The sequence below is a fragment of the Micromonospora sp. SD19 genome, from assembly GCF_054462275.1.
Genome location: NZ_JBTLMN010000004.1, coordinates 56,917 through 284,805 on the forward strand (window position 1 = coordinate 56,917; position 227,889 = coordinate 284,805).

218 protein-coding genes, 4 tRNA genes, 1 pseudogene and 1 riboswitch (2 of these 224 cut by a window edge) are annotated in these 227,889 nt (G+C 70.5%); of the genes and pseudogenes, 163 read left to right on the forward strand and 60 right to left on the reverse strand.

Annotated elements, in window-relative coordinates; translation table 11 throughout:
• A protein-coding gene (locus ACX27O_RS15820; RefSeq protein ID WP_210864795.1) for an amino acid permease crosses the window boundary here: on the forward strand, positions 1-7 show its end. 1,496 nt of this gene lie to the left of the window's left edge; 7 of the gene's 1,503 nt are visible here — the last part of the coding sequence; the start codon falls outside the window, past its left edge; it ends in the stop codon at positions 5-7.
• A 119-nt stretch (positions 8-126) separates the two neighbouring features.
• Positions 127-1,161: a LacI family DNA-binding transcriptional regulator gene (locus ACX27O_RS15825; RefSeq protein WP_458939674.1), complete on the forward strand. Its 1,035-nt coding sequence runs from the start codon at positions 127-129 to the stop codon at positions 1,159-1,161.
• On the opposite strand, the gene ACX27O_RS15830 is transcribed toward ACX27O_RS15825, so the two are convergent.
• From ACX27O_RS15830 to ACX27O_RS15840, 3 genes are all read right to left on the reverse strand, one after another.
• Entirely contained in the window at positions 1,141-1,866 is a 726-nt protein-coding gene (locus ACX27O_RS15830) for a methyltransferase domain-containing protein (protein ID WP_458939675.1), read from the reverse strand. The genes ACX27O_RS15825 and ACX27O_RS15830 overlap by 21 nt on opposite strands.
• A gap of 282 nt (positions 1,867-2,148) precedes the next feature.
• The gene (locus ACX27O_RS15835; protein ID WP_030329764.1) at positions 2,149-2,457 is read right to left on the reverse strand and encodes a hypothetical protein; all 309 of its coding nucleotides are present in this window, start codon (positions 2,455-2,457) and stop codon (positions 2,149-2,151) included.
• Positions 2,458-2,495: 38 nt separating this feature from the next.
• On the reverse strand, positions 2,496-4,133 hold the full coding sequence (locus tag ACX27O_RS15840) for an ABC-F family ATP-binding cassette domain-containing protein (RefSeq protein WP_210860450.1): 1,638 nt from the start codon (positions 4,131-4,133) through the stop codon (positions 2,496-2,498).
• A gap of 62 nt (positions 4,134-4,195) precedes the next feature.
• Between ACX27O_RS15840 and ACX27O_RS15845 the strand changes: the two genes are divergently transcribed.
• From ACX27O_RS15845 to ACX27O_RS15855, 3 genes are all read left to right on the forward strand, one after another.
• A complete protein-coding gene (locus ACX27O_RS15845; RefSeq protein ID WP_030329766.1) occupies positions 4,196-4,966 on the forward strand; it encodes an ROK family protein in 771 nt (256 codons plus the stop codon).
• Between the two features lie 119 nt (positions 4,967-5,085).
• Positions 5,086-5,454, forward strand: a complete 369-nt coding sequence (locus ACX27O_RS15850; RefSeq protein ID WP_030329767.1) for a tetratricopeptide repeat protein — start codon at positions 5,086-5,088, stop codon at positions 5,452-5,454.
• Positions 5,455-5,572: 118 nt separating this feature from the next.
• A complete protein-coding gene (locus ACX27O_RS15855) occupies positions 5,573-5,827 on the forward strand; it encodes a Smr/MutS family protein (protein ID WP_030329768.1) in 255 nt (84 codons plus the stop codon).
• Between the two features lie 67 nt (positions 5,828-5,894).
• On the opposite strand, the gene ACX27O_RS15860 is transcribed toward ACX27O_RS15855, so the two are convergent.
• The 3 genes and pseudogenes from ACX27O_RS15860 to ACX27O_RS15870 all read right to left on the reverse strand — a co-directional run.
• Positions 5,895-6,389, reverse strand: coding sequence for a GNAT family N-acetyltransferase (locus ACX27O_RS15860; RefSeq protein ID WP_210860394.1), 495 nt, complete (start codon positions 6,387-6,389; stop codon positions 5,895-5,897).
• A gap of 31 nt (positions 6,390-6,420) precedes the next feature.
• On the reverse strand, positions 6,421-7,047 hold the full coding sequence (locus ACX27O_RS15865) for a class I SAM-dependent methyltransferase (RefSeq protein WP_210860396.1): 627 nt from the start codon (positions 7,045-7,047) through the stop codon (positions 6,421-6,423).
• Between the two features lie 10 nt (positions 7,048-7,057).
• Positions 7,058-7,138 (reverse strand): annotated as a pseudogene (locus ACX27O_RS15870) (DinB family protein); the annotation flags it as partial.
• Positions 7,139-7,190: 52 nt separating this feature from the next.
• On the opposite strand from ACX27O_RS15870, the gene ACX27O_RS15875 reads away from it, so the two are divergent.
• Positions 7,191-8,639, forward strand: coding sequence for an ATP-binding protein (locus ACX27O_RS15875; protein ID WP_210860397.1), 1,449 nt, complete (start codon positions 7,191-7,193; stop codon positions 8,637-8,639).
• An 85-nt stretch (positions 8,640-8,724) separates the two neighbouring features.
• On the opposite strand, the gene ACX27O_RS15880 is transcribed toward ACX27O_RS15875, so the two are convergent.
• Positions 8,725-9,066 carry a hypothetical protein gene (locus tag ACX27O_RS15880; protein ID WP_030329771.1) on the reverse strand — a complete coding sequence of 114 codons (342 nt, stop codon included), beginning with the start codon at positions 9,064-9,066 and terminating at the stop codon, positions 8,725-8,727.
• 289 nt (positions 9,067-9,355) lie between these two features.
• Between ACX27O_RS15880 and ACX27O_RS15885 the strand changes: the two genes are divergently transcribed.
• Positions 9,356-10,963: a hypothetical protein gene (locus tag ACX27O_RS15885; RefSeq protein ID WP_458939676.1), complete on the forward strand. Its 1,608-nt coding sequence runs from the start codon at positions 9,356-9,358 to the stop codon at positions 10,961-10,963.
• Between the two features lie 85 nt (positions 10,964-11,048).
• Here the strand turns inward: ACX27O_RS15885 and ACX27O_RS15890 are convergent, their stop codons facing one another.
• Complete coding sequence (locus tag ACX27O_RS15890; RefSeq protein WP_458939677.1) at positions 11,049-13,472, reverse strand: M28 family peptidase; 2,424 nt, start codon at positions 13,470-13,472, stop codon at positions 11,049-11,051.
• Between the two features lie 288 nt (positions 13,473-13,760).
• Between ACX27O_RS15890 and ACX27O_RS15895 the strand changes: the two genes are divergently transcribed.
• The 7 genes from ACX27O_RS15895 to ACX27O_RS15925 all read left to right on the forward strand — a co-directional run bounded on the left by ACX27O_RS15895 (position 13,761) and on the right by ACX27O_RS15925 (position 22,445).
• Positions 13,761-14,960 carry a PP2C family protein-serine/threonine phosphatase gene (locus ACX27O_RS15895; protein ID WP_210861350.1) on the forward strand — a complete coding sequence of 400 codons (1,200 nt, stop codon included), beginning with the start codon at positions 13,761-13,763 and terminating at the stop codon, positions 14,958-14,960.
• A complete protein-coding gene (locus ACX27O_RS15900) occupies positions 14,957-16,690 on the forward strand; it encodes a sensor histidine kinase (protein ID WP_309140829.1) in 1,734 nt (577 codons plus the stop codon). The genes ACX27O_RS15895 and ACX27O_RS15900 overlap by 4 nt, the downstream gene beginning before the upstream one ends.
• Positions 16,687-17,139 carry a response regulator gene (locus tag ACX27O_RS15905; protein ID WP_030329776.1) on the forward strand — a complete coding sequence of 151 codons (453 nt, stop codon included), beginning with the start codon at positions 16,687-16,689 and terminating at the stop codon, positions 17,137-17,139. Before ACX27O_RS15900 ends, ACX27O_RS15905 begins: the two co-directional genes overlap by 4 nt.
• A complete protein-coding gene (locus ACX27O_RS15910) occupies positions 17,132-17,941 on the forward strand; it encodes an inositol monophosphatase family protein (RefSeq protein ID WP_400447962.1) in 810 nt (269 codons plus the stop codon). Before ACX27O_RS15905 ends, ACX27O_RS15910 begins: the two co-directional genes overlap by 8 nt.
• Before the next feature lie 180 nt (positions 17,942-18,121).
• Positions 18,122-19,138, forward strand: a complete 1,017-nt coding sequence (locus tag ACX27O_RS15915) for a coiled-coil domain-containing protein (RefSeq protein ID WP_458939678.1) — start codon at positions 18,122-18,124, stop codon at positions 19,136-19,138.
• A 36-nt stretch (positions 19,139-19,174) separates the two neighbouring features.
• Entirely contained in the window at positions 19,175-20,737 is a 1,563-nt protein-coding gene (locus ACX27O_RS15920) for a fused MFS/spermidine synthase (RefSeq protein ID WP_247680190.1), read from the forward strand.
• Positions 20,738-20,807: 70 nt separating this feature from the next.
• On the forward strand, positions 20,808-22,445 hold the full coding sequence (locus ACX27O_RS15925) for a serine/threonine-protein kinase (RefSeq protein ID WP_210864790.1): 1,638 nt from the start codon (positions 20,808-20,810) through the stop codon (positions 22,443-22,445).
• Positions 22,446-22,505: 60 nt separating this feature from the next.
• Here the strand turns inward: ACX27O_RS15925 and ACX27O_RS15930 are convergent, their stop codons facing one another.
• Together ACX27O_RS15930 and ACX27O_RS15935 are read right to left on the reverse strand one after the other, a co-directional pair.
• Positions 22,506-23,174, reverse strand: coding sequence for a potassium channel family protein (locus ACX27O_RS15930; protein ID WP_030329781.1), 669 nt, complete (start codon positions 23,172-23,174; stop codon positions 22,506-22,508).
• Between the two features lie 17 nt (positions 23,175-23,191).
• The gene (locus ACX27O_RS15935) at positions 23,192-24,526 is read right to left on the reverse strand and encodes a TrkH family potassium uptake protein (protein ID WP_458939679.1); all 1,335 of its coding nucleotides are present in this window, start codon (positions 24,524-24,526) and stop codon (positions 23,192-23,194) included.
• A gap of 340 nt (positions 24,527-24,866) precedes the next feature.
• Here ACX27O_RS15935 and ACX27O_RS15940 point away from each other — a divergent pair, with 340 nt between their 5' ends.
• The 8 genes from ACX27O_RS15940 (at position 24,867) to ACX27O_RS15975 (ending at position 34,002) form a co-directional block, all read left to right on the forward strand.
• On the forward strand, positions 24,867-26,066 hold the full coding sequence (locus ACX27O_RS15940) for a substrate-binding domain-containing protein (protein ID WP_030329783.1): 1,200 nt from the start codon (positions 24,867-24,869) through the stop codon (positions 26,064-26,066).
• Positions 26,067-26,069: 3 nt separating this feature from the next.
• Positions 26,070-26,813 (forward strand): ABC transporter ATP-binding protein, encoded by a 744-nt coding sequence (locus ACX27O_RS15945; protein ID WP_030329784.1) that lies wholly within the window; start codon positions 26,070-26,072, stop codon positions 26,811-26,813.
• Positions 26,813-27,592: an ABC transporter ATP-binding protein gene (locus tag ACX27O_RS15950; protein WP_036411002.1), complete on the forward strand. Its 780-nt coding sequence runs from the start codon at positions 26,813-26,815 to the stop codon at positions 27,590-27,592. The genes ACX27O_RS15945 and ACX27O_RS15950 overlap by 1 nt, the downstream gene beginning before the upstream one ends.
• Positions 27,592-28,482 (forward strand): branched-chain amino acid ABC transporter permease, encoded by an 891-nt coding sequence (locus ACX27O_RS15955; protein ID WP_210859659.1) that lies wholly within the window; start codon positions 27,592-27,594, stop codon positions 28,480-28,482. Before ACX27O_RS15950 ends, ACX27O_RS15955 begins: the two co-directional genes overlap by 1 nt.
• The gene (locus ACX27O_RS15960) at positions 28,479-29,588 is read left to right on the forward strand and encodes a branched-chain amino acid ABC transporter permease (protein ID WP_030329787.1); all 1,110 of its coding nucleotides are present in this window, start codon (positions 28,479-28,481) and stop codon (positions 29,586-29,588) included. Before ACX27O_RS15955 ends, ACX27O_RS15960 begins: the two co-directional genes overlap by 4 nt.
• A 105-nt stretch (positions 29,589-29,693) precedes the next feature.
• Complete coding sequence (locus ACX27O_RS15965) at positions 29,694-30,440, forward strand: SDR family NAD(P)-dependent oxidoreductase (protein ID WP_210864783.1); 747 nt, start codon at positions 29,694-29,696, stop codon at positions 30,438-30,440.
• A gap of 110 nt (positions 30,441-30,550) precedes the next feature.
• Positions 30,551-32,683 (forward strand): RecQ family ATP-dependent DNA helicase, encoded by a 2,133-nt coding sequence (locus ACX27O_RS15970; protein WP_358124866.1) that lies wholly within the window; start codon positions 30,551-30,553, stop codon positions 32,681-32,683.
• A gap of 338 nt (positions 32,684-33,021) precedes the next feature.
• A complete protein-coding gene (locus ACX27O_RS15975; protein ID WP_458939680.1) occupies positions 33,022-34,002 on the forward strand; it encodes a hypothetical protein in 981 nt (326 codons plus the stop codon).
• A gap of 51 nt (positions 34,003-34,053) precedes the next feature.
• On the opposite strand, the gene ACX27O_RS15980 is transcribed toward ACX27O_RS15975, so the two are convergent.
• A complete protein-coding gene (locus ACX27O_RS15980) occupies positions 34,054-34,470 on the reverse strand; it encodes a helix-turn-helix domain-containing protein (RefSeq protein WP_030329791.1) in 417 nt (138 codons plus the stop codon).
• Between the two features lie 245 nt (positions 34,471-34,715).
• Between ACX27O_RS15980 and ACX27O_RS15985 the strand changes: the two genes are divergently transcribed.
• A complete protein-coding gene (locus tag ACX27O_RS15985) occupies positions 34,716-35,159 on the forward strand; it encodes a hypothetical protein (protein WP_210864781.1) in 444 nt (147 codons plus the stop codon).
• Positions 35,160-35,174: 15 nt separating this feature from the next.
• Here the strand turns inward: ACX27O_RS15985 and ACX27O_RS15990 are convergent, their stop codons facing one another.
• On the reverse strand, positions 35,175-36,335 hold the full coding sequence (locus ACX27O_RS15990) for a class I SAM-dependent methyltransferase (RefSeq protein ID WP_210864780.1): 1,161 nt from the start codon (positions 36,333-36,335) through the stop codon (positions 35,175-35,177).
• An 88-nt stretch (positions 36,336-36,423) separates the two neighbouring features.
• Entirely contained in the window at positions 36,424-38,112 is a 1,689-nt protein-coding gene (locus ACX27O_RS15995) for a DEAD/DEAH box helicase (protein WP_357635728.1), read from the reverse strand.
• 391 nt (positions 38,113-38,503) lie between these two features.
• On the opposite strand from ACX27O_RS15995, the gene ACX27O_RS16000 reads away from it, so the two are divergent.
• The gene (locus ACX27O_RS16000; RefSeq protein WP_307857744.1) at positions 38,504-39,139 is read left to right on the forward strand and encodes a ferritin-like fold-containing protein; all 636 of its coding nucleotides are present in this window, start codon (positions 38,504-38,506) and stop codon (positions 39,137-39,139) included.
• 101 nt (positions 39,140-39,240) lie between these two features.
• On the opposite strand, the gene ACX27O_RS16005 is transcribed toward ACX27O_RS16000, so the two are convergent.
• Together ACX27O_RS16005 and ACX27O_RS16010 are read right to left on the reverse strand one after the other, a co-directional pair.
• Positions 39,241-39,468 (reverse strand): DUF3107 domain-containing protein, encoded by a 228-nt coding sequence (locus ACX27O_RS16005; RefSeq protein WP_030329796.1) that lies wholly within the window; start codon positions 39,466-39,468, stop codon positions 39,241-39,243.
• 64 nt (positions 39,469-39,532) lie between these two features.
• Positions 39,533-40,171 carry a TetR/AcrR family transcriptional regulator gene (locus ACX27O_RS16010; RefSeq protein WP_030329797.1) on the reverse strand — a complete coding sequence of 213 codons (639 nt, stop codon included), beginning with the start codon at positions 40,169-40,171 and terminating at the stop codon, positions 39,533-39,535.
• A 1,496-nt stretch (positions 40,172-41,667) separates the two neighbouring features.
• On the opposite strand from ACX27O_RS16010, the gene ACX27O_RS16015 reads away from it, so the two are divergent.
• The 6 genes from ACX27O_RS16015 to ACX27O_RS16040 all read left to right on the forward strand — a co-directional run bounded on the left by ACX27O_RS16015 (position 41,668) and on the right by ACX27O_RS16040 (position 48,634).
• Positions 41,668-43,566: a hypothetical protein gene (locus ACX27O_RS16015; protein ID WP_425339842.1), complete on the forward strand. Its 1,899-nt coding sequence runs from the start codon at positions 41,668-41,670 to the stop codon at positions 43,564-43,566.
• Positions 43,567-43,589: 23 nt separating this feature from the next.
• Positions 43,590-44,564 (forward strand): alpha/beta fold hydrolase, encoded by a 975-nt coding sequence (locus ACX27O_RS16020; protein ID WP_030329799.1) that lies wholly within the window; start codon positions 43,590-43,592, stop codon positions 44,562-44,564.
• A 5-nt stretch (positions 44,565-44,569) separates the two neighbouring features.
• Positions 44,570-45,424, forward strand: coding sequence for a DUF3152 domain-containing protein (locus tag ACX27O_RS16025; RefSeq protein ID WP_458939681.1), 855 nt, complete (start codon positions 44,570-44,572; stop codon positions 45,422-45,424).
• Between the two features lie 101 nt (positions 45,425-45,525).
• Positions 45,526-46,347 (forward strand): DUF3152 domain-containing protein, encoded by an 822-nt coding sequence (locus ACX27O_RS16030; protein WP_210864776.1) that lies wholly within the window; start codon positions 45,526-45,528, stop codon positions 46,345-46,347.
• Between the two features lie 123 nt (positions 46,348-46,470).
• Positions 46,471-47,652 carry an adenylyltransferase/sulfurtransferase MoeZ gene (gene moeZ, locus ACX27O_RS16035; protein WP_030329802.1) on the forward strand — a complete coding sequence of 394 codons (1,182 nt, stop codon included), beginning with the start codon at positions 46,471-46,473 and terminating at the stop codon, positions 47,650-47,652.
• Between the two features lie 94 nt (positions 47,653-47,746).
• A complete protein-coding gene (locus ACX27O_RS16040; RefSeq protein WP_358124994.1) occupies positions 47,747-48,634 on the forward strand; it encodes a prenyltransferase/squalene oxidase repeat-containing protein in 888 nt (295 codons plus the stop codon).
• 12 nt (positions 48,635-48,646) lie between these two features.
• Here ACX27O_RS16040 and ACX27O_RS16045 read toward each other — a convergent pair whose 3' ends face one another.
• Both ACX27O_RS16045 and proB read right to left on the reverse strand, forming a co-directional pair.
• Entirely contained in the window at positions 48,647-49,888 is a 1,242-nt protein-coding gene (locus tag ACX27O_RS16045; RefSeq protein WP_458939682.1) for a glutamate-5-semialdehyde dehydrogenase, read from the reverse strand.
• A gap of 33 nt (positions 49,889-49,921) precedes the next feature.
• A complete protein-coding gene (gene proB, locus ACX27O_RS16050; protein ID WP_051708244.1) occupies positions 49,922-51,079 on the reverse strand; it encodes a glutamate 5-kinase in 1,158 nt (385 codons plus the stop codon).
• Between the two features lie 13 nt (positions 51,080-51,092).
• On the opposite strand from proB, the gene ACX27O_RS16055 reads away from it, so the two are divergent.
• A complete protein-coding gene (locus ACX27O_RS16055) occupies positions 51,093-51,407 on the forward strand; it encodes an MGMT family protein (RefSeq protein ID WP_030329806.1) in 315 nt (104 codons plus the stop codon).
• An 87-nt stretch (positions 51,408-51,494) separates the two neighbouring features.
• Here ACX27O_RS16055 and ACX27O_RS16060 read toward each other — a convergent pair whose 3' ends face one another.
• Entirely contained in the window at positions 51,495-52,709 is a 1,215-nt protein-coding gene (locus tag ACX27O_RS16060; RefSeq protein WP_458939683.1) for an EF-hand domain-containing protein, read from the reverse strand.
• Positions 52,702-53,265 carry a SigE family RNA polymerase sigma factor gene (locus ACX27O_RS16065; protein ID WP_400447954.1) on the reverse strand — a complete coding sequence of 188 codons (564 nt, stop codon included), beginning with the start codon at positions 53,263-53,265 and terminating at the stop codon, positions 52,702-52,704. The genes ACX27O_RS16060 and ACX27O_RS16065 overlap by 8 nt, the downstream gene beginning before the upstream one ends.
• Positions 53,266-53,433: 168 nt before the next feature.
• Here ACX27O_RS16065 and ACX27O_RS16070 point away from each other — a divergent pair, with 168 nt between their 5' ends.
• Both ACX27O_RS16070 and ACX27O_RS16075 read left to right on the forward strand, forming a co-directional pair.
• Positions 53,434-54,849: an MFS transporter gene (locus ACX27O_RS16070; RefSeq protein ID WP_458939684.1), complete on the forward strand. Its 1,416-nt coding sequence runs from the start codon at positions 53,434-53,436 to the stop codon at positions 54,847-54,849.
• The gene (locus ACX27O_RS16075) at positions 54,846-56,339 is read left to right on the forward strand and encodes a pyridoxal phosphate-dependent decarboxylase family protein (protein WP_458939685.1); all 1,494 of its coding nucleotides are present in this window, start codon (positions 54,846-54,848) and stop codon (positions 56,337-56,339) included. Before ACX27O_RS16070 ends, ACX27O_RS16075 begins: the two co-directional genes overlap by 4 nt.
• Before the next feature lie 97 nt (positions 56,340-56,436).
• Here ACX27O_RS16075 and ACX27O_RS16080 read toward each other — a convergent pair whose 3' ends face one another.
• From ACX27O_RS16080 to ACX27O_RS16090, 3 genes are read right to left on the reverse strand one after another with little or no spacing between them, the layout of a single operon-like run.
• The gene (locus ACX27O_RS16080; protein WP_458939686.1) at positions 56,437-57,291 is read right to left on the reverse strand and encodes a hypothetical protein; all 855 of its coding nucleotides are present in this window, start codon (positions 57,289-57,291) and stop codon (positions 56,437-56,439) included.
• Positions 57,292-57,945 carry a SigE family RNA polymerase sigma factor gene (locus ACX27O_RS16085; protein ID WP_210864770.1) on the reverse strand — a complete coding sequence of 218 codons (654 nt, stop codon included), beginning with the start codon at positions 57,943-57,945 and terminating at the stop codon, positions 57,292-57,294.
• 4 nt (positions 57,946-57,949) lie between these two features.
• Entirely contained in the window at positions 57,950-58,867 is a 918-nt protein-coding gene (locus ACX27O_RS16090) for a hypothetical protein (protein ID WP_458939687.1), read from the reverse strand.
• 223 nt (positions 58,868-59,090) lie between these two features.
• On the opposite strand from ACX27O_RS16090, the gene ACX27O_RS16095 reads away from it, so the two are divergent.
• Positions 59,091-59,672, forward strand: coding sequence for an NADH-quinone oxidoreductase subunit B (locus tag ACX27O_RS16095; protein ID WP_030329811.1), 582 nt, complete (start codon positions 59,091-59,093; stop codon positions 59,670-59,672).
• Positions 59,673-59,731: 59 nt separating this feature from the next.
• On the opposite strand, the gene ACX27O_RS16100 is transcribed toward ACX27O_RS16095, so the two are convergent.
• Entirely contained in the window at positions 59,732-60,655 is a 924-nt protein-coding gene (locus ACX27O_RS16100) for a hypothetical protein (RefSeq protein ID WP_030329812.1), read from the reverse strand.
• 177 nt (positions 60,656-60,832) lie between these two features.
• Between ACX27O_RS16100 and ACX27O_RS16105 the strand changes: the two genes are divergently transcribed.
• Positions 60,833-62,149 carry a DUF2252 domain-containing protein gene (locus tag ACX27O_RS16105; RefSeq protein ID WP_030329813.1) on the forward strand — a complete coding sequence of 439 codons (1,317 nt, stop codon included), beginning with the start codon at positions 60,833-60,835 and terminating at the stop codon, positions 62,147-62,149.
• A gap of 16 nt (positions 62,150-62,165) precedes the next feature.
• Here ACX27O_RS16105 and ACX27O_RS16110 read toward each other — a convergent pair whose 3' ends face one another.
• Positions 62,166-63,212: a glucose 1-dehydrogenase gene (locus ACX27O_RS16110; RefSeq protein WP_030329814.1), complete on the reverse strand. Its 1,047-nt coding sequence runs from the start codon at positions 63,210-63,212 to the stop codon at positions 62,166-62,168.
• Positions 63,213-63,317: 105 nt separating this feature from the next.
• Here ACX27O_RS16110 and ACX27O_RS16115 point away from each other — a divergent pair, with 105 nt between their 5' ends.
• On the forward strand, positions 63,318-64,076 hold the full coding sequence (locus tag ACX27O_RS16115; protein ID WP_210861408.1) for an NADH-quinone oxidoreductase subunit C: 759 nt from the start codon (positions 63,318-63,320) through the stop codon (positions 64,074-64,076).
• Complete coding sequence (locus ACX27O_RS16120; RefSeq protein WP_210861411.1) at positions 64,076-65,038, forward strand: complex I subunit 1/NuoH family protein; 963 nt, start codon at positions 64,076-64,078, stop codon at positions 65,036-65,038. Before ACX27O_RS16115 ends, ACX27O_RS16120 begins: the two co-directional genes overlap by 1 nt.
• A 521-nt stretch (positions 65,039-65,559) precedes the next feature.
• Here ACX27O_RS16120 and ACX27O_RS16125 read toward each other — a convergent pair.
• Positions 65,560-66,579, reverse strand: coding sequence for a glutathione S-transferase family protein (locus tag ACX27O_RS16125; protein ID WP_458939688.1), 1,020 nt, complete (start codon positions 66,577-66,579; stop codon positions 65,560-65,562).
• Positions 66,580-66,668: 89 nt separating this feature from the next.
• Here ACX27O_RS16125 and ACX27O_RS16130 point away from each other — a divergent pair, with 89 nt between their 5' ends.
• The 9 genes from ACX27O_RS16130 to ACX27O_RS16170 all read left to right on the forward strand — a co-directional run bounded on the left by ACX27O_RS16130 (position 66,669) and on the right by ACX27O_RS16170 (position 76,048).
• A complete protein-coding gene (locus tag ACX27O_RS16130) occupies positions 66,669-67,097 on the forward strand; it encodes an ester cyclase (RefSeq protein WP_030329818.1) in 429 nt (142 codons plus the stop codon).
• Between the two features lie 103 nt (positions 67,098-67,200).
• The gene (locus ACX27O_RS16135; RefSeq protein WP_030329819.1) at positions 67,201-67,797 is read left to right on the forward strand and encodes a NuoI/complex I 23 kDa subunit family protein; all 597 of its coding nucleotides are present in this window, start codon (positions 67,201-67,203) and stop codon (positions 67,795-67,797) included.
• Between the two features lie 25 nt (positions 67,798-67,822).
• Positions 67,823-68,383, forward strand: a complete 561-nt coding sequence (locus ACX27O_RS16140) for an NADH-quinone oxidoreductase subunit J family protein (protein ID WP_458939689.1) — start codon at positions 67,823-67,825, stop codon at positions 68,381-68,383.
• Positions 68,380-68,742 carry an NADH-quinone oxidoreductase subunit NuoK gene (gene nuoK / locus ACX27O_RS16145; protein ID WP_030329821.1) on the forward strand — a complete coding sequence of 121 codons (363 nt, stop codon included), beginning with the start codon at positions 68,380-68,382 and terminating at the stop codon, positions 68,740-68,742. The genes ACX27O_RS16140 and nuoK overlap by 4 nt, the downstream gene beginning before the upstream one ends.
• On the forward strand, positions 68,739-70,670 hold the full coding sequence (locus ACX27O_RS16150) for an NADH-quinone oxidoreductase subunit 5 family protein (RefSeq protein ID WP_458939690.1): 1,932 nt from the start codon (positions 68,739-68,741) through the stop codon (positions 70,668-70,670). Before nuoK ends, ACX27O_RS16150 begins: the two co-directional genes overlap by 4 nt.
• Positions 70,667-72,175, forward strand: a complete 1,509-nt coding sequence (locus tag ACX27O_RS16155) for a complex I subunit 4 family protein (RefSeq protein ID WP_458939691.1) — start codon at positions 70,667-70,669, stop codon at positions 72,173-72,175. Before ACX27O_RS16150 ends, ACX27O_RS16155 begins: the two co-directional genes overlap by 4 nt.
• Positions 72,172-73,659, forward strand: coding sequence for an NADH-quinone oxidoreductase subunit N (locus ACX27O_RS16160; RefSeq protein WP_458939692.1), 1,488 nt, complete (start codon positions 72,172-72,174; stop codon positions 73,657-73,659). The genes ACX27O_RS16155 and ACX27O_RS16160 overlap by 4 nt, the downstream gene beginning before the upstream one ends.
• Before the next feature lie 116 nt (positions 73,660-73,775).
• The gene (htpX, locus tag ACX27O_RS16165) at positions 73,776-74,651 is read left to right on the forward strand and encodes a zinc metalloprotease HtpX (protein WP_030329825.1); all 876 of its coding nucleotides are present in this window, start codon (positions 73,776-73,778) and stop codon (positions 74,649-74,651) included.
• A 137-nt stretch (positions 74,652-74,788) separates the two neighbouring features.
• Complete coding sequence (locus ACX27O_RS16170) at positions 74,789-76,048, forward strand: MFS transporter (RefSeq protein WP_030329826.1); 1,260 nt, start codon at positions 74,789-74,791, stop codon at positions 76,046-76,048.
• Positions 76,049-76,227: 179 nt separating this feature from the next.
• Here the strand turns inward: ACX27O_RS16170 and ACX27O_RS16175 are convergent, their stop codons facing one another.
• Positions 76,228-76,722: a YajQ family cyclic di-GMP-binding protein gene (locus ACX27O_RS16175; RefSeq protein ID WP_030329827.1), complete on the reverse strand. Its 495-nt coding sequence runs from the start codon at positions 76,720-76,722 to the stop codon at positions 76,228-76,230.
• 147 nt (positions 76,723-76,869) lie between these two features.
• On the opposite strand from ACX27O_RS16175, the gene ACX27O_RS16180 reads away from it, so the two are divergent.
• From ACX27O_RS16180 to ACX27O_RS16190, 3 genes are all read left to right on the forward strand, one after another.
• Positions 76,870-76,953: transfer RNA gene (locus ACX27O_RS16180), tRNA-Tyr, on the forward strand.
• A gap of 642 nt (positions 76,954-77,595) precedes the next feature.
• Positions 77,596-78,180, forward strand: coding sequence for a GrpB family protein (locus ACX27O_RS16185; RefSeq protein WP_458939693.1), 585 nt, complete (start codon positions 77,596-77,598; stop codon positions 78,178-78,180).
• A gap of 652 nt (positions 78,181-78,832) precedes the next feature.
• The gene (locus ACX27O_RS16190; RefSeq protein WP_458939694.1) at positions 78,833-79,456 is read left to right on the forward strand and encodes a hypothetical protein; all 624 of its coding nucleotides are present in this window, start codon (positions 78,833-78,835) and stop codon (positions 79,454-79,456) included.
• Positions 79,457-79,983: 527 nt separating this feature from the next.
• On the opposite strand, the gene ACX27O_RS16195 is transcribed toward ACX27O_RS16190, so the two are convergent.
• Positions 79,984-80,205 (reverse strand): hypothetical protein, encoded by a 222-nt coding sequence (locus ACX27O_RS16195; protein ID WP_458939695.1) that lies wholly within the window; start codon positions 80,203-80,205, stop codon positions 79,984-79,986.
• Between the two features lie 324 nt (positions 80,206-80,529).
• Between ACX27O_RS16195 and ACX27O_RS16200 the strand changes: the two genes are divergently transcribed.
• A complete protein-coding gene (locus ACX27O_RS16200; RefSeq protein WP_458939696.1) occupies positions 80,530-82,077 on the forward strand; it encodes an RNA-directed DNA polymerase in 1,548 nt (515 codons plus the stop codon).
• A 235-nt stretch (positions 82,078-82,312) separates the two neighbouring features.
• Here the strand turns inward: ACX27O_RS16200 and ACX27O_RS16205 are convergent, their stop codons facing one another.
• Entirely contained in the window at positions 82,313-84,604 is a 2,292-nt protein-coding gene (locus ACX27O_RS16205; RefSeq protein WP_458939697.1) for an nSTAND3 domain-containing NTPase, read from the reverse strand.
• 620 nt (positions 84,605-85,224) lie between these two features.
• Complete coding sequence (locus tag ACX27O_RS16210) at positions 85,225-85,647, reverse strand: GntR family transcriptional regulator (RefSeq protein WP_458939698.1); 423 nt, start codon at positions 85,645-85,647, stop codon at positions 85,225-85,227.
• A 552-nt stretch (positions 85,648-86,199) separates the two neighbouring features.
• Here ACX27O_RS16210 and ACX27O_RS16215 point away from each other — a divergent pair.
• The 4 genes from ACX27O_RS16215 to ACX27O_RS16230 all read left to right on the forward strand — a co-directional run bounded on the left by ACX27O_RS16215 (position 86,200) and on the right by ACX27O_RS16230 (position 88,607).
• A complete protein-coding gene (locus tag ACX27O_RS16215) occupies positions 86,200-86,535 on the forward strand; it encodes a hypothetical protein (RefSeq protein ID WP_458939699.1) in 336 nt (111 codons plus the stop codon).
• Positions 86,536-86,626: 91 nt separating this feature from the next.
• Positions 86,627-86,872: a precorrin-4 C11-methyltransferase gene (locus ACX27O_RS16220; protein ID WP_458939700.1), complete on the forward strand. Its 246-nt coding sequence runs from the start codon at positions 86,627-86,629 to the stop codon at positions 86,870-86,872.
• Between the two features lie 149 nt (positions 86,873-87,021).
• Positions 87,022-87,843: a GntR family transcriptional regulator gene (locus ACX27O_RS16225; protein ID WP_458939701.1), complete on the forward strand. Its 822-nt coding sequence runs from the start codon at positions 87,022-87,024 to the stop codon at positions 87,841-87,843.
• Positions 87,831-88,607 (forward strand): glycosyltransferase family 2 protein, encoded by a 777-nt coding sequence (locus ACX27O_RS16230; protein ID WP_458939702.1) that lies wholly within the window; start codon positions 87,831-87,833, stop codon positions 88,605-88,607. Before ACX27O_RS16225 ends, ACX27O_RS16230 begins: the two co-directional genes overlap by 13 nt.
• On the opposite strand, the gene ACX27O_RS16235 is transcribed toward ACX27O_RS16230, so the two are convergent.
• Positions 88,597-89,040 carry a hypothetical protein gene (locus ACX27O_RS16235; protein ID WP_458939703.1) on the reverse strand — a complete coding sequence of 148 codons (444 nt, stop codon included), beginning with the start codon at positions 89,038-89,040 and terminating at the stop codon, positions 88,597-88,599. The genes ACX27O_RS16230 and ACX27O_RS16235 overlap by 11 nt on opposite strands.
• Positions 89,041-89,780: 740 nt before the next feature.
• Between ACX27O_RS16235 and ACX27O_RS16240 the strand changes: the two genes are divergently transcribed.
• The 67 genes from ACX27O_RS16240 to truA all read left to right on the forward strand — a co-directional run bounded on the left by ACX27O_RS16240 (position 89,781) and on the right by truA (position 144,555).
• Complete coding sequence (locus ACX27O_RS16240) at positions 89,781-90,176, forward strand: transcriptional regulator (protein WP_091402451.1); 396 nt, start codon at positions 89,781-89,783, stop codon at positions 90,174-90,176.
• A gap of 175 nt (positions 90,177-90,351) precedes the next feature.
• Positions 90,352-91,947 (forward strand): FtsK/SpoIIIE domain-containing protein, encoded by a 1,596-nt coding sequence (locus ACX27O_RS16245; RefSeq protein WP_458939704.1) that lies wholly within the window; start codon positions 90,352-90,354, stop codon positions 91,945-91,947.
• Positions 91,944-92,210, forward strand: coding sequence for a hypothetical protein (locus tag ACX27O_RS16250; protein WP_121676974.1), 267 nt, complete (start codon positions 91,944-91,946; stop codon positions 92,208-92,210). Before ACX27O_RS16245 ends, ACX27O_RS16250 begins: the two co-directional genes overlap by 4 nt.
• 3 nt (positions 92,211-92,213) lie before the next feature.
• Positions 92,214-92,402, forward strand: coding sequence for a hypothetical protein (locus ACX27O_RS16255; RefSeq protein ID WP_210923555.1), 189 nt, complete (start codon positions 92,214-92,216; stop codon positions 92,400-92,402).
• On the forward strand, positions 92,399-92,941 hold the full coding sequence (locus tag ACX27O_RS16260; RefSeq protein ID WP_458939705.1) for a DUF2637 domain-containing protein: 543 nt from the start codon (positions 92,399-92,401) through the stop codon (positions 92,939-92,941). Before ACX27O_RS16255 ends, ACX27O_RS16260 begins: the two co-directional genes overlap by 4 nt.
• A complete protein-coding gene (locus ACX27O_RS16265) occupies positions 92,938-94,692 on the forward strand; it encodes a replication initiator (protein WP_458939706.1) in 1,755 nt (584 codons plus the stop codon). Before ACX27O_RS16260 ends, ACX27O_RS16265 begins: the two co-directional genes overlap by 4 nt.
• Positions 94,689-94,874 (forward strand): helix-turn-helix transcriptional regulator, encoded by a 186-nt coding sequence (locus tag ACX27O_RS16270; RefSeq protein ID WP_030329852.1) that lies wholly within the window; start codon positions 94,689-94,691, stop codon positions 94,872-94,874. Before ACX27O_RS16265 ends, ACX27O_RS16270 begins: the two co-directional genes overlap by 4 nt.
• Complete coding sequence (locus ACX27O_RS16275) at positions 94,871-96,307, forward strand: tyrosine-type recombinase/integrase (protein ID WP_458939707.1); 1,437 nt, start codon at positions 94,871-94,873, stop codon at positions 96,305-96,307. The genes ACX27O_RS16270 and ACX27O_RS16275 overlap by 4 nt, the downstream gene beginning before the upstream one ends.
• A 387-nt stretch (positions 96,308-96,694) precedes the next feature.
• Positions 96,695-97,840, forward strand: a complete 1,146-nt coding sequence (locus tag ACX27O_RS16280; protein WP_458939708.1) for a hypothetical protein — start codon at positions 96,695-96,697, stop codon at positions 97,838-97,840.
• A gap of 445 nt (positions 97,841-98,285) precedes the next feature.
• Positions 98,286-99,017 carry a hypothetical protein gene (locus tag ACX27O_RS16285; RefSeq protein ID WP_458939709.1) on the forward strand — a complete coding sequence of 244 codons (732 nt, stop codon included), beginning with the start codon at positions 98,286-98,288 and terminating at the stop codon, positions 99,015-99,017.
• A gap of 576 nt (positions 99,018-99,593) precedes the next feature.
• Positions 99,594-100,097 carry a hypothetical protein gene (locus ACX27O_RS16290; RefSeq protein ID WP_210857644.1) on the forward strand — a complete coding sequence of 168 codons (504 nt, stop codon included), beginning with the start codon at positions 99,594-99,596 and terminating at the stop codon, positions 100,095-100,097.
• 1,042 nt (positions 100,098-101,139) lie between these two features.
• Positions 101,140-103,671 (forward strand): putative bifunctional diguanylate cyclase/phosphodiesterase, encoded by a 2,532-nt coding sequence (locus ACX27O_RS16295; protein WP_030329854.1) that lies wholly within the window; start codon positions 101,140-101,142, stop codon positions 103,669-103,671.
• 93 nt (positions 103,672-103,764) lie between these two features.
• Positions 103,765-103,837: transfer RNA gene (locus tag ACX27O_RS16300), tRNA-Thr, on the forward strand.
• Positions 103,838-103,861: 24 nt separating this feature from the next.
• A tRNA-Met gene (locus ACX27O_RS16305) sits at positions 103,862-103,934 on the forward strand.
• A 132-nt stretch (positions 103,935-104,066) separates the two neighbouring features.
• Complete coding sequence (gene rpmG / locus ACX27O_RS16310; protein WP_007073056.1) at positions 104,067-104,234, forward strand: 50S ribosomal protein L33; 168 nt, start codon at positions 104,067-104,069, stop codon at positions 104,232-104,234.
• A 125-nt stretch (positions 104,235-104,359) separates the two neighbouring features.
• The gene (locus tag ACX27O_RS16315; RefSeq protein WP_030329856.1) at positions 104,360-104,806 is read left to right on the forward strand and encodes a MaoC family dehydratase N-terminal domain-containing protein; all 447 of its coding nucleotides are present in this window, start codon (positions 104,360-104,362) and stop codon (positions 104,804-104,806) included.
• A gap of 1 nt (position 104,807) precedes the next feature.
• The gene (locus ACX27O_RS16320) at positions 104,808-105,200 is read left to right on the forward strand and encodes a MaoC family dehydratase (RefSeq protein ID WP_030329858.1); all 393 of its coding nucleotides are present in this window, start codon (positions 104,808-104,810) and stop codon (positions 105,198-105,200) included.
• A 129-nt stretch (positions 105,201-105,329) separates the two neighbouring features.
• Positions 105,330-105,402: transfer RNA gene (locus ACX27O_RS16325), tRNA-Trp, on the forward strand.
• Between the two features lie 213 nt (positions 105,403-105,615).
• Positions 105,616-106,005, forward strand: coding sequence for a preprotein translocase subunit SecE (gene secE / locus ACX27O_RS16330; RefSeq protein ID WP_030329860.1), 390 nt, complete (start codon positions 105,616-105,618; stop codon positions 106,003-106,005).
• Between the two features lie 38 nt (positions 106,006-106,043).
• Positions 106,044-106,766, forward strand: a complete 723-nt coding sequence (gene nusG, locus ACX27O_RS16335; RefSeq protein WP_030329862.1) for a transcription termination/antitermination protein NusG — start codon at positions 106,044-106,046, stop codon at positions 106,764-106,766.
• Positions 106,767-106,952: 186 nt separating this feature from the next.
• On the forward strand, positions 106,953-107,384 hold the full coding sequence (rplK, locus tag ACX27O_RS16340; RefSeq protein WP_030329864.1) for a 50S ribosomal protein L11: 432 nt from the start codon (positions 106,953-106,955) through the stop codon (positions 107,382-107,384).
• Between the two features lie 78 nt (positions 107,385-107,462).
• Positions 107,463-108,179, forward strand: coding sequence for a 50S ribosomal protein L1 (gene rplA / locus ACX27O_RS16345; protein ID WP_030329866.1), 717 nt, complete (start codon positions 107,463-107,465; stop codon positions 108,177-108,179).
• 80 nt (positions 108,180-108,259) lie between these two features.
• Positions 108,260-109,135 carry an ABC transporter ATP-binding protein gene (locus ACX27O_RS16350; RefSeq protein ID WP_036411012.1) on the forward strand — a complete coding sequence of 292 codons (876 nt, stop codon included), beginning with the start codon at positions 108,260-108,262 and terminating at the stop codon, positions 109,133-109,135.
• The gene (locus ACX27O_RS16355; protein WP_210864749.1) at positions 109,132-109,821 is read left to right on the forward strand and encodes a hypothetical protein; all 690 of its coding nucleotides are present in this window, start codon (positions 109,132-109,134) and stop codon (positions 109,819-109,821) included. The genes ACX27O_RS16350 and ACX27O_RS16355 overlap by 4 nt, the downstream gene beginning before the upstream one ends.
• Positions 109,822-110,161: 340 nt before the next feature.
• A complete protein-coding gene (rplJ, locus tag ACX27O_RS16360; RefSeq protein WP_030329872.1) occupies positions 110,162-110,707 on the forward strand; it encodes a 50S ribosomal protein L10 in 546 nt (181 codons plus the stop codon).
• Positions 110,708-110,761: 54 nt separating this feature from the next.
• Complete coding sequence (gene rplL, locus ACX27O_RS16365; RefSeq protein ID WP_030329874.1) at positions 110,762-111,151, forward strand: 50S ribosomal protein L7/L12; 390 nt, start codon at positions 110,762-110,764, stop codon at positions 111,149-111,151.
• A 569-nt stretch (positions 111,152-111,720) separates the two neighbouring features.
• Entirely contained in the window at positions 111,721-115,152 is a 3,432-nt protein-coding gene (rpoB, locus tag ACX27O_RS16370) for a DNA-directed RNA polymerase subunit beta (protein WP_030329876.1), read from the forward strand.
• An 80-nt stretch (positions 115,153-115,232) separates the two neighbouring features.
• Complete coding sequence (locus ACX27O_RS16375; RefSeq protein WP_030329878.1) at positions 115,233-119,120, forward strand: DNA-directed RNA polymerase subunit beta'; 3,888 nt, start codon at positions 115,233-115,235, stop codon at positions 119,118-119,120.
• Between the two features lie 94 nt (positions 119,121-119,214).
• Positions 119,215-119,583, forward strand: a complete 369-nt coding sequence (locus ACX27O_RS16380; RefSeq protein WP_210859764.1) for a hypothetical protein — start codon at positions 119,215-119,217, stop codon at positions 119,581-119,583.
• Between the two features lie 713 nt (positions 119,584-120,296).
• Positions 120,297-120,677, forward strand: coding sequence for a hypothetical protein (locus ACX27O_RS16385; RefSeq protein WP_030329882.1), 381 nt, complete (start codon positions 120,297-120,299; stop codon positions 120,675-120,677).
• Positions 120,678-121,185: 508 nt separating this feature from the next.
• Entirely contained in the window at positions 121,186-121,506 is a 321-nt protein-coding gene (rpsL, locus tag ACX27O_RS16390; protein WP_458939710.1) for a 30S ribosomal protein S12, read from the forward strand.
• Position 121,507: 1 nt separating this feature from the next.
• Positions 121,508-121,978, forward strand: coding sequence for a 30S ribosomal protein S7 (rpsG, locus tag ACX27O_RS16395; RefSeq protein WP_007465317.1), 471 nt, complete (start codon positions 121,508-121,510; stop codon positions 121,976-121,978).
• 74 nt (positions 121,979-122,052) lie between these two features.
• Entirely contained in the window at positions 122,053-124,149 is a 2,097-nt protein-coding gene (gene fusA / locus ACX27O_RS16400) for an elongation factor G (protein ID WP_030329884.1), read from the forward strand.
• Between the two features lie 212 nt (positions 124,150-124,361).
• Entirely contained in the window at positions 124,362-125,555 is a 1,194-nt protein-coding gene (tuf, locus tag ACX27O_RS16405; protein WP_030329885.1) for an elongation factor Tu, read from the forward strand.
• 350 nt (positions 125,556-125,905) lie between these two features.
• Positions 125,906-126,214, forward strand: a complete 309-nt coding sequence (rpsJ, locus tag ACX27O_RS16410) for a 30S ribosomal protein S10 (protein ID WP_007073037.1) — start codon at positions 125,906-125,908, stop codon at positions 126,212-126,214.
• Between the two features lie 11 nt (positions 126,215-126,225).
• Positions 126,226-126,891 (forward strand): 50S ribosomal protein L3, encoded by a 666-nt coding sequence (rplC, locus tag ACX27O_RS16415; RefSeq protein WP_030329888.1) that lies wholly within the window; start codon positions 126,226-126,228, stop codon positions 126,889-126,891.
• The gene (rplD, locus tag ACX27O_RS16420) at positions 126,888-127,538 is read left to right on the forward strand and encodes a 50S ribosomal protein L4 (protein ID WP_030329890.1); all 651 of its coding nucleotides are present in this window, start codon (positions 126,888-126,890) and stop codon (positions 127,536-127,538) included. Before rplC ends, rplD begins: the two co-directional genes overlap by 4 nt.
• Entirely contained in the window at positions 127,535-127,837 is a 303-nt protein-coding gene (gene rplW / locus ACX27O_RS16425; RefSeq protein WP_007465304.1) for a 50S ribosomal protein L23, read from the forward strand. The genes rplD and rplW overlap by 4 nt, the downstream gene beginning before the upstream one ends.
• Before the next feature lie 12 nt (positions 127,838-127,849).
• Entirely contained in the window at positions 127,850-128,689 is an 840-nt protein-coding gene (gene rplB, locus ACX27O_RS16430) for a 50S ribosomal protein L2 (protein WP_030329891.1), read from the forward strand.
• Between the two features lie 12 nt (positions 128,690-128,701).
• The gene (rpsS, locus tag ACX27O_RS16435; RefSeq protein WP_007465299.1) at positions 128,702-128,983 is read left to right on the forward strand and encodes a 30S ribosomal protein S19; all 282 of its coding nucleotides are present in this window, start codon (positions 128,702-128,704) and stop codon (positions 128,981-128,983) included.
• A 41-nt stretch (positions 128,984-129,024) separates the two neighbouring features.
• Positions 129,025-129,483, forward strand: coding sequence for a 50S ribosomal protein L22 (gene rplV / locus ACX27O_RS16440; RefSeq protein ID WP_007465297.1), 459 nt, complete (start codon positions 129,025-129,027; stop codon positions 129,481-129,483).
• Positions 129,483-130,352, forward strand: a complete 870-nt coding sequence (gene rpsC, locus ACX27O_RS16445) for a 30S ribosomal protein S3 (RefSeq protein WP_007465294.1) — start codon at positions 129,483-129,485, stop codon at positions 130,350-130,352. Before rplV ends, rpsC begins: the two co-directional genes overlap by 1 nt.
• 3 nt (positions 130,353-130,355) lie before the next feature.
• Positions 130,356-130,781, forward strand: a complete 426-nt coding sequence (rplP, locus tag ACX27O_RS16450; RefSeq protein ID WP_007465292.1) for a 50S ribosomal protein L16 — start codon at positions 130,356-130,358, stop codon at positions 130,779-130,781.
• Entirely contained in the window at positions 130,781-131,017 is a 237-nt protein-coding gene (rpmC, locus tag ACX27O_RS16455; protein ID WP_007465283.1) for a 50S ribosomal protein L29, read from the forward strand. The genes rplP and rpmC overlap by 1 nt, the downstream gene beginning before the upstream one ends.
• The gene (rpsQ, locus tag ACX27O_RS16460; protein WP_030329894.1) at positions 131,014-131,292 is read left to right on the forward strand and encodes a 30S ribosomal protein S17; all 279 of its coding nucleotides are present in this window, start codon (positions 131,014-131,016) and stop codon (positions 131,290-131,292) included. The genes rpmC and rpsQ overlap by 4 nt, the downstream gene beginning before the upstream one ends.
• 97 nt (positions 131,293-131,389) lie before the next feature.
• On the forward strand, positions 131,390-131,758 hold the full coding sequence (gene rplN / locus ACX27O_RS16465) for a 50S ribosomal protein L14 (RefSeq protein WP_007073026.1): 369 nt from the start codon (positions 131,390-131,392) through the stop codon (positions 131,756-131,758).
• Positions 131,755-132,075, forward strand: coding sequence for a 50S ribosomal protein L24 (gene rplX / locus ACX27O_RS16470; protein ID WP_007465276.1), 321 nt, complete (start codon positions 131,755-131,757; stop codon positions 132,073-132,075). Before rplN ends, rplX begins: the two co-directional genes overlap by 4 nt.
• Positions 132,075-132,641 (forward strand): 50S ribosomal protein L5, encoded by a 567-nt coding sequence (gene rplE / locus ACX27O_RS16475; RefSeq protein ID WP_030329896.1) that lies wholly within the window; start codon positions 132,075-132,077, stop codon positions 132,639-132,641. The genes rplX and rplE overlap by 1 nt, the downstream gene beginning before the upstream one ends.
• A gap of 1 nt (position 132,642) precedes the next feature.
• Entirely contained in the window at positions 132,643-132,828 is a 186-nt protein-coding gene (locus ACX27O_RS16480; RefSeq protein WP_007465272.1) for a type Z 30S ribosomal protein S14, read from the forward strand.
• A gap of 116 nt (positions 132,829-132,944) precedes the next feature.
• A complete protein-coding gene (gene rpsH / locus ACX27O_RS16485; RefSeq protein WP_007465270.1) occupies positions 132,945-133,352 on the forward strand; it encodes a 30S ribosomal protein S8 in 408 nt (135 codons plus the stop codon).
• Positions 133,353-133,368: 16 nt separating this feature from the next.
• The gene (gene rplF / locus ACX27O_RS16490; RefSeq protein WP_030329899.1) at positions 133,369-133,911 is read left to right on the forward strand and encodes a 50S ribosomal protein L6; all 543 of its coding nucleotides are present in this window, start codon (positions 133,369-133,371) and stop codon (positions 133,909-133,911) included.
• Positions 133,908-134,297, forward strand: coding sequence for a 50S ribosomal protein L18 (gene rplR / locus ACX27O_RS16495; protein ID WP_030329901.1), 390 nt, complete (start codon positions 133,908-133,910; stop codon positions 134,295-134,297). The genes rplF and rplR overlap by 4 nt, the downstream gene beginning before the upstream one ends.
• Before the next feature lie 33 nt (positions 134,298-134,330).
• Positions 134,331-134,945: a 30S ribosomal protein S5 gene (gene rpsE / locus ACX27O_RS16500; RefSeq protein WP_458939711.1), complete on the forward strand. Its 615-nt coding sequence runs from the start codon at positions 134,331-134,333 to the stop codon at positions 134,943-134,945.
• Complete coding sequence (gene rpmD, locus ACX27O_RS16505; RefSeq protein WP_030329904.1) at positions 134,945-135,127, forward strand: 50S ribosomal protein L30; 183 nt, start codon at positions 134,945-134,947, stop codon at positions 135,125-135,127. The genes rpsE and rpmD overlap by 1 nt, the downstream gene beginning before the upstream one ends.
• Positions 135,127-135,570, forward strand: coding sequence for a 50S ribosomal protein L15 (gene rplO / locus ACX27O_RS16510; protein ID WP_030329906.1), 444 nt, complete (start codon positions 135,127-135,129; stop codon positions 135,568-135,570). Before rpmD ends, rplO begins: the two co-directional genes overlap by 1 nt.
• 232 nt (positions 135,571-135,802) lie before the next feature.
• A complete protein-coding gene (gene secY / locus ACX27O_RS16515; protein ID WP_030329909.1) occupies positions 135,803-137,131 on the forward strand; it encodes a preprotein translocase subunit SecY in 1,329 nt (442 codons plus the stop codon).
• Positions 137,132-137,785: an adenylate kinase gene (locus tag ACX27O_RS16520; protein WP_030329911.1), complete on the forward strand. Its 654-nt coding sequence runs from the start codon at positions 137,132-137,134 to the stop codon at positions 137,783-137,785.
• An 87-nt stretch (positions 137,786-137,872) separates the two neighbouring features.
• Positions 137,873-138,724, forward strand: coding sequence for a type I methionyl aminopeptidase (gene map, locus ACX27O_RS16525; RefSeq protein WP_458939712.1), 852 nt, complete (start codon positions 137,873-137,875; stop codon positions 138,722-138,724).
• Positions 138,725-138,859: 135 nt separating this feature from the next.
• A complete protein-coding gene (locus ACX27O_RS16530) occupies positions 138,860-139,402 on the forward strand; it encodes a DUF1707 SHOCT-like domain-containing protein (RefSeq protein WP_209444510.1) in 543 nt (180 codons plus the stop codon).
• 333 nt (positions 139,403-139,735) lie between these two features.
• The gene (gene infA / locus ACX27O_RS16535) at positions 139,736-139,957 is read left to right on the forward strand and encodes a translation initiation factor IF-1 (protein ID WP_007073013.1); all 222 of its coding nucleotides are present in this window, start codon (positions 139,736-139,738) and stop codon (positions 139,955-139,957) included.
• Positions 139,958-140,048: 91 nt separating this feature from the next.
• Positions 140,049-140,162 carry a 50S ribosomal protein L36 gene (rpmJ, locus tag ACX27O_RS16540; RefSeq protein ID WP_043965539.1) on the forward strand — a complete coding sequence of 38 codons (114 nt, stop codon included), beginning with the start codon at positions 140,049-140,051 and terminating at the stop codon, positions 140,160-140,162.
• 266 nt (positions 140,163-140,428) lie between these two features.
• Positions 140,429-140,809, forward strand: a complete 381-nt coding sequence (gene rpsM / locus ACX27O_RS16545; RefSeq protein WP_030329917.1) for a 30S ribosomal protein S13 — start codon at positions 140,429-140,431, stop codon at positions 140,807-140,809.
• An 87-nt stretch (positions 140,810-140,896) separates the two neighbouring features.
• A complete protein-coding gene (gene rpsK, locus ACX27O_RS16550; RefSeq protein ID WP_030329919.1) occupies positions 140,897-141,304 on the forward strand; it encodes a 30S ribosomal protein S11 in 408 nt (135 codons plus the stop codon).
• Positions 141,305-141,317: 13 nt separating this feature from the next.
• A complete protein-coding gene (gene rpsD / locus ACX27O_RS16555; protein ID WP_030329921.1) occupies positions 141,318-141,944 on the forward strand; it encodes a 30S ribosomal protein S4 in 627 nt (208 codons plus the stop codon).
• Positions 141,945-142,042: 98 nt separating this feature from the next.
• Positions 142,043-143,065 carry a DNA-directed RNA polymerase subunit alpha gene (locus ACX27O_RS16560; protein WP_007465227.1) on the forward strand — a complete coding sequence of 341 codons (1,023 nt, stop codon included), beginning with the start codon at positions 142,043-142,045 and terminating at the stop codon, positions 143,063-143,065.
• Between the two features lie 34 nt (positions 143,066-143,099).
• Positions 143,100-143,657 carry a 50S ribosomal protein L17 gene (gene rplQ / locus ACX27O_RS16565; protein WP_030329923.1) on the forward strand — a complete coding sequence of 186 codons (558 nt, stop codon included), beginning with the start codon at positions 143,100-143,102 and terminating at the stop codon, positions 143,655-143,657.
• Positions 143,658-143,724: 67 nt separating this feature from the next.
• Positions 143,725-144,555, forward strand: coding sequence for a tRNA pseudouridine(38-40) synthase TruA (truA, locus tag ACX27O_RS16570; RefSeq protein ID WP_358124927.1), 831 nt, complete (start codon positions 143,725-143,727; stop codon positions 144,553-144,555).
• Between the two features lie 67 nt (positions 144,556-144,622).
• On the opposite strand, the gene ACX27O_RS16575 is transcribed toward truA, so the two are convergent.
• Positions 144,623-145,741 (reverse strand): hypothetical protein, encoded by a 1,119-nt coding sequence (locus ACX27O_RS16575; RefSeq protein WP_458939713.1) that lies wholly within the window; start codon positions 145,739-145,741, stop codon positions 144,623-144,625.
• A 131-nt stretch (positions 145,742-145,872) separates the two neighbouring features.
• On the opposite strand from ACX27O_RS16575, the gene ACX27O_RS16580 reads away from it, so the two are divergent.
• Genes ACX27O_RS16580 through ACX27O_RS16595 form a run of 4 tightly spaced genes read left to right on the forward strand, consistent with a single transcriptional unit; the run spans position 145,873 to position 149,996 of the window.
• A complete protein-coding gene (locus ACX27O_RS16580) occupies positions 145,873-146,478 on the forward strand; it encodes a class I SAM-dependent methyltransferase (RefSeq protein ID WP_210861579.1) in 606 nt (201 codons plus the stop codon).
• 41 nt (positions 146,479-146,519) lie between these two features.
• A complete protein-coding gene (locus tag ACX27O_RS16585; protein ID WP_210861578.1) occupies positions 146,520-148,199 on the forward strand; it encodes an ABC-F family ATP-binding cassette domain-containing protein in 1,680 nt (559 codons plus the stop codon).
• Entirely contained in the window at positions 148,196-148,996 is an 801-nt protein-coding gene (locus tag ACX27O_RS16590) for a nucleotidyltransferase domain-containing protein (RefSeq protein WP_358133216.1), read from the forward strand. The genes ACX27O_RS16585 and ACX27O_RS16590 overlap by 4 nt, the downstream gene beginning before the upstream one ends.
• Positions 148,997-149,033: 37 nt before the next feature.
• Positions 149,034-149,996, forward strand: a complete 963-nt coding sequence (locus tag ACX27O_RS16595) for an aldo/keto reductase (RefSeq protein ID WP_357635646.1) — start codon at positions 149,034-149,036, stop codon at positions 149,994-149,996.
• Between the two features lie 539 nt (positions 149,997-150,535).
• Here the strand turns inward: ACX27O_RS16595 and ACX27O_RS16600 are convergent.
• Positions 150,536-151,195: a hypothetical protein gene (locus ACX27O_RS16600; RefSeq protein WP_358124933.1), complete on the reverse strand. Its 660-nt coding sequence runs from the start codon at positions 151,193-151,195 to the stop codon at positions 150,536-150,538.
• 71 nt (positions 151,196-151,266) lie between these two features.
• Positions 151,267-157,098, reverse strand: coding sequence for a ThuA domain-containing protein (locus ACX27O_RS16605; protein ID WP_458939714.1), 5,832 nt, complete (start codon positions 157,096-157,098; stop codon positions 151,267-151,269).
• Positions 157,099-157,410: 312 nt separating this feature from the next.
• Positions 157,411-157,520: riboswitch (TPP riboswitch) on the forward strand.
• Here ACX27O_RS16605 and thiE point away from each other — a divergent pair.
• The 7 genes from thiE to thiC all read left to right on the forward strand — a co-directional run bounded on the left by thiE (position 157,515) and on the right by thiC (position 163,429).
• Positions 157,515-158,141: a thiamine phosphate synthase gene (gene thiE / locus ACX27O_RS16610; protein WP_030329941.1), complete on the forward strand. Its 627-nt coding sequence runs from the start codon at positions 157,515-157,517 to the stop codon at positions 158,139-158,141. Its footprint overlaps the riboswitch before it by 6 nt.
• A complete protein-coding gene (thiO, locus tag ACX27O_RS16615; protein ID WP_374224201.1) occupies positions 158,135-159,298 on the forward strand; it encodes a glycine oxidase ThiO in 1,164 nt (387 codons plus the stop codon). Before thiE ends, thiO begins: the two co-directional genes overlap by 7 nt.
• Positions 159,289-159,489 (forward strand): sulfur carrier protein ThiS, encoded by a 201-nt coding sequence (thiS, locus tag ACX27O_RS16620; RefSeq protein ID WP_030329946.1) that lies wholly within the window; start codon positions 159,289-159,291, stop codon positions 159,487-159,489. The genes thiO and thiS overlap by 10 nt, the downstream gene beginning before the upstream one ends.
• Positions 159,486-160,265, forward strand: coding sequence for a thiazole synthase (locus tag ACX27O_RS16625; RefSeq protein ID WP_458939715.1), 780 nt, complete (start codon positions 159,486-159,488; stop codon positions 160,263-160,265). Before thiS ends, ACX27O_RS16625 begins: the two co-directional genes overlap by 4 nt.
• Positions 160,262-161,038, forward strand: a complete 777-nt coding sequence (locus ACX27O_RS16630) for a thiamine phosphate synthase (RefSeq protein ID WP_358133204.1) — start codon at positions 160,262-160,264, stop codon at positions 161,036-161,038. Before ACX27O_RS16625 ends, ACX27O_RS16630 begins: the two co-directional genes overlap by 4 nt.
• On the forward strand, positions 161,035-161,820 hold the full coding sequence (thiD, locus tag ACX27O_RS16635) for a bifunctional hydroxymethylpyrimidine kinase/phosphomethylpyrimidine kinase (RefSeq protein ID WP_030329952.1): 786 nt from the start codon (positions 161,035-161,037) through the stop codon (positions 161,818-161,820). The genes ACX27O_RS16630 and thiD overlap by 4 nt, the downstream gene beginning before the upstream one ends.
• A 16-nt stretch (positions 161,821-161,836) precedes the next feature.
• Complete coding sequence (thiC, locus tag ACX27O_RS16640; RefSeq protein ID WP_030329954.1) at positions 161,837-163,429, forward strand: phosphomethylpyrimidine synthase ThiC; 1,593 nt, start codon at positions 161,837-161,839, stop codon at positions 163,427-163,429.
• Positions 163,430-163,553: 124 nt separating this feature from the next.
• Here the strand turns inward: thiC and ACX27O_RS16645 are convergent, their stop codons facing one another.
• The 4 genes from ACX27O_RS16645 to ACX27O_RS16660 all read right to left on the reverse strand — a co-directional run bounded on the left by ACX27O_RS16645 (position 163,554) and on the right by ACX27O_RS16660 (position 168,691).
• Complete coding sequence (locus tag ACX27O_RS16645) at positions 163,554-166,571, reverse strand: hypothetical protein (protein WP_458939716.1); 3,018 nt, start codon at positions 166,569-166,571, stop codon at positions 163,554-163,556.
• 76 nt (positions 166,572-166,647) lie between these two features.
• Positions 166,648-166,956, reverse strand: a complete 309-nt coding sequence (locus ACX27O_RS16650) for a cupin domain-containing protein (protein WP_030329959.1) — start codon at positions 166,954-166,956, stop codon at positions 166,648-166,650.
• The gene (locus ACX27O_RS16655; protein ID WP_030329961.1) at positions 166,953-167,903 is read right to left on the reverse strand and encodes an LLM class F420-dependent oxidoreductase; all 951 of its coding nucleotides are present in this window, start codon (positions 167,901-167,903) and stop codon (positions 166,953-166,955) included. The genes ACX27O_RS16650 and ACX27O_RS16655 overlap by 4 nt, the downstream gene beginning before the upstream one ends.
• 2 nt (positions 167,904-167,905) lie before the next feature.
• The gene (locus ACX27O_RS16660; RefSeq protein ID WP_030329963.1) at positions 167,906-168,691 is read right to left on the reverse strand and encodes an ABC transporter ATP-binding protein; all 786 of its coding nucleotides are present in this window, start codon (positions 168,689-168,691) and stop codon (positions 167,906-167,908) included.
• A gap of 270 nt (positions 168,692-168,961) precedes the next feature.
• On the opposite strand from ACX27O_RS16660, the gene ACX27O_RS16665 reads away from it, so the two are divergent.
• Both ACX27O_RS16665 and ACX27O_RS16670 read left to right on the forward strand, forming a co-directional pair.
• Positions 168,962-169,993: an ABC transporter substrate-binding protein gene (locus ACX27O_RS16665; protein WP_210863765.1), complete on the forward strand. Its 1,032-nt coding sequence runs from the start codon at positions 168,962-168,964 to the stop codon at positions 169,991-169,993.
• A 103-nt stretch (positions 169,994-170,096) separates the two neighbouring features.
• Positions 170,097-170,954 (forward strand): ABC transporter permease, encoded by an 858-nt coding sequence (locus ACX27O_RS16670; protein ID WP_030329969.1) that lies wholly within the window; start codon positions 170,097-170,099, stop codon positions 170,952-170,954.
• 217 nt (positions 170,955-171,171) lie between these two features.
• On the opposite strand, the gene ACX27O_RS16675 is transcribed toward ACX27O_RS16670, so the two are convergent.
• A complete protein-coding gene (locus ACX27O_RS16675) occupies positions 171,172-172,350 on the reverse strand; it encodes an ABC transporter substrate-binding protein (RefSeq protein ID WP_030329971.1) in 1,179 nt (392 codons plus the stop codon).
• A gap of 444 nt (positions 172,351-172,794) precedes the next feature.
• Here ACX27O_RS16675 and ACX27O_RS16680 point away from each other — a divergent pair, with 444 nt between their 5' ends.
• From ACX27O_RS16680 to ACX27O_RS16695, 4 genes are all read left to right on the forward strand, one after another.
• Positions 172,795-175,956: a sensor histidine kinase gene (locus ACX27O_RS16680; RefSeq protein WP_387222630.1), complete on the forward strand. Its 3,162-nt coding sequence runs from the start codon at positions 172,795-172,797 to the stop codon at positions 175,954-175,956.
• On the forward strand, positions 175,953-176,360 hold the full coding sequence (locus ACX27O_RS16685) for a roadblock/LC7 domain-containing protein (protein WP_030329975.1): 408 nt from the start codon (positions 175,953-175,955) through the stop codon (positions 176,358-176,360). Before ACX27O_RS16680 ends, ACX27O_RS16685 begins: the two co-directional genes overlap by 4 nt.
• Before the next feature lie 89 nt (positions 176,361-176,449).
• Complete coding sequence (locus ACX27O_RS16690) at positions 176,450-176,815, forward strand: DUF742 domain-containing protein (protein ID WP_007465174.1); 366 nt, start codon at positions 176,450-176,452, stop codon at positions 176,813-176,815.
• The gene (locus ACX27O_RS16695; RefSeq protein ID WP_030329978.1) at positions 176,796-177,419 is read left to right on the forward strand and encodes a GTP-binding protein; all 624 of its coding nucleotides are present in this window, start codon (positions 176,796-176,798) and stop codon (positions 177,417-177,419) included. The genes ACX27O_RS16690 and ACX27O_RS16695 overlap by 20 nt, the downstream gene beginning before the upstream one ends.
• A gap of 44 nt (positions 177,420-177,463) precedes the next feature.
• Here ACX27O_RS16695 and ACX27O_RS16700 read toward each other — a convergent pair whose 3' ends face one another.
• Genes ACX27O_RS16700 through ACX27O_RS16720 form a run of 5 tightly spaced genes read right to left on the reverse strand, consistent with a single transcriptional unit; the run spans position 177,464 to position 185,085 of the window.
• The gene (locus tag ACX27O_RS16700) at positions 177,464-178,552 is read right to left on the reverse strand and encodes a uroporphyrinogen-III synthase (protein WP_030329980.1); all 1,089 of its coding nucleotides are present in this window, start codon (positions 178,550-178,552) and stop codon (positions 177,464-177,466) included.
• On the reverse strand, positions 178,552-178,899 hold the full coding sequence (nirD, locus tag ACX27O_RS16705; RefSeq protein ID WP_210857753.1) for a nitrite reductase small subunit NirD: 348 nt from the start codon (positions 178,897-178,899) through the stop codon (positions 178,552-178,554). Before nirD ends, ACX27O_RS16700 begins: the two co-directional genes overlap by 1 nt.
• Positions 178,896-181,418: a nitrite reductase large subunit NirB gene (nirB, locus tag ACX27O_RS16710; protein ID WP_458939717.1), complete on the reverse strand. Its 2,523-nt coding sequence runs from the start codon at positions 181,416-181,418 to the stop codon at positions 178,896-178,898. Before nirB ends, nirD begins: the two co-directional genes overlap by 4 nt.
• Complete coding sequence (locus ACX27O_RS16715) at positions 181,415-182,854, reverse strand: FAD-dependent oxidoreductase (RefSeq protein ID WP_030329986.1); 1,440 nt, start codon at positions 182,852-182,854, stop codon at positions 181,415-181,417. Before ACX27O_RS16715 ends, nirB begins: the two co-directional genes overlap by 4 nt.
• Positions 182,851-185,085 carry a molybdopterin oxidoreductase family protein gene (locus tag ACX27O_RS16720; RefSeq protein WP_387222634.1) on the reverse strand — a complete coding sequence of 745 codons (2,235 nt, stop codon included), beginning with the start codon at positions 185,083-185,085 and terminating at the stop codon, positions 182,851-182,853. The genes ACX27O_RS16715 and ACX27O_RS16720 overlap by 4 nt, the downstream gene beginning before the upstream one ends.
• A 416-nt stretch (positions 185,086-185,501) precedes the next feature.
• Here ACX27O_RS16720 and ACX27O_RS16725 point away from each other — a divergent pair, with 416 nt between their 5' ends.
• The 7 genes from ACX27O_RS16725 to glmM all read left to right on the forward strand — a co-directional run bounded on the left by ACX27O_RS16725 (position 185,502) and on the right by glmM (position 190,988).
• A complete protein-coding gene (locus ACX27O_RS16725; RefSeq protein ID WP_458939718.1) occupies positions 185,502-186,197 on the forward strand; it encodes a class I SAM-dependent methyltransferase in 696 nt (231 codons plus the stop codon).
• Between the two features lie 90 nt (positions 186,198-186,287).
• On the forward strand, positions 186,288-186,545 hold the full coding sequence (locus ACX27O_RS16730; RefSeq protein WP_030329990.1) for a DUF6364 family protein: 258 nt from the start codon (positions 186,288-186,290) through the stop codon (positions 186,543-186,545).
• Complete coding sequence (locus ACX27O_RS16735; protein ID WP_030329992.1) at positions 186,535-186,828, forward strand: hypothetical protein; 294 nt, start codon at positions 186,535-186,537, stop codon at positions 186,826-186,828. Before ACX27O_RS16730 ends, ACX27O_RS16735 begins: the two co-directional genes overlap by 11 nt.
• Before the next feature lie 155 nt (positions 186,829-186,983).
• Complete coding sequence (locus tag ACX27O_RS16740) at positions 186,984-188,366, forward strand: nitrate/nitrite transporter (protein ID WP_357635608.1); 1,383 nt, start codon at positions 186,984-186,986, stop codon at positions 188,364-188,366.
• A 209-nt stretch (positions 188,367-188,575) separates the two neighbouring features.
• Positions 188,576-189,019: a 50S ribosomal protein L13 gene (gene rplM, locus ACX27O_RS16745; protein ID WP_007465158.1), complete on the forward strand. Its 444-nt coding sequence runs from the start codon at positions 188,576-188,578 to the stop codon at positions 189,017-189,019.
• A gap of 20 nt (positions 189,020-189,039) precedes the next feature.
• Complete coding sequence (gene rpsI, locus ACX27O_RS16750; protein ID WP_030329997.1) at positions 189,040-189,513, forward strand: 30S ribosomal protein S9; 474 nt, start codon at positions 189,040-189,042, stop codon at positions 189,511-189,513.
• A 119-nt stretch (positions 189,514-189,632) separates the two neighbouring features.
• A complete protein-coding gene (glmM, locus tag ACX27O_RS16755) occupies positions 189,633-190,988 on the forward strand; it encodes a phosphoglucosamine mutase (RefSeq protein WP_030329999.1) in 1,356 nt (451 codons plus the stop codon).
• An 18-nt stretch (positions 190,989-191,006) separates the two neighbouring features.
• Here glmM and ACX27O_RS16760 read toward each other — a convergent pair whose 3' ends face one another.
• Together ACX27O_RS16760 and ACX27O_RS16765 are read right to left on the reverse strand one after the other, a co-directional pair.
• Complete coding sequence (locus ACX27O_RS16760) at positions 191,007-191,753, reverse strand: ABC transporter ATP-binding protein (RefSeq protein ID WP_458939719.1); 747 nt, start codon at positions 191,751-191,753, stop codon at positions 191,007-191,009.
• A gap of 2 nt (positions 191,754-191,755) precedes the next feature.
• A complete protein-coding gene (locus ACX27O_RS16765; protein ID WP_358124964.1) occupies positions 191,756-194,581 on the reverse strand; it encodes an FtsX-like permease family protein in 2,826 nt (941 codons plus the stop codon).
• A gap of 92 nt (positions 194,582-194,673) precedes the next feature.
• Between ACX27O_RS16765 and ACX27O_RS16770 the strand changes: the two genes are divergently transcribed.
• Positions 194,674-195,306 (forward strand): PadR family transcriptional regulator, encoded by a 633-nt coding sequence (locus tag ACX27O_RS16770; RefSeq protein WP_210859010.1) that lies wholly within the window; start codon positions 194,674-194,676, stop codon positions 195,304-195,306.
• Positions 195,307-195,313: 7 nt separating this feature from the next.
• Here the strand turns inward: ACX27O_RS16770 and ACX27O_RS16775 are convergent, their stop codons facing one another.
• Positions 195,314-196,510 (reverse strand): pyridoxal phosphate-dependent aminotransferase, encoded by a 1,197-nt coding sequence (locus ACX27O_RS16775; protein WP_458939720.1) that lies wholly within the window; start codon positions 196,508-196,510, stop codon positions 195,314-195,316.
• A gap of 242 nt (positions 196,511-196,752) precedes the next feature.
• Between ACX27O_RS16775 and glmS the strand changes: the two genes are divergently transcribed.
• Complete coding sequence (gene glmS / locus ACX27O_RS16780; RefSeq protein ID WP_030330009.1) at positions 196,753-198,666, forward strand: glutamine--fructose-6-phosphate transaminase (isomerizing); 1,914 nt, start codon at positions 196,753-196,755, stop codon at positions 198,664-198,666.
• Positions 198,667-198,669: 3 nt separating this feature from the next.
• Here the strand turns inward: glmS and ACX27O_RS16785 are convergent, their stop codons facing one another.
• Both ACX27O_RS16785 and ACX27O_RS16790 read right to left on the reverse strand, forming a co-directional pair.
• The gene (locus tag ACX27O_RS16785) at positions 198,670-200,262 is read right to left on the reverse strand and encodes an alpha/beta hydrolase (protein ID WP_358124969.1); all 1,593 of its coding nucleotides are present in this window, start codon (positions 200,260-200,262) and stop codon (positions 198,670-198,672) included.
• A complete protein-coding gene (locus ACX27O_RS16790; protein WP_030330013.1) occupies positions 200,259-200,555 on the reverse strand; it encodes a hypothetical protein in 297 nt (98 codons plus the stop codon). Before ACX27O_RS16790 ends, ACX27O_RS16785 begins: the two co-directional genes overlap by 4 nt.
• A gap of 174 nt (positions 200,556-200,729) precedes the next feature.
• Between ACX27O_RS16790 and ACX27O_RS16795 the strand changes: the two genes are divergently transcribed.
• From ACX27O_RS16795 to ung, 6 genes are all read left to right on the forward strand, one after another.
• A complete protein-coding gene (locus tag ACX27O_RS16795; protein WP_030330015.1) occupies positions 200,730-201,098 on the forward strand; it encodes a holo-ACP synthase in 369 nt (122 codons plus the stop codon).
• Between the two features lie 55 nt (positions 201,099-201,153).
• The gene (locus ACX27O_RS16800; RefSeq protein ID WP_030330017.1) at positions 201,154-202,623 is read left to right on the forward strand and encodes an NAD(P)H-hydrate dehydratase; all 1,470 of its coding nucleotides are present in this window, start codon (positions 201,154-201,156) and stop codon (positions 202,621-202,623) included.
• Between the two features lie 89 nt (positions 202,624-202,712).
• Positions 202,713-203,831 (forward strand): alanine racemase, encoded by a 1,119-nt coding sequence (gene alr / locus ACX27O_RS16805; RefSeq protein WP_210863256.1) that lies wholly within the window; start codon positions 202,713-202,715, stop codon positions 203,829-203,831.
• Positions 203,828-204,931 (forward strand): alpha/beta fold hydrolase, encoded by a 1,104-nt coding sequence (locus ACX27O_RS16810; protein WP_030330019.1) that lies wholly within the window; start codon positions 203,828-203,830, stop codon positions 204,929-204,931. The genes alr and ACX27O_RS16810 overlap by 4 nt, the downstream gene beginning before the upstream one ends.
• Positions 204,928-205,410, forward strand: a complete 483-nt coding sequence (gene tsaE / locus ACX27O_RS16815; RefSeq protein WP_030330020.1) for a tRNA (adenosine(37)-N6)-threonylcarbamoyltransferase complex ATPase subunit type 1 TsaE — start codon at positions 204,928-204,930, stop codon at positions 205,408-205,410. Before ACX27O_RS16810 ends, tsaE begins: the two co-directional genes overlap by 4 nt.
• A 65-nt stretch (positions 205,411-205,475) precedes the next feature.
• Positions 205,476-206,177, forward strand: coding sequence for a uracil-DNA glycosylase (gene ung, locus ACX27O_RS16820; RefSeq protein WP_030330021.1), 702 nt, complete (start codon positions 205,476-205,478; stop codon positions 206,175-206,177).
• Between the two features lie 40 nt (positions 206,178-206,217).
• Here ung and ACX27O_RS16825 read toward each other — a convergent pair whose 3' ends face one another.
• Positions 206,218-206,922, reverse strand: a complete 705-nt coding sequence (locus tag ACX27O_RS16825; protein WP_358124975.1) for a helix-turn-helix domain-containing protein — start codon at positions 206,920-206,922, stop codon at positions 206,218-206,220.
• A 391-nt stretch (positions 206,923-207,313) separates the two neighbouring features.
• On the opposite strand from ACX27O_RS16825, the gene tsaB reads away from it, so the two are divergent.
• The 4 genes from tsaB to ACX27O_RS16845 are packed head-to-tail and all read left to right on the forward strand — an operon-like array spanning position 207,314 to position 209,778.
• Complete coding sequence (tsaB, locus tag ACX27O_RS16830; protein ID WP_458939721.1) at positions 207,314-207,991, forward strand: tRNA (adenosine(37)-N6)-threonylcarbamoyltransferase complex dimerization subunit type 1 TsaB; 678 nt, start codon at positions 207,314-207,316, stop codon at positions 207,989-207,991.
• Positions 207,988-208,470, forward strand: a complete 483-nt coding sequence (rimI, locus tag ACX27O_RS16835; protein WP_030330024.1) for a ribosomal protein S18-alanine N-acetyltransferase — start codon at positions 207,988-207,990, stop codon at positions 208,468-208,470. The genes tsaB and rimI overlap by 4 nt, the downstream gene beginning before the upstream one ends.
• A complete protein-coding gene (gene tsaD / locus ACX27O_RS16840) occupies positions 208,463-209,509 on the forward strand; it encodes a tRNA (adenosine(37)-N6)-threonylcarbamoyltransferase complex transferase subunit TsaD (RefSeq protein WP_210858112.1) in 1,047 nt (348 codons plus the stop codon). The genes rimI and tsaD overlap by 8 nt, the downstream gene beginning before the upstream one ends.
• A 14-nt stretch (positions 209,510-209,523) precedes the next feature.
• On the forward strand, positions 209,524-209,778 hold the full coding sequence (locus ACX27O_RS16845; protein WP_030330028.1) for a hypothetical protein: 255 nt from the start codon (positions 209,524-209,526) through the stop codon (positions 209,776-209,778).
• A gap of 32 nt (positions 209,779-209,810) precedes the next feature.
• On the opposite strand, the gene ACX27O_RS16850 is transcribed toward ACX27O_RS16845, so the two are convergent.
• The 8 genes from ACX27O_RS16850 to ACX27O_RS16885 form a co-directional block, all read right to left on the reverse strand.
• Positions 209,811-210,551 carry a DUF4142 domain-containing protein gene (locus ACX27O_RS16850; RefSeq protein ID WP_030330030.1) on the reverse strand — a complete coding sequence of 247 codons (741 nt, stop codon included), beginning with the start codon at positions 210,549-210,551 and terminating at the stop codon, positions 209,811-209,813.
• A gap of 124 nt (positions 210,552-210,675) precedes the next feature.
• Complete coding sequence (locus ACX27O_RS16855; RefSeq protein WP_030330032.1) at positions 210,676-210,972, reverse strand: DUF1707 SHOCT-like domain-containing protein; 297 nt, start codon at positions 210,970-210,972, stop codon at positions 210,676-210,678.
• 19 nt (positions 210,973-210,991) lie between these two features.
• Entirely contained in the window at positions 210,992-212,173 is a 1,182-nt protein-coding gene (locus tag ACX27O_RS16860) for an ROK family protein (protein ID WP_210864726.1), read from the reverse strand.
• Between the two features lie 22 nt (positions 212,174-212,195).
• Positions 212,196-213,458, reverse strand: coding sequence for a sugar ABC transporter permease (locus ACX27O_RS16865; protein WP_030330036.1), 1,263 nt, complete (start codon positions 213,456-213,458; stop codon positions 212,196-212,198).
• On the reverse strand, positions 213,455-214,273 hold the full coding sequence (locus tag ACX27O_RS16870; RefSeq protein WP_030330038.1) for an ATP-binding cassette domain-containing protein: 819 nt from the start codon (positions 214,271-214,273) through the stop codon (positions 213,455-213,457). Before ACX27O_RS16870 ends, ACX27O_RS16865 begins: the two co-directional genes overlap by 4 nt.
• A 114-nt stretch (positions 214,274-214,387) precedes the next feature.
• A complete protein-coding gene (locus ACX27O_RS16875; RefSeq protein ID WP_030330040.1) occupies positions 214,388-215,479 on the reverse strand; it encodes a sugar ABC transporter substrate-binding protein in 1,092 nt (363 codons plus the stop codon).
• Positions 215,480-215,658: 179 nt separating this feature from the next.
• Complete coding sequence (ybaK, locus tag ACX27O_RS16880; RefSeq protein ID WP_210858110.1) at positions 215,659-216,138, reverse strand: Cys-tRNA(Pro) deacylase; 480 nt, start codon at positions 216,136-216,138, stop codon at positions 215,659-215,661.
• Positions 216,139-216,148: 10 nt separating this feature from the next.
• Positions 216,149-217,345, reverse strand: coding sequence for a THUMP-like domain-containing protein (locus ACX27O_RS16885; protein ID WP_210858109.1), 1,197 nt, complete (start codon positions 217,343-217,345; stop codon positions 216,149-216,151).
• Positions 217,346-217,604: 259 nt separating this feature from the next.
• Here ACX27O_RS16885 and groES point away from each other — a divergent pair, with 259 nt between their 5' ends.
• The 3 genes from groES to ACX27O_RS16900 all read left to right on the forward strand — a co-directional run bounded on the left by groES (position 217,605) and on the right by ACX27O_RS16900 (position 221,549).
• On the forward strand, positions 217,605-217,919 hold the full coding sequence (gene groES, locus ACX27O_RS16890; RefSeq protein ID WP_030330046.1) for a co-chaperone GroES: 315 nt from the start codon (positions 217,605-217,607) through the stop codon (positions 217,917-217,919).
• A 70-nt stretch (positions 217,920-217,989) separates the two neighbouring features.
• Positions 217,990-219,630: a chaperonin GroEL gene (gene groL / locus ACX27O_RS16895; protein WP_030330049.1), complete on the forward strand. Its 1,641-nt coding sequence runs from the start codon at positions 217,990-217,992 to the stop codon at positions 219,628-219,630.
• A 134-nt stretch (positions 219,631-219,764) separates the two neighbouring features.
• Positions 219,765-221,549, forward strand: coding sequence for a molybdopterin-dependent oxidoreductase (locus tag ACX27O_RS16900; RefSeq protein ID WP_458939722.1), 1,785 nt, complete (start codon positions 219,765-219,767; stop codon positions 221,547-221,549).
• Between the two features lie 447 nt (positions 221,550-221,996).
• Here ACX27O_RS16900 and ACX27O_RS16905 read toward each other — a convergent pair whose 3' ends face one another.
• Positions 221,997-222,560: a hypothetical protein gene (locus tag ACX27O_RS16905; RefSeq protein ID WP_458939723.1), complete on the reverse strand. Its 564-nt coding sequence runs from the start codon at positions 222,558-222,560 to the stop codon at positions 221,997-221,999.
• A 1,236-nt stretch (positions 222,561-223,796) separates the two neighbouring features.
• Positions 223,797-224,180 (reverse strand): WhiB family transcriptional regulator, encoded by a 384-nt coding sequence (locus ACX27O_RS16910; RefSeq protein ID WP_030337862.1) that lies wholly within the window; start codon positions 224,178-224,180, stop codon positions 223,797-223,799.
• 253 nt (positions 224,181-224,433) lie between these two features.
• On the opposite strand from ACX27O_RS16910, the gene ACX27O_RS16915 reads away from it, so the two are divergent.
• The gene (locus ACX27O_RS16915) at positions 224,434-225,249 is read left to right on the forward strand and encodes a helix-turn-helix transcriptional regulator (RefSeq protein WP_030337861.1); all 816 of its coding nucleotides are present in this window, start codon (positions 224,434-224,436) and stop codon (positions 225,247-225,249) included.
• Positions 225,250-225,342: 93 nt separating this feature from the next.
• Here the strand turns inward: ACX27O_RS16915 and ACX27O_RS16920 are convergent, their stop codons facing one another.
• Positions 225,343-225,762, reverse strand: a complete 420-nt coding sequence (locus ACX27O_RS16920; RefSeq protein WP_030337860.1) for a DUF5319 domain-containing protein — start codon at positions 225,760-225,762, stop codon at positions 225,343-225,345.
• 186 nt (positions 225,763-225,948) lie between these two features.
• Between ACX27O_RS16920 and guaB the strand changes: the two genes are divergently transcribed.
• Positions 225,949-227,511 (forward strand): IMP dehydrogenase, encoded by a 1,563-nt coding sequence (guaB, locus tag ACX27O_RS16925; RefSeq protein ID WP_030337859.1) that lies wholly within the window; start codon positions 225,949-225,951, stop codon positions 227,509-227,511.
• Between the two features lie 30 nt (positions 227,512-227,541).
• A protein-coding gene (locus ACX27O_RS16930) for a GuaB3 family IMP dehydrogenase-related protein (RefSeq protein ID WP_030337858.1) crosses the window boundary here: on the forward strand, positions 227,542-227,889 show its 5' portion. It continues 771 nt past the right edge of the window; only the first 348 of its 1,119 coding nucleotides appear in the window; the start codon lies at positions 227,542-227,544; its stop codon lies beyond the right edge, outside the window.

Genomic DNA, 227,889 nt, shown 5'->3' on the forward strand with positions numbered 1-227,889 from the left:
CAGCTGATCCGACGGAACGAGGAAGGGCCCCTTGCCGCTGCGAGGGGCCCTTTCCCTGTCGCTGGTACCCCTGGCGGCGGTGGCGCTGACGGTATGGTGCGCCCGTCACCTCGGGGAGGTTGCGGCGTGCGACACAGACTCAAGGACGTGGCCGAGCGAGCCGGCGTCTCCGTGAAGACCGTCTCCAACGTGGTGAACGGCCACGTCCATGTCCGACCGGACACCCGGGCACGGGTCGAGGAGGCGATCAGCGAACTCAACTACCGGCCCAACCTCTCCGCCCGGCACCTCCGCAAGGGGCGTACCGGCGTGATCGCGCTGGCTGTTCCGGAACTGGACATCCCGTACTTCGCCGAGCTGGCCCGCTACGTGGTCAGCGCCGCCGCCGGGCACGGCTGGACGGTGCTGATCGACCAGACCGGCGGTCGGCGGGAGCAGGAAAGGGTGCTCGCCTCAGGCATCACCGGCCACCTGATCGACGGGCTCATCATCAGCCCGCTGGGGCTCACCGCGGCGGACCTGGCCGGCCTGGACGGCACCCCGATGGTGCTGCTCGGCGAGCGGATCGCAGACGGCCCGGCGGATCGTGTGGTGATCGACAACGTGGCGGCAGCCCGGGAGGTCACCGACCACCTGATCCGGTTGGGGCGTCGCCGGATCGCCGCCGTCGGCGCGCAGCGCACCGACGAGGGCGCCAGCGCCCGGCTGCGCCTGGCCGGTTACCGGGACGCGCTGCGCGCCGCCGGGCTCGACGACGACCAGGCCCTGGTGGCGTCCGCGCCGGCCTGGCACCGCGCGGACGGCGCGGCCGCGATGCGCGGCCTGCTCACCTCCGGAGTACGCCCCGACGCCGTCTTCTGTTTCAACGACACGCTGGCCCTCGGTGTCCTGCGCGCGCTGCACGAGGCCGGCCTGCGGGTGCCCGAGGACGTGGCGGTGGCCGGCTTCGACGACATCGAGGACGGCAGGTTCGCCATCCCGGCCCTGAGCACCGTCGCCCCGGACAAGGAGCAGATCGCCCGGCTGGCCGTCCAACTCCTCGCCGACCGCCTGACCGGCAACCCCACCCTCCCCACCCGCCACCTGAAGGCCCCGTACCGCCTCCACCTCCGCGAATCCACCAGGGTGAGGCGGCGTGGGTCAGTCGAAGAAGCGCGCTAGGTGGGATTGGGGCGCCGGGTCGGCGTCCGGGGGGAGGGGGGTCAGGTCGGCGAAGATCGAGGCACCGTCGCAGCCGGCGTGCAGTGGGTACCAGCGCGGGGTGCCCGGGGGTCGGAGCTGACAGATCCCCTTGAACGTCTGCACGTCCATCAGCCGCACGTGGGTCGGGTCGGCCACCGCGTTCACATGCCCCCACCAGGGGCTCATCACGTGCAGCACACCACCGGGGCGGAGCACCCGATGACACTCGTCGACCAGCGGCAGGAAGTCGATCAGGTGCTCCAGGATGTGCACAGCGAAGAGGACGTCCACCGAGTTGTCGGCGAGCGGTAGTGAGCCGGACAGGTCCGCGACGGCGTCCACGCCGGGCGCCGGGTAGATGTCCAGCCCCAGGTTGCTCGACCACTGCTTGGTCGGCCCGCAACCGAGGTCGACGACCACCGGCACCCGCCCGCCGATGCCGACCCGGCACCAGACGCCGTAGACCCCGGCGAGCCGCCCCACCAGGTCCCGCACCAGCCGCAGTTGGGCGGGCTCGGCCACCTCGCCGCTCAGATGGGCCACCCCCCGGTCGAAGCGCACCTCGACCGTCAGGTCCCGCAACCGCTCATCGTGGCGGACCTGGTCCGCCCATGCCTGGGCGAGGAATTCGTCGATCGCCCGCAGCCGGTCGGCCGAGGGTGGAGTCTGCGCCAAAGCGACCATTCGGGTCACCTCCCGCCGCGCGATACCCGCAATCGCGCCCGTTATGCCCCGCTCGTCCACATCGCTGCTCGCTCGGGCGAGGCCACTCACGCGCGTGTCGCGGGATGCGGGCCGGGGCCGCATCACCTCGCCGCTCACTGGGCGAGGCTGCCCACACGCGTGTCGCGAGATGCGAGCCGGGGCCGCAATCATCGTGATGCCACACCGGCATCACGATGTCTCCTTGGCATCATGCTCAACGCAGACATCGGCTTCGCGCCGGCATCGGCTTCGCGCCGCGAGTCAGCCGGAGATGGTGCGGCGTCCGCCGCGCATCCGCTGGCGGGGCGGCGGATCGGCGGGCTTCGGCCGCTTGAGGTGATAGCGGTGCAGTTCGTGGTTGCCGGGCAGGGACGGGTCCTCGCTCATCGCGACCAACTCCCAGCCCTGGTCGCCGGCCCGGTTCAGGTGGGCCAGCGAGGTGTCGCCGTAGGGCGTCACGTCGACCATCGAGCCGTCCGGGCCGTACCAGACGAAGACGACCTCCCAGCCGAGGTCGTTGGTCGCGGCCTGGCGGCGGCGGACCAGCAGGGCGTACTCCCACTTGAGCATGGCGTCATTCTCACCCCGCGCCGGCCCGCCGGCACGGATCAATCCTCGGCGATCCGCCCGCCGTCGACCCGCAGTCGCCGGTTGGTCTCGATGGCGGCCAGCATCCGCCGGTCGTGGGTGACCAGCAGCAGCGTTCCGGGATAGCTGGCCAGCGCCGATTCGAGCTGCTCGATGGCGGGCAGGTCCAGGTGGTTGGTGGGCTCGTCCAGCACCAGCAGGTTGACCCCACGGCCCTGCAGCAGGGCCAGCGCCGCCCGGGTCCGCTCACCGGGCGAGAGGGTGGCCGCAGGTCGGGGCACGTGCGCCGCGCGCAGCCCGAACTTCGCCAGCAAGGTCCGCGCGTCGGCCGGCGACAGATGGGGTACGGCCGCGTGGAACGCGTCGATCAGTGGCGCGTCGCCGAGGAACAACCCACGGGCCTGGTCCACCTCGCCCACCACCACACCGGGCCCGAGCGAGGCGGTGCCCTCGTCCAGCGGCAGCCGTCCGAGCAGCGCGGCCAGCAGGGTGGACTTGCCCGAGCCGTTGGCCCCGGTCACCGCGACCCGGTCCGCCCAGTCGATCTGGAGGTCCACCGGGCCGAGGGTGAAGCCACCCCGACGTACCACCGCCCCGCGCAGCGTGGCCACGACGGCGCCGGCGCGGGGCGCGGCGGCGATCTCCATCCGCAGCTCCCACTCCTTGCGGGGCTCCTCGACCACGTCGAGCCGTTCGATCAGCCGTTCGGTCTGCTTGGCCTTGGCGGCCTGCTTCTCGCTCGACTCGCTGCGGAACTTACGGCCGATCTTGTCGTTGTCGGTGGCCTTGCGGCGGGCGTTCTTCACGCCCTTCTCCATCCAGCCACGCTGGGTGCGGGCCCGAGCCTCCAGTCCGGCCTTCGTGTCGGCGTACTCCTCGAAGTCCGCGCGGGCGTGCCGACGGGCCACCTCGCGCTCCTCCAGGTAGGCCGCGTAACCACCGCCGTAGTGATTGACCTGCTGCTGCGGCAGGTCCAGCTCCAGCACCCGGGTCACCGTGCGGGTGAGGAACTCCCGGTCGTGGCTGACCAGCACCGTGCCGGCCCGCAGCCCGGTGACGAACTCCTCCAGCCGTTCCAACCCGGCCAGGTCCAGGTCGTTCGTCGGCTCGTCGAGCAGGAACACGTCGTACCGGCTGAGCAGCAGCGACGCCAGCCCGGCGCGAGCCGCCTGGCCGCCGGAGAGCCCGGTCATCGGATGGTCCAGGTCGACGGCGAGCCCCAGGTCGGCGCTCACCTGCTCGGCGCGTTCGTCCAGGTCCGCGCCGCCCAGGGCGAGCCAGCGCTCCAACGCGTCGCCGTACGCGTCGTCCGCGCCCGCCGCCCCGGCGGTCAGCGCCTCGGTCGCCGCGTCCAGTGCCGCCTGCGCGCCGGTCACCCCGGTCCGGCGGGCCAGGAAGTCGCGGACCGTCTCGCCCGGCCGCCGCTCCGGCTCCTGTGGCAGGTGTCCGACGCTCGCGGTGGGTGGGCTGAGCCGCACGCTGCCGGCCTCGACCGGCAACAACCCGGCGAGGGTACGCAGCAGCGTCGACTTGCCGGCCCCGTTCGGCCCGACCAGCCCCACCACGTCGCCGGGGGCGACCACCAGGTCCAATCCGGCGAAGAGTTGGCGGTCGCCGTGCCCGGCGGCCAGGTCCTTGACGATCATCGTGGCGCTCATCAGGACGGCAGCCTATCCGGCCGCCCGCATGCCAACCGCCGGCAGCGGGCAGACTCAACGACGTGGTGACCACACTGGCGATCGACTGCGGCGGCGGGGGCATCAAGGCGTCCGTGCTCGACGAGGCGGGAACGATGCGGGCCCGGCCGTTGCGGGTGCCCACTCCGTACCCTCTGCCGCCCGCGTTGTTTGTCCGGACCCTGCTGGATCTGGGCGGGCGCCTGCCGACGGCGGACCGGCTCACGGTCGGCGTACCCGGGATGATCCGGCACGGGGTGGTGGTGAGCACCCCGCACTACGTCACCCGCAACGGCCCCCGCACCCGGATCGACCCGGACCTGCTCGCCGAGTGGTCCGGCTGGGACGCGCGGGGGGCGCTGGCCGACGCGTTCGGGGTGCCGGCGCTGGTGCTCAACGACGCCGAGGTGCACGGCGCCGGGGTGGTCGCCGGCACCGGTTGCGAGCTGGTGCTGACCCTGGGAACGGGGCTGGGCAGCGCGCTCTTCGACGGTGGGGTGCTCGCACCGCACCTGGAGCTGTCGCACGCGCCGGTGCGCTGGGGCACCACCTACGACACGTACGTCGGCGAGCCGGAACGTCGACGGCTCGGCGACGCCTTCTGGTCCCGGCGGATCCGGCAGGTGGTGGACGGGCTCCGCCCGGTGTTCCGCTGGGACCGGCTCTACCTGGGCGGGGGCAACTCCCGACTGATCCGGCCCGAGCAGCTGGCCCGGATGGGCGACGACGTGGTGGTGGTGCCGAACACCGCCGGGATCGTCGGCGGCGTCCGCGCCTGGGAGCTCTCCGCCGGACGCCGGGACGCCCGCACCTGACCCTTCGGCGGCACTGGGCGGCCGTAACTGGCCCGATCTCGACCCCGGGAACAGTCGCCAAACTTCCAGTGTTGTGCCAGCGTCGGAACAGGTGACGGCGCGACCCGAGGAGGTGGCAGATGGATCTTCTGGCGGACTACCGGCGGGCGACCATGTTCTTCGAAACCGGTGACCCCAGCGGGGCAGCCCGACTGCTGGAGCCGATCATCGACGCCGAACCCGGCAACGCGGCGGTTCGGCAGTTGCTGGCCCGGGCGTACTTCCAGTCGGCCCAGCTCACCCGGGCCGAGGAGCACCTGCGCGAGCTGATCGAGCGGGATCCCAGCGACCACTACGCACACCACGTGCTCGGTCGGACGCTGGAACGGCTCAACCGGCACAACGACGCGCTGCGGCACCTGCGCATCGCCGCCGCGATGTACGCGGCCAACGACGACTACCGGACCGCGCTGGAGCGGGTGGAGACCCGCCTGGGCGGCAGGCGCTGAGCCTGACCCGGTGACGAGTGCGGGGGCGGTCCCACGGGGCCGCCCCTTCGTCGTCGGACGACCCGGCGGACGTGCCTAGGATGGCGGACATGGGACCTGACCGGCCGGGGGCTGCGGCATGAAGCTCAAGCTGGACCTGCACGAGATCTTCAACAAGGGCCACGACATCGACCGCGCCCTGCGCGGGATCATGGACGAGGCGGTGGCGAAGAAGGCCACCCTCGTCGAGATCATCCCGGGTAAGGGGTCCGGCCAGCTCAAGAAGCGGGTGCTGCGGTTCCTCGACCAGAAGGACGTCAAGCAGCTCTACCACCGGGTGGAGAAGGACTCGAAGAACTTCGGCCGCCTCTTCGTCCACTTCCGCTGGAAGTAAGACCACGGCCAACGGAAGCACTGCGGACAGGCTGCCCAGCCCGGCCGACGAGCTGGCACTACACACGTCAGGCCCCGACCTCAGCGACCATCGTGTCCGCGTCCTCGAACGACTCGACCGTGCGGAATCCTTCAGCGGCGTACAGCCTCGCAGCGAAGTTCGCCCGCTCCACGCTCAGTGACACTGTGCGGATGCCACGTTCTCGGGCGACGTCCAGAACGGCGCGCAAGAGCATCCGGCCCACACCCCGGCCCCTCCAGGTTTCCACCACGCCGATAGTCAGCTCTGGCACGTCGTCACTCACGTACCCATAGCCGGGATCAGCGGCGGTCAGGTATCGGAACCAGGCCGCGCCGACTGACCGCTCAGCTTGGCCGACCGCAACCAGGCCAAAGTCGGTTGGCCGCATCCACCCGCTGACGTAGTGGGCCAGCGCGGGATTCGCCAGGATCTGCTCGCGAGACCAGTTGCGCTCAGGCAGCCAGTTCACGGCCTCCACGAGCATGTCAACCAAGAATTCCCGATCAGCCGAGGTTGCTGCGCGGACGCCGAGGTCAGTCACCGCCGAAGCCTCGCACACGACTCGGACCAGGTCAGCCCTGTGGGCGCTGCGCCCAGAAGAGGGTGTGCCCGCTGCTGCCCTCCGGGACGAAATCCTCGGCGCTGATCGTCAGCCCCGCCTGCTGCAGCCAGGCGCGGTAACTGGAGGCGTCGGCGTGGCTCCACCACATGGTGGCGGGGCCATCGAGCCAGTTGTCCTCGGTGCCTGTCCAGGCGGTGTTGCCGACGGTGGTGAGCAGCCAGCCGCCGGGGCGTAACCAGGTGGCGATGCTCTTGATGAGCTGCGGCTGGTCGGCCAGGGGCATGTGGATGAGGGCGTAGAGGCAAACCACGGCATCGAAGGAGGCCGGCGGCAGGTCGAGCCGGGTGGCGTCCGAGTGGAGAAAGGTGCCGTTTGGCACCAGGCGGCGTGCCCGCTCGATCTGCACGTCGCTGATGTCAACGCCGGTCACGCGGTGTCCCGCGTTGGCGAGGAAGCGGGCGACCGGCACCCCGCAGCCGCACCCGAGGTCGAGGACCCCTGCTGAGGCAGGTAGGCGCTGGTGTAAGTCGGCCAGCCAGGGACCGTACTGGCCGTCGTCGGCGTCGTCCGATCGATAGTGGTAGGAGAGCGCGTCGTACCCCCGTCGTACCAATTCACGCTCGTCGTTCCTGCTCATTCCGGGAACCCTAGAGGCTCGGTGTCGCCTGCCAGCGGTAGAGGTCGCACAGCAGGCAAATCTCGGCGCCGTGGTGGATCAGTTCCCTGCTGAGGTAGGTAGACTGTCTCGAAGTAAGATTGAATCTAGCTTCGGGAGGGTCGATGTTCATCGGCCGCCGGACGGAACTCGACCTGCTCGGCAAGCAGCTTGATCATGTGAAGCGCACCGGTCAGGGCCGTTCCGTCGCCATCCGTGGTCGCCGCCAGGTGGGCAAGTCGCGGCTGGTGCAGGAGTTGTGCGACAGGGTCGACCTGCCGTACTGCTTCTACACTGCGGTCAAGGGCGCATCGAGCATCGAAGCGGTCGGCTACTTTCTCGGTGCCCTGCGCGACTCGTCGCTGCTCACGTCCAGCGGTCGTGACCTGCTGCCGTCCCAGCCACCGGCCGGTGGCTGGGGAGACATGCTGCGGGTCCTGGCGGGCGTCCTGCCCGATACGCCGAGTGTGGTCGTCCTGGACGAACTGCCCTGGATCTCCGAGCAGGACACGACGTTCGACGGGCACCTTCAGGTCGCCTGGGACCGGCTCATCTCCGGCAAGCCGGTGCTCCTGCTGCTGCTCGGCAGTGATCTGCACATGATGCAGCGGTTCACCGAGTACGACCGCCCGTTCTACGGCAGGGCCACGAACATGGTCCTCGGCCCGTTCAATCCCGCCGAAACCGCCGCGGTGACCGGGTTGAGTGGCGCGGACGCGATCGATGCGCACCTGATCACCGGCGGGTTGCCCGGTGTGGCTCTGGAGTGGTCCCCGGGTACGCCCCCCGCCGATTTCCTGGGTCAGGAGATCTCCAACAAGACGTCGGCGTTGTTCACCGTCCCCGAGCAGTCTCTGGCGTCGGAGTTTCCCGCCCCGGACACTGCCCGACGCATCCTGGAAGCGGTCGGTGGGGCAGGTAGCCGTACGTTCAGCAACATCGCCGCTGCCGCCGGGGACCGCGGCGGCCCGGTCAGCTCCGGCACCCTGTCCCCGCTGCTGCACCGGCTCGTCGAGGAAAAACAGGTCCTCGCCGTCGACAAGCCGCTGTCCACCAAGCCCAGCAAGCTGGCCCAGTACCGGATCGCCGACAGCAATCTGCGCCTGTATCTCGCCATTCTTCGGGATGTGCACCAACTGGTGCTGCGCGACCGGTCAGCGGCCGCCCGCGCCATCCTCGACAGTCGGTGGTCCTCCTGGCGGGGCAACGCCGTCGAGCCGATCATCCGCGATGCGCTCGCCATCAGCGCCGGGGCCGGCGGTTTGCCCTGGACCGACACCTGGGAAGTCGGCGGCTGGTGGAATCGGCAGTCCAACCCGGAAATCGATCTTGTCGGCGCGGACCGCGCCCCGATCGCCTCCCGCATCGCGTTCGCCGGCTCGATCAAGTGGCAGGACGGCCCCTTCGGCCGACGTCATCTCGACGAACTGCGCCGCCATGCCCCGTTGATCCCGGGTTTTCAGCCCGGGGTCAGCGGCCTGGTCGTCGTCAGCCGCTCCGGAGTCGACCTCCCGGCCGAGGCCGTGCACCTGGTGTGGGGGCCGAACGACGTCCTCCAGGCGTGGTCGGCCTGACGCTGTCCAACGGTGGATCGGCACAGGCGGCCGGGGAACGGGCAGGCTGCACCTCGTCTGACCCCGGCACTACAGCAACGGGGGGTCAGAGGCTGGCGGTGAGGAGTGCGCAGGCGAGCAGCGGCAGCGCGGAGAGGGTGCCCACCAGGGCTGACGAGCGGATCCGGGCACGGGAGAGGAGCACCGCGAGCGTCGCCAGGCTGACCAACAGCGCGAGGAACGCCGCCGGCAGGGCCACGTAGAGCCCGAAGAGCAGCGCCCTCGACCGTTCGGAGTCGCACGCCTCGCCGCAGTTCGCCGGAACCGAACCGGAGAGCGTGCTGAGGAACAGACCGAACGACACGACGGCGGCCACGTACCAGCCGGCCAGCACCAGGAACGAGGAGCGCGCGTCGGCGAGGTCGGTGCGGGGCGGAGCCAGCGTCATGGGCGAAGTATCCGCTGTTGTGTGAGCGGGCGAGCGACCTGGGCCAGGCGCGTCGCACCGTCCAGCCGCGCCGTCCAGCCGCACTGCCTCGTTGCTGCGGCCGCTATTCCCTTTTGCCCGATGGGCCCTTCGTCGCGGGACGGCCATTCAATTCAGGCTGCGTTATGCTCCGGCGGTCCAAAACGAGGATCCACGGGGGTCTGGTTTGTTCAGGTGGAATACGGTTGCCTGGCGAATAGCTGCGGCCACTTTTGTCTGTTTTGTTGGTTCTATCGTTCCTGTCGCGACGGTGCCCGCCCAGGCGTCAGCCGCAGCGCTGCCGCAGTTGAAGGCGGCGATCCCGGCCCAAAGTCTCATCCGGGCAGGCCTGTCATCCACGCTGTACCACCTCGACATTCAGCTCGGGCTGGACAAGCGCCAGGCTACGGAGGTGACGACCAGGTCGGACATCAGCGAAATCAAAGACAAGATGACGTTTTCGTTCGACGACGAGGGTTGCGAACGCGCCGGCGATGTCGTTACGTGCCGGGAGTACGCACGGTTCGGGCTGGGTGCCAGCCAGACGGCGAGCGCATTCGGGTACGCCCCACCGCACGGCTCGACTCTGCCCAGCGGCGTTGTCGGCACCGTCCGGACGACCGTCGAGGTCAAGGGTTACGCGCCGGCGAATGTGCAGACCGAGATCATCGCCGTTGACCAGTTGACGGTAGAGCGCGTTGGCATGCCGACCCTGAGCGCTGCGCCGGGTGACACGGTCACCGCCCGCTTCGGGTTCAAAGTTTCCGGCACTGTGCCGGCGCGCGGCGTGGTCCTCGACTTCAGGAACGGCGGTCCGCAACCTGGTGTGCAGGACCTGAGCTCAGGCCTGTGGCCGGCTGAGGCGGTGGACCGCTTCTCCAACTGCTCCTACAACGGCGTCGAGTTGCTCTGGTGCCGTTTCGACCAGGAATTTGCGCCGGGTCGGACCTATGTGGTCCCGGTTCGGGTGAAGGTCAGGGCGGATTCCGGTAAGAAGGTGAGCCTGCTCGCGGGCATCCAGCCGTCGTCGGTCCGCCTGCCGAAGATCGAGGCGGTTCGTGCCGTGGCGCCAACGGAGCTGGGCGTGCCGGGCGGTGGCCCCAAGCTCGTTGTTGATAACGCGCCCGCTGTCACCGAGGCCGCTCCCCAGTTGTTCGAGGCATCGGCTGAGCAGACCATCCAGACCGACAGCAAGCTCGCCTCCGACTACGAGAAGGTGAAGCTGTTCGCCAGTACGGTCTACTACCAGAAGACGGGCGACGTGGCGCCGCTGGAAGTGGGATTCGACAACGGTGGCGAAGCGCTCAGCCGTGACCCGTTGCTGCTTGTCCAAATCCCCTTCCGCACCAAGGCGGTAGCGGTTCCGGACTCGTGCTTTGACATAATTCCGCATATGGACTATGTCGAGCCCGCGCTGACAAATCCGGCACCGCTGGGCCGCGAACAGTATCTGTGCGGCTGGCGTGGGGTCGTCGGCAATGGTCAGCGGCTGAGCCTGAAGTTCTCCCTGCGCGTGGAGTACGACAATGCGTACGGGGGCGAAGTGCGGCGCTATCCGTTCGACTTTTCGGAAAAGTCGAACGTGACGATCAACGTTGTCAAGGGGACGCCGCCCACCCCGTCGCCCTCGGCCTCTGCCACGCCCAGCCCAGGGCCGAGCGGATCGCCACCGGCCACCGCCACTCCGACCCCGAGCGGGTCGGCCTCGGTCCCGGGGGCGGCATTGCCGTCATCGCCCGCGTCGGGTGCCGGTGGCGGCCTGCCCCTGACCGGTCTGCCCCTGGTCACGTTCGGTGCCGTCGGCGTGGGGATGCTGCTGGTCGGGTTCCTCCTGCTGCACTACGGCCGGCGTAAGCGGCTGACCATCCGCAGCGAGTAGCGGCGGACGCGCCGGGAGTCAGGTTCGACCAGCTCTGCTGAGTGACACGGCGGGGGACCGGAGACGGTCCCCCGCCGTCGTCGTTCTAGAACTGGTAGGTGCGGGCGACCGCCAGCATTTCCGAGCTGTGCGACCCGACGACGCCGACGGCCGGCGGCCGGGGCCGGAAGCCGGGCAGCGCGTCCAAGCCGTCGCTGGCGTCCATCGCCCGCAGCGCCACCTGCCCGGCGATCGGCCGCACCGCCAACGTGACCTCGATGCCCTCGGCCGGCGGGGCGTGGAACACCAGCCCGAAGCCCCACTTGCCGTCCCGAGGCTCCACCGGCACCGACCGCCCCGCCACCTCGGCGCGCAGCACCGTGGCGGTCGACGTGTCGACGTGCAGTGTGGCGATCCGGGCGACCCGCTGCGGGGTGAGCCGCAGCCGCAGGGTGCGTACGTTACCGGCGGCGGCGTCGGTCAGCACCAACTCCAGCTTCGGGGCCGGCAGGTTCGCCGCCTGCGCCGGGCCGGCCCGCAGCTCAGCGTCGCCGAGCCCGGGGAAGTCGTCGCCGATGTCGGTCACCCCGTCCACGTAACCGTCGGTCCACGGCTGCGGGTCGCTCTCGTGGCTGAGCCAACGGGCCTGGCCGGTGCCGGCGTCCATGGCGTACATCAGGTGGGTGGGCACCGGGTGGGCGGCGTCGAAGCGGTCCACGGCCAGGCCGACCCCGGCGAGCACCACCGCCGCGACGGCGGCCGCGCCGGCCGGCAGCACCGCGAGCCGCCGGGCCCGCAGCGCGAGCATCCCGCGCTGGCCGCCGGCCTGCGGGTGCAGCAGGTCGACCACCGGCAGGGCGACCAGGCCGAGCAGCACCGCCACCAGCGCGGCCACCCCGCCCATCGCCATTCCCAGCGCGGGGAAGAGCAGCACCACGGTGGGCAGCAGGATGACCACGCCGACGGCCGCGGCGGCCGTCACCGCCACCACCGGCCACGGCCCGGTCTGCCGGGTACGCAGCGCGACCAGCCCGCCGACGGCGCCGGCCAGCGCCGGCAGTGTGGTGAGGTACGCCCCACCCGGCACCGCCACGGCGAGCAGCACCCCGAGCACTGCCAGCCAGGCCAGCCCGCCGACGGCGAGCGCGGCCGGGCCGATCCGGCGGCGGGTCAGCGCGTACCAGGCGAACAGGATGGCGGCGGCGAGCGCCACAACGGCCAGCCGGTACCAGATCGGCCGGTACGGGTCGAGCAGCTCCGCGTACCCCGGTCGGATCGTGGTGATCGCCAGCCAGAGCAGTTGGGCGGCGACCGGCGCGGCGATGATCGGCACCAGGGCCAGCGCGAAGCCGGCGGCCAGCCGGCCGGTGCTGGCCCGGCCGCTGCGGCGGGTCAGCCAGGCCAGGGCGGCCACCGCGACCAGCGCGAGCACTGCCAACGGCAGGGTGAGCGTGCCCGGGTAGCGGACCAGCCCACCGGGGACGGGGAAGTAGGTGGCGTCGTGCCCGGAGCGCAGGTCGGTCAGGTCGACGCCGCCGAACTCCCGGGCCAGGCCCAACGCGTTGTCCCCGTGCTGCTGGAGGCTGCCCCGGTCCAGGGCGGCCGGAGTGTCCAACGGCGTGTGGTAGATCGCCCCGCCGTCGATGTACGCCGAGTTCAGCCCGACGAACTTCTGATCGAGGAAGGCGGTGAAGTCGGTGTCGTTGGGCAGCGCGCGGTAGATCTCCACAGCGAACGAGGTGCCGACCGGGTGGGGTGCGGCCCGGCCGAAGATGTCCACCAGCTTCGCGTTGTTCCGGGACGTCTCGAACATGATCACCGGCCCGGTGGAGCCCCGCGCCTCCAGGTTGAGCACCACCCCACCGTCGGCGGCGAGCGGATGACTGGCGGCGAACGCGGCGGCCCCGCAGAGGCACGCCTCCTCGGCGTCGGTCAGCACGAAGACGATGTCGTTGCGGGGCCGGGGGCCGGTGGTCAGCGCGCGGGCCACCTCCAGGATGGCCGACGTGCCGGCCGCGTCGTCGTTGCCACCCGGCCCGGTCTGCACCGAGTCGTAGTGGGCGACCAGGAAGACCCGACCGGTCGAGTCGGTGCCGGGCAGCCGGGCCACCACGTTGCGGACCCGGGCGACCGTCGCGCCGCCCGCCGCGCCGCTGAGCTGACCGGCCTCCGGCGCCACCGTGTCCTGTACCTCGGTCTCCAGGCCCAGCCCGCGCAGCTGCTGCTCAAGGTGCGCCCGGACCTGCTCGTTGGCGGAGCTGCCGGCGACGTGGGACCGGGCGGCGATCACCTGGACGTCCTCGTACGCCCGGTCGGCGCTGAACGCGTCGGCCGGTGCGTCGGTCGGCCGGGGGGTCGGGGTGCGCAGGTCGAGCAGACTGCCGGCACCGAGCGCGGTCAGCGCGACGAGCGCCGCCGCGGCGGCCACGAGCCGCCGGCGTGGCCGGGTCAGCGCGCGGTCGGCAGGGGGTACGCCCGGAATGGGACGGGGCCGCGTGCCCGTCTCGGCCGGGGTGGTGGATGCGCCCACGGGGACTCCTCGGGGATGGTGGGGCCTGGGGTGGGATCATCCTGCCCGTCGACGGCCGCGGATGGGACGGCCGGTCGCCCGACGTCCACCAACCGCCCGGTTTGTCACGGGGCGGGCAGTGATGCGGCCCATCCCCGCCCGCGCCGCAGGCGTCGTGTTGTGTGCGACCGTTGTCTAATACAGGATCAGCAGGGCACTCGGAAGGAGCCCGACATCACCAGCGAACTCCCGCGTCTCGCGGCGGTGACCCGGCCGCACCGGGGGGCCGGCTTGGCCGGTTCCCCAGTTGTGCCGTACCCGCACGGTGGCCTGGCGCGGCACGCCAACCTGCCGCCGGGTGAGCGGTTGCGGGTGCTGCTGGTGGAGGACGACGAAGGCGACGCCTTCCTGGTCGGTGAGCTGCTTGCCGAGACGAACTCGATGATCGACCTGCTGGTCGCCACCAGCCTCCGGGAGGCCCGGCAGCGGATCGGCGACGTCGACTGCGTCCTGCTCGACCTGGGCCTGCCGGACGCACAGGGCCTGGACGGGTTGCGCCAGCTGCTGGAGATGTCCAGTGGCGCCGCTGTCTGCGTGCTGACCGGCCGCACCGACGAGCACCTGGGCGTGGTGGCGGTCGCCGAGGGCGCACAGGACTACCTGGTCAAGGGCCAGGTCGACGGGGTGCTGCTGACCCGGGCGCTGCGCTACGCCGTGGAGCGTAAGCGCGCCGACGAGAACGCCCGCCGCCTGCGCGAGGTCGAGCTGCGCCAGGCCGAGTCGGCCCGCCTCGAACGTGGCCTGCTGCCCCAGCCGCTGATGACCACCGACCAGGTGGCGGTGCACACCTTCTACCGGCCCGGCCGGCACGCCGCGTTGATCGGCGGGGACTTCTTCGACGTGGTGCAGACGCACCCGGACCGCCTCGACCTGATCGTCGGCGACGTCTGCGGGCACGGGGTGGACGAGGCCGCGCTCGGGGTCGAGCTGCGGGTGGCCTGGCGGGCCCTGGTGCTCGCCCGGGTGCCGGACGACGAGGTGCTGCCCGCCCTGGAGCAGGTGCTGATGAGTGAGCGCCGCCTCCAGGAGATCTTCGCGACGGTGGCCACCGTCAGACTGGATCTGGACGCCAACCGGGCTACCGTCCGACTGGCCGGGCACCCGCCACCGCTGCTGCTCTCCGGCGGTCGGGTCGCCCCGGTGCCCGCCCCCGGCGGCCGGCTGCTGGGCGTACGACCCCGCCGGCCGACCGCCTACGACCTGGAGTTCGACACCGATGACTGGTCTCTGCTGATGTACACCGACGGCCTGATCGAGGGGCGGGTGGATGCCGGCGACGAACGGCTCGACGTGCCCGGCCTCAGCGGGTTGCTGGGCGAGCCGGCGAACCGTTCGGTGTCGCTGCCCGAGTTGCCGGCCTGGCTGGTCGGTCGGGCCGAGCAGCTCAACGGTGGCCCGCTCGCCGACGACGTGGCCATGCTGCTGGTCAGCCGGGGTGGTGGCCGGTGAAGCCGGTTATCGGCGGCTGGAGTCTGCGCCGCCGGGTGATCACCCTGCTCACCGTGGTGGGCCTGCTGCTGATCGGCCTGGCCAGCGCGGAGGCGGCGGTGGCCGCCCGCAACCGCACCCAGATCGACGCCGTGCTGAACCAGACCGGCCCGTTGCGGGTGCAGTCGCAGGAGTTGCTCAACGCGCTGCTCGACCAGGAGACGGCGATCCGGGGGTACGCGGTCAGCGGCGACCCGGCCGACCTGACCCCCTACGAGGAAGGGCTGGATCAGGAGAAGAGTGTGGTCGCCTCGATGCGGACGCTGCTCGACGACTATCCACAGATCGGCCACGAGCTGCGGATGGTCGAGGAGCAGACGGCGCAGTGGCGGCAGTCGGTGGCGGAGCCGGTGATCACCACCACCGAGCAGAGCGGCACCCGCGCCGGCCAGGCGTTGGTCACCGAACAGGCCCGGCAGCAGTTCGACCAGGTGCGGTCGGCGGTGAACGACCTCCAGGAGGAGATCCTGACCGCCCGGGAGCAGGCCGCCGCCAACGTGCGCACCAGCAGCAACGTGCTGGTCGTCCTCCTGATCGTGGCCGCGCTGGTGGTGGTCGTGGCCGGTGCGCTGCTGGTGCTCTCCCTGGACCGCATGGTCATCCGGCCCCTGATCGGGCTGGCCGACCAGGTCCGCGAGGTCGCCGAGGGTGACTACCAGCACGGCATCGCCACCACCGGCCCGCCGGAGTTCGTCCGGCTCGGCGAGGACGTCGACGCGATGCGGCAGAAGATCGCCGCCGACCTGGCCGAGGTCCGGGCCGCCCGCGAGCGCATCGAGTGGGTCAACAGCCAGCTCCAGAAGCAGGCCGAGGAGCTGACCCGGTCCAACCGTGACCTGGAGCAGTTCGCGTACGTGGCGTCCCATGATCTGCAGGAGCCGTTGCGCAAGGTCGCCAGCTTCTGCCAGCTGCTCCAGCGCCGGTACGCCGGGCAGCTCGACGAGCGGGCCGACCAGTACATCGCCTTCGCGGTGGACGGCGCGCAGCGGATGCAGCGCCTGATCAACGACCTGCTCGCGTTCTCCCGGATCGGGCGACTCACCACCGGCTTCGTCGAGGTCGACCTCAACAAGGTGATGGGCGACGTGGCCGGCCAGACCGAGGCCGCCCGGCAGTACGCCGACGCCGAGCTGACCTGGTCCGAGCTGCCGGTGATCTCGGGTGAGGAACCGCTGCTCACCAACCTGCTGGCCAACCTGGTCAGCAACTCGATCAAGTTCCGCCGTCCGGACGTGCCGTCGAAGGTGCACATCTCGGCCCGGTTGGTGGGAGCCGAGTGGGAGATCACCTGTCAGGACAACGGCATCGGGATCGAGCCGGAGTTCGCCGACAAGATCTTCGTGATCTTCCAGCGGCTGCACTCGAAGGACGCGTATCCGGGCACCGGCATCGGGTTGGCGATCGTCAAGAAGATCGTCGAGTACCACGGCGGTCGGGTCTGGGTGGACACCGACGTGCCGGAGGGCACCGCGATCCGGTTCACCCTGCCGGCACTCCCCGAGGACGTCGAGGCGGCCGCCGCAGCCGATGCCGCGGCGCAGCCGAACGCCCTGACCGTGGGCGACTCGACGGCCTCGACCGAGGCTCCGGCAGCGCCGACGGAGCAGGCGGGCGAGGCGGACCAGCCGGACCGGGCCGACGAGGCGACGGAAAGCGGTAGAACGGGTGACATGAGGGAGACGGTGGGATGACCGCGCCGGCGGATGGCAAGAGCCCGATCGAGGTCCTGCTCGTGGAGGACGACCCGGGTGACGTGCTGATGACCCAGGAGGCGTTCGAGGAACACAAGCTGCGCAACCGGCTGACCGTCGTCTCCGACGGGGCCGAGGCGCTCGCCTACCTGCGGCAGGAAGGCCAGTACGCCGACGCGGTGGCGCCCGACCTGATCCTGCTCGACCTCAACCTGCCCCGGCGCGACGGCCGGGAGGTGCTGGAGGAGATCAAGAAGGACGAGACCCTGCGGCGGATCCCGGTGGTGGTGCTCACCACCTCACAGGCCGACGAGGACATCCTGCGCAGCTACCAGCTGCACGCCAACGCCTACGTGACCAAGCCGGTGGACTTCGAGCGCTTCATCTCGGTGGTCCGTCAGATCGACGAGTTCTTCGTCAGCGTGGTCAAGCTGCCGCCGCGTGGCTGACACCCTGCTGGACGACGTCGGCGACCTGCTCTGGGAGGCCGCCGACCAGGTCGTGCTGCCCCTGTTCCGCAAGCTCGACGACGACGACGTGTCGGAGAAGGCGCCCGGCGAGGTGGTCACCGTCGCCGACCGCCGGGCCGAGGAGCTGCTCTCGGCGGGGTTGCGGCGACTGCGGCCGGGCTCGATGGTGGTCGGAGAGGAGGGCGTCGCCGACGACCCGGGGCTGCTGCGGCACCTGCGCGACGGCGGGGACGTCTGGCTGGTCGACCCGGTCGACGGTACTGCCAACTTCGCCGCCGGTCGCCGCCCGTTCGCCCTGATGGTGTCGTTGCTGAGCGACGGTCGGCCGACCGCCGGTTGGATCCTCGACCCGCTCGCCGACACGCTCGCCGCAGGGTGGGCGGACGAGGGCACCCTGCTCAACGGTCGGCCCGTCGACAGCGCTGGCGCGGTGCCGCAGCTCGGCGAGCTGCGCGGGGCGGCGATGACCAAATTCCTGCCGCCGGAGACCCGCGACCGGGTCCGCGCGGGCGGTCAGCGGCTCGGTGAGCTGCTGCCCGGCCTGCACTGCGCCGGTCGGGAGTACCTGGACATCCTCACCGGCGAGCAGCAGTTCGTCCTCTTCTGGCGCACCCTGCCCTGGGATCACGCCCCGGGCACCCTGCTGGTCCGGGCCGCCGGGGGTGTCGCCCGCCGGTTCGACGGCGTCGACTACCACCCCGCCGACGACGGCCGCGGTCTGCTGGTGGCGGCCAACGAGCAGGTCTGGGCCGAGGTGCACGACGCGCTGCTCACCACCTGATCGGCGCGCTGCGCGACCGCCTTGGGACGCTGCGTCGACATCGGGACAGCCCGAGGGTCAGGGGGCTGGTCACCGGCCCGCAGTCCGGTATCGTGACCGGCGGTCTCCGCCAGCAGGCCGCCGACCGGCGTCGCCGTGCAGTGTCAATCGGGGGCCGGCGGTCTACGGAAGGACGCTTTCGTGCCCAGGACCAGGCTCAGCCCGCGGCTCGGTCGCCGCGCTCTGTTCGCCCTGCTCGCCGCCGTCGCGCTGGTGCTCGGCGGTGCCGTTGCGCCCGCGTACGCGGAGCCGGGTGAGGGTGGCAGCAAGAAGCTGCAGGACGCGCTGGAGCTGACCGCCCGGGGGCACATCGAGGCGAAGGCCAAACTGGACAATTCCAAGCGTCGCCAGACGGCGCTGAACGGCGAGCTGACGACGCTGGAGGGTCGGCTGGTCGGGCTCAGCGCGCAGGTGGGTGAGGTGGCCGCCCAGTCGTACCGGGTGGGTCGGCTGAGCGCGGTCTCGATGCTGCTCAACACCGCCACGCCGGAGGCGTTCCTGCAACGCGCCGGTGACCTCGACCTGATGGCCCAGCGGGACAGCAAGCGGCTGCGTGACCTCACCGAGGCTCGGCAGCAGGCGCAGCAGGCCAAGGTCGCCATCGACGCCGAGGTCCGCGAGCAGCAGAAGCAGCTCGCAGTGATGGCGAAGAAGAAGAAGGAAGCCGAGGATGCGCTGGCCGAGGTCAGCTCCGGCGGCAGCAACGGTTTCAGCGGTGGCAGCTCCGCCTCGGCGAAGCCCGCGCCGCGCAACTCCGACGGGTCCTGGCCGTCGGAGTCCTGCTCGGTGAAGGACCCGACCACCTCCGGGTGCATCACTCCGCGCACCCTCAACGCGCTCAAGCAGACCCAGGCGGCCGGCTACAAGCGGCACGTCTCCTGCAAGCGCAGCGGCGGCAGCGGCGAGCACCCGAAGGGCAGGGCCTGCGACTTCTCGGCCGCCACGAACGGCTTCGAGGACAAGAACGCGACCGGCGGCGACAAGGCGTACGGGGACAGCCTGGCCGCCTGGCATGTGCGCAACGCCGACCGGCTGGGCGTGCTCTACGTGATCTGGTATCGGCAGATCTGGCATCCCGGCACCGGGTGGCGCTCGTACAGTGGTAGCGGCTCACCGGCGGCGTCCCACACGAACCATGTTCATCTCTCGATGTACTGACCCGAAGCACCAGCTTCGCTGCGTACCATCGCGACGATGAGCTCCCCACCGTCCGACGTAGCGGCCCTGCCAGCGCACCCGGCCCCGCCCGTGCCGACAACCGGCCGGGCGCTGCCCAACGGCCTGGCCGCCTTCCTGGTGTTCTTCTCCAGCGGTGCCGTGCTGGTGCTGGAGACCGTCGCGCTGCGCCTGGTCGGCCCGTACGTCGGGGTGACCCTTCAGGTGACCAGCTCGGTGATCGGCATCGCGTTGGCAGCGATCGCGTACGGGGCGTGGTCCGGCGGTTGGCTCGCCGACCGGCGCAACCCACGAGGTCTGCTGGCGCCGGCGTTGGTGCTGGCCGGCATCGCCACAGCTGTCACCCTGCCCGTCGTCCGGTACGCGGGTGAGGTGCTGCGCGGTGGTGCGGCCAGCGGCATCCTGCTGCTCGTCGCGCTGGCGGTGTTCGTGCCAGCCGCGTTGCTGGCCGCGGTCACCCCGTTGGTGGTGAAACTCCAGCTCGCCGACCTGCGTCGCACCGGCCAGGTGGTCGGTCGGCTCTCCGGGATCGGCACCCTGGGCGGCATCACCGCAACCCTGCTCACCGGGTTCGTGCTGGTCGCCGCCCTGCCCAGCACCGTCATCCTGCTGGCCCTGGCGCTCGCGCTCGGGCTGGTCGGCATCGGCCTCGGCTGGTACCTGCGGCGGCAGGAGCCCACCGAGCTGCCCGGTCCGGCCCGGGCCCGGGCCGCGCTGGCCGTGCTCGGCCTGGTCGGGGCGGGTCTGAGCACCGTGGCACCCAACCCGTGCGACATCGAGACGGCGTACCACTGCGCCCGGGTCACAGCGGACCCGGCCCGGCCCAGCGGGCGGACGTTGCTGCTCAACTCCGCCCAGCACTCGTACGTGGACCTCGCCGACCCGAAGCACCTGGAGTACGCGTACACGAAGTGGATCGGCGCGGTCGCCGACGTCGCCACGCCGGCCGGTCAGCGCCTGGACGCGCTGCACCTGGGCGGCGGTGGCTTCACGGTGCCGCGCTACCTGACCGCCACCCGACCGGGCACCGACAACCTGGTGTTCGAGATCGACGGTGGGCTGGTCGAGCTGGGTGAGCAGGAGCTTGGCGTACGGCCGGGGCCGCAGCTGCGGGCGGTGGTGGGCGACGCCCGGATGCTGGTCGCCGGCGAGCCGACCGACAGTCGTGACCTGGTGGTCGGTGACGCCTTCGGGCACCTGGTGGTGCCCTGGCACCTGGCCACCCGGGAAATGGCCGCCGACGTCCGCCGAGTGACCCGCCCCGGCGGCGTGTACGTGCAGAACGTCATCGACTACCCGCCGCTGCGGTTCATCCGCGCCGAGCTGGCCACGGTGGCCGCCGAGTTCAGGCACGTCGCGTTGATCGCGCCGCCGGAGGCGCTCGCCGAGGAGCAGGGCGCGAACTTCCTCATCGTCGGCTCCGACGCGCCGCTGCCGCTGGAGGCCGTCCGGGCCCGGTTGGACGAGGTGGACCCGAAGGTCAGCCTTCTCAGCGGCGCGGCGTTGACGGACTTCGTCGGTACGGCGATGGTGTTGACCGACGACTACGCCCCGGTGGACCAACTGCTGGCCACCGCCTGAACGGGTGACATCCTGACCGATTCCGATCGTCCAGGTGTAGGTGGGGCGTTCCTGGGCAACAACGCTCACCATGGGTGGTGGGGACCGGAACGGCGCGCAGCTGCTCGATGAGCGGTACCGGCTGATCGAGCAGCTCGGCGCGGGCGGGATGTCGGTGGTCTGGCGTGGCTACGACGAGGTGCTCGGCCGCCAGGTCGCGGTGAAGGTGCTGGCCTCCCGGCTGGCCAGCGACCGGGCGTTCCGCCACCGCATCCGGATCGAGGCGCAGGCCGCCGCGCGGCTCTGTCACCCCAACATCACGAACGTGTACGACTACGGCGAGTCCCAGCAGGTCGGGCTGACCGTGCCTTACGTCGTGATGGAGCTGGTCGACGGCGGTTCGCTGGCCACCCGGTTGGGCCGGGAGAGCCGGCTGCCGTGGCGGGAGGCGGTGACCATCGGCGCCGAGGTCAGCTCGGCGCTGGCCACCGCGCACGCCCGCGGTGTGGTGCACCGCGACGTGACCCCGGGCAACGTCATGCTCACCTCGACCGGGGTGAAGGTGGTCGACTTCGGCATCTCCGCGCTCGTCGGGGAGAGCGAGAAGGGCCCGGACGGCGCGCTGTTGGGCACTCCCGCGTACCTCGCCCCGGAACGGCTGGACAACGGCCAGGTCTCCCCGGCCACCGACGTGTACGCCGTGGGGCTGCTGCTCTACCGGATGCTCACCGGCCGGCTGCCGTGGCAGGCCAGCACCACCACCCAGATGCTGCGCGCCCACATGTACAACGACCCGGACCCGATGCCCCCGGTGCCGGGCCTGCCGGACGAGGTGACCGACCTGGTCCGGCGGTGCCTGGCCAAGCAGCCCGGTGACCGCCCGCCGACCGCCGAGCTGGCCCGGACCCTCGCCGAGTCGGCCGGGATGCTCGCGGCGGTGCCGGTCTCGCCGGCCGCCGGAACGGTGGACCCGGAGACGCTGGCCAGCGCGGGCACCACGATCCTGCCCTGGTCCGCGGCGACCGACGCGTTGCCGTTGTCGCGGACCCGCAACCGGGCCCGGCGGGGGCACCGGCGTCGTCGGCGGGTGGAGGCCGGGGTGGCCGCCGTCGGGCTGATCGCGGTCACCGGGGCGATGTGGGGGTTCACCTCGCGCAGCCCGGCCAGTGGTGGGGACCGGCCGACCACCGAGGCGCGGATGGGTCTGCCGACGACGGTGCCCTGCGAGGTGGCGTACGCGCTGCGCAGCGACTCCGGCAAGGACTTCGCCGCCGAGCTGACCCTGACCAACAGTGGCAAGCAGGAGCTGCGGGACTGGACGATGAGCTTCACGTTCCCCGGCCAGCAGACGGTGACGAAGGCGGATCCGACGCCGGTGCAGCAGCAGGGGAGGACCGTGCTGATCCGACCGGCGGCGCAGCGCACCACGCTGGCGCCCGGCGCCGCCGAGAAGCTCACCCTCACCGGGAAGTACAGCGGCGCGAATCCGCTGCCTGTCGAGTTCCGGCTCGGTGACACGACCTGTGGGGTGCGTGTCTCCGGGGTGGCCGGCAGCATGCCCGTCACCGTCGCGCCGACCAAGGCGGCCACCACGGCGAAGGCTCCGCCGAAGAAGACGACGGTACGCAGCGGTGGCGGTTCGGGCGGCGGCGCGACGAAGGCGAAGCCGCCGAAGGCTCCCGCGAAGCCGGGCAAGGGGAAGGGCGGGGGTGGTCCGGGAAAAGGCTGAAGGACCCCGGTGGCCACCCGGTGAAGGTCACCAAGGGCCACGGCCGCGACACCTGACCGGTCAGCGCAGCCCCGCGAACCGCTGCACCTGGTCGATTCCGCCCTCGACGATGAGCACCCCGCCCTGCGGAAGCGTGGTGTCGTCGGAGGTGTACCGGAAGCGTTCGCCCGGCAGCTTGGCGCCGACCACGCGTATCCCGTAGCGCTCCTCCGGTCTCAGGTCGATCAGGGTGCGCCCGACCAGGGATTCGGGCACCCGGACGGTGGCGATCGCGAAGTCGTCGTCGAACTCGATGAAGTCGAGCAACCGGCTCACGATCAGGTGGGCGACCCGGTCCCCGGTCTCGGCCTCCGGGAAGATCACGTGGTGCGCGCCCACCGACGCCAGGATCTTGGCGTGCTTCTGCGAGGTGGCTCGGGCCCAGATCTGCGGCACACCCAGCTCGACCAGCGCCAACACGGTGAGCACGCTCGCCTCCACCGAGGCCCCGATGGCCACCACGGCCCGTCCGAAACCGGTGATGCCCAGCTGCCGCAGCGCACCGTCCTCGGTCGAGTCTGCCTGAACCACCCGGTCGAGCTGCGCCGACCAGCGCTGCACCTTCTCCGGGCTGCGGTCGATGGCCAACACCTCACGGTTCATCCGGCTCAGCGACCCGGCCAGGTGGCAACCGAACCGACCCAGCCCGATCACCACGATGCCGCCGTTGTCCGCCTGTCTAGCCGACACCTCGGACCTCCCGCCTGCTAGCCGACAATTGGTTGCTCCTGTGGATAGCGGTAGAGCCGGCGTCGGGTGTTCAGGGCGATCGCCGACCCCAGGGTGAGCGTCCCGACCCGGCCGATGAACATCAGCACTGTCAGCACCAGTTGGCCACCGGCCGGCAGGTCGGCCGCCAGGCCGGTGGTCAGGCCGGTGGTGCTGAACGCGCTGGTGACCTCGAACAGGGCCGAGACGAAGCGGACGCCCTCGGTGAGCAGCAGCAACAGCATGGTTCCGGCCGTCACCAACGCGACACTGAGCAGCGCCACCGTGACCGCCTGCCGTTGGCTCGCGGTGGCCACCCGCCGGTGCCCGATCGTCACGTCGGGCTCCCCCCGCAGTTCCGCCCAGATGGTGAACGCCAGCAGGAAGAACGTGGAGACCTTGATGCCTCCGGCCGTGCTGGCGCTGCCGCCGCCGATGAACATCAACACGATCAGTAGCGGATAGCTCTCCTCCTGGAGGGCGGCGATGTCCAGGACGCTGAAGCCGCCGGTGCGGCTCAGCGCGATCTGGGTGAACGACGCCAGGACCTTGCCGGCCGCGTCGTACTGGCCGATCGTGTCCGTGTTGGTCCACTCGGCGGCGAGCAGGCCCGCGAAGCCGACCAGCAGCAGCACCACGCTGCCCCAGATGGTCAACTTCGTCGCCACCGCCCAGCGCGCCGGCTGCCGCCACTCGCGGACCGCCTCGAACAGCGCGGGAAACCCGAGACCGCCGATGATCGCGCCGAGCGCCAGGGGTAGCGACACCCACGGGTCACGGCTGAAGGCCAGCAGGCCGTCGGTGTAGAGCGCGAAGCCACCATTGTTGAACGCCTGCACGGAGTGGAAGACACCCGACCAGAGGGCCTGCCCGAACGAGTAGTCGTAGGCCAGCCAGAGCCGACCGGTGACCAGCACGGTCATCACCGCCTCGCAGGCGAAGACGGTCAGCGCGATCCGGCGGAGCAACCGGCCCACCTCGGCGATGCCGAACTCCGCCGTCTCGGCCTGCACCAGCAACCGGTTGCGCAGCCCGAGTTGACGGGAGACCACCAGGATGACCAGCGCCGCGACGGTGAGGATGCCGAGGCCGCCGAGCTGGGTGAGCAGGGTGATCACCACCAGGCCCCAGCCGGACCAGTAGTTCGGCGTGTCGGTGATCGCCATGCCGGTGACCGACACGGCCGAGGTGGCGGTGAAGAGCGCCGTGACCACTGGCGCGTGCTGGTGCTCGACTGTTGCCCAGCGGGCCATGAGCAACCCGGTCCCGAACAGGATCGGCACCAGGAACGCGAACGGCACCAGCCGCACGGGATTGCGGAGAAACCGGCGCACCAGACAATCTTCCTGTCCGCCCACGTCTCTGGAGCGGGAACGGGCATTCCGGAGATTCACCTGCCCCCGCCGACGCCGCCCGCCCGGCACGAACCACGACGGGCCCGGCGGCGGCCGAATGGGGCGAATGGCGCGGGGCGACACACGGTTCGGGTGGTCCGTGGAGGTTCGGGCCATCGAGGACGTGGGCTCCCGGCTGGTAGTGCGGGCCGTTGTAACCCTTGGCCACCTCATTCCTGTTACTTGTGTGTTTCCGCCACATAGCTCGTGGGTGACGTCACTTCTAGCGTGGGCCGTCACAAAGAAGTTCTCTCCCTCCGAGTCCTCATGTGGAGTCGCAATGACGGTCCGGACGACGCGGCGGGTGTTCCTCTCCGCCGCCACGATGATGGCCGCGGCGTTGGCCGCCACGGCCTGTGGCAGCCCGCAGGACACCGCCACCGGCGGCGGCGACAGTGCCGCGCCGGTCAAGGTCGGCCTGGTGTACTCCCAGTCGGGAGCCCTGGCCAGCTACGGAAAGCAGTACATCGAGGGGTTCAAGGCGGGGCTGGACTTCGCCACCGAGGGCACCGGCAAGGTCGGTGACCGGAAGATCGAGGTGACCGAGGTCGACGACGCGGGAGACCCCGCCAAGGCGGTCTCCGCGGCAAAGGACCTGATCGGCAAGGGCACGAAGATCATCGCCGGTTCCACCGCCTCCGGCGTGGCGCTCCAGGTCGCGCCGATCGCGGCGCAGAACAAGGTTCTGTTCATCTCCGGCCCGGCCGCCACCGACGCGGTGACCGGTGCGAACAAGTACACGTTCCGCTCCGGCCGGCAGTCCTACCAGGACGTGGTGACCGCCAAGTCGTTCATCGGCGACCCGACCGGCAAGAAGGTGGTGGTCTTCGCCCAGGACGGCGCGTTCGGCGACGCCAACGAGGCGGCCGTCAAGGCCGTCATCGGTAGCGCCGGTGCCACAGTGAGCAGCGTCCGGGCCCCGGCCAGCGCCACCGAGTTCACCCCGTTCGCCAGCCAGATCAAGGCGGCCAAGCCCGACCTGCTCTTCGTCGCCTGGGCCGGCACCACCGCCCCGGCCATGTGGCAGACCCTCGACCAGCAGGGCGTGCTCTCGTCCACCACTGTCGTCACCGGCCTGGACATCCGCGCCTCGTGGCCGACCTTCGGCGCCGCCGGCGCGAAGATCTCCTTCCTGTCGCACTACTTCGACGGCGCCAGCGACACCGAGGCCAGCAAGGCGCTCAAGGCCAAGGTGAACACCATCGACCTGTTCCACCCGGACGGTTTCGCCGCCGCCCAGATGGTGGTCCGCGCGGCGCAGGAGGGCGGGGACGACGTCGACAAGATGGTCACCGCGCTGGAGGGCTGGAGCTTCGACGGGGTCAAGGGCAAGATGACCATCCGCGCCGCCGACCACGCTCTGCTCCAGCCGATGTTCCAGGCCAAGCTCACCGGCAGCGGCACCGACTTCACGGCGACCGCGCAGAAGAGCCTCACCGGTGACGAGTCGGCGCCGCCGGCCGTGGCGATGAAGGGCTGACCCATGCTCGCCACCCGTGGTCTGACCTGGCGGATCGGTGAGGTCGCCATCGTCGACAGCGTCTACCTCGACCTCGCGCCCGGGGAGTTCCTGGGCGTGATCGGGCCGAACGGCGCCGGCAAAACCTCACTGTTCAACCTGATCACCGGCCTGCGTCGGGCCACGGAGGGCCGGGTCACCCTGGACGGGCAGGACATCGGCGCGCTCGCGCCGCACCGGCGGGCCCGCCTCGGCCTGGGTCGTACCTTCCAGGCGTCCTCGGTCTTCGGCTCGCTGAGCGTGCGGGAGAACGTCAGGCTCGCCGTGCAGGCGCACCGCGGGGGTTCGATGGCACTGTGGCGGCGGGCGGCGGCCGACCGGGAGGTTGCCGCCGCCGCCGACGCGGCGCTCGACCGGGTCGGCCTCGCCCACCGGGGTACGGCCCTCGCCGGCACCCTGGCCCATGGTGAGAAGCGCAAGTTGGAGATCGCCCTGCTGCTCGCCGGTGAACCCCGGGTGATGCTGCTGGACGAGCCGATGGCCGGGGTCAGCGCCGAGGACGTGCCCGAACTGGTCGCCGTCATCAAGTCGTTGACCGGCGACGGCGGCCGGGCGGTGCTGATGGTCGAGCACCACATGGACGTCATCCTGGAGTTGGCCGACCGCATCGCCGTCATGCACCACGGCGCGCTGCTTGCCTGCGACACCCCGGAGACGGTGATGGCCAACCCCACTGTGCAAGAGGCCTACCTGGGGGAGTCGCTCTAATGGAACCCGTTCTCAGTGTGGAGGACCTGTCGGTCCGAATCTCCGGGCTGCACATCCTCCAGGGGGTGTCCTTCACTGTCGCCCCGACCGGCGTGACCGTCCTGCTCGGCCGCAACGGCGTCGGCAAGACCACCACGCTGCGCGCGATCGTCGGCCTCACCCCACCCACCGGGGAGGTGCGCGGCACCATCCGGATGGGTGCGCAGAGCCTGCTGGCCCGGCCCACGCACCGGCTGGTCCGCGGTGGGCTCGGCTACGTGCCCGAGGACCGCTGCGTGTTCGCCGGCCTCACCGTCGCCGAGAACCTGCGGCTCGCTGAGCGGCGCGGCACCACCCCGGCGTACGACAAGGTTTTCGCGCTCTTCCCGGAGCTGGACCGGCGCGGACGGCAACGGGCCGGTTCGCTCTCCGGAGGGCAGCAGCAGATGCTCGCCATCGGCCGGGTGCTGCTCAACGACAACCGGCTGCTGCTCGTCGACGAGCCGACCAAGGGGTTGGCCCCGAAGGTGGTGACCGAGGTGGCCGAGGTGTTGGAACGGGTCGCTGAGTCGGTGCCGGTGCTGCTCGTCGAGCAGAACCTGGCAGTGGTCCGTCGACTGGCCCGCGACGCGGTGGTGTTGGCCGCCGGAAAGGTCGCCTGGACCGGCGACGCCCACGAGCTGCTGTTGGAGACCGCGTTGACGAAGTCGTTGCTCGGTGTCGGCTCGGCGGAGGTGTCCACGCCGAGCGCGAGGAGTGAGCTTGCGAGCCCCGCAGTCGCGAGGAAGGACCAGCTCTGATGGGGACCGTGATCCTGTTGACGTTGACCGGGCTGGGCCTGGCGGCGCTGTACTTCCTGGTCGCCTCCGGTCTGTCCCTGGTCTTCGGCCTGGCCGACGTGTTGAACTTCGCGCACGGGCTGTTCCTCGGTGTGGGCGCGTACGGCACCTGGTGGGCGGCGGGCAACCTGCCGGGCGCCGGCCCGGACGGGTTCGGCTTCGTGTTCGCTGTCGCCTTCGGGGTGGCCGCCGGCACGCTGGTGGCGATCCTGGTCGAGCTGGTGCTGATCCGCCCGTTGTACTCCCGCACCATCGAGCAGGTGCTGGTCACCGTCGGCCTGTCCCTGGCCGGGGTGGCGTTGTTGCAGGCCACCTGGGGTGCCGACGCCCGGCCGTTCCCACGTCCGGACTGGACCCGGCAGGTGACCGGGATCCTCGGCGCGCAGGTGCCCAACGGTGGCCTGCTGCTGATCATCGCGGCGGTGCTGGTGCTCGGTGCGATCCTGGCGTTCCTGCGCTGGACCCGGTACGGCCTGGTGATCAGGGCCGGGGTGGAGAACCGGGAGATGGTCACCGCGCTGGGCATCGACGTCCGCAAGGCGTTCACGCTGGTCTTCGCGATCGGTGGGGCGGCGGCGGCGCTCGCCGGCGCGCTCGGCGGGGTCTACTTCGGCACCGTGTCGCCCGGGCAGGGCGGCTCACTGCTGATCTTCGCGTTCATCGTGGTGGTGATCGGCGGGATGGGCTCGGTGGTCGGCTCCGCGTACGCGGCGGTCGTGGTCGGGCTGGTGCAGCAGTTCGTCAACTACTACGGCACGTCCGGGCTGGGCGACATCTGCGTGGTCGGGCTGCTGGCCGTCGTGCTGCTGCTCCGCCCACAGGGCATCGCCGGAAAGGTGGCAACGGCATGACGGTGATCGACGCGCCTCGGGCGCAGGTGCCCGACGAACTGAGTCCGCAGCGGGGGCGGTGGCACCGGGTCCGGCCGTTCCTGCCGCTGGTAGCGCTGGTGGTGCTGGCCATCCTGCCGTACTCGACGATCTCCCTGCCCGGCATCTTCGAGGGGCCGGTCAACTCGCCGGGCACCCTGCAACTGCTCGCCATCTGCCTGATCTTCGGCGGGTTGGCGGCCGGGTACGACCTGCTCTTCGGCCGCACCGGGATGCTCTCCTTCGGGCACGCGCTCTACTTCGCGGCCGGCGTCTACGGCACCGACATTCTCGTCACCCGGGCCGGTCTGCCGCTGTGGCAGGCGGCGTTGCTGACGATCACCGGCGGCACCATCCTCGCCGCGCTGCTCGGCGCGGTGGCGCTGCGGACCGTGGGCATCGCGTTCGCCATGGTCACCCTCGCGTTCGCCCAGGTCGGGGCCATCCTGGTGGCCCGCGACTTCGGTGGGCTGACCGGCGGCGAGGAGGGCCTGCCGCTGGACGTGTCCGGGTTGCCCGCCGGGCTGGTGGGGGTGACCAACACGGTCAATCTGTACTGGCTGGCACTGGCGTACCTGACGCTTGTGGTCTTCGTGGTGCACCGGGTGAGCGGGTCGCCGACCGGGCGGGTGCTCGCCGGGCTGCGCGACGACGAGCGGCGGATCGGTGTGCTCGGGCTGGACCCGTACCGCTACAAGCTGGTGGCGTTCACCCTGGCCGGCGGCTTGGCGTCGGCGGGCGGGGTGGTCTACGTCCTGATCGTCGGCGGCGCGTCGCCGCACATCACGTCGTCCGAGCTGACCCTGTCGCTGCTGGTGATGGTGGTGCTCGGCGGGCCGGGCACCCGGTGGGGGCCGGTGCTCGGCGGTGTCCTCTACATGTACCTGGACCACCGTCTCACCGCCTTCGGCACCAGCGACGCGGTGGACAACCTGCCGGCCGTTCTCAGCCGTCCGTTGAGTCAGCCGCTCTTCGTCCTGGGCACGGTCTTCATCCTGGCCGTCTACTTCTTCCCCGGCGGCATAACCAGCCTGGCCCCCCGCCTGTCCCACCTCACCCGCTCCCTCCGCCCCCGCTCCCCCCGCTAACCCCACCCCCTGCTCGTCGATCATGAAGTTGTGGCCATGACACGCCGTGGCGGATGGCGATAACTTCATGATCGACGAGGTGCTGCGGATGGGGAGGTAGGGGAGATGGACTCGCGGGTTGCGGTTGTCAGCGGGGGCGGGACCGGGATCGGGGCGGCGGTGGCGGGGGCACTCGCCCGGGATGGGTACGACGTGCTGATCGTCGGGCGGCGGGCCGACGTGTTGGCGGATGCCGCTGCGCGGATCGCCGCCGAATGCGGTCGGCCGGACGCCGTCACCACCGTGACCGCGGACCTGACCGACCCGGAGCAGCTGGACCGGGTCCTGGCGGCGGTCGACGGTCGGCCGGTCGACGTGGTGGTCAACAACGCTGGCGGCTACCTGAGCGGGGACACCGACACGCTGGCCGGGACGGCCGCGTACTGGCGGGCCAACCTGGACGCCAACGTGCTCACCGCGGTGCTGCTGACCGAGGCGCTGCGCCCGGCTCTGCGTCGACCCGGCGGGCGGGTGATCCTCGTCAGCTCGATCTCCGCGCAGCGGGGCGGCGGTGGGCCGTACTCGGCGGCGAAGGCGGCCCTGCACGGCTGGGCGTACGACCTGGCGGCGCAGCTCGGTCCGGAGCAGATCACCGTCAACGTGGTCAGCCCCGGCTACGTCGCCGAGACCGAGTTCTTCGGTGACCGGATGACCGCCGAGGGGCACGCGAAGCGGGTGGCGGCGACCCTGGTCGGGCGGGCCGGGCTGCCGGACGACATCGCCGAAGCGGTCCGCTATCTCGCCAGCCCGGCGGCCGGTTTCGTCACGGGTCAGGTCCTGGGCGTGAACGGCGGCTCGGTCCTCGGCCGCTGACCGGGCCCATCCCCTGTTGATCAAGAGAAATGCGTCAGGATCCAGCCCGGGAATGACGCAAACCTCTTGATCAACAGGGTGATGACGGACGGCGCTGGTAGAAATGCCGGGTGGAGACAGCAGAGCGGGCAGGCGTACGGGAGCGGGCCGAGGCGGTGCTGCGCCGGCTGGCCGGTGACCACGCCCGGCTGCGCGAGGATCAGTGGCGCGCCATCGAGGCACTGGTCGTCGACCGGCGACGGGTGCTGTGCGTCCAGCGGACCGGCTGGGGCAAGTCCGCTGTCTACTTCGTGGCCACCGCCCTGCTCCGGGACCACGAGCACGGCGACCAGGCCGGGCCGACAGTCATCGTCTCGCCGCTGCTGGCCCTGATGCGCAACCAGGTCGAGGCGGCCGCCCGGGCCGGCATCCGGGCCCGCACGATCAACTCGGCCAACCTCGACGAGTGGGACGAGATCACCGCCGAGATCCAGACCGGCGCGGTGGACGTGCTGCTGATCAGCCCGGAACGGCTCAACAACCCGGACTTCCGCGACGGCGTCCTGCCGAAGTTGGCCGCCACCACCGGCCTGCTGGTGGTCGACGAGGCACACTGCGTCTCCGACTGGGGGCACGACTTCCGGCCCGACTACCGGCGGCTGCGGACGTTCCTCGCCGAGCTGCCCGACCGCACCCCCGTGCTGGCGACCACCGCCACCGCCAACGCCCGGGTCACCCAGGACGTGGCCGAGCAGTTGGGTGACGCCCTCATCCTGCGCGGCACGCTCGACCGCGAGTCGCTGCGCCTCGGGGTGCTCGACCTGCCCAGCCCCGCACACCGGCTGGCCTGGCTCGCCGACCACCTGGACCAGCTCCCCGGCTCGGGCATCATCTACACGCTGACAGTGGCGGCAGCGGGGGAGACCGCCGAGTTCCTGCGCTCCCGGGGCTACCCGGTCGCCTCCTACAGCGGGCAGTCCGACGACGCCGACCGGCGTGCCGCCGAACAGGACCTGCTCGACAACAAGATCAAGGCGTTGGTGGCGACCAGCGCCCTCGGCATGGGCTTCGACAAGCCCGACCTGGGCTTCGTCGTCCACCTCGGCGCACCACCCTCGCCCATCGCGTACTACCAGCAGGTCGGCCGCGCCGGCCGCGCCGTCGAGCACGCCGAGGTGCTGCTGCTGCCCGGCGTCGAGGACGCCGCCATCTGGCGCTACTTCGCCTCGCTGGCGTTCCCACCGGAGCAGCAGGTCCGCGCCGTGCTGGCCGCCCTGCACACCGACCGTCCGCTCTCCACCCAGGCCCTCGAACCCCTCGTCGACCTGCGCCGGGCCCGGCTGGAGCTGATGCTCAAGGTGCTCGACGTGGACGGCGCGGTCCGCCGGGTGCGCGGTGGGTGGCTCGCCACCGGCGAGCCGTGGGTCTACGACGAGGCCCGGTTGCGCCGTGTCGCCGAGGCGCGCACCGTCGAGCAACAGGCCATGCGGGAGTACGCGACCACGTCCGACTGCCGGATGCGGTATCTACGGGAACGCCTGGACGACACCGGGGCGGCCGACTGCGGCCGGTGCGACAGGTGCGCCGACCCCCTCTTCACCGCCGACGTGTCGACGGCCGCGCTCGCCGCCGCGCAGACCTTCCTGGGCCGCCCCGGTGTGGAGATCGCCCCGAAGAAGCTCTGGCCGACCGGGCTCGACGCGGTCGGCGTACCCCTCAAGGGCCGGATCGCCCCGGCCGAGCAGGCGCTGCCAGGCCGGGCCGTCGGGCGCCTCTCCGACCTGGGCTGGGGTGGTCGGCTGCGTGACCTCGTCGGCCCGGACGCACCTGACACACCGGTGCCCGACGACGTCGCCGGTGCGGTGGTGGAGGTGCTGAAGGCGTGGGCGCACGGCGACGACCCGTGGCCCCGCCGGCCGGTGGCGGTGGTAGCCGTCGGCTCCCGACGGCGGCCCCGGCTGCTCGGCTCGCTCGCCGACCGGATCGCCACCGTGGGCCGGCTGCCGCTGCTCGGCGAGGTCACCACGGCCGGCCCCGGCGGCCCGGCCGGGCCGCGCGGCAACAGCGCCCAACGGGTACGCGCGCTGCACGACACCTTCACCGTGCCGACCGACCTGGCCGACGCGCTGGCCGGGCTGGACGGCCCGGTGCTGCTCGTCGACGACCTGATCGACTCGGGCTGGACGATGACGCTGGTGGCCCGTGCGCTGCGCCGGGCCGGCGCGACCGACGTGCTCCCGCTCGCCCTCGCCGTGGCCGGCTGACCCCGCTGCCGCTGCCGCTGCCGCTGCCGCTGCCGCTGTTGCCGGCGCCGGCGCCGTCGCTGTCGCTGTCGTCGTCGTTGCTGTCGTCGTCGTCGTCGCCGGTGACGGTGACGATGACGGCAGGCGGTGCCGTGGCGTTGATGGCGCAGCTTCGCTCGGTCGGGCGGCGGAAAGTTCCCGGGCACCGGTGAATGCGACAGTCGCCACGCCGTCCGGGCGTCGGCCTGGCCCTGCCGCCGGCGGCGGTAACGTGGGCAGCATGACCGACCAGCAGCCCGTCACCTGCGGCGTCGACGCCGTCATTGACGTGACCGCCGGCCACCCGCTGGGCGCTGGCGGTGCCTGAGCAGCTCTCCGCGGTGCCGGTCCCGGACCCGGTGTCTGCGGCTCCGGTCATCGACGAGGTTCCCGCCGGGCCGGACCGGAGCACTCTCCGGCTGGCGCTGGTGGTTGGCGGGCTGGTGCTCGCGGTGCTGCTCGGCTTCGGCCTCGGCCGGCTCAACGCCACCGGCACCACCACCGGCAGCCCGTCGCTGGCGGCCGAGCACACCGATCCGCCGGGTGTCGCGCCGCACAACCACGGCTCCGCCACGGGCGCCGATCAGGGCGCGCCCACCGAGGCGGGCGGTCTGGCGGTCAGCTCGGCCGGGCTCACCCTGGCCCCCCTGGGCACCGAGTTCGCGGCGGGCCGCGCCGGTCAGCTGCGCTTCCAGGTGCGCGACGCGCAACGCCGGCCGGTCACCCGGTTCGCCATCGTGCACGACAAGCCGATGCACCTCATCGTCGTCCGGCGGGACCTGACCGGTTACCAGCACCTGCACCCGACAATGGCGGCGGACGGCACCTGGTTGGTGCCGTTGACCCTCCCCCAGCCCGGGGTCTGGCGGGCGTACGCCGACTTCACGGTGGTTGCCGACGACGGCGCGCAGACCGCTGTGACCCTCGGCACGGACCTGGTCGCGCCCGGCGACTACCGACCCCGTCCACTGCCGGGGCCGGCCACCTCGACGACGGTGGACGGCTTCACAGTGGGCTTCCAGGGCACCCCGCAGCCCGGGACGACAGTGCCGCTGACCTTCCGGGTCGACGGTGCCGGTGGTGCCGCCGAGCTGCAGCGGTACCTCGGGGCGTACGGGCACCTGGTGGCGTTGCGCGAGGGCGATCTCGGCTACCTGCACGTGCACCCGGAGACCGAACTGGTGGACGGTCAGATCAAGTTCTGGCTGACCATTCCCGGCCCGGGCCGCTACCGCCTCTACCTCGACTTCCAGGTGAACGCCAAAGTTCAAACCGCCGAATTCACCCTCACCACCCCCTAATCCCACCCATCCCCGCCCCACCGCCCTCCGAAGGGGGAGGGGAGGGTGGGGTTAGCCGGCTCGGCGGATGGGGCGGCGGGCCAGGTAGCGGAGCAGGTCGCGGATGTGGTGCTTCTCCTCGGCGGGGACCGTGGGGTCGGCCAGCCGGTCGAGGATGGCCCGGACGTCGGCCTCGACCGGGCCGTCGTCGTGGCGTCGGCGGGGTGCGGGGCCGGCGTCGGGCAGCCCGAGCGCGCGGAACGCGGCGGCGACCGGCAGATCCAGGGCGGCGCAGAAACCGCGCACCTTGGCCAACTCGGGATAGTCCTGCCAGTCACCGGCCAGCCAGCGGAACACTGTGGAGCGTCCCACGCCCGTGTGCGAGGCAAGATCAGTCACGGTCCAGCCACGTTCGTCACGAGCGTCATCGATGGCGCGCCGGACGAAGCGGGCGAAGGCCATCTGCGGTGATACCTCGGCTGATCCCATCCCTGTGTGTCTTCCCCTCCCGCCGGAGCACCGGGACGATGCGCCTTTCGAGGGTAGTACGCCCACAGCCGGAAACAATTGACTGACCGCACAAACTGTCCCGTGGATGAGACTTTTCTCTGCATGCGTGTGTGCAGAACGAAAATTGCATCCAGCGATCATCATCGTTCTCGTTTAGGCTCGGTCCCCGTCCCGACATGGGTCTTTGCCTGCCGCGTCCGACCGGACCACCGCCGAGGAGCACCATGGCCGAACCGAGTCGCCCCCAGCCGTACCAGCCTGGTGCGGTGAGCCTCTTCTTCGTCGCCAAGGCCGGCGTCTTCGCGGCCGCGTTCTGGATCTGGTTGCTGGTCCTGGTGCTCCGCACCGACTCCGCTACCGGACTGCAGGTGCTGGCCGCCACCGGCACCATCACCACCACGCTGGTCGCGGTAGTGCTCGGTGCCCGGATGGCGTTGCAACACAACGCCGCCGTCCGGCACGCCGAGGTGAAGAAGCTGCTGGTGGACATCTCCTGGAACGCCTTCGCGGCAGCCGGCAACGCCGAGGCCGGCGGGGGCAGGGTCGTACCATTCCCGATCGCGCCGGGCGACGGGGAGCGGAGCGCCCGTCGGCCCGGCGCCGACCGGGTGTCGGTCCACGACCGTGGTGCCGGCGAGCGTGACGGTGGCCGGGACCGTCGGCGTTAGCGAGCCGGGCCGGCGTTAGGAGCCGGACGCCTCGTCGGCGGCCAGCAGGGTCTCCAGTCGGGGGACGACCTGCCACTGGTCCACCAGCTCGCGGTACTCCGCGCGCTGCGCCCCGGTCGCCCCGGCACCGGTACGGCGCGCGCGGATCAGCAGGTTGCGGGGCGTGTGCTGCGAGTCCACGAACTCCACCACCTCGGTCCGGTATCCGTGCAGCCGCAGCAGCCCGGCGCGCAGGGCGTCGGTGAGCACGTCGGCGAACCGCTCGCGCAGGATGCCCTGCCGGGTCAGCAGCTCGTACGGGGCCGGGGCGGGGTGGGCGCGCAGCTGCTTCGCCAGATCGTGGTGGCAGCACGGCGCGGCCAGCACCCAACGGGCCTCCCAGCGCACCGCGCGGGCCAACGCCTCGTCGGTGGCGGTGTCACAGGCGTGCAGTGCCAGCACCAGGTCGGGGGCGGGGTCGACGACGGCGTCGGCGATCGTCCCGGCCACGAAGCTGACCTGGTCGGCCCAGCCGAGCCGCTGCGCCAACTCGGTGTTGCGCCGCCGCTGGTCCTCGCGGACGTCCACGCCGACCAGTTGGACGCCGAGCCCTCGACTCGTCAGGTAGCGGTACGCGGCGAACGTCAGGTAGGCGTTGCCGCAGCCCAGATCGACCACCCGTAGCGGACCGGTCAGGTCGTCGGGCAGGGTCGCGGCCAGGGCCCGCAGGAACGCGTCCACCTGACGGCGCTTGGCCGCCGAGCCGCCGATCTCGGCGAAGATGGGATCACCGGGGTCGAGCAGGTACTCCTTCGTCCGGTCGTTTCCGGTCGGCGTCGCCGCCGGGCGGGACGTCGCGGCCCGGTGCACCTGCGCCTCGCCGGACTTGGTCACCCGCAGCTGGAGCGTCGCGTCGGCCGTCTCGACGTGCCAGTTGCCGAACGGCTCGGCCAGCAGTTCGTCGACCGCCGCGGCGGCCTCCGGACCGGAGGCGATGTTGCGGGTGTACGGGCGAGCGCCGTCGGACGTGGTGATCTGGATCCGGGGCCCGGCCTTCAGCGTCACCGGCCGCAGTTCGGCCCGCTCGACGGTGGGGCGACGTCCGCGGCGGCGACCGGCGGCGACCGCCCGGGTCAGCGCGGGGTCGAGCAGCAGCGCCCGAACCTCGGTCAGGGCGGCGTCCAGTGGTTGCGGCATCGTTCCATCTTCAGCAGGCGGGGTGGGAGACGGGAACATCCCCCACGCCGCGCGAGGCGGTGCGGGGGATGTCAGGTGTGGCTGGTGGTCAGTCGGCGGTCGCCTCGGCCGGCGTACCCGCACCGGAACCGCCACCACGGCGGCGTCGGCGGCGGCGCGGCTTCGACGGTTCACCGTCGGACGCGGTGGTCGGCTCGGCGGGGCCGGAGTCGGCGGAGATCACCGCGGTGGTCTCGCCCGCGACCACCTCGCCGGCGCGGCGGCGACGCCGGCGGCGGGGGGTACGGGTGCCTTCCTCGGCGGCGTCGACAGCGGGTGCGTCGGCGGCGGCCGGCGTGCCGGCGTCGGGGCGGTCGCGGCGACCATCGCCCCGACCACGACGTTCGCCGCGACCCTCGCCACGGCTCTCACCGCGTCGGGAGCCTCGGCCGCCGCTGTCGCCCCGGCGGGAGCGGGTCGTCCCACCCAGGTCCTCTTCGATCTCGGCGGACAGCCCGGCCCGGGTGCGCTCGGCCGTGGGCAGCGTGCCGCTGACCTCGGTGGAGATGTGCAGGTCGGTGTAGAGGTGCGGCGACGTGTGGTACGTCTCCGGCGGCTCGGGCATCTCCAGACCGAGGGTCTTGTCGATGATCCGCCAGCGCGGCATGTCGTCCCAGTCGACGAAGGTCACCGCGACACCCGTCGCGCCGGCCCGGCCGGTACGACCGATCCGGTGGGTGTAGGTGTCCTGGTCTTCCGGGCAGTCGTAGTTGATGACGTGGGTGACGCCGGTGACGTCCAACCCGCGGGCCGCCACGTCGGTGGCGACCAGGATGTCGATCTTGCCGGCCCGGAAGGCCCGCAGGGCCCGCTCGCGGGCACCCTGGCCGAGATCACCGTGGACCGCGGCGACCGCGAACCCACGGAAGTCGAGGTCCTCGGCGACCCGGTCGGCGGCCCGCTTGGTACGGGTGAAGATCATGGTCAACCCACGCCCCTCCGCCTGGAGGATGCGCGCCACCACCTCGACCTTGTTCATCGAGTGGGTGCGGTAGACCAGCTGCTGGGTCTGCGGCGACGGGCCGGTCTCGGCGGTGTGCCCGGCGTGGATCGTCATCGGCTGGCGCAGGAAACGCCGCGACAGGGTGACGATCGGGTCCGGCATGGTGGCCGAGAAGAGCATCGTCTGCCGGTCTTCCGGAAGCATCGCCAGGATCTTCTCGACGTCGTCGAGGAAGCCCAGGTCGAGCATCCGGTCGGCCTCGTCGAGGACGAGCGCGCGCACCCGGTCGAGCCGCAGGTGCTTCTGCTTCTGCAGGTCCATCAGTCGCCCGGGGGTGCCGACCAGGATCTCGACACCCTTGCGCAGCGCGTCGATCTGCGGCTCGTACGCCACGCCGCCGTAGATCGGCAGCACCCGGACGCCGCGCGTCCGGCCAGCGGCGGCCAGGTCCTTGGCAACCTGGATGCCCAGCTCACGGGTGGGGACGACGACCAGCGCCTGCGGGACGCCGTCGCTGCCCTCGCTCGGGGCGAAGACCCGGTCGAGCAGCGGAACGCCGAAGCCGAGGGTCTTGCCGGTGCCGGTGGGTGCCTGCCCGATCAGGTCGACGCCGCGCAGCGCGATCGGGATCGCGTACTCCTGGATGGCGAAGGCGCGGGTGATGCCGGCCGAGGCCAGCGCCTCGACGGTCTCGGCGCGGGCGCCGAGTGCGGCGAATGTGGGGGCCTCCGGTCGGACCGGGGCGGTGGGGGCCAGTTCCTGGCCGTCCAGCAAATCTTGAGTCAGGTCGCTCATGTGGATGTGGGGGTGCCCTCTCGTGGGTGCGCCCGTCCTGTCCTCAGGGCGCGTTCGGTATGACGCGGGCCACACGGTCGGCGGCAGATTGCCGAGCTGGACCGGGCCGCACGCGCGCCGCAGGCTGAGCTTCGATCAGATCGGCGCCCACGGCAACTGCTCCATGTTACCTGAACAGGCATGCCTGCGTCCCGATTCCCGGGCGGCCATCCGCCACGCGGGGCAAGTAAATGTGACCTGCATCACGGCTTGCCTGACCTGGTTCGCCCCGCCCCGCAGAGTCGGGTGGGAGTCGTATCAGGTGCGAAGTTGGCGAAAACGGTTACGACGCGCACCGCGGCTTCATGATCGATCGGGCCGGCGCGGGCGCGCGCCCGGTAGCCTGCCGCTCGTGTCCGCCTTTGCCGTCGTCGATCTTCTGGGTCTCGTCGCCTTCGGCGAGCTGCTGGCCTTCGAGCGGATGGCCGGCGACGCCCGCCTCGCTCCCGACCTGCGCCGCCGGGCCGCGCTGAACGAGATGGCCGCGGCCGAGATCGCCAACTACCGACGCCTCGCCGACCGGCTCACCGAACTGGGCGTACCGCCGGAGGACGCGATGGCACCCTATGTCGAGCCGGTGCAGGCGTACCACGACTCGACCGAGCCGCGGGACTGGGCGGAAGTGGTCACCAAGGCGTACGTCGGTGACGCGATCACCGACGACTTCGTCCGCGAGATCGCCGACGCGCTGGCGGAACCGGACCGGGCGTTGGTGCTGGACGTCCTGCACGACTTGCGGTACGCGGACTTTGCCGCGGCGGAGATCAGGTTGGCCGTCGCCGACGACCCCCGGGTGGCCGGTCGGCTCTCGATGTGGGCCCGACGGCTGGTCGGAGAGGCGTTGTCCCAGGCCGGCCGGGTCGCCGCCGAGCGGGCCACGCTCACCGCGCTGATCGCACGGGACGGCCGGGTCGACGTGCCGGGGCTGTTCGGCAGGCTCACCGCCGCGCACACCGCACGGATGACCGCCGCCGGGTTGAACAACTGACCGGTCGACCGCTCGGCGCACGCCTGAGCGTCGGCTGGTCGGGTCGGTGCCGGCCTGCGGCAGGTGGGCCGGACGCCGACCTGCCGCGATGGCCGGACCGGTCAGCGGACGGTGAACCCGACCGCCCGGGGCGACGCCTCGGCGATCTCGACGTAGGCGACCTTCTCGACGGGAACGATGACCCGCCGGCCCTTCTCGTCGGTCAGGGAGAGCGTGCCGCCGTTGCCGGCGAAGGCGTCGGTCACGATCTGCTCGATCTCGGCCGGCGACTGCGCGCTGTCCAGAACCAGCTCGCGCGGCGCGTACTGCACGCCGATCTTGACCTCCACTGTGCCTCCTCAACTGGGGCGAAAGAACCGCCCTGCGAAGGCTATCCGATCACGGGGTCGACGGTCAGGCTGACTCACCTTGCAGCGGGAAGCTCGCGATGCCCCGCCACGACAGCGCGGCCACCAACGCCTCGGCCTCGGCCTTCGGCACCTGCCGCCCGCCGGCCAGCCAGAACTGCGCGGCCGTCTCCGCGGCCCCGACCAGCCCGGAGGCGAGCAACTCGGCGTGTGCCCGGCTCACCCCGGTGTCGGAGATGATCGTGTCGGTGATCGCCGCGATGCAGCCCTGCTCGACCCGCTCCACCCGCTGCCGCACCGCCGGGTCGTTACGCAGATCCGACTCGAAGACGAGCCGGAACGCCTCACTCTCGTGGTCGACGAAGTCGAAGTACGCCCGCACGGACGCGCTGACCCGCTCCTTGTTGTCGCTGGTGCCGCGCATCGCTTCCTGCACCTGAGCGACGATGGCGTCACAGTGCGTGTCGAGCAGCGCCAGGTAGAGATCCATCTTTCCGGGAAAGTGTTGGTAGAGCACCGGCTTCGAGACCCCGGCCCGCTCGGCGATGTCGTCCATCGCGGCGGCGTGGTAGCCCTGCGCGACGAACACCTCCTGCGCCGCAGCGAGAAGCTGCTTACGACGCGCGGAGCGGGGCAGGCGGGTGGGCCGGCCAGCGGTCTGTGCACCGTTCCCCGCAGCGGTCATGGGATCCTCCGAGTTCTCCGTACGAGCCGGCATTTTCCCCCCAGACCGGGCGAGGCCCGTGACCTCCGTTGTGGAAATGGCCCGCCGCTGTAACTTATCGCCACTCTCGGCACACGGTAGCCTCAGCGGGGGCGACCAAGGAGCGCGCGGTGAGTGAAACAGGGCAACCCGGAGCCGCCACCCCGGGAGAGCACGGTGACGGAGCGGGTCAGCACGACGACCCGAGCCGTTCCGTCAGCGGGTGGGCGCCACCGGCGGGAGGATGGCCCCGGGCCGCCGACCGTGAGGACGCCCGGGATGAGGCGCCGCGCTGGCAGCCCGACCCCGCGTCGGGCTGGCGGGCCGCCTCGGCACGACACGGTGATCTGCCATCGCCGCTGGTCGGACGACCGGACGACCCGGAGCCGCCGGCCCGCGCCAACGGCCACCGCGTCAACGGCGTGCACCCCCCGGACGACGTCAACGGCGTCCACCTCTCCGGTCTCGAACCGCCAGCGGGACGCCCCACGCCGGTGAGCGCCCCGCCCGGGCTGCCCGCCGAGGGTCGCCCCGGGGCGGCCAGCGACCGGCTCGTGGTGCCCGCCCAGCGTCCCGCGCCGTCGGCGGAGCAGGGTGTCGCCGAGCCCGACACCGGTCCCGCCCCGCACCCCACCGTCGATCCGGCCGCCGCGCACCGGGCCCGTTGGGCCGAACCCGGCTTGCCCACCTCGGCCCCACCTGCCGTCCAGGTGCCGCCCGTCGGCACCGCCGCGTCGGGTTTCGAGGTGCCGCCCGGCTTCCACGCTCCGACCGTCGAGCGGCTGGCCGCCGACGACAGCCCGACCGCGCCACGCGACTGGCGGGACCCGGTCGCACCGGACCACGCGGCGAGTTCGGGACGCACCCCGGGCCCGGCCGGGCAGGCCGACGACGGCGAGCCCGGTCGCGCTGCCGAGGCTGCCCGGCCGGCCGACCCGCACCGTCCCGGGGACGCGCACCGGGCCGGGGAGTCGTCGGCCATCGAGCCCGACTGGTCGGGGCCGAGCTGGAACCGTCCGAGTTGGGGTGGGGGATGGGCCCCGCCCTGGTCCCGCCAGGACGACGAGTCGGTTGGCCCGGCAGCCCGGGACGAGTCGGCGCCGGGTTGGGTCGCCGAGCCCAACCAGCCGTACGAGCCGGTGCGCGCCGAGGTGCCCCGTCCGTACGAGCCGGTGCGCGCCGATCCAGGCCGTGGCTACGAACCCGGCCGGGGCGAGTCCGAGTCCGCGCCGGAGCCCCCCGCCGAACCGACGAGCGCGCCACCCGCCGACCGGCCGTCCTGGGCTGGCGGCGGTGCGACGCCGACCAGCGGTCCGCCCGCCGACCGGCCGTCCTGGGCGGCGTCCGGGGCGACCGGCAGACCTCGGGCCGACCCTCCGTCCTGGGCGGGTGGGGGCGACCCCGACCCCACCAGCGCGCCGCCCGCACGGCCCTCCTGGGCCGGAGGTTCCGATCCGACGCCACCCGGTGCGCCGCCGGTGCGGCCGTCCTGGGCGGGCGGGTCCGAGGCGGCGACCAGCGTGCCTCCGGTACGACCGTCCTGGGCCGGCGGGTCCCCACCGCCCACGACCAGCGCGCCGTCGACGCGGCCGTCCTGGGCCGGCGGCTCCGATCCGGCACCGGCCAGCTCGCCGCCCACGCGGCCCTCCTGGGCCGCCAGCCCGTCACCAGCCGACCCGTCAGTCGACGCGCCGGCCGCTGCACCGGCCGGCCCGCCGCCGGCACCGGCCGGGCCACCTCCCGCGCTGGCCGACGCGCCACCGGCCCCGGCCGGCCCGTCGCTGGTGGCGGAGCGCCCGTCCTGGACCGGCGGTTCGCCCGCCGCGAGCAGCTCCCGAACCGAGCGGCCGGACTGGTCCGAGGGCCGGCTCCCCGCGACCCCTGTCGAACGCCCGTCCTGGCCGGCCAGTCGATCGGCCAGCACCGGTGCGGGCGACGGCGGTGAGCCGCCCGCCCGGTCCCGGCCCGAGACCCGGCCGACCGCCCCGTTCCGGCTCCGGCCGGCGACACCCGAGCCCGGTCCCTCGTCCGTCGAGTCGCCCCAGCCGGCCGCGCCCGCCAGCGACCTGCCCTCGAAAGACGTCACACCGCCCGCCGCCGAAAAGGGTTCCGGCCGCACCGGTCAGCCCGCACCGTCGCCCGTCTCTCCGTACGCGGCGCGACGATCCGCCCCGGACCCGACGTCGCCGGCCGACGACGGCCGGCAGTCGGCCCCGAGCGCGGTGGTGCTGCCGCAGCGCGTCCCCGCGGAACCGGACGTGCCCGTCGTGCCGGAGCCGCCAGCCGTGGAGCCCCCCGCCGAAACCCCGGAACTCGCCCGCATCGCCACCCACCTGCGTCGGGACGACGAGCCAGCCCCGCTGCGGGAGCGCCCCGAGGGGTTCGATGTCAACGCCATCCTGGACGCCGTCCGGGAGGTGGCAGGTGTCCGCGACGCGGCCCTGCGCCGTACCCCGGCCGGGGCGCACAGCTTGCGACTGGACCTGGCCGACGGCGCCGACCCGGCCGAGGTGAGCCGGCAGGTGGCCCGGCTTCTCCAGGAGCGGATGGGGTTGGCCGCGGCCCCGCAGAACGTGCCCGGCCTGCCCAGCACGCCGCCTCCGCCGGTGCGCCGCCGCGCTGCCGAACCCCGACCGGCTGAGCGGCGTACCCCGGAAACGCAGAACGCTGCCGCGCGTGATCCCGGCGAGGTTCGGGCGGCCACGTCGCCGACGGCCGCCCGCCCGACCGGCGGTCGGTCCGAGGCCGCGCCGGCTGGCCCTGAACAGCGGACCAGCACGGACCCGACGCGTCGGCGGCGGTCGAACGCTCCGCACCGGGGCCGGGCCACGGTGGAGGAACCCGGATCGGTCTCCGCCGCGCCGGCCGGCGCCGCGACCGGTAGCCCGGCGACGCTCGGCACGTCGTACTCCGGTGGTCAGGTGACCACGACGGAGTCCGCGCCGTCCCGGCCGCTGGAGACCGGCGGCGTCCCGGGGCCCCGGGTGGTGATCGACCACGTGCAGGTCAGCACCTTCGGCCTGGACGCGAACGTCGAGGTCCGGCTGCTGGCCGGGGCCGACAGCGCCTCCGGGTACGCCACCGGGCCGGCGGTGGACGGCTACGTGCTGCGGCTCTGCGCGGTGGCGGCGGCCGCCGCCGTGGACGAGTTGTTGCGCGGCGCGGACAACGCCGAGCGGGGGCGCTGCTTCGTCGAACACGCGGCGGTGGTGCCGTTCGGCAACTGCGAGGTGGCCACCGTGGTGGCGTTGCTGGTCTGTGAGGGCTGGGTCGAGCAGCTCGCCGGGTCGGCCCTGGTCGCCGGTGATCCCCGTCAGGCGGTGGTCCGGGCGACGTTGGCGGCGGTCAACCGTCGGCTGGAGGCGCTGCTGTCCTGAGTGGTCCGGGGCAGACTGGAGCAATGAGACGCGCCACCCTCTGGCCGGACCACCTGCTCCCCGACGACCGCGTCCCGCCGCCGTGGCCGGGCCGGGAAGTCCGGCTCGACGGCCGGGTCACGTACGTGCGGGACACCCCGGCCACCGCCGCTGGCGCGCAGCCGGCGCTGTACGTGCACGGGCTGGGCGGGTCGTCGCAGAACTGGACGGACCTGGCCGGGCTGCTCGCCGACCGACTGGACGGTCAGGCCATCGACCTGCCCGGCTTCGGCCGGAGCGAGCCGGGTCCGCGGTACACGATTCCGGCCTTCGCCGATCTGGTGGTCCGCTGGATCGAGCACTCCGGTCGCGGTCCGGTGCACCTGTTCGGCAACTCGCTGGGCGGCGCGGTCGCGGTCCAGGTCGCCGGGCTCCGGCCGGACCTGGTCCGCACCCTCACATTGATCTCCCCGGCGCTGCCGTTCCTGGACTTCCGGCGCTCGTTGCAGGGGCGGATGCTGCCGGTGCTCGCCATTCCGCGTGGTGAGCGGCTGGTCGCCCGGCACCTCACCCAGCTCGCGCCGGAGGTGATGGCCCAGCAGGTGCTGGAGGCGTGCGTCGCCGACCTGAGCCGGATCTGCGATCAGCGTCGGGCCGAGGCGCTGGAGGAGATCCGGGTGCGGTACGAGGCCGAGCACTACGCCGCCGCGTACGTCCGGACGTTCCGTGGGCTGGTCGCCAGCTTCCTGCGCGCGTACCTGCCGGGGCCGGGGTCGCTGTGGCGCCTCGCCGCGGCGGTACGCGCACCGACCCTGGTGGTGGGCGGCCGGCAGGACCGCCTTGTCGACGTGCGGGTGGCGCCGCAGACCGCCCGTGTCATTCCGGACAGCCGATTGATGATGCTCCACGGTGTCGGCCATGTGGCGCAGTTGGAGGTTCCCCGGCTGGTTGCCCGCGCGGTGGTCGGCCTGCTCGCCGAAACGGAGGACGCGGTGGGGCGCTCTGATCTGGCAGGCTGACCCGGATGCCCAGCTCAGCCCGCCACCCTGTGCGCCGTCGACGTCGTTTCGCGTTGCTCGCCCAACTGGTGGCGGTGGCGGTGGCCGTCGGTGCGGCGGTGACGGTGGTCGCCGAAGGGCGGGGCGGGCAACCCGGTGGTGAACGGCTGGCCGCGGAGGAGGTGGGTACGCCTGCCCCGCTGGTGGCCGGGCCGCTGCCGCCGTCGGCCGACCCGTCGCCCGCCGACGTGGTTTCGCCCAGTCCGTCGCCGGTGTTGCGGGTGCCCGGGCCGGTTCCGAGCGCCGGTACGGGCAGGTTCGGCTATGACGCGCGCTCCGGCCCGGTGCTGGGTCGGGCGGGTGAGGTGCGGCGGTACCGGGTCGCTGTGGAGTCGGGCAGCGCCGAGGACGCCGCCGAGTTCGCCGATGCGGTCCAGGTGGCACTGGCCGGGCCGGGCAGTTGGGTCGAGAGCGGCAGGTTGCGGCTTCAGCAGGTTCCCGGGGCTGCGTCTCGTGACTTCACCGTCTACCTGGCGACCGCCCGGACCGCGGGGCGGATGTGCGCACAGGGTGGGGTGGACATCCGGATCAACGGCCGGCCGTACACGTCCTGTCGGGCACCGGGCAAGGTGATCATCAACCTGGATCGGTGGCGGTTGTCGGTGCCGCACTTCGTCTCGGCCGGTGTGCCGCTGGCGGTCTACCGCACGTACGTGGTCAACCACGAGGTGGGCCACCAGCTCGGGCATCGGCACGAGCGGTGCCCCGGTGCGGGTCGGGCGGCGCCGGTGATGATGCAGCAGACGCTCTTCCTCAACGGGTGCCGGGCCAACCCGTGGCCGTATCTCAACGGGCGTCGGCACGCCGGCCCGGCGCTCTGAGGCGATCGGTCCGACTCGCCAATATCAGTCTCGATCGGGCATCTTGCGGCAATAGCGATAAAAACGGTTAAACGCCCGAATAATCTGGCAGGCTCGACGGTATGACGCCGTCGTCCCCTTACGGCCCGGCCCGGCCGCCCGATCACCGGTCGGCGCGGCGGGATGCGCGTCCCACGTTCGTTCGGATGCGCCGACGGCGTCGCCGCAGCATGCTGCTCGGCCTGCTCGTGCTCGCCGCGGCCATCGGCGTGACGGTGAGCCGGGGCGGCGAGCCGGCAGTCGAGCCGCCGGCCGCCACCCAGGGCGGAATGGGTCACGGCGGTGGGGTGGCCGCGCACCCGGCGCCCACCAGCTACCCGTCGGTCGGAGCGGGACGCTTCACCGCCGCCGACGGCGAGACCCCCGTGCACGGCACTGACGGTCCGCTGCGCCGCTACCGGGTCGTCGTCGAACGCGACGCCGGCCAGGACCCCGACGTCTTCGCCGCAACTGTCGACGAGGTGCTGGCCGACCCGCGCAGTTGGATCGCCTCCGACGAGCTGCGGGTGCAACGGGTGGCCGACCCGGAGGACGCCGACTTCACCATCTACCTGGCCACCCCGGTCACCTCCGAGCGGATGTGCGCGGAGGGCGGGTTGACCACCGAGCGCTACACCTCCTGTCGCCTGCCCGGTCAGGTCATCATCAACCTGGCCCGTTGGATGGAGGCAGTCCCCGACTACGGCGCCTCCCTGGACACCTACCGGACCTACGTCATCAACCACGAGGTGGGTCACGAGTTCGGCGAGGACCACGAGGCGTGCCCCGGCCCGGGGGAGCCCGCTCCGGTGATGCAACAGCAGACGTACGGCCTGGAAGGCTGCGTCGCCAACGCCTGGCCCTACCTCGACGGCCGTCGCTACGCGGGGGACATCGTCCCCTGATCGACGGGCTCGTCGGTTATTCCCGCTCCCGCATAGCGGACCACGTGTCGTCAGTCATGGCCGAGCGGGGCTCCCGCGAGCAACAATGGCGCGGTTCACACCGCCGATCCCGGGGAGTCCACCGTGTCGTTGCCCCCGCTCGTCGAGCCCGCCGCCGAGCTGACCGTAGACGAGATCCGCCGCTACTCACGTCACTTGATCATCCCGGATGTCGGGGTGACCGGGCAGAAGCGGCTGAAGAACGCCAGGGTGCTCTGTGTCGGCGCCGGTGGCCTCGGGTCGCCCGCCCTGTTGTACCTCGCCGCGGCCGGGGTCGGCACGCTCGGCATCATCGACTTCGACACCGTCGACGAGTCCAACCTCCAGCGCCAGGTCATCCACGGGGTGTCCGACATCGGCCGGTCCAAGGCCGAGTCCGCCGCCGCGTCGATCCGCGAGATCAACCCCCTGGTCAACGTGGAGATCCACAACACCGCGCTGGACCGGGAGAACGTCCGCGAGATCTTCGCCCAGTACGACCTGATCGTGGACGGCACCGACAACTTCGCCACCCGCTACATGGTGAACGACGCGGCGGTGCTGCTCGGCAAGCCGTACGTCTGGGGCTCGATCTACCGCTTCGACGGCCAGGCGTCGGTGTTCTGGGCCGAGCACGGCCCCTGCTACCGCTGCCTCTACCCGGAGCCGCCGCCGCCCGGCATGGTCCCCTCCTGCGCCGAGGGCGGCGTGCTGGGGGTGCTCTGCGCGTCGATCGGCTCGATCCAGGTGAACGAGGCGATCAAGCTGCTCACCGGCATCGGTGAGCCGCTGGTCGGCCGCCTGATGGTCTACGACGCCCTGGAGATGGAATACCGCAAGATCAAGGTTCGTAAGGACCCGAACTGCGTGCTCTGCGGCGAGAACCCCACCGTCACCGACCTGCTGGAAGACTACGAGGACTTCTGCGGCGCGGTCTCCGAGGAGGCCCAGGAGGCGACGCTCGACGCGACCATCACCGCGCTGGAGCTCAAGGAGTGGCAGGACGCCGGCAAGGACATCTTCCTCGTCGACGTGCGTGAGCCGGCCGAGTACGAGATCGTCCGGATCCCCGGCGCCACCCTGATCCCCAAGGGCGAGATCCTCTCCGGTGAGGCCCTCGCGAAGCTGCCGCAGGACCGGCAGATCGTGCTGCACTGCAAGTCCGGCGTCCGCTCGGCGGAGGCACTCGCCGCGCTCAAGGCGGCCGGGTTCAAGGACGCCGTGCACGTGCAGGGTGGCGTGCTCTCCTGGATCAAGCAGATCGACCCGTCGCTGCCCGCGTACTGACGATCGGTCCGGGGCGGCCCGTCCGGCCGCCCCGGCAAATCGACGCAGATGACGCCGGGCGGCCGTCCGGCCGGAGCGACGCAGCCATCCCGGGCTGGCCGATTCCCTGAGGCGGCATCGCGTCTGCGCAGGTAGCGTCTCCGCCGTGGTCGACTTGGAAGCCGCGATCGGGTTCGTCGTGGCGCATGGGGATGCGGTGGAACGCGCCCGCCTCTCCTGGCTCCGCAACGGCACCCCCGTACCCGCCGAGTTGCTGGAGACCGCCGAGGTCGGCCAGTCACCGGACGGCGGTTGGCCGGCCACCTGGGGCGGCGGGACCGCCTCGATCGACGCCACCTGCTTCCGGCTCGCCGAGCTCGACGACCTGGGTGCCCTTGGTCGCCCTGCCGCTCGCCGGGCACTGGACTGGCTGGCGTCGCGACAGCAGGCCGACGGCAGTTGGGACGAGGACGTGTCGCTGGCCGACTCGGCCCCGGAGTGGGCCCGGCCCGGCGATCCGGAGGCCGGGTTCCTCCAGTCGGCCAACGCCGGTTTCTGGCTCACCGTCGCCGGCCTCGACGCGCGCGCGTCGGGCCCGCTCGACCACCGCGTCGGTGGGGCGTACGCCGGAGTGGTGCAGGCGGCGGCCCACTCGCTCGCCGCACGGCTGCGCCCGGACGGCAGCTGGCCGTCGTTCCTCGCCGCCGGCTGGCTGAGCGCGGCGGTGCTGCACCGGCAGGAGATGTTCCAGGAGTCGGCGCGGATCCAGGTGGTGCTCGCCGAGCGGATGCCGAAGATGTCCCCGGGGGAGGTGGCGTGGCTGGCGGCCACGCTGCGCCGCGCCGGCGTGGACCCACAGGACTGGACCATGGTGCGGGCGTTACGCCGGCTGACCGAGACCCAGCGCAGCGACGGCGGCTGGGAGAGCGACGACGGCCACCAGTTCGACGTGCACACCACGCTGGCCGCCATCCGGGCGGCCCGCCCCGCGCCGCCCGGCTAGCAGCGGCTGCCGTTAGCGCAGGTGCCCGTCGCCGGTGACGACGTACTTGGTGCTGGTCAGCTCGGGCAGGCCCATCGGGCCGCGCGCGTGCAGCTTCTGGGTGGAGATGCCGATCTCCGCGCCGAAGCCGAACTCGCCTCCGTCGGTGAACCGGGTCGACGCGTTCACCATCACCGCCGCCGCGTCCACCCGGGCGACGAAGTCGCGGGCCGCGCTCGCCGAGTCGGTGAGGATCGCCTCGGTGTGCCCGGTGCCGAAGCGGCGGATGTGCGCGACCGCCGCGTCCAGCGAGTCGACCACCGCCACGGAGATGTCGGCGGACAGGTATTCGGTGGCGAAGTCCTCGTCGGTCGCCGGGACCACGGCGGCGGAGTACGCGGCCACCTCGGGGGAGCCGTGCACTGTCACCCCCGCCTCGGCGAACGCGGCCAGCACCGGGGGCAGGAACGCGTCGGCGATGCCCGCGTGCACCAGCAGCGACTCGGCCGTGTTGCAGGTGGAGAGGCGCTGCGTCTTGGCGTTCAGCGTCACCGCGACGGCCTTCGCCACGTCGGTGGCGGCATCGACGTAGACGTGGCAGTTGCCCACCCCGGTTTCGATCACCGGCACCGTCGACTCCTCGACCACGGTGCGGATCAGCGACGCGCCACCGCGCGGAATGAGCACGTCGACGAGGCCCCGGGCGCGCATCAGCTCCTTTACCGAATCACGGGAGCTGGCGTCGAGCAGCTGCACCGCGTCGGCGGGCAGGCCGGCCCCGGCGACCGCGTCGCGCAGCACCGCGACCAGCGCGGCGTTCGAGTGTGCGGCGGACGACGACCCGCGCAGCAGCGCCGCGTTGCCGGACTTGAGGCAGATCCCGGCGGCGTCCACCGTCACGTTCGGTCGTGCCTCGTAGATGATGCCGACCACCCCGAAGGGCACCCGGATCTGGCGCAACTCCAGGCCGTTGGGCAGGGTGGACCCGCGGACCACCTCGCCCACCGGGTCGGGCAACGCGGCCATCTCGCGCAGCGCGTCGGCGATGCCGGCCACCCGACCCGCGTCGAGCGCGAGCCGGTCCAGCACGGCCGCGCTCAGCCCGGCCTCGCGGCCGGCCGCCAGGTCCGTCTCGTTCGCGGTCAGGATCTCCGGGGTACGCGCCACCAGCGCGTCGGCCATCGCCACCAGCGCCGCGTCCTTGACCGTACGCGTGGCCACGGCCAGCGTCTCCGCCGCCAACCGGGCCCGTCGCGCCTGCTCAACCACGCTCATGCCAGCACTCCTCGTGAAGGTGGGAAGGTCTGCTCACAGCAGCACCAGGTCGTCGCGGTGGACGACCTCTCGTTCGTACGCCGGGCCGAGCGCCGCGGCGAGTTCGGACGTGGAGCGGCCGAGCAGCCCGGGCAACTCCACGGCGTCGTAGTTGACCAGCCCGCGGGCGACCGACGCGCCGGCGGTGTCCACCAGGTCCACCGGGTCGCCGGCCGTGAACGTGCCGTCCACGGCGGTGATGCCGGCCGGCAGCAGCGACTTGCGCCGCCCGACGACGGCGGCGACAGCGCCGGGGTCGAGGTGCAGCCGCCCCCGGGGCGAGGTGGCGTGGGCCAGCCAGAACAGCCGGGCCGTCGGGCGCCGCTGCTGCGGGTGGAAGAGCGTGCCGACCGGTTCGCCGGCCAGCGCCGGTGCGGCCAGGTCGGCGGCGGTGAGCACCACCGGGATGCCGAAGCCGGTGGCGATCCTGGCCGCCTCGACCTTGGTCACCATGCCGCCGGTGCCGACGCCGGACCGGCCGGCCCCGCCGATGGTGATGTCGGCCAGGTCCGTGTCGTCGCGCACCTCGGCGATCCGGGTCGAGTCGGGTTTGGTGGGGTCGCCGGTCCAGAGCGCGTCCACGTCGGAGAGGAGCACCAGCAGGTCGGCGTGGACCAGCGCGGCCACCAGGGCGGCCAGCCGGTCGTTGTCGCCGAAGCGGATCTCCTGGGTGGCCACCGTGTCGTTCTCGTTGACGATCGGCACCGCCCGCAGGTCGAGCAGCTTGCGCAGCGTCCGGTACGCGTTGCGGTAGTGCGCTCGCCGGGTCACGTCGTCGACGGTGAGCAGCACCTGCCCGACGGTGCGGCCGTGCCGGGCGAAGCTGGCCGCGTACCGACCGATCAGCAACCCCTGCCCGACGCTGGCGGCGGCCTGCTGGGTGGCCAGGTCGCGCGGGCGTCGGGACAGCCCGAGCGGGGCGAGCCCGGCGGCGATGGCGCCGGAGGACACCAGCACCACCTCGCGCCCTTCGGCGGTGAGCCGACCGAGGGTGTCGACCAGCGTGTCGACGCGCTCGTCGGCCAACCCGCCGGTCGCGGTGGTCAACGAGGAGGATCCGATCTTGACAACGACCCGCCGGGCCGTCGTGACTGCGTCGCGCACCCGACCATTCTGCGTGGTCACGGACGCGCCGCCCGGCGGCGTTCCCATATGGTGGCGGATTGTGACTCCTGACGAGTACGTCGAGGCGGTGCTCGACCTGGTCGAGCGGATCCCGGAGGGCCGGGTCATGTCCTACGGCGGGGTGGCCGACGCGCTCTCCGAACGCTCGGGGCGTGCCTCCGCCCGGTTGGTCGGCAACATCATGGCCCGGCACGGCGGCTCGGTGCCCTGGCACCGGGTGGTGACAGCGAGTGGTCGACTGCCGCCGGGGCACGAGCGGGAGGCGCGGGCCCGACTGCGCGCGGAGGGGGTGCCGCTGCGGGGCGAGGGGGTGGACGTCGCGGCGGCGGCCTGGTCGCCGGAGGAGGAGTTGTGATCATCTGCGGGGGTGACCGGTGACGGCTGGGGCCTGCCACACCGACGGTGCCCCGCCCCGGGCGGGGACGGGGCACGGTGCTGGCGTTCAGAGTGGCAGTGGGGACCGCACCTCGTTGTCGTTGCGTTTCAGGTCGGGCCACTGGCGGTCCGCGGCGTCGCAGTGGACGACGAGGAACCTGCGGACGATCGCGTCGGGCGCCGGCTGGCCGGGCACCAGAAGCACGAACGTGTAGCGGCGCGACTCACCGGCCGGCACCCCGGGGAGCAGGCACGACGGTTGATCGGCCGACGGCTTGGGGTTCGGGTCGCAGCGGGACCAGTCCCCGCCGGCCCGTTCGCCGCCCTCAAGGGAGTGGAACGCGACCTGGGCCGCGTCGACCGGCCCGGCGTTGGTGACGGTGAAGACCAGGGTGAGTCGGCGTCGACTGTCCGCTCCCGCACCGTCTTCGAGCTGGTGGGTCATGGTCACCCGTAGATCGGTGAGCCGGGGGTCCCTGCCGAACGTCGTGGGGCCGTTCGTCTGGCTGAACCGCTGCCCGTTCCACCGGTACGTCCGTACCTGATCGCGCCGCAGGTACTCGGGGGTGCCGCAGCACGGCACGATGTCGGCCACCCGCACCTCGACCGACCCGGCCGGGGTGGTCTCCATGCCGAGAATGTCGTCGAACCCGTCACCGGTCCGGACCACCCGGCCCACCGTCACGATCCGACCGTCCCGGTCCCGGTCGAAGGCCACCACCTGCTTGGCCGACGCCTCGCCGTACCGGCAGGCGACGATGGCGACGGTTTCGTCCGCCCCGTCACCATCGAGGTCACCGTGCTCGAACGCGTCGTCGGTCAGCGTCGACACGTAGGTCTTCGTCGTGTCGGTCCGCAGCCGCACGTTCGAGGTGGCGCAGCCGCCCGCCGCGAGGTCCGACGGCCAGCTCGGCAGGTCGATCCGGGCCGCGAGCAGCTGGGCCCGGCTGATCCGCCCGTCCGGGCCGGCCGGGGCTTCGGCGCTCGGCGTCGCCAAGCCGGTCGGCGGTGGCGTCGGCGGTGCCGAGGTCGACGGGGTGGTGGTGGGTTGGACCGATTCCGCCGGCACCGGCGTGTTCTGGGCGTCGCGCAGTGCGGCGTTGGCGACGACGGGGGCTACCACCAGGACGACCGCCGCCGCGGCCACCGCCGCCGCCGTCATCCGTCGGCGTCGGCGCAGGACGTGCCGGGCCTGGTCGGGGCCGGGGCCGGTGACGTGGGTGACCACGTCGTTGCGGTACGCGGTGAACCGCTCGCGCAGTCGCGGGTCGAGGTCAGACATCGCACACCCCCTCGGTGTTCTCGTCGAGCAGCCCGGCCAGGGCGGTCCGGCCACGGTGCAACCAGGACTTCACGGTGCCCTCGGCCACCCCTTCCTGGGCGGCGATCTGGCTGACCGGGAGGTCGGCCAGGTAGTGCAGGATGACCGCTCGGCGGTGGTTGGCGGGCAGCTGCGCCAGCGCCGTGTCGATCGCCACCCGGTCGGGGTTCGGGCCGGCCACCTCCGCCTCGGCGCGGCGCTGCCGCAGCAGGTGGTTGCGGGCGGTACGCAGGCGTCGCCATCGGCTGCGGGCCAGGTTCCAGGCGACCTGCCGGACCCAGGCCACCGGGTCGTCGTACCGGACCAGGCGGTCCCAGCGGGCCAGCGCTCGGCAGAACGCCTCCTGGGCCAGGTCCTGCGCGTGCCCCAGATCCCCGGTGTACGCACTGAGTTGCGCGGTCACGCTGCCGAAGTGTGCGTGGTAGAAGTCGTCGAAGGTGATCGTCGCCGCGACCGCCGCACCGGCTGTCCAGGCCGCCGGTGGCTCATTGGCCCGGGCTCCCATCGTTGCTGCCACTGTCCCTCCCCGTCACCGCCGGGCTGGTCCGCCCTGGGCACCGGTAACACTCCGAAACAGTGACGGCGGTTGCGGGCCCGTGCTGCCGCCAACCTGACTGTTCGGCTGTGCGCACCAGGGCCGGCAGGTTGGTCAGGCCTCGAAATAACGTGAGTAACATTCAGCCCCATGAAAACGCCGCCGGGCGCCGGCTCGTCAGCCACCGGCTCGCTGCCCCGCTCGGTGCACGCCGGCTACGCGCTCGGTTCACTGGCCACCGGCGCGTTCGGCACCGTGCCCGGTCTGTTGCTGCTGCCGTACCTGACCGACACCCTGGGCGTGGCCGCCGGGCTGGCCGCCCTGCTGGTGTTGCTGCCCAAGGCCTGGGACGTGCTGGTCAACCCGGTCGCCGGGCGGATCTCCGACCGCACCCGGTCGCGGTGGGGCGCCCGCCGCCCGTACCTGCTCGTCGCCGGCCTCGCGCTCGCCGTCCTGTTCGCGTCGATCTTCGCCGCGCCCTTCGGTAACGGCTCGGCCGCCGCGGCGTACGTGGCGTTCGCTTTCCTCGCCACCGCCACCGCGTTCGCCTTCTTCCAGGTGCCGTACGTGGCGATGCCGGCGGAGCTGACCGACGACTACGCCGAGCGCACCCGGTTGATGACCTGGCGGATCGCGGTGCTGGCACTGGCCATCCTGGTCTCCGGCGCGGTCGCGCCGCTGGTGGTGGGCGCCGGCGGCGACGGCGTCGCCGGGCACCGCTGGATGGGCCTGTTCGTGGCGGCGCTGATCGCCCTCGGCGCCCTCGGCGCGTTCCTGGGCACCCGGTCCGCACCCACCGGCACGGTGGGGGAGAGCGAGCCGACCCTGCGCGCCCAACTCGCCGTGGCTGGTGCCAACCGCCCGTTCCGGGCGCTGCTGATCTGCTTCGTGGTGCAGTCCGCCGGGGTGGCGACGATCCTGGCCGGGGTCAACTACTTCGCCGGGCAGATCCTGCGCGACGACAAGAGCGGGCCGACCCTGCTGTTCGTCTGTTTCGTCGGGCCGGCGCTGCTGGTGATGCCGATCTGGACCCGGGTCGGTGCCCGGCTGGGCAAACGGACCGCGCTGGTCGTCGCCTCGCTGATCCTCGCCGTCGGCGCGTTCACACTGGTCGCCGCGCCGCTGCTGCCGCCGGTCGCCGTCTATCTGGTGGTCGCGCTGATCGGCGTGGGGTACGCCGGCCAGCAGGTCTTCGCGCTGGCGATGTTGCCGGACTGCATCGCCCACGAGACGGCGCGCACCGGTCGACGACAGGCGGGCGTCTTCACCGGGCTGTGGACCGCCGGGGAGACCTTCGGCCTGGCGCTCGGCCCCGGCATCTACGGACTGGTGCTGCAACTGTCCGGCTACGTGTCCTCCGACACCGGCTCGGCGGCCGCCCAGTCCGACACGGCGAGGCTGGGCGTCCTGCTCGGCTTCACGCTGATCCCGGCCCTGCTGATCGCCCCGCCGGTCCTCCTGCTCCGCCAGTACACCCTCACCGCCCACAGCGACCTGGTCGGTCATGGAGTTGGGCTGGGCGACAAGGCCGTTGACCGTCACCAGAAGGGCACCATGACTCCATGATCGACGAGAACAGGGTTGAGGCCGGGGCGCTCTCCGCCACCGGGGTACCCGCCGAGGTCGCGCTCGCCGAGGTCCGGCAACTGCGCGGCGCCGACCGGCCCACCCACGGGGGACGGCTCTTCGCGTACGTCTACGACCCGGCGGTACCGGGGTTGGACGAACTGGCCGCCGCCGCCCACCGGGAGAGCGCCCACGTCAACGGGTTGGACCCGACCGCGTTCCCATCCCTGCTGGCGATGGAGAACGCGCTGGTCGCCGCCGCCGGCCGGGTGCTGGGCGCTGGCCCGGGCAGCACCGCCCCCGACGTCGTCGGCAGCGTCACCAGCGGCGGCACCGAGTCGCTGATCCTCGCCGTCAAGACCGCCCGCGACGCCCACCCGGAGATCGCCGAACCCCGGATCGTGGTGCCGTCGAGCGCACACGCGGCCTTCGCCAAGGCGGCGCACTACCTGCGGGTGGCGCTGGACGTCGTGCCGGTCTCCCCGCAGACGCTGCGTCCCGACCCGGCCGCGATGGCCGCCGCCATCCGCCCGGAGACGGTGCTGGTCGCCTGCTCCGCGCCGTCGTACGCGCACGGGGTGATCGACCCGGTCGCGCAGATCGCTGCCGCCGCCGCCGACGCCGGGGTGCGCTGCCACGTGGATGCCTGCTTCGGAGGTTGGACCCTGCCGTACCTGCGTCGCCTCGGGGAGCCGGTGCCGCCGTTCGACTTCGCGGTGCCCGGGGTCACCTCCATCTCGGTCGACCTGCACAAGTACGCGTACGCGCCGAAGGGGGTGTCGGTGCTGCTGCACCGGGACGCCGCGCTGCGCGCCCCGCAGTACTTCGCGTACGCCGACTGGCCCGGCTACACGATGATCAACCCGGTGATCGCGTCCACCCGCTCGGGCGGCCCGATCGCCGCCGCGTACGCCACGGTGCGGCACCTCGGCGACGACGGCTACCTGCGGCTGGCCGGCGTCACCCGGGACGCGGTCGCCGGGCTGGCCGACGCGGTCCGCGCCGTCGACGGGTTGCGGCTGATGGCCGAACCGGAGTCGACAGTGGTCTGCTTCACCGCCACCGAAGACGGCCCCGACCTGTTCGTGCTGGTCGACGAGCTGACCGCGCGGGGCTGGCACACCCAACCCCAGCTGTCGTACGCCGGTCTGCCCGCCAGCGTGCACCTCACGGTGACCGCGGCGGTCGCGCCCCGGGTGGCCGAGTTCGGGCCGGACCTGACCGAGGCGGTGGCCGCCGCCCAGGCGGCCGGCCCGGTCGCACTCCCGCCCGAACTGACGGCGCTGGCGACGTCACTGACCCCGGACGCGCTCACCCCGGAGCTGGTCGCGGGTCTCGCCGCCGGGCTGGGCATGGGCGGCGACACCGACGGTGCGCCGCTGCCCGAGCGGATGGCGGTGGTGAACACGCTGCTCGACGCCGCGCCCCCGGCGCTGCGCGAGCGGCTGTTGGTGGAGTTCGTCGGGCTGCTGCAACGCCCCACCTGGTGACCGGAGCGCCGGCCGCCACGTACGCCCCCGTGACGTACGTGGCGGCCGGCGACCGGCGCCTCCCGCGCGATGGAGACGGATCCGGTGGCGCGGGCGCTCAACTGGCGGGCAGCTGCAAGGTGGTAGCTGCGGTGTTGTCGCCGGGCGAACGGTCGGCCGGGAACTTTCCGCCCACGTTGGCCCGCACGGTGAGCGCGAAACCGGTGAGGGTCCGGGCCGGCCCGCCCGGGGCGATGTTCACCGTGACGGCGATCTGGTAGGAGCGGGTGCCGCCGAGGGGAATCGGCCCGTCGCCGGTACAGGTCATCGTCTTGAGGTCGTCGGTCTGGCCCTGGTGGAAGCAACCGCCGATGTTCGTGCCCTTCAGACTGATCGTCGCCTCGACGGGAAGCACCACGATCAGGTCCCCGGCGTCGTACGACCGGGTGGCGGCGTTGCCCATCGTGACGTCGAGCGTTCCGGTGTAGGCGGTGTCGGACGGCTCCAGAGTGAGGGAGCGCGGGGCGCTGATCGACAGGTCGACGTACCGGGTAGGGGTCGGCGTCGGCTTCGGCCTGGGCGTGGGGCGGGAACTGGTTGGCCGATCGGTCGGAGGGCTGGCGGAGGGCGTCGCGGTCGGCGTCGACGGACCGCTCGGCAGGGACGTGGGCGACTGGCTGGTGGGACCGGCTGCCAGACTCTCCATCTGGACCGAGGGAAAATCGGTGACCGGCGAGGGGGCGATGACATCGGTGGGCGGCGGAGCGGCCACGGGCCGAACCAGACTCACCCCGCCGACCGCGACGAGCACCGCCGCGGCGATCCCCGACGACACGACCCGGTTGCGAAGCCGGCGGTACGCCCGCCGACGCGGCACGTCCGGATCAGGCTTGTCGACCTGCTGGAAGCCGGCGATGCTCAGCTCGTCGAAGGCAGCCGCCAGCCAATCAGCTCGCTCGTTGCGCTGCTCCATCTAGTCCGCCCTCCTTCCGGTCGGGCCGCCGTCGACGGTCGCGGGTTGTCGGCTCGAGAGTCCGGACTCCTGCTCGGCCAGACGATCGGCCAGCGTGGCCCGGGCCCGGTGCAGCCAGGACTTGACAGTGCCGGCCGCCACCCCGCAGTCCTCGGCGATCTCACTGATGGTCAGCTCGGCCAGGTAGTGCAGAACCACCGCGCGCCGTTGGTTCGCCGGCAGGGTCACCAGCGCGGCGGTGAGTGCCACCCGATCCGGACCGGGCCCGTTGACCACCTCCACCCGCTGACGGAGGCTGAACAGCCGGGCGGTGCGCAGGCGACGCCACCGGCTGACCGCGACGTTCCAGGCGACCCGACGGATCCAGGCCACCGGGTCGTCGTAGCGGGAGATTCGGTCCCAGCGGGGCCAGGCCCGGCTGAACGCCTCCTGCACCAGGTCCTGTGCCTCGTTCATGTCCCCGACGAACGCGTACAGCTGCACCACCAGTGGCTGGAAGTGACGCCGGTAGACCTCGTCGAAGCGGGGACCATCGTCGTGCGGGACCGCTCCGCTCACCTCGATGTGCAGAAGCGCGGGAGCCGTCACCGGATCGGGTGCGGCGGGGGTGCGCGGCCGCAGGAACCCCTGCGGCCGCGCCTCCATCGAGGACATTCGGTCAGCCGGCGGTGACGGCGAAGGTGGCGATGTTGTCGGCCGGGTCGACGTCGGGCAGCTGGCCGCTCCAACCAAAGTTGCCGTACATCTGCACCGAACCGGTGCCGAGGTCACCGGGAGACACCTCGGCGGGTGCCCAGATCAGCAGGGCTATCGTTCGCTCCTCACCGGGCATGAATTTCCCGCCGGCCACCATGCAGTGCGCCGTGCAGACGTCCGCGGGTTCGGTGCCACCGATATCGACCCCACGTGGCAGAGTCGGAGCGAGCCAGTACGCGTCGTGTGCCGCGTCGCCCGCGACCCGGACGGTAATCGGCACCCGCCCGAACCAGCTGCCGTCCTCCTGCCGCGTCATGGTGGCGGAGCCGGCGCTCGCGGCCGCGTCCGCGATGGTGTCCCGCACGTACGGGCGGGGGGCGCGCAGTGAGCCCGTCGTCGAGCGGAACAGCGCGGAGAAGGCTGCCGTGTCGTTCGCGGGGTTCCGGTCTCCGGTCTCGATGGCGACCTTTCCACCGGGGGTGACCATCGCGTACGGCCGGGTGGTGGTGAGCACCCGGAAGTCAACGGTGAACGTTCGCCGCTCACCCGGTTGCAACGCGCCGCCCGGCACGCCGCAGTAGATCGTCCGGGCCGGCTGTGGCACCCCGAAATTGCAGGGATCGGCGGGGTCGAGCCCGTCGAAGGCGCCAGGGACCGGTTCGGTGACCGCCAGATTGAGGTACGCCGCGTCGTGGCCGCGGTAGTTGACTGTCACCGGAAGGCTGCCCACGTACCCCCGGTCGGTCGGCTCGAGCACCAGCCGGCCGGCCGAGACCGCCGTGTCGCCCGGGCCGGCGACCGCCGGCCCCGACAGACCGGTCAGCGCGACCCCCGCGCCCAGGACACCGGCCAGCAGCCGGCGGGTGATGGTTCTGGTCATTCGTGTCTCCCCGTTCCCCGTAGTGCCGCCCCATGGCTCCGGTGGCGGTGATGCGAGCAAGACACCCGACGGGCCCCGCAACGGTTGCAGGCCTCGCGCCCGTCGGGTTGTCAGGTGCGTGACAGGCTGCGGGGCTGTGCGAACCAAGGGATCGTGACCGGCCCCAACGGGTACCCGCCGGAGCTGTGATTGACTGTTCGACGGGGGTAGGAGGGAGGCGGTCGTGCAGCTGCCGGCAGTGCTCGGTGAGCCGATCCGGTTCGTGCTGAACTGGGGGCGCCGCTACTCGCTCTGGGTGTTCAACTTCGGTCTGGCCTGCTGCGCGATCGAGTTCATCGCCACCAGCATGGGTCGGCACGACTTCATCCGGCTCGGCGTGATCCCGTTCGCCCACGGCCCCCGCCAAGCCGACCTGATGGTGGTCTCCGGCACGGTGACCGACAAGATGGCGCCGGCGATCAAGCGGCTCTACGACCAGATGCCCGAGCCGAAGTACGTCATCTCGTTCGGCGCCTGCTCCAACTGCGGCGGCCCCTACTGGGACTCGTACTCGGTGACCAAGGGTGTCGACCAGATCATCCCGGTCGACGTGTACGTGCCCGGCTGCCCGCCCCGGCCGGAGGCGCTCCTGCACGGCATCCTGCGCCTGCAGGAGAAGATCGCCGCCGAGCAGTCCGGCATCGGGGGTGTGCCGCAGCGGGACGTGCTGGCCGCGCCGCTGGACGCCCCGCCCCGCGAGGCCGCCGCACCGCGCTCGGTCGACTCGCTCACCGCCGCCCCGGTACGCCCACCCGCCGGGAGCTGACGGCGGTCAGCCACCACCCGGAACTGGTCCGGGCGGCGGCCGACCGTCGCACCGTCAGGTCAGCTGGCTGCCACGGCCAGGTTGAACGTGACGGTGTTGTCGCTCGGGTCGACGTCTGGCACCGTCTCGTTCCAGTAGTGGGTGGCCAGCGCCACGGTGATCGGGGTCGACTCGTCCGCCGGGTCGGTCGGTCGGCTGATGAACAGCGCCACGTCTCGCTCCTCACCCTGCATCAGCAGCCCGCCCGGCACGAAAGCCTGGGAGCCATACACCGGGCCATCGAAAGGCTCGGTGAAGAGGATCATCGACCCGGCGGGCAGCTGTGCGGCGGTGAGTGAGTTGCCGAGCTGGCGGGCGTCACCGGCGTACCGGACCCGGAGCGGCACCCGCCGGGTGTTCTCGGGGCCGTCGGTCACCGGCCCGATCACCTGGACGGACGCGTTCGCCTGGGTGTCCTGCACGTACGTCTGCGGGCGGGCGAGCTTGCCGTCGAGGGAGCGGAACTGCGCGCTGAACGGAACGGTGCCCAGCGATCCGGTTTCGTACGAGTAGGCGGTGACCAGGCCGCCCGCCGCGATCATCGGGTAGCTCCGGGGGGTGGTCAGCACCTGGAATTCGACAGTTGCCCGGCGGGACTCACCCGGGGCCAGGTCGTTGCCACGCGGCAGGGCGCAGGTGCGGACCAACAGCCCTTCCTCCACGCCGTCGGATTCGCAGCGTGACTCCGCACCCCCGGAGAATGAGCCCGCCACCGCCTCCCGGATCTGGAAGTAGAAGCCCTGGGTGCTGTCGCTGTTGTTGGTGATCGTCACCCGAAGGCTGCCCCGGTAGCCGCGTTCGGTCGGTTCGAGCACCAGCCGGCTCAGCGAGAAGGTGGGCGCATCCGCCGCGGCCGGTGCGGCCGTGGCCGGTACGGCCCAGCCGATCGTCGCGGTCAGGCCGAGCAGTGCGGCGGTGAGCAGGGTCCCCGTTTTTCGGTACATGTATCTGGTCCTCCAAGGTCGACGCCCGGCGAGGGGACCTGCCGCCGCCCGTGGCGACGACACGATCGACGGACGTAACCGTGGAATCCGGGCCCCCGCTCCGTGACCCAGACAGCATCATCGATGGCCGGGTCGTTCGCCACCCCGTTATGGACCCGCCGCACTAGCCTGCGCAGTATGAGCAGCTCAGCTGACCAGCGCTCCGCCCACATCGTCGACGTGCTCACCGAGGAGTTCGGCGCGTCGATGGCGATCGACCCGGCCGCCTTCCGCCGCAAGTTCCGCAAGATGGCGGCTTCGCCGTTCGCGTTCTACCGGGGCAGCGCCGCGCTGTTCTACGCCGACCAGCTCGGCGACTTCGCCGATGACAGGTATCTCGACGAGCGGACCAGCCGGGTGTGGATCCACGGTGACCTGCACGCGGAGAACTTCGGCACCTACATGAACGCCTCCGGGCAGCTGGTGTTCAACGTCAACGACTTCGACGAGGCGTACGTCGGGCCGTTCACCTGGGACCTGCGCCGGCTGGCGGCCAGCGTGGCGCTGCTCGGCTACGGCAAGGCGCTCTCCGACACCGCGATCGGGGAGTTGGTGGCCGGCTTCGCCAGGTCGTACCTGACCGAGCTGCGGGCCATCGCCGCCGGCGGTGACGACGCGATCGGTTCGATCACGCTGGACAACGCCGACGGGGTGCTGCGCCGGGTGCTGCAGCGGGCCCGGCTCAACACCCGCGTCGACCTGCTCGCCGCGCAGACCACCATCGACAACTACGAGCGACGCTTCTCCATTGGCGACGGGGTCTTCGAGATCGACGCCGCCACCCGGGACCTGGTCAGCGCCGCCTTCCACGACTATTTGGGCACCTTGCCGGCCGCCTCGACGCAGCTCCGCCCGGTGGCGGCCCGGATCAAGGACGTGGTGCTGCGCAAGGGGGTGGGCATCGGCTCGGCCGGGCTGCCGTCGTACAACCTGCTGCTGGAGGGGCACACCCAGGCGCTGGAGAACGACGTCGTCATCTACATGAAGCAGGCGCAGGTCCCGGCCGTGGCGCGGTACGTCACCGACGAGTCGGTCCGCGGCTACTTCCAGCACCAGGGGCACCGGACCGCCGAGTCGCAGCGGGCGTTGCAGGCGCACGCCGACCCGTGGTTGGGCTTCACCGAGCTGAACGGGGCCGGTCAGCTCGTCGCCGAGGTCTCCCCGTACGCCGCCGACCTGGACTGGTCGGACGTGAACGAGCCGGAGGAACTGACCGGGGTGCTCGTCGACCTGGGTCGGGCGGTGGCCCGGATGCACTCGGTGGCCGACGACGAGTCCAGCCACGACCTGGTGGACTACTCCACCGAGGAGGCCATCGTCGCGGCGGTGGACGCCGACGAGGCGGGCTTCGTCGACCACCTGGTGGACTTCGCGCACGCGTACGGGGTGCGTGCCCGCCAGGACCACCAGCTCTTCGTCGACCTGTTCCGCAACGGGCGCCTGCCGGGCATCTGATCGGGCGCGGCGTCGCTCAGGAGGCGAACTCCAGCACCACCTTGATGTCGTCCGGCCCGGGGGTGTACGCGTCGGCGTACCGGTTCACCGGCACCCGCCTGGTGATCAGTGACTCGAGCCAGACCTGGTCGGCGCGGGCGAGCGCCTGCGCGGCCATGTTCCAGTGCCGCCGGTTCGCGTTCACCGAGCCGAACACCACGTTGTTCTCCAGCACCAGGGACCGGTTGAGCGCCCCGGCGTCGAAGTCGATGATCCGACCACCGCTGGACACCCCGGCCAGGCAGACGATCCCGGTCGGGCCCGCCTTGCACATGACGTCGAGCACCACTGTGGGCGCGCCGGTGCACTCGATCACCACGTCCGGTTCGAAGGGCAGGTCGTTGACCGGCACCGCGTGGTAGGTGGCGCCGAGCCCGGCGACCAGCTCCGGCTTCGGCCCATCGGTGGCCCGGTCCAGCACGTGCACGGCGAGCCCACGTTGGGTGCCGAGCAACGCGGCCAGCAACCCGATCGGCCCGGCCCCGGTGACCAGGACGGTCTGCGGCTGCCACTCGGCCCGGTGCCCGATCCGCTCGATGTGGTCCCACGCCTTCGCCACCACACTTGTCGGCTCCAGCAGCACCCCGACCTGGGCCAGCGCCGGGTCGAGCTTGACCGCGAACTGGGGTTCGATCCGCCACCTGTCGCGGGCGAACCCGGGTAGCGCCTTGATGCCGTGCTCGGTGTACTGGCCGTTGCGACACATGTCCCACTCGCCGACCGCGCAGTTCGGGCAGGGCACCGGGTCGGGATGCCGGACGATCCCGGCCACCAGGTCGCCGGGTTGCACGGTTCCGCTCGGGTCCTCGATCACCCGTCCCAGTGACTCGTGCCCGATGATCAGGCGGTCCGCGCCCGGCGGCGCATCGCCGTACTCCCCGGCGATGATCTCGTGGTCGGTGCCGCAGATCCCCACCGCCAGCGCCTCCACGAGGACAGCGCCCTCCTCGGCAGGCGGTTCCGGCTGATCCTCGACGAGGCTCAGCGAGTTGGCGACCCCGGGTCTCACCGTCACAGCGCGCACGCCCTCATCTTTCCCCGCCGGGACGTGCACCGCGTCCAAAGCCGCGAGATCGGCTGGCGTCGGCGGCGGGCAGGTGCGGGCCCGGCCGGCACTAGGATCAGCGGCATGACTCCCGAAGAGGTCGGCGCTCGACTGGTCGCGCTGCTCGCGCCGGTCGCGGTGACCCCGTCGGTCTCCGGCGGGCAACGGTTCGCCCGGGCCACCGTCGACGTACCTCCGGCGAGCTGGCTGGCCGCGGTGTCCGCCGCCCGTGACGACACCGAGCTGGCCTGCGACTTCTTCGACTGGCTCTCCGCCGTCGACGAGTTGGCCGACGGCTTCGACGTGGTGGCGCACCTCTGGTCGAGCCGACTGCGCCACGGGGTGCTGCTGCGTACCCGGGTGCCGCGCGACGCACCCACCGTCGACTCGGTGGTCGACGTCTACCCCGGTGCCGCCTGGCACGAGCGGGAGACGCACGAGATGTTCGGCATCGACTTCGCCGGCCACGGGGAGTTGCTGCCGCTGCTGTTGCCCCCGGAGTTCGAGGGGCATCCGCTGCGTAAGGAGTTCGTGCTCGCTTCCCGGGTGGCGAAACCGTGGCCGGGTGCGAAGGAGCCGGGCGAGTCCGAGGCCGGCGGAGGACGCCGACCGATCCGTCCGCCGGGCGTTCCCGCTCCGGGCGAGTGGGGGCCCACGCCCACCCCGGCTGGCGCCGGTGGTGTGGGGGAGGGCCCGCGTGGCGGCACCCCGGCCAGACCGGCCGGTGAGCGTCCGGCCCGGCCCGCCCCGGGGGCCCGTCCGGCGCGTACTCCCCGGCCTGCCGGCACCGCCGACGCCCCGGCTCCCGCCGACCGCAGCGACCACGACGGGGGTACGCCCTGATGCCGCTCTGGGTGGAGTTGGTGCTCCGGATCGGCGGCGTGGTGGTCGCGTTCCTCACCCTGCCGTTGCTCGTCGGCCAGGCCGAGCACAAGGTGATGGCGCACATGCAGGGCCGGCTCGGCCCGATGTACGCGGGCGGCTTCCACGGTTGGGCGCAGCTCGTGGCCGACGGGGTCAAGTTCGTGCAGAAGGAGGACATCACGCCGCGCGAGGCGGACCGGGCGGTGTTCCGGCTGGCGCCGGCGGTGGCCCTGGTGCCCTACCTGCTCGTGCTGCTGGTCATTCCGCTCGGCCCGGACGACCTGGTCGGGCAACCGTTGGACATCGGCCTCTTCTTCGTGCTGGCGGTGGTCGGCGTCGGTGTGGTGGCGGTGCTGATGTCGGCGTGGGCGTCGGCCAACAAGTACAGCCTGCTCGGCGGCCTGCGCGGGGCGGCCCAGTTGCTCGGTTACGAGCTGCCGCTGGTGCTGGCCGCCGCGTCGGTGGCGATGGCCGCCGGCACGCTCAGCCTGTCGGGAATCGTCGAGGCCTGGCAGCCGTGGTGGCTGCTCTGGCAGGCACCCGCGATGATCATTTTCTTCGTCGCCGGGCTGGCCGAGATCCGTCGGCCGCCGTTCGACATGCCGGTGGCCGACTCGGAGCTGGTATTCGGCTACATGACCGAGTACACCGGTCTGCGGTTCGCGTTCTTCCTGCTCGCCGAGTACGTCGGCATCGTGGTGATCGCCGCGCTGACCACTGTGCTGTTCCTGGGCGGTTGGCAGGGCCCGTTCGCTGATGACCAGCTCGGCTGGCTGTGGACGCTACTCAAGATCTTCGCGGTCTCTTTCGTGATCATCTGGCTCCGGGTGTCCTACCCCCGGCTCCGCGAGGACCAGCTGCAACGCCTCTGCTGGCTGGTGCTGGTCCCCGCGTCCCTGGCTCAGCTGGTCCTCACCGCGGCCGTCCGCATCGCCCTCTGACCTAGCGCGGCAGTGCCTGGTCTCCGCGCGGCACTGCCCGGCCCTCGCGCGCCGGGTGATCGCGTTCGATCCTGGTTGCAGTGGTGTCGGTCGGCGCGGACAACCACTACATCAGTGATCGAGCGCGATCATCCTGCGCGAGTCGGGCCGGATCGCTCGACGCGGCGCTCTGAGGTGGTCCCGAGAGCCGCTTTCGAGCTGATGTCGTAGACGAATCGTTCGCTGCGGCTGCGGCTGCGGCTGCGGCTGCGGCGGCCGAGATACCGCCCGATGTCACAAACGATTCAGCTCGAAAGCGTCCTTAGCCCACTCCCCGCCCAGGCCCAAGACTGGCGAGCCCGGCCGCCCTCACGTCCCACGCCTGACGACCCCACGCCCCACGCCCGACCCCCGAAGATCCGCGCAACTTCCCCGATGTTGCTGCCTCCGGCAGGCGGGAGACACCAACATCCCTGATGTTGCGCGGATCTTGACGACGAGCCGGGGCGACGAGCGACGAGCCGGGCGGCGAGGTGGGCCGCTCAGCGCAGCGGGGTGTGCGCGGGGTCCACCGGCTCGGCCGGGGGTGGTGGCGGGGTGCCGTCGCCGAAGGGGCGGCCACCGAGCGTTTCCCGGCCGTGCGGGGTGAGCCAGTTGGACAGGTCGGGGCCGAGCGGAACGATGCCGGTCGGGTTGATGTCGCGGTGCACCTCGTAGTAGTGCCGCTTGATGTGGTCGAAGTCGATGGTGTCGCCGAACCCGGGGGTCTGGAACAGGTCCCGGGCGTACGCCCACAGCACCGGCATCTCACTCAGCTTCTGCCGGTTGCACTTGAAGTGGCCGTGGTAGACCGGGTCGAAGCGGACCAGCGTGGTGAACAGCCGCACGTCGGCTTCGGTGATGGTGTCGCCGACCAGGTAACGCTGGTCGGTCAACCGCTCGGTGAGCCAGTCCAGCCGGTCGAAGAGCTGGTGGTACGCCTTGTCGTACGCCTCCTGGCTGCCGGCGAACCCGCACCGGTAGACGCCGTTGTTGACGTCCCGGAACACCACGGCGTTGACCTCGTCGATCTGCTCCCGCAGGTGCTCGGGGTAGAGCTGCGGGGCACCCTCGCGGTGGTACGCCCCCCACTGCGTGGACAGGTCCAGGCTCATCTGCGCGTAGTCGTTGGTCACCACCTGCCCGGTCGGCACGTCCACGATCGCCGGCACGGTGATGCCGCGCTCGTAGCCGGGGAAGCGCTTGAAGTACGCCTCCTGGATGCGCTCGATGCCGAGCACCGGGTCCCGCCCGTCCGGGTCGAGGTCGAAGGTCCAGCTCCGGGCGTCGTGGGTCGGGCCGGCGACCGCCATCGAGATGGCGTCCTCCAGGCCGAGCAACCGCCGCACGATGATCAGCCGGTTGGCCCACGGGCAGGCCCGGCTGACCGCCAGCCGGTACCGGCCCGGCTCGACCGGGTATCCGTCGCGCCCGTCCTCGGTGATCCGGGTGGCGATGTACCGCTGGTCGCGGGTGAATTCGCCGCCCGGCTCGACGTACTTGCCGCCTTTTTCCTCGCACACGTCAGCCTCCCGGTCGTGTTGCTGCCCTGCACCCCATCCTTACCGATCTCCGACCGATCGACGCGGTGAGCCCGGATACCCTCGCCGGCATGACGGATGTGGAGGCGGCGGCCCGGCGGTTCATCACCGATGTGTGGAACGCCCGCCGAGAGGAGTCGGCGTACGAGTTGGTGGCCGAGGAGTGCCCGGGGCTGGGCGGCACCGGCCCGGAGGCGACGTTGGCCTGGCATCGCGAGCGCCGCGCGGCCTTCCCCGACCTGCGCTACAAGATCGTCGACGTGGTCGCGGCCGGTGAGCGGGTGGCCGTGCACTGGCGGGCCGCCGGCACCCACGTCGGGCAGTTCGGGCCGGTGCCGCCGACCGGGCAGGTGGTCAGCTACTCGGGGGCGACGTTCCTGCGCTTCGACCCGGCGGGCCGGATCGTCGAGGTGTGGAGCTGCAACGAGCTGTTCCAACTGCTGCAACAACTCGGTGTCGAGATGCTCCCACCGGCAGCCGTCGGCGGACCCGGGGCGTGATCCGGTTGATCCGCAGCTGACCGTGCTCCTCGGGTGAGCCCTCCGTTCGTGGACCTGTGGGTGGTGGTCGCGCGCGCCGGGGCCACAGGGCAGGATGGTCGACATGAGCGACCCCAGCGAGCGTGGTGACACCAGCGAACGCGGCCTTCCCGGCGCGGGCCTGGTGAAGGGGCTGGCGGTCACCCTCAAGACGATGACCAGCCGTTCGACCACCCAGCAGTACCCGGACACCGCTCCCGACCTGCCGCCGCGCTCGCGCGGTGTGATCGCGTTGTCCGAGGAGAACTGCACGGTCTGCATGCTCTGCGCCCGCGAGTGTCCGGACTGGTGCATCTACATCGACTCGCACAAGGAGGAGGTGGCGGTGCCCGGCGCCGCCCGCCCCCGCCAGCGCAACGTGCTCGACAAGTTCGACATCGACTTCTCGCTCTGCATGTACTGCGGCATCTGCATCGAGGTCTGCCCGTTCGACGCGCTCTACTGGTCGCCGGAGTTCGAGTACGCCGAGTACGACATCAAGGACCTGCTGCACGACAAGGACCACCTCGGTCAGTGGATGGCCACCGTTCCGCCGCCGCCCGCGCACGACCCGAACGGCGAGCCGGCCAAGGAGGAGACCTCCGCCGCGCGCAAGGCCGCCGCCGCACGTCCCGCTCCGCCAGCGGTACGCCCCGACGCCGACCAGGACCCGGCGTCGTGACCGCCCGAGCTGCAGGGGCGGCCCGGTGACCGGCGCGGATGTGCTGCTGCTCGCCCTCGGTGCGGTGGCGGTCGGCGCCGGCGTGCTGGTGGTGACCACGAAACACCTCGTCCGGGCCGGGCTCTACCTGGTGGTGTGCCTGGGCGCGTTGGCCGGTGACTTCCTGGTGCTCAGCGCCGAGTTGGTGGCCTGGGTGCAGGTGCTGATCTATGTGGGCGCGGTGGTGGTCCTGCTGCTGTTCGCGGTGATGCTGACCCGGGCTCCGATCGGCGCCTCCGACGACCTGGACCGGCCCGGCTGGCCGGCCGCGCTGATCGGTGGCGGCGCCGGGCTGGGGCTGACCGTCCTGCTGGTCGACGCGTACCGCTGGAGCACCGTCACGCTGCCGCCCGCCGGCACCGCCGAGCGGCTGGGTGAGCAGATCTTCCAGTCCTGGGTGTTGCCGTTCGAGGTGCTCTCGGTGCTGCTGCTCTCCGCCCTGGTGGGCGCGATCGTGCTGTCCCGGCCGGACATCGGCCGCGCCGGCCCGCCCGGCGACGGCCGGGCAGCCGACCGGGTCGACAGCGAGCCCGGGGGGCGCCGGTGAGGCCGGTCATCCCGTACGTCACCGCCGCGCTGCTGTTCGGTCTCGGCGTGTACGGCGTGCTGCGTCGCCGCAACGCGGTGCTGGTGCTGATGTCCGTCGAGTTGATGCTCAACGCGGTCAACCTGATCCTGGTCACCGCGGACACCACCGCCCGCGCCGTGCTCCCACACTCGGGGCAGGTCTTCGCCCTGTTCGTCATCGTCCTCGCCGCCGCGGAGATCGGGGTGGGGCTGGCGATCGTCCTTCAGCTCTACCGGCTACGCGCGACCGTCGCCGTGGATGACGTGCCGTTGACCGAGCCGTCGCCGCCGGTCGGCGGGCGCGAGCCGGCCGTCCTGGATTCGGAGGCGGGCCGGTGAGCGGGCTGCTCGGGGCGCTGCTGCCCGCCGTACCGCTGGTCGCCGGGCTGCTCGGCCTGTTGCTGCCCGCGGCCTCCCGGCGCGAGAACGCGACCGGCGGCGACCGGGCCCGGGCGGCGGCCGTGACGCTCGGCGTGACCGGTGCGGCCGGCGCGTTGGCGCTGGCCGTCGCGCTGCTGCTCACCGTCGACCGGCCGACGGAGACGTCGGCCACCTGGGTCGACTTCGGCGGGCTGGCGGTGACTCTCGGCGTACGGCTGGACGGCGCCGCCGCGCTGGTCGCGGTGGCGGTCACCGCTGTCGCCCTGGCCGTGCAGGTCTACTCGATCGGCTACCTGCGGCGCGGCCCGCACGACGATGTTGACGTCGATCACCGCTATCCGCCCTACGCCGCCCAGATCAGCCTCTTCACCGGTGCCATGTTGCTGGTGGTGGTCGCCGGCGACCTGATCATGTTGTTGGTCGGCTGGGAGGTGATGGGCCTCTGCTCGTACCTGCTCATCGCCCACGACCGCCGACTGGCCGGCGCGCCCGCCGCCGCCATGAAGGCGTTCCTGGTGACCCGGGTGGGTGACGTCGGGTTCCTGCTCGGCATCGCGCTGCTGGGTGTGTCGACGGGCAGCTTCCGGATCGCCGACGTGCTCGCCCACGACCACTCCGGCGCGACGTTGACCGCCGCGGGCCTGCTGCTGCTCGCCGGTGTGGCCGGCAAGAGCGCGCAGTTCCCGCTGCACACCTGGCTGCCGGACGCGATGGCCGGTCCGACCCCGATCTCCGCGCTGATCCACGCCGCGACGATGGTCGCCGCCGGGGTGTACGCGGTGGCCCGGCTCTACCCGCTGTTCACGGCAGCGCCGGTGACGCTGACAGTGCTGGGGGTGCTCGGCGCGATCACGCTGCTGCTCGGCGCGCTCGCCGCCACCGCCCAGGACGACATCAAACGCGTGCTGGCCTGGTCGACAGTGTCCCAGTTGGGCTACATGACCGGGGCGCTGGCGGTCGGCTCACCGTCGGCCGCGTTGTTCCACCTGCTCACCCATGCCGCCTTCAAGGCGCTGCTGTTCCTCGCCGCCGGCGTCGTGATCCACGCCGTCGGCACCACCCTGATGTCGGAGATGGGCGGGCTGCGGCGCAGCATGCCGGTGACGTTCTGGTGCACTGTGGTGGGCCTGGGTGCGCTGGCCGGAGTGCCGCCGTTGGCCGGTTTCTGGAGCAAGGACGGCGTACTGACGGTCGCCGAGTCGGCGGCGTTGGAGGGCACCGGCCCGGTGCCGTCCTGGGTGGGCTGGATCGTCTGGGTCGCCGGGCTGGTCGGCGTTGTCGTCACCGCCTGGTACGCCGGTCGGCTGCTGCTGCGCGCCTTCTTCGGCACTGCGCGCCTGCCCCTGGTTCGGCCGCACGACCCGCCGGCGGTGCTGCGCTGGCCGGTGGTGCTGTTGGCCGTGCCAGCCGCGCTGCTCGGTCTGGCCGGGTTCGTCGGGGCGTTCGCCGACCGCCTGCGGTTCCCCACCGTCCCGGTGGCGGGTTCCGAGGACGGCCTGGTCCACCTCGGGTCGGGGGTGCTGCTGCCGCTCGCGTTCCTGCTACTCGGCGCCGGGCTGGTGACGCTGGGCTGGCGTCGTGACCGGGCGGCCGACCCGGCCGCCGCGCTGGGTCCGCTGCGGCCGGTCTTCGCCAGCGCGTTCCGGCTCGACGACGTCCAGCACACCCTTGTCGTACGCCCCGTGCGCGCGCTGGCCCGTGTCGTGCGCACCGGTGACGAGGTGCTGGTGGACGGTGCTGTCGAGGGCAGTGGCCGAGCCGCGTCGGGTCTGGGCGCGGGGCTGGCCGCGCTGCACCGCGCGGCGCTGCCCCGAGCCGCCGCCGGTGTGCTGGCCGGCGCGCTGCTCATCGGCCTGGCCGCCGCGGTCATTGGAGGAACCCGATGAGTGTCGGGCAGGGGTTGCTGGTCGCGGTGCTGGCGCTGCCGGCGCTGGGCGCGGTCGCGGTGGCGGCAACGCCCCGGGACCGGGCAGCCCGCCTGGTCGGCACGATCGCGGCGGCGTTGACCCTGCTGGCGGCGGTGCCGCTGGTGTTCGGCGGTCGAGGTTGGGTCGCCTGGTCGGCTGGCGCCCCGGCGGTGCGCCCGTGGCACCAACTGGATCTGCCGTGGGTGCCCGGTCTGGAGTTGCGCTTCCACCTCGGCGTCGACGGCATCTCCTGGCCGCTGGTGGTGTTGACGGCGCTGCTCACGCTGCTCTGCTGCGCGTACACGATGTGGCGGGTGCCCGGCGGCGGCAGCGGCCGGGCGTTGGTAGCGCTGCTGCTGGTGGTCGAGGTGGGCATCCTGGGCACCTTCCTCGCCCTGGACCTGGTGCTGTTCTTCCTCTTCTTCGAGGTCGTCCTGCTGCCGATGTACGCGATCATCGCTGGCTGGGGTGGCGCGGACCGGCGTCGGGCCGCCCGGAAGTTCGCCCTCTACACACTGTTCGGGTCGGTGCTGCTGCTGGTCGGCGTGTACGTCGTGGTCGCCGCCGCCGGCACCGCCGACCTGGTGATGCTGACCGGTGGGGCGGGGTTGTCCAGGGGCACCCAGTTGGCCGCGTTCACGCTGTTGGCGTTGGCTTTCGCGGTGAAGAGCCCGCTGTGGCCGCTGCACTCCTGGCTGCCCGACGCGCACACCCAGGCACCCACCGTGGGCAGTGTCGTGTTGGCCGGTGTGCTGCTCAAGATGGGCACGTACGGTCTGATCCGGGTCGCGGTCGGGGTGGCGCCGGAGGGTGCCCGCTGGGCGGCGCCGGTGCTCGGCGTGCTGGCCGTCGCCGCGATCCTGATCGGTTCGCTGGTCTGCCTGGCCCAGTCGGACGTGAAGCGGCTCATCGCGTACTCCAGCGTGGGGCACATGGGTTTCGTACTGCTCGGCGTCGCCACGCTGACCGCCACCGGCATCCAGGCGGCGTTGATCGGCAACGTCGCGCACGGCGTGATCACCGGCCTGCTGTTCTTCCTGGCCGGGGCGGTGAAGGACCGTACCGGCACGGGTGCGCTCGCGGAGCTGTCCGGGCTGCGGGAGACCGCGCCCCGGTTGGCGGGTCTGCTCGCGTTCGCGGCGATCGCGTCGCTGGGCCTGCCCGGGTTGGCCGGCTTCTGGGGTGAGGCGTTCGCGGTGGTCGCCGCACTGCAGGTGGGCGGCCCGCTCTGGACCACCCTCGGGGTGCTGGCGGCGATCGGGGGGGCGCTCACCGCCGCGTACTTCCTGCGGTTGCTGCGCCAGGTCACCCACAACCGACCGAGCCCCGCCGTCGGGCAGGTCGGCGCCGGCCTGGCCGGGGCGGAGTTGACCGCCTGGGTGCCGCTGGTGCTGCTCGCGTTGGCCATCGGGCTGGCGCCGACACTGGTCCTCGGTGTCGCCGAGGCCCCGGTCGACGCTCTCATCGGGGTGGTCAAGCCATGAACGTCGTGCAGAGCGTGGACAGCGTCGCGCTGCTTCCGGCCTACCTGGCCGCCGGCACGGCCGTGCTCGTCCTCATCACCGACCTGCTCGTGGCGCGGCCACGGGCCACCCTCGCGGTGGCAGCCCTCGGCGCGCTCGGCACCGCCGTCGCTTCCGCTCTGGTCGGGGCGGGTGCCGAGCGGCGCACGTTCTGCGTGGGCGCCGACTGCTCATGGATCTTCGGCGGTCGCGCGGCACTGGTCGGCGCGGTGGTCGCACTGCTGACGCTGGGTGTGCTCGGGCTGTCGGTGCCCGCGCTGCGGGCCGGGCGGTCACCGATCGGGGAGTACGCCTTCCTGCTGGCCTGCTCGATGACCGGCGGCGTGGTGCTCGGCGCGGCCGGTGACCTGATCACGCTGATCGTCGCCCTGGAGACGTTGACCCTGCCGCTGTACGTGCTGGTCGGCCTGCGTCGGGGGAGCCTCGCCAGCGCCGAGGCGGCGTTGACCTTCTTCGTGGTCAGCGTGGTGGCGACGACGCTGACCCTGCTCGGCGCGGCGCTGCTGTACGCGGTGACCGGCGGGCTGCACCTGGACCGGCTCGGCGGTTTGCTCGCCGAGCAGCCTGAGCTGCGGGACCTGCCGTTGACCAGCGCCGCGGTGGCGGTGCTGCTGGTCGGGTTGGCGTTCAAGGTGGCGGCGGTGCCGTTCCACGCCTGGGCGCCGGCCACCTACGACGGCGCGCCGCTGCCGGTGGCCGCGTACCTGTCCACCGCGTCGAAGCTGGGCGGCCTGATCGCCCTGCTCGCCGTGGTGCAGCGGGCGTTGCCCGCCGACCAGACCGGCCCGGTGCTCGCGGTGCTCGCGGTGCTCACCATGACCGTGGGCAACCTGGTGGCGCTGCGTCAGCGGCGGACCGTCCGGCTGCTCGCCTGGTCGTCAGTCGCGCAGGCCGGCTACATCCTCGCCCCGCTGGGAGCGTTGGCGTTGGCCGCCGGGCGCACCGACGAGGCGCGGTCCGCCGCGTACGCGGCCGCCGTGGCGTACGCCGTCTTCTTCGTGGTGTTGGAGCTTGCCGCCTTCGCCGGGTTGACGGCCCTGCGGCCGGCGGGCGCGGACGGCGGCACGGTGGACGACCTGCGCGGCGCGGCCCGCCGGCATCCGTGGCGGGCTGCGGCGTTCGGTCTCGCGCTGGTGGGTCTGGCCGGTCTGCCGCCGGGGCTGGCCGGCCTGTTCGCGAAGGTGACAGTGGTCCGGGCGCTGTTGGACGGTGGCGCGGCGTGGCTGGCGCTGGTGGTGGCGCTGAACGCCGTGATCGGCCTCGCCTACTACCTGCGGGTGACCGCCGCGCTGTGGGCACCGACGCCCCTCGCCGCCCCGAACGTCGGGGGCGCTGCGGCCGTACCCGTGGTGGGTGTGGTGGCGGTGGTGCTGGCGGTGGCGACGGTGGCCGCCGTGGTGCTGGGTGTCGCCCCGCAACTGGTGCTCGACCTGGCCGGCCGTTGACCTGACCTGCGACTTCGGTCTCAGTGAACTCTCAGCGTTGTAACGGATGGTTGGTGGGTACCGGGTTGTTACACCGGTCAGCGGATCCCGGCGATCCGTGCACCGAAGGAGACATCGTGCACCACAACCGTCTGAAGACCGCAGCGCTGCTTGGCCTGCTCAGCGCCCTGATCCTGGCGGTGGGCTACTGGTTCGGCGGCAGCGGCGGCCTGGTCATCGCCGTCCTCGTGTCTCTGGTCATGAACGGCGTCACCTACTTCTACTCCGACAAGCTCGCGCTGCGCTCGATGGGGGCGCAACCGGTCACCGAGGCGCAGTTCCCCGAGCTGTACCGGATGGTCCGGGAGTTGGCCGCCGACGCCCGGCAGCCGATGCCGCGCCTCTACGTCAGCCCGACCGCGCAGCCCAACGCTTTCGCCACCGGTCGTAACCCGCAGCACGCGGCCGTCTGCGTGACCCAGGGCATCACCGAGATCCTCGACTACCGCGAACTGCGCGGTGTGATCGGGCACGAGCTGTCCCACGTCTACAACCGGGACATCCTGATCTCCAGCGTGGCGGCCGGCCTGGCCAGCATCATCACCCTGCTGGCGAACCTCGCCTTCTTCATCCCGCTGGGCGGCGGGGACGACGAGGACCGCCCGAACCCGGCTGTGTTGCTGCTCACTCTGATCCTGGGCCCGATCGCCGCCACGGTGATCCAACTGGCGATCAGCCGGAGCCGCGAGTTCCAGGCGGACGCCTCGGGCGCCGAGTTGAGCCGCGACCCGCTGGCCCTGGCCAGCGCGCTGCGCAAGATCGACGCGGTTGCCCGACGCCGGCCGTTGCCGGCCCAGGGCCAGCTCACCAGCACCGCCCACCTCATGATCGCCAACCCGTTCCGGGGTGGCGGCATGGCCGCGCTCTTCTCCACGCACCCGAAGATGGAGGACCGCGTGGCCCGGCTGGAGCAGATGGCCCGCAACTCGGGGCCGGTCCAGTTCCAGCGCTGACCCGCTGATCGACCGCCTCCGCCCGTACCCGGCCACGCCGGGTACGGGCGGACTGCTGTATTTCCGTTGTCTACCCGCCCGGCGGTGGCGTTAGGGTCATAACGGCTCACGCTCATTACACCCTCGGGAGGTTCACGGTGACCGCGCTGCGTCAGTACCTGGGTGTCTGGCGGATCCCCGGGGCGCCCATGCTGTTGGTCACCGGCATCATCGGGCGGCTCGGAATCGGTATGACCCCCCTGGCGCTGCTCCTGGTGGTCGAACAGGTGACCGGGCGCTACTCGCTGGCCGCCATCGCGGGCGGCATCTACGCCCTCGCCGGTGCCGCGCTCAGCCCGATAGCCGGACGGGTCGCCGACCGGGTCGGCCCCACCCCCGTCCTGCTGCTCACCGCCGTCGCCCACCCGCTGGCGCTCATCGGGTTGCTGCTGGCCAGCCGCTCCGGCGACGACGCTCTCCCCGTCATCTACCTCGCCGCAGGCGTGGCCGGCGCCACCTACCCGCCACTCACCGCCGCCATTCGAGGCGCCTGGAACGACCTGACCAGCCCGAACTCCGGCCGTTCCCACCTGCGCAACACGGCAATGGCCGCCGAGACCACCCTCTTCGAGATCGTCTTCGTCCTCGGCCCACTGCTCGTCGCCGGCTTCGTCCTCGTCGCCGACGCGTCAGCCGCGCTGATCGGTGCGGCGGTGGTCACCCTGTTCGGCACGACCGCCGTGGCCCTCGGCCGGGTCATGCGCGGCTGGCGCCCGCACCCGCGCGAACACCACGCCCGCGGGCTCGGCCCGCTGCGGGTCCCCGGCTTCCCGGCCCTGCTGATCTGCGTGGCCGGCCTGGGCATCGCGTTCGGGGCCGCCGGGGTGATCGTGCCGGCGTTCGCGAGCGACCACGCCACCGACGACCCGGAGAGCCTCGCCGGTGTGCTCCTCGCGGTCTGGGGGATCGGCAGCGCCCTCGGCGGGCTCTGGTTCGGCGTCCGGCGGCCAGCACCGAACATGACCCGGCAGTTCGCCTTCCTGCTCGCCGCGCTGGCCGCCACCTTCGCCGTGTTCGCGGTGATGCCCACCCCGCTGGCGTTGGGTGTCGCCCTGGTCGCCGGCGGGGCCACCATCGCGCCCGCCTTGACCCTGGAGAACACCCTGGTCGGCCGGATCGCCCCGACCGGCATGCTGAACGAGGCGTACACCTGGGTGGTCACCGTCGCGGTGGCGTCCAGCGCGGCCGGCGGCTCGGTGGCCGGCGTGATCGTGGACCACGCCGGCGGCGTCCGCTGGGCGTTCCTGTTCGCCGGGGCGGCGGTCGCCGTCGGTGCCGTGGTCGCCGCACTGCCCGCCGGGCCCATCGCCCGCGCGGAAACCACAGCGGTACGCACCGAACAGCCCGTCCCCGCCTGACTACGTGCGTACCTAGCGGGCGTCTCGGTCGGCCCGTGCTGTGGTCGGATCGTGCTTGATCGACTCAGGTTTCTGAATGTCGCGGTGACCCAGTCGCTTGGATGCCCCGACTTTCAGGAACCCGAGTCGATCTCACCCGGATGCGCTGCGTCCCCAGGTCGGCTCGCCGTGGACAGCCGTCAGCGGTAGTTGTTGAACTGAAGGGCCACGCCGAAATCCTCGCCCTTCAACAGCGAGATGACGGCCTGCAGGTCGTCGCGCTTCTTGCCGGTCACCCGCAGTTGGTCGCCCTGGATCTGCGCCTGCACGCCCTTGGGACCCTCGTCGCGGATCTTCTTGCTGATGGCCTTGGCCTTGTCCGCCTCAATGCCCTGGATCACCTTGCAGTCGATCTTGAAGATCTTGCCCGACGGGCGCGGCTCCCCAGCATCCAGCGACTTCAGCGAGATGTTCCGCTTGACGAGCTTCTCCTTGAACACGTCCAGCGCGGCGCGGACACGCTCCTCGGTCTCCGCCTGAAGACCGATCGCCTCCTCGCCCGACCAGGAGATCTCAGCGCCGGTGCCGCGGAAGTCGAACCGCGTCGCAAGCTCCTTCTCCGCCTGCCGAAGGGCGTTGTCGACCTCCTGACGGTCAACCTTGCTCACGATGTCGAACGACGGGTTCGCTGCCATGTTTCTGCTCCTGCTGTCCGGCGGTCTGGGCCTGCCGTCGGCCGCCGACCAGCGGCACGACCCCCTGACGGTACCCGGTTGCGTCGGTGCCGGGGGGAGCCGCTATTCTTGCTTCCGCCGCCGCGTTGCGACGCGGTGGGGTGCCCTGGCGGGTTGCCCGAGCGGCCAATGGGAGCGGACTGTAAATCCGTCGCGAAAGCTTCAGAGGTTCGAATCCTCTACCCGCCACCAGGTGCAGACACGGCCCCTGACCAGCAGAGATGCTGATCAGGGGCCGTTGTCGTTGATCTAGCTGAGTCTGGCTGAGTCCAGTCGTTGACGACTGGTTGTGGGCAGATGGTGGGCAGGTCGATCTTGCCCCTCAGGGCTCTCCTGGGGCTGCGGACGCTCATGCTCTAGTGATTTGCCGGCCTGACATGGGCCGCGCCTGGAGCGACCGGCTGAGGGCTGCTTGTCGGGCTCTGCCGCTGCGGGAGTTGGGCCGGGGGCAAGTCAGTCCCGGGGTTGGACTGGCGCGGCAGTCGGAAGCCCTAGCTCTCGATTAGGTCGACCTGCCGGCTTCCGTACCGCTTGGCCGTGGTCGTGCTGCTTCTTATGTCGGAGAAGTTCGGGGCGGCGGTCCGGCGGTAGTCGGTGGCTCTCCGCCCCGGCGCCGGAGGCGGCCGGGGCGGCTTGCCGCCGGCCGGCTCACCGCCCGCGCCGTGCGGAGCGCGGCGCCTTGATCCAGAACAGAAGAAATCGGCAGCACCTGGAATCAATCACACTGTCCCGTCACGGGACATGCTTGACAGTCGAGTCCCACCAGATGCTTGACATGATCGTCGGCTTACTGCTGGAACTGCGGCGAGACCGCTGCCCTGACAGAGTGATCCCATGCCGGACAGCGATAGCGATTCGAGCGACGTTAACGCCCCCATTCACATTGAGCCCTACGACGTCGCATGGCCCGAGCGGTTCGTCGAGGAGGCCAGCGTGATCGGCCAAACCATCGATCCCTGGATCACTGGCGGCATCCACCATGTCGGCAGCACGGCAGTGCCCGGGCTCGCCGCCAAGCCGGTCATCGACATCATGGTTGGCGTCGCGGATCTGGAGTCGTCGCGCCCCTGCATCGAGCTGCTGGAGCCACTGAGCTACGGCTACTGGCCCTATCTCGCTGAGGTCATGCACTGGTTCTGCAAGCCACGCCCCAGCCACCGGACCCACCACCTGCACCTGGTACCGACCGGCTCGCCGCGTTACGTCAACGTCTTGGCCTTCCGGGACTACCTACGAGCCCACCCCGACGCCCGTGCCGACTACGAAGCCCTCAAGCGAGACTTGGCAGACCGGTATCCGAACGACCGTGAGGCTTACACCGAGGGCAAGACTGACCTGATCGGGAAGCTGACCGAAGCGGCTGGGGCGTGGGCCACAACCAGAGAAACGAAGATCAGCAAGCCCAGCAGCACAACGTAACCACCGGTCCCGGTCCACCTCGTCAATCGGTGCGTCTTCTAGACCCAGCGTCAAGCATGTGGTGGGACGGATTCGTCAAGCATGTGGTGGGACTCGACACTGGAATCAATCACACTGGAATCAATCGGAGCCAGTACCAATGATGTCCAGGTCGTCGCTCCACGGCGCGGCGACGGCCAGACGGTCCGGGACGTGACCCCTGGATTGTAGGTTCTAGGCACTTCGTCCGGCAGCGTCGGTGCATATCCGCGACCTCGGGCGGCTGTTCGCGTCCGGCCGCCGACGGCTGTCCCCGTGCCTGGCGGTTGCTGTCATCGTTGCTGTCTACAGCCACCTGCCACCTGCCACCCGCCGCACTCGTCCGGAGCGGCCGTATTCGGCGATTTCGGCTTTAAGATGACCCAACCGGGTCGCGCTCGGGCATCCTGGCCTTGCCTCTCCCTCCTGAGCCGGTGTGCCGGGCGTGCTCGTCTTGCGGCTGGTTAGGGTTGTGCGAGGTCAACACGGCCGAACGGTGGAGCGTCAGCCTGAGGTGTCCCGGCTGACAGCGTCAACTGCGCCGCGGCTCTACCTGTCGCCGCATACCGGCCATCCCTGTTCCTCGAACGTCCGCGCGACCTAGTCCTTGATAGTCGTTGGTATGTTTGCCGCCATGGAAGCGCAGGATGTGGTTTCTCTAGCCGCCACATTAGGCGGCACAGCCGTCGGTATCGCGGGCGTCTTAGCGACATTCTCTGCTGCCCGCAGGCAACAAGAAGTTGCTCTAACGATTGCTCGTGAGCAGGCCGAACGCCAAGAAAGGGCTGCTCAGAAGGAGCGTCAACAACGGCACCTTGAGTCCGCCTACAGCGCTCTTGCGAGTTGGTTGGCAGAGTGCGAGGCGGAAATACAACGACTAAACAACGTGCTGTGGCAGGACGGCACCGAGAATGATCCAACAGCGATAGTTAAGAATGAAGCTTCCTTCGGTCGTCCTGCACCGGTATTTCGAGATTCCCACATGTGGACCGCAGTCACTTGGGGCAAGATGGCGGAATTCCTTAAGGTGAGTAATTCCTTCTGGGCTGGTTGCTACAAACTGCATCTTGCCAAACGCAACTGCGAAGCCAACGAGGCTATAGAGGCCAAGGTCAAGATTTATGACGAGATGAGAGATCTCGCCGGCATAATCGGCGAACTATATGACGTTATTGACCAAGTGAGGGCAACGCTGCGCGCCGACCTGCTCGACCCATCACTTCTCACCCTTGGAGAATTGGATCAGGAAGACCGATGATGGCCTAGTGATCATGGTGCCTGGACACAGCGAGCAGCCTCAGACCTTGAAGCGGAACTTAGAGCTGCTATCCCACCACCAGCGGGATCGGTGTGCGGCACCTGCTGGCACGGTTCCTCGGCTGCCATCGTTGGTCGTTGCTCGACGACGTTTGACGGTGAGTTGTGCCCGTGTGTGTCCTGGGCACCCTCACCGGTGGCGGGGATCGATGGGCTCAGACCAGTGCTGATGCCGCCAGGTTGGTAGCAAGACCACCGAGGACACACGTAGCAGAGCTAACGAACAACTTCATTGAGATCACCTTGCCTTCCCCGTCCGGTTCCGCCAGAACTGCGGTCGAGATCAGAGTGAGGATGAAGGCGGCCACCATGAAGAGCAGCACTGGAACCAGGACCAGCCCTGGTCTCAGCCCATCGAGCTGCCAGCCATGGTAGCCCCTTGCTCGCAAGAAACTCGGCGCGGTGCTTCAGCTCGTCCATCGTCAGCGTTGTTGTCGACGGTAGCGACCGTTGCGGCGGCATCCGTCGCTACGACTCGCTGACTTCCTCACGACTGCTGCCCAGCACGCAGCCGTCAAGGTCCGACCGCGCCTTCTGAACTCCCAGCAGCGATCCGTCAGGCAGGGTGACGGCGATGACCGGTACATACTCGCGGCCGTCGGGTTCCCATCCGATCACCCGGCCGACCTCGCGCTCAGAGCCTTCCTCGGCTGGCTGGGACAGCCACAACTCATAGCCTTGAGGGACCATCGGGGCAACATATCCCGCCAGGCCATGCCTCTAGGTCTTCTGTCAGCTACCCGATCCGCCGGGGCCGCTGAATCCGGTGTACAGGTCGACTCGTCCTTCGCCCACCAGGCCAGCCGCCTTCGCATGGGGTGACCTGCCGTTTCATTGGGTGCTGCCGGTCTCCGTTGGTCATCGTCGGTCGGCGTTTGACGGCCCCGTCACGGCCCAGACGGCCCCGCGATGGCCCAGACGGCAGCTCAACCGGCCCAATAGTGGCTAGCCAACGTCGGGTCGACTCGGCGAAGATTGGGACTCTCGCGCCCAAATTGAGAAGGTAGGTGCGCCGTGTCTTGGGCCTCATCATTGGACCTGAACAGGGCTCTGGCCGCGTGCCACTATGACCTGGTCGGCGACTGGTTCCGTGATCCATGGGGCTGGCCCGAGCTGGACTGGGTGGTCTCAACTCGGCGTGACTTGATCGAGGCACGCATCGAGAGCACGGATGTGAGGACCATCTCCAAGATCGATGTGCCGAAGGAGAACTTCGGCATCCGGCCGGCGATGGTGATGGACCCGCTAGATCGACTCGCCTATCAGGCGCTTGTAGGCCACCTCAGCCAGCCCCTGATCGGCGGGATGCATCGCAACGCATACGGGTGGCGCCTCCCTGTGAAGGGCATGACTCCGGGGGTGTATTCCCCCAATGACAGGCAGTGGGAGAATTACCGTTCGTACTTGTCGCACCTAGCCGGAGAGTTCGATGTAGCGCTCAAGACTGACATCGTTTCTTGCTTTGCAAGTATCCCAACCGACCGGCTGATCGAAGAGATCGAAGACAAAATCACTCGGGCAAGCGCTCGACCCATAGTTGATCACCTTGTTCCTCGTCTAAAAAATTGGAGCAGGGTCTCCGGCCGAAGCGGCATTCCTCAACGCTTTCAGGCGTCAGCTGTACTTGCTAATCTATATCTTTCGCAGTTGGACGCGGTTCTTGATCACCATTCATCCGACGTCGATTACGGTTCAGGTACGCGGCGTAGCTTCGTGCGATGGATGGACGATGTGTGGCTCTTCGGTGGCGATGCAGGCGACCTCCGCCGTGCCCAAGTTGAAATCAATAGTGCGCTCAATGATCTCGGCCTCCACATGAACTCCGGAAAGACGGAACTGCTTGAGGGGGATCAGGTTGCTGTCAGTGCGCGCGAGGTAGAGCACAGCGCAATCGACGAGGAACTCTCGTTTGGGAAGGTCCTCTTCAGAAGGAAGCTCGTTACCAAGCGGCTTGATGAACTAGTGGAGCGGCTAGTTGATGCCAAAGAAACCGCAAGCCGCACTTCTCTCAAGTTCGCCACCACCCGGATGCGCACTTACAAGCACTTTGTAAAGGTCGATAGCTTCATCGAAGTGGCCATGCGAATGCCGCAAGCTGCTGATTCGCTAGCGCGGCTTTTTCGGGATGCGAAAAAGACCGGCGACATGGAGGACTGGTACATCGATTATCTCGGAAAGCCCTGGTCCAAGGTCGAGTGGGCGGCGGCCCAACTTGGGACCATGTTCCCGTCGCGCGGCAAAGTTGGTCGCCCCATTCAGGAGGAGTTTGCGTCCATCCTCTCCCGAGGTGGATCCTCGCTACCCATGACCGCAGTCGCTTCCCAGCGTCTTGCGAAGTGGAACCCCAAGGTAGCCCAGGTCGTGATCGCTGAGGCTGTCAAACGGGCTGAGAACCCGCTCCACAGGCGCGTTCTTGCCCTTGCAGGTCTAGAAGCCGGATGTTCCCGTACTACTGTTACTAAGTGGCTGAGTGAGTTCCCTGAAAATGCGGTTACCCTAGAATTGCTACGGGATCGATCATTCAACAAGCTTCCCTTGAAGCCGGACTTTACTGGCAGCTAACGTTTGTACAAACACGCCTGACTGCTGATCTCTTGCATGATTGCTGGAGGTGTTGCATGGAGCCTCGTCGAGGGTTCACTGACCTGGGGCGGACTACTGGTCCGAGCGGCAAGGTCGTGGCCCTGGTGGTGCAATAGGGCAAGCCGCAGTGGCGGAAACCCGCCTCCGCCATGAACGCGTCATACCCCTACCCGACCCAGGGAAGAGGGGATGTGAAATCGTCACCATTCGAGATCTACGACAGTTCACGAAACATGCCTTCGATCACGATGCGGTCCTTAGCCGATACTCGGGTCTCACCGGAGGAGGGCCAATATCCAGCGCCAGAGGTTGGTTGGGAGCCGAACTGCTCCCTCTCGGCGTAATACTCCTCGATCGAGGTCCGAGAGGATTCGACGGTTGCGGCCAATTCAGGCCATACGTAGAGCCTCCTGGCCGCATCCTCCACTGCATCAACCCACTGATAATCAGTGTCTCTATCCCTCTCATTGCCAGACAGATTCTCTAATTCCTGTCTTAGTCCAGCGACGACGTAATCGCGAAAGGCCGAGTACGCATCGAAACCGCCTTCTAGCGTAGACTGGTGTTTATTGAAAAAGTCCTCGAACTCGCCTACATCGTCAATCGAATACAGAAGAGATCCCCAGTTATCAAAAGCCCACCTAAGCTCTTCGCTGTACGGAGACTTGCTAGGGTTTTCTAGGTGTCGAGCCATTATTGCAACGTTAAACAATTGCCAGTCGTCCGGGTCCATGTAGCCTGACGCTTCGCCCCTTAAACGCTCAAGAAGCACTGCGACCATGGGGTCGAATGACGACCTCACGAGATGGTACGCCGGTTGCATCATGCCGAGGAGCGGCCTGACAACTTCCTGATAATTCCGGCGCGCTTGTTCTTTTTCGGGAACACCGTCTCGCCCATTTTCGTCGATCAAGCCGAAGACAACCTGCGTAACGTTGTCCTGATTGCCAAGGACTGCACGGGCGCAGTTGGGATACTTGAATTCACCGCCCACCCCTGACGATGCATATTCCAGCAGCACCTTGACCTGCCCCAAGTGCTTCGAACTAGATATCAGATTCAGGAAGTAGTCCGATTCTTCGTTCAGGAAGGCGAGAACAAAGTCTCGTACGCTCGGATTCGCGTACGAAACTATCGCCCCTCCACTTGGTGACTGCCTAATCTGAATGAACGTTCCTTCCAGCACTCGAAGGGCGTTCGAGTACTCGGCCGCCCTGGCTTCCTTCCGCACCAGCTCTTTGAGCTTCTCGGACCGGACGCCACCAACCGGGAATGAAGCGAGAGCAAGTACCACTCGCTGAGCGAGGTCGGAAAGTGAGGTGTTGAAGATTATTCCCCAGAGATCCAGGGGATGTTCGAGGGTGTGATTCAGCGCGTCCTTGAGTTCGTCCGCCGACGAGTAAAAGCGCTTGATCACCAGCTCGACGATTCGAGGCGAGAAGTTTTTGTGCTGGACAACGTTCCAGTAAAACGACCCAGATGAGTAATCCCTGACCACGTCCCGCGTGAGCGTTGAGAAGTAGAGATGGTTGTATAGCATCCGGGCTCGCTGAACTGGCCCGTAGTCTGCAATCTGGACCACGCATTCGAGCACCCTAAAGTCAGTTCGAGCAATAGGCTCGCTAATGAGGGCCGTCTGCTTGAGGATCTGCGATCTGGTTGTCATGACAAGCCGCTTATTCGGCGTACGCGCAACGCGATCCATAAAACGGACGAGCCAGCTATCCTTTCGGGCACGCCGCTCGCTAACGTCTGTCTGTCCGAGGAAATCGTCGTAGAGGAAAACCTGCTTCCTCTGCGGTTTATATGCCTCCCACGCCTCGTCGACGTCGGCTTCGATGGGAACTATCTGCCAGTCCTCATACCAGTGCGCAAGCGCCAGCATTTCAGCGAGCATACTTTTCCCGACCCCTGGTGGTCCAGTCAGCACCACAAGGTGTCTTTCCTTAAGTACCTGGCTAGCCTTCTCGAAGCTGCTGGTTCGAACGTACAGCTTGACTCGGTCCCTGATATCTTCAAGCAGTGCTTCGCTCCGTTCCCAGATGCCACTATGGACAATTCGCTCTAAGACAGTAGTCGAGGCCAGCCATAGTTTGAAGTGTTGCAGCTCAACTGTCGGGTGTTTCGCGAGAAGCTCGTTTATATCAATGCGAGTTAGCAAGTCGGCAGTATTGGAGAGCCAGGGCGTAATGTCAGATGCGAGAGTATCTTTTTGAGTCCGATTGAGATCTTGGGATGTAACGAAGAGGTAGCGGTCGGGTTTTTCTTTGTTCATCTTCGGCACTTCTCGCCGTGCCGACGAGCGCAGATCTGAAAAGGTAGAGCCCAGATAATGCTTGCATTGGACAACCACCTTTCCGCTCTGAGTTGAGGCTCTTAGGTCTACGCCGCCGTCACGACCATGCCCGAAGGCCTCTAGACGCCATCGATACTCGGCGGCCAGCAGGTCCCGGATTAATAGCTCGAAGTCACTGGGCGAGAGGGTGCGGAAGTCGTAGTCAGCCAAGTGTCCTGCTCCAACAGTATGAGTTGGACACTAGCTTGCACCCTGACCGCGATGAGCTTCAACAGTGCGGAGTCCGATCGACGATAAGTCCGGCGAGTCGCGCGGCGCGGTGGTCTAAGGGTCGTCCTGAACCAACCCGCCCTCTGCCGACGTCCGCCATGTCAAGACGGCCTTGACGCAAGTTCGGACGCTGGCGGGTCGGGCGGTCGTCTGCTCGGCTTGCCCGGGTCTTCGGCTGGCGGGATGGCTCGCGCAACCACCCTCAAACCGCAACGCGCCGACGGGGTTGCAACCATCTCGGAGCCCGAGCGCCCCCGCCGGCGGCGCAGTAACCGCAACCCCGCTACCGCCCCCAGCTCGCCGACGCGCCCGGCGTGGCTTCCCTACGCCGCGCGGGCTCGTGGCCGCGCGGCCCGGCCGGCTGCCGGCCCAACCCCTCACCGGTCAACGGCCTGTCGTTCTGCGGGGGCCTCTTGGGCTTCTCGCTTCGGCGCCAGCCGCCGGGCGTGTTGCGCGGCTGGAGTCGTAGCGCCAGCGGAGCGACGGACGCGCGCCCGGGCGGCGGCGCGTGCGGCCCGTTCAGGGCCGCCTTGAGGAGGTATTGAAGTTGCGAACTGGCCTTATTGCTCTGCTTGAAGGAGTCGGTAGATTCTGGTGACTGTTCCGACGGTTCCGTTCGTTCGAGTGAGCCTCTGGTGTTCCACCAGAGGCGCGCCTACCTCGACAGCGAAAAGGGCTGCAAGCTCTGTGTCAGCGGCGACCTGGCGCTGTTGCGTTTCCGTCTCGGAACCCTCGTCTAGCCCACGCTCGCGCACGCGCGGGGTTGCATAGGTTCCGCGGCCGTGTTCGGTAGCCACCAAGCCTGCCTCGCGTAACGCGGCTATTGCCTGACGAACCGTGCCGCGCGCTGCTCGGAATTCGGCAGTCAACGCGCTTTCACTCGGCAGGAGAGCCCCGGGCGAGATGACGCCGCTCTCGATGCGCTCTCTCAGCTCTTCGGCGATGACGCGGTAGCGGGGCTGTCCGTAGTGCGGGGTGGGCACCTGCTCACCGTACCTGGCACTTGTCTTACCAAGTGCCAACCAAGTGACCGTTTCGAGGTCTAGACAACTCGTCCACTTGTAGATACGTTTCCTGGTGTGCGGCTGGGGTGACGGCCCGTGCCTGGGGTGGTTTCGCGCCCGCCCTAGTCGCACCTGATGCGCGGCGTCCTGTCGGACCGGTTGCGGTAGCCGCGCGTACGAGTTGGCTCGGCGATACCCGACCCGTTCGCGTCGTCGGACGGTGCGCCGTGCCTTCATCCGGGCCGGTGGCCGGCTGCATTCCCCCGTGGCTGGCCACCGGTCCCCACCTACCTGTGGAGGTGCGATGTCCGGCTCTCTTCGTCGGCACCATTGGCTTTCGTCCTGGTGGTCTCGGAGACGCCCAACTGCCCCGGCTGCCAGCAGCATCGGTCAGTCGAGTCCGCGCGCGGCTTCTACGACCTCCTCGCCGCGGTGGTCGACAGGCCCCACCCGTCAATTGCCTGTGCTCCGGTATGCGCCCCTAATGACACGGGCCCAACTCTTCCGAGGCAACGGCGGGCGGTGGCCGCGATGAGTCGCACGGACAAGCCGGCTGCCGTCACCAGCCATCCGGACTGGTGCGCGCCCGATCGCTGCGGTTACCTGGTGCCGCCGGTGATGACGCATATGGCCCGCCGTCATCGCGGCCCCATGCAGCGGGCTGGCGACAGTCGGGCGGGCGGCCTTGTCGTCACGTACCTCATCAGCAGTGAGGCTCTGGGCGCTCCCATGGTCGGTGTTCATGTGACGTGCCGAGCCGGGAACGCCTGGGCGGAGTTGTCCTTGCCGCAGGCAGCCCAACTGGTTGAGCAACTTAGCGGATCGCTGGCCCAGGCCACCGGGCAGCAAGGGGCCAGCGATGAGTGAGGGTGCTGCCAGCCCAGAGGGTCGGTCGCCGTCGTCGGTCGCGCCGGTCGTGTGCCCGGTCTGGTGTCGAGGCTGTGGACCGAACGACCCGATGCACCGCGGGCTTCTCTCCACCATCGGACGGGAGCGGACCGGCTGGGTCACCGTCCAACTGATCGTCGACCGGTTCGCCCGCCGGGACCTGGCCGTGAAGCTCGACGCGACCCGTTACGGCGCGACGCAGACCGTACTCTTGTCGTGCGCGCAGGTGGACCGGCTCATTGACGAGCTGGTGTACGCCCAGCTGGAGATGCTGACACCGGCAGATGGCGGCGAGCGGGCCGGAGAGACGCGTTGAACGCCAACACTCGTCGGGGCTCAGCCGTTCCTCGTACTTCTGGCTTGCGCGCTGCGCGGCCACCGCGCGCAGCGGTAGCCGTACCGCCGGTTCCTGAGCGGCCCGCCGGCGGGACCACCTGGCAGACGTTGGAACGTCTAGGGGGTACGGTGACCGGTGTGCAAGGCCGGGACTGGCGCCCTCGCTACCTGCAACTCGCGGAAGAGTTGCGGGCGAAGATTGTGAGCGGCGAACTGGCCCCCGGCACCCTGATGCCCAGCGAGACCGAGTTGGCCGACACCTCGGGCCTGTCGCGCACGAGCGTCCGCAACGCCATCCGCCAGCTCCGGGAATGGGGCCTGGTCCGTGCGGAGCAGGGGCGCGGCACCTACGTGCGGGCACCCCGCCAGCGGGTACGCCGTCGCAACACCGAGCGGTACCAGTGGGAGAAGGATCGCGTCCTGCTCGACGAGGACGAGCGGCTGAAGACTGGCGCCACCGAGCACGACACCGGCCTGACCGTCGATGACCTGAAGTTCCACGCCGAGTATTCGCGGGTGGAGGCTGATGCGGAGATGGCGGCGGCCTTGCAGGTTGAGCCGGGCACTTCGCTGCTGCGCCGGGTCTACTGGACGTCATCCCGGCACGAGAACGCGCCGCTGACCGTGTCGTACTCCTACCTGCCCTATGACCTGGTGGCCGCAAACCCGGACCTGCTCGACGCGGGCAAGGAACCGTGGCCGGGCGGCACGCAGCACCAGCTCTACACGCTGGGCATCGAGCTGGACCGAATCGACGACGAGATCCGGGCGCGTCCGCCGTCGCCGGATGAGGCTGAGTTGCTGGACATCGACCCGGGCGTCTCCGTGCTCACCGTGCGGAAGACTTCGACCGACACCACGGGCCGGGTCGTCGAGGTCGCCGATGTGGTGATGCCGGGTGACCGCACCGAGCTTGTCTACTCCCACAGACTCCAGCGGTGGAAAACTTGACGCAGCTCGTCTCGGTCATCACCCCGGTCCACGCGCCCAGCATCGAGCACCTGCCTGGCGCCTACGAGTCGTTGGCCAAGCAGGAGATGCCTGACGGCTGGGACTGGGAATGGCTCGTCCAGGAGGACGGGCAGACCGGCGCCCTGGTCGACCAGCTGCCCGACGATCCCCGGATCAGTCTGGGCACCGGCCGTCCCGGTGGGCCTGGTGTTGCCCGTACCCTCGCTCTTTCCCGAGTGTGCGGGGAACTCATCAAGGTCCTGGACGCCGACGACCAGCTGACCCCCGGCGCGCTCGCCCGGGACATCGCCGCGTTCGACGCGCACCCGCAGATCGGCTGGACCACCTCGCGGGTACTCGACCTGCTGCCCGACGGATCGACCGCCGGATGGGACAAGGACCCAGCCGGCGGAGTCATCGACCGCGGTTCGGTCCTGACGTTCTGGAAGGCCAACGACTACCGGGCCTCGGTGCACCCGGCGACCCTGTGCCTGCGCAGGGATCTCGTCTTCGCCCTGGGCGGCTGGATGGCGCTGCCCGCCTCCGAGGACACCGGCCTGCTGCTCGCGGCCAATGCGGTCAGCGCGGGCTACTTCACCCGGGAGTACGGCCTGCTTTACCGCAAGTGGCCCGGCCAGGTCACCAGCCAGGCCGCGCACCGGGAACCAGCCGAGTACCTGGCACGAATGAGGATCATCGAGGCCCGAGCCAACGCCCTGGCCTCGATGATCCCGAACGGCTTCGGCGGCAGCGCTACGGCGTAGCCTCGTGCCCCGGCATCCCGTGGGTACGCCGCCGCTCCTTCATCTCCGCCTCGAAGATGTGCCGCCGACCGCCGGCTAGCTTCTCTCGCGCGTCCCGCTCGATCTCCTGGAACGCGGCGTAGTAGCCGTCGTCGAACTCCTCCACGATCTGGAACGTCCACCGACCGGGTAGCACGTTGCGCCCCAACAGCTCGTGCTCGATCCGGTCGGCCATCTCGTCGTGTCCAGCTTCGCGGAGTAGCTTCACGACCCGGTCAAGGGTGAGATCCGCGCCGCCGACCAGCTGGTGCGCGGAATACAGGTGACCGCGCACCCGATGGATCGTCTCCAACGCCTTACTCAACTCACCCAGCGCCTCGACGGTCACGTCATCGAGACCGTCGGGGCGTTCTTGCGGACGATCGAAGGACTTCTTCGGAGGCTGGTCTGACATGCCATGCCAGTACCCAAACTCGCTCATGGCTCACCGACCACCCTGTAGGTGGTGAGCGGGTGGGGTCACGAGGCCCCACCCCACCCTCCTAGGTCCTCAGATCGGCCAACTGGCACCGGTGACGATCACGATCGTGACGACGACCGTGACCTTGACGATCACCTTGCGGGAGATCCGCAGCGCAACGTCGAGCTCCATTATTCCTACCTCCTCTCGTGGCTTGACGTAAACGGTAAACGACGCTTTTCGCTCGCTTGATCGCTCTTTTCACTCAAACTCTCGTGGGCTGTCTTGGCGTCGGGTCAGGATGATACGATCACTAAGGAATAACCTCATCCGTGTTATTATGGATGAGGTTGCAGAGTGGTTTGAGGCCCGTTTAGGTGCTCTTGACCTGCATGGATAGCTGCACATGGATGGCTCTAGCGCTTGTGGCCGAGTTGCTCCGGCCAAGGTGAATGCCTGCAATTATCCATAGTTCCGGCAATTGCTTTTCGTGGCCGCACTACTGGACAATTTGCCGGCGCGTCAGAGCGCCCGCTGGCGTCGGGCTAGTCATTCTTTTGACAGTTGCAGCTCGTTCCGCATGTCCAAACTCTGCGGACAGGGCCCTACCCCCCTCCTTGGCCTGCCCCTTGGCCTGCCACTGCGCCCGACGGTTCGGTTGTTGACTTGTCTGCCAAGTGCCGTCTACGTTGGATCCAACTTGGCAGACAAGTTAACAAGTTGGAGGTTGAGCGATGGCTCTGCGTGGCGGCACGAGGTTCGCGGTGCGGTGTGAGGACGTGTTCCCGGCGGGGTGCGCGTTGGTGCCCGAGTCTCTGGGCGAGGTCGAGGACTACGACGAGAAGACCGGCCGGCGTAGCCCGGCGAAGGACAAGCTGACCGGCCAGCGGGTGTGGCAGGTCCGGGTGATGGACCTGGATCCGGAGCTGGGGAAGCGGTCGCGGGAGACGACGGTGAAGATCTCAGCGGACTACCAGCCGGTGCCGCCGACGGGTGGCCTGTTCGAGGCGGTGGAGTTCGACGGCATGACCGTCACCCCGTACGTGGGCAACAACGGTCGGATGGCGTATTCGCTGCGGGCAACCGGGATGCGTGCCCCGGCGGGCGTGGCGACGAAGGCGGCGCAGTAGCCGCATCTGGTGGGGGCGGGGCTGTCAGGTCTTGGCGGACGGCAGCCCCGCCCTCTGTCTCTTTCCCCTGCTCTGTCGAGAGAGGTAGTGACATGTCCAAGCGTATGCCTGCCGTCCTGCGGCGGCCCGTCGTGGCGGGTGGGCGATGATGCGCCGGCCGCGTGGCGAGGTCGTGATGACCACCGCCGGGGACCTGATGGTGATCCGCCCGCGCAGGCTGGAGCTGCCGGTCTGGCTGATCGCACTCGGCCTGGTACTGCGGTGGATGTGGCGGGGCCTGTGGTGGTGTCTTCGCCACCCGGTCGCCGTCGCCCTGGTCGTGGCCGGGGTGAGCCTCTACCACGAGTTCGGCCGGACCGGCGTGATCGTGCCCGTCGTCCTGGCCGCTGCCGTGTCGGCGCTGTGGCGGTGGCGGCACGAGTCGTCCTGGTGGACCTGGTGCGCCGGCCCGATCCTCGGCCGATTCCGTCAGCTCTTCGTCTACCGGCGGGCCTGGCGCGAGGCAATGACCCTCTGCGGCCTGGCCAAGGTGTACGACCACCGCACGGTCCTGCCGGAGCTGCTGCGGGTCCGCTCGGATCAGGCGCTCGACGTGCTGACCATCCGCATGGTTCGCGGCCAGACACCGGAGGAGTTCCAGAAGGCAACGGCGAACCTGGCGTACGCCTTCGGCCGGCGGCACGCCCGCGTCTACTCCGAGCGCCCCGATGACCCGCCGATCCGGTCGGGCTACTGGGCGCTGGTCTTGGGCGCGGTGGACCGGCTGCGGTTCCGGGACCGGCCGTCGGTGGTCTACCTGGTGGTGGTCCGTACGGATGCGCTGCGCACCCTGGTTGACCCCTTTGACGTCCCGTCGGTGCCCGACTTCACCGCGTTGCCCCTGGCTCGGCGGGAAGACCTGCGGCACTGGTGCCTGCACCTGCTCGCCACGCATGTCCTCATCGGGGGTGCCACCCGCTCGGGGAAGGGCTCGGTGCTGTGGTCGTTGGTCCGGGTTCTGGCCGGTGGGATCTCTTCCGGGTTGGTCCGGCTCTGGGTGATCGATCCCAAGGGCGGCATGGAGTTCGCGATGGGTCGGCCGCTGTTCGCGCGGTTCGCCTGCAAGTCGTTCGAGGCCATGGCCGACCTGCTCGACGAGGCCGTGACGGTGATGCGGGAGCGGCAGACCCGGCTTGCCGGCGCGGTGCGGGTGCACACGCCAACCCTGGCTGACCCCCTGGTCGTGGTCGTCATCGACGAGATGGCGGCACTGACCGCGTACCTCCAGGACGTTGACCTGCGTAAGCGCATCGCCGGCTCCCTCGGGCTGCTGCTGTCGCAGGGTGCCGGCGTCGGTGTCCTGGTGGTGGCCGCGTTGCAGGACCCCCGCAAGGAGGTACTGCCGTTCCGGGACCTGTTTCCGACCCGGATCGCGCTCGGCCTGACCGAGGCGGCGCAGGTCGACCTCGTGTTGGGTGACGGTGCCCGCAACCGGGGTGCCCTCGCCGACCAGATGCCGCGCTGGGCGAAGGGCGTCGGCTACGTGATCCTTGACGGCACTCCAGAGCCGGCCCGGGTCCGCTTCTCCTACATCTCCGACGACCACATCCGGGAGCTGGCCGCCGAGTACCCGGCGCCGGCCGACGCGGCGGACATCCTCGCCCAGGTCGGCCGGGAAACCGCCACCGAACCGACCCGGCGACCCCTGCCCCGGCAGCGTCGCGGGCCACTGCTGCCCGACTCGCTGCTGAACATCCTCGACCGGGACACCGACGGGGGTGAGCCGCGGTGACCGCACCGACCGATGGCCGAACCTTCTACCGGCTCCGCGCACCCGGCACCGACGGCGCCACCAGCACGGCCGTCTCCGTCCGCGTCGACCCCGCCCGGCCCGATGCGTACCCGGTCTATCTCGCCGTCGGCGGCGGCCGGCGCCGCATGTACCTGACCCCCGACGAGGCGTGGGCGCTGTGGCGCTGCCTCTCCGAAGCGGTGGCATCTCTCGGCGAACCACCCGACCACATCCGTACCCGCGTCGCCCCGGCCCGGAGGTAACCGATGTCCCTCAAGAGCTTCTTCCTCGGCACCCACCGCCTCAAGCCGCTGCACATCGAACTCAACGGATCCCCGGACCGACTCGCCGGCGCCCTGCACGGCCTGGCGCACATGGTCAACCGCCGCCGCGACCTCAACGGCCAACAGATCTCCATCACCCTGACCATCCGTGACAACGGCAGCGGCCGATGATCCGCGAACGCGCCGAGTCCGGTGTACGGGTGCTGATCCTGCTCGCCATCGGCACCATGGCCGGCGCCGCCGCCTTCACCCACGTCCACGACCTGACCGTCGCCCACGGCCAGCCCGACTGGATCGGCTGGGCTAACGCCGTAGCGGTCGAGCTGATGGCCATCTACCTCGGCCTGGAGATCCGTGCCCGCCGTGGGACTGGTCGACCCGTCGGCCTGGTCGGCGTCCTTCTGATCGCGTTCGCGCTGCTTTCCCTCGCCGCCCAGGTCGCCGAAGCCGAACCGTCCGTCTGGGGCTGGATCGTCGCGGCGGTGCCGTCGCTGGCCTTCCTCGCCCTGGTGAAGGTTGTCCTGTCCAGCGCACCCACCGTCCCGCCGGCTCCCGAGCCCGATCAGCCACAGGGCGATTGGTACGACGAGCCGCAGCTGGTCGAACCCGCGCCGCCTGCTCCGGTGATGCCGCCGGCATCAGTTGCGGTGCTGCCCCCGGTCGGCGTTGTCCAGCACAACCGGCCCCAGGTCGTCGGGATCATCCGATGACGGCTCCAACCCTGCCCGGTCTCGAACCCGCCCCGACCCCGGTTGCTCCTCGACCGGGGTCGCGGGCGGCCCGCATGGCGCTGCCCCGCTCGATCGACGTGCTCAAGGACATCGCCATCGAGTACGGCGTCTGCGTTCGCCCGCTCGCCATGCGCCGGACCGACCTCGACACCGGACTGACCGAAGTCATCGACCTGCCCTGCGGCGCGACCCGCGAGGACAAGTGCCCGCCGTGCGCCAAGAAGAACCGCCGGCTACGGCAAGCCCAGATCCGCGAGGGCTGGCACCGCGACGACGAGCCGCTACCCGGCCCGGAACCCGCCACTGAGGCGCAGAAGTCGCTGATCCTGTTCCGCGCACACCTGGAGTTCTCGCGCGACGAGGCCGTACGCGCCGCGCAGTGGGACCAGGTGACCGACCTCGACGAGGCCATCCGCGAGGTGGAGGAAGCCATCGCCGCTGAGGGCCTGCGCGGGCGCGTCGGACCACCTCACGCCAGCGGCGACGAGGACCAGGACGACGAGCCCGGCCCACGGCGCAAGCGCTCCACCAAGCGGCGACAGGATGCCCCCGAACTGCCTCGGCGTAAGGTCGAGCGCCGCACCGTCGGTAAGACCTACACAGCCCCGGACGGTTCCACCTACCAACCGTCGATGTGGCTGACGCTCACCCTCGACTCGTACGGCCCGGTCCGCCCGGACGGCACCCCGGTCAACCCGGCCAGGTACGACTACCGCCGCGCTGCCTGGGACGCCGTGCACTTCCCCCGGCTCCTCGACCGGTTCTGGCAGAACCTCCGGCGGTGCGAGGGCTGGAACGTCCAGTACGCCGGCTGCGTCGAGCCGCAACGCCGTCTCGCCCCACACGCGCATTTCGCCATTCGGGGCACCATCCCTCGGGACGTCCTCCGCACCGTGGCGGCGGCGACCTATCACCAGGTGTGGTGCCCCTCGGTCGACGTCCAGCGCTACACCCTCGACCGCCTCCCGGTCTGGGACGAGCAAGCGGCGACATGGGTCGACCCCGACTCCCGCGACCCGCTGACCACCTGGACGGAAGCCCTCGACGCCATCGACGACGACCCGGACGCGGAACCGGTGCACGTCGTGCGCTTCGGCGCCCAGGTCGACGCCCGCGGCGTCATGCCCGGCACCGAGGACGCCGAACGGACCATCCGGTACGTCACGAAATACATCACCAAGCACACCGGCGACTGCCACAAGGCGACCACCGAACGGCAACGCAAGCACCTCGACCGGCTCTGGCGGCAACTCCAGCTGACCCCGTGCACCGAGCGGTGCGCCAACTGGCTGCTCTACGGCGTCCAGCCCAAGAAGGCGCACGCCAAGCTCAAGCCCGGCCGCTGCAAGGGCAAGGTCCACCAGCGCGACACCCTCGGCATCGGCGGCCGGCGCATCCTCATCTCCCGCGACTGGTCCGGCAAGACCCTCGCCGACCACAAGCACGACGCGCGGGCCTGGGTACGGGCACTGCTCGGCGTCACCACCGACGGCACGCAGCTCATCGACGACCAGGGCGACACCACCGAACGGGTCCGCCACGCCTGGGAACTCGCCCGACCCGACGACCCGGACGTCGGCCCGATGACCCACCGGCTCATGCGCTCGATCAGCGAACGGGCCCGCTGGCGGTCCGAACTGCTCTCAGCCAAAGACCGGGCCGCGCAGGGGTCTTCAGATCTTTCGGCAACTCCGCACAGCGCACAGCACGACGGGGAGGAAACGCAGTGAACGAGGAGTTGTTGACCGTGCCGGAAGTGCTCGCCGAGCTGCGCGTCCCGCGCTCGACCTGGTTCTACTGGCGGCAGACCGGCAAGGGACCACGGGTGATCAAGCTCCCGAACGGGCAGCTTCGGGTCCGCCGGTCGGCACTCGGTCGGTGGCTCGGCGACCTGGAGCAGGACGCGGCATGAAGAGCTACGAGGTCCAGATCTGGGAAATCGGCAAGCGCGCTGACCGGAAGGCGCGGCCGTGGCGGGTCCGCTGGGCGGTGAGCGGCCAACGCTTTGAGGACTTGTTCCGTACCAAAGCCCTGGCGCACTCGTTCCGCGCCGAGCTGGTCCAGGCGGCCAACGCGGGGGAGCCCTTCGACCCGGCCACCGGCCGCCCGGTTTCCGAGGCCAGAACCAAGAACCCCACCACCTGGTACGCGCACAGCCGCGCGTACGTCGAGATGAAGTGGCCCCGGGCGGCGGCCAAGACCCGGCGGTCGATCGTCGAAGCGTTGACCTCCATCACGGTGACCCTGACCCGCCCAGCGAAGCGGGGCCGACCGGCTGACGCGCTGCTCCGTGAGGCGCTGTACCTCTACGGCCTCAACCCGCGCCGCTGGTCCGACGAGATCCCGGCCGACCACGCGGCGGCGCTCGCCTGGCTGGAAACGGCGTCGCTCCCGGTCGTAGAACTGGACTCGCCCGCGATGGTCCGCCGCGTCCTCGACAGCCTCTGCGTACGCCTCGACGGCAAGCCCGCGGCTGCCTCCACCGTCCAGCGGAAGCGGGCCACCTTCTACAACGTGCTCGGGTACGCCGTCGAGCTGGAACTGATCGCCTCCAACCCGGTCGACCGGGTCCAGTGGACCGCGCCTGAGGTCGCCCAGTCCATCGACCGGCGAGTGGTGGCGAACCCAGCCCAGGTCGCCACGCTGCTGGAGGCGGTGAAATCTCTCGGCAAACGCGCCGACAAGGTCACCGCGTTCTTCGGCTGTCTCTACTACGCAGGGATGCGTCCCTCGGAAGCCGCGGACCTCCGGCGAGAGGACTGCGACCTTGCCGGCCGGTGCGCTGACTGCGGGGCCGACTTCGACGACCTGGCGGCGGTGAAGCCTTCCCGGTCCTGCGACCACGAGAAGGTCGAACATCGCTGGGGCCGCCTGGTGCTCGCCGGCACTTCGCCGCGCGCCGGGTCGCACTGGACCGATGATGGTGGCTCCCACGAGCGGCGCGGACTCAAGCACCGGGGGAGGGCCGAGACTCGCACGGTCCCGATCCCGCCCCGGCTCGTCGAGCTGCTGAGCGCGCACGTCGAGAATCACGGCGTCAGCCCGGACGGTCGGTTCTTCCGGGGCCTGCACGGTGGGCCGCTGTCGGAGTCGGTCTACGACCGGTGGTGGAAGCTCGCCCGCGAGAAGGCGCTGACCGAATCGCAGGTGGCCTCCCCGCTCGTCCGTCGGCCCTACGACCTACGGCACGCGGCGGCCTCGCTCTGGCTGAATGCCGGCGTCCCGCCGACCGAGGTTGCCCGGCGCCTGGGCCACGGCGTCGCCGTTCTGCTCCGCGTCTACGCCAACTGCATCGACGGCGGCGACGACACCATGAACGACAAGATCGGCGAGGCTCTCGGCTGATGTTGAATCGTTCTGCCAACATCGCTGGTGTGGCGGGAAACCACACGCCGGCTGAGAGTTGTGCATGCCTTCCTCGCGGGCGAGGCGCGGACAGCGGTGGTCGCTGGGTTCCGGAGGATTCGTCAATATTTCGACTGATGTGTCGAGTCTCGCTGCCCTTCTTGCGGCAGGGCGGGTCCGCTTTGGGGTCTACGCCGCCGCGAGGCGTTAGTTTCAACGATTTGGCTATCGCAAGAGGAGCGGTGGTACTCGCTGGTCGCGCGTGGCCCAAATCCAGCCCTCACTCGCTGCCGCAGTTGGCCTTCCTGGTAGGAGTTCACCCTGAAGTCACTCCTTTATTCGCTAGCCCTAGCTGTCGCCACGCCCCTAGTGATCATGATCTGCTCCTTGCCAGCGCTGTTTTTCGCACGTGTCTACTACTTCGCGAATATGAAGAGGTATCTGAAATATCCAGCCGACGTGCCACTCGTATTCACAAATATCCCTACGAAGGTTAAGCGTGAACTGATTATCGGATCCACCCTCTGGCGCGTTCTCTATACGGGCTCATTGGCAGGGTCAACGATCCTGGCGGACAAGATAATCGCTGCCCAATTTGGGGATATTCGAGGCAAATTCTTCCCCTGGGTGTTCGTCTTCCTGGCCCTCATCATGCACCCCAACTTTACCTTGAAGGCCAGTAATTATTGGACGGCCGACAGGGTTTGCGCCGAATTCAGTAGCAGTGCCGGAAATGAATGGCAGCGCGACTCTGGCAGGTTGTGTCGCATGGCTGCCACGGACTGCGTTGTCGTTGTGATGACATTCATGTTGGCTGGCGCTGGACTAGTCTCCTTCCTGAATCTTGCTGTATTTACGAGCAGCTTCAAGGACCCCCCAGCAGGGTTCGCCGATAATGATCTTATTTTCGTGTACGCCGTCGTAGCCTTCGAAATATCCGTGCTGCTTGCAAATAGGCTGACGTCGAGATTTCCGGAATTCATGGTGGTTTCGCAGGTTGGCAAGCTAAATAGTAAGCGGCGCGAACGCTTTGGGTCCTCCCCGTACGACCCCCTTGGCGTGGTGCGTGAGGAGATATTTGTGCTGGCACGCTATGTCGTTAAGGCAAGCGCGAAGCTCGAGCGATCGGTTTCAAAAGATGCTACCTTCGCTCCGTCGGTAGTACTGCGCGCCGGGGCTGAAGACTTGCTCCGTTTCCTAGCAAGCCGAGAATCCCTGGACAACAATACAATGCCTAAGAGGCTTGTGCGCAATTCGAGCTACTTGCTAGCTCTGATGGTCGATACACCCTCGCGTAGCTTTTATGACAAGGTGTCTCGTGAGTGGAAAGCCTTCGACGAGCAGGGTCAGCCGGCAGAGCGGTGCGAGCGTGTTGCGCCTCGACGAATCGAGGCCTTCCTCTTGAAGTACGGGCAACCGGGTGCTGCATCTCTACAATTCCTAATCCAAGGCGGTCTCGCTGTATCGATTGTGGCTCTTGTGCTATTCGGGAAAGTTGACATTATGGATTTCATCAAGACTTTCATTAAGTAACTTTGACTTCAATGTCGGCTTTTGGCTCGTTCCTGTCCCGCCCTCGGCATATTTGTCTGCCCGCCCGGCTCGCCCCTGACCATGATGGGAGCCCTCGGGCGGCGCTCCCTCCTGTAGAGCGGCCGGCAGACGGTGTGGGCGGTTCCGGTCCCGCCCGGCTGGTCGAGCTGATGCACGTGCACGTCGAGAACTTGGCCGGATGGGCGTCCGAGCGTAAGGAGCTGGCCTCGCAAACCGTGCGTCGCCACCTAGGGTGGCTTGACCGCCTGGGAGACACTCGTAACCATGTGGCGACTTGCTGTAGCTGCCTTGGCGTCGGGCCGTGTGGGTCATGCGGGCGTGCACATTGAAGGCAGGTCTCGCCATCAGGCGGGTGCCGCCATCTCGTAGACCGTCAGGCCCGCGGACTGCTCAACCGCAATCGGCCCGAGACCGCGCAGTGTGGGTGACGCTCGTGCTCCTGCTTCTGGCGCTCACCGGCTGCGATCCAGAGACCGAGGGCAAAGTCCGCTACAAGCCCGTGCTGCTACCGGTATCGCTGACAGTTGGACCCGATGGTGTTGCCGTCGAGGGTGAGACGAGCTTCATCACCCCGATCGGCGAGTTCTCGATCGGCGCCGAGTACTCCCTGCCGCCGCGCGACGGAAGCACGATCTACGTGCTACTTCGTGATCGGAAGAAGGGCAAGACCGGGTTTGACAAGGTGTTCAAGGTTCAGACTGGCCGCGACCAGCTCACGGTCGTCGTGAACGGGACCACCACCATCGAGGTGAAGGACGGTCAAGTCTTGATCGACGTCACCGGCGGCGCGGTCAAGAAGGTCCAGTTCAAGCGAGTGGATCAGGCAACGGTGAAGGAAGGCGGCGACTCGTTCTGGGTCAAGGCCGGCACAAAGTGGAGCCAGGGCTGGGAATCCTCGTTCTACAAGCCCTTCGTGTTGACACGCTGGGCCTACGACGATTCGACGATCGACAAGTGGTGTGGACTCGGGTTCATCTGGTTCCTGATGCGTCTGGCACTGACGCTTGTGCTGCTCCTCGTCGACCTGCTGTTCAGTGCGATCTTCCTGGTAGCGCAGATCGCATACATGTTCTTCGAAGCCACGGGCCGGAACGTGGTCTGGGGAGTCGCCATCCTGGTCGTCGTCGTAGGTTGGATCCGGTGGCTACTTGAATGACTGTGGGCGTGGGCAGATGGTGGGCGGGCCAGAGTCCGGCGGGTGCATGGCACCAAGAAACAGCAGGTCAATGCTGCTGTCCTGGCCAAGATCGCGGACGCCCTGTAAATCCGTCGCGAAAGCTTCAGAGGTTCGAATCCTCTACCCGCCACCAGGTGCAGACACGGCCCCTGACCAGCAGAGATGCTGATCGGGGGCCGTTGTCGTTGGTCCGGCCGAGTCCAGCAGTTGACGACTGGTTGAAGGCGTTGACCGAGGTGGGCCGGGCCAGCCTCAAGCAAATCGACTCGGGCGCCGGGGGCCAGCTCGGGGCAGGTGATGGTCTCTTCGCCTCCGTTGGCATAGCTGACGTTCCCCGAGCGGAGGTGCCCCGCCTTGTCGGTGATCCCGCCTCAGGTTGGAGGAGTGCGCTCAGCCGGCTGTGCTGTCCGAAAAGCCTGCTCGCGCCGGCTGCCCGCTGGTGACCGGCCGGCCCTGCAACTACTGGTCCGGGAACGGCGCGGGATTGCCCGTCCGTTCGGCGTTGTTGACCTTGAGCCCCACCCATGCGCGGGTCGGCCGGCCTACTGTGTCGTCGTGCCTGGACCCGACGATGCCACTGACACACACGTCAAGGTTCGTTCGCGACGCTGGCGTATCTGGCTGCTGTCAGTTGTCGCCGTTGCCGCCTGCTGTTTCGGCGTGCTCAAGGTGAGAGACGCCCCTGCGACTGAGGCGCAAGGCTATGTGTCTCAGATCAGCGTGCGCGGTTACGAGCGGGTGCACGACTACATCGATCCTGGTACAGCACCCGCCGAGCAGCGCGCCGCAGTCGCGATCTTCGTCGGCCCTCCGGACGACAACGTCGTCGCCCGCGTGTCCGGACCAGGGCTCGTTGTCGGCGCTCCAGCAACGGATCCGGCCTTCCCTGATTTCGAGATGATCGGCTACGGCAGTTGGCACGGCTGTTTCGTGCACGTCGATCGCTGGAAGACGAGTGATCCACCCATGTCGTACCAACTGACGACCGAGCATCTGACCGCGTTCCGGGCGGGACGGCTGTCCGTGCTGTCCATCGCTGTTGGATGTGGCGGTGGATGACCGCGCGCTCCGGGCGGCCTCGCGAGTCCTCGCTGCTTCCGTGCCGCCTTGCCGTGGGCGTCTTTTCGCTTCGAGGGCAAGCCATCAACGCGACATCGCCGTGCGCCGATATTGTCGCCGGCACGAGTCAACACGGGGCCCGATCGCACGAGCGGTCGGCCGGACATGTCGCCGCCTCCGGCCCAACAGCCGGCACCGTGTCGGCCTGCGGCCAAAGTCGGCTGACCGCCGAATTCTCCCGCTGTGGGCGCACGCTGGCGAAGCACTGAAGCCGAGGTGCGGGCGTCGCGGTGGTCAGTGTTGGTGCGCGTGGCGGTAGGTCGGCGCCCACATCGATGGCGACTTCGCCACATCAGCGCTTTTCGTATCTGTCGTCATCGATGAAAGTTCCACGCCTAGCTGCGCATACCCTGCCTGTGGTCAGCGTTCGTTCTGCTGGCGACCAAACTGAAATGAACCCGACGAGGTACTGGCGGGATGGCGGAGAGCCGGTATGGTGGTCGATGGTCGGATCGGAGGCGCGCGTTCGTCGCGGGCTGTTGAGCGTTGCTGACGGTGACCGTCGTACCGGATGTGGCAGTGCCTACAGCTGGACCCGAATTGCGTTGAAGGTCGCATTCAGCGCTGGGTGAAACGGTTAAGCGACCTGCAGGCTCGTGATCTGGCCCGGTGCGTTGGGGGCGGTAGGCCGAACGGCGGGAAGTAACAGACGGTGGGGCCAGTCGGGCGACCACCACTTCTCTGGCTGCCCGCGCTGTGGCACGATCGTGGAACCTCCATCAACGCTGTACATCTCCCGACAGGAGCGATCATGTCTGGTCGAAGGCTAGGCCGACTCGGTGGGTCTCTCCTCCTTGTTCTTGCTGCCGCCGCCATCGTCGCCTTCCCCGCTGGCCTCTATGACAGCAGTGCTCGCGGAGCTCAGGCCATCGATCTCATCTGGACCGTCGCTCCGGAAGGCACTATCGTCGGCAGCGGTCGCTGACTCGTTCAGCTCACCCCAAGCCAAGGGCGGTAAACCGCAGGCGCCGTAGGGAGCGGTATGGCTCCGCGTGATCGATCGCGACGTCGTTCGGCGGATCGTGCATGGTTCATCACCGCGCCACTGGTGTTCTTCGCCGCGATCTGTTCCATCGTCACGGGGCTGGTGTCGTCCCAGCCCTTCGGTGACTGGCTCCTCGCGCTCCTGTTGCTGGTCGCCATGGCCGCCGTGGGCATGCCGGTCCTCAACTTTGTGGTCCGGCGGCAGTCGTTCGGCATGACCCTGACCGAGATTCCGCTGGTGTTAGCGCTGTTTCTGCTGCCACCGCTGACCGTCGTCGCGATCTACACGGTGGCGTCCATGCTCACACAGACGCGGCACCGGTTCGCGCCTGTCAAGTTCTGGTTCAACGTGGCCAAGGCTGCCGCCGGTACCTCTCTCGCCGTCCTCCTCCTTCAGGCGCTACCGCCGTCGAAGGAGGTGGACGACCCCGGCACCTGGCTGAGTCTCTTCGCGGCCGTGACCGCGGTGATCCTGGTCAGCCTTCTCGGCATCGTCGGCGTGCACACCCTCCTGCAGGGCTGGCAGGCCGGACGGGACTCTCTCCGCACCGCACGTCCCGCTCTGCTCACTGCGGCGATCAACGTCTCGCTCGGTCTCATCATCCTGATCGCCGTCACCACCACCTGGTGGTCGTTGGTGCTGCTGGCCGCTCTCGGTGCGGCACTGGTCCTGGTCTACCGCTCCTACGCGGAGTTCTTCCGGCAACACCGGACGCTGGCCGCGATGTACGACCTCACCCGCGCTATCGGGGAGCGCGGCCAGGACGGCACCCTCGTCGATGCGCTCCTGGGTCGGGTCCGGGCCCTGATGCAGGCCGAGTACGCCACGCTGTGGCTGCCCGCCCAGGGCCGCCATCCCGAGGTGCTGCTCACCGCCCGGGTCGACGACTCGGGGCTGTTGGACGTCGTACCCACGCCGGCGTCCCTTCGGCAGCGAGCGTCGGACGAGGGGCGGACCATCGCGGTGGGGCGCGCTTTCGACGAGAAGGCGAACGAGCGCCAGGCGCTGAGCCACAGCAAGATCAAGGACGTCATCGTGGTGCCGCTCCGGTCCGGTCAGGCGGTCATCGGCACCCTGGAGGTCGCCAACCGGCTCAGCGATGTCGGTCATTTCACCCGTGGTGACATCCCCATCTTCGAGACGGTCTCCGCGCACGCCGCCGTGGCCCTGGAGAATTCGCGACTGGTCGACCGGCTGCGGCACGACGCGCACCACGACACGTTGACCCGGCTGCCCAACCGGCGACGGATCACCGGAGCGCTGGACGAGTCGGTCAAGATCCGCGCGCCGGGCGAGGTGGTGGCGCTGCTGCTCTTCGACGTCGACGGGCTGCGCCAGGTCAACGAGTCCCTGGGTCACGCCGCCGGCGACAAGGTCCTCACCGAGGTCGCCAACCGGTTGCGGGCCAGCGCACCGTCGTCGGCTCTGGTGGGCCGTGCCGGCGGGGACGAGTTCCTGGTGACGCTGCGGTTGGAGAGCGCCGAGGCCGCGCTCGAGTTGGCCGCCCAGCTGCGCGACCAGATCCGCGACGAGATGGTCTTCGACGCGCTCACCCTCGACGTGAACACCGCCGTCGGGGTGGCCGTACACCCGGATCACGGCAGCGACGCGGCGACCCTGCTGCTTCGGGTCGACCTCGCGGCCACCGCGGCCAAGTCGGTGCCGGGCAGTGTGCAGCTGTTCAACCCCGCGCTGGAGTCCCGTTCGCTGCGCCGGCTGGGCCTGGCCGGCGACCTGCGCCGAGCACTGGACCAGGGCGAGCTGGAGGTCTACTTCCAGCCCAAGGTGACGCTGCGGGACCGGCGCCTGGTCGGTGTCGAGTGTCTGGCCCGCTGGGAGCACCCGGCGCACGGCACCGTCGCACCGGAGGACTTCGTGGCGGTGGCCGAGCACACCGGCCAGTTGAGCCGGCTCACCGAGGTGGTGCTGCGCGAGGGCCTGCGCCGCAGTCGGGACTGGGCCCTGGCCGACCAGCCGCTGCCCATCGCGGTCAACCTCTCGGCTCGTACGCTCATCGACCAGCACTTCCCGGACCGGGTCCAGGAGTTGTTGACCGAGTACAAGGTGCCGGCGCAGCGCCTCACCCTGGAGATCACCGAGTCGGGGGTGCTGGACGGCACGGACCGACCCATCCCCACCCTGCAACGGCTGCGGGATCTCGGCGTACGGCTGTCGGTGGACGACTTCGGCACCGGCGACTCGTCCCTGGCGCACCTGCGGCGGCTGCCGGTGCACGAGGTGAAGGTGGACCGCTCCTTCGTGCAGGGCATGGCTACCGATCCGGGGGACCTGGCGATCGTCAACGCGGTGGTGACTCTCTCCCAGCAGTTCGGCCTGGCGGTGGTGGCCGAGGGGGTGGAGAGCGAGTTGACCCTGGAGCTTCTCCAGGACATCGGTTGTGAGATCGGGCAGGGCTTCCTGTTCAGCAGGCCGCTGCCGTACGAGCGGTTGGCTGCCTGGTTCGGTGCCCAGGTCGAGCCGGAGACGATCTCCAACGGGGAGCTGCCGCGCCTTCGAGTCGTGCCCTGAGCAGGGCGCGGACGAGCACGGGGGATCCGATTTCACCTGTCGAGCCGGGCCGTGTACTCTTACTCCTGCGCGCCCCACGGGGAGATCGCGCAGGCCCCCTTAGCTCAGTCGGCAGAGCGTCTCCATGGTAAGGAGAAGGTCTACGGTTCGATTCCGTAAGGGGGCTCGAGGGTTCAGCTGGACCCATCGCAGCGGTGTAGCTCAGATGGTAGAGCAAGCGGCTCATAATCGCTGTGTCGCCGGTTCAAGTCCGGCCACCGCTACTCTCGTCTTCCGGGCTAGTTGCCGGTGGTCGTAAGAATGGGCGCTTCTGGCGCCCACTTTGCATGTCCGCGCTGTCAGCGTCTAGGCTGGCGCGTCGTAGTTGTTTCCGTTAGCGAGGAAGGCACTCCGCCGTGGCGAAGGCTACCGATGTCCGGCCGAAGATCACTTTGGCGTGTGTGGAGTGCAAGGAGCGCAACTACATCACGCGCAAGAACCGGCGCAACGACCCCGACCGCATCGAGCTGAAGAAGTTCTGCCCGCGCGACGGTCGGCACACGGTCCACCGCGAGACCCGCTGATCGCTGGCCGGCCTTTGGCCGGCCACCGTCGAAGCTTTCCGATCGCCGATCTGACCGGTGTGGTGCGGCTCCGCCGCCGCCTACCGATCAGGTCGGCGATTGGGCTTTCCGTGTAGGTTCGCCGCATGCCTCTGGACGCCTCCTTCGTCGGCCGGACCTATCCGCCGACCGCCCCCTACCAGGTGGGCCGAGAAAAGATCCGCGAGTTCGCCACCGCCATCGGCGCCACCGATCCGGCCCACCACGACCCGGAGGCCGCGCAGGCGCTGGGCCACCCCGACGTGGTGGCTCCGCCGACCTTCCCGGTGATCGTCACGATGGCCGCGAGCCGCCAGATCATCGAGGACCCGGCCCTGGGTGTCGACTACAGCCGCCTGGTGCACGGCGACCAGCGGTTCGCGTACACCAGGCCGGTGTTCGCCGGCGACGAGCTGGTCTGCACGAACACCATCGAGGACGTCAGCACCCGGGGTGGGCACGGCTTCCTGACCACCCGCACCGACGTGAGCACCGTCGGCGGGGAGCCCGTGGTGGCGGTCTGGGCCAGGTATGTCATCCGTGGGGAGGCGTGAGATGGAGTTGCCAGCACAGACGTTCCGGGTGACCCGTGCGGACCTGGTCCGTTACGCCGGCGCCTCGGGCGACTTCAACCCGATCCACTGGAGCGACCGGGTCGCCACCTCTGTGGGTCTGCCAGGGGTGATCGCCCACGGCATGTTCACCATGGCTCTGGTCGGCCGGGCGGTCACCGAGTGGGCCGGTTCGCCGGACGCGGTGGTGGAGTACGGCGTGCGGTTCACCCGGCCGGTGGTGGTCCCGGACGACGACCAGGGGACCGAGATCGAGGTCACCGCGCGGGTCCGTGAGGTGACCGAGGACGGTCTCACCCGCCTGGAGGTGACCGCCACCTGCCTGGGGGAGAAGGTGCTGTCACAGGCGCGGGCAACCATCCGGTCGGCGCGCTGAACAGAGCCCGCCACGCGTGGCGGAGAGACCGGTTGGGAAAGTCGGGCGGCTACCCGTACACTGGTCCGCCGTGGGGCAAGTGACCCCTGCTCGGTCGTCTGTGGCCGCGTGGGGCGAGTGTTGCCGCATAGGGGTGTAGCTCAATTGGCAGAGCAGCGGTCTCCAAAACCGCAGGCTGCAGGTTCAAGTCCTGTCACCCCTGCGCCTCAGGCCTGACCGTTCCCGTGGGTCGCGCCGCCAGCTCGGCGGCGTCCGGCCCGTGGTGGTGGCATCGGCGGGGTGGTTCCGAGGCAATCGGGCCCTCCGGCTGATCCACCGGCCGCGGCCCGTCGCGGGACGGTTGGGTCCGGCCGGCGTGACCAGCGCCGCGTACGCCACTCGGCGTGCGACCCAAGATTCCGCGACGGAGGGCGAAGTGGCCGACAACAAGCGGCGCGACGACGACGGCGACGATCGTCTGGACGACGAGATCGTCGACGACGTGGCCGACGACGACGCCTCCGGCGCGGACGAGCCGGTTTCCCGGGGCGGCACCGCCACGCGGTCCCGCGCCCGGGCGGAGTCGGCGGACAGCCGGCCGACCACCCGGTCGGAAACGGGTCGGGTGGGCGTCTTCGGGCGCATCGCCCGGTTTTTCCGCGAGGTTGTAGCCGAACTGCGTAAGGTCATCTGGCCGACCCGCAAGGAGTTGCTGACCTACACCGCCGTGGTGGTGGCGTTCGTCGCGGTGATGCTGACGATCGTGGGTGTGCTGGACTTCGGCTTCGCCAAGGTCGTGTTGTTTGTCTTTGGCAACTCGGACTGACCGGCTGCCTCCAGCCATAGTGACGGAAGTGAGCGAGCGTGCCTGAGTACGACGAGACCGCCGGAGAAGTGGACGAGCAGTCCACGGTCGCGACGGCGGCTGGTGACGAGTCGGTTGAGGCCGCCAGCGAGCCGGAGTTCCCAACGACCGAGCCCGCACCGGACGAGGACTACGACCCGGTCGCGGAGCTGAGGCAGAAGCTGCGTTACGCGCCGGGTGACTGGTACGTGGTGCACTCTTATGCCGGCTACGAGAACAAGGTCAAGACCAACCTCGAGACTCGGATCACGAGCCTCGACATGGAGGACTTCATCTACCAGGTCGAGGTGCCGACCCGGGAAGAGGTCGAGGTCAAGAACGGTAAGCGTTCGCAGATCCAGGCGAAGGTCTTCCCGGGTTACATCCTGGTCCGGATGGAGCTGACCGCCGAGTCCTACTCGTGTGTCCGCAACACCCCGGGGGTGACCGGCTTCGTCGGCGCCACCGACCGGGCTGACCGGCCCGCTCCGCTCTCGCTCGACGAGGTGCTGAAGTGGCTGGCGCCGGCCGTCGAGACCGAGCAGAAGAAGGCGAAGCCGGAGATCAAGGTCCTCGACTTCGAGGTGGGCGACTCCGTCACCGTCACCGACGGCGCGTTCGCGTCGCTGCCGGCCACGATCAGCGAGATCAACGCCGACCAGCAGAAGCTCAAGGTGCTGGTGTCGATCTTCGGTCGGGAGACTCCGGTGGAGCTCAACTTCAACCAGGTCGCCAAGATCTGACTGGTCGTCGGCGGCGGGTCCGGCCCGCCGCCGACGTCGGCGTACGCGCTCTCGCTCGACCTCGGCGGACGAGTGGGCTGCGGCCTGCGCTACTCTTGAATGTCGCCGCTGTCGCACCGCGCTGACCGTGCGCGCCCGAGGGCGGCGACAGCCGCTTTTTCCCAGCTCCAAGCCCCAGGAAGTGACATGCCTCCGAAGAAGAAGCTCGTCAAGACGTTCACGCTTCAGTTGCCGGCGGGCCAGGCCACGCCGGCGCCGCCGGTCGGCCCCGCGCTCGGCCAGCACGGCGTGAACATCATGGAGTTCTGCAAGTCCTACAACGCGCAGACCGAGTCCCAGCGGGGCGACATCGTGCCCGCCGAGATCAGCGTGTTCGAGGACCGGTCCTTCACGTTCGTGCTGAAGACCCCGCCCGCCGCCCGGCTGCTGCTCAAGGCCGCCGGTGTGCAGAAGGGGTCTGGCGTTCCGCAGTCCGACAAGGTCGGCGCGGTCAGCCGCGGCCAGCTCCGTGAGATCGCCGAGAAGAAGATGGCCGACCTCAACGCCAACAGCATCGAGCAGGCCGAGAAGATCATCGCCGGCACCGCCCGGTCGATGGGCATCACCGTCAACGACTGACGTCGGCCCAGGCCGTCGACCCAACCGTGGGAGGGCTCGCGCCGAGCGGCCCGCCAGAGACCACAGGAGTAATCAGCAATGCAGCGCAGCAAGAGCTACCGCAAGGCCGCCGATGTCATCGACCGGTCGAAGCTCTACACCCCCACCGAGGCCGTGAAGCTGGCCAAGGAGACCACCAACGTCAAGTTCGACGCCACGGTCGAGGTCGCCATGCGCCTCGGCGTCGACCCCCGCAAGGCGGACCAGATGGTCCGCGGCACGGTCAACCTGCCGCACGGCACCGGTAAGACCGCCCGCGTGATCGTGTTCGCCAGCGGCGCGAAGGCCGAAGAGGCCGCCGCCGCGGGTGCGGACGAAGTGGGCACCGACGAGTTGGTCGCCCGGATCCAGGGTGGTTGGCTCGACTTCGACGCGGCGATCGCCACGCCGGACCAGATGGCCAAGATCGGCCGGATCGCGCGGATCCTGGGCCCGCGCGGTCTCATGCCGAACCCGAAGACCGGCACGGTGACCATGGACGTCACCAAGGCGGTGCAGGACATCAAGGGCGGCAAGATCACCTTCCGGGTGGACAAGCACTCCAACCTGCACCTGATCATCGGCAAGGCCTCCTTCACCGAGGGCCAGCTGGTGGACAACTACGCGGCGGTGCTCGACGAGGTGCTGCGCGCCAAGCCGTCCGCGGCCAAGGGCAAGTACCTCCGCAAGGTCATCCTGACCACCACGATGGGCCCGGGTGTCCCGGTCGACCCGAACCTGGTGAAGAACCTTCGGGAGGACCAGGCCGAGGCCTGAGTCGACAGTTCGCTCCACCGGGGCGCCGCCACGACCGTGGCGGCGCCCCGGCGCGTTCGAGGTGTGGCAGGCTCGGGCCCATGCGGCTGGAGAACGTCTGGTTGCGGTACCACCGGCGGGGGCCGTGGGTGCTGCAGGGCATCGATGTGCGGATCGGCCCCGGCGAGGTGGCGATCGTCCTGGGCCGCAACGGGGTGGGCAAGTCGACACTGCTCCAGGTGGCCGCGGGGGTCCTCCGTCCGGGCCGGGGCCGGGTCTCCGGCCGGCCGGCGCGGGTGGGCTGGGTGCCGGAGCGGTTCCCCGCCGACCAACCGTTCACGGTGGCCCGCTATCTGACCGGGATGGCCCGGGTGGCGGGGCTGGGCAGGGCCGCGGCCGACGAGGCGGTGACCTCCTGGATCGACCGGCTCGGGCTGTCCGCCTTCCGCTCGGTCCGACTGCCCGAGCTGTCCAAGGGCACCGCGCAGAAGGTCGGCCTCGCCCAGGCGATGCTGCGCCCGCCGGGCCTGCTGGTCCTCGACGAGCCGTGGGAGGGGCTGGATGCCACCACCCGTGAGCTGGTGCCCGAGCTGATCGCCGAGGTGCTCGCCGCCGACGGGTCCGTCCTGGTGAGCGACCACCGCGGCGAGACGGTCCGGCTGCCGGCCGCGCGTCGCTGGTTGGTGGCCGACGGCTCGCTGGCCGAGGAGACGTCGTCGACGGACGAGACGATCGCCGTGGTCGAGGTCGCGGTGCCGGCCGCGCGGGTCGCCGGCACCGTCGCCCGGTTGCGCGCCGAGGGCCATCAGGTGCTGCGGGTACGCTCCGACGCCGCCACCGCCGTGCCCCAGGGCGGACCCGCCGAGCCGCTCCCGGCAGCGGGCGCCGCCCCACCCGCCGAGCCGCCGATCAGCGTGACCGGGCAGCCGGAGGCCGCCGACGCGGCGGTCGAGCCGGCGGCGGGGGAGGCCCGGTGAGCGCCCTGATCCGGATGCGGTTGACCGGTTTCCTGCGTACCGGCCGGGCGGTGGCACCGCTGCTCGCCGGCCTGATCACGCTCGGCATCCTGTACGGCGGTGGCCGTGCCCAGCCGGCGGAGGCGTACGGCGTCTCCGCTGTCGTGCTCTTCCCGGTGCTCGCCTGGCAGACCAAGATCCTGTTGGACGTCGAGCCGGACGTGCAGCGTCGGCTGGCGCAGGTGACGGTCGGGGTGGCGCGGGAGCGGCTGGCCGGGCTGCTCGCCGCAGCGGCGGCGGCGCTGGTGACGGTGGCCGTCGCGTTGCTCTTCCCGTGGCTGGTGGGCGGGGTGTCCGGCCCGGTCGATCCGGGGGACCGGTCGATTCCGGTCGGGCTCGCGCTGGGGCTGTGGGCGCACCTGCTGGTCGTACCCGCTGCTGTTGCTCTTGGTGCGCTGGCCAGCCGGGCATCGGTGGGCGGCGCCGGGTACGGCGTCGCGGTGTTGGCCCTCGGCGGGGTCGGCGCCGTGGTGCTCGGCCTGACCGGTTCGGTGGCCCCCTGGCTGGCTCCGCCGATCATGGCGGCGGCGCGCACCACCGGCGGCGAGGCCGCCGCGCTGACACTGCTGGGGCTGAGCGGGTGGGCGTTGGCCTGGAGTGGTGCTGTCGTCGGCGGCTACCTGTGGCGGCGGCGGGCCCAGGGCTGACCGCCACCGGCGTCGGTGGCGCGGCTCACAGGGGGCGATTTGGTGCTGCTGGCCCGGGCGCGTAGTCTTCAACAGTCATCCGTGTTCTCATGGATGAGGAACCACCCAGAGACCGCTGGTCACCGTGCTCCGGCACGGTCGAAGGTCCCGCGACAACGGGCGACCCGCGTAGGGCGGCAAGCGTAACTCGGCAGTGCACATGGTCCGCCGACCATGATGATCTGCCGGCCCTCGCCCCGTGCGCCCTGCGCCGGGGCTTTTTCGTTGTCGTGCTGCCTCCGCCCCCGTTCCGGCTTCGGCCGAGACGGGGACCAGCCTCGAGTAACGAGAGAGGAGGGACATGGCGGACAAGCCGATCCGGGCCGACAAGGCCACGGCCGTCGCTGAGCTGACCGAGAGCTTCCGCAGCTCGGGCGCCACCGTGCTGACCGAGTACCGCGGTCTGACGGTTTCCCAGCTCACCCAGCTTCGGCGCTCGCTCGGCGCCGACACCAGCTACACGGTCGCGAAGAACACGCTGGCCAAGCGTGCTGCGACGGACGCGGGCATCACCGGCCTCGACGAGCTGTTCACCGGTCCTACCGCGCTGACTTTCGTTTCGGGCGACGTCGTCGAGGCGGCGAAGGGGCTTCGCGACTTCGCGAAGGCCAACCCGAAGCTCGTCATCAAGGGCGGTGTCTTCGAGGGCAAGGCCATTTCCGCGGCCGAGGTCACGAAGCTTGCCGACCTGGAGTCCCGCGAGGTGCTGCTGGCCAAGCTGGCCGGCGCGATGAAGGGCAACCTGAGCAAGGCCGCGGCCCTGTTCCAGGCCCCGCTGTCGAAGACCGCCCGTCTGGCGGCTGCACTGCAGGACAAGCGCGAGAAGGAGGGCGCCGAGGCGGCCTGAGGCCCCCACGGCGCACCAGTTCTTACTTAACAGAAACAGGAAAGGACGCCAGACATGGCGAAGCTCAGCACCGACGAGCTGCTCGACGCGTTCAAGGAGATGACGCTGATCGAGCTCTCTGAGTTCGTGAAGCAGTTCGAGGAGACCTTCGAGGTCACCGCCGCTGCTCCGGTCGCGGTTGCCGCTGCCGGCGGTGGCGCCGGTGGCGCTGCTGCCCCGGCCGAGGAGGAGAAGGACGAGTTCGACGTCATCCTCGAGGCTGACGGTGGCAAGAAGATCCAGGTCATCAAGGTCGTGCGTGAGCTGACCGGCCTGGGCCTCAAGGAGGCCAAGGACGCGGTCGAGTCCGCGCCGAAGGCCATCCTGGAGAAGGTCAACAAGGAGACCGCCGACAAGGCGAAGGCCAAGCTCGAGGGCGAGGGCGCCAAGGTCACCCTCAAGTGACCTGACGTTCCACCTACGCGTACCCGGCTCGTGAGCTGGGACACGATTCGCGTGGCGGCGGGCGGTGATCCGACACGGATCACCGCCCGCCGTATTGGTGGTGTTGGCTCCGATCGGCCCTGAGCTGGGCTCCGACCTGCGGATCCGGCGACCGGAACGAGGGCGGCCGGTCGCTCTCCAGGGGGAAACACGGGGCGAGGGCAATACCGGCCCTTGACGCGGCCCGGGGCTGCCAGGCACGCTGACACCAGCAAGACACCGCGCTTGCAACGGCCACGACGTGGGTATGACAGCGGCGGCACCATCGGCCGCGGTAACCCGAGCGGCCCAGTGGGGAGTTGCGTTCTGAGCGGCCCGGCTGACCCCGGTAACGGGGGCCGAGGAGCGCTCCGCAAACAACCTGCGGGGTGGGCTGGACAGCGGTTAGCCTCTCGGCTACACTGCTAGTTTGCGCTGCCTTCCGACTTGACCCCTGCTCGGAAATGTCCGTTTACGGATATTTCTGGTGGGGTCATTGGAGTGCACGCGTACCAGCCGTTCTGCAGCACCGGTCCTCGGAAGGACGCATCTTGGCAGCTTCCCGCCCTGCGAAGACCAGTCGTACGTCGAGCGCATTCGCTCCCCGCCGAGTTTCATTCGGCAGGATCACCGAACACCTCGAGGTCCCCAACCTCCTTGCCATTCAGAACGAGTCCTTCGACTGGCTCGTCGGCAACGAGGCTTGGCAGGGCCGGTCGGCGGACGACCCGCACGCACGCTCGGGTCTCGCGGAGATCCTTGAAGAGATCAGTCCCATTGAGGACTTTTCCGGCACCATGTCGCTCTCCTTCTCAGCGCCGCGCTTCGACGAGGTCAAGGCCTCGATCGAGGAGTGCAAGGAGAAGGACCTGACCTACTGCGCTCCGCTCTTCGTGACCGCGGAGTTCACCAACAACACCACTGGCGAGATCAAGAGCCAGACGGTGTTCATGGGTGACTTCCCGATGATGACGCCCAAGGGCACCTTCGTCATCAACGGCACCGAGCGCGTCGTGGTCAGCCAGCTCGTCCGGTCTCCGGGCGTCTACTTCGACAAGCAGCCGGACAAGACCTCCGACCGCGACCTCTCCAGCGTCAAGGTCATCCCGAGTCGGGGTGCCTGGCTGGAGTTCGACATCGATAAGCGCGACACGGTCGGCGTACGTATCGACCGTAAGCGTCGCCAGGCCGTCACCGTCCTGCTCAAGGCCATCGGATGGTCGGCCGAGCGGATCCGTGAGCGGTTCGGGTGGTCCGAGCTGATGATGACGACGCTCGAGAAGGACCACATCGCCGGCGCCGATGAGGCGCTGCTCGACATCTACCGCAAGCTGCGCCCTGGCGAGCCGCCGACGCGCGAGAACGCCCAGACCCTGCTCGACAACCTCTTCTTCAACCCGAAGAGGTACGACGTCGCCAAGGTCGGGCGCTACAAGTTCAACAAGAAGCTCGAAGTCGACGTGCCGATCACCACCGGCACGCTGACCGAGGACGACATCGTCGCCACCGTGGAGTACCTGTGCCGGCTGCACGCCGGTGAGGAGGGCTACGAGGCCGACGACATCGACCACTTCGGCAACCGGCGGCTCCGTACCGTGGGCGAGCTGATCCAGAACCAGGTTCGGGTCGGCCTGTCCCGGATGGAGCGGGTCGTCCGTGAGCGGATGACCACGCAGGACGTCGAGGCGATCACCCCGCAGACCCTGATCAACATCCGCCCGGTGGTGGCGGCGATCAAGGAGTTCTTCGGGACGTCCCAGCTGTCCCAGTTCATGGACCAGACCAACCCGCTGGCGGGCCTGACCCACCGGCGCCGGCTGAGCGCGCTCGGCCCGGGTGGTCTGTCCCGGGAGCGGGCCGGCTTCGAGGTCCGCGACGTGCACCCGTCCCACTACGGCCGGATGTGCCCGATCGAGACGCCGGAAGGCCCGAACATCGGCCTGATCGGCGCGCTGTCCACCTTCGCCCGGGTCAACCCGTTCGGCTTCATCGAGACGCCGTACCGGAAGGTCGTCGACGGTCGGGTCACCGACCAGATCGACTACCTGACCGCGGACGAGGAGGACCGGTTCGTCAAGGCCCAGGCCAACGCGCGCCTGAAGGCTGACGGCACGTTCGCCGAGGACCGGGTGCTCTGCCGTCGTAAGGGCGGCGAGACCGAGGACGTGGTCCCCGCCGCCGTCGACTACATGGACGTCTCGCCTCGGCAGATGACCTCGGTCGCGACCGCCATGATCCCGTTCCTCGAGCACGACGACGCCAACCGGGCACTGATGGGCGCGAACATGCAGCGCCAGGCGGTGCCGCTGGTCAAGGCCGAGGCGCCGCTCGTGGGTACGGGCATGGAGTACCGGGCCGCTGTCGACGCTGGCGACGTGGTGGTCGCCGAGGTCGGCGGTGTGATCGAGGATCTCTGCGCCGACTACGTCACCATCCACCAGGATGACGGCCACCGCCGGACGTACCTGCTGCACAAGTTCCGCCGCTCCAACGCCGGCTCCTGCGTCAACCAGAAGCCGGTGGTCTTCGAGGGCGACCGCGTCGAGGCCGGTCAGGTCATCGCCGACGGTCCCTGCACCGACGAGGGCGAGATGGCGCTCGGACGCAACCTGCTGGTGGCGTTCATGTGCTGGGAGGGCCACAACTACGAGGACGCGATCATCCTGTCGCAGCGCCTCGTGCAGCAGGACGTGCTCACCTCGATCCACATCGAGGAGCACGAGGTCGACGCCCGGGACACCAAGCTCGGTCCGGAGGAGATCACCCGCGACATCCCGAACGTCAGCGAGGAAATGCTCGCTGACCTCGACGAGCGCGGCATCATCCGGATCGGTGCCGAGGTCGTCCCCGGCGACATCCTGGTCGGCAAGGTCACGCCCAAGGGTGAGACCGAGCTGACCCCGGAGGAGCGGCTGCTCCGCGCGATCTTCGGTGAGAAGGCGCGTGAGGTTCGGGACACCTCGCTGAAGGTGCCGCACGGCGAGACCGGCACGGTCATCGGTGTGCGTACGTTCTCCCGCGAGGACGGCGACGAGTTGCCGCCGGGTGTCAACGAGCTGGTCCGGGTCTACGTCGCCCAGAAGCGCAAGATCCAGGACGGCGACAAGCTCGCCGGCCGGCACGGCAACAAGGGTGTCATCTCGAAGATCCTGCCGATCGAGGACATGCCGTTCCTGGAGGACGGCACCCCGGTCGACATCGTGCTCAACCCGCTCGGTGTGCCGAGCCGGATGAACATCGGCCAGGTGCTGGAGACCCACCTCGGTTGGGTCGCCAAGACCGGTTGGAAGGTCGAGGGTGACGACGCCGACTGGAAGCGCCAGCTGCGCTCGATCGACGCGCACGAGTCCGAGGGGGACACCAACGTGGCCACCCCGGTCTTCGACGGTGCCCGCGAGGAGGAGATCTCCGGCCTGCTCGAGTCGACCCTGCCCAACCGGGACGGCAAGCAGCTGATCGGGCGTACCGGCAAGGCGCAGCTGTTCGACGGTCGTTCCGGTGAGCCACTGCCGGACCCGATCGCCGTCGGCTACGTCTACATCCTGAAGCTCAACCACCTGGTCGACGACAAGATCCACGCTCGGTCGACCGGACCGTACTCGATGATCACGCAGCAGCCGCTGGGTGGTAAGGCGCAGTTCGGTGGTCAGCGTTTCGGTGAGATGGAGTGCTGGGCGATGCAGGCGTACGGCGCTGCCTACGCCCTGCAGGAGCTGCTCACGATCAAGTCCGACGACGTGCTCGGCCGGGTGAAGGTCTACGAGGCCATCGTCAAGGGCGAGAACATCCCGGAGCCGGGCATCCCGGAGTCGTTCAAGGTGCTGCTCAAGGAGCTGCAGTCGCTGTGCCTCAACGTTGAGGTGCTCTCCAGCGACGGTGTGGCCCTGGAAATGCGCGAGACCGACGACGAGGTGTTCCGGGCCGCTGAGGAGCTGGGCATCGACCTGTCCCGGCGCGAGCCGAGCTCGGTCGAAGAGGTCTGAGGTGTGCGGTCGGGGGCCGGCTCGCCGGCTCCCGACCCCGCCCGAGAATTAGCAGTACAGACGACGACATAGGGGACATAGTGCTCGACGTCAACTTCTTCGACGAGCTGCGCATTGGTCTCGCCACCGCTGACGACATCCGTCAGTGGTCGCACGGCGAGGTCAAGAAGCCTGAGACGATCAACTACCGCACCCTGAAGCCGGAAAAGGACGGGCTCTTCTGCGAGAAGATCTTCGGTCCGCAGCGGGACTGGGAGTGCTACTGCGGTAAGTACAAGCGGGTCCGGTTCAAGGGCATCATCTGTGAGCGCTGCGGCGTCGAGGTGACTCGCTCCAAGGTCCGTCGTGAGCGGATGGGGCACATCGAGCTCGCCGCTCCGGTGACCCACATCTGGTACTTCAAGGGCGTTCCGAGCCGGCTGGGCTACCTGCTGGACCTCGCCCCCAAGGACCTCGAGAAGATCATCTACTTCGCCTCGTACGTCGTGACGAGCGTGGACGCGGAGTCGCGTCACCGCGACCTCTCGACGATCGAGAACGAGATCCTGGCCGAGAAGCGGCAGTCCGAGAACAGCCGCGACTCGGAGATCGAGAAGCGGGCCGCCAAGCTCGAGGCCGACCTGGCCGAGCTGGAGGCCGAGGGTGCCAAGGCGGACGTCCGGCGCAAGGTCAAGGAGGGCGGAGAGCGCGAGATGCGCCAGATCCGCGACCGGGCCCAGCGCGAGATCGACCGCCTGGACGAGGTGCTGGACACCTTCCGCAAGCTGGAGCCGAAGCAGCTGGTCACCGACGAGCTGCTCTACCGCGAGCTGCGCGACCGGTTCGGTGAGTACTTCACCGGTTCCATGGGCGCCGAGGCGATCAAGGCGCTGGTCCAGAACATGGACCTCGACGCGGAGGCCGAGAGCCTGCGGGAGACCATCCGGTCCGGCAAGGGCCAGCGGAAGATCCGGGCGCTCAAGCGACTCAAGGTCGTCGCGGCGTTCCTGAACACCCGCAACTCGCCGCTCGGCATGGTGCTGGACTGCGTCCCGGTCATCCCGCCGGACCTGCGCCCGATGGTGCAGCTCGACGGTGGCCGCTTCGCGACCTCGGACCTGAACGACCTGTACCGCCGCGTGATCAACCGGAACAACCGCCTCAAGCGGCTGATCGACCTCGGCGCGCCCGAGATCATCGTCAACAACGAGAAGCGGATGCTCCAGGAGGCCGTCGACGCGCTGTTCGACAACGGCCGTCGCGGCCGGCCGGTCACCGGCCCGGGTAACCGCCCGCTCAAGTCGCTGTCCGACATGCTCAAGGGCAAGCAGGGCCGGTTCCGCCAGAACCTGCTGGGCAAGCGCGTCGACTACTCCGGCCGTTCGGTCATCGTGGTCGGCCCGAAGCTCAAGCTGCACCAGTGCGGTCTGCCCAAGCAGATGGCGCTGGAGCTGTTCAAGCCGTTCGTGATGAAGCGGCTGGTCGACCTCAACCACGCCCAGAACATCAAGTCCGCCAAGCGGATGGTCGAGCGTCAGCGCCCGGTCGTGTGGGACGTGCTGGAAGAGGTCATCGGCGAGCACCCGGTGCTGCTCAACCGGGCGCCGACCCTGCACCGCCTGGGCATCCAGGCCTTCGAGCCGCAGCTGGTCGAGGGCAAGGCCATCCAGATCCACCCGCTGGTCTGCACCGCGTTCAACGCCGACTTCGACGGTGACCAGATGGCGGTGCACGTGCCGCTGTCCGCCGAGGCTCAGGCCGAGGCGCGGATCCTGATGCTGTCGTCGAACAACATCCTCAAGCCGGCCGACGGTAAGCCGGTCACCATGCCCACCCAGGACATGGTCATCGGTCTGTACCACCTCACCCACCGCACCGCTGGTGAGAAGGGCGAGGGCCGGGCGTTCAGCTCGGACGCCGAGGCGCGGATGGCCTTCGACAACGGCGAGCTGCACCTGCAGGCGCCGGTGAAGATCCGCCTGCGTGACGTGGTCGGGGTCGACAACGGTGCTGGCGCCGAGGCGTGGACCGCCCCGGAGGGCTGGGTCGAGGGTGACCCGCTGACCGTGGAGACCACCCTGGGCCGGGTGCTGTTCAACGAGACGTTGCCGCAGGGCTACCGCTTCGTGAACTACGAGATCCGCAAGGGTCAGCTCTCCGCGATCGTCAACGACCTCGCCGAGCGCTTCCCCAAGGTGGCGCTGGCCGCCACCCTGGACGGGCTCAAGGAGGCCGGTTTCCACTGGGCCACCTGGTCCGGCGTGACGATCGGTATGGAGGACGTCATCGCACCGCCGCGTAAGGCGGAGATCCTGGCCCGGTACGAGAAGGACGCCGACCAGATCGACAAGCAGTACCAGCGTGGTCTGATGACCGCCGAGGAGCGTCGCGGCGAGCTCATCGAGATCTGGACCAAGGCGACCAACGAGGTCGCCAAGGAGATGGACACCGCGCTGCCGCAGGAGAACCCGCTGTGGAAGATGATCAACTCGGGTGCTCGCGGTAACCTGCTCCAGCTCCGGCAGATCGCGGCGATCCGTGGTCTGGTGGCCAACCCCAAGGGCGAGATCATCCCGCGGCCGATCAAGGCCAGCTACCGGGAGGGTCTGTCCGTGCTGGAGTACTTCATCTCCACGCACGGTGCCCGCAAGGGTCTGGCCGACACCGCGCTGCGTACCGCCGACTCGGGTTACCTGACCCGTCGTCTGGTGGACGTCTCGCAGGACGTCATCATCCGTGAAGAGGACTGCGGCACCGACCGGGCGATCCCGATGCAGATCGGCGAGAAGCTGGACGGCAAGCTCGTCGTCCACACCCACGCCGAGACCAGCGTGCACGCCCGGACCCTCGCCGACGACATCAAGGGGCCGGATGGCACCGTGGTCGCCGAGCGCGGGCAGGACATCAACTCCATCGGGGTCGACAAGATCGTCGCCGCTGGTGTGGAGACCGTCCGGGTGCGCAGCGTGCTTACCTGCGAGTCGAAGCTCGGCGTCTGCGCGGCCTGCTACGGCCGGTCGCTGCCGACCGGTAAGTCGGTCGACATCGGCGAGGCGGTCGGCATCATCGCCGCCCAGTCCATCGGTGAGCCCGGTACGCAGCTGACGATGCGTACCTTCCACACCGGTGGTGTCGCGGGTGAGGACATCACCCAGGGTCTGCCGCGTGTTCAGGAAATCTTCGAGGCTCGGGTCCCGAAGGGTAAGGCGCCCATCGCCGACACCCCGGGCCGGATCCGGATCGAGGACGGCGAGCGCTCGCGCAAGATCATCGTGGTGCCGGACGACGGCAGCGACGAGATCGTCTACGACAAGATCTCGAAGCGCGTCAAGCTCCGGACCCACGACGGCGGTCACGTCGCGGTCGGCGAGAAGCTGACCGAGGGCACCATCGACCCGCACGAGCTGCTGCGGATCATGGGTCCGCGGGCGGTCCAGGTCCACCTGACCAGTGAGGTCCAGGAGGTCTACCGCTCGCAGGGTGTGCTCATCCACGACAAGCACATCGAGATCATCATCCGCCAGATGCTCAAGCGGGTGACGGTCATCGACTCCGGCTCGACCGAGTTCCTGCCGGGTGTGCTCGTCGACCGGGCGCTGTTCGAGTCGGAGAACCGCCGACTCGTCTCGGAGGGCGGCGAGCCCGCCGCCGGTCGTCCGGTGCTGATGGGTATCACCAAGGCCTCGCTGGCCACCGACTCCTGGCTCTCGGCGGCCTCCTTCCAGGAGACCACCCGGGTGCTGACCGACGCTGCGATCAACTCGCGCAGCGACTCGCTGGTCGGCCTCAAGGAGAACGTGATCATCGGAAAGCTCATCCCGGCCGGTACCGGCATCAGCAAGTACCGCAACGTCCGGGTCGAGCCGACCGAGGAGGCGAAGGCCAAGGTCTACTCGATGACCGGTTACCCGGAGACCGACTACGGGTTCGGGCCGGCCAGCGGGCAGGCCGTGCCGCTGGACGACTTCGACTTCGGGTCGTACCGCTAAGCACCAGTAACACGACGAGGCCCCCGGTGAAAGCCGGGGGCCTCGTCGTGTCCGTGCCCACCCACCCCGCGACCGGGTTCGGCATGATGGGGGTATGACGACAGCACCCGGGCAGGTGTCCGTCGCCCAGCCGGACCTGCGTCACCCGCTGGACCCGGACCCGGCCCGCGCCACGAAGGCACGGGCGGTCTTCGCGCTCGGCCTGCTCGGCATGCTGACCGGGTTGTTCATCGGAGGCGTGGTGCCGGCCACCGTGGCCCTGCAACTGGCCCGGCAGGCGCGCCGCGAGGCGTACGCGTCGGGGGGTTTCCTGACCGGCAGCGTGTGGCTGCGGCGGGGGGAGCGGATGGCCTGGACCGGTCTGGTGCTGGTCGCGGTCAGCGTGGTGGCCGCTGTGGTCATCGGGGTGGTCCGGCTGGCCGGTGCCCCGTTCGGCCACGACTACCCGGCGAACATGGACTGAGGCCGCCGGTGGCCGCGCCCGGCGCGGGTGGCGGCGCTCGCGGCGGTAGCCTGGCCGGTGTCCGCCGCGTGGCGGTGGCGGCCTTTCGACAGGAGGACCTCGTGACGGAACCGGCGCGGCCCCCTGCGGACGAACCGGACGGCCCCCCTGCGGACACGCCGGCTCCTGCGTCCGAGCCGAGTGACTGGGCGCGGCCGGGCCCGGGCGGTGCGGAGCACCCTCCGGTGCCCACCCCGGATGCGCCGCCCGCTGCGGGGCCGTACCCCGGCTGGGGCACGACCTCGACGCCCGGCTCCGGCCAGCCGCACCCGGTCTCCAGCACGCCGACCTCGACGCCGCAGGGCTGGGGTCCGCCGTCATCCGGGCCGGGAACGCCGTACGGGTGGGGTCCGCCGTCGTCGGGGTCGGGGGCGCCGCAGGGTTGGGGTCCGCCGGCAGGTGGGCCGGGAACGCCGTACGGCTGGGGTCCGCCGTCGTCGGGGTCGGGGGCGCCGCAGGGTTGGGGTCCGCCGGCAGGTGGGCCCGGAGCACCGCATGGCTGGGGTCCGCCGTCGTCGGGGCCGGGGGCGCCGCAGGGTTGGGGTCCGCCGGCAGGTGTACCGGGAACGCCGTACGGGTGGGGTCCGCCGTCGGGGCACGGTCCCGGGTGGGGTGGCTCGCCGGGGCGCTCGGTTGCGCCACCCACCGACGACCAACGCCGGCCGCCGAAGCGGGTGGAGTCGGTGTCGGGCACGCCGTTCGGTGTCGTGCACCTGGACGTGGCGCCGGTCACCTCCGGGCTGGCCATCGGAGCGCTGGTGGCGGGGATCGCGTCGGTCCTGGTGTCGTTACTGGTGATCTGCTTCGGGGTGGCCTTCATGAACGACGGCGGTGCCTGGGCCTCCGGAGCGTTCGCCGCGCTGGGTGTGCTGGCCGGCGGTGCGGCGGTCGTCGTCGGGCTGCTCGGCCGGCGGCAGATCGGTCGGCCGGCCGCGCCCTCCGCGGTCCAGTTCACCGGGCGTGGGCTGGCGATGGCGGGGATCAGCTGCGGCGCGGTGGGGGCGGTGCTCAGTGCGCTGGGCCTGGGCCTGGCCCTGCTGCTCGCACTGACCTGAAAGTGATCATCGACAGATCCGACACCTGACGGGGGTTTCCCGCGGAAGGCTTCCGGTCCGCCCGGGGGCGATGGGTGCTTCTGCGGGAGAGCCGGTACACTTGTATTCGTAGGTGCCCATCGCGGGCGACCGGGCAGGACGAGATACGGCTGGCGGGTGTGAGACTGCCGCCGGGCCATTCCGTTTTGACCTGGGCGGTTGTGGTAGGTACTCTTTCCCCTTGTGCCCGGGCATGCCCGGGCAACTCGTGCGTGCGCTGTTACCGGCTTACGGACGGCGGCACGACAAGCCAAGGATCCGGGGCGGGGCGACCCGCGTGCCGGTGACAAAACCCGGTACGCACGCGAGAGCGTCGCAACGGGACCGTGACGAGGGCGACACGCCCGACCGCGGGTGCCGGGGTCTCCGCAAGGTGGCCCTGGTCGGAATGTAGGAGAGCCGGTCATCAGGCCGGCTAACGAGCAGACGGCGCGGCCGCGGATGCGGCCGAAGGGAGCGGAGAAACCCGGTGCCCACGATCCAGCAGCTGGTCCGAAAGGGCCGCCAGGCGAAGACGACCAAGACCAAGACCCCGGCGCTGAAGGGTTCCCCTCAGCGGCGCGGCGTGGTCGCTCGCGTGAAGCTCAGCAGCCAGATCGAGGTGACCGCCTACATCCCCGGCGTCGGTCACAACCTGCAGGAGCACTCGATCGTGCTCGTCCGCGGTGGCCGGGTGAAGGACCTCCCCGGCGTGCGTTACAAGATCGTTCGCGGCTCGCTGGACACCCAGGGTGTCCGCAACCGCAAGCAGGCGCGCAGCCGTTACGGCGCGAAGAAGGAGAAGAGCTGACATGCCGCGTAAGGGACCCGCTCCGCGGCGGCCGCTGGTCGCTGACCCGGTGTACAACTCGCCGCTGGTCACCCAGCTGGTGAACAAGATCCTGCTCCGCGGCAAGCGTCAGCTCGCCGAGTCCATCGTGTACGCGGCCCTCGAGGGCTGCCGCGAGAAGTCCGGCACCGACCCGGTCGTCACCCTCAAGCGGGCGATGGACAACGTCAAGCCGACCCTCGAGGTGCGTAGCCGCCGGGTCGGTGGCGCCACCTACCAGGTTCCGGTCGAGGTCCGCCCGACCCGGGCGACCACCCTGGGCCTGCGCTGGCTGGTCACCTACTCCCGCGCCCGGCGCGAGAAGACCATGGTCGAGCGGCTGATGAACGAGCTGCTGGACGCGAGCAACGGCCTCGGTGCCGCCGTCAAGCGGCGCGAGGACACGCACAAGATGGCCGAGTCGAACAAGGCCTTCGCGCACTACCGCTGGTAACACCCTGGTTCCGGCGCCTACGGGCGCCGGAACCGCCACCAGTTGAGTCGAGACGACGATAAGTAGGGATTGAAGTGGCCGCCGCAGACGCGCTCGCCAACGTACGCAACATCGGCATCATGGCGCACATCGATGCCGGTAAGACCACGACCACCGAGCGAATCCTGTTCTACACCGGTATCACGTACAAGATCGGTGAGGTCCACGAGGGCGCTGCCGTCATGGACTGGATGGAGCAGGAGCAGGAGCGTGGCATCACCATCACCTCCGCTGCCACCAAGTGTGAGTGGAAGGGCCACACGATCCAGATCATCGACACGCCGGGTCACGTCGACTTCACGGTCGAGGTCGAGCGGTCGCTGCGGGTCCTGGATGGTGCGGTCGCGGTCTACGACGGTGTCGCCGGCGTGGAGCCGCAGACGGAGAACGTCTGGCGGCAGGCCGACAAGTACAACGTCCCGCGGATGTGCTTCGTCAACAAGCTCGACCGGACCGGTGCCGACTTCTTCCGCTGCGTGCAGATGATGATCGACCGGCTGAACGCCACCCCGCTGGTGCTCCAGATCCCGATCGGGCTCGAGGGTGACCACATCGGTGTCGTCGACCTGATCGGCATGCGCGCCCTCACCTGGCGTGGGGAGACCCAGAAGGGTGAGGACTACGCGGTTGAGGAGATCCCGGCCGACCTGGCCGACTCCGCTGCCGAGTGGCGCGAGAAGCTGATGGAGACCCTCGCCGACGTCGACGACGCGGTGATGGAGAAGTACCTGGAGGGCGAAGAGGTCTCCGTCGAGGAGATCAAGGCCGCCATCCGGCGTGCCACCATCGCCGGCAAGGCCAACCCGGTGCTCTGCGGCTCGGCGTTCAAGAACAAGGGCGTCCAGCCCATGCTCGACGCCGTGGTCGACTTCCTGCCGTCGCCGCTGGACGTTCCGGCGATCGAGGGTACGGCCACCGACGGTGAGACCCCGCTGGTGCGTAAGCCCTCGAAGTCGGAGCCGTTCTCCGGTCTGGCCTTCAAGATCCAGACCGACAAGCACCTTGGCAAGCTCACCTACGTCCGGGTCTACTCCGGCGTGGTCGAGACCGGCACCCAGGTGGTCAACTCCACCAAGGACCGCAAGGAGCGCATCGGCAAGATCTACCAGATGCACGCCAACAAGCGGGAAGAGCGCAGCTCGGCCCAGGCTGGCGACATCATCGCGGTGCAGGGTCTCAAGCAGACCACCACCGGTGACACGCTGTCCGACCCGGCGAACCCGGTCATCCTGGAGTCGATGACCTTCCCGGAGCCGGTCATCGAGGTCGCCATCGAGCCGAAGACCAAGGCCGACCAGGAGAAGCTCAGCACCGCCATCCAGCGGCTGGCCGAGGAGGACCCGACCTTCCGCGTCAAGCTGGACGAGGAGACCGGTCAGACGGTCATCTCCGGCATGGGCGAGCTGCACCTGGACATCCTGGTCGACCGGATGCGCCGCGAGTTCAACGTCGAAGCCAACATCGGCAAGCCGCAGGTGGCGTACCGCGAGACCATCCGCCGCAAGGTGGAGAAGGTCGAGTACACCCACAAGAAGCAGACCGGTGGTTCCGGCCAGTACGCCCGCGTGATCGTGAGCGTCGAGCCGCTGCCGCTGGACAACGACTCGCCGACCTACGAGTTCGCCAACGCCGTCAGCGGTGGTCGCATCCCCCGGGAGTTCATCCCCTCGGTGGACGCGGGTGCGCAGGACGCGATGCAGTACGGCATCCTCGCCGGCTTCCCGCTGGTCGGCGTGAAGCTGACCCTGCTGGACGGCCAGTACCACGAGGTCGACTCGTCGGAAATGGCATTCAAGATCGCCGGCTCCATGGTGATGAAGGACGCGGCCCGCAAGGCCGATCCCGCACTCCTTGAGCCGATGATGGCCGTTGAGGTCACCACTCCTGAGGAGAACATGGGTGACGTCATCGGCGACCTCAACTCCCGCCGCGGCCTGATCCAGGCGATGGAGGAGCGCAGTGGCGCCCGCATCGTCAGGGCTCTGGTGCCGTTGTCGGAGATGTTCGGCTACGTCGGCGACCTGCGGTCGAAGACCCAGGGCCGGGCGAGCTACAGCATGCAGTTCGACTCCTACGCCGAGGTTCCGGCCTCGGTGGCCAAGGAGATCATCGCCAAGGCGACGGGCGAGTAGCACCCTGAGCAGGTGATTCGTGGTTGGTCGCGGGAGGTTTCACCCGCCCGCGGCCACCACGATCGGATCGCGTGAGACCGGGCCTGTAGGCTTCATCGCCGCAGAACCCACAAAGGCTCTCCGGCCGTCAGGCCGGAAAGGCTGTCGACAGAGTCCTAAGCGCCGACCGGCGCGCCGGGCGTACGAACCAAGAAGTCCACAGGAGGACACCAGTGGCGAAGGCTAAGTTCGAGCGGACTAAGCCGCACGTCAACATCGGCACCATTGGTCACATCGACCACGGTAAGACGACGCTGACGGCGGCCATCACCAAGGTCCTGCACGACCAGTACCCGGACCTGAACCCCTACACGCCGTTCGACGAGATCGACAAGGCGCCGGAGGAGAAGGCCCGCGGCATCACGATCTCGATCGCGCACGTCGAGTACCAGACCGAGTCGCGGCACTACGCGCACGTCGACTGCCCTGGGCACGCCGACTACATCAAGAACATGATCACCGGTGCCGCGCAGATGGACGGCGCGATCCTGGTGGTGGCGGCGACTGACGGCCCGATGCCGCAGACCCGCGAGCACGTGCTGCTGGCCCGTCAGGTCGGTGTGCCGTACATCGTCGTGGCGCTCAACAAGAGCGACATGGTCGATGACGAGGAGCTCCTGGAGCTCGTCGAGCTCGAGGTCCGTGAGCTGCTCTCCTCGCAGGAGTACCCGGGTGACGACCTGCCGGTCGTTCGGGTTTCGGCGCTGAAGGCCCTCGAGGGTGACCCCGAGTGGACCGGCAAGCTGCTGGAGCTGATGACCGCTGTCGACACCTCGATCCCGCAGCCGGAGCGCGAGGTTGACAAGCCGTTCCTGATGCCGGTTGAGGACGTCTTCACGATCACCGGTCGTGGCACCGTCGTCACCGGTCGCGTGGAGCGCGGCGTTCTCCTGCCGAACGAGGATGTTGAGCTCGTCGGTATCAAGGAGAAGAGCTTCAAGACCAAGGTCACCGCGATCGAGATGTTCCGGAAGACCCTGGACGACGCCCGCGCAGGTGAGAACGTCGGCCTGCTGCTGCGTGGTACCAAGCGCGACGAGGTCGAGCGCGGCATGGTCGTCGTGAAGCCGGGCTCGAACACCCCGCACACGGAGTTCGAGGCGACGGTCTACATCCTCTCCAAGGAGGAGGGCGGCCGGCACACCCCGTTCTTCCAGAACTACCGTCCGCAGTTCTACTTCCGGACCACTGACGTCACCGGTGTCGTCACCCTCCCCGAGGGCACCGAGATGGTCATGCCGGGTGACAACACCTCCATGTCGGTGAAGCTGATCCAGCCCATCGCCATGGAGGAGAACCTCAAGTTCGCGATCCGCGAGGGTGGCCGCACCGTCGGCGCCGGGTTCGTCACCAAGATCAACAAGTGAGCTAGGTAACCCCGATTAGACCCGCCGCCGGTCGTGCGGCATACTAGTCAGGTTGCGTAACGACAGTTCGTCGCCTGTGTTCGGCTTTCGCTGAACCTCCGGGTGGCGAGGCAGTCGAGCGTAGGGTGGTTGGCGGCCCAGTCGCCAACCACCCTCGCACGGCGTTCAGGTCGCGGTAATGCGATCGGCGCCTTGACCCACCGCGCGGTCAGCACCACTCCGGAACCACGGGGCGGAGCTCGGCCCGAGGGCGCGACACGCCCGACCGCGGGGGTCGGCGAAGTGGGCCTGTGCCAGCCGGTACAGGCGCCCGCAACACAGCGGCATCGAGAGAAGGAACAGAAGCCACCATGGCGGGACAGAAGATCCGCATCCGGCTCAAGGCCTATGACCACGAGGTCGTCGACTCCTCGGCTCGGAAGATCGTCGAGACGGTGACGCGCACCGGGGCGCAGGTCGCGGGCCCGGTGCCGCTGCCCACGGAGATCAACCGTTTCTGCGTTATCCGCTCGCCGCACAAGTACAAGGACTCGCGCGAGCACTTCGAGATGCGCACGCACAAGCGGCTGATCGACATCATCGACCCGACCCCGAAGACGGTCGACTCGCTCATGCGCCTCGACCTGCCGGCTGGCGTCGACATCGAGATCAAGCTGTAGGGACCGGACAAATGGACAGGCAAGTCAAGGGGATCCTGGGCGCCAAGCTCGGCATGACCCAGGTCTGGGACAACAACCGTGTTGTTCCCGTGACCGTGGTCGAGGCCGGCCCGTGCGTCATCAGCCAGGTTCGTAGCGCCGAGAAGGACGGTTACTCCGCGGTCCAGCTGGCGTACGGCACCATCGACCCGCGCAAGGTCAAGAAGCCGATCAGCGGTCACTACGCCAAGGCGGACGTGGCGCCGCGCCGGCACATCGTCGAGCTGCGCACCACCGACGCTGGGGAATACTCGCTCGGCCAGGAAGTCACTGTCGAGGAGTTCCCGGCCGGCGTCACCATCGACGTCACCGGCAAGACCAAGGGCAAGGGCTACGCCGGCCCGATGAAGCGGCACGGCTTCCACGGTCTGCGCGCCAGCCACGGTGTCGAGCGCAAGCACCGCTCGCCCGGCTCCATCGGCGCCTGCGCCACTCCGGGTCGTGTCTTCAAGGGCACCCGGATGGCCGGCCGGATGGGTGGCGTGCGGTACACCGTGCAGAACCTCACCGTCCAGGCGGTCGACACCGAGAACAACCTGCTGCTCGTCCGGGGTGCCATTCCTGGTCCGAAGGGCGCGCTCGTTCTGGTCCGTACCGCGGCCAAGAGCAAGGTGAAGAAGGGCGGTGCGGCCAAGTGACCACCGTTGACGTGCGCACCGTCGAAGGCACCACCAGTGGCTCGGTCGAGCTGCCGGCGGACATCTTCGACGTGCAGGCCAACGTCGCGCTGATGCACCAGGTCGTGGTGGCCCAGCTCGCGGCGGCCCGACAGGGCACGCACAAGGCCAAGACCCGCGGCGAGGTCGCCGGTGGCGGCAAGAAGCCGTACAAGCAGAAGGGCACCGGTCGCGCCCGGCAGGGCTCGATCCGCGCGCCGCAGTTCGCCGGCGGTGGCGTCGTGCACGGTCCCGTGCCGCGCGACTACAGCCAGCGGACCCCGAAGAAGATGAAGGCCGCCGCTCTGCGCGGTGCCCTCTCCGACCGGGCCCGCGCCGGGCAGGTGCACGTCGTCGAGGCGTTCGTCTCGGGCGAGAAGCCGTCGACCAAGGCGGCCCTGGCCACGCTGACCAAGCTCACCGAGGCCCGTCGGGTCCTGGTGGTGCTGAGCAGCACCGACGAACTGAACTGGGTGTCGCTGCGCAACGAGCCGCGGGTGCACCTGATCGAGTCCGGCCAGCTGAACACGTACGACGTGCTGGTGGCCGACGACGTGGTCTTCACCAAGGACGCCCTGGACGAGTTCCTGGGCGTGCCCGCCGAGACCACCGAGGAGGGTGGCAAGTGAGCACCATCGCCGATCCGCGCGACATCATCGTTGCGCCGGTCGTCTCGGAGAAGAGCTACAGCGAGCTGAACCGGAACTGGTACACCTTCCTGGTGCACCCGGACGCGAACAAGACCGAGATCAAGATCGCTATCCAGCAGATCTTCAACGTCCGCGTCCTGACGGTCAACACGCTCAACCGCCAGGGTAAGCGCAAGCGCACCAAGACCGGCTTCGGTCAGCGCAAGGCGACCAAGCGGGCGATCGTGAAGCTGGCTGACGGTGACCGCATCGAGGCCTTCGGCGGCCCGGTCAGCTGAGGGGTGTAGACAATGGCTATCCGTAAGTACAAGCCGACGACGCCGGGCCGACGTGGCTCGAGTGTCGCTGACTTCGCCGAGATCACCCGGTCCACGCCGGAGAAGTCGCTGCTGGCTCCGTTGCCGAAGAAGGGCGGGCGTAACGCCCACGGCCGGATCACCACGCGGCACCACGGCGGCGGTCACAAGCGCCAGTACCGTCTGATCGACTTCAAGCGGGTCGACAAGGACGGCGTGCCGGCGAAGGTCGCTCACATCGAGTACGACCCGAACCGCACCGCGCGTATCGCGCTGCTGCACTACGCCGACGGCGAGAAGCGGTACATCATCGCGCCGAAGGACATGAAGCAGGGCGACCGCGTCGAGTCCGGCCCGGGCGCCGACATCAAGCCGGGTAACAACCTGCCGCTGCGCAACATCCCGGTCGGTACCACCATCCACAACGTGGAGCTGCGTCCGGGTGGCGGGGCCAAGCTGGCCCGTTCCGCCGGCGTCGGCATCCAGCTGCTCGGCCGTGAGGGCGCGTACGCGACCCTGCGTATGCCGTCCGGTGAGATCCGGCGGGTCGACGTGCGCTGCCGCGCCAGCATCGGCGAGATCGGCAACGCCGACCAGTCGAACATCAACTGGGGTAAGGCCGGCCGGATGCGGTGGAAGGGCAAGCGCCCGACCGTCCGTGGTGTCGCCATGAACCCGGTCGACCACCCGCACGGTGGTGGTGAGGGTAAGACCTCCGGTGGTCGCCACCCGGTCAACCCGCAGGGTAAGCCCGAGGGCCGCACCCGCCGTAAGGGCCAGCCGAGTGACCGGCTGATCGTCCGCCGTCGCTACGCCACGCGTAAGCGCGGCTGAGGGAGATAAGACATGCCTCGCAGCCTGAAGAAGGGCCCGTTCGTCGACGACCACCTGCTCAAGAAGGTGGAAGTTCAGAACGACAAGGGCTCCAAGAACGTGATCAAGACCTGGTCGCGGCGCTCGACGATCATCCCCGAGATGCTGGGGCACACGATCGCCGTGCACGACGGACGCAAGCACGTCCCGGTGTTCGTGACCGAGGCGATGGTCGGGCACAAGCTCGGCGAGTTCGCGCTGACCCGCACGTTCAAGGGTCACGAGAAGGACGACCGGAAGAGCCGTCGGCGCTGACGCCGCGGGCATACGGATAGAGGGAACAAGGGGTTACAGCGATGCCAGGAAAGGGCGACGCTCCGGTGCTTCCGGGCGCGCGGGCGGTTGCGCGGCACGTGCGCATCTCGCCGATGAAGGCGCGCCGGGTGGTCAACCTCGTCCGCGGCCTGCCCGCGAAGGAGGCGCTCACGGTGCTGCAGTTCGCGCCGCAGGCTGCGAGCGAGCAGGTGTACAAGGTGCTCGCTAGCGCGATCGCCAACGCGGAGAACAACGAGCGGCTGGACCCCGACGCGCTGCTCGTCAGCGAGGCCTTCGTGGACGAGGGCCCGACGATGAAGCGGTTCCAGCCGCGGGCCCAGGGTCGGGCCTACCGCATCCGCAAGCGCACGTGCCACATCACCGTGGCGGTCGAAGCGGTCGCGCCGGCAGCACCGAGGAAGGCCGCGGCTAAGAAGGCCGCCCCGGCCACGGAGGCCGCACCGGCCGAAGCGCAGAGCAAGACGGAGGACGCCGAGTAATGGGTCAGAAGGTTCACCCCACTGGGTTCCGGCTCGGCATCTCGACCGACTGGAAGTCCCGCTGGTTCGCGGACAAGCTCTACAAGGACTACATCGGCGAGGATGTCAAGATCCGCCGCATGATGTCCAAGGGCCTCGAGCGTGCCGGGATTTCCAAGGTCGACATCGAGCGCACCCGCGACCGGGTCCGGGTCGACATCCACACCGCCCGGCCGGGCATCGTCATCGGCCGTAAGGGTGCGGAGGCCGACCGGATCCGCGGCGAGCTTGAGAAGCTCACCGGCAAGCAGGTTCAGCTGAACATCATCGAGGTGAAGAACCCCGAGTCGGACGCTCAGCTGGTCGCGCAGGGCGTGGCCGAGCAGCTGTCCAGCCGGGTCAGCTTCCGTCGGGCGATGCGCAAGGCCATGCAGTCGGCGATGAAGAACCCGGTCTGCAAGGGCATCCGGGTTCAGGTTTCGGGTCGCCTCGGCGGCGCCGAGATGAGCCGGACCGAGTTCTACCGTGAGGGCCGGGTTCCGCTGCACACGCTGCGGGCCAACATCGAGTACGGCTTCTTCGAGGCCCGTACCACGTTCGGTCGGATCGGTGTGAAGGTCTGGATCTACAAGGGCGACGCCGTCCCGGGCCGGGAGGCTCCGGCCGAGGCCGGTCCGTCCCGCCCGCGTCGTGGTGAGCGCGGCGACCGTCCCGAGCGTCCGCGCCGTGGCCGGTCGGGTTCGTCCGGCACCACGGCTGGTGGCACCGAGGCCGGTCGGGCTGCTGCGACCACCATCGCGCAGCAGGCCGAGACGCCGAGCGGTGAGCCGGTCGACAGCGCAGCTGTCGCCGCCGCTGCTGCTCCGGCAGAAACGCAGCAGGAGGGCTGACAGATGCTGATGCCGCGCAAGCCCCCGAAGGGCTTCCGCAAGCCGCACCACCCGGACCGCAGTGGCGCGTCCAAGGGTGGTAACCGGGTGGTGTTCGGCGAGTTCGGGATCCAGGCTCTCGAGCCGGCGTACGTGACGAACCGGCAGATCGAGTCGGCACGTATCGCGATGACTCGCCACATCAAGCGTGGTGGCAAGGTCTGGATCACGATCTTCCCGGACCAGGCCCTCACCAAGAAGCCTGCCGAGACCCGGATGGGTTCCGGTAAGGGTTCGCCCGAGTGGTGGGTCGCCAACGTCAAGCCGGGGCGGGTTCTCTTCGAGATGTCCTTCCCCAACGAGCAGATCGCGCGAGAGGCCATGCGTCGCGCGATCCACAAGCTCCCGATGAAGTGCCGCATTGTTACGCGCGAAGTGGGTGAATCCTGATGGCAGCGGGCGTTAAGGCGACCGAGCTGCGTGAGCTCTCCGAGGAGGAGCTGGTCACGAAGCTGCGGGAGGCCAAGGCGGAGCTGTTCAACCTCCGCGTGCAGGCCGCAACCGGGCAGCTGGACAACAACCGGCGGTTGCAGGTCATCCGTCGGGAGATCGCCCGGATCTACACGATCATGCGCGAGCGCGAGCTGGGGCTCTCGGCCGCGCCGACTGAGGTGACTGCATCATGACCGAAGAGACCGCCACCGCCGCCGCGCGGTCCCGCCGCAAGGTCCGTGAGGGCCTGGTGGTCAGCGACAAGATGGACAAGACCGTCGTGGTCGAGGTCGAGGACCGGGTTCGGCACGCGCTGTACGGCAAGATCATGCGCCGTACCAGCAAGCTGAAGGTGCACGACGAGCAGAACGCCGCTGGCACCGGTGACCGGGTTCTCATCATGGAGACCCGGCCGCTGAGCGCCACCAAGCGTTGGCGGATCGTGGAGATCCTGGAAAAGGCCAAGTAGCGAAGGCTCGAGCTCGCCCGGCGTTGCGTCGGGCGTTGGTTCCGCCAGGCTCCGGCCGCTACGGCGGCCGGAGAACCGGCAGACATAGGAGATAGACGTGATTCAGCAGGAGTCGCGACTGCGCGTCGCCGACAACACGGGTGCTCGGGAGATCCTGTGCATCCGGGTTCTCGGTGGCTCGGGTCGGCGCTACGCGAGCATCGGCGACGTCATCGTGGCCACGGTCAAGGACGCCATCCCGGGTGCCGGTGTGAAGAAGGGCGACGTCGTCAAGGCTGTCGTCGTTCGCACCGCGAAGGAGAAGCGGCGTCCGGACGGCTCGTACATCCGCTTCGACGAGAACGCCGCCGTCATCATCAAGGACGGCGGGGACCCGCGTGGAACCCGTATCTTCGGCCCGGTGGGCCGGGAGCTGCGGGACAAGCGGTTCATGAAGATTATTTCCCTCGCGCCGGAGGTGTTGTGACCGTGAAGGTCAAGAAGGGCGACACGGTCGTCGTCATCGCCGGCAAGGACAAGGGTGCCAAGGGCAAGGTCATCGCGGCCTACCCGCGGCAGGACAAGGTCCTGGTCGAGGGCGTGAACCGGGTCAAGAAGCACACCCGCATCAGCACCACCCAGCGTGGCGCCAAGACCGGCGGCATCGTCACTCAGGAGGCCCCGATCCACGTCTCGAACGTGCAGGTCCTGGACTCCGACGGCAAGCCGACCCGCGTCGGTTACCGGATCGACGACAACGGCCAGAAGGTCCGCATCGCGCGTAGCACCGGTAAGGACCTGTGATGACCACGGCTACCGAAAAGACCCTGCCGCGCCTCAAGGAGCGGTACCGCAACGAGATCGTGGCCCAGCTGCGTGAGCAGCACAGCTACGGCAACCCCATGCAGGTGCCGCGGCTGGTCAAGATCGTCGTCAACATGGGTGTCGGCGAGGCTGCTCGCGACGCCAAGCTGATCGACGGTGCGGTCCGCGACCTCGCCACGATCACCGGCCAGAAGCCGCAGGTGCGGCGGGCGACCAAGTCCATCGCGCAGTTCAAGCTCCGCGAGGGCATGCCGATCGGCGCGAAGGTCACCCTTCGTGGCGACCGGATGTGGGAGTTCCTGGACCGGCTGCTCTCCATCGCGCTGCCGCGTATCCGCGACTTCCGCGGCCTGGACGGGCGCAAGCTGGACGGGCACGGCAACTACACGTTCGGTCTGACCGAGCAGTCGGTGTTCCACGAGATCGACCAGGACAAGATCGATCGCCAGCGGGGCATGGACATCACGGTGGTCACGACCGCCACGACCGACGACGAGGGCCGGGCGCTGCTCAAGCTCCTGGGCTTCCCGTTCAAGGAGAACTGAGATGGCCAAGAAGGCGCTGATCATCAAGGCGGCCGCGAAGCCGAAGTTCTCGGTTCGCGCGTACACCCGCTGCCAGCGGTGCGGGCGTCCGAAGGCGGTCTACCGCAAGTTCGGGCTCTGCCGGGTCTGCATCCGGGAGATGGCTCACCGCGGTGAGCTGCCGGGCGTGTCCAAGGCTTCCTGGTAAGGGCGACCGCGTCCCGGCCGTCGGCCGGGAACTCCTGCACCGATTAGGTATTGCTCTTCGCCGTAGGCCCGGGGCTGGTGCCCCGGGAACCCCGGCGAGAAAGGCTGACGAAATCCATGACGATGACCGACCCGATCGCAGACATGCTCACGCGTCTGCGTAACGCCAACCAGGCGTACCACGATCAGGTGAAGATGCCCTACTCCAAGATCAAGGCGAACATCGCCGAGGTCTTGAAGGCCGAGGGTTACATCGCCACCTGGTCGGTCGAGGAGCCCGAGGAGGGCGCCGTCGGCAAGCGACTGGTCGTCGAGCTGAAGTACGGCCAGAACCGCGAGCGGAGCCTGGCCGGTATCAAGCGCGTGTCCAAGCCCGGTCTCCGGGTGTACGCCAAGTCGGACGGGCTCCCGCGGGTGCTCGGTGGGCTGGGCGTGGCGATCATTTCGACGTCCCAGGGGCTGCTGACCGACCGGCAGGCCCGCAAGCGGAGTGTTGGCGGGGAAGTCCTCGCCTTCGTCTGGTAACGGGAGACAGGTAGAAATGTCGCGAATTGGACGTAAGTCGATCCCGGTACCAGCCGGCGTCGATATCACGATCGACGGGCAGACCGTCAAGGTCAAGGGCCCCAAGGGCCAGCTTGAGCACACCCTCGCCGAGCCGATCACGATCGAGCGTGGCGAGGACGGCGAGCTGAGCGTCAACCGGCCGAACGACGAGCGCAAGGCCAAGGAACTCCACGGCCTGAGCCGTACGCTGGTCGCCAACATGATCGTCGGGGTCACCGAGGGCTACCGCAAGAGCCTGGAGATCGCCGGCACCGGTTACCGGGTCACCGCCAAGGGTTCGGACCTCGAGTTCGCGCTCGGGTTCTCGCACCCGGTGGTCGTCCCCGCCCCGGCGGGCATCACCTTCACGGTGGAGCGGCCGACCCTGTTCCACGTGGCTGGCATCGACAAGCAGCAGGTCGGTGAGGTCGCCGCCAACATCCGGAAGATCCGCCCGCCGGAGCCCTACAAGGGCAAGGGCGTCAAGTACCAGGGCGAGGTCATCCGCCGCAAGGCTGGAAAGGCAGGTAAGAAGTGAGCGCCACGCTGCTCAAGCGCCGCCGCGGTGTCGCCGCCAAGCGCGCCGTTGGGCGTGCGCGTCGACACTTCCGCGTCCGCAAGAACGTCAGCGGTACGGCCGAGCGTCCGCGCCTGGTCGTCACCCGCTCCCTGCGGCACATGGTCGCCCAGATCGTCGACGACACCAAGGGTCACACCCTGGCGTCGGCGTCGACCCTGGACGCCTCGCTGCGCGGTGCGGAGGGCGACAAGAGCGCCCTGGCCGGCAAGGTGGGCGCGCTGCTCGCCGAGCGGGCCAAGGCCGCCGGCGTCTCCAAGGTCGTCTTCGACCGCGGTGGCAACCGGTACGCGGGGCGAGTCGCCGCGCTTGCCGACGCCGCCCGCGAAGCCGGGCTCGAGTTCTAACAACCCCGTCACGAGAGAGAAGGAAGGCTGCTGATGCCAGGTCAACAGCGCCGTGGCGGCGGGTCCGGTGGCAACGAGGGTGGTCGCCGCGACAACCGCCGTGAGGGCGGCCGCGGAAACGCGCCCGTCGAGAAGACCCCGCACCTTGAGCGGGTCGTCGCGATCAACCGCGTCGCCAAGGTCGTGAAGGGTGGTCGTCGCTTCAGCTTCACCGCCCTGGTGATCGTGGGCGACGGCGACGGCACGGTCGGCGTGGGCTACGGAAAGGCCAAGGAGGTGCCCGCGGCCATCGCCAAGGGTGTCGAGGAGGCCAAGAAGCACTTCTTCAAGGTTCCGCGTATCGGCGCCTCGATCCCGCACCCGGTGACGGGTGAGGACGCGGCCGGTGTGGTGCTGCTCAAGCCGGCCTCGGCCGGTACGGGTGTCATCGCCGGTGGTCCGGTGCGTGCCGTGCTGGAGTGCGCCGGTATCCACGACGTGCTCTCCAAGAGCCTCGGCTCGTCGAACCCGATCAACATCGTGCACGCCACCGTGGCGGCCCTGAAGGGGCTTGAGTCCCCCGAGCAGGTCGCGGCGCGTCGTGGCCTGCCGGTGGAGGACGTCGCGCCGGCCGCCATGCTGGCGTCGCGGGCGGGGGTGACGTCCTGATGGCACGCCTGAAGGTCACCCAGCTCCGGTCCGGTATCGGGACCAAGCAGAACCAGCGTGACTCGCTGCGTTCGCTCGGTCTCAAGCGGATCAACGACGTGGTGGTCAAGGAGGACCGGCCCGAGATCCGCGGCATGATCTTCACGGTCAACCACCTCGTGAAGGTCGAGGAGGTCGAGTAATGACGATCAAGGTTCACCACCTGCGCCCGGCGCCTGGTTCCAAGACCGCGAAGACCCGTGTGGGTCGCGGTGAGGGTTCCAAGGGCAAGACCGCTGGTCGCGGTACGAAGGGCTCCAAGGCCCGCAAGAACATCTCGGCGGCGTTCGAGGGTGGGCAGATGCCCATCCACATGCGCCTGCCGAAGATGAAGGGCTTCAAGAACAAGTTCAAGGTGGTCTTCCAGGTGGTCAACCTGGACCGACTCGCTGAGCTGTTCCCGAACGGTGGTCAGGTCGGCCCGCTGGAGCTCGTCGAGTCCGGCGCGGTCCGCAAGGGTCACCCGGTCAAGGTCCTCGGCACCGGGGATCTCGGCGGTGTGGCGCTCCAGGTGTCCGCGCACGCGTTCAGTGCGTCGGCCAAGGAGAAGATCGCCGCCGCCGGTGGCTCCGTCACCGAGCTGTAAGGCGTACGACCATGGCGCCCGTCCAGTTGTGAGCAACTGGCGGGCGCCATGGTCTGCCTGGGGCCTGAGCGCCCGGTAACATCGGAATCGATTTATGTAGTCGGGCGCATCTGCCCGGACCGGGGTGAGGCTGTTAGAGTCCCATCCCAGCCATGGATTGCGGGCACTCGCCCGTGATCCACCCCGACCCGCCAGGGATCACCGGCGGCCCGCCTCGCGCAGGAGGAAGAAGTTGCTGTCCGCCTTTCTCAGTGCGTTCCGTACGCCTGACCTGCGCAAGAAGCTGCTGTTCACAGTAGGCATCATCGCGGTCTACCGGCTGGGTGCAACGCTCCCCAGCCCGGGCGTCTCGTACGGCAACGTGCAGAAGTGCCTCGACACCATCCAGGGTGACACCACCGGGGTGGTGAACCTGCTCAACCTCTTCTCCGGCGGAGCGCTGCTGCAGCTCTCGGTCTTCGCGCTGGGCATCATGCCCTACATCACCGCGTCGATCATCCTGCAGCTGCTGACCGTCGTGATCCCGCGTCTGGAGCAGCTCCGCAAGGAGGGCCAGGCCGGTCAGGCGAAGATCACCCAGTACACCCGCTACCTGACCCTGGGCCTCGGTGTGCTGCAGGCCTCGGCGTTCGTGGCCCTGGCCCGCTCCGGCCAGCTGTTCCAGAACCGGTGCGACCAGTTCCCGATCATCCCGACCGGCACCGGCATCCCGGACTGGCTGACGCTGTCCATCCTGGTGATGACGATGACCGCCGGCACCGGCATGGTCATGTGGCTCGGCGAGCTGATCACCGACCGCGGCGTCGGCAACGGCATGTCCGTCCTGATCTTCACCTCGATCGCGGCGCGGCTGCCCAGTGAGGGCTGGCAGATCAAGACCAGCAAGGGCTGGGACATGTTCGCCCTGGTCATCGCCCTGGTCCTGGTGGTCATCACCGCTGTCACCTTCATCGAGCAGGCGCAGCGCCGGATCCCGGTGCAGTACGCCAAGCGGATGATCGGCCGGCGGATGTACGGCGGCACGTCGACCTACATCCCGCTGAAGGTCAACCAGGCTGGTGTGATCCCGGTCATCTTCGGCTCGTCGCTGCTCTACCTGCCGCAGTTGGCGCTGCAGTTCTTCGACCAGACCGACCCGGGCAAGACCCAGTCGTGGATCCAGAACAACCTGGTCAACCCGAGCAGCCCGATCTACATCTCGGTCTACTTCCTGCTGATCATCTTCTTCACGTACTTCTACGTGTCGATCACGTTCAACCCGACCGAGGTCGCTGACAACATGAAGAAGTACGGCGGCTTCGTGCCGGGCATCCGCCCCGGCAAGCCGACCGCCGACTACCTCGACTTCATCCTCAGCCGGATCACCCTGCCGGGCGCGCTCTACCTCGGCGTGATCTCGATCCTGCCGAACTTCTTCTTCATCTGGCTGGACAACCAGCAGTACCAGAACTTCCCGTTCGGCGGCACCGCTGTGCTCATCATGGTCGGCGTCGGTCTGGAGACCGTGAAGCAGATCGAGAGCCAACTCATGCAGCGGAACTACGAAGGGTTCCTGCGGTAGATGAGACTCGTTCTGGTTGGCCCGCCGGGCGCGGGCAAGGGCACACAGGCCGAGTTCATCGCCGCACACCTCTCGGTGCCGAAGATCTCGACCGGAGACATCTTCCGGTCGAACGTCACCCAGGGCACGCCCCTCGGTATCGAGGCGAAGCGGTACATGGACGCGGGCGAGCTGGTCCCGGACGAGGTCACCATCAACATGGTCCGGGACCGGCTGGCCGAGCCCGACGCCAGCGAGGGTTTCCTGCTCGACGGCTTCCCGCGGACGACTCCGCAGGCGGCCGCTCTGGACAAGCTCCTCGCTGATCTGGGCACCGCCCTGGATCTGGTCCTGGAGCTGGTCGTCGACGACGACGAGGTGATCCGGCGGCTCTCCGGTCGGCGTACCTGCCGGGGCTGCGGCAAGATCTGGCACGTCGAGTTCGACGCCACCACCCGGCCGGGCATCTGTGACCGGTGCGGCGCCGAGCTGTTCCAGCGCGACGACGACAAGCCGGAGACGATCGCCACGCGGCTTCGTGAGTACAGCGAGAAGACCGCACCCCTGGTCGACTACTACGGCGCTCAGGGCAAGCTGGTCGGGATCGACGCCACCGGCCCGGTGGAGGACGTCACCACCCGGGCCATCGACGCCCTGCGGTCATACGGCGGCTGAGGTCCGACCGGTTCACGGCGGATAGAGTGCGAACAGCGGGGTACGCGTGACGTGCCCCGCTGAACGGCCACGAAAGGTAATCGCTCCATGCGTCGTCCCCAGCTGGACATCCAGCTGAAGACTCCTGACCAGATCGAGAAGATGCGGGCCGCCGGGCTGGTGGTGGCCGAGGCGCTGCGCCGGATGCGGGAGGCTGTTGCCCCCGGCGTGAGCACCGCCGATCTGGACGCTATCGCCGAGGCGACCATCCGCGAGGCGGGTGGCGTTCCGTCGTTCAAGGGCTATCACGGGTTCCCGGCGTCGATCTGTTCCTCGGTCAACGAGCAGATCGTGCACGCCATCCCGTCGCCGAAGCAGGTGCTCCAGCCCGGTGACCTGATCTCCATCGACTGCGGCGCGGTGTTGAACGGGTGGCACGGCGATTCCGCCATCACGGTCGGGGTCGGCGACGTCGACCCGGCGCTGCTGAAGATGGCCGAGGTCGCCGAGGACGCGATGTGGGCCGGCATCGCCGCCGCCGCCCGGGGCGCGGCGAGCGGCAAGGGCCGCCTCACCGACATCTCGCACGCGGTGGAGACCGCTGTGCGCCAGGGCGGTCGGTACGGCATCGTCGACGGTTACGGCGGGCACGGCATCGGGACCGAGATGCATCAGGACCCGCACGTGCTCAACCACGGCCGGCCGGGCAAGGGCCCGCGTCTGGTTCCCGGGATGGCGCTGGCGATCGAGCCGATGATCACCATGGCGTCGCCGCGTACCGTCGAGTTGGCCGACGGGTGGACGGTCGTCACCCGGGACGGCTCGGTGGCCGCGCACGTCGAGCACTCGATGGCGTTGCTGCCGGACGGGGTCTGGGTGCTCACCGCCTTCGACGGAGGCCGCGCCCGCCTGGGCGACCTGGTGACCGCCCGCCAACCTGCCGCCTCAACAACCCCCTAACCCTCCCAGGGTCCTCGGTCCGCCCGTTGAGCATGAAGTTGTTGCCCCGACACGCCGGTGAGACTGGCAACAACTTCATGATCGACCAGGGTCGGGGGTCGGGCGGACTGGCGCGACGGTGGCATGCTTGCCGGCATGGACGGGCGCGACGGGATGCGAGCCGCTGACTCGGACCGTGCGGCGGTGGCCGACCGGTTGCGGGTCGCCCTCGAGGAGGGCCGGCTGGACCTGCACGAGTACGACGAGCGGTTGCAGCGGGCCTACGCCGCACGCACGTACGCCGACCTGAAGGTCCTGCTCGCCGACCTGCCGCCGGTGACGCCGGCGCAGCGGTCGGGTCTGGCGCCGGCGACCGCCCCGACCGTGGGCCTGCTGGGTGACCAGCCCGGTCAGACGGCCACCCGGGGTGCCACCGCCCGCTGGTTGGCCGAGGTGTGGTTCCCGTACCTGCGGGTGATTGCCATCGTGGTGACCATCTGGGCGGTGGCGTCACTGCTCAGCCAGGACCTGCAGCACTTCTGGCCGGCCTGGGTGGCCGGGCCGTGGGGCGCGGTGCTGGTGATCCGCACCGTCACGGGACTGGCCGGGGGAGAGCCCCGGCGCGAGGCCATCAAGCGGCAGCGCCGCCAGGAACGCAAACAGGCAAAGCGCGCCATCAACCCCGACACCCCCCAATAACCCCGGCCCCCCGGCTCGGCTCCCACTCTTCCCGCGTTGATCATGAAGTTACTGCCACCGGCACCGGCGATTCGTGGCAACAACTTCATGATCAACGGAACTGGGGATGGGAGCCGTGGGGGCGACGCGCGGGGTGGGGGGTGGCCGGTTTGGCGGCGGACTGCAGGCCGGCGTACACTTTCAGATCGGCGCACAGCGTCCACTCCGGCATGCCCACCCTGCGCTTCGGTGGGAGCTGGAGCCGCGGCTGGCGCGGGCTTCTGATTCTGATCAGATTTCCGTGTAAGACGTTGTGGGCCGCCCGGAGCAATCGACGTCAGGACAGCGGAGGACATGCCGAAAAAAGACGGAGCCATTGAGATCGAGGGTCGGGTCATCGAGCCCCTGCCGAACGCCATGTTCCGGGTGGAGCTCGCGAACGGCCACAAGGTGTTGGCTCACATCAGCGGCAAGATGCGGCAGCACTACATCCGCATCCTTCCGGAGGACCGGGTCGTCGTCGAACTTTCGCCGTACGACCTGACCCGCGGGCGCATCGTCTACCGCTACAAGTAGTCCTGACGACGGCCGGGAAGTCCCGTGTCCGTCTTCGACGTCCGGTGTCGCGCAACGCGCGTCCCCGGGCCAGATGGGAAGTAAGGCAACCGTGAAGGTCAAGCCGAGCGTCAAGAGGATCTGCAACAAGTGCCGGGTTATCCGCCGGCACGGCCGGGTCATGGTCATCTGCAGCGACCCGCGCCACAAGCAGCGCCAGGGCTGACTCAGCCCGTCCGGCCGGAGCACGGCCGGGTGGCGTTGGTCCCGGCAGATCCCCAGCGACACACACATCACACATGCTCGTCCCAGCCGCGAGCGGTACGCGATGCGTACTCCCTCGTGGCTGACCCCCGGTCGGAGGCCGGGGCCCGCTTGGGCAGCGACCGATCCCGGTCGCCGGCGCTGATCGCGTCGGAAGGACGGGACGGCCGGTAGCGGGGTGGGACGGGTCCACACCTCCGCCACACATCACGAGGAGTACGCCCGCACATGGCACGTCTAGTCGGCGTGGATCTCCCCCGCGAAAAGCGGTTGGAGATCGCGCTCACCTACATCTTCGGGGTCGGTCGCACCCGCGCCCTGGAGACGCTCGCCGCCACCGGCATCTCGCCGGACAAGCGCGCTCGGGACCTCACGGACGAGGAGCTCGTGCAGCTCCGCGACCACATCGAGGGCAACTACAAGGTTGAAGGCGACCTGCGCCGCGAGGTCGCCGCTGACATCCGCCGCAAGGTCGAGATCGGCTGCTACGCCGGCATCCGGCACCGCCGGGGCCTGCCCGTGCGTGGCCAGCGGACCAAGACCAATGCCCGGACCCGCAAGGGCCCGAAGCGGACCGTCGCCGGCAAGAAGAAGCCCGGCAAGAAGTAGTTCTTAACCGGATGACGGGGTCGGTCGCCGCCGAGGCGGGCCAGACCGCAACCCAGTCCGGAAAGTCAACTAGGAGCGCACAGACTTATGCCACCGAAGGCTCGTGCCGGAGCCGCTGTAAAGAAGGTCCGGCGCAAGGAACGCAAGAACGTCGCCCACGGGCAGGCGCACATCAAGAGCACGTTCAACAACACCATCGTGTCCATCACGGACCCGACCGGTGCGGTCATCTCCTGGGCCTCCGCCGGCCAGGTCGGCTTCAAGGGCTCCCGCAAGTCGACTCCGTTCGCCGCGCAGCTGGCCGCCGAGGCTGCCGCGCGTCGCGCCATGGAGCACGGCATGCGCAAGGTCGACGTGTTCGTCAAGGGCCCCGGCTCCGGCCGGGAAACCGCCATCCGTTCGCTGCAGGCAGTGGGCCTCGAGGTCGGGCAGATCGCCGACGTCACCCCGCAGCCGCACAACGGGTGCCGTCCGCCGAAGCGTCGCCGGGTCTGAGAGGTAGAGAGAGATGGCTCGTTACACCGGTGCAGACTGCCGCCGTTGCCGGCGGGAGAAGATGAAGCTGTTCCTCAAGGGCAGCAAGTGCGATGGTCCGAAGTGCCCGTTCGAGTCCCGGCCGTTCCCGCCCGGGCAGCACGGCCGCGGCCGCACGAAGGAGACGGAGTACCTGCTCCAGCTCCGCGAGAAGCAGAAGGCCCGCCGCGTCTACGGCGTGCTGGAGAAGCAGTTCCGCGGTTACTACGAGGAAGCCGTCGGCAAGCAGGCCAAGACCGGTGAGGTCCTCCTGCAGATCCTCGAGTCGCGGCTGGACAACGTCGTTTACCGGGCCGGCTTCGCCCACTCGCGGGACATGGCCCGCCAGCTGGTCAAGCACGGTCACTTCACGGTGAACGGCAAGAAGGTCGACATCCCGTCGTACCGCGTCAAGGAGCACGACATCATCGAGGTTCGGGGCAAGAGCAAGGAGCTCACCCCGTTCATCGTCGCGCAGGCTCAGGCCGGCTCGAAGACGGTTCCGGCGTGGCTTGAGGCCATCCCGAGCCAGATGAAGGTGCTCGTGCACTCCCTCCCGGCCCGGCAGGTCATCGACACGCAGGTCCAGGAGCAGTTGATCGTCGAGCTCTACTCCAAGTAGTCGGGCTCGTTGCGGTGGCCCGCCCGCTTGGGCGGGCCACCGGAACAGTTTGTGTCGTGGGCGTCAAATAGCGGGCGTCCCGGAAGAGAAGAGAAAAGATGCTCATCAGCCAGCGACCCTCCCTCTCCGAGGAGTCGATCAACGAGACCCGGTCGCGGTTCGCCATCGAGCCGCTGGAGCCGGGCTTCGGCTACACCCTGGGCAACTCGCTGCGGCGTACGCTGCTGTCGTCGATCCCGGGCGCGGCCGTCACCTCGATCAAGATCGACGGTGTGCTGCACGAGTTCACCACGATCCCCGGTGTCAAGGAGGACGTGGTCGAGCTCGTCATGAACATCAAGGAGCTGTGCGTCAGCTCCGAGCACGACGAGCCGGTCAGCATGTACCTGCGTAAGCAGGGCCCGGGCGACGTGACGGCGGGCGACATCCAGCCGCCGGCCGGCGTCTCGGTGCACAACCCGGATCTGAAGCTCGCCACCCTGAACGGCAAGGGCCGGCTCGACATGGAGCTGACCGTCGAGCGGGGCCGGGGCTACGTGACGGCGGCGCAGAACAAGCAGTCCGGCGCCGAGATCGGCCGCATCCCGGTCGACTCGATCTACTCGCCGGTGCTGAAGGTGACCTACCGCGTCGAGGCGACCCGTGTCGAGCAGCGTACCGACTTCGACCGGCTGATCATCGACGTCGAGACCAAGCCGTCGATGGGCCCGCGTACCGCGCTGGCCTCCGCCGGTTCGACGCTGGTGGAGCTGTTCGGGCTCGCCCGGGAGCTGGACGAGACCGCCGAGGGCATCGACATCGGGCCGTCCCCGCAGGACGCCCAGCTGGCGGCGGACCTCGCTCTGCCGATCGAGGAGCTGGACCTCACCGTCCGCTCCTACAACTGCCTCAAGCGCGAGGGCATCAACTCCGTTGGTGAGCTCATCGGGCGTACCGAGGCCGACCTCCTCGACATCCGCAACTTCGGTCAGAAGTCGATCGACGAGGTCAAGATGAAGCTCGCCGGGATGGGTCTCGGGCTGAAGGACTCGGCTCCGAACTTCGACCCGGCGCACGTCGTGGACACCTTCGGCGAGGCCGACTACGACACCGACGACTACCGCGAGACCGAGCAGCTCTAGTCCGCGCTGCCGCCACAACTGAGGAGCACCAAAAATGCCCACGCCCACCAAGGGCCCCCGCCTCGGCGGCAGCCCCTCGCACGAGCGGCTGATGCTCGCCAACCTGGCGACCGCGCTGTTCCAGCACGGCAAGATCCAGACCACCGAGACGAAGGCCCGGCGGCTGCGCCCGCTGGCCGAGCAGCTCATCACCAAGGCCAAGCGCGGTGACCTCGCCTCGCGGCGTCGGGTGCTGGGTGTCGTCAAGGACAAGGACGTCGTCTACGCCCTGTTCGACCAGATCGCGCCCCGGTACGCCAACCGCCCCGGCGGTTACACCCGGATCGTGAAGACCGGTCCGCGCAAGGGTGACGCCGCTCCGATGGCGATCATCGAGCTGGTGGAGGAGCTTCAGGTCGCCGAGCCGAAGGCGAACAAGAAGACCGCCGCCCGCAAGGCCGCGCAGCAGGACAAGGTCGAGGCGCTCGCCCCGGCCGACGAGGCCCCGAAGTCGGCTCCGGCCGACCAGGACTCCGAGGCGCCGGTGTCGGCGTCCGGTGACACCGCCGCCGCCCGCGAGGACAGCGACGAGGCCACCGAGAACAAGGCCTGATCAAGGGCATTGTCGGGCCCGGCACCCCATCGGGGTGTCGGGCCCGACCCGTAACAGGAGGTACGAGGTGGACGAGCGGATCCGGCTGCGGCTGGACGTCTCGTACGACGGCGCCGACTTCTCCGGCTGGGCCGCCCAGCCGGCTCGGCGCACCGTCGCGGGGGTGCTCGTCGAGACCCTGGACCTGGTCCTCGGCGTCGGCACTGCCACCGGGCTGACGGTGGCCGGTCGGACCGACGCGGGGGTGCACGCCACCGGGCAGGTGTGCCACCTGGACCTGCCGGTGGAGGTGTGGCGACAGCACGAAGGGCGACTGCTGCGCCGCCTGGCCCGGCTGCTCCCCACCGACGTGCGGGTACGGGCGATGACGGAGGTGCCGGCCGACTTCGACGCCCGGTTCTCGGCGACCTTCCGGCGCTACGAGTACCGGGTCACCGATGCGCCCTTCGGTGCGGAGCCGCTGCGCCGGCACGAGGTGCTGGCCTGGCCGAAACCGTTGGACCTGACGGCGCTGAACGCCGCCGCTGCCGGGCTGGTGGGGGAGCACGACTTCGCGGCGTACTGCCGGCGCAAGGAGCACGCGACCACGCTGCGCGAGGTGACCAGGCTGGACTGGCGTCGCGACCCGGACGGCATCCTGGTCGCCACCGTGCAGGCCGACGCGTTCTGCCAGGCGATGGTGCGCAGCCTCGTGGGGGCGATGCTGGTGGCCGGGGACGGCCGCCGCCCGGTCGAGTGGCCGGGGAGCCTGCTCACCCGTCAGGAGCGTTCCAGCGAGGTGACAGTGGCGCCCGCGCACGGGCTGACCCTGGTCGCGGTCGGCTACCCGTCCGATCCGACCGAGTACGCACGCCGCGCCGACCTGACCCGCCGGTTGCGGGTTCCGGTCGAAGGCTGACCGCCCGGACCGCCAATGACGACGGGTGTGCCACCTGTCGGCAGCACACCCGTCATCGGGGAACCGGTCAGTCGCCTGGCAGCTCGCCGTTGCCGCCCTGGCTTCCACTGTTGTCGGTCGGCCCGGCCGTCGGTTGCGCGGCCGTGCCACCGTCGGCGCGCTGTTGCAGCACGCTCCGGCTGAGGTGCAGCTCGATCATGTCGAACAGGATCTCGCGGACCTTGGCGTCACCCGCCTTGACCGCCGCGCCGTCCTTGCGGACCACCAGGGCGTACGCCAGGTAGTGGCCGCGGACCTGCCAGCCGACGCGTGCCGGAGCGCTGGTCAGGACGTCGGTGCCGTCGCCGTCGTCGCCGGTGAGGCCACGGAAACGGCCCTGCCGTTCGTCGAGCAGCTGCCGGAGCCGGTCCCGGGCTCGTTCCGCGCTGACCTTGTCGGTGAGGTTGAACAGGCCGGCGGTGACCAGGTGCCCGTCGTCGGGCGTGCTCAGCGTCGCCCGGACGATCTGGTTGCAGCCGAGCCGGACCAGCAGGTCGGCGACCTCGTCGGTGGCGGCGACGGCGCAACTGCCGCTGGACTGGGTCTTGAGCACCCGGTAGCTGGGCTGGCCGTCGGTGAGCTTCAGTTCCTTGCCGGGGAAGAGTTCCTTGGCGGTGAGCGGGGCCTGGTCGGTGTCCCGGGAGTCGAGGGCCACCCGTTCCGGCGTGGCCGACGGCGCGGCGGCGTTCGGCTGGTACGTCGGGTTGCTCTGCGGCTGCTGCTCGTTGCGGTCGATGAGCAGCGCGGCGGCGCCGAGGCCGCAGAGGGCGAGCAGCACCAGGACGGCGGCACCGCCGATCAGTACCTGCCACAGCCGGCCGCCGCCGCGCCGGGCGTTCGGTTCCACCGGGGTCGCCGACGTGTAGATCTGGCTGCGCGGCGGCGCGGGCGGGATGTCGGCACGAGTCGGCGTGGACTGCGGCAGGTCGGCCCGTACCGGCGCGGACTGCGGCAGGTCGGCGCGGGTCGGCGCGGGCGACGACGAGGGCAGCGAGAGCTGGTTCGGCCGGGGCAGCGACGGCGTCGGGAAGCGCGACGGGGACGGCCCGGCCGGCGGGGGCGGGCCGGTGCCGAGCACCGACAGGTCGGACCCGGGCTCCGGGTAATCCTCGAAAGCGTCCTCATCGGACTCGTACCGATACACCATGTCGCCCAGAGTAGGAGCGATTGTCCCTTTAGGGGGTAATTTCAGGGAAATGCGCGCGTGGGCCGGGTCAGGTCCGTGGAGAAGGCCGATCGCCCCGGCGGTCCTTCCCGGGCCGGTGCGAGAATTGCCCGGTGACCGGCGACCACTACTTCACCGCTCAGCCCACCAGCGACGCCCCGGCGCGCGAGGTCGAGTTCTCCGTCGCCGACCGCGACTACCGGCTCGCCTCGGCCGGCGGAGTCTTCTCCGCCAGCCGACTCGACCCGGGCACCGCCGTGCTGCTGCGCAAGGCCGAGCTGCCCGCCGCCGACACCGTGGGCGACCTGCTCGACCTCGGTTGCGGGTTCGGGCCGATCAGCTGCGTCCTGGCCGACCTCGCGCCGGCCAGCACCATCTGGGCCGTCGACGTCAATGCCCGGGCCCGCGAGCTGACCGCCGCCAACGCGACTCGGATCGGCGCCGCCGACCGGGTCCGGGTCAGCGCACCGGACGACGTCCCGGAAGACCTCCGCTTCGCCCAGCTCTGGTCGAACCCGCCCATCCGGATCGGCAAGGACGAGCTGCACGAGCTGTTGCGGCGCTGGCTGCCCCGACTCGCCCCGGACGGTGTCGGCTGGTTGGTCGTCGCCCGACACCTCGGCGGCGACTCGCTGCAACGCTGGCTCACCGAGCAGAGTTGGCAGGTCGAGCGGTACGCCAGCCAGAAGGGCTTCCGGGTGCTGCGCGTCACCCGGTAATTGGATGTACCCCCCGACCCTCACTGGGGCAGGATCCCGGCGTGGGATACGTGGACGTGGCAGCGGTCGGGCACATCCTGCCCGACGGTCGGGAACTCTTCGCCGACGTGTCGTTCCGGGTCGGTGAGGGCAGCAAGGTCGCCCTGGTCGGGCCGAACGGCGCGGGAAAGACGACGCTGCTGAGGATGGTCGCCGGCGACCTGCCGGTGCGCACCGGCGTCGTCGCACGGGCCGGCGGGCTGGGCGTGATGCGCCAGTTCATCGGCATGATCGGCGACGAGTCGAGCCTCGCCGACCTGGCGTTGTCGCTCGCCCCGCCGGCCCTGCGCGACGCCGGCCGGCGACTCGGCGAGACCGAGGCGGCAATGCGGGCGGCCGAGGCCCACGGCACGTTCAGCAACGCCGCGGGCAAGGCCCAACTGGCGTACGCCGATGCGCTCGGCGCCTGGGGCGAGGCCGGCGGGTACGACGCCGAGGTGCTCTTCGACACCGTCGCGACGATCGTGCTCGGCCAGCCGTGGGACGCCGTCCGGGACCGGCCGGTGCGTACCCTCTCCGGCGGCCAGCAGAAGCGCTTCGCGCTGGAGTTGCTGCTGCGCGGCCCGGACGAGGTGCTGCTGCTCGACGAGCCGGACAACTTCCTCGACGTGCCCGGCAAACGCTGGCTGGAGGCGCGACTGCGCGAGTCGACCAAGTCGGTGCTCTACGTCTCGCACGACCGCGAGCTGCTGGCCCAGAGCGCCGACCGGGTGGTCGCCGTCGAGGGTGGTAGTGCCTGGGTGCACCCGGGCGGCTTCGCCAGCTGGCACGAGGCACGGGTGGCCCGGCACGCCCGCCTCGACGAGCTGCGCCGACGGTGGGACGAGGAACACCAGAAGCTGCGTGAGCTGATGCTGATGTACAAGCAGAAGGCCGCGTACAACGACGGGTTGGCCTCGCGCTACCAGGCCGCACAGACCCGGTTGCGGAAGTTCGAGGAGGCCGGGCCGCCGCCCGTACCCCCGAAGGACCAGGACATCCGGATGCGGCTGGCCGGCGGGCGGACCGGCAAGCGCGCGGTCGTCTGCGAGCAGCTTGAACTCGACGGCCTGACCTACCCCTTCGACCTGGAGATCTGGTACGGCGACCGGGTGGCGGTGCTCGGTGCCAACGGCACCGGCAAGTCGCACTTCCTGCGGCTGCTGGCGCGCGGCGGCACCGACCCCGACCCGGCGAACGGGCCGGTCGACGGAGCGGGGGCGCTCGCACCGGTGGCGCACGACGGCGTGGCCCGCCTCGGTGCCCGGGTCCGCCCCGGGCACTTCTCCCAGACCCACGACCGGCCGGAGCTGATGTCGAAGACGCTCGTCGAGATTCTCTGGCGCGGCGACGAACACCGCACCGGGATGGACCGACACGCGGCGATGGGCGTGCTCAGCCGCTACGAGCTGGCCGCGCAGGGCGACCAGCGGTTCGGCACGCTCTCCGGCGGGCAGCAGGCCCGGTTCCTGGTGTTGCTGCTGGAGTTGTCCGGGGCGACCCTGTTGCTGCTCGACGAGCCCACCGACAACCTCGACCTGGCCAGCGCGGAAGCGCTCGAAGCGGGCCTGAACGCGTTCGAGGGGACGGTGATCGCGGTCACCCACGACCGCTGGTTCACCCGCTCCTTCGACCGGTTCGTGCTGTTCCGGGGCGACAGCGAGGTGGTGGAGACCCCGGAACCGGTCTGGGACGTCGGGTGATCCCGGCCGACCTGCCCGACCGGCTGTGCGCCGTGCCGGGCGTGGTCGCCGTGGCGCTCGGCGGCAGCCGGGCACGCGGCGAGCACCGCCCCGACTCCGACTGGGACCTCGGCCTGTACTACCAGGGTGAGCCGGACGTACCGGCGCTGCGGGCGATAGCCGCGACCGTCGCCGACGACCCGGCGGTGGTACTCACCGCACCGGGTGGTTGGGGGCAGTGGGTCGACGGCGGTGGTTGGCTGCGGATCGGCGGGGTCGCCGTGGACTGGATCTACCGGGACCTCGACCGGGTGCGCCGCGTCTGGACGGACTGCCGCGCCGGCCGGTACGAGGTCGGTGTGCAGGCCGGGCACCCGCTCGGGTTCTACTCGTCGGCCTATGTCGGCGAGGTGGCGCTGTGTCAGGTGCTCGCGGACCCGACCGGCCAGCTGACCCGCCTGAAGGAGCAGACCCGGGATTACCCGCCCGCGCTGGCCGACGCGCTGGTGGCGGGCGGCTGGGAGGCCGGCTTCCTGCTGGCCGGCGCGGCCAAGGCCAGCGCTCGCGGGGACAGCGGGTACGTCGCGGGCTGCCTGTTCCGGACGATCGGGGTGCTCGCCCAGGTGCTGCACGCCCGGGCGGGCCGGTGGCTGGTCAACGAGAAAGGGATGATCGACGCCGCGGGGCGGCTGCCGGGTGCGCCGCCGGACTTCGCGCGGCGGGCGCACGCGCTGTTGGGAGCTGTCGGTCACGGCCCCGCCGAACTGGCCGCGACCATCGACGCTGCCCGTGAGCTGGTCAGTGAGGTCATCGGTTGAGCCGCCGCCGAGGTGGCCCGCACCGAGCCGGCATAGGGTGGATCTCGTGACTGACATGACCTATCGCCGGCTGGGCGACTCCGGGCTCGTGGTGTCCGTGGTCGGCATCGGCTGCAACAACTTCGGCCGCAAGCTCGACCTCGACGGCACCCGGGCGGTGGTCGACGCCGCAGTGGACGCCGGCATCACCCTCTTCGACACCGCCGACATCTACGGCGAGCCGCAGGGCGGCTCCGAGGAGCTGCTCGGGCAGGCGCTCAAGGGCCGCCGGGACGACGTGGTGCTGGCCACCAAGTTCGGCATGGACATGAACGGCCTCAACGGGCCGGACTACGGCGCGCGGGGTGCGCGGCGCTACATCGCCCGTGCGGTGGAGGCGTCGCTGCGCCGACTCGGCACCGACCACATCGACCTGTACCAGATGCACGAGCCCGACCCGGGCACCCCGATCGACGAGACCCTGGCCGCCCTGGACGACCTGGTCCGCGACGGCAAGGTGCGTTACCTGGGCAACTCCAACTTCGCCGGCTGGCAGATCGCCGACGCGGACTGGGTCGCCTCGTCCAACGGCCGGTCGCGCTTCATCAGCGCGCAGAACCACTACAGCCTGGTGGAACGCTCGGTGGAGGCCGAGGTGATCCCGGCGTGCGAGCGGTTCGGCCTCGGCATGCTGCCGTTCTTCCCGCTCGCCAACGGCCTGCTCACCGGCAAGTACAAGCGCAGCGAGCAGCCCCCGGCCGGCAGCCGGCTCTCCGGCGGTGGCCGGTACGCCGAGCGGCTCGCCGCCGCCGACTGGGACACCATCGAGGCGATCGAGGCGTACGCGGCCGAGCGGGGTCTGAGCATGCTCCAGGTGGCGATCGGCGGGCTGGCCGCCCAGCCGGCGGTGACCTCGGTGATCGCCGGTGCCACCACGCCCGAGCAGGTACGCGCCAACGCCGCCGCCGGCACCTGGGAGCCCAGCGACGAGGACCTGGCGGCGCTGCGCGCCGTCCTCTGAGCGGCGCGGCCGGGCTCTCGGTGCGGCCTGGCTCTCGGTGCGGCCTGGCTCACGACGCGGCCTGGCTCACGACGCGGCCTGGTTCGGTGTGGCCGGGCTCGCGGTGCGGCTGGGCTCGGTTTGGCCTGGCGCAGTGCGGCCGGGCTCACGGCGCGGCCTGGCTCGGTGCGGTGCGGCCGGCGCGGCGCCTTGATCCACTCGTGTTCCTGGAAGTCGCGGTGACCTGGGGCCGGGGAAGGCGCGGTTTCATGAAAGTCGAGTCGATCATGACCGCGGCCCGGTGACGCCAGCGCGGGCTGGCGGTGACCGACCAACCCGGCTCGGTGGGTGAGATGACGATGGGCCGGGCCGCTGGTTGCGGCCCGGCCCGTTTCGTCGTCAGTGTCGGTCAGTCGGCCGCCCCGGCGAGATCGTCGCGGTCTGTCGGTGCGGCGGCGAGATCGTCGCGGTCTGTCGGTGCGGCGGCGAGATCGTCGCGGTCTGTCGGTGCGGCGGCGAGATCGTGGTGATCCGTCGGCGCGGCGGCGAGGTCGTCTTCGTCAGTCGGTGCGGCGGCGGCCGAACAGCATGGCCACCCCCATCGCCGCGGCGACGAGGACCAGGCCGGCCGCCGCGAACGGCCACCAGCCGGCGCCCGCCTCGCCTGCCCCGTCCGTTGGCTTGGTCACCGCGACCGGCTCGGGCGCCGGCGGTGACTGCGCCGCCCGGGCCTGCACCGTGGCGGTGGCCTTGCCCGGCAACGGGGCGGGGGAGTTCACCGTCACCTTCCAGGTGCCGGTGGAGAGGACCGGGCCGCTGCTGTAGAAGCCGTGCCCCTCGGGCTGCGGTTCCAACTGCACCGGCCCGACCTTCTGCCCGTCCGGGCCGGTGGCGGTGAGGACCAGCCGCACCACCTGTTCCAGCCGGCGGCCATCGGTGTAGCTGGCCTGGATGGTGACGCCCTGAGCGCCGTCGCCGGCCACCGTGAGCTTGAGCTTGTCGGCCTGCGCCGCCCGGGCCGCCGGAGCGGCTTGCGCCGCTGGGGCGCCCTGCACCACCCGGGCCGCCTGCGCCGCTGGAGCGACCTTCACGACCTGAGCGGCCTGCGCCGCCTGAGCCGCCTGAGCCGCCTGGGCGGCGTGCGCCGCCGGGGCGGCGGCGAACAGGGTCAGGGCCAGTCCGACGGACCCGGCGGCCAACACCTTGCGGATACCCGTCACGGACATCCCCTCCCTACCGATGAGGGAGGCCCCTCCCCGACGCCGCAGCGCCGGGGAGGGGCCTCGTCGGATCAGAGCTGGCGACCGGGTGCCAGCCGGGTGGCGTCGCCACCGAGCCGTCCGGTGCCCTTGACCGAGTCGCCGTCGTTCGCCTTGACCCCGGCCTTGCTGGCCGCGCCGCCGAGCCGAACGATCATGGCGTCGGCGTCCCGGATCAGGACGTCCCGGACCTCCGCCTCGGGCACCAGCGTGGTGTCAGAGGCGAGCGTCCGGAACGCGGTCAGCTGCCGTACGGCCGCCTTGTCGTCGCCGGCCGCCTCGGACGCCCGCACAGCGTCGAGCTTGTTCGACAGCTGCTTGTGCGCCTTGGTCGAGAGCCGCCCCGTCGCCTTGAACCGGTCCAGCAGGCTCTGCATGTCCCGGAACGAGGTGGTGACGAAGAACCGGACCGTCGAGGTGGTCTTGTTGCCCGCCTTGTCGGTCGCGGTCACGGTCAGCTCGTGCAGGCCGAGCGACAGGTCGTACATGGCCTGCAGCGTGCCGCTGGCGTACGCCTGGCCGTCGAGCTGGCCGACCACGGTCGCGATGCCCGAGGTCGGGTCGACGGCCTGCCAGGACACCCGAACGTCCTGGCTGTCACCGTAGAGCTGGCCGTCGGCGAGACCGGAGACCAGCAGCGTCGGCTTGGTGCCGTCGATCTTCAACACCGCCGACTTGAGCGTCTCGGCGTTGCCCGCCTTGTCGGTCGAGCGGTACAGCAGCTCGTGCTGCCCGTCACCGGTCACCTCGACCGGCATCGTGTACGGCGTCCACGCGCCACCGTCCAACGACCACTCCACCGTCTTGACGCCGGAACCGGCGTCGGTGGAGGCCAGCACGACCGGGATGGTCCCGTTGTGCCAACCGGAGTCGTTCGCCGGAGCGAACGTCGCCGTGGTCACCGGCGCGGTGGCGTCGATCTTGACCGAGACGGTCTTGGTCGCCTCCACGTTGCCGGCCTTGTCCGTCGAGCGGAACCGGAGCTCGTGCTCGCCGTCCCCGCTGACCGCCACCGGAGCGGTGTACGCCGTCCAGGTGGTGGCCCCGTCCAGCTGGTACTCGGTGCTGGCGAGCCCGCTACCGCCGGCCTCGTCGGCGCCGGTGAGCGTGATCGTCACCGGTCCGGTGTACCACCCGTCGGTCGGGGTGCCGGAAACCGCCGCGGTGGTCACCGGTGCGGTCTCGTCGGCCACCTCCGTGCTGAGCCGGAAGTAGTCGAACGAGGCGGTCTTCGACGCCGTCTGGTTGGCGCCGAGGGTGAACAGCCCCACCTTCGGGGTGGCACCCACCGCGGTGTTGGTCAACGCCTCCAACGCGGTCCAGGTCGTCCCGTCCGCCGAGTACGACGCGGTGAACGTGTTGCCGACGCGCGCCAACCGCAGGTGCCAGACGGCGCTGGTCAGGTTGGTCACCTCCGGCTGCGGGTTCTGCACCGTACCGGCGATCTCGCTGCGGAACTCGATCCGCCGCGTCACCGCCGAGCCGGCCTGGTTGTCCGCGATGAAGTCGAACTTCAGGTAGTTGTCGTCGTCGGCCTGCACGAGCAGACCGGCCTGCTGGTACTGCTCGTTCAGCAGACTGCCGTCGACCTTCGTCTCCAGGGTCCAGTCGCCCGACGGCGCGGTCTGGAGGATGAAGTTCTTCGGCCCGGTGTTGTCGGTGCCGTAGATGTCACCGTTGGGCACGTCGATCCGCAACGCGCCACCGGTGACCCGGTAACCGGTCGGGTCCTCCCGCAGGATCGCGTCCCACCGGCACTTGTCCAGCGTGCTGCCGTTGAACTCGTCCGACGGGTCGACCGGCCCGGCCGGGGCGTCCGGCGTCACCTGGAACGAGTCGAAGGCCGCGTCGACAACCGGTGCCTCGGTGCCACCGTTGAGCGCGAAGACCCCGATCCGCGGGTTGGTGATGCCGGCGAGCGCGGCCGAACGGCCGACCGGGGTGAACGTCTGGCCATCGCCCGAAACGGACGCGGTCAGGTTCGTCCCGTCGCTGGTGACCCGCAGGTACACGGTGTCACCCGCCGGTGCGTTGGTGGCGTCGGCAGACTCGTTGCGCGGCGTGCCCGCCGTCTCCCGGATGAACTCCACCCGCCGGCTGCCGTTGTACAGCAGGTCCAGCTTGGCGTAGTTGTCGTCGTCGCCGTACACCAGCAGGCCGGCCTGCTGGTAGTTGGCCGTCACCGGCAGGGTGACCTTGGTGGTCATCTCCCACGCGCCGGTCGGAGCCGCTTGGAGCACCAGGTTGGTGGCGTCGTTGCGTGCGCCGTAGAGGTCACCCACGCCGGTGGGCAGCCGCAGTGCGCCGCCACTGAGCGAGTAGAGCTGGTTCTCCCGGATCACGCTGGTCCAGCGGTCCTTGTCGAGCGTGTTGCCGTTGAAGTCGTCCGAACGCGCCCCGAAGCAGGACGTGTCCGGCGCGTCGACCCGCACCGGCACCGTGGCGTACGACTTGGCGCCCTTGCTGTCGGTCACCGTGAGGGTGGCCGTGAAGGTGCCCGCGCTGGTGTAGGTGTGGCTGGCGTCCAGTGTGGTCGCCGTACCGCCGTCACCGAAGTCCCAGGCGTACGTCAGCGGGGTGTCGCCCTCGGCGTCGGTGGCCGTGCCGTCGAAGGCGACGGTGACCGGTGCGGTGCCGGTGGCCGGGGTGGCCGTGGCGCTGACCACCGGCGGCCCGTTCTCGGTGACACCGCGGCCGACGAAGTCCATCCAGTTGACGTTGAACAGCGAACCCGATCCGCCGTTCGGGTCGCGGGCCAGGAAGTACAGCGAGCCGCTCGCGGCGCCGGTGACCGGTGCGCTCACGTCCGTGTACGTCTGCCACGCGCCGGTCGCCGGCACGGTGGCCGTGGCGACCACCGGTCCGTCAACCGCACCGGCGCGAACCTCGATCCGACCGCCAGCGGCGGCGGAGGCGGCCCGGAACCGGATCTCGGTGATGTTGGTCAGGTCCGCCGGGGCGAGCGACCACCAGTCGCCGTCCTCGATGAACCCGATGTTCTGACCGCCGCCGGCGGTGTCGGCGCCGGTTTCCCGCTGCACGCCGGCGTCGCCGCCGCCGGTGCTCACCGGTGCCCGCCCGGTGGCGGTGAAGAACTCGGCCTGCTTGCGCTTGGGCTGCAGCACCTCGATGACCCGACCGGTGAGCGGGCTGGCGCCGCCGGCGCCACCGTCGTCGGTGTAGGTGGCCTCGAAGACCGCGAAGACGTTCGCCTCGGCGCCGTGCCCGGAGGCGAGCGACGTCTGGACGGTGCCGGTGCAGCCGGTGTGCTGCTCCAACGGGTGGGCGTGCTCGTCGTGACCCAGGAGCACCTGGAGGTTCACCCGGTCACAGTCGATCTCCCCGTCCTCCGGGTCGGTCACCTTGATCGAGTAGCGGACCTGGTCACCCCACTCGAAGAACCCGCCGTCCGGCGGGAACTCGATGGTCACCGTCGGGGACGTGTTGCCCACGGTGACCGGAACGTTGGCCACCGCGGTACGGCCCTTGGGGTTGGTGACGGTGAGCTGGGCGGTGTAGTTGCCCGCCGTGGCGTACGTGTGGGTCGGGTTCGCCTCGGTGGAGGTCTGCCCGTCGCCGAAGGCCCAGGCGTAGGTGAGCGTGCCACCGTCCGGGTCCCGGGATCCGGCGCTGGAGAAGGTCACCGTCAACGGCGCCGCACCCGAGGTCGGGGTGGCGGACGCCGCAGCGATCGGTGCGCGGTCCCCGGCGGTGTAGTCGATCCGGTAGACGCCCGAGTTATCGTTGTTGCCGCCGAAGCCGCTGCCCCACTCGATCAGGTACAGCGCGCCGTCGGGGCCGAACTCGAAGTCCATCGGCCGGACCATGGTCATCCCGGTGAGCAGCTGGTTGATGTCCACCAACGACTTGCCGTCGGGGGTCAGCTGCATCGTGTACATCTTGTTCTGGTTCCACTCGCCGAGCAGCGCCTTGCCGTCGTAGTACGCCGGCCACTTGCGCGTCGAGTTGAGGTCGGCGTCGTAGCGGTAGACCGGGCCGCCCATCGGGGCGCCACCGCCGCCGATCTCCGGGTAACGCGCGTCACCGGCGTATCCGTAGTCGACGGTCGCGGGGACGACCGGCGGGAGGTTGGTCAGGCCGGTGTTGTTGGGCGAGTTGTTCACCGGCGCGGCGCAGTCGAACTTCGCGCCGCTCGGGCCGGACGGGAACGTGTAGTCGTTGTAGGCCTCGTTCGTCCCGGTGCAGTACGGCCAGCCGTAGTTGCCGGGGGTCACGATGTTCCACTCGACCAGGCCCCGAGGGCCGCGGTTCGGGTTGTCGGAGTTGGCGTCCGGCCCGTAGTCCGCGACGTACAGCGTGTTGGTCTTCGGGTCGGTGCCGATCCGGAACGGGTTGCGGAAGCCCATCGCGTAGATCTCGGGACGGGTCTTCTCGGTGCCCGGCGCGAACAGGTTGCCGGCCGGAACGGTGTACGTCCCGTCGTCCTCCGGGTGGATCCGGATCACCTTGCCGCGCAGGTCGTTCGTGTTGGCCGAGGTGCGCTGCGCGTCGTAGTCCTGGCGGCCGGCCCGCTCGTCGATCGGCGAGTACGAGTTCGACTCGAACGGGTTGGTGTTGTCGCCGGTGGCCAGGTACAGGTTGCCCTCGCCGTCGAAGGTCATGCTGCCACCGGCGTGGCAGCAGGTGTTGCGCTGGGTGTCGACCCGCAGCACCTGCTTCTCGCTGGCCGGGTCGATGGTGTCACCGGTCACCGTGAAGCGGGACAGCAGGTTGCGGGTGACCCCGTCGTTCGGGGCGTAGTACAGGTACACCCACTTGTTGGTGGCGAAGTCCGGGTCGAGCCGGATGCCGATCAGGCCGTCCTCGTTGCCGGTGAAGACGTCCAGGTCGACGGCGGTGACGGTGTTGCCGGTGTCCGGCTTGATGATCTGCACCCGACCGTCGCGCTCGATGTAGAAGACCCGCCCGTCGGGGGCGATGTCCAGCTCCATCGGGTTGCTGGTGTTGCTGTCCAGGGAGACCTTCTCGAAGTTGGAGGTCTTCGAGGCGCCACAGTCGGCGTCCACCACACCGGCGGCGCTCTGGATGCCGCCGAGCAGGTGGGACAGGAAGCCGGGCTCGGCGTACGACTCCCGGGTGTGCCCCAGACCGGTGTACCAGGAGCGGCCACCGTCGTAGTCCTGACACCAGGCGACCGGGTGGTCGGCACCCATCGCGCCGGCGCCGGGGGTGTAGCTCTTCTCGTCCAGGCTGGCCAGCACGTGCACGTCCGGCCGCGGGTTGCTCTGGTAGTTGTACCACTCGTCAAAGCGGGACCAGCGGTCCGGCAACTCCGCAGTGGACGGGTGGGCGTGGTCCTCCACCTTGACGGTGGCCGTCTGGTTCTGCGGGTGGTTGGCGAAGTACGCGCCGACCAGGTCGCCGTACCAGGCCCAGCTGTACTCGGTGTCCGACGCGGCGTGGATGCCGACGTAACCACCGCCGGCCTTCACGTAGCGCTCGAACGCGGCCTGCTGCTCGGCGTTGAGCACGTCACCGGTGGTGGAGAGCCAGATCACCGCCTTGTACTTCGCCAGGTTGGCGTCGTTGAATGCGGCGCCGTCCTCGGAGTTGTCAACGGTGAATCCGTTGGCGGCGCCGAGTTGTTGGATGGCGGCGATGCCGGTGGGGATGGAGTCGTGCCGGAAGCCGGCGGTCTTGGAGAAGACGAGGACGGAGTAGGGATCGGCTGCGGCCTTTGGCGCCTTCGGCGCCACCTGGCTGACCGGGGCTGCGGCTTTCGCATCCCGTGGGGGGACCTGGGCGGCCGCCTGGGCGGGCGTGCCGAACAGGGTGGTCGAGGCCATGGCCAGGGAGATCAGGGTTGCGGTGATGGGTACGCGGGCACGACGAGAACGGGACACGCCGCCTCCTGTGTCGTAGTGACAGAGCTCGCGGGAGTCGGCTCGCCGAAGGCCGTCCCTGATGGAGTCGGTGGTGACACCGTGCCAGGGCGCCCCCACCGACATTTTGTCGAATCGCTGAACAAATTAATTCGGCTGGTTCGATGTCGGGCAAGATGCGGACGGGTAACGGTTCTGCAACGGCGGGCGACATTCCGAACAGGACCGCATGAAGTGCCCCATGGATCTTGATCGTTCTGATGTGGTCCGGCCCGCCGGCCGCCGCCGACCCGGCACCTTGGCAGGCTGGCGGATCTGTCGTACGGTGACACGCAAGTAACCCACGGGAGCCCGGTGTACCGGGCTGAGAGGGGGGCTGACAGCCCCCGACCGTCGAACCTGATCCGGGTAATGCCGGCGCAGGGAGGAGTGTTGCCGTGCCGTCCCTGGGGCGATTGCATCTCATCACCGACACCCGACCCGGGCGTGACCCACTCGCCGTGGTCCGGGCCGCCCTCAGCGCGGCCCGTGCCGAGCTGGTGGTGCAGGTCCGGGTAGAGGATTCCGCCACCGACCGCGAGGCGTACGACCTGGCCCGACGGGTGCTGGCGCTGTGCACCTCGTACGGGGCGTCCTGCCTGGTCAACGACCGGTTGCACGTGGCGCTGGCGGTGGGCGCCGCCGGTGGCCACGTCGGCGCCGACGACCTGCCGGTCGCCGCCGCCCGCCGGGTGCTCGGCCCCACCGGCGTGCTGGGCGCCACCGCCCGCGCGCCGGGCACCGCGGGCGAGGCCGTCGCGGCGGGAGCCAGCTACCTCGGCGTCGGACCGTGCCACACCACCAGCACCAAGACCGGTCTGCCGGATCCCATCGGGCCCTCCGGGGTACGTGCCGTCGTCGACGCCGTCGACGTGCCCGTCATCGCGATCGGTGGAGTGACCGCCGCCCGGGTGCCGGCGCTGCGGGCCGCCGGGGCGTACGGGGTGGCGGTGGTCGGTGCCGTCTCCGCCGCCGCCGACCCGGCACTGGCGACCGCCGCGCTGATCGAGGCCCTGACGTGCTGACCGGCCGGTTCCCGTCAGCGCCGTCGAGCGACCGGGTCCGGCCGGACGTGGCAGTGGTGGGGGCGGGGCCGATCGGGCTCGCGATCGCCTGGCGCTGCGCCGCGCGAGGGCTGCGGGTGGCGGTGCACGATCCCGCGCCCGGCTCGGGGGCGTCGTCGGTTGCCGCCGGGATGCTCTCCCCGGTCGCCGAGGCGTACTTCGGCGAACGGCAGCTGACCGCGTTGCTGGTGGCGTCCGCCGAGCGCTGGCCGGCGTTCGCCGCCGAGCTGACCGAGGCGACCGGAGTCGGGATCGGCTACCGGACCGAGGGCACACTGATGGTCGGCCTCACCGGCGACGACCTGGCCGAGGCGCGCCGGCTCTGGGCGTACCAGCAGGGGTTGGGCCTGCCGGTGACGCCGCTGCGCCCCAGCGAGCTGCGCGACCGCGAACCGGCGCTCGCCCCCCGGGTGCGCGGCGGCGCGCTCGCGCCCACCGACCACCAGGTCGACCCCCGGCTGCTGGTGCCGGCGCTGCGCACGGCCGCGCAGCGGGCCGGCGTGGTGCTCGTGCCGCAACCGGTCCGGCAGCTGTCCGATCTGGACGCCGGTGTCACGGTGGTCGCCGCCGGCTGCGGGGCCGCCGCGCTCACCGGCCTGCCGGTGCGGCCGGTGAAGGGTCAGATCCTCCGGCTCCGCGCGCCCGACGGCCTCGCGCCGGGCTTCCGGCACGTGATCCGGGGGTACGCCGACGGCGAGCACGTCTACCTGGTGCCCCGCGACGACGGCGAGGTGGTGCTCGGCGCGACTGTCGAGGAGCGGTCGGACACCACGGTCACCGCGGGCGCGGTGCAGCGGCTGCTGCGCGCCGGGGTCGACCTGCTGCCCGAACTGGCCGAGTACGACCTGGTCGAGGCCGTCGCCGGGCTGCGCCCGGGCACCCCGGACAACGCGCCGATCCTCGGCCCGCTGCCCGACCGGCCGGACGTGCTGGCCGCCACCGGGCATCACCGGCACGGCATCGTGCTCACCCCGATCACCGCCGACCTGATCGCCGACCTGGTGCTCGGCGGCGGACCCGACCCACTGCTCACGCCCTTGCGGGCGGACCGCTTCGGCCCGACCGGTGCCGTCGTGGGCGGACCTGAACCGACAATGGAGGGGGACCCGTGGAGTTGACGGTGAACGGGGCCGGGCGCAGCGTTCCCGCCGGCGCGTCAGTGGCGGACCTGGTCGGCGACATCGTGCCGCACCCACGGGGGGTGGCGGTCGCGGTCAACGGCGAGGTGGTGCCGCGCACCGGCTGGCCTACCCGGGCGCTGCGCGACGGTGACCGGGTCGAGGTGCTCACCGCGGCGCAGGGCGGGTGAGCGGCGTGCCGTTCGAGCTGGGTGGGGAGACCTTCACCTCACGGTTGATCCTCGGCACCGGCGGCGCCGCGAACCTGCACGTGTTGGAGCAGGCGATCCGGGCGTCCGGCACCGAGCTGGTCACAGTGGCGCTGCGCCGGGTGGGCACCGCGCCGGGCTCCACCGGTGGACTGCTGGAACTGCTGGACCGGTGCGGCGTACGCCTGCTGCCGAACACCGCCGGCTGCCACACCGCGACCGAGGCGGTGAAGGTGGCCCGGCTGGCCCGGGACGCGTTCGACACCGCCTGGGTCAAGCTGGAGGTGATCGGCGACGAGCGGACCCTCCTGCCCGACGGGGTGGAGCTGCTCCGCGCCGCCGAGGAGTTGGTCGCCGACGGCTTCACCGTGCTGCCGTACACCAGTGACGACCCGGTGCTCGCCCGCCGCCTCGCCGACGTGGGCTGCGCCGCGGTCATGCCGGCCGGCTCGCCGATCGGTTCCGGGCTCGGCGTCGGCAACCCGCACCACATTCGGCTCATCCGGCAGGGTGTGGACGTGCCGGTGATCCTCGACGCCGGCATCGGCACCGCGTCCGACGCGGCCCTGGCGATGGAGCTGGGCTGTGACGGGGTGCTGCTGGCCAGTGCCGTCACCCGGGCGGCCGATCCGGTGGCGATGGCCACCGCCATGCGCTACGCGGTCGAGGCGGGCCGGCTGGCCGCCGGGGCCGGCCGGATCGAGCGCCGTTTCCACGCGCTCGCCTCCACCCCCGACGAGGGAAGACCCGAGCTGTGACAGCGCCGTCCGGGGTTGTCGTGTTGACCGATCGGCTCGTCGCGCGGGGTGGGCTCGACCGGGTCGTGGCCGCGGCGGTGGCCGGGGGAGTGCGCTGGGTGGTGCTGCGGGAGAAGGACCTGCCCCGTGCCGAACGCGCCGCCGTCGCCGCCGAGCTGCGGGCGATCCTCGCCGACGTCGGCGGAACCCTCGTCGTGGCCGGCCCGGACCCGCTCGGCGGCGACGCCGTGCACCTGCCCGCCGCCGGCCCGTACCCACCGCCACCCCACCAGCTGGTCGGCCGCTCCTGCCACAACCAGACCGAGCTGACCCGCCTCACCACCGAGCACTACGCCACCATCTCCCCGATCTGGCCCACGAAGACAAAACCGGGTTACGGCCCACCCCTGGACGTCGCGGGACTGCGCAATCTGGTCGAGGTCAGCAACGTGCCAGTGCTGGCACTGGGCGGCATCGAGACACCAGAACAGGTAACCGCCTGCGTCGAGGCGGGAGCCGTCGGAGTAGCAGTCCTGGGCGCACTGATGCGAGCCAAAGACCCCGCCGAAACAGCCGCCACCCTGACCAGCGCCTATGCCAAGGCGGTCACCCCCAAGCTGACCCAAACCCGGCACGGGGTCAGCCAGGTCCCCACGTCAGGGCTGCGGCCGACCGTGCCCACGCAGGGATCAAGCCTGACCGCCCGGAGTGGGCACGGTCGGCCGCAGCCCCCAACCGCAACCAACCACGGCCCGCCGCAGCCCCAAACCGCAACCAGAGACTCAGGAAAATGACCCCGAGCACGATCCTCACCATCGCCGGCTCGGACTCCGGCGGCGGCGCCGGCATCCAGGCCGACCTCAAGGTCTTCGCCGCGCTGGGCGCGTACGGCACCAGCGTCCTCACGGCGGTCACCGCGCAGAACACCCGGGGCGTCGACGCGGTACTGCCGCTGCCCCCGCGCACTGTCACCGAGCAGTTGGACAGCGTGCTCACCGATTTCACAGTCGCCGCGGTGAAGACGGGGATGCTCGGCACCCCGGCGATCGCTGACGTGGTGGCCGAGGCGGCCCGGGACGGCCGGTTGCCGCAACTCGTCGTCGATCCGGTGCTGGTCGCCACGAGCGGTCACCGGCTCGGCGTGGTGGGCGCGGTGGAGCGGCTGTTGCCGTACGCCACTGTGGCGACCCCGAACTGCGCGGAGGCGGCGGCGATCACCGGACGCCCGGTGGACGACGTGGCCTCGATGGTCGTGGCCGCCGAGGCTCTGGCGGCCGGCGGCCCGGAGTACGTGGTGGTCACGGGCGGTGACCTCGACGGGGGCGAGGCGGTCGACGTGCTGCACGGCGCCGGGGTCACCACGGTGTTGCGCGGACCCCGGGTGAACACCCGGCACACCCACGGCACGGGGTGTTCGTTCTCCGCGGCCATCGCGGTGCGGCTCGGTCGGGGCGACGCGGTGCCGGTCGCCGTGGGGGCCGCCAAGGAGTACGTGCTCCGTGCGCTGTCCGGCGCGCGGGGCTGGGAGCTGGGCGCGGGGCGCGGGCCGCTGAACCACTTCGGCTGGTCCGCCTGATCACCAGGAGGCTGTCATGCACGCACGAGGCAAGGTGTACGTCGAGGGTTCGCGGCCGGATGTCCGGGTGCCGTTCGCGGAGGTGGGGCTGACCGGTGATCTGCCACCGGTGCGGCTCTACGACACGTCGGGTCCTGGTTCGGACCCGGAGGTGGGGCTGCCGCCGTTGCGGGGGCCGTGGATCGCCGAGCGGGGTGATGTGGCGCCGGTGCGGGGGCCGGGCACCCCGCTGGCCGGAATGGACGGTCGCCGGCCGACGCAGCTCGCGTACGCGCGGGCCGGTGTGGTGACGCCGGAGATGGAGTTCGTGGCGATCCGGGAGAACGTCGACCCGGAACTCGTTCGGTCCGAGATCGCCGCCGGCCGGGCGGTGCTCCCGCTCAACGTCAACCACCCGGAGTGCGAGCCGGCGATCATCGGAAAGGCGTTCCTGGTCAAGGTGAACGCCAACATCGGCACCTCGGCGGTCAGCTCGTCGGTCGCGGAGGAGGTGGAGAAGCTGACCTGGGCCACCCGCTGGGGCGCGGACACCGTGATGGACCTGTCCACCGGTAAGCGCATCCACGAGACCCGGGAGGCGATCGTGCGGAACTCCCCGGTGCCGATCGGAACCGTGCCGATCTACCAGGCGTTGGAGAAGGTCGGCGGCGACCCGGTGAAGTTGAGCTGGGACGTGTTCCGGGAGACCGTGATCGAGCAGGCCGAGCAGGGTGTGGACTACATGACAGTGCACGCCGGTGTGCTCCTGCCGTACGTGCCGCTGGCCGTGAACCGGGTGACCGGGATCGTGTCCCGTGGCGGTTCGATCATGGCGGCGTGGTGCCTGGCGCATCACGAGGAGAACTTCCTCTACACCTACTTCGAGGAGTTGTGCACGCTTCTCGCGAAGTACGACGTGACGTTCTCCCTCGGCGACGGGTTGCGCCCCGGCTCCATCGCTGACGCCAACGACGAGGCGCAGTTCGCCGAGCTGCGTACCCTCGGCGAGCTGACGAAGGTCGCCTGGGAGCACGACGTCCAGGTGATGATCGAGGGCCCCGGTCACGTACCGATGCACAAGATCAAGGAGAACGTGGACCTTCAGCAGGAGTGGTGCCACGAGGCGCCCTTCTACACGCTCGGTCCGTTGACCACCGACATCGCGCCGGCGTACGACCACATCACCTCGGCGATCGGCGCCGCGATGATCGGCATGTTCGGCACCGCGATGCTCTGCTACGTCACGCCGAAGGAGCACCTCGGCCTGCCGGACCGGGACGACGTGAAGGCGGGCGTGATCGCGTACAAGATCGCGGCCCACGCGGCGGACCTGGCCAAGGGGCATCCCGGCGCGCAGGCCTGGGACGACGCCCTGTCGAAGGCGCGGTTCGAGTTCCGCTGGGAGGACCAGTTCAACCTCTCGCTGGACCCGGAGACGGCCCGCTCGTACCACGACGCGACACTGCCCGCCGAGCCGGCGAAGACCGCGCACTTCTGCTCGATGTGTGGCCCGAAGTTCTGCTCCATGAAGATCACCCAAGAGCTCAAGGAGTACGCGGCGCGCGGCATGAAGGACAAGTCGGACGAGTTCATCTCCGGCGGTAGCCGGGTCTACCTGCCGCTCGCCTGACCTGCCCGCTGGGCCGGGCCGTCAGTGGTCCGGTGCGCGGGTTGCCGTGGGTTGATCGACTCGGGTTCATGAATGTCGGGTCGTCCGGGTGACTGTGTCAGCCCGGACGACCCGAGTCGATCGGTCAGTCGCGGTGGTGTCGGCCGCTGGAGCGCAACGACCGGCGGCCGTTCTCCTGCTCGGGCTCGTTGTCCGACACCGGCTTGCTCAGCCCGGCGACCCAGTCGACGAATTCCTCGTCCTGGGTGGCCAGCGGCTCGGCCGCATCCGACGTCTTCGGGCCCTCCTCGTCGGCACGGGACCGGTTGCGGCGGAACAGCCCACCGAGTCGTCCTCGCCGGGAGGGTTGCTCCGCCACCTGTGCCGGTGACGTGGCGTCGGCACCCGCCGGATCGCCGGTGCCGCTGTCGGTCGCACCGGCGGGCGCGCCCACCGTCCCCGGCAACTCCGTCGGCTTCGGGTGTTGGGCCGCTACTGTCGGCTCGCTGGTGCCGGTCGAGGTCGTCCGTGCCGACGAGCTGTCCCGCGGTTCCGTCGACCTGGCGCGCCGGGAGGTGTCGAACGCGTTCCAGGTGCCGGCCCGGCTCAGATCCGGCAACGGTGCCCGATGCCGGGGCCTGGGCGTCGGCTCGGTCGGCTCGTCGGGCCCCCTCGAACCGTCCGACGCCGTCGTCTCGGGCTCGGCGGCCTGCGGTGGCACCGTCCACGCCGAGGTGACCGGCCAGGCCGACGGTGCGGGCGTCCAGCGGTCCGTGTCCGGGTCATCGGCGGCGGTGGCCCCGAACAACCCGGCGGCGGGAACCTCGGGGGCGGGCCCGGCGCTGTCGATGCCCCCGGCGATCACCGAGTCACTGGTCGGGTCGGCCGGTGCTGTCGAGCTGCCCGTGCCGGTCTTCGGAGCGCGTGGGGAGGCGGTGGCCGCCGCGGCAGAGTCGCCGGTCGCTGTCGGTGCCGCCGGTGCTCGCGCCGCGTCAGCTGGGGCGGTCGGTGCGTGTGTCGCCCCGGCGGTGGTGGTCGGTGCCTCGGCGGTTGCCGTGGCCGGTGACTCGGCGTCGGCCGGCACCGGCGTCGTGCCGCCTCCGGCGGCCGTCGAGCGGGCCGGCGTTCGCTTCGAGCCGGTGGCCGTTGCTCGCCGCCCGCCGGGAGCGGTGCTGCGGGCTGCTGCCGTGTCGGCGTCAGCAGCCGACGTGGGCTCGGACGTCGCGCTCGACCGCTCACCCGGGTTCTCCTGGCCGGGCACCGCAGTGGCGGTGGCCGCGTCGGAGCCAACGCTGTCGGCGGACCTGCCCGGCCCGGTCGCCCTCGTGGCGCGGCCGGTGGCCGTCTCGGGGGTGCTCGTCTCGGGGGTGGCCGTCGTGTCGGTGGGGGACGTGCCGTCAGCCACGGCGTCCGGGTCGGTCTTCGGCTTGCGGGCTCGGCGCGGCTTGATCGTCTGCGGCGGCTCGGGCGTGCCGTGGCCGGTCGTGCCCGTCCCGGATGCGCCCGTGCCGGTCGTGTCCGTGCCAGTCGTTCCCGTGGCGGTCGTGTGCGTGCTGGTCGTGTCCGTGCCGGGTGCGTCGGTGCTGGTCGTGTGCGTGCCGGTCGTGTCCGTGCCGGGTGCGTCGGTGCTGGTCGGGGTGGCGGCCTTGCGGGTGGTGCGCCGACCGGTCAGCTTGCCGCTCGTGCCCGTCGCCACGCTGTCGGTCGGCCCGTCGGCCGCTCGGCCGCCTGCCGGGTTGGTGGCGTCGGTGCGTCCGGCGGCGCTGCTGGTCGCGGTGGCGGCACTGGCGTCGGTGCTGGCCGAGGGCCCGGTCGTGGCCGGGGCGTCATCGTCGCGCACCGAGGGCGTCTGGGCTGCCGCGGCGAGTTCACCGGTCGGCGCGGTCAGCCAGGCAGCGGACTGAGTCGGACCGGCGGGAGACAACGAACCAGCGGAAGACAGCGGATCAGCGGCGGACAACGGACCAGCGGGAGACGCCGGGCCGGCGGGGGACAGCGGATCCGCCGGAGACGGCGGGGTGGAGGCGGACGGAGCAGCGGCGGGAGTCGGGCCGTGCTGGCCGCTCGCTGTGGTCCCCGGCCAGTCCCAGTGGGCCGGGACGGTGCGTACGCCCTCGGGGTCGCCCGTCGGCCACGGGCCGGCGACGACGCCCGGCTGTGCGCGGGTGGACAGTTCGGCGTTGGCCGACTCCGGGTCGGCGCGCTCGGCGGTGTCCCGATCGTTCGCCGATGCGGCGTCGGGCAACGCCGGGCCGGCGGGCAGTGGGCGCAGGATGGCGGTGGGCTTGATCGCCTGCGGATCGGCGGTACGGGTGCCCGTCGGCCAGCGCAGCAGCGCGGCGGCGGCCGCGCCGAGTGCTCCGGCGAGGATCGCGATCAACGAGCCGTAGTAGGGGGTGGCCTGGTAGCGGTCCACCGCGTCACCCGGACCGGCGGTCAGGTAGGCGAACGCCACCAGCACCGGTCCGGCCACCCCGGTGGCCCCGCTGACCAGTGGGGCCTGGCCGCGCCAGCGAGCCAGCCCGGCGGTCGCCGCGCCGGCCAACAGCGCCACGGTGGGCAGCAGGAGCAGCGCCAGCCGCTGGGCGGCGGCGTCGCCGAGCCAGCTCGGCTCCAGCACGCCGAGCCGGACGGTCGGCAGCGGGCCGACAGTGCCGAGCGACGGCAGGACGGAGATGAGCGCCAGCAGCCAGACCGCGCCGGCCACTGCCGTCATGTTCCAGCCCAGCTCGGGCCGGAACAGGACGGCGATCGCCGCGCCCGCCCCGATCACCGCACCGACCATGGCGCAGATGCCCACCGCCCAGACCGGGTCGACGGAGATCAGCTCCGCGGCGCGGGCGGGCTGCATGCAGAGCGGGGCGATGACTGTGGCGCCGAGCGCCGCCGCGCCACCGACCGCCAACTGCCGGCCGGTGCTGGCCGCCGGAACGTCGCGGCGGGCGAGGCGTCCGGTCAGGACGGCACCGGCCACGGCGGCGTTCGCGGCGAACCAGCCCACCCAGACGAGCTGGGCCGGCCACTGGTTGACTGTCGTACCGGTGAATGCGCCGGTCAGGCGGACGATGCCGAAACCGTACGCGACGCCGAGCTGGCCGGCTCCGGCCAGCACGCTCACCCCGAGCGCCGTGAGCAGCAGTTTGCCCCAGGTCCGAAAGGCCATGTCCGGCACGTTACGCACCTGGTACACCCGATAGCCAACGGCGCGCCGCGCGGCACGCCGGTGGCCACCGGCGGGTCTACTTGAGTTCGACCAGCCGGGCCAGGTAAGTCGTATCCCCGACATTGGTCAGCATGTGCACCGCGCCCGGGTCCCGGTAGACCACCCCGCCGGTGGGCTCGTCGGCGTCGATCCGGGTGCCGTCGACGGTCTGTACGACGTTCTTGGCGCCCTCGATCGCCACCACCAGGTAGGGGTGGTCGTGCCGGTGCAGCGGTTGCCGCTCGCCCGGTTCGAGGCGGATGTGCCAGACCCGGACCCGGTCGTTCTCGTACACGATCTCCTGACCCACCGGTCCGAGTTCGGTTCCGTCGATCACGTCGGTCATCGTGCTCCGTCCAGTTGGGGCAGCACCTCGGCGGCGATCAGCTCAAGGTGGTCGAGATCATCGAAGTCGATCAGGCGCAGGTGGACCCGCGTGGTGCCGATGGCGGCGAACTCGTTGATCCGTTGCGCGAGTTGCGCGGGGGAGCCGACCACCGGGTCCTCCGGAGGCAGCGCGCTCTTCTCGTGCAGGGGCGCGGCCCGACGCTGGGCCTCCGCGTCGGTGCGGCCGATGGCGACGACGATGCCGGCGGAGAGCACCAACGGGTCGCGCCCGGACTCCGCCCGTCCGGTCCGCTCACACGCCTCGCGCACCCGGTCGTACGCCTCGGCGGTGACGGCCACGGACTTGAACGGCATGTTGAACTCGTCGGCGTACCGGGCGGCCAGTTCGGGTGTGCGCTTGGGGCCGCGCCCGCCCACGATGATCGGCGGGCCGGGAACCTGCACCGGCTTGGGCAGCGCGGGAGCGTCCACCAGCCGGTAGTGGTCGCCGGTGAAGGTGTACGTCTGGCCGGGCGGGGTGCCCCACAAACCGGTGATCACCTCCAGCTGCTCGGCGAGCCGGTCGAAGCGCTCGCCGACGGCCGGGAACGGGATGCCGTACGAGGTGTGCTCGCGCTCGTACCAGCCGGCGCCGATGCCCAGGTCGACCCGGCCACCGCTCATCTGGTCGACCTGCGCGACCATCACCGCGAGCGGGCCGGGCAGGCGGAACGTGGCCGACGTCACCAGGGTGCCGAGCCGGATCCGTTCGGTTTCCCGGGCCAGGGCGGCGAGGGTCAGCCAGGCGTCCGTCGGGCCGGGCAGGCCCGGGTCCGCGCCCATCGACTGGTAGTGATCGGCGCGGAGGAAGCCCTCGTAGCCGCAGGCCTCAACCAGCCGGGCGAACCGGAGCTGGGTGTCGTAGCTGGCGCCACGGTTCGGCTCGGTGAAGACCGACACCCGCATGGTCAGTGTCCTTCCGCGCCGACGGAGGCCGGCTGCTCGCGTTCCATCAGCAGTTCGTGCAGGTCGGCACTGACCTGGGCGACGTCGGCCAGGTGGGCGTTGCGGCCCAGGGTGCGGGGCCGGGGGATGGCCACCTCGACGACCTTGCGGATCCGGCCGGGACGGGGGCTCAGCACGACCACCCGGTCGGCGAGCAGCACCGCCTCGTCGATCGAGTGGGTGACGAAGACGATCGTCGGCTTGTTCTCCATGTGCACCCGCTGGAGTTCGCCGGAGAGTTCCTCGCGGGTGAGCGCGTCCAGCGCGGAGAACGGCTCGTCCATCAGCATCACCCGGGGCTCGCCGATCAGCGACCGGCACAGTGACACCCGCTGCTGCATGCCGCCGGAGAGCTCGTGCGGCAGCCGCTTCTCGAAGCCGGCCAACCCAGCCACGTCGAGCAGTTGCCGGGCCCGTTCCCGGTGCTTGGCGCGGCTCCAGCCGAAGATCTCCACGGGCAGCAGGACGTTGTCCAGCACGGTGCGCCAGGGCAGCAGCGCCGGCTTCTGGAACAGCATGGCGATGTCCTGGCGCGGGCGGGTGATTGGCGTACCGGCGACGGTGATCTCACCGGCGCTCAGCGGGAGCAGGCCGGCGATCAGCCGCAGCAGAGTGGACTTGCCGCAGCCGGAGCGGCCGAGCACGGCGACGAACTCGCCCTCGGCGACGTCGAGGTCGATGCCGCGCAGCGCCTCCACCCGGCCGGACCGGCCCTCGAAGGTTCGGGACACCCCGGACAGTCGGATCATCTCCGGCGTACCTCCGCTGAGTCGAGGGTCAGGAATCCGACAAAGGCTAACCGCCGTGTCGAGGTATGGCACCGGCTGGGGTGGTCGTCATGTTGTTTCCGTTCCGCAACCCGATACGCCTGGCGTCACAACTGTGGGTTTCTCGTACGCTGTGCCCGCGAAGAGTCCCCTCACGACGGCGGAGCCCGGCTTCCACCCCTCTCGCCGGCCCGTCATAACAACCCCCTCCGGTGGCCTGCCGGCCCCGGTCGGAAAGGACATGGTGCACTGATGAGAAGGCTGACCCGTACGGTCGCTACGGCCGCGCTGGCCACCGCCCTCGCCCTTGTCTCCGCCTGCAGCAGCGGGTCGGATTCGGCCGACGACGCCAAGGGCGGCGACGGCAAGGCGCTGGAGAAGGTGACCTACCTCACCTCGTTCGGCAACTTCGGCCGTGACTCCTACGCCTGGGTGGCAAAGGACAAGGGCTTCTTCAAGGAAGCCGGCTTCGACGTCGAGATCAAGGCCGGCCAGGGCACCGGCGGCGTGATCCAGACCGTCGTCGGCGGCCAGGCCGACTTCGGCCCGATCGACCTCACCGGCGGTCTGCTCCAGCTCGGCAACGGCCAGGCGAAGGACTTCACCGCGGTGGCCGCGATCCAGCAGCGCACCATGGCGGGCATCGCCACCGTCGAGGGCAAGAACATCAGCTCCCCGAAGGACCTGGAGGGCAAGAAGCTCGCCGACACCCCCGGGTCCGTGGTCCGCAACCTCTTCCCGACGTACGCCCGGCTCGCCGGTGTGGACGCGACCAAGGTGACCTGGGTCAACGGTGAGGCGCAGAACCTGATCGGCACGCTGGCCTCCGGCTCGGTGGACGGCATCGGTCAGTTCGTCGTCGGTCAGCCGACCATCGAGGCGGCGGCCAAGAAGAAGGCCGTCATGCTGCCGTACAGCAACGTGATGCAGGACCTCTACGGCAACGTGCTGATCACCTCCTCGAAGATCGCCAAGGAGAAGCCCGAGATGGTGAAGCGGTTCACCGCGGCGCTGCTCAAGGGCCTCGAGTACAGCCTGGCGAACTCCAAGGAGGCCGCCGACATCCTGAAGAAGAACGTCGACGCCACCAACCCGGTCTCCGCCGCCGCCGAGCTGGACCTGATGGCCGCGTACGTCCGCTCCGGCAACACCGGCACCGCGATCGGCACCCTGGACAGCGGCCGGGTCGCCAAGAGCATCGCCATCCTGCAGGGCGCCGGCGCGCTGAAGCAGAACATCACCCCCGAGCAGATCATCGACTTCAGCCTCGCGCCGAAGGCCTGATCGTCCGGTCGTCATCAGGGGGTACGTTCCGCCGATCCCGGTGGGGCGTACCCCCGACGCTCGTCGGCCCCCGGCGGGCCGTGGGATTTCGAGGAGGACAGAGATGACCGACGTCCGGTCAGCGGACCCGGCGGTGGCGGAAACCCCGCCTCCCAACGCCGGCCCCGAGGCGGGGCGCGCGGGTCGAGGCGCCGGTCTGCGCGCCGGTGCCGATGCGGTGCTGCCCGCGGTCGGCATCCTGACCGCGCTGGCGGCGTGGTGGCTGGTCGCCCGGCTGGAACTGGTTCACCCGGTCGCCCTGCCGCCGCCCGGTGACGTGCTCAACGCGTTCGTCGAGAAGCCCGTCCAGTTGTTGGAGCACACCTGGGACACCACGCTGGAGATCCTGACCGGCTTCGCCCTCTCGGTGGTCGCCGGTGTGCTGATCGGGCTCGCCCTGGCCAGCTCCCGCACTGTGGAGCGGATGTTCACCCCGCTGCTCGTCGCGGTGAACGCGGTGCCCAAGATCACATTGGGTCCACTGCTGGTGGTGGCGCTGGGCTGGGGCCAGAAACCGATCCTGACCATGGTGTTCCTGCTCTGCTTCTTCCCGATCGTGCTCTCCACCGCGACCGGGCTGACCACCACGCCGGCCGACCTGGCCGAACTGGTGCGCTCCTGGAACGCCTCCCGCTGGCAGGCGTTCCGCAAGGTGCGCTTCCCGGCCGCGCTGCCGCAGATCTTCGTCGGGCTCAAGGTGGGCATGCCGCTGGCCGCTATCGGCGCGGTGATCGGTGAGTTCCAGGCCGGTGAGAGTGGCCTGGGCTACGTCATCACGCAGTACGCGGGCATCGGCGACGCCGCCACCGCCTGGGCGGCGATCATGCTGGTGGCGCTGGTGAGCATCCTGCTCTACTCGGCGCTCCTGCTGATCGAGCGAATCGCCCTGCCCTGGGTCCGAGAAACCACCAGCAGCCGCTGAAGGCAAACCAACAACAGAAGAGATCAATCCCAGAAAACGCGAAGGGCCGGCCTCCCATCGGAGGCCGGCCCTTGTCGCGTCGAAGCCGCAGGCGAGTCAGGTGTGGCCGACCGTGCCCGGCGCAGGGATCAAGCCTGACCGCCCGGAGCCGGGCACGGTCGGCCACACCCCCCACCCGGCACCCCGACAAGCCCTGCCAGATGAAAGGCCCAAGCGTCTACCCCGCCAGCCGCCAGCGACCATTGCGGGCGACAAGCGTGGTGAGCGCCTGCGGCATCAGGCCGCTGTGGTTGTCCGGAGTCATGCGGATCGGGCCGGACAGACCGTCCATCTGGGACGTCTCCAGCACGTCCCGAATGCCGTTGCGGTCGACCTTCCCGATCTCGCCGCCGGCGCGCAGTTCGGCGTCGGCGATGAGCTGGACGGCGTCCGCGGCGAAGGACGAGGACCCGTTGTAGCCGCCGAAGCGTGCCGTGTAGTCCTGGAACCACTGCCGCCGCGCGGCCTTGGCCGGCGTGGTCGCGATCACGTCGTCGATCACCATCGTCTGCGTGAAGATCAGCGTCGCCTTCTCGGTCGCCTTGGCGGCCGCGCCGAGGAAGAGGTCCCCGGCCGCTCCCGCGTCGAAGTAGATCGACCCACGGAAGGTGGTCTGCTGGGCGCTGGCGGCGGCCAGGGTCGCCTGCTCCGGCGGGGTCCAGAAGACCATCGCGTCGGGCTTGCCCGAGGCGAGCTGCTGCACCTGCCGGTTCACGTCGGTGTCGGTGGTCTTGATCCGCTGCTGCCGGAGCGAGATGTTTGCCTTGTCCAGCTCGCTCTTGAGGGCGGTCGCGCCCTCCTGGCCGTAGTCGTCGTCGCTGACCAGCATCCCCACCTTGCGGATGTTGTTGCGGCGCAGTTCGGTGGTCAGCGCGGCGGCGCTGTCCGGGGCGTTAGGGCCCAGCTTGAACACGTAACGCCGTTCGGCGACCGGTGCCGCGATCGCGCCGGAAGCGGCTAGCGCAATGGTGGGAATCCGCTTCTCGTTGATGGTGCCGACCGCACCGACCGCACATTCGTTGCAGCCGCCCATGATGATGGCGCTGACCCGCGAATCGTTGCTGAAGTCGACGATGTTGCGAAGTGACTCGGCGGAGTCGGAACGGTTGTCCTTGACCGTCAGCTTGATCTCCCGGCCGTTCAGTGCTCCGGAGGAGTTCAACTGCTCGACCTTGAGTTCGAGGGCTCGCTGGTATGTCCGGCCAACAGTGGCTGCGGCGCCGGACAGTTCGAGATCAGCGGCGATCACGATCGGACTCGTGTCCTGCTCTGCCTCGCCGAACTGGCAGCCGGTGAGCGTGGTGGCCACTACGGCCGATGCGAGCGCCGCGATGGTCGCGGAGCGGATGGGGCTCAACTCAGTCCTCCAGGTGCGGGCGCGGGCGCTGCCCGGTCACCGCCGCTAATCCGTCCTCAGTGGAGGGCGGGATCTTCTCTGCCGTACGGTGTGCGCGAAGCCTGCAAAACCTTGCCAATGGCCGGCGCTGTGGTCAAGCGCGGACCCCGGTGGCATTTTCGGGACGGCCATCCCACATGCTGGGGTAACGCAATGTTTGCAAAAGCTCACTTTGCATACACGCGTGACCACTCTGGAGTTACATGCCCTGTTCAGGGGCTTGCGGAAATGAAGGTATCAGTTGACCGGATCACGGGATGCGCTCCGTCCGACCGTTTCCTACCTCACTGCGGCTTCCCAAACACGATCATCTCTGATGAAATCGCGGCCGTGCCGCGCGTGGTCCCCTCCGCTTACGGCATGGCTCGGCGGCTCAGGCGGGGAAGAAACGACGGAGGCGATGTCGTGAGCACCGGACCGACGACCCTGCCCGCGCTCGGCGACAGCAACCGGCGTGAACGCCGACGGATGCCGAGACTGCGCGACGCCCGGATCCGGTCCAAGCTGGCGCTGATTCTGGTCGTCCCGGTGGCGGCGGTGATCGCGCTGGCCACGGTCCGTCTGATCTCCGTCGGCGAAGGCGCCTTCGACGCCACCCGGGCCCGGTCGCTGACCGCCCTCTCCATCGACGTCAGCGCTCTCACCCAGGATCTCCACGCCGAGCGGATGGCCGCAGCCGCCTACCTGGCCACCCCGCAGCAGCCGGCCGACGCGTACAACCTGCGGGTCCGCCAGACGCAGCAGAAGGTGGACGAGTACCGCGCCGAGCGAGGCCGGATCGGCGACGTGCCGGCCGCCCTACGGGACCGGCTGGCCGCCATCGACGACCACCTGGCCACTCTGGACGGCACCCGCCAGGAGGTGCTGGACCGCCGGCAGATGGCGGTCGCCGAGGCGGTGCTCCGCTACGGGGTCATCCTCACCGACCTGGTTTCGTACGGTGACGGCCTGGCCCAGCTGCCCGGCGACGAGAGCCTGGCGGACAGCCGCCGCGCCGTCGCCGCGTTCGCCCGCGCCAAGGCTTCCGTCGCCGAGGAAGAGGCGGTCGCCTTCACCGCGCTGACGGCCGGCCAGCTCGACTCGGAGCAGTTCTCGTCCTTCGTGGCAACGTTGACCGGTCAGCAGGAGGCCCTGGTCGCCTTCTCGCTGGCCGCCGACCCGGTGCAGCGCGGCCTGGTCAACAGCACCGTCTCCGGCGACGCGGTCGGTCTGTCCGACCGGGTGGCCACCGACATCACCCGCTCGGTCGGGCAGCGCCCGCTGGTCAGCGCGCAGGACGCCACCGCGGCCATCGGCGCCGTGAACGACCTGATGCGCTGGGCCGAGATCCAACTGCAGGACCGACTGCTCCAGCAGGCCGACCAGGCGCGTTCGGACGTCATCCGGCAGGCAGTGGTCGAGTCGGTGCTGGTGCTGCTGACCCTGATCATCGCCGTGTCGCTGGCCGTGGTGCTGGCCCGCTCGCTCAACCACTCGCTGCGCCGACTGCGTGAGGGCGCCCTCTCGGTGGCCAACCACGACCTGCCCGACGCCGTGCAGCGGCTGCAGAACATGGGCAGCGTGGGCGACGGCGGGGTGGACGAGATCGTCCGCCAGGTCCGCGACCCCATCCAGCTCAACAGTCGCGACGAGGTCGGTCAGGTGGCGCTGGCCTTCAACGTCGTCCACCGGGAGGCGGTGCGGGTCGCCGCCGAGCAGGCGGCACTACGGACCAGCGTCTCGGCGATGTTCCTCAACCTGGCCCGCCGCAGTCAGACCCTGGTCGACCGGATGATCGGCGAGCTGGACGCGATCGAGCGCGGCGAGGAGGACCCGAAGCGGCTCGCGCAGCTCTTCGAACTGGACCACCTGGCCACTCGAATGCGCCGCAACGACGAGAACCTGCTGGTCCTGGCCGGCGCCGACTCCGCCGTACCGCGTCGTGACGATGCGTTGGTGGTGGACGTGCTGCGCGCCGCCCAGTCCGAGGTGGAGCTGTACAACCGCATCGAGTTCGGGACCGTGGACACCGACATCTCGGTGGCCGCCCACGCGGTCAACGACGTGGTACGTCTCGTCGCCGAACTCCTCGACAACGCCACCCGGTTCTCACCGCCGAACACCACTGTGGTCGCCGACGGTCGCCGGATCCGCGACTACGTGCTGATCCAGATCGAGGACCGTGGGCTCGGCCTCACCGACGAACAGCTCGACTCGCTCAACCGGCGGCTGGCCGCCCCGCCGAGCGTCGACGTCGCCGCGTTCCGGCTGATGGGTCTGGCCGTGGTGAGTCGGCTCGCCTCCCGCTACGGCATCCGGGTGGAGCTGCGCCGCAACGTCGAGGGCGGCACCGTAGCCCAGGTGACGCTGCCCGCCACCACGGTGGTGCTGCCCAGCAACCGGGGCCGTGAGCAGGTGCTCACCCGGCCGCGTCAGCCGATGGCCGTGGAGCAGACGCCGCTCACCCCGGTCGGTCACGCCGAGCAGTTCGCCGGTGCCGCCACGTCCGCGGCGACGCTGCCCGACCAGTGGCGGACCAGCACGCCGGCACCCGCCCAGTGGCAGTCACCGCTCGACTCGCGGGACACCACCCCGGCCGTACAGGCGGGTGGCTACACCGGCCCGCGCTCGACCATGCCACCCGTACCCGCCGACCCGGCACCGGCCGCTCCGGCACCCGCCGCCCCGCTCCCGCCGGCACGTCCGGCGTACAGCAACGGCGCGGGTGCCTCGATGGGCAGCCCGACGGTGGCCTACCCGACGGTCGACCCGCTGCCACGTCGGGGCGCCACCGCGGATGGCGCGGACGGGCGCGGCGGCCAGGGCCTTCCGGTCGGGCCGGTCGCCGGGCCGGGTGCGGTGGCACCACCGGCCGCACCGCCGGTCCCCGCCGCACCGCCGGTGCCTGCCGTGCCGTCGGTGCCCGCCGCACCGGTCAGCACCCGGCCCGACTTCCCCGCCGAAGCGCCGATCTTCCGGGAGATGGAAGCGGTCTGGTTCCGGTCCCACGGCGACGACGCCACCGCGATCTTCACCCGGCCCAACTTCGACGAGCCGCCCGCACCCGCCGCCGACTCCGGGCTGCGCAGCGGCAACAGCGCGGCGTCCGTGCCGGCCGCGCCGCCGGCCCGGCCGAAGCTGCCGACCCGCACCCCGGGCAGCTCCGACGGCACGACCGCGCCGGGCACCGGGGGCAACGGCGGCGCGACGATGGACGGGTTCGCCGCCCGGTCGTCGGCGCCACCGTCGTACACCCCGACCCCGAGCCCGGCACCGGCTGGCCGGACGGCTCCGGCCGCGCCCGCTCCCGACCCGGAGGCCTGGCGTACGGCGGCCGACGAGGGCTGGTCGCGGGCAAGCCGGGCTGCCGAGCCGGCCCCCGCCGGGACCACCCGTTCCGGGTTGCCCAAGCGGGTGCCGCAGGCACAGCTCGTGCCGGGTGGCATCGAGCCCAAGAGCGGCCGGGACCGCAGCCGGCGGACCCCGGATGAAGTACGTGGTCTGCTGTCGGCCTACCACCGCGGTGTGCAGCGCGGTCGTACGGCCGGAACGGACCTGAACAGCACCTCGACCAAGGAGAGCCGATGAACAGGCCAGCTGCCATGCAGGACATGGGTTGGCTGCTCACCAACTTCGCCGACAGCGTGGCGGGCATCGCCCACGTGGTGGCGGTGTCCGCAGACGGGCTGTTGCTCGCGTCCTCCCGGGACCTGCCGGCGGACCGGGCGGACCAGCTCGCTGCGATCACCTCCGGGGTGGTGAGCCTGACCGAGGGCGCGGCCCGGATGTTCAGCGCGGGCGGGGTGTTGCAGACAGTCATCGAGATGGACAGCGGGTACCTCTTCCTGATGTCGATCAGCGACGGTTCGTCGATGGCCGTGCTGGCCGCGCGCAGCTGCGACGTGGGTCAGGTGGGCTACGAGATGGCGTTGCTGGTCGAACGGGTGGGCGCCGCGCTGGTGCCGCTGCCGCGCGACGCGGTGCGCTCTTAACACCGGGGGACGGCGCTCACTTCGAGTGCCGGACCAGGGACGAGAGGCGGCGCAGGCCGGCTCCGCAAGGGACGAGGAGGTGACCGGGGATGGACCAACGACGCGCTGACCCGCGCGGCGCGCTGGTGCGTCCGTACGCGGTCACCCGTGGTCGTACCGAGCCCCGGCAGGACATCGCCCTTGAGGCCGTCCTCACCGCCTCGCCCACCCAGGTCGCGGAGTCCCGCTTCGCCGGGCACGACAAGCACCGCATCGCCACGGTCTGTGAGGGCCGAGCACAGTCGCTGGCGGAGATCGCCGCGTACACCCGGATGCCGCTGGGCGTCGCCCGGGTGTTGGTCGCCGACATGGTGGCCGAGAGCCTGCTGACGTTACACACTGCTGCTCCCGCCGAGGGGTTCGAGGAGCGGATGGAACTGCTTGGAAGGGTGCTAAGTGGACTTCGCAGGCTATGACCCCGCAGGGGGGCGGCCGGGCCGGGGAATCGTATCCGCGAAGATCGTCGTCGCGGGCGGCTTCGGCGTCGGTAAGACGACACTGGTCGGGGCGATCTCCGAGATCACACCGCTGACCACCGAGGCATTGATGACCGCGGCGGGTGTCGGCATCGACGACCCGTCCAAGGTGCCGGGCAAGGAGACCACCACGGTCGCCATGGACTTCGGCCGGATCACCATGGCCCAGGACCTGATCCTGTACCTCTTCGGTACACCGGGTCAGACGCGGTTCTGGTTCATGTGGGACGAGATCATCCGGGGGGCGGTGGGTGCCGCCGTGCTGGTGGACACCCGCCGGATCACCGATGCCTTCGCCCCGCTGGACTACTTCGAGAACCGCAACCTGCCGTACGTGGTGGCGCTGAACAAGTTCGACGGCGCTCCGCAGTACGAGGCGGAGGAGGTCCGCGAGGCGCTGGCCATCTCGCCGCAGGTGCCGCTGGTGATGACCGACGCCCGGCAGCGGGACTCGGTCAAGCAGGTGCTGGTGACGGTGGTCGAGCACGCCATGCTCCGGCTCCAGTCGGAGCACGGGCGGGGCTTCCCGACGCCGGTCGGCTGAACCACCGCGTCACGGCCGGCGCGCGACGGCCGGCCGTGACGCCTTCAGTCCACCCGCAGCCGGTAGCCGCGCTTGACCACGGTCTGCACCACGCGGGGCGCGCGCAGGCCGGCCCGCAGGCGGGCGACGGCCATCTCCACGGCGTGCTCGTCGGCGCCCCGGGGCAGGGTCCGCAGCAACGCCGTGCGGGACAGCACCCGCCCCGGTGACTGGGCCAGCGCCCGCAACACCGCCATCGGTGCGGGCGCGAGCGGCCGCAGCTCGCCGTCGATCACCGCGGCGTGCCCGCGCAACGTGAGCAGGTGCCCGGCGGCCTTGAACGTCACGGTCCGGCGGGGCAGCTCGTCGACGATGGTCCGTACCAGCGCGCCCAACCGGGCCCGACCCGGCGCGCTCACCGGCACCCCGCGTCGCAGCAGCGGCTCGGCGGTCACCGCGCCGACGCAACTGGCCAGCACATCACCGCGCAACGCGGACAGCACCGCGTCGGTACGGTCCCCGGCGGCCCGCAGCAACGCCTCGGCCGCCGGCGCCGAGGTGAACGTCACCGCGTCCACCAGCCGGCCGGCGATCAGGTCGATCAAGCGGTGCAGCGGCGCCGGGTCGGTCGGCGGTGCCCAGCGGTAGACCGGCACCTCGATGACGGTGGCGCCCGCCGCCTCCAGCGCGAGCGTGCACTCGGGTTGCCGCTCGCCGTGCAGCTGCATGGCGATCACCTGCCCGGCGACGCCGCGCCGACGCAGGTGGTCGACCACCTCGTCGCAGCTCTCCGAGGCCGGCGACCACTGGTCGTGCAGGCCGGCCGCCCGGATCGCACCGCGGGCCTTCGGGCCGCGCGCCACCACGTACGAGCTGGCCAGCACGGAACGCAGCGGCTCGGCCAGCCCCCAACCCTCGGCCGCCTCCAGCCAACCGCGCATACCGATGCCGGTGTTGGCCATCAGGATGTCCGGCGGCTGGTCGAGGCAGGCGCGGGTCGCCTCACGCAGCTCGGTGTCGTCGGAGAGCGGCACGATCCGCAACGCCGGGGCGAGCACCACCCGGGCGCCCCGTCGTTCGAGCAGCGCGGCCAGCTCGTCGCGCCGCCGGTCGGCGGTCACCCCGATGGTGAAGCCCGCCAGTTCTTCCCGCATCAAGCCTCCTGTCGCAGCCGCACCTCGACCAGCCCGTCTCGGCAGCGCACGTCGTGTCGGGCCACCGTCACCCCGGGCAGGTCGAGGCAGTGCCCGCTGCGCAGGTCGTACACCTGCTTGTGCAGCGGTGAGGCGACCGTCGGCACCCCGCCGCGGCTGCCCACGATGCCCCGGGACAGCACGTACGCCCCGGAGACCGGATCGCGGTTGTCGATCGCGAACAGCCCGTCGGCGGTCCGGAAGAGGGCGATCTGCACCCCGTCGACCAGGGCGGCGACGCCCCGGTCCGGTTCCAACCGGTCGAGGAGGCAGACGGTGGTCCAGGTGAGCGCGAGGGTCTGGGTCATCGCCGTACCTCCGGTAGGCCAAGGGTGACGGGTTGCGGACGGTGACCGCCGACCGGACCGTCAGCGCGTACGGGAACCGGCTGGCCGCGTTCCCGGGTGAAGGTGATCGACGGGTCCGGCACGTCGGGGGCGTTGACGAAGGACGTGTAGCGGCGCAGCCGGTCCGGGTCGTCCAGGACGTCACGCCACTCGTCGGAGTACGACGACACGTGCCGGGCCATCGCCGCGTCCAGGTCGGCGCAGAGCCCGAGCGAGTCGTCCACGATCACCGCGCGCAGGTGGTCGAGGCCGCCGTCCATCGCCTCGATCCAGCCGGCGGTGCGTTGCAGCCGGTCGGCGGTGCGGATGTAGTAGATGAGGAACCTGTCGATCAGCGTGATCAGCCCGTCAGTGGACAGGTCGGTGGCGAACAGGTCGGCGTGCCGGGGGCGGAAACCCCCGTTGCCGCCCACGTAGAGATTCCAGCCGGTCTCGGTGGCGATGATGCCGAAGTCCTTGCTGCGGGCCTCGGCGCACTCCCGGGCGCAACCGGAGACCGCCGACTTGAGCTTGTGCGGGGCGCGTAGCCCGCGGTAGCGCAGCTCCAACGCGACGGCCAACCCCACCGAGTCCTGCACCCCGTACCGGCACCACGTCTCACCCACGCACGACTTCACAGTGCGCAGCGCCTTGCCGTACGCGTGACCGGACTCGAAGCCGGCGTCCACCAGCCGCCGCCAGATCTGCGGCAACTGCTCCACCCGCGCCCCGAACAGGTCGATCCGCTGCCCACCGGTGATCTTCGTGTAGAGCTGGAAGTCCCGGGCGACCTCGCCGATCACGATCAGCTTCTCCGGGGTGATCTCGCCGCCCGGTATCCGGGGCACCACCGAGTAGCTGCCGTCGCGTTGCAGGTTGGCCAGGAAGTGGTCGTTGGTGTCCTGCAACGACGCCTGCTCACCGTCGAGCACGTGCCCGTTGCCCAGCGAGGCGAGGATCGAGGCCACCACCGGCTTGCAGATGTCGCAGCCACGGCCCCGACCGTGCTCGGCGACCAGCCGGGAGAAGGTGCGGATGCCGCGCACCCGGACGATCTCGAACAGCTCCCGCCGGCTGACGTCGAAGTGCTCGCAGAGCGCGCTGGACTGCGCCACCCCCGCCGCGTCCAGGAGCTGCTTCAGCATCGGCACGCACGAACCGCAGCTGGTGCCGGCCCGGGTGCAGGCCTTCACCGCCGCCACGTCCGTGCAACCACCGGCGATGGCGGCGTCCACGTCGCCCCGGGTCACCGCGTTGCAGGAGCAGACCTGCGCGGTGGCCGGCAGCGCCCCGGCGTCCGCGCCGCCGCCGTCGGGGGCGAGCAGCGCCAGCGGCGCGGCCGGCAGCGGGCCGCCCACACTCGCGCGCAGCGTCGGGTACGCGCTGGCGTCGCCGACCAGCACCCCGCCGAGCAGGGTGTGCGCGTCGTCGGAGAGGACCAGCTTCGCGTAGACCCGGGTGGCCGGGTCGGTGAACGTGACGTCCAGACAGCCCTCGGTGGCGCCGTGGGCGTCACCGAACGAGGCCACGTCCACGCCGAGCAGCTTGAGTTTGGTGGCGGTGTCCGCACCCGGGAAGGTCGCCGCGCCGCCGACCAGCCGGTCGGCCACCACCTCGGCCGTCGCGTAGCCCGGCGCGACCAGACCGTGGCAGGTGCCGTCGACCGCCGCGCACTCGCCGACCGCCCAGATCCGTTCGTCGACGGTGCGGCAGGTCGCGTCGACGAGCACCCCGCCGCGCGGGCCCAGCGGCAGACCGGCGTCGCGGGCCAACTGGTCCCGGGGCCGGATGCCGGCGGCCACCACCACCAGCTCGGCGTCGATGGTGCTGCCGTCGGAGAGTTCCAGGGCCGCGACGCCGCCGTCCGGGCCGGGACGGATCGCTGTGGTCGCCACCCCGAGATGGGTCCGTACGCCCAGGTCGTCGACGTAGCGACGGAGCATCGCGCCGCCGGCCTGGTCCACCTGCACCGGCATCAACCGGGGAGCGAACTCGACCACGTCGGTGCTCAGGCCGAGCAGTCGCAGGGCGTTCGCGGCCTCCAGACCGAGCAGACCGCCCCCGATCACCGCGCCGACCCGCCGGCCCCGCGCGTACGCCCGGATCGCCGCCAGATCGTCCAGGGTCCGGTAGACGAAGACCCCGGGCAGTTCGGTGCCGGCCACCGGCGGCACGAACGGGTACGACCCGGTGGCCAGCACCAGCGCGTCATAGCGGTACTCGCCGACGGCGGTGGTCACCACCTGTCGGTCCCGATCGACGGCGGTGGCCGGTTCGCCGAGGCGCAGCCGCACCCCGTCGTCGGGTGTGTGCAGGTTGAGTTCGCTCTCGGTCACCCCGTCGAAGTACGCCGAGAGCCGCACCCGGTCGTACGCCGGGCGCCCCTCCTCGGCCAGCACCGTCACCCGCCAGCTGCCCTGGGGGTCGCGGGCGCGCAGCGCGTCCACGAACCGCTGCCCGACCATTCCGTTGCCGATGACGATCAGATCGCCGCCGCTCATCGCGTCACCTCCACCGATTCCGCCTGGCTCAGCCAGTCGACGATGCCGCTCACCGCGTCCCGGCATCCGCCGCATCCGGTGCCGGCCCGGGTCGCGGCCACCACCGCATCGACAGTCCGGGCGCCGGAGCGCCAGCTTCTGACCAGTGCGCCCTTGCTCACCGTGTTGCACTGGCACACCGTGGCCGCGTCCGGCATCAGCGCCGGTGAGGCGGCCGGGGTCGCGCCGACCGCACCGAGTGCCCGGCCCAGCAGCAGCGCCCGCCGGTCGGTCGGCACCGGGTGGCCACGGTCGAAGAGTTGGATCACCGTGCCGACCGCCGGGTTGTCGCCGAGCAGGATCGCGCCGATCAACCGCTCGTCCCGGATCCGCAACCGGGCGTACGTGCCCCGGGCCGGGTCGGCGAAGGTCAGCTCCTCGCCCGGCTCGCCGCCGGCCGCGTCACCCATCGAGGCCAGGTCGATCCCGGCGGCCTTCAGCCGGGTCACCACCGGCCGGGGCCGGTAGCGGGCCAGTGGGTCGGTGCCGGTCAGCACGTCCGCGAGCACCTGGGCCTGGGCCCAGGCGGGCGCTACCAGCCCGGTGAGCACGCCGTCGTGCTCGGCGCAGTCGCCGATCGCGGAGATGGACCGGTCGCTGGTGCGGAGCCGGTCGTCCACCACCACGCCGCGCCGCACGGTCAGGCCGGCGGCCTGCGCGAGGGCGGTGTCCGGTCGTACGCCGCAGGAGAGCACCAGCAGGTCGGCATGGAGCGACCGGCCGTCGGCCAGGTCGAGGCGGACACCGTTGGCGTCCGTGGCCACGCCGGTGGCCGACACTCCCAGTTGGACGGTGACGCCGAAACCGGCGAGTGTGCCGGCGAGCACCGCACCGGCCGCCGGGTCCAGTTGCCGTTCCATCAGGTGTTCTCTCGGGTGCACCACTGTGGTGGCCAGGCCCCGGGTGGCCAGTCCTCGGGCGGCCTCCAGGCCGAGGAGCCCGCCGCCGAGCACCAGCGCGCTGCGGGCGCCGTCCGCCGCGGCGAGGATCCGCCGGCAGTCGTCCAGGGTCCGGAAGGGGACCACCCGCTCCGGCAGGTTCGCCGGGTCGAGGCCGGGCAGCGACGGGACCACCGCGCGGGCGCCGGTGGCCAGCACCAGGTGGTCGTACCCGATTCGTTCGCCGTCGTCGGTGCGGACCTGCCGGGCGGACCGGTCGATGGCGGTCACCGGTACGCCGCTGCGCAGGTCGACGCCGTGCCCGGCGGCTTCGGTCAGTTCCACGTCCGGCTCGCCGATCCGGCCGGCCAGCAGAGTGGAGAGCAGGATCCGGTTGTACGCGCGGTGCGGCTCGGCCCCGAGCACCGTGACCTTCCGGTCTCCCTCCCGGGCGTGCAGCTCACCGGCGAGGCGCGCGCCCGCCATGCCGTTGCCGACGATGACCACCCGGGCGGTCATGCCTTCTCCACCCGGACGGCGCAGATCTTGAACTCGGGCATCCCGGAGATCGGGTCGACCGCGTCGTTGGTCACCGAGTTGGCGCGTCCCGCCCCGGCGTAGTGGAACGGGGCGAACACGGTGTCGGGTCGTATCCCGGCGCTGAGTCGGGCCGGGGCGCGGAACTCACCTCGGCGCGAGGTGACCCGCACGGGGTCGCCGTCGTCGATGCCCAACCGGGCGGCCAGGTCGGGGTGCAGTTCGACGAACGCCTCCGGCGCGGCGCGGCGCAGCGCGGCCACCCGTCGGGTCTGGGTTCCCGACTGGTACTGCGCGAGCACCCGACCGGTGGTGAAGTGCAGCGGATACGTGGCGCAGACCTGTTCGGCGGCCGGCCGATGGTCGACGGCGTGGAAGCGGGCCCGGCCGTCCGGGGTGGCGAACCGGTCGGCGAAGAGTCGTGGCGTGTCCGGCCCGTCCTCGGTCGGGCAGGGCCAGTAGACGCCGTCGTCGGCGTCGATCCGGTCCCAGCTGATGCCGGCGTAGTCGGCGGCCCCGCCCGCGGAGGCGCGGCGCAGCTCGGCGAAGACGGCAGCCGGGTCGGTGGGAAAACGCCCCGCCGAGACGGCAGCCTCCGGTCGCCCGGCCGTCTCGGCGGGTGCCGGTGCGGTGCCGGCCGGTGCGGTGCCGGGCGTCCTGGTGGTTGTCGGCGCCGTGCCGGCCGGTGCGGTGTCGGTCGCTTCGGCGACTGCCAGCCGCGCCGCCAGGCCGGCGATGATGGCCAGGTCGGTCCGGACATCGGGCGGGGGTGGCCGTAGTGCGCGCCGACGCAGTACCCGACCCTCCAGGTTGGTCATGGTGCCGTCCTCCTCGGCCCACTGCGCGGTGGGCAGCACCACGTCCGCCAACGCGGCCGTCTCGGAGAGCAGCAGGTCGGCGACGACCAGCAGGTCCAGGTCGCGCAGCCGGCCCTCGATCCGGGCCGCCCGGGGTGCCGAGACCACCGGGTTGGACCCGAACACCAGCAACGCGCGCGGCCCGCCCGGGGTGCCCAGCGCGTCGAGCAGTTGGTACGCCGGCACCCCCGGGCCGGGCAGCTCGTCGGCCGGTACGCCCCAGACCCCGGCCACGTGTTCCCGGGCCGCCGGGTCGTCGATCTTGCGGTAGCCGGGGAGTTGGTCGGCCTTCTGCCCGTGTTCCCGGCCGCCCTGGCCGTTGCCCTGGCCGGTGAGGCAGCCGTACCCCGAACCGTCGCGGCCGGGCAGACCGAGGGCGAGGGCGAGATTGACGTACGCGGTGACGGTGTCCACCCCCTTGGCGTGCTGCTCGGCGCCGCGCGCGGTCAGGATGATCACCCGACCGCCGGTGCCCAGCGCGCGGGCGGTCGCCTCCAGGTCGGCCACCGGCACCCCGGACAGCTGTTCCGCGCGGGCCGGCCACCAGGCGGCGACGCCGCGGCGGACCGCGTCGAATCCGGTGGTGCGCTCGGCGACGTACGCCCGGTCGACCCACCCCTCGGTGAGCGCGATGTGCAGCAGCGCGTTGGCAACCGCGAGGTCGGTGCCCGGCAGTGGTTGCAGGTGCAGGTCGGCCTGGCGGGCGGTGGCGGTGACCCGGGGGTCGACGACGATCAGTTTCCCGCCGTTGCCGCGCTGCTCGGTGAGCCACCGCACCAGCGGCGGCATGGTCTCCGCCGGGTTCGCCCCGACCAGCAGCAGGGTGTCGGCCCGGCCCAGGTCGGCCAGCGGGAACGGCAGCCCACGATCGATGCCGAAGGCGCGCATCCCGGCGGCTGCCGCCGAGGACATGCAGAACCGTCCGTTGTAGTCGATGTGCCGGGTCCGCAGCCCGATCCGGGCGAACTTCCCCAACGCGTACGCCTTCTCGTTGGTCAGGCCGCCACCGCCGAAGACGGCGACCGCGTCCCGACCGGCGTCGGCCTGGACGGCGCGGATGCCGGCGACCACCCGGTCGAGCGCGGTGTCCCAGCTTGCCGGTTGCAGTGTGTCGGTGGCCGGGTCGCGCACCAGCGGGGTGGTCAGTCGGTCCGGGTGGTCGAGCAGTTCGGCGGCCGTCCAACCCTTCTGGCAGAGCCCGCCCCGATTGGTGGGGAACTGGCGCGGGTGGACGGTCACCCCGGTGTCGCCCGCGCGTAGCGTCATTCCGCACTGCAGTGCGCAGTACGGGCAGTGCGTCGCCACTTCCCGGGGCGTCAGCCCCGGTGGAGTTGCCGACCGTGCACCGTCTGTCATGTCGGGAAAGCGTGCCGTCGGGCGGTTTCCGGTCCGGGTCCCTTCTGTTTCGGTCCTGTCAAGTGGGGCTCACACCGCACATGGGCAGCGGGCGCGTTGGAGGGTGCGAGTCGGAGTCTGTGGAGCTGAACCGCTGACGTGTGGAGCTGAACCGCTGACGACAGCGGCGGTTGACTCGTTCGCGACATCAGCTCCAAAGCGGCAGCGCACCTCATCGCGCGGGGACCGTCAGCGCAAGTCGGCCTCGGTTCGGCTTTCGGTTCGGGCGTCGGTTCGATTTCCGGCGCGCTTCCGATCGGGCGGCTTGTCCGGCACGTGCTCACCCGGGTCGTCCTTTCGGTGTGCTCAGGGTCAGCGTCGTTCATCGCGTACCGCTTATAATGTGGGAAATCTGTCTCATACTCTGGGAGGCTGCGATGGGCGTGACGGACGTCTTCGACGCGGTGGCCGGCACCTACGACGAGGCGCGCAGGCGGCTGGTGCCCTGCTTCGACGCCTTCTACGGCACCGCCGTCCAGGTGGCCGCGCCGCCGCTGCGCGCCGCGCTCGCCGCCGGGCGTACCCCGGAGGTGTTGGATCTGGGCGCGGGCACCGGCCTGCTCTCGCTGCTGCTGGCCACGACGGTGCCCGGAGTCCGGCTGACGGTGGTGGACGGAGCCCCGGCGATGCTCGCCCGCGCCACCGACCAGTTGGCCGCGCGGTCCGTGCCGCACCGCGCGGTCCGGGCGGACCTGGCTGACGAGCTGCCGCCCGGCCGGTACGACGCGGTGGTCAGCGCCCTGGCGATCCATCACCTGGACGACGGCGGCAAGCGCGCGCTCTACCGGCGGGCCGCCGCCGCGCTGGCGCCGGGCGGGGTGTTCGTCAACGCCGAGCAGGTCGCCGGCCCGACCCCGGAACTGGACCGGCGCTACGACGAGGTGTGGCTGGAGCGGATCACGGAGCTGGGTGCGTCCCCCGACGAGATCGCGGGGTCCCGGGAGCGGATGCGCCACGACCGCCCGGCGACCGTGGCCGACCAGTGCCGGTGGCTCGCCGAGGCGGGCCTGGTCGACGTCGACTGCTACTTCAAGGAGTGGCGTTTCGCGGTGTTCGGTGGTCGGGCCGGGTGAGCCTCGGCGGAATGTGCCTTTCGTCGCCCGGGAGCGAGGCGGTGAGCGCCGGGATGACTGTCGGTCACACCGCTGGGTAATCTGCTCGGCATGACTGCCAAGGTGACTCTCTCGTTCACGGACGAGACGATCGAGGAGGCGCGGCGGTTCGCCAAGCGCGAAGGGCTGTCGCTCTCCGCGTGGATGGACCAGGCCGCCCGGGAGAAGGCGCTGCGCGAGGTCTTCACCGCGCACGCCGCCGCCGTGGGCCGCGCCAGCCTGGATCTGGAGTCCGCCGCCCTCGCCGACGCCCGCGAGGTGGGCATGGTCAACGACCTGTTCTCCGACGGACGGCCGCGTGCTGCGTAGGGGTGAGATCTGGCGCATCGAGGGCGCCCGGGAACGCCTCGGCCTGGTGATCAGCTCGGACGTCTACAACTCCACAGACGTACCCATCGTGATCGTCGTCGAGGTGGTCGAGGAGTCGCTGCTGCGGGACTCACCGCTCGCCGTGCCGATGGGCCGGTACGTGGTGATGCCCGACCGGATCTCCTCACCGATGAAGAAGTGGTTCACCGGGTGCGTGGACGTCGCCGACGCCGACACCATGCTCCGGGTCGGCCGCGCGCTGCGCATTCTCCAACAGCTCTGAGCACGTGGCCCGGGTGGCGTGCTCACCACCCGTGCTCACCACCGCCGCCGGCCCGTGGTGCGATCCCCGTTTCCGGCCCGACCCGCGACGGGCACTGCCAGGTAACCCGGCGTTCCTAGCGTTTCCCCTCGTCACATCGACGAGGAGGAGCCGCCGTGAGCACGCTCACCAGCACCGCAGTCACCGCCGAGCCGCCTGCCGTCACCGGTCGCCGGCAACCGCTGCACGACTGGCGCCCCGAGGACCCGGACTTCTGGCAGACCACCGGCGCGCCGATCGCCCGACGCAACCTCTGGGTCTCGATCTTCGCGGAGCACGTCGGCTTCTCGGTGTGGAGCCTCTGGTCGGTCACCGTGCTCTTCCTCGGCCCCGCGTACGGCATCGATCCGGCCGGCAAGTTCCTGCTCACCGCCGTGCCGGCCGCACTGGGCGCGGTGCTGCGGCTGCCGTACACGCTGGCGGTGGCCCGCTTCGGCGGACGACGCTGGACGATCATCAGCGCACTGCTGTTGCTGGTGCCGGCGGTGCCGATGACGGTACTGCTGGAACCCGGGGTGTCCTACTCCACGCTGATGGTGCTCGCCTGCCTCACCGGGGTCGGCGGCGGCAACTTCGCCTCCTCGATGGCGAACATCAACCTGTTCTACCCGCAGCGACTCAAGGGGCGGGCGCTCGGGCTCAACGCCGGCGGGGGCAACCTGGGCGTACCCGCCGTGCAACTGGTCGGCCTGGCGGTCCTCGCCACCGCAGGCGCCGCGTACCCCCGGTTGGTGCCGGCCGTCTACCTGCCGCTGATCGTGCTGGCCGCGCTGGCGGCGGCCCGCTGGTTGGACACCGTGCCCGGGGCGCGCAACGAGCCGGGGGCGTTGCGTGAGGCGGCCCGCGACCCGCACACCTGGGTGATGTCGCTGCTCTACATCGGCACCTTCGGCTCGTTCATCGGCTTCGGTTTCGCCTTCGGTCAGGTGCTTCAGCTCCAGTTCGCCGAGCGGTTCCCCACCCCTGTCGACGCCGCCTGGCTGACCTTCCTGGGCCCGCTGATCGGCTCGCTGATCCGGCCGCTGGGCGGGCACCTCGCCGACCGGTTGGGCGGTGCCCGGGTGACCTTCTGGAACTTCGTCGCGATGGCGGCCGGCGCGAGCACCGTGCTGTACGCCGCCCGGGAGCGCTCGTTCGGGCTCTACCTGGCGGGGTTCCTCGCCCTCTTCGTCTTCTCCGGCATCGGCAACGGCTCCACCTACAAGATGATCCCGGCGATCTTCCGGGCCCGGGCGGCGGACGCGATGGCCAGCGGCCAGCGCGATCCGGAGGCGGCCGCGCGGTGGGCCCGAAGGATGACCGGCGCGTTGATCGGCATCGCGGGTGCGATCGGGGCCTCCGGTGGCGTGCTGGTCAACATCGCGTTCCGCCAGTCGTTCCTCAGCTCGGGCAACGCCGACGCCGCCTACCTGGCCTTCATCGGCTGGTACGCGTTGTGCTTCGCGGCCACCTGGGTCGTCTACCGTCGGCCGAGGGCCGGCCGTCTCGCCAACGTGTGAGCTGAGCCACCCTCGGCGCGTCATCGTGCGGGACCGTACCCCCGTTTTGACCTGCGGACGGGGCGCCGGGTATCGTTGCCTGCTGTTGTACGACATCCAGAGGCGTGCCCCATCAGGTACGCTTGGTCGTTCGTGCGCGCTGGTCCGGCCTGCTAACTCTGGTCACCTCGGCGCGCGACCCCAGACCGACGACGAGACAAGGTAGACCTGTGCGTACGTACAGCCCGAAGCCGGGTGAGATCGAGCGTCAGTGGCACGTCATCGACGCCTCTGATGTCGTGCTGGGCCGCCTGGCCACCCACGCCGCCACGTTGCTGCGTGGTAAGCACAAGCCGACTTTCGCGCCGCACGTCGACACGGGCGACTTTGTCGTCATCGTGAACGCGGGCAAGGTTGCGTTGACCGGCAACAAGCGCCAGACCAAGGTCGCTTACCGCCACTCCGGTTACCCGGGTGGTCTGAAGCAGGTCGGCTACGACGAGCTGCTGACCAAGCGTCCCGAGCGGGCCATCGAGCTGGCTGTGAAGGGGATGCTCCCGCACAACAAGCTCGGCCGTCAGCTGATCAAGAAGCTGAAGGTCTACGCCGGTGCCGAGCACCCGCACCTCGCGCAGCAGCCGGTGCCGTTCGAGATCAAGCAGATCGCGCAGTGAGCGCGGGCGAAGGAAGCAGCATGACCGACATCATCGAGACCGAGGTCGCCCCGGAAGCCCCCGAGGCCACCGAGGCGCCGGCGCCCGTCGCCCGCGCGCCTCGTGGTGACCGGCCGATCCAGACCGTGGGCCGCCGCAAGGAGGCCATCGTCCGGGTCCGCATCGTCCCGGGCACCGGCAAGATCACCTGCAACGGTCGCGACCTTGAGGCGTACTTCCCGAGCAAGGTGCACCAGCAGCTCATCAAGGACCCGCTGGTCACCGCCGAGAAGCCCGAGCAGTTCGACGTCATCGCGAACCTGCGTGGCGGCGGCACCACCGGCCAGGCCGGTGCGCTGCGGCTGGCCATCGCCCGCGCGCTGATCGTCAACGAGCCGGACGACCGCCCGGCCCTGAAGAAGGCCGGCTTCCTCACCCGTGACGCCCGGGTCAAGGAGAGTAAGAAGTACGGCCTCAAGAAGGCCCGTAAGGCTCCCCAGTACTCGAAGCGCTGATCTTTCCCAGCGCGTTGTACTTCTGACGGACGGCCGGTCCGCCTCCCCCTCGTCGAGGGAGGCGGGTCGGCCGTTCCGCTTTCTCCTCACAGGCAGTGCTCATTCGGAGGTTGGCGGGTATGGGTCGGTTGTTCGGCACGGACGGCGTACGCGGGCGGGCGAACGCGGATCTCACCCCGGAGTTGGCACTGGCGGTGGCGGTGGCCGCCGCGCACACACTCGCCGAGACGGACCGCAGCCACCCGCCGCTCGCCGTCGTCGGCCGGGACACCCGCGCCAGCGGCGAGATGCTGGAGGCCGCCGTGGTGGCCGGGCTGACCAGCGCCGGCGCCAACGTCGTCCGGGTCGGTGTGCTGCCCACCCCCGCGGTGGCGTTCCTCACCGCCGAGGCCAAGGCCGACCTGGGTGTGATGCTCTCCGCGTCACACAACCCGATGCCGGACAACGGCATCAAGCTCTTCGCCGCCGGTGGGCACAAGTTGCCCGACGAGATCGAGATGCGGATCGAGGCGGCCGTCGAGACGAACGCCACCACCGCCTGGGACCGGCCGATCGGCGCCGGCGTCGGCCGCGTGCACGACCTGCTCGACGGTGCCGATCACTACGTCCAGCACCTGGTGGGCACCGTTGGGCACCGGCTCGACGGGATCAAGGTCGTGGTCGACTGCGCCAACGGCGCCGCGGCCGAGGTCGCCCCGGTCGCCTACCGGGAGGCCGGCGCCGAGGTCATCGCCATCTACGCGGAGCCCGACGGCCTGAACATCAACGACGACTGTGGCTCCAACCACATCGACGCGCTGCGTGCCGCAGTGGTCGAGCACGGCGCCCACCTGGGCATCGCCCACGACGGCGACGCCGATCGCTGCCTGGCGGTCACCGCCGACGGTGACGAGGTGGACGGCGACCAGGTCATGGCGATCCTCGCGCTGGCCATGCGGGACGCCGGCACGCTCACCCAGGACACCCTGGTGGCCACCGTGATGAGCAACCTCGGGCTGCGCCTGGCGATGTCCGCGCAGGGCATCCGCCTGATCGAGACCAAGGTCGGCGACCGGTACGTGCTGGAGGAGCTGCGCGCCTCCGGGCTGGCGCTCGGCGGTGAGCAGAGCGGCCACATCGTCATGCCCGCGCACGCCACCACCGGCGACGGGGTGCTCACCGGCCTGCACCTGATGGCCCGGATGGCGGCCACCGGCCAGTCCCTCGCCGAGCTGGCCTCGGTGGTCACCAAGCTGCCCCAGGTGCTGATCAACGTCCCGGTCGGCGACCGGACCATCGGCGCGGCCGCGCCAGCCGTCCGCGCCGAGGTCGAGCGGGCCGAGGCGGAGCTGGGGGAGACCGGTCGGGTGCTGCTGCGCCCGTCGGGCACCGAGCCGCTGGTCCGGGTGATGGTCGAGGCGGCCACCGAGGCGACCGCCCGGTCGGTCGCCGAGCGGATCGCCGAACTGGTCCGCACCGCGAGCCCGGTCGCCTGAGGCCACCTCCGGGCGGCCTCACAACCGCAGTTGGGTCGCCCGCCCGTACGTGTCGGCCGGGTCCTCGCCGTCGGTGAGGTCGAGGTCCTCGGTGACGCGTCCGTCGGCCAGCCGGACCAGCCGGTCACAGCGGGCCGCGATGGCCTGTTCGTGGGTGGCCAGCAGGATCGTCATGCCGTGCCGGTCGCGGAGGTCGAGCAGCAGGTCGAGGATCTGCCCACCGGTGGTGGAGTCGAGGTTGCCGGTGGGCTCGTCGGCCAGCAGCAGGCCCGGCGCGCCCATCAGGGCCCGGGCGATGGCGACCCGCTGCTGCTGGCCACCGGAGAGCTGCGCGGGCAGGGCGCGCTCCCGCCCGGCGAGGCCCACCGCGTCGAGCAGTTCGCGGGCCCGCGTCGCGTGATCGGTCCGGCCCCGGCGGGGGAGGACCGGCGCGATCACGTTGTCCAGCACGGTGAGCGCGGGCAGCAGGTGGTAGCGCTGGAACACGAACCCGACCCGTTGCCGGTAGCGGGCCAGCGCGGCACGACGCAGCGAGGTGACCTCCACGTCGTCGACGGTGACGGTGCCCTTGTCGGCCTGCTCGATGGCGCCGATCAGGTGCAGCAGTGTGGACTTGCCCGAGCCGCTGGGACCGGTCAGCGCCACCACCGACCCGGCCGTGATCTCCAACGAGACGTCGTCGACAGCTGTCAACTTTTCCGTGCCGGTGCGGAACTGCCGGTTCAGCCCGACAGTCCGGACCGTGCTGCCGGTGGTTGCCTCCATCGTCACTCCTCCGCGAGTAGCCGTGCGGTCGGGAGCCGGCGCAGCAACGCGGCCGGCACGAGCGCCGCCAGACAGGTGAGCAGCACCCCGCCGAGGGCCACCGCGGCCGCGACCATGATCAGGGCGGCCGGCAGCGCGCCGACCAGCCAGGCGGCCCCGGCGAGCCCGAGCCCCGCGCCGGCCACCGCCCCGAGCGCGCCGATGAGGAACCCTTCGTAACCCACCAGGCGGCTCAGCGCGGTGTCCGTCCAGCCGACAGCACGCAGCGTGGACAACTCGGCGGCGCGGTCCCGGACGTTCAGGTACAGCACGTCGGCGACGGCACCCGCGCCCAGCAGGACCGTGACGACCGCGGCCAGGGTGTCCGCACCCCGTACGTTCAGCGAGACGGTGTCACCGAGCAGATTGCCGACGATCGCGCCACGGAAGGCGTAGGCGGCGGCGCTGACCACTGTCAACGCGGTCAGCCCGATGGCCAGCGCTCCGGCCCCGAGCAGCGTGCGCCCGGGGGTGCGGACCAGATTGACCACTGCCATCCCGAACAGGTTGCGCGGCCGCCGCACCCACCGGGCCGGGGCGACCATGGGCCGCAGCGCGGCGGCCGGGTGCGCGCCCGCAGCCCGCAGCGCCGGGGCCACGCCCGCCACCAGCGCCAGCAGCAGAGCCACCGGTACGGCGAGCGCTGCCTGATGCCAGCCGATCTCGATGTTCAGCGCGGCGGCCAACGGGAACGCCAGCCCGAGGGCCAGCAGACCGGCGGCGAGCCCCAGCGCGGCCACCTCGCCGAGGATCAGCGCCGCGATCCGCCGGGCTGACCAGCCCAGGCAGGCGAGCACCGCCAGTTCGGGGCGGCGGTCCCGGACGGCGGCGGAGACCGCGTTGCCAAGGAACAGCGCGCAGACCACAAGCACCAGCCCGAACAGAACGAGGCTCTTACGGTCGACCGCCTTGATGATGACCGAGGCGATCCCGAGTGCGGACCACGGCTCGGTCAGCCGCAGGTCGGGCCGGCCTAACGGGCCCGCCGGTAGCTCGACGGTCTGCGGGGCGGGAGACGAGCCGATGGTGAGATCGACGTCCAGCCCGGTCGTGTCGGCGATCCGCTCGGCGATGAGCCGGACCCGCTCGGCGGACCGTTCGGTGTAGCCGGAGACGTCGGCGACCCGGATCCGGATCGCGCTGATCGGCGCCGTCCGGCTGGGGCTGGGGCTGCCCTCCATCAGTTTCGGCACCGCCGCCAGGCTGGTGAGCAGTAGGGGCGGTGCGGAGACGTAGCCGGCCGGGTTGCCGCTCGGTTCCAGCGGCCGGCCGCCCAGCGCCTGGCGGCTGCGCTCGTCCGCGCCGTCGAGGCGTGGCGGCTCGTACGTCTCCAGCGGGAGCCGGGACAGGTCGCTGAACCCGCTCAGCTTCTCCGGATCGAAGATGCCGACGGTCCGCCAGTCCCGCAGCTGGACGATCGGGCCTGGCGGTTGCATGGGGACCGCGGTCAGCGGGCGGAAGCCGTTGTCGTCGGCCGACCACGGACGTCCGTCGAAGTTGTAGGTGTTGTCGGTGCCGAAGGCCTTGGCATCGAACGGCGGTCGCGTGCCAGCACGGAGAGTGCCGTCGGCGAGTCGGTCGTACTCCGGGGCACCCGCTTGAATCATCGTCTGCAACTCACCCCGGCAGCAGCCGGTCGGGGAGATCCCCGCGGCCAGCAGGTCGCGGTACCCGTCGGCGATCGCGTACTCCTCGGTCCCGACCTTGACCCCGGTGGCGCCGGACAGCGCCTGCTCCAGGTCGGGGATGCTCAACCCGGCGGGGCGCGCCTGCGGCAGCCGGGTGAGGGCGGACCGCACTGTGACATCGAGGTAGGGGCGGCTGGTGCTCAACACCGGGATGAACCGTTCGGGTATATGCATGGGGAGGTGGGTGTCGGTGGCCGTGTCGTCGGGTCGAAGAGCGCGGCCCTCGATCACCGCGTCGTCGAGGCCGACGAGCCGCTGCTCCGCCTCGGGGTCGACGGCGGCCAGCAGGAACGGCACCGTCACCCGGTAGGTGGCCACCAGTTGGTCGGTGGCGACGCGCTTGGCGCGACCGGACTGCCAACTGTTCTCTTCGAAGCGCCCATCGGGTAATAGTCGAACGGTGTCGACGCTCCAGTTCTCCCGCTCGGAGGTCCATCCATCGTTCGCCGACCTTGGGATCAGGTGCGGGTCGCAGATCGGCTGGCTCCGCCCGTCCGGAAGCACTTCCCGTGGGACATCCCCGCACTCCTGGTCGTACGGATACATCCGGCCGTCCGAGTACGGGATGGAGGGGGCGTTCGGGTCGCCGCCCTCGGGGTAGAGCAGCGGGCGCTTGGTCACGTACACGTAGCGTGGACGGCTCGGGGCCGTGGTGAGCCCGCGTTCGGCGGTGAAGGTGGGGTCGAGCCGGATGACCTGCTGATCCAGGGAACGATCGACCGCGTCGGTCAGGTCGAACCGGACCGTCACGGACGAGGTCGAGTAACCCAGCATGGCGATCGGCGCGGCCACGTCGACGCCGGCGACCTGTTTCACCTGCTCGTACTGCGCGGGGGTGATGCCGCCGAACAGGCCGGAGAGGTAGTTCGGACGGACCAGTCCCCGTTCGACCTCCAGCGGCGTGCGGGCTCCCTGCGGACGGACGAGGATGTCGTAGGCGGCCCGGGTGTCGCGCTCGACAGCGCCGGTGACCTCGAGGCGGGAGGTGGTGGTGGCGCCGGTCAGGACGACGAAGCCGGTGGTCGCCACCAGCACGCCCGCCAGCAGCGCCACCGACCGACCAGCACGGCCGCGTAGCTGCGCCCAGATGAACCCGAGCATGTCGCGCCTCCCCGTGTGCTCCCCACACTCTGCGCGTTACATTGTCACAATGCAAGACCTGGCCCAGTCGGTCAGCGGACATGGAGGAGACAGTGGCGATCCAGCACGCGGTCCTGGCGCTGCTCGCACGCGGCCCGAGCTACGGCTACGAGTTGAAGAGCGCCTTCGAGGCCGCCGCCGGTCCACAGTGGGGGCCGCTCAACATCGGCCACCTGTACCAGATCCTCGACCGGCTCTCCCGGGACAGCCTGGTGATCGCCGAGCGGCAGGCCCAGCAGGTCAAACCCGACCGGGTGGTCTACCAGATCACTCCCGCTGGGCGGGCTGAACTCGGCCGCTGGCTCGACGAGCCGAGTCCGCGCAGCGGCGGCTTCCGGGACGACTTCTTCCTCAAGGTCACCGCCGCGGCCCGATCGGGCTCCGCGCAGATCGTCCGCACCGTGCTCAGCAACCAACGCGGGCACCTGCTTCGCGAGTTGCGCAATCTCGACGGGCTGCGTCGCAAGGCCGCCGACCCGGTGGTCGGGCTGCTGCTCGCCGCGGCGTGCCGACACGTCGAGGCCGACCTCGCCTTCGTCAACGATGCCGAGGCGGTGCTGTTGGCCGACGGCGGCGCGTTGCTCGCCACCCTGGCCGGCTCACCGTCGGAGATCGCGGCGTCCGCCGCCGACGCGTCGTCGCCACCAGCGACGGACGGTGCCGGACCGGCGCGCGCAGCCGGGTGACCGACCCTCAGCGGTGCCCGGCCAGCCCGCGCAGCCGGGTGACAGCGTCGGCCAGCACTTCGGGGCGCTTGCAGAAGGCGAACCGGACCAGCCGCCGGCCCGCGTCGGTGTCGTCGTAGAAGACCTGGGTGGGCACCGCCACCACACCGCAGCGCTGCGGCAACGACCGGCAGAACTCCGCCCCGTCCCGGCCGCCCAGGGCGGTGATGTCGGCGGTGACGAAGTACGTCCCCTCCGAGCCGAGCACCTCGAACCCGGCGTCGGTGAGACCGCCGACGAGCTGGTCACGCCGTTGCTGGAGGCTGTCCCGGAAGCCGGTGTAGTAGTCGTCCGGCAGGGCCAGCGCCACCGCCACCGCCGGTTGCAGCGGTGCGGCGTTGACGTAGGTGAGGAACTGCTTCACCCGCAGCACCGCCGAGACCAGCGCCGCCGGGCCGCTCGCCCAGCCGATCTTCCACCCGGTGCAGGAGAATGTCTTGCCCGCCGACGAGATGCGCAGCGTCCGCTCCCACATTCCGGGGAGGCTGGCCAGCGGCACGTGCGCGCTCGCCGCGTCGGTGAAGACCAGGTGCTCGTACACCTCGTCGGTGACCGCGTACGCGTCGAACTCCTGGCACAACTCGGCGACCTGCGCCAACTCGGCCGGGGTGAAGACCTTGCCGGTCGGATTGTGCGGTGAGTTCAGCAGCACCAGCCGGGTGCGCGGGCCGAACGCCGCGCGCAGCGCCGCCGGGTCGAAGGCGTACCGGCCGTCGGCCGTGGGACGCAGCGTCACCGGCCGGCGGACCGCGCCGGCCAGCGCGATCGAGGCGGCGTACGAGTCGTAGTACGGCTCGAAGCAGACCACCTCGTCGCCCGGCTCGCAGAGGGCGAGGATGCTCGCCGCGACCGCCTCGGTAGCACCCGCCGTGATCACGATCTCGCCGTCCGGGTCGTACGCCAGGTCGTAGAACCGCCGCTGGTGGGCCGCGACGGCCGCGCGCAGGGCGGGGATCCCCGGGCGGGGCGGGTACTGGTTCTGCCCGCCGCGCAGCGCCTCGGCGGCGGCGGCCAGCATCTCCGGCGGGCCGTCGGTGTCCGGAAACCCCTGCCCGAGGTTGACCGCGCCGGTGCGTACGGCGAGGGCGGACATCTCGGCGAAGATCGTCGTGCCGAACGGCCGCATCCGGGCCACCAGCGGGTCGACATCGGTGCTCGTCGTCACGCCGCCAGCCTACGGGGCCTGCCCTGTCAGCTCGACCTCGGAGATTCGGCCGAAGCAGCTGGCGGGTCGCTGCTTGCGGTCTCGCTGTACGGGTAGGTGGGGGCGTCGGGCGCATCGCGGCACCTCAGGTCGGGTTTCCGCGTCGGTCGTCGTTGCCGCCTCGGCGGTTTGCTCAAACTTGATGTTCGTTTACCCGACTTTTGAGCACCCATCATGAGTGAAACTGGGTTAGGCTGCGGGCCATGTGTGGAATCGTGGGATACGCGGGCGCGCGCCCCGCACTCGGCATCGTCCTCGACGGGCTGCGGCGACTGGAGTATCGCGGCTACGACTCGGCGGGCGTGGCGATCGTCTGCGAAGACCGGCTGCTGACCGAGAAGAAGGCCGGCAAGCTGGCCAACCTGGAGAAGGTGCTCTCCGAGCGGGCCGCCGACGACCCGACCTCCTGCGCGGCCAGCCCGATCGGCATCGGTGACGGCACCACCGGCATCGGGCACACCCGGTGGGCCACCCACGGCGGCCCGACCGACCGCAACGCCCACCCACACGTCGCCCCGGACGGGCGGGTCGCGGTGATCCACAACGGCATCATCGAGAACTTCGCCAAGCTCCGCGCCGAGCTGGAGGCCGACGGCGTCCAGTTCACCAGCGACACCGACACCGAGTGCGCAGCGCATCTGCTCGCCGCCGCGCTGGCCGACCTGCGCGCCGCCGGCCAGCCGGACAGCCCGCAGCTGCTCGCCGCCGGCATGCGCGTGGTCTGCCAGCGACTGGAGGGCGCGTTCACCCTGCTCGCCGTCGACGCCGCCGTGCCCGGTGCGGTGGTCGGCGCCCGACGCAACTCGCCGCTGGTGGTTGGCCGCGGCGACGGGGAGAACTACCTGGCCAGCGACGTGGCCGCGTTCATCGAGCACACCCGGGAGGCGGTCGAGCTGGGCCAGGACCAGATCGTACTGATCACCGGTGACAGCATCGAGATCACCGACTTCGAGGGCCAGCCCGCCGCCGGCAAGGACTTCCACATCGACTGGGACTCCTCGGCCGCGGAGAAGGGCGGCTACGACTGGTTCATGCTCAAGGAGATCGAGGAGCAGCCGCAGGCCATCGCCGACACGCTGCTGGGCCGGCTCACCGAGACCGGTGAGATCGGCCTCGACGAGGTCCGCCTCAGCGACCAGGATCTGCGCGACGTCGACAAGATCTTCATCGTGGCCTGCGGCACGGCGTACCACGCCGGCATGGTCGCCAAGTACGCCATCGAGCACTGGACCCGGATCCCCTGTGAGGTGGAGCTGGCCAGCGAGTTCCGCTACCGCGACCCGGTCCTCGACCGGTCCACGCTGATCGTGGTGATCTCGCAGTCCGGCGAGACGATGGACACCCTGATGGCGCTGCGCCACGCCAAGGAGCAGAAGGCCCGGGTGCTGGCGATCTGCAACACCAACGGCTCGACCATCCCCCGCGAGTCCGACGCCGTGCTCTACACCCACGGTGGGCCGGAGATCGCCGTCGCCTCCACCAAGGCGTTCCTCACCCAGGTCGTCGCCTGCTACCTGATCGGCCTGCACCTGGCCCAGGTGCGCGGGATCAAGTTCGCCGACGAGGTGGGCGCGGTGGTCGCGCAGCTGCAGGAGATTCCCGGCAAGCTGCGGGAGCTGCTCGGCCGGATCGAGCCCGTCCGCGAGCTGGCCCGGGACCTGAAGTCCGAGCCGACAGTGCTGTTCATCGGCCGGCACGTCGGCTACCCGGTGGCCCTGGAGGGTGCGCTGAAGCTCAAGGAGCTGGCGTACATGCACGCCGAGGGCTTCGCCGCCGGTGAGCTGAAGCACGGCCCGATCGCCCTGATCGACAAGGGCACCCCGGTGATCTGCGTGGTGCCCTCGCCGGTCGGCCGGGGCATGCTGCACGACAAGGTCGTCTCCAACATCCAGGAGGTCCGGGCTCGTGGCGCGCGGACCATCGTCATCGCGGAGGAAGGTGACGAGGCCGTCGTCCGGTACGCCGACCACCTGATCTACGTGCCGCGTACGCCCACCCTGCTGGCCCCGCTCGTCACCACCGTGCCGTTGCAGGTGCTCGCCGCCGAGATCGCCGCCGCCCGGGGGCACGACGTGGACCAGCCCCGCAACCTGGCCAAGTCGGTCACCGTCGAGTAGGCCTCAGCGGCCCAGCACGACCCGGGCCATCCCGTCCAGCGCGGGGTTGCCCGGGTCCCAGTAACCGGTGTGACCGCCTCGCCCACTGCCGAAGACCCGGCCGCCGAACCCGGGATCCGACGGGTCGTGCCCGAACCACAGCTCGTGCCCGCTCTGCCCCGGCCAGCCCACCACGGCGGCCAGCGGCACCGTACGCAGCAGGGCCCTGCGGCCCAGCTCCTCCGGTGGTCGGGCCGCCCGGATCACGTCGTCGGGGGCGGTGCTCGCCCAGACCTCCCCGGCTGGCACGCCCAGCTCGCCGGCGTGCGACGCGCCGACACCGGGCGAGCCGACGAAGACCAGCGCGTCGGCGTCGAGCCCGTGCTCCCGGGCGGCCACACCCACCACCACCGACCCGTAGCTGTGCCCGAGCACCGTCTGCCGAGCCGGTGGCCCGTCGTGGCTGGCGCGCAGCCCCTCCTGGAAACGGTGCAACGCCCCGCCGGCGTCCCGGGCCTGACCCGTCGAGGCGGCCTCGGTCAGCAGGTCCGGGGCGTCGTAGTCCAACCAGAGCACCGCCGCGCTGCGCTCGCCCGGGGCGAGCGCGGCGCACCGCTCCAGCACCCGGGCCGCTCGCCCCAGCTCGCCGGCTGCGTCGTCCAGCCCGGCGGTCATCCCCGGCACGTGGGTCAACACCCGGTCGGCGTGGTCCGGGTCGCCGAGCGCCACCACCACCCGGCCCTCACCGCCCGGATCCAACCCGAGCAGGTACGCCCGTGGTGCCCCGCCGGAGGTCAACCGGTCGACCAGCGCGTCCAGGCCGGCCAGCCGCCCGGCCACCGCGTGCAGCCGCAACGACGCGAGCGGCCCCGGCGGCACCCGGGACAGCAGCCGTCGACGCTCGGCCAGCAACTCCGCTCGCCACCCGTCGAGCTGTAACCGGTTCGCCTGGTCGCGGGCGGCCACCGGCACCCCGTCCAACCGGCCGACCAGCGCCGGTTCGCGCCCGATCAGCCACCGTCGCTGGGCCGGGGTCAACCCGGACCACCAGGCGCTGACCAGCGCGGGCGCGGCACCGGGGGCCGGCCGGCCGGGAGGTGGCGGGGACGCCCAGCCGGTGCCGGCGGCCCGGGCCAGCTCGGCCAACCGAGCGGCGGCGACCCGGTCGGCAGTGGCCGCCCCGTCGAGCGCGCGGCGCAGGGCCGCGGCGACTCCGGCCGCTGCCACCCCGGCCCGCTCGGTGGGCTGGGCGCGGGCCGGATCGACCCGCACCCCACCCGAGCGGTCCACCAGCAGGCCGGCCGCGTCGGCCTGGGCGACCGCCTCGGTGAGCCGTGCCTTAGCCGCCGTCAGCCGACCGGCCAGCTCGGCCAGCACCTGGTCGGCCTCGATCAGCGCGGGTGCGATCGAGGCCAGCTCGGCACGCAGCACGGCGAGCCGATGGTCCGCCGCCGTTGCCGCCGCACCCGACCAACCGTCCCGCAACCGCCCGCCGGACGCGCGCAGCCCACCGACGTGCCGATCGAGCGGCCCGGTCAACCCCGCCCACGCTGCCCCGGCGGCCCGCCACTCCCGCGGGTCGACAGCCCACAGTTGCCGGTAGCCGACGCCGCTCACCGGGGCACCGCGGCGAACCGGTCGGCGGCCCGCTCGTCCACCGTCTCGTACGCCTCGGCCGCCGCGCGGACCCCGCCGGAGGCCGCCGCGACCTGGGCGCCCAGCCGGCAGAACCAGGCGTGCCCGGCCGCCTCCAACGCGGCCAGCGCCGCGCCAGCTCGCCACTCGGGGGCCGCCACCACCAGCCCGGGCAACCCGGCGAGGCCAGCCGCCAACCGGTGCGCCTCGTCGTCGAGCAGGACGGCGACCGCCCGCAACTCCTCCGGCCGGACCGTGAACGGCTCGTCGGTCATGACCACACCCCCGTGGACGATCGGCATCGACGCGCTGACGTTAGGCGCGCACCACAGGTCGCGTGGTGCCCTGTGGACAGCCGGCGTCGAGGCGTACCCCGGGGTGTCCACAGGCGTTGCCCAGCGCGAGCCCGACGGCTAATCTGCGGCCTCGACCGCCGGTAGGGTGGTGTGGTGATCGTCGCTGTCGGTATCGACGTCGTGCTGGTCGAGCGGTTCGCCCGAGCCCTGGCCCGGACGCCGCAGCTGGCCGACCGGGTCTTCACCGAGGCCGAGCGGCACACCCGCTCCGGCAGCACGCGCTCGCCCGAGTCGCTCGCCGCCCGGTTCGCGGCCAAGGAGGCCGTGGCCAAGGCGCTCGGCGCTCCGGCCGGGCTGAGCTGGCACGACTGCGAAGTCGTGGCCGACCCGGACGGTCGCCCCTGGTTGGCCGTCTCCGGCACGGTCGCCGAGGCGGCCGACGCGCGGGGGATCAACCACTGGCATCTCTCGTTGTCGCACGACGGCGGGATCGCGTCGGCGATGGTGGTCGCGGAACGATGACGTCGGCCGGGAGGGCCGACCGGGCCCGCCCGCGAACGGAATGGGACACGGTGGCATGAGAGCGGTGTGGCGGGTGGCCGACGTACGGGCGGCCGAGGCGGGGCTGATGGGCACCCTGCCGGAGGGGACGCTGATGCAGCGGGCCGCCGCCGGCCTGGCCCGCCGGGCGGCGCTCGTGCTCACCGAGCGGGGCGGGGTCTACGGCGGCCGAGTGCTGCTGCTGGTCGGCTCCGGTGACAACGGTGGCGACGCGCTGTACGCGGGGGAGCGGTTGGCCCGCCGGGGTGTGCAGGTGTCCGCGATGCTGGTCACACCCGGGCGGGCGCACGCCGCTGGCCTGGCCGCGCTGCGCGCCGCTGGCGGACGGGTGGTGCCGGGTCCGGCCGGCCCGGTCGACCTGGTCCTCGACGGCATCGTCGGCATCGGTGGCACCGGTGGGCTACGGGCGAACGCGGACGAGATCGTCCAGCGCCTCGACGAACTGCGCGGACGAGACGGGGAGCGGGCCACGGTGCTGGCGGTCGACGTGCCCAGCGGCGTCGCTGTCGACACCGGTCACGTACCGCTGTCCGCGTCCGGCCGGCCCACAGCGGTGCGCGCCGACGTGACGGTGGCCTTCGGCGCGCTGAAACCCGCCCTGGTGGTCGGGCCGGCCGCCGCCCTGGCCGGGCAGGTCGAGCTGGTCGACATCGGGCTGCGGCCGTGGCTGCGCGGCACCCCGGCGCTGCGGGTCACCGAGTGGTCCGACCTGGTCGACTGGTGGCCCGAGCTGGGCCCCGCGTCGGAGAAGTACACCCGGGGCGTGGTGGGCGTCGCGACCGGCTCGGCGACCTACCCCGGCGCGGCGGTGCTCTCCGTGGGCGGCGCGCTGGCCGGCCCGACCGGGCTGGTCCGCTACGCCGGCAGCGCCCGCGCCGAGGTGCTGCACCAGCACCCCTCGGTGATCGCCAGTGAGCGGGTCGCCGACGCGGGCCGGGTGCAGGCCTGGGTGTGCGGCTCCGGGCTGGGCACCGGCGCCGACGCGGCCGCCGAGCTGCGTGCCGTGCTGGCCGCCCCGGTGCCGGTGGTGCTCGACGCCGACGCCCTGACCCTGCTGGTGGACGGCTCACTCGCCGACCGGCTGCGGGGTCGGGACGCGCCCATCGTGGTCACCCCGCATGATCGGGAGTTCACGCGTCTCTGCGGTGAGGAACCCGGTGCCGACCGGGTCGGCGCAACGCTGCGGCTGGCCGCCTGGATGAACGCGGTGGTGCTGCTCAAGGGTGACCGCACGGTGATCGGCACGCCGGACGGTCGGGCGTACGTCAACCCGACCGGCACTTCGGCGTTGGCCACCGGCGGCACCGGCGACGTGTTGGCCGGGTTGCTCGGCTCGCTGCTGGCGGCCGGGGTGCCCGCCGATCGGGCTGCGGCGGCGGCCGCGTACCTGCACGGGCTCGCCGGGCGGGAGGCGGCCCGGGGTGGGCCGGTGACCGCGCCCGACGTGGCCACCGCGTTGCGTCCGGTGTTGGCCCGGCTGGGCTGAACGGGCCGTTCCAGCCGTGCTGGGCGGATCGCCGCGCCGGGACGTGCGTCGCCGCCCGCCGTGATCACGGCGGAAAGTAGGCTGGGCACATGTGGCAGGCCGAGGTACGCGTCGATCTTGACGCCATCCGCGAGAACGTGGGCAGGCTCCGCTCCGGCACCACCGCCGAGTTGATGGCGGTGGTGAAGGCCGACGGGTACGGCCACGGCATGCTTCCGGCCGCCCGGGCGGCGCTCGACGGCGGCGCCGACTGGCTCGGCGTCTGCACCCTCGACGAGGCGCTCACCCTGCGCCGGGCCGGCGTGACAGTGCCGGTGCTGGCCTGGCTGCTCGCGCCCGGTTTGCCGCTGCACGAGGGGGTCAGCGCGGGGGTGGACCTCGGCGCGGCCAGCCTGGGTCAACTGGACGAGATGATCGAGGCGAGTCGCCTCGCCGGGCGTCCCGCCCGCCTCCACCTCAAGATCGACACGGGGTTGTCCCGGGGCGGCGCGACAGTCGCCGACTGGCCGGCGCTGCTGGACGCCGCCGCGAAGGCGCAGGCCGACGGCCTGGTCGAGGTGGTCGGCGTGTGGAGCCACTTCGTGTACGCCGACTCGCCCGGCCATCCCACCACCGACCGCCAACTGGCCGTCTTCCACGAGGGGCTGGCCATGGTCGAGCGGGCCGGGCTGCGACCGCGCTGGCGGCACCTCGCCAACTCGGCTGCCACCCTCACCCGCCCGGACACCCACTTCGACCTGGTCCGTCCGGGCCTGGCCATCTACGGGCTCTCCCCGGTGGCCGGCGAGACGTACGGGTTGCGGCCGGCGATGAGCGCCCGCGCCCGGGTGATGCTCACCAAACGGGTGCCCGCCGGCACCGGCATCTCCTACGGGCACGCCTACACGACGCAAGCCGACGCGAACCTGGCCGTGGTGCCGCTCGGGTACGCCGACGGGGTCCCCCGGCACGCGTCCAACACCGGTCCGGTGCAGCTCGGCGGCGTACGCCGGACGATCTCGGGGCGGGTCTGCATGGACCAGTTCGTGCTCGACTGCGGCGACGACCCGGTGGCCGACGGCGACGTGGCGACGCTCTTCGGCAGCGGCGTCGACGGCGAGCCGACCGCTGACGACTGGGCCGAGGCGGTCGGCACCATCAACTACGAGATCGTCACCCGGTTCGGCGGCACACGGGTGCCCCGCGTCTACGACGGCGAAAGACAATGAGTTATCGCATTCCGCGTCCGCGGACGGCAGCTGGTCGGGTCGCGGGGATCGTCGGCGCGGCGGTGGGCGTGGCCGCGGCGGGGCTGGCGGCCGGGGTGGCGACCGAGCGGACCCTGGTCCGCCGGCTCAAGGCCGACCCGGCCGACCGCTACGCGCACGAGACGTTCGACGAGCAACGGTACGACGAGGCGTTCCGCCTGGAGTTGCCGGACGGCACCGACATCCACGTCGAGGTGGTCGAGCCGACCCGGCCGGTGCCGGGGCGCCCGACGGTGGTGCTGGTGCACGGCTTCTGCCTGGACATGGGCACGTTCCACTTCCAGCGTCAGATGCTCGCCGCCCGCGGTGACTACCGGATCGTGGCGTACGACCAGCCCGGTCACGGCCGGTCCGGCCGGTTGGAGACCGGGGAGTACGACCTCACGGTGCTCGGCCGGACGCTGCGCCAGGTGATCGACCGGACCGCCCCGGACGGGCCGCTGGTGCTGGTCGGCCACTCGATGGGCGGCATGACCATCATGGCGTTCGCCGAGTTGTTCCCGGAGCTGTTCGGCGACCGGGTGGTGGGGACCGTTCTGATGGCCACGTCGGGCGGGCTCATCGCGGAGACCAAGCTGGTAGCTCCCGCGCTGCTCGGCCGGGTCGGTGGCCCGGTGCTCTACATGGTCAGCAACGCCACCCGCTACGGCGGGCCGGTGATCGACAAGGCCCGCAAGTCCACCTCGAACGTGGCCTGGCTGTTGACCCGCAAGTACGGCTTCGGCACCCGCAAGCCCAGCCCGTCGCTGGTGTCCTACGTGGAGGCGATGAACTCCCGGACGTCGGCCGACACGGTGACCCGCTACCTGCGGACCCTGGCGACCCACTCGCGCTTCCCGGCGCTGGCGGCGCTGGCGGCGACTCCGGTGCTGGTGGTGGTCGGCGACAAGGACATGATCACTCCGGTGACCCACTCCGAGGAGATCGTCCGCCGGTTGCCGCACGCCGAGTTCGTGAAGATCAAGGACAGCGGTCACGTGGTGATGTTGGAGCACGCGGACGAGGTCAACGCCGCCCTGGCGCGGTTCCTGGAGTCATTGCAGAGCGGGGAGGAACGGTGAGTCACGTCGTCAAGCTGCCGGCTGTCGAGGACACCCGGGATTTCGGCCGACGGCTGGCCGGGCTGCTGCGCGCCGGCGACCTGGTGTTGCTGACCGGCCCGTTGGGTGCCGGCAAGACCGCGCTCACCCAGGGCATCGGCGCCGGGCTCGGTGTCCTCGGGGACATCACGTCGCCGACCTTCGTGATCGCCCGGGTGCACCGACCCGATCCGGCCCGGGGCGGTCGGGTGGCACTGGTGCACGCCGACGCGTACCGGTTGGGTGACGCCACCGATCCGCGCGCCGAGATCGACGACCTGGACCTCGACGCGTCGGTGGACGACTCGGTGACCGTGGTGGAGTGGGGCGAGGGCCTGGTGGAGCAGTTGGTGGACGCGCACCTGCGGGTTCGCATCGACCGCCGCGACGACGACACCCGCATCGTGGAGCTGGACCCGGTCGGCGGCGACTGGGCCCGGCGGCTCGCCGATCTGGGCTAGCTCGGCGGGTGTCGTACCCGATGCCTAGAGTGCGGGGGTCCGACCCGCGCTGTGAGAGGTTTCTGATGCCCGACGACGCTCCCGCCCTGGATCTGCTGGCCCTGCTGCCGGAGCAGTGGCGTGCCGTGCTCACCCCGCACCTCGACCCGGCCCGCACCGCCGCGCTGGGCGAGTTCGTCGCCCGGGAGTACGCGACGCAGACCGTCTTCCCGCCGCTGGAGGACCTGTTCTCGGCCTACCGGCTCTGCCCGCCGCAGGGCACCCGGGTGCTGATCCTGGGGCAGGATCCCTACCACCGGGCCGGGCAGGCACACGGGTTGAGCTTCAGCGTCCGTGACGGGGTGACGGTTCCGCCGTCGTTGCGCAACGTCTTCAAGGAGTTGGGCGAGGACGTGGGTGTTCCCAAACCGCGTGGCGGCAACCTCAACGGTTGGGCCGCGCAGGGTGTGCTGCTGCTCAACGCGGTGCTGACCGTCCGGCAGGCCACCCCTGGCTCGCACGCCAACGCCGGGTGGGAAGAGTTCACCGACGCGACGATCCGTGCGCTGGACGCGGCACCGGAGCGGGTGGTCTTCCTGCTCTGGGGTGGCTACGCCCGTAAGAAGGCCGCGCTGGTCACCAATCCGCAGCACGTGGTGCTGGAGGCGGGCCACCCCAGCCCGATGAACCCGCGTGGCTTCCTGGGCAGCCGTCCGTTCAGCGCCGCCAACAAGGCGCTCGCCGACGCCGGCCTGCCCACCATCGACTGGGAGCGCACCGCCGGCTGACCGGTGACTCGGCCGGCGGCTGGTTCGGCCGGCAGTTGGCTCAGCCGTCGCTGGCCAACTGCCGGCGCCGGTAGCGGCGTAACAGTTCGGCGGAGCGTGGCTCGCTCAGCTCCAGTTCGACGAGCGGCACCACCCGGTAACTCCGCCCGCCGTGGCATACCTCGATGGTCTCGGGCAGTTCGTCGCACATCGTGGCCCTGACCTCCCCGTAGCGGGTCGACCACAGGTGTTCGCCTGGCTCCTCGGGCTCCAACCACACTCCGCCGAACTCACCCCAGCGGGCGTTCCACCGCTGGCCGTAGTTCGCCTCCAGCCATCGGGTGAACGCTTTGGCGTCCTGCCAGCGCAGGGCGATCTCCAGCGCGTCGACCGGCACCGGCGCGCCCTGCAACAGCGCCGCGGTGCTCCCGGTGATCACCTGCGGAAAGTCGGTGAGTCGATCCAGTAGCCGATCCAGCCCCAACCCGTCGATCCGCTCGGCGATCGGCCGGGCGGCCAGGTCGTCGATCTGGGCGTCGAGGTGCGCGTCCAACGGCTCGAACCCGACCACCAACTGCACATCCATCGCGGCAAGCAACCGCTCCAGCACCGCGATGCTGGGCGCTCGCTCGCCGCGTTCGAGCCGGGCCACCACCGCCTGGTCGACCTCGGCGAGCGCGGCCAACTGACGCTGGCTCAGATCGCGCAGATGTCGTTGCTGCCGCACGGCAGTGCCGAGAAGGGTGGCAAGGCGAGTCGATGACATCCCGGCATGGTGGGCCACGGGCGAGATGCCCGCGATCCCGCTACGGCAGATCGGCGGCTAACGGCCGATCTGACGCCGAGAATCGCCGAGCTCATGACCAGGCTCGCGGGATGGCGGGCTTCACTTCATTGAGCGTGATGTCTGTGCGTCATCACGATGACTCACAGACATCACGCTCAATAGCGGATGTGGCTCCAGCGCTCGTCCGTAAGTAACTACGCGGTGGGCCCGACCGCCGGACGGGCTACGGCGGCGGGCAGCGCGAGCGGGGCGAGCGGGCCGGGGCGAGGGCCGAAGGCGGGCGGTGAGGCGAGGGCGGGGCGAGGGCCGAAGGCGGTGGCGGGGCGGGGCGTGACCGGGGCGCGGGGCGGGGCGGCTAGGCTGGCTTACCGTGCTCGTACTCGTGGTGGACAGCTCGACGCCCGCGGTCACCGCGGCGCTGGTGGAGGTCTCGGCAGACGGCGTGGCGTCGCGGGCGCAGCGGTGCACCGTCGATGCCCGCGCGCACGGTGAGCTGCTCGCGCCCCAGGTGGACGCGGTCCTCGCCGACGCCGACGCGCGTCCGCGTGACCTGACCGCCATCGTCGCCGGGCTCGGCCCGGGACCGTTCACCGGGCTGCGGGTCGGGCTGGTCACCGCCGCGACCATGGGTCAGGTGCTCGGCATCCCCACGTACGGTGTCTGTTCGTTGGACGCCATCGGCTACCCGGCGGCGTCCGGCGCGCCCGTCCTGGCGGGCAGCGATGCGCGGCGCAAGGAGCTCTACTGGGCCGTCTACGACGGCGCCGGTCAGCGGATCGTCGGGCCTGAGGTGTCCGCACCGGCGGTCGCCGCCGCGCGCGCCCGCGAACTGGGCGCGACGACCGCTGTCGGTGACGGGGCGCACCGGTACGCCGAGGTCCTGGACCTGCCCGTCCGGGTCGAGCCGCGCTACCCGGATGCGACAGTGCTGGCGCTGCTCGCCGCCGAGCGGATCCGGGCGGGCGCGCCCAGCGAGCGGCTCACTCCGCTCTACCTGCGCCGCCCCGACGCGGTGGCGGCGACCGGCCGCAAACCGGTCCTGCCATGACGGCGGTACGGCTCGAACCGTTCCGCTGGTGGCACATCGACGACGTGCTGCCGATCGAGGCGGACCTCTTCGGCGCCGAGCAGTGGTCGCCCGCCATGTTCTGGAGCGAACTCGCCAACGGCCACCACTACCGGGTCGCCGTCGACCCGGACGGTTCGGTGCTCGGCTACGCCGGGCTCGCCGGCGTGCCCCCGGACGAGGTCTGGGTGCAGAACATCGCCGTCCGCCGGGACGCCCAGCGGCGCGGTGTGGGCCGCGCCCTGCTGGAGGAGTTGCTCGCCGAGGCGGCCCGGCGCGACGCCCGCAGCGCCCTGTTGGAGGTCGCCGTGGACAACGCCGCGGCACAGCGGCTCTACGCGACCTACGGGTTCGAGCCGATCGGGGTGCGCCGCGGCTACTACCAACCAAGCAACACCGACGCGCTGGTCATGCGGCGCGACGCCGAGCTGACCGGGGACGGACCACGCGACCATGGCTGACGAACCACTGATCCTGGGTATCGAGACCTCCTGCGACGAGACCGGCGTCGGCATCGTGCGGGGACACACCCTGCTGGCCGACGCGCTCGCCTCCAGCGTCGAGGAACACGCCCGGTTCGGCGGTGTGGTGCCGGAGGTGGCCAGCCGGGCACACCTGGAGGCCATCGTGCCGACCATGGACCGGGCGCTGAGCGAGGCCGGCGTGACGCTTGCCGACATCGACGCGATCGCTGTCACCTCCGGGCCGGGACTGGCCGGCGCGCTGCTGGTCGGTGTCGCCGCCGCCAAGGGGTACGCGCTCGCCGCCGAGAAACCCGTCTACGGCGTCAACCATCTCGCCGCGCACGTCGCGGTGGACACCCTTGAGCACGGCCCGCTGCCCGAGCCCGCCATCGCGCTGCTGGTGTCCGGCGGCCACTCGTCCCTCCTGCTCGTCGACGACCTGGCCCGGGGTGTCACCCCGCTGGGCGCCACCATCGACGACGCGGCCGGCGAGGCGTTCGACAAGGTCGCCCGGCTGCTCGGGTTGCCGTTCCCGGGCGGTCCCCCCATCGACCGGGAGGCCCGGGCCGGCGACGCCGCCTCGATCGCCTTCCCCCGGGGCCTGACCGCCGCCAAGGACCTCGCCGCCCACCGGTACGACTTCTCGTTCTCCGGTCTGAAGACGGCGGTGGCCCGGTGGGTCGAGGCCCGTCAGCGCGCCGGCGAGCCGGTGCCGGTGGCCGACGTGGCCGCGTCCTTCCAGGAGGCGGTCTGCGACGTCCTCACCAGCAAGGCGCTCGCCGCCTGCCGCGCCCAGGGCATCGAGACCCTGGTCATCGGCGGGGGAGTGGCGGCGAATTCCCGGCTGCGGGCGATGGCCGAGCAGCGGGCCGAGAAGTACGGCATCCAGGTCCGGGTGCCCCGGCCGAAGCTGTGCACCGACAACGGTGCGATGGTGGCCGCGCTCGGTTCGCACCTGGTCGCCGCCGGGGTCGCGCCGAGCAGACTGGACCTGCCGGCCGATTCGGCGCTGCCGCTGACCACGGTCAGCGTGTGACGGGAGCGGCCGACATGATCGTGCGGATGTGGGAGGCGCGCGCCGAGGCGTACGGCGTCGCCGACCTGATCACCTGGGTGTGCGACACCGCCCTGCCCGAGGTGGAGCACGACCCGCTCCACGTCTCCAGCGAGGTCTTCTCCTCCACCGACCACCGCGTGGTGGTCATCTCCAAGTGGCGCAGCAACCCTCGCCCGCTGCCGGACCCGCCCGCCCTGCTGGTGGCCCGCGCCCCGCACTCCTGGGACTTCACCCAGGTAGACCGCTGACGCGAGCCACCAACCGCCGCCACCGCTGACCGTCAGTTGCGGCGCAACATCCGGTACGTGGCGATTCCGCCAGTGCCCAGCGCGGCGAGGAAGACCAGCCAGACGACGGTGCTGCTGACCCCGACCTGCGGGCCGGTGTTTGCGGAGGCGGCGGCCAGCAGCCCGTCCTCACCCGGGGCGGGCAGCGCGGCCGGCGGCAGCTCCGGCCAGCGGACCAGGCCGGTGCTCTCCAGCATCTGCATGTGGTGCTGGACGAATCCGTTGGCGTCCTCGCAGAGCTTGCGGACCGTGGCGTCCCGGGTGCTGGCCCGGACCGCCCCGATCACCGGGAAGATCTTGCCGTGGGCGACCCGGAGCCGGGTGACGAAGATCTGGTCGAAGCGGGCGCCGGACGCCTTCTGCATCTCCGCCAGCCAGCCCTTCTGCTCGGCCGTCGGCTCGGAGGGGATGGTCGCGCCGAGTTTGTTGGCCGCCTCCACGACGAGTTCGTCGAGCTTCTGGTGCTCGTTCGCGATGCCGGCGCCGATCTCCCGGACCTTCGCCGACTGTCCCTTCTCGGCGGCCATCTGGCCGGCTGGCATCTCCCACAGTCCGGCCAGCCGTACCCCGTTGAGCAGTGTCATGTCGGCGGCGTTGAGCTGTTGACCACCGGCGGGCGCGGCGACGGCCACTCCGGGCAGGACACCGACCCCCGCGATGATCGCGATGAGCAGCAACGCCGCTCGGTGGGTCCGATTGCCCAGTCGGCGATGGGCGGATCTGAGCGGTGCCATGTCTGTGGTGCCTCCTCGGTCCGGACCGGATCGCGTCTGGACCGGGCAGCCGTACCTGCCGGTTGCCCGTCCGCCCACTGGTACGGACTGATCGCGCGATCAGTTCACCGTCGGGCGGCCCGGATCAGCGGGTGACGGCGAGCAGGCCGCCGAGCAGCAGCAGGGTGAGCGCCGCGGCGGCGAAGACCATCAGCAACTCCTGACGCCCGCGCCCGACCGAGTCGGCGTCGACGACCGGGTCCGGCAGGGCCGGTAGGTCGCGGGTCAGCGCGGCCAGGTCGCCGAGGGTGCGCGCGGTCCACACCGCACCGGCCCGCTCGGAGAACTCGTCCAAGGTCAGCCGGCCCGCCGCGGTGTGTTGGTGCAGCGCGGCGACCACCCGGTTGCGGTCGTCGTCGGAGGCGCGCAGCTCGACATCCACGCCGGACAGCGTACGCGGATCAGCCCACGTCGAGGGGGTCCGCGAGGAGCCGTTCGAAGGCCAGCTCGGCGGCGCCGATCAGGGGCGCGTCAGCGCCCAGTTTCGGGGTGCGCAGCCGGACGTGTTCCAGGCAGGCGCCGAGCGCGTTGGAGTTGAGCCGACTGCGGATCTGGGCCGCCGCCGCGAGGTAGAGGTCACGCATGGTCCCACCGAAGATGACCATCTCGGGGTTGAAGATGTTCACCAGGTTGGCCACCCCGAAGCCGAGCCAGTCGCCGGCCTGACGGACCGCCGTCTGGGCCCGGGCGTCTCCCCGGTCGGCCGCGTCGAAGACCTCCAACAGTGCGTCGCGGCCCCGGGCGTCGGAGCGTCCGGCGGCGTGCAGGAGGCCGTGCTCACCGATCTCGGTCTCCCAGCAGCCCCGGGAGCCGCACTCACACTGCCTGCCGTCGCGGACCACCTTCATGTGGCCGACCTCGCCGCCGTATCCACCGTGGCCGGTCAGTCGACGTCCACCGGCGATGATGCCGGCCCCCACGCCGACGTCGCCGTACAGGTAGAGGACGTTGTCACAGCCCGCCGCCACACCTCGGGCGTGCTCGGCGAACGCGGCGACGTCGGCGACGTTGCCCACGGTGATCGGCACGGCGATGCCCAACTCGTCGGCGAGAGCCGCGCCGATCGGCTCGTCCACCCAACCGGTGGTGGGGCCGAGCCGGACCAGACCGTCGTCCCGGCGGACCATGCCGCAGACCGCGACGCCGGCACCGACGCAGATCGCGTCCGCCGGAACCGTCTGCTGCATCTCCTTGACCGCGCCGGCCAGCAGCGGCGCGGCCTCCGCGGCCAGCAGGCCGCGTGGCCGGTCCAGATCCCGGCGGTCCAGGACCGCGCCGCCCAGCCCGATCCGGGCCGCGCGCAGGCGGTCCACCTCCACCGAGTACGCGTACGCGTAGACCCGGGCCGACTCGGGCCGGACGACGAGTGACGGTCGTCCGGCCCGGCCGGTTTCCTTCGGTGCCCCTTCGCTGACCAGCCCCACTGCGGACAGGTCGGCGGTGAGCGCGCCGATGGTGCTGCGGTTGAGGCCCAGCGTGGTGGTCAGTTCGGCGCGGGTGGTCGCCCCGTGGACGTGCACGTGCCGCAGCAGGGCACCGAGGTTCTGCCGTCGGACGTCATCCTGGCTTGGTCCTGGGCGCATGCTGGTGCTACCTCCCGCGCGGTCAGCGGGTGCCGGTGGCTGCCGCGCGGCGGCGGGAGAGCGCGTCGACGCTGGCCGCGAGCAGCAGCACGACGCCGGTGACCACGTACTTGACTCCCGCGCTGTACCCCATCAGGCCCATTCCGTTTTCGATGACCGCGACCACCGCGCCGCCGAGTACGGCGTCGAGGACGCGGCCCTTGCCACCGAAGAGGCTGGTGCCGCCGATCACCGCCGCGCCGACCGCGTAGAGCAGTACGTTACTGCCCCCGGTGTTCGGGTCGACCGAGTTGGCCCGGCTGGCCGCCACGATGCCACCGATGGCGGCCATCGACGAGCAGATCATGAAGACCGAGATCCGGATCCGGTCGACCTCGATGCCGGCCCGCCGGGCGGCTTCCCGGTTGCCACCCACGGCGTAGATGTGCCGGCCGTAGCTGGTGCGTTGCAACACGAAGGTCCCGATGACCAGCAGCACCGCGATGACCGGCACCACGATCGGCACGCCCTTGAGTGAGCTGATCAGGACGTTGCGGCTGCGCTCCAGGTTGAGCACGTACACGGCGGTGCCGAGGATGACGGCGAGCCCGCCGATCCGCAGCGCCACCACAGCGATCGGGTCGGTGATCAGACCGCGGGCCACCCGGGTGCGGTGACGCAGCAGTTGCACCGCCGCGTAGCCGACGACCGCGACGGCGGTCAGCGCCCAGCCCACCGTGGGGGCGAGGTTGCGGTTGGCGATGGCGACCAGCACCTCGTCGCGGACGGAGATGTTGGTGCCCTCCTTGACGAGCAGCAGCACGACGCCCTGGAAGGCGAGGAAACCGGCGAGGGTGACCACGAAGGACGGAATGCCGATCTTCGCGACCAGCATGCCGAGCGTGGTGCCGATGACCACGCCGGTGGCGATCGCGGCGAGCACGGCGACCCACCAGGGGTAGCCGAGCACGGTGACCACATTGGCCAGTACCGCCGCGCAGACGCCGCTGGCGAAGCCGGCGGAGAGGTCGATCTCGCCGAGCAGCAGCACGAAGACCAGACCCATCGCGATCAGCGTGACCGCCGCGCCCTGCGTGAAGAGGTTGGCGAAGTTGCCGGCGGACAGGAACGACGACGGCCGCATGATGGCGAAGACGGTGCAGAGCACGATCAGGCCGAGCACGGCCGGCAGCGCGCCGACGTCGCCACCGCGTACCCGACTCAGGTAGGTGCGGGCGTGGCCTCCGACGGTCGGCGGGGGTGTGACGGCGGCGGGGCCGTCCTTCCGCACGGCGGTGGTGGTCATCGGACGCCTCCTGAGATCGAGTCGGCCGGCTGCGGGCCGTCGCCGTTGCTGCCCGGGTCGGTGGCGAGGCCGAGCCCGCCCGAGCGCCCGGCGGTGATCAGCTCGACCACCTGGGCGTGGGTGATGTCGGTGGTCTTCACCTGGGCGACCATCTGGCCGAGGTACAGCGCGGCGATCCGGTCGGAGACGGCGAAGACGTCGTTCATGTTGTGCGAGATGAGCACCACGGCCAGGCCGTTGTCGGCGAGGCGGCGGACCAGTTCGAGCACCTGGGCGGTCTGTGCCACGCCGAGCGCCGCGGTGGGCTCGTCCAGGATGACCAGCTTGCTGTTCCAGAGCACCGCCTTGGCGATGGCCACGGTCTGGCGCTGACCGCCGGAGAGGCTGGAGACGTGCTGGCGAAGTGACGTGACGGTGCGGATGGAGAGCCCCGCCAGCGTTTCGGCGGCGAGCTGTTCCATGGTCGGCTCGTCCAGGACGATGCCGCTGCGCTTCTCCCGGCCGAGGAACATGTTCTGCACGATGTCCAGGTTGTCGCAGAGCGCGAGGTCCTGGTAGACGACCTCGATGCCGAGCGTGGCGGCGTCGCGGGGGCTGCCGATGTGTACCGGTTCACCGTTGAACAGGAACTCTCCGGCGTCGATGGGGTGGATGCCGCTGATGCACTTCACCAGGGTCGACTTGCCGGCGCCGTTGTCGCCGACCAGTGCGGTCACTTCGCCCGGGTGGACGGTCAGGGCGACGTCGCGGAGCACCTGGACGGGACCGAAGCTCTTGTCGATCCCGCGGAGTTCCAGCAGGGGAGTCGCGGACACGGGGGTCTCCTTCTTAAGGGAGGGTCGGGGCCCGTCCGGCGGGCGCCGCCCGGCACGGGAGGGTGCTCCCGTGCCGGGCGGCGATGGTCGTCCCGGCGGGTACTGCGGCGTCGGTCAGCTGATGCCGGCGTCGGCGCAGAGCTTGGCGTACGCCCCGGCGCAGACCTCTTCCTTGGTCACGTAGCCGTCGGCGATGACGTCCTTGACGTTCTCCTTGTAGATGGCCTTCGGGGTGAGCAGCACCGACGGGACGTCGCGGCCACCCTCCGGGTCCTTCACCGTCTGCCCGGTGTCCTTCTTCTCGCCCTTGGCGAGCGCGATGGCGAGGTCGGAGGCGGCCTTGGCCTCTTCCCGAACCGCCTTGTAGACGGTCATGCACTGGTCACCGACGAGGATGTTCTGCAGGCCCTCGGTGCTGGCGTCCTGCCCGGTCACCGGCACCTTGCCGTTGAGCTTGTTCTTCTTGAGGATCGAGATGGCCGCGTTGCCGAGACCGTCGTTGGCGGCCAGCACGCCGTCGATCTTGCCGTTGGCCTTGGTGAGCTGCTGCTCGAAGATCGTCGCGGCCTGCGCGTTGTCCCACGCAGGCACCGCGTCCTCGGGGCCCTTGACGTACTCCTTGGAGTCGAACTTCGGCTTGAGCACCGAGTCGTAGCCGGCCTTGAACAGGGTGGCGTTGTTGTCGGTGGGGGAGCCGTTCAGGTACGACACGACGGGGTTCTTGACGCCCTTGTCGGTCAGGCACTTCGACAGGCCCTCGCCCTGGAGCTTGCCGACGGTCTCGTTGTCGAAGCTGACGTAGTACTGGGCGGAGCCGCCGAGGGTGAGCCGGTCGTAGTCGATGGTGGCGACGCCCTGCGACTTGGCCTTGTCCAGCACTGCCTTGCCGGTACCGGAGTCCAGGTTGACGATCATCAGGGCGGTGACGCCACTGGTGATCATCTGGTCGGCGATGGTCTGGAAGGCGGTCTTGTCGTTCTGGGCGTTCTGAATGTCGTACTGGACGCCGGCGGCCTTGAACGCCTCCTCCAGGAACCGACGGTCCGCGGTCTCCCAGCGGGCCGAGGACTTGCTGTCCGGGAGGATCACGCCGATCTTGGGGGTCTTGGCGGCGGCGCCGCCGTCGCCGGAGTCGTCGCTGCAAGCGGTCAAGCCGCCGGTCGTGAGCAGGCCCACGGCGGCGATGGTGAGGATCCCCTTACGCATGTGCAGGGTCCTTTCGGAGGTGGGGGAGGTGTTGTTTTGTTGTGTCCGGCAACGTATTTCGCGTCACACCGGCTACACAAGACCGCGCAGGTGCCTAGTTTGTTGGGAGCGATAACAATTCAGCAACGCGACTGTTACTCCGCGGGTATCCCACGGGGAGAGCGACGTAACGACTGTCGTCAGCTGCTCTGCAACACCGCGGTACGGGCGTCGGTCAGCGCCACCAGATCCGCCGCTGCCAGTTCGAGTTGCAGTCCGCGCCGACCAGCCGAGACGTAGATCGTCGGCAGTTGCAGCGCGGACTCGTCCAGCACCGTGGGCAACCGCCGACGCTGCCCGAGCGGGCTGATCCCACCGCGTACATAGCCGGTTGCCCGCTCGGCGACCGCCCGATCCGCCAGCACCGCCCGCTTGCCGCCGACCGCCGCCGCGAGCGCCTTGAGATCCAGCTCTCCGGTCACCGGCACGACCGCCACGGTGAGCGCCCCGTCGACAGCGGTCACCAGCGACTTGAACACCCGCTCCGGCGCCACGCCGAGCGCCACCGCCACCAGCGCGCCGTAGTTCGGGGCGTCCGGCGACACCCGGTACGGATGGGTGCGATGCGCGATCCCGCGCTTGACCAACAGTGCCGTCGCCGGCGTGCCCTGTCCCGCCACGGCGACGACGTTAGTGGACCGGCCGGCCGATGAGCACCGTCGGTGCGCCGTCGACCCGGGTGAGCACCAGACTCGCCGCCTCGTCCCCGGCCAGCCGCAGGTCCTTGCGGAGCTGCTCCGGGACGAGCGCCGAACCCCGCTTGAGGATCTCCACGCGGCCCACCCGCCGGTCCCGCAGCAGCGCCCGCAGGCGCTTGAGCGAGAACGGCAACACGTCGGTGATCTCCAGACAGCGCGCGTACGGGGTGCGGGTCGGCTGGTCGGCGTAGAGGTAGGCGATGCTCGGATCGGCCAGGGTGGCGTCCAGCTCGGTGGCCAGTTCGGCGACGAGATGCGCGCGCACCACCGCCGGCTCCGGGTCGTACAGGTAGCGGCGTACCGGCCCGACCGGCGCCTCGGCGGCACCCGAGCCGGTGAGCTGGTCACGGTGGATCTCGCTGCCCCGCTGCCGGTAGAGGGTGGCGCGGCGGGGCACCTCCGCCAGCTCACCGCACCAGAGCGCCGCCTCGACCAGGTCACCGTCGACGCCGACCCACTCGGCCTCCGCCCCGGCCGGGATGAGCCCGTGGTCCAGGCCCGGCGCCACCTTCACCACAGTGCGCGGCACCCGCTCGGCCAGCCCGGTCACGAAGTCCCACGGCGGCGAGTAGGCGCGCGGGTCGAAGATTCGCCGCCCGGTGCCGCTCGTGCGGCGGGCCGGGTCGCAGAAAACGCCGTCGACCCGTGACACGTCGAACCCGGTCGCGTCGCCGCACTCGACGGTGAACAGCTCGGCCAGGCCGGCCGCCGTGGCGTTGGCGGCGGCCATCGCGGCGGTCACCGGGTCGGCCTCCACCCCGTACACCCGGATGCCGGCACGGGCGGCGGCCAGCGCGTCGGCCCCCAGCCCGCAGCCGAGGTCGGCCAGGGTGCGCACGCCGGCCGCGGACAACCGGGCGGCCCGACGGTCGGCGACCACCCGGCGGGTGGCCTGCTCCAGGCCGGGGCGGGTGAGGAACATCCCAGCGGCGGCCGAGCCGAACTTGCCGACCGCCCGGTGGCGCAGCTCGGCCTGGGTGAGGGCTGCCGCGGCCAGCGTGGGCGGCACCCCGGCCGCGCGCAGCGCCGAGGCCGCGGCCAGCGGGTCACCGCCGGCCAGCCCGGCCGCCGCGGTGAGCGCGGCCGACCCCTCAGGGGTACGCAGCGCCGCCAGCTGATCGAGATCCACCCGGTCATTGTCCCGGCCGAGCCGGAAATCCTGGCTGGCGGGGCGCGACGCGCTGGCACTCTCCTTGACGGAGTGCTAGCCACGGAATAACCTGCGATTAGCACTCTCACCCTGAGGGTGCCAGCTTCCGGGTCTCGCGACCCGGGTGCGCACGCCAGGCGGACCGGCACCCGCGACGACGGCACCGCCCGGTGGCATGAGGCAGATTGACGCTGGCCAGCCCCGCTGGTCAGCAACGAAACCAGTACCCCAGGAGGGTATGCCCGTGACTACCGCGACCAAGGTTGCGATCAAGCCGCTCGAGGACCGCATCGTGGTCCAGGCGAACGAGGCTGAGACCACCACGGCGTCGGGCATCGTGATCCCCGACACCGCCAAGGAGAAGCCGCAGGAGGGCACCGTCCTCGCTGTGGGCCCGGGGCGCGTCGACGACAACGGCAACCGGGTTCCGGTTGACGTGCAGGTCGGCGACACCGTCCTCTACTCGAAGTACGGCGGCACCGAGGTCAAGTACGCCGGCGAGGAGTACCTGGTGCTCTCCGCCCGCGACGTCCTCGCGGTCATCGAGAAGTAAGCAACCGATCAGTGCCACTGCCCCGGTCCGGCTCGCCGGGCCGGGGCAATGGCGCTTCGAAGGGACATTAATGGCGAAGATCCTGAGCTTCTCGGACGACGCCCGACACCTGCTGGAGCACGGTGTCAACGCCCTCGCGGACGCGGTCAAGGTCACCCTCGGCCCGCGCGGGCGCAACGTCGTCCTGGACAAGAAATTCGGTGCGCCGACGATCACCAACGATGGTGTGACCATCGCCAAGGAGATCGAGCTCACCAACCCGTACGAGAACCTTGGCGCGCAGCTGGTCAAGGAGGTGGCGACCAAGACCAACGACGTCGCCGGCGACGGGACCACCACCGCGACCGTGCTGGCCCAGGCCATGGTCCGGGAGGGTCTGCGCAACGTGACCGCCGGGACCAACCCGGCCGGCCTCAAGCGGGGCATCGACGCGGCGGCCACCAAGGTCTCCGAGGCGCTGCTCGGCAAGGCTGCCGAGGTCACCAGCAAGGAGTCGATCGCGAACGTGGCGACGATCTCCGCGCAGGACTCCACGATCGGCGATCTGATCGCCGAGGCGATGGAGCGCGTCGGCCGCGACGGTGTCATCACCGTCGAGGAAGGCTCGATGCTCACCACCGAACTGGACGTGACCGAGGGTCTCCAGTTCGACAAGGGCTTCATCTCGCCGAACTTCGTCACCGACCTGGAGAGCCAGGAGTCCGTCCTCGAGGACGCGTACATCCTGGTCACCACCCAGAAGATCTCGGCGATCGAGGAGCTGCTGCCGCTGCTGGAGAAGGTCCTGCAGAACAGCAAGCCCCTGCTGATCATCGCCGAGGACGTGGACGGCCAGGCGCTCTCCACCCTGGTGGTCAACTCGCTGCGCAAGACCCTCAAGGTCTGCGCGGTCAAGGCCCCGGGCTTCGGTGACCGGCGCAAGGCGATGCTCCAGGACATCGCGATCTCCACGGGCGCCGAGCTGGTCGCCTCGGAGCTGGGCTACAAGCTCGACCAGGTCGGCCTGGAGGTGCTCGGCACCGCCCGGCGCGTCGTGGTCGACAAGGAGAACACCACGATCGTCGACGGCGGTGGCCAGAAGGCCGACGTCGCCGACCGGGTGTCCCAGATCCGCAAGGAGATCGAGGCCTCCGACTCCGAGTGGGACCGGGAGAAGCTGGCCGAGCGGCTGGCGAAGCTCTCCGGTGGCATCGCCGTCATCAAGGCCGGCGCGGCGACCGAGGTCGAGATGAAGGAGCGCAAGCACCGCATCGAGGACGCCATCGCGGCGACCAAGGCAGCGGTCGAGGAGGGCACTGTGCCCGGCGGCGGCGCCGCCCTGGTGCAGATCCTCTCGGTGCTCGACGACGACCTGGGCTTCACCGGTGACGAGAAGGTCGGCGTCTCGGTCGTGCGCAAGGCGCTCGTCGAGCCGCTGCGCTGGATCGCCCAGAACGCCGGTCACGACGGCTACGTCGTGACGCAGAAGGTCGCCGACCTCAGCTGGGGCAACGGCCTCGACGCCGCCAAGGGCGAGTACGTCGACCTGGTCAAGGCCGGCATCATCGACCCGGTGAAGGTGACCCGCAACGCGGTCACCAACGCCGCCTCGATCGCCGGTCTGCTGCTCACCACGGAGAGCCTCGTGGTGGAGAAGCCGGAGCAGGCCGAACCGGCCGCCGCCGGCGGGCACGGCCACGGTCACGGCCACCAGCACGGCCCGGGCTTCTGATCCGGTAGCGACACCCGTTCCGGGGCGCACCGCCGTACGGCGGTGCGCCCCGGCCCGTATCCGTCGGCTGGCAGGTCATTACCGAACGCTGACGTTGTTGGCGACCGGCCGAGATGATCGCGCACACTGGGCCGATGAGCACCACGTCACGGCGGTACGCCGCGCTGGCCGGAATCACCGCCGCCGCCGTCGCGATCGGGATCGCCGAACCGGTAGCGGTGCTGACCGGCCCCCGGTCGGCACCCCTGGTCGCGGTCGGCGGGGTCATCGTCGACGCCGTCCCCGAGTCACTCAAGCAACTCGCCATCGACCTCTTCGGCACCGCCGACAAGATCGCGCTGCTGGTCGGCACCGCCGTGTTGCTGGGCGGCTTCGCCGCGCTCCTCGGCGTACTGGCGGTTCGTCGGCTGGCACTCGGCCTGGCAGGCATCGGCGCGTTCGGCGCCATCGGCGTCGCCGCCGCGTTGACCCGCTCCGGCGCGGACCTCGCCGACGCACTGCCGTCAGTGATCGGCGCGGGTCTCGGCGCCCTGGTGCTCTGGCTGTTCATCGCCGGCCCGTTCGAACTGAACCCCTGGCCCTGGTCACCACCCACGCCGACCGTGCGGTCCGCCGGCCCGGGGCCGTCCAACGGTCCTGTGCCGCCTGCCGGTGCGGCGCGGCCTGACGGTGCGGTGCCGCCTGCCGGGCCTGTGTCGTCCACCGGCCCGGGGTCGGAGTCGCGGGACGAGCTGCCGACGGGAGCCTCCTCAGCATCCGAGCGTCGGCCGGTGTCTCCGGCCGCGCCGGTGCCGGCGCCTTCGGCCGGACCGACGCCGGCGGTTGAGCCGGTTGGGCCCGCCGAGGTGGACCCGGAGTCGCGGCGGCGATTCCTCACCGGCAGCGGGGTGCTGCTCGGAACGGCAGTGGTGGCCGGTCTCGGCGGGCGTTGGCTGGCAGGTCGGCGCGGCGTGTCCGCAGCCCGGGACGCGATCCGCCTGCCCGCGCCAGTCGCCCCCGCACCGGCCGTGCCGGCAGGCGCGAACCTCTCGCTGGCCCAACTGGCGCCGTACGTCACCCCGAACTTCGGGTTCTACCGGATCGACACCGCGCTGGTGGTGCCCCAGGTCGACCCAGACACCTGGCGGCTGCGGATCCACGGACGGGTCGGTAAGGAGCGCACCTACAGTTACGCGGACCTGCTGGCCCGACCGCTGGTCGAGCGGTACGTCACCCTGGCCTGCGTCTCCAACGAGGTGGGCGGGGACCTGATCGGCAATGCCCGCTGGCTCGGCGTACCCCTGCGGGAACTGCTGGACGAGGTCGAACCCGACGACGACGCCGACCAGGTCGTCGGCCGGTCTGTCGACGGCTGGACCTGCGGCACCCCCACCGCCGCACTGCGCGACGGACGGGACGCGCTGCTGGCCGTCGGAATGAACGGCGAGCCGCTGCCGGTCGAGCACGGCTTCCCGGTCCGGATGGTGGTGCCGGGCCTCTACGGCTACGTGTCGGCCTGCAAATGGGTGACCGAACTTGAGCTGACCCGGTTCGCCGACTTCGACGCGTACTGGGTGCCGCGCGGATGGTCCCGCGAGGGGCCGATCAAGACCCAGTCGCGGATCGACACGCCCCGCAGACGCAACCGGCTGACCGCCGGGCCGGTGACCGTCGCCGGGGTGGCCTGGGCGCAGCACCGAGGCATCCGCCGAGTCGAGGTACGCGTCGACGACGGCCAGTGGCAGGCGGCCGAACTGGCCCCCACCGTGTCGGTGGACACCTGGGTCCAGTGGTCCTGGCGCTGGGACGCCACACCGGGCGAACACCGGCTCCAGGTCCGAGCGACAGACGCGACCGGTGAAACCCAAACCGACCGCACCCAGGGCGTCGTCCCGGACGGCGCCACCGGCTGGCATACCGTCACCGTCACCGTCCGCTGACCCCGACGCACCACCGCCCCTCGGTCGACAGCGGGGAGGGGTCCCCGACCTGACTGCGGGGTCCGTGGGTGATCTACCGCGGCTGCCTACCGACCTGGCTTGCGGGTGCCGTGCCTGTCCTTCGGCGCGGCCGGCGGCTGATGGACCGCCGACGCGCGGACCCGTACGTGCAGATCTTGGACAGTTTCCGTTCTGCGCTAACGGAAACTGTCCAAGATCTGTAAACGAACGCCGCTTGATGACGCCATCCGCCTCCGCCGAGGATCCCTTCAGCGCGGCATCTCCCGTTGCGGCCCGCTGCGGCGGTCGGTGGTCGGCGTCCCGGGGGCGGGCGTCCCGGCGGGCCGGCGGCAACGCAAACGCCGCTGGCCGGCACCCCGGGTTGCGGGTGCCGGCCAGCGGTCCGAGTCGTGCGGTGGTCTTGCTGTTCGGTCGTGCGAATCCGGGTCAGCTGTTCCAGTGCTGGGCGACGAGGTCGGTGGCCTGCTGCTCCCACTGGGCGTAGGCGTCCGGGTACGCCGAGACCTGCACGGTCTGCGCGGCGTCGGTCAGGGGCATGTCCTGCCACCCGTCGACCTGCTTGAGGCCCTTGAGGAACGCGGTCGTGGAGTACTCGGGGTCGGTGATCTGCTCCGGGGTACCCCAACCCGAGCTCGGGCGCTGCTGGAACAGGCCCAGCGAGTCGTGATCGTTCCTGTCACCCAGGTGGCCCAGGTTCTCCAGCTTCGACTCCTGCAGGCTCGTCGCGATCGAGATCACCGCGGCGCGCTCGGGCAGGCCGGCCTTCTTCGTGGCGGCGATGATCGCCTTGACGTTGGCCGTCTGCTCGTCGTTGAGGGTGATGTGCGACTGGTCGCCCTGCGGCTTCGGCGCCTGCACGGCCACCGCTGCGGCGGTGGGCTTGGCGTCCACTACCGGGTTGGCGTGGGCGGCGATCGGGCCGGCGAAGACACCACCGGCGAACGCGAGACCAGCAACGGACAGCATGCTCTTACGGAAGATCGTGTTCATGGGGGTAGCTCCTTCGGGGGTAAGAACACCCACACGTCGGGGGGACGCACGGGTGTGAGCACCTCGTCCGGCGCTGCACATAACAAGGGGAAAGTTTGGGGGGTGACGCCTTTAGGGGCGTCGGTCGGCGACTTCACGGGCGCGGGACTCGTGGCGCCGGGGTCCAGGTGTAACGACCGGGGCCGGGGTCATTCCGGGGGTGGCCCAACCCGTCGGCACCCACGGGGAGGCGGTGCCAGCGGTCGATCGTGGGGGTCACAACGACCGGGGGGCCGGGGTCATTCCCCGGTGGCCCAACCTGTCGGCACCCCCATCACGGCGGTGCCTGCGGTCGATCGTGGGGATCACAACGACCGGGCGGCCGGGGTCATTCCCCGGTGGCCCAACCTGTCGGCACCCCCATCACGGCGGTGCCTGCGCTCGGTCGTGGGGACCATAACGACCGGGTGCCGGCGGGCATTCCACCCTGCCGGACCTCAGATCCCGCACCCGTGAAGACCGGGCGGCGGGAGGTCCTGCTGCGATCGTCAGGGTGTGTAACGACCCCGGCCCGGCCATGATTCCGGCCCACCGGTGAGACCGGTAACCAGGCAAAAGCCCCAAACCGTGCATAGCCTAACGGTACGTCACCCTGCAACGGCCCAGACCGGACAAATCTCCCCTGAGATCATCCCCCGCCGGCTGGTCCCGTGCGCACCAGGGCTTGATCCACTCGTCTTCAGTGAAATCGGGGTGTCCGGGCGAGCGGGACGCCCCGATATCAAGGACCTCGTGTTGATCACGGCCGTAACGGGGTCGGCATCGAGCGCGATGGTCGCGGGTTTGCCAGTTGCCTGAAGCCGTGCAGACCTCGCGAAGCCACCCCGAGCCCGTAACGTGACGCAGACCTCGCGAAGCCAGGCAGGCCCGTAAGGCCGCGCAGACCGGTAAGCAACCACAGCCCGCAAGACCGCGCGGACCGGGAAGCAACCCAAGCCCGCAAGGTCGCGCAGAACTCGGAAAGCAACCCAAGTCCGCAAGGACCGCGCGGACCTCGCGAAGCCGCGCGAGCCCGCAACGCGGCGCGGACCCTGCGAAGCCACGCAAGCCCGGCAAGGCCGCGCAGACCTGCGGAGCTGCGTAGGCGGCGCGCCGCGCAGGCCGGGTGGACCCGCGCGTTGGTGCGAGACCGCGCACAACCGCGCGAACCGCGCTCCCAGGTCGGGGCGCGGTTCGCGGATGTTGGGGACGGTCGGGTCAGGCGACCTTGCGCTGGGCCGGGACCGTCGACTTGTGCGGGCGGCCCAGGCGGGCTTCCAGTCGCGCGACGTCGACTCGGGCGTGCCGGCGGTCTGCGAGGTCCTCCCAGCCGACGGCGAGCAGTCGGAGACGCTCCGACTCGCTGAAGCCGCCCCACACGCCGTACGGCTCGCGCACTGACAGTGCGTGGGCGGCGCACTCGGCGCGTACGGGGCAGGTGCGGCAGACCGCCTTGGCGGAGGATTCGCGGCGCAGCCGGGACGAGCCTCGTTCACCGTCGGGGTGGAAGAACTGCGCGCTGTCGCGTCCTCGGCAGGCACCGAGTCGCTGCCAGTCCCAGAGATCGACGATGGGTCCGGGCAGTCTACGTACGTTCGACATCAGCACCCCTCCTCCCGCGCGGCTCCGCGAGAATCCTTGATGGCCGGCGTCCGGGCGGCGGGCCGCGCAGGCGCACCGTTCCCGGCCTGGATCTCCCGTACCCGGGCTTTCGTCAACTCACACGTCTGTGATCGAAAACCTCCGGGAAATTGCGGCTTTCGCCCTATGTGTTGGAAAAGTTCGAACGATTGCCCGGAACCACCTCCCCAGCCGACCGCGTCATGGTCTGCTCGTTGGCGGAGAGGAGACCACAGTGCGTACCGTCCTTGTGTGCGTTCGGACACCGCTCGCGGCCCAGCACCTTACTTCTGCTGCCGCGCGGCTGGGGTTGTCCGCGATCGTTCGTACCGCCGTCTCTGATCCCGAGGTGATGCTGCGGCTGGCGGAGCGGCCGGCCGACGTGGTGTTGGCGGACACCGCCCTCACCCGGCCGGACAGCGCCGGCTTCGTCCGCCGGGTGTTGGCGCGGGCCCCGCAGGCAGCGGTGCTGCTGCTCGGCACCGAGGAGTCCGAGGCCGCGGCGGCCACCATCAGTGCCGGCGCCCGGGGGCTCATCCAGAATGTCGACCACGACCTGACCAGCGCGGTGGCGAAGGCCCTACTGCTGCTCACCGCGCCCGGTCGAGCCTCCCGGCAGCGAAGCACCGATCCGGCCCGCGACGCGGCGGCGGTGGGTGGTTCCGGTCGCTCCGGGCCGGCGCCGCGCGGTTCCGGTGAGCCCGGTTGGACGGCGACGGCCGCTGACGGGTCGGCCGGTCTGGCGTCGGTGCCGGTGCAGCGGGGCGACGACGAGGCGGAGGCGGGGACCGGCGAGCCGGCGGCGCAGACCGACCCGGGCCGTCCCGTCCCGAACGCGCGACCCAGTCGGGCGTCCATCGGCCTCACCGAGCGTGAGCTTCAGGTGCTGCTGGGCATGGCCGAGGGCAAGAGCAACGCGGAGATCGGCCGGGAGCTGTTCGTGTCGGAGGACACCGTCAAGACGCACGCCCGCCGGTTGTTCCGCAAGCTCGGTGCCCGGGACCGGGCGCACGCGGTGGCAGCGGGGTTCCGCGCCGGTCTGGTGGCCTGACGTCCGCGCAGCGCCGCCGCAGGGCACGCCGCGCGGAAGCGGGGCACGCCCGCACGGCACCCGAGAGCAGGGGTACGCCGCGCGCCGGTGTCGTCACTTGGTGGCGGTCGGGGCGCCCGGCTCGTCCTCGGTGCCCTCGGACAGGGTGTCGTGCACCCCGTCGGCGTACCCCCGGGCGTAGTCCCAGGTCACATAGTGATCCGGGTCGGGGTCGTACGCGGGCTCGTGCACCCGGGGTCGGCCGGAGTTGAGCAGGTGCCGCAGGTTGCCGCGGAGCAGGTCCCAGTCGAAGTAGTGCGGCTCCCGGCAGTCCTCGCATTCGATCACCAGCCCGCGGACCCCGATCGGGGCCAGCAGCGCCTGGTAGATCTCCAGGTCGGCGAGGTCCTCCAGCACATCCTGCCGCTCGACGTCGGTCAGCGGATCCGGCGTCGCGTCATCGCCCGGGTCATCCAGACCCGCTGTCGGATCGGCCGGGTCGCCATTGAACGGGTCGATGGGCTCGTCGTGCACCCCCTCACCGTAGACCCAACGCGGCGCGAACGTCCGCCCCCCGGCCTCCGCGCCGGGCCGGCCTGCCACGGACGGGTCGCCCAGCTCACTGGGTACGATGAAGCGACGTGCCGGCACCGCGGCGCGCTCCGGTGCCCGCCCGCGCCACCTCGCTGAAGCCCATCCGAGCAGCTCAGGGGAGCAATCGTGGAAAATTCGCCCAGCACCGATCTTCCGGCCGGCGTCGAGCACGCCGACCTGGGCGGCCACCTGCCTGAGCTGCCGGCCGGCTCCGCCCGGGTGGTTCCGCTCGGTCTGACCTTCGACGACGTGCTGCTCCAGCCGGGCGAGTCGGACGTGGTGCCCAGCCGGGTCAACACCCGGACGAAGCTCACCCGCAACATCGAGTTGTCCATTCCGCTGCTGTCCAGCGCCATGGACACGGTGACCGAGGCCCGGATGGCGATCGCCATGGCCCGTCAGGGCGGCATCGGTGTGCTGCACCGCAACCTCTCCATGGAGGACCAGGCCCTCCAGGTCGACCTGGTCAAGCGCTCCGAGTCCGGCATGATCACCAACCCGGTGACCGCCAGCCCGGACGACACGCTGCGCGAGGTCGACGAGCTGTGCGGGCGGTACCGCATCTCGGGCGTTCCGGTGGTGGACGGCGACGGCCAGCTGGTGGGCATCGTCACCAACCGGGACATGCGTTTCGTCTCTGAGCCGAACACCCCGGTCCGCGAGATCATGACCCGCACTCCGTTGATCACGGCCCGGGTCGGGGTGAGCAAGGACGACGCTCTGGCCCTGCTGCGTCAGCACAAGGTCGAGAAGCTGCCGATCGTCGACGACTCGGGCCGACTGCGCGGCCTGATCACGGTGAAGGACTTCACCAAGAGCGAGCAGTACCCGGACGCCAGCAAGGACGACGCCGGTCGTCTGCGGGTCGCCGCCGCCATCGGTGTCGGTGAGGACGCCTACAAGCGGGCCCGTGCCCTGGTCGACGCGGGCGTGGACGTGCTGATCGTGGACACCGCACACGGTCACCAGCGGGCCGTGCTGGACATGGTCCGCCGGCTCAAGGCCGACGTGGCGGTCGACGTCATGGGCGGCAACGTGGCCACGTACGCCGGCGCGAAGGCGCTCGTCGACGCCGGCGCCGACGGCGTCAAGGTGGGTGTGGGGCCGGGCGCGATCTGCACCACCCGGATCGTCGCCGGGGTCGGCGTGCCGCAGGTGACCGCGATCATGGAGGCGGCCCGGGCCGCCCGCCCGGCCGGCGTGCCGGTGATCGGCGACGGCGGCATTCAATATTCCGGTGACATCGCCAAGGCCCTGGTCGCCGGCGCCGACACGGTGATGCTCGGCAGCCTGCTGGCCGGCTGCGAGGAGAGCCCCGGCGAGCTGATCTTCGTCAACGGCAAGCAGTTCAAGACGTACCGCGGGATGGGGTCGCTCGGCGCGATGCAGTCCCGGGGTCAGGCCAAGTCGTACAGCAAGGACCGCTACTTCCAGCAGGACGTGCTCAGCGACGACAAGCTGGTCCCGGAGGGCGTGGAGGGCCAGGTGCCCTACCGGGGGCCGCTCTCCCGGGTGGCCCACCAGCTGGTCGGCGGTCTGCGACTGGCCATGGGGTACGCCGGTGCGGAGAACATCCCCGATCTGCACCGCCGGGGCCAGCTCATCCGGATCACCGCGGCCGGCCTGAAGGAGAGCCACCCGCACGACATCCAGATGACCGTCGAGGCGCCCAACTACCACACCCGCTGACCCACCACCCCCAACCACCTGGAGTCCCCCATGCGTGACGTGGTCGAGATCGGGCTGGGCAAGACCGCGCAGCGCGGCTACCACCTGGACGACATCGCCATCGTGCCGAGCCGCCGCACCCGGGACGTCGACGACGTGTCGACGTCCTGGCAGCTCGACGCGTACCCGTTCGGCATTCCGTGCGTCGGCCACCCCTCCGACGCCACCATGAGCCCGTCCTCGGCGGTGCGTCTCGGTCAGCTCGGCGGCCTCGGCGTGCTCAACGTGGAGGGGCTCTGGACCCGCTACGAGAACCCGACGAAGGTGCTGGACGAGCTGGCCGGCCTCGACGAGGACGCCCGCGCCACCAAGCGGCTCCAAGAGGTGTACGCGGAGCCG

Excerpts from the sequence above, each read along its gene's own strand:
- rpsI (WP_030329997.1), top strand. The coding sequence starts at position 189,040 with ATGACCGACATCATCGAGACCGAGGTCGCCCCGGAAGCCCCCGAGGCC.
- ACX27O_RS16160 (WP_458939692.1), top strand. The coding sequence starts at position 72,172 with ATGAACGTCGTGCAGAGCGTGGACAGCGTCGCGCTGCTTCCGGCCTAC.
- rplV (WP_007465297.1), top strand. The coding sequence starts at position 129,025 with ATGCCAGGAAAGGGCGACGCTCCGGTGCTTCCGGGCGCGCGGGCGGTT.
- ACX27O_RS15945 (WP_030329784.1), top strand. The coding sequence starts at position 26,070 with ATGCTCGCCACCCGTGGTCTGACCTGGCGGATCGGTGAGGTCGCCATC.
- ACX27O_RS16685 (WP_030329975.1), top strand. The coding sequence starts at position 175,953 with ATGAACAGGCCAGCTGCCATGCAGGACATGGGTTGGCTGCTCACCAAC.
- ACX27O_RS16720 (WP_387222634.1), bottom strand. The coding sequence starts at position 185,085 with ATGACAGACGGTGCACGGTCGGCAACTCCACCGGGGCTGACGCCCCGG.
- rpmC (WP_007465283.1), top strand. The coding sequence starts at position 130,781 with ATGGCAGCGGGCGTTAAGGCGACCGAGCTGCGTGAGCTCTCCGAGGAG.
- ACX27O_RS16715 (WP_030329986.1), bottom strand. The coding sequence starts at position 182,854 with ATGACCGCCCGGGTGGTCATCGTCGGCAACGGCATGGCGGGCGCGCGC.
- nirD (WP_210857753.1), bottom strand. The coding sequence starts at position 178,899 with ATGACCCAGACCCTCGCGCTCACCTGGACCACCGTCTGCCTCCTCGAC.
- ACX27O_RS16670 (WP_030329969.1), top strand. The coding sequence starts at position 170,097 with ATGACCGACGTCCGGTCAGCGGACCCGGCGGTGGCGGAAACCCCGCCT.
- ACX27O_RS16010 (WP_030329797.1), bottom strand. The coding sequence starts at position 40,171 with ATGACCGCTGCGGGGAACGGTGCACAGACCGCTGGCCGGCCCACCCGC.
- ACX27O_RS16530 (WP_209444510.1), top strand. The coding sequence starts at position 138,860 with ATGGACGGGCGCGACGGGATGCGAGCCGCTGACTCGGACCGTGCGGCG.
- ACX27O_RS16215 (WP_458939699.1), top strand. The coding sequence starts at position 86,200 with ATGAGTCGCACGGACAAGCCGGCTGCCGTCACCAGCCATCCGGACTGG.
- ACX27O_RS15965 (WP_210864783.1), top strand. The coding sequence starts at position 29,694 with ATGGACTCGCGGGTTGCGGTTGTCAGCGGGGGCGGGACCGGGATCGGG.
- ACX27O_RS16220 (WP_458939700.1), top strand. The coding sequence starts at position 86,627 with ATGCACCGCGGGCTTCTCTCCACCATCGGACGGGAGCGGACCGGCTGG.
- glmM (WP_030329999.1), top strand. The coding sequence starts at position 189,633 with ATGGGTCGGTTGTTCGGCACGGACGGCGTACGCGGGCGGGCGAACGCG.
- ACX27O_RS15855 (WP_030329768.1), top strand. The coding sequence starts at position 5,573 with ATGAAGCTCAAGCTGGACCTGCACGAGATCTTCAACAAGGGCCACGAC.
- ACX27O_RS16650 (WP_030329959.1), bottom strand. The coding sequence starts at position 166,956 with ATGACCGACGTGATCGACGGAACCGAACTCGGACCGGTGGGTCAGGAG.
- glmS (WP_030330009.1), top strand. The coding sequence starts at position 196,753 with ATGTGTGGAATCGTGGGATACGCGGGCGCGCGCCCCGCACTCGGCATC.
- rpsC (WP_007465294.1), top strand. The coding sequence starts at position 129,483 with ATGGGTCAGAAGGTTCACCCCACTGGGTTCCGGCTCGGCATCTCGACC.
- ACX27O_RS16480 (WP_007465272.1), top strand. The coding sequence starts at position 132,643 with ATGGCCAAGAAGGCGCTGATCATCAAGGCGGCCGCGAAGCCGAAGTTC.
- ACX27O_RS16350 (WP_036411012.1), top strand. The coding sequence starts at position 108,260 with ATGCGGCTGGAGAACGTCTGGTTGCGGTACCACCGGCGGGGGCCGTGG.
- ACX27O_RS16045 (WP_458939682.1), bottom strand. The coding sequence starts at position 49,888 with ATGAGCGTGGTTGAGCAGGCGCGACGGGCCCGGTTGGCGGCGGAGACG.
- ACX27O_RS16905 (WP_458939723.1), bottom strand. The coding sequence starts at position 222,560 with ATGAACACGATCTTCCGTAAGAGCATGCTGTCCGTTGCTGGTCTCGCG.
- ACX27O_RS16380 (WP_210859764.1), top strand. The coding sequence starts at position 119,215 with ATGACGACAGCACCCGGGCAGGTGTCCGTCGCCCAGCCGGACCTGCGT.
- ACX27O_RS16195 (WP_458939695.1), bottom strand. The coding sequence starts at position 80,205 with ATGGTCCCTCAAGGCTATGAGTTGTGGCTGTCCCAGCCAGCCGAGGAA.
- ACX27O_RS15865 (WP_210860396.1), bottom strand. The coding sequence starts at position 7,047 with ATGAGCAGGAACGACGAGCGTGAATTGGTACGACGGGGGTACGACGCG.
- ACX27O_RS16130 (WP_030329818.1), top strand. The coding sequence starts at position 66,669 with ATGACGGATGTGGAGGCGGCGGCCCGGCGGTTCATCACCGATGTGTGG.
- ACX27O_RS16240 (WP_091402451.1), top strand. The coding sequence starts at position 89,781 with ATGGCTCTGCGTGGCGGCACGAGGTTCGCGGTGCGGTGTGAGGACGTG.
- ACX27O_RS16085 (WP_210864770.1), bottom strand. The coding sequence starts at position 57,945 with ATGTCCTCGATGGAGGCGCGGCCGCAGGGGTTCCTGCGGCCGCGCACC.
- ACX27O_RS15905 (WP_030329776.1), top strand. The coding sequence starts at position 16,687 with ATGACCGCGCCGGCGGATGGCAAGAGCCCGATCGAGGTCCTGCTCGTG.
- ACX27O_RS15830 (WP_458939675.1), bottom strand. The coding sequence starts at position 1,866 with ATGGTCGCTTTGGCGCAGACTCCACCCTCGGCCGACCGGCTGCGGGCG.
- ACX27O_RS16320 (WP_030329858.1), top strand. The coding sequence starts at position 104,808 with ATGGAGTTGCCAGCACAGACGTTCCGGGTGACCCGTGCGGACCTGGTC.
- ACX27O_RS16875 (WP_030330040.1), bottom strand. The coding sequence starts at position 215,479 with ATGCGTAAGGGGATCCTCACCATCGCCGCCGTGGGCCTGCTCACGACC.
- ACX27O_RS16135 (WP_030329819.1), top strand. The coding sequence starts at position 67,201 with ATGAGCGACCCCAGCGAGCGTGGTGACACCAGCGAACGCGGCCTTCCC.
- ACX27O_RS16655 (WP_030329961.1), bottom strand. The coding sequence starts at position 167,903 with ATGCGGGTGTCGGTCTTCACCGAGCCGAACCGTGGCGCCAGCTACGAC.
- ACX27O_RS16845 (WP_030330028.1), top strand. The coding sequence starts at position 209,524 with ATGATCGTGCGGATGTGGGAGGCGCGCGCCGAGGCGTACGGCGTCGCC.
- ACX27O_RS16790 (WP_030330013.1), bottom strand. The coding sequence starts at position 200,555 with ATGACCGACGAGCCGTTCACGGTCCGGCCGGAGGAGTTGCGGGCGGTC.
- ACX27O_RS15995 (WP_357635728.1), bottom strand. The coding sequence starts at position 38,112 with ATGAGCGACCTGACTCAAGATTTGCTGGACGGCCAGGAACTGGCCCCC.
- rpsG (WP_007465317.1), top strand. The coding sequence starts at position 121,508 with ATGCCGCGTAAGGGACCCGCTCCGCGGCGGCCGCTGGTCGCTGACCCG.
- rpsK (WP_030329919.1), top strand. The coding sequence starts at position 140,897 with ATGCCACCGAAGGCTCGTGCCGGAGCCGCTGTAAAGAAGGTCCGGCGC.
- ACX27O_RS16030 (WP_210864776.1), top strand. The coding sequence starts at position 45,526 with ATGACGCCGTCGTCCCCTTACGGCCCGGCCCGGCCGCCCGATCACCGG.
- ACX27O_RS16825 (WP_358124975.1), bottom strand. The coding sequence starts at position 206,922 with ATGTCATCGACTCGCCTTGCCACCCTTCTCGGCACTGCCGTGCGGCAG.
- ACX27O_RS16260 (WP_458939705.1), top strand. The coding sequence starts at position 92,399 with ATGATCCGCGAACGCGCCGAGTCCGGTGTACGGGTGCTGATCCTGCTC.
- ACX27O_RS15955 (WP_210859659.1), top strand. The coding sequence starts at position 27,592 with ATGGGGACCGTGATCCTGTTGACGTTGACCGGGCTGGGCCTGGCGGCG.
- ACX27O_RS16690 (WP_007465174.1), top strand. The coding sequence starts at position 176,450 with ATGGACCAACGACGCGCTGACCCGCGCGGCGCGCTGGTGCGTCCGTAC.
- groL (WP_030330049.1), top strand. The coding sequence starts at position 217,990 with ATGGCGAAGATCCTGAGCTTCTCGGACGACGCCCGACACCTGCTGGAG.
- ACX27O_RS16060 (WP_458939683.1), bottom strand. The coding sequence starts at position 52,709 with ATGTCTGACCTCGACCCGCGACTGCGCGAGCGGTTCACCGCGTACCGC.
- infA (WP_007073013.1), top strand. The coding sequence starts at position 139,736 with ATGCCGAAAAAAGACGGAGCCATTGAGATCGAGGGTCGGGTCATCGAG.
- ACX27O_RS16115 (WP_210861408.1), top strand. The coding sequence starts at position 63,318 with ATGACTCCCGAAGAGGTCGGCGCTCGACTGGTCGCGCTGCTCGCGCCG.
- rplO (WP_030329906.1), top strand. The coding sequence starts at position 135,127 with ATGACGATCAAGGTTCACCACCTGCGCCCGGCGCCTGGTTCCAAGACC.
- ACX27O_RS15835 (WP_030329764.1), bottom strand. The coding sequence starts at position 2,457 with ATGCTCAAGTGGGAGTACGCCCTGCTGGTCCGCCGCCGCCAGGCCGCG.
- rplQ (WP_030329923.1), top strand. The coding sequence starts at position 143,100 with ATGCCCACGCCCACCAAGGGCCCCCGCCTCGGCGGCAGCCCCTCGCAC.
- rplC (WP_030329888.1), top strand. The coding sequence starts at position 126,226 with ATGGACAGGCAAGTCAAGGGGATCCTGGGCGCCAAGCTCGGCATGACC.
- ACX27O_RS16860 (WP_210864726.1), bottom strand. The coding sequence starts at position 212,173 with ATGCGCCCAGGACCAAGCCAGGATGACGTCCGACGGCAGAACCTCGGT.
- ACX27O_RS16765 (WP_358124964.1), bottom strand. The coding sequence starts at position 194,581 with ATGCTCGGGTTCATCTGGGCGCAGCTACGCGGCCGTGCTGGTCGGTCG.
- ACX27O_RS16155 (WP_458939691.1), top strand. The coding sequence starts at position 70,667 with ATGAGTGTCGGGCAGGGGTTGCTGGTCGCGGTGCTGGCGCTGCCGGCG.
- rplA (WP_030329866.1), top strand. The coding sequence starts at position 107,463 with ATGCAGCGCAGCAAGAGCTACCGCAAGGCCGCCGATGTCATCGACCGG.
- tsaD (WP_210858112.1), top strand. The coding sequence starts at position 208,463 with ATGGCTGACGAACCACTGATCCTGGGTATCGAGACCTCCTGCGACGAG.
- ACX27O_RS16560 (WP_007465227.1), top strand. The coding sequence starts at position 142,043 with ATGCTCATCAGCCAGCGACCCTCCCTCTCCGAGGAGTCGATCAACGAG.
- rplF (WP_030329899.1), top strand. The coding sequence starts at position 133,369 with ATGTCGCGAATTGGACGTAAGTCGATCCCGGTACCAGCCGGCGTCGAT.
- ACX27O_RS16090 (WP_458939687.1), bottom strand. The coding sequence starts at position 58,867 with ATGACCAGAACCATCACCCGCCGGCTGCTGGCCGGTGTCCTGGGCGCG.
- ACX27O_RS15840 (WP_210860450.1), bottom strand. The coding sequence starts at position 4,133 with ATGAGCGCCACGATGATCGTCAAGGACCTGGCCGCCGGGCACGGCGAC.
- rplK (WP_030329864.1), top strand. The coding sequence starts at position 106,953 with ATGCCTCCGAAGAAGAAGCTCGTCAAGACGTTCACGCTTCAGTTGCCG.
- rpsM (WP_030329917.1), top strand. The coding sequence starts at position 140,429 with ATGGCACGTCTAGTCGGCGTGGATCTCCCCCGCGAAAAGCGGTTGGAG.
- map (WP_458939712.1), top strand. The coding sequence starts at position 137,873 with ATGCGTCGTCCCCAGCTGGACATCCAGCTGAAGACTCCTGACCAGATC.
- ACX27O_RS16120 (WP_210861411.1), top strand. The coding sequence starts at position 64,076 with ATGCCGCTCTGGGTGGAGTTGGTGCTCCGGATCGGCGGCGTGGTGGTC.
- ACX27O_RS16850 (WP_030330030.1), bottom strand. The coding sequence starts at position 210,551 with ATGGCACCGCTCAGATCCGCCCATCGCCGACTGGGCAATCGGACCCAC.
- ACX27O_RS15960 (WP_030329787.1), top strand. The coding sequence starts at position 28,479 with ATGACGGTGATCGACGCGCCTCGGGCGCAGGTGCCCGACGAACTGAGT.
- ACX27O_RS16725 (WP_458939718.1), top strand. The coding sequence starts at position 185,502 with ATGGGCGTGACGGACGTCTTCGACGCGGTGGCCGGCACCTACGACGAG.
- ACX27O_RS15880 (WP_030329771.1), bottom strand. The coding sequence starts at position 9,066 with ATGACGCTGGCTCCGCCCCGCACCGACCTCGCCGACGCGCGCTCCTCG.
- ACX27O_RS16295 (WP_030329854.1), top strand. The coding sequence starts at position 101,140 with ATGGCTCCGCGTGATCGATCGCGACGTCGTTCGGCGGATCGTGCATGG.
- rpsS (WP_007465299.1), top strand. The coding sequence starts at position 128,702 with ATGCCTCGCAGCCTGAAGAAGGGCCCGTTCGTCGACGACCACCTGCTC.
- ACX27O_RS16070 (WP_458939684.1), top strand. The coding sequence starts at position 53,434 with ATGAAAACGCCGCCGGGCGCCGGCTCGTCAGCCACCGGCTCGCTGCCC.
- ACX27O_RS15980 (WP_030329791.1), bottom strand. The coding sequence starts at position 34,470 with ATGGGATCAGCCGAGGTATCACCGCAGATGGCCTTCGCCCGCTTCGTC.
- ACX27O_RS16315 (WP_030329856.1), top strand. The coding sequence starts at position 104,360 with ATGCCTCTGGACGCCTCCTTCGTCGGCCGGACCTATCCGCCGACCGCC.
- ACX27O_RS16190 (WP_458939694.1), top strand. The coding sequence starts at position 78,833 with ATGGAAGCGCAGGATGTGGTTTCTCTAGCCGCCACATTAGGCGGCACA.
- ACX27O_RS16245 (WP_458939704.1), top strand. The coding sequence starts at position 90,352 with ATGACCACCGCCGGGGACCTGATGGTGATCCGCCCGCGCAGGCTGGAG.
- rpsE (WP_458939711.1), top strand. The coding sequence starts at position 134,331 with ATGCCAGGTCAACAGCGCCGTGGCGGCGGGTCCGGTGGCAACGAGGGT.
- ACX27O_RS16100 (WP_030329812.1), bottom strand. The coding sequence starts at position 60,655 with ATGTACCGAAAAACGGGGACCCTGCTCACCGCCGCACTGCTCGGCCTG.
- ACX27O_RS16865 (WP_030330036.1), bottom strand. The coding sequence starts at position 213,458 with ATGACCACCACCGCCGTGCGGAAGGACGGCCCCGCCGCCGTCACACCC.
- alr (WP_210863256.1), top strand. The coding sequence starts at position 202,713 with ATGTGGCAGGCCGAGGTACGCGTCGATCTTGACGCCATCCGCGAGAAC.
- rpsQ (WP_030329894.1), top strand. The coding sequence starts at position 131,014 with ATGACCGAAGAGACCGCCACCGCCGCCGCGCGGTCCCGCCGCAAGGTC.
- rplL (WP_030329874.1), top strand. The coding sequence starts at position 110,762 with ATGGCGAAGCTCAGCACCGACGAGCTGCTCGACGCGTTCAAGGAGATG.
- rplB (WP_030329891.1), top strand. The coding sequence starts at position 127,850 with ATGGCTATCCGTAAGTACAAGCCGACGACGCCGGGCCGACGTGGCTCG.
- thiC (WP_030329954.1), top strand. The coding sequence starts at position 161,837 with ATGCACGCACGAGGCAAGGTGTACGTCGAGGGTTCGCGGCCGGATGTC.
- ACX27O_RS16080 (WP_458939686.1), bottom strand. The coding sequence starts at position 57,291 with ATGGAGCAGCGCAACGAGCGAGCTGATTGGCTGGCGGCTGCCTTCGAC.
- rpsD (WP_030329921.1), top strand. The coding sequence starts at position 141,318 with ATGGCTCGTTACACCGGTGCAGACTGCCGCCGTTGCCGGCGGGAGAAG.
- ACX27O_RS16760 (WP_458939719.1), bottom strand. The coding sequence starts at position 191,753 with ATGGAGGCAACCACCGGCAGCACGGTCCGGACTGTCGGGCTGAACCGG.
- rpsJ (WP_007073037.1), top strand. The coding sequence starts at position 125,906 with ATGGCGGGACAGAAGATCCGCATCCGGCTCAAGGCCTATGACCACGAG.
- ACX27O_RS16185 (WP_458939693.1), top strand. The coding sequence starts at position 77,596 with ATGCCGGACAGCGATAGCGATTCGAGCGACGTTAACGCCCCCATTCAC.
- ACX27O_RS16025 (WP_458939681.1), top strand. The coding sequence starts at position 44,570 with ATGCCCAGCTCAGCCCGCCACCCTGTGCGCCGTCGACGTCGTTTCGCG.
- ACX27O_RS16730 (WP_030329990.1), top strand. The coding sequence starts at position 186,288 with ATGACTGCCAAGGTGACTCTCTCGTTCACGGACGAGACGATCGAGGAG.
- rpmD (WP_030329904.1), top strand. The coding sequence starts at position 134,945 with ATGGCACGCCTGAAGGTCACCCAGCTCCGGTCCGGTATCGGGACCAAG.
- rimI (WP_030330024.1), top strand. The coding sequence starts at position 207,988 with ATGACGGCGGTACGGCTCGAACCGTTCCGCTGGTGGCACATCGACGAC.
- ACX27O_RS16520 (WP_030329911.1), top strand. The coding sequence starts at position 137,132 with ATGAGACTCGTTCTGGTTGGCCCGCCGGGCGCGGGCAAGGGCACACAG.
- ACX27O_RS15920 (WP_247680190.1), top strand. The coding sequence starts at position 19,175 with ATGAGCTCCCCACCGTCCGACGTAGCGGCCCTGCCAGCGCACCCGGCC.
- ACX27O_RS15925 (WP_210864790.1), top strand. The coding sequence starts at position 20,808 with ATGGGTGGTGGGGACCGGAACGGCGCGCAGCTGCTCGATGAGCGGTAC.
- ACX27O_RS16075 (WP_458939685.1), top strand. The coding sequence starts at position 54,846 with ATGATCGACGAGAACAGGGTTGAGGCCGGGGCGCTCTCCGCCACCGGG.
- ACX27O_RS16255 (WP_210923555.1), top strand. The coding sequence starts at position 92,214 with ATGTCCCTCAAGAGCTTCTTCCTCGGCACCCACCGCCTCAAGCCGCTG.
- ACX27O_RS15950 (WP_036411002.1), top strand. The coding sequence starts at position 26,813 with ATGGAACCCGTTCTCAGTGTGGAGGACCTGTCGGTCCGAATCTCCGGG.
- ACX27O_RS15940 (WP_030329783.1), top strand. The coding sequence starts at position 24,867 with ATGACGGTCCGGACGACGCGGCGGGTGTTCCTCTCCGCCGCCACGATG.
- thiD (WP_030329952.1), top strand. The coding sequence starts at position 161,035 with ATGACCCCGAGCACGATCCTCACCATCGCCGGCTCGGACTCCGGCGGC.
- ACX27O_RS15985 (WP_210864781.1), top strand. The coding sequence starts at position 34,716 with ATGGCCGAACCGAGTCGCCCCCAGCCGTACCAGCCTGGTGCGGTGAGC.
- ACX27O_RS16105 (WP_030329813.1), top strand. The coding sequence starts at position 60,833 with ATGAGCAGCTCAGCTGACCAGCGCTCCGCCCACATCGTCGACGTGCTC.
- nirB (WP_458939717.1), bottom strand. The coding sequence starts at position 181,418 with ATGAGCGGCGGCGATCTGATCGTCATCGGCAACGGAATGGTCGGGCAG.
- ACX27O_RS16020 (WP_030329799.1), top strand. The coding sequence starts at position 43,590 with ATGAGACGCGCCACCCTCTGGCCGGACCACCTGCTCCCCGACGACCGC.
- ACX27O_RS16235 (WP_458939703.1), bottom strand. The coding sequence starts at position 89,040 with ATGTCAGACCAGCCTCCGAAGAAGTCCTTCGATCGTCCGCAAGAACGC.
- ACX27O_RS15875 (WP_210860397.1), top strand. The coding sequence starts at position 7,191 with ATGTTCATCGGCCGCCGGACGGAACTCGACCTGCTCGGCAAGCAGCTT.
- ACX27O_RS16700 (WP_030329980.1), bottom strand. The coding sequence starts at position 178,552 with ATGCGGGAAGAACTGGCGGGCTTCACCATCGGGGTGACCGCCGACCGG.
- ACX27O_RS16575 (WP_458939713.1), bottom strand. The coding sequence starts at position 145,741 with ATGGTGTATCGGTACGAGTCCGATGAGGACGCTTTCGAGGATTACCCG.
- ACX27O_RS16275 (WP_458939707.1), top strand. The coding sequence starts at position 94,871 with ATGAAGAGCTACGAGGTCCAGATCTGGGAAATCGGCAAGCGCGCTGAC.
- ACX27O_RS15990 (WP_210864780.1), bottom strand. The coding sequence starts at position 36,335 with ATGCCGCAACCACTGGACGCCGCCCTGACCGAGGTTCGGGCGCTGCTG.
- ACX27O_RS16910 (WP_030337862.1), bottom strand. The coding sequence starts at position 224,180 with ATGTCGAACGTACGTAGACTGCCCGGACCCATCGTCGATCTCTGGGAC.
- ACX27O_RS16175 (WP_030329827.1), bottom strand. The coding sequence starts at position 76,722 with ATGGCAGCGAACCCGTCGTTCGACATCGTGAGCAAGGTTGACCGTCAG.
- ACX27O_RS16900 (WP_458939722.1), top strand. The coding sequence starts at position 219,765 with ATGAGCACCACGTCACGGCGGTACGCCGCGCTGGCCGGAATCACCGCC.
- ACX27O_RS16660 (WP_030329963.1), bottom strand. The coding sequence starts at position 168,691 with ATGATCCGACTGTCCGGGGTGTCCCGAACCTTCGAGGGCCGGTCCGGC.
- ung (WP_030330021.1), top strand. The coding sequence starts at position 205,476 with ATGCCCGACGACGCTCCCGCCCTGGATCTGCTGGCCCTGCTGCCGGAG.
- groES (WP_030330046.1), top strand. The coding sequence starts at position 217,605 with ATGCCCGTGACTACCGCGACCAAGGTTGCGATCAAGCCGCTCGAGGAC.
- rplJ (WP_030329872.1), top strand. The coding sequence starts at position 110,162 with ATGGCGGACAAGCCGATCCGGGCCGACAAGGCCACGGCCGTCGCTGAG.
- rpsH (WP_007465270.1), top strand. The coding sequence starts at position 132,945 with ATGACGATGACCGACCCGATCGCAGACATGCTCACGCGTCTGCGTAAC.
- ACX27O_RS16265 (WP_458939706.1), top strand. The coding sequence starts at position 92,938 with ATGACGGCTCCAACCCTGCCCGGTCTCGAACCCGCCCCGACCCCGGTT.
- ACX27O_RS16665 (WP_210863765.1), top strand. The coding sequence starts at position 168,962 with ATGAGAAGGCTGACCCGTACGGTCGCTACGGCCGCGCTGGCCACCGCC.
- ACX27O_RS16810 (WP_030330019.1), top strand. The coding sequence starts at position 203,828 with ATGAGTTATCGCATTCCGCGTCCGCGGACGGCAGCTGGTCGGGTCGCG.
- ACX27O_RS15850 (WP_030329767.1), top strand. The coding sequence starts at position 5,086 with ATGGATCTTCTGGCGGACTACCGGCGGGCGACCATGTTCTTCGAAACC.
- ACX27O_RS16800 (WP_030330017.1), top strand. The coding sequence starts at position 201,154 with ATGAGAGCGGTGTGGCGGGTGGCCGACGTACGGGCGGCCGAGGCGGGG.
- ACX27O_RS16645 (WP_458939716.1), bottom strand. The coding sequence starts at position 166,571 with ATGGCCTTTCGGACCTGGGGCAAACTGCTGCTCACGGCGCTCGGGGTG.
- rplP (WP_007465292.1), top strand. The coding sequence starts at position 130,356 with ATGCTGATGCCGCGCAAGCCCCCGAAGGGCTTCCGCAAGCCGCACCAC.
- proB (WP_051708244.1), bottom strand. The coding sequence starts at position 51,079 with ATGGGAACGCCGCCGGGCGGCGCGTCCGTGACCACGCAGAATGGTCGG.
- rplE (WP_030329896.1), top strand. The coding sequence starts at position 132,075 with ATGACCACGGCTACCGAAAAGACCCTGCCGCGCCTCAAGGAGCGGTAC.